At 65.5% G+C, this 230686-nt stretch carries 188 protein-coding genes, 4 tRNA genes and 4 pseudogenes (2 of these 196 only partly in view); 113 read left to right on the forward strand and 83 right to left on the reverse strand.

What is annotated here, in order from left to right; all coding sequences use genetic code 11:
* From ABIC65_RS00775 to ABIC65_RS00795, 5 genes are all read left to right on the forward strand, one after another.
* A protein-coding gene (locus ABIC65_RS00775; RefSeq protein ID WP_354306305.1) for a TonB-dependent receptor crosses the window boundary here: on the forward strand, nucleotides 1-1595 show its 3' portion. The gene continues 1393 nt to the left of window position 1, outside the view; 1595 of the gene's 2988 nt are visible here — the last part of the coding sequence; the start codon falls outside the window, past its left edge; the stop codon is at nucleotides 1593-1595.
* Nucleotides 1596-1704: 109 nt separating this feature from the next.
* Entirely contained in the window at nucleotides 1705-5139 is a 3435-nt protein-coding gene (locus ABIC65_RS00780) for a response regulator (protein WP_354306306.1), read from the forward strand.
* Nucleotides 5136-5975 (forward strand): CheR family methyltransferase, encoded by an 840-nt coding sequence (locus ABIC65_RS00785; protein WP_354306307.1) that lies wholly within the window; start codon nucleotides 5136-5138, stop codon nucleotides 5973-5975. The genes ABIC65_RS00780 and ABIC65_RS00785 overlap by 4 nt, the downstream gene beginning before the upstream one ends.
* Complete coding sequence (locus tag ABIC65_RS00790; RefSeq protein ID WP_354306308.1) at nucleotides 5972-6529, forward strand: chemotaxis protein CheB; 558 nt, start codon at nucleotides 5972-5974, stop codon at nucleotides 6527-6529. The genes ABIC65_RS00785 and ABIC65_RS00790 overlap by 4 nt, the downstream gene beginning before the upstream one ends.
* 5 nt (nucleotides 6530-6534) lie before the next feature.
* Nucleotides 6535-7668 (forward strand): hybrid sensor histidine kinase/response regulator, encoded by a 1134-nt coding sequence (locus tag ABIC65_RS00795; RefSeq protein WP_354306309.1) that lies wholly within the window; start codon nucleotides 6535-6537, stop codon nucleotides 7666-7668.
* Between the two features lie 28 nt (nucleotides 7669-7696).
* Here the strand turns inward: ABIC65_RS00795 and ABIC65_RS00800 are convergent, their stop codons facing one another.
* From ABIC65_RS00800 to ABIC65_RS00850, 11 genes are all read right to left on the reverse strand, one after another.
* Complete coding sequence (locus tag ABIC65_RS00800) at nucleotides 7697-8866, reverse strand: sensor histidine kinase (RefSeq protein WP_354306310.1); 1170 nt, start codon at nucleotides 8864-8866, stop codon at nucleotides 7697-7699.
* A gap of 7 nt (nucleotides 8867-8873) precedes the next feature.
* Nucleotides 8874-9689 carry an alpha/beta fold hydrolase gene (locus ABIC65_RS00805; RefSeq protein WP_354306311.1) on the reverse strand — a complete coding sequence of 272 codons (816 nt, stop codon included), beginning with the start codon at nucleotides 9687-9689 and terminating at the stop codon, nucleotides 8874-8876.
* A gap of 36 nt (nucleotides 9690-9725) precedes the next feature.
* Nucleotides 9726-10055 carry a hypothetical protein gene (locus ABIC65_RS00810; protein ID WP_354306312.1) on the reverse strand — a complete coding sequence of 110 codons (330 nt, stop codon included), beginning with the start codon at nucleotides 10053-10055 and terminating at the stop codon, nucleotides 9726-9728.
* Between the two features lie 184 nt (nucleotides 10056-10239).
* Nucleotides 10240-10704: a nuclear transport factor 2 family protein gene (locus ABIC65_RS00815; RefSeq protein WP_354306313.1), complete on the reverse strand. Its 465-nt coding sequence runs from the start codon at nucleotides 10702-10704 to the stop codon at nucleotides 10240-10242.
* 92 nt (nucleotides 10705-10796) lie between these two features.
* On the reverse strand, nucleotides 10797-11048 hold the full coding sequence (locus tag ABIC65_RS00820) for an SDR family oxidoreductase (protein WP_354307748.1): 252 nt from the start codon (nucleotides 11046-11048) through the stop codon (nucleotides 10797-10799).
* Nucleotides 10973-13747, reverse strand: coding sequence for a bifunctional diguanylate cyclase/phosphodiesterase (locus ABIC65_RS00825; RefSeq protein ID WP_354306314.1), 2775 nt, complete (start codon nucleotides 13745-13747; stop codon nucleotides 10973-10975). Before ABIC65_RS00825 ends, ABIC65_RS00820 begins: the two co-directional genes overlap by 76 nt.
* Nucleotides 13748-13916: 169 nt before the next feature.
* Entirely contained in the window at nucleotides 13917-14429 is a 513-nt protein-coding gene (locus ABIC65_RS00830; protein WP_354306315.1) for a DUF4402 domain-containing protein, read from the reverse strand.
* A 140-nt stretch (nucleotides 14430-14569) separates the two neighbouring features.
* Nucleotides 14570-15106, reverse strand: coding sequence for a hypothetical protein (locus ABIC65_RS00835; protein ID WP_354306316.1), 537 nt, complete (start codon nucleotides 15104-15106; stop codon nucleotides 14570-14572).
* Complete coding sequence (locus tag ABIC65_RS00840) at nucleotides 15103-17772, reverse strand: hypothetical protein (RefSeq protein ID WP_354306317.1); 2670 nt, start codon at nucleotides 17770-17772, stop codon at nucleotides 15103-15105. The genes ABIC65_RS00835 and ABIC65_RS00840 overlap by 4 nt, the downstream gene beginning before the upstream one ends.
* Complete coding sequence (locus ABIC65_RS00845) at nucleotides 17769-18611, reverse strand: hypothetical protein (RefSeq protein WP_354306318.1); 843 nt, start codon at nucleotides 18609-18611, stop codon at nucleotides 17769-17771. The genes ABIC65_RS00840 and ABIC65_RS00845 overlap by 4 nt, the downstream gene beginning before the upstream one ends.
* Nucleotide 18612: 1 nt before the next feature.
* Complete coding sequence (locus ABIC65_RS00850; protein WP_354306319.1) at nucleotides 18613-19095, reverse strand: DUF4402 domain-containing protein; 483 nt, start codon at nucleotides 19093-19095, stop codon at nucleotides 18613-18615.
* A gap of 246 nt (nucleotides 19096-19341) precedes the next feature.
* Here ABIC65_RS00850 and ABIC65_RS00855 point away from each other — a divergent pair, with 246 nt between their 5' ends.
* The 8 genes and pseudogenes from ABIC65_RS00855 (at nucleotide 19342) to ABIC65_RS00890 (ending at nucleotide 39998) form a co-directional block, all read left to right on the forward strand.
* Nucleotides 19342-19614 carry a hypothetical protein gene (locus ABIC65_RS00855; RefSeq protein ID WP_354306320.1) on the forward strand — a complete coding sequence of 91 codons (273 nt, stop codon included), beginning with the start codon at nucleotides 19342-19344 and terminating at the stop codon, nucleotides 19612-19614.
* A 426-nt stretch (nucleotides 19615-20040) separates the two neighbouring features.
* A pseudogene (locus ABIC65_RS00860) lies at nucleotides 20041-20269 on the forward strand (transposase); the annotation flags it as partial.
* A gap of 185 nt (nucleotides 20270-20454) precedes the next feature.
* The gene (locus tag ABIC65_RS00865) at nucleotides 20455-20922 is read left to right on the forward strand and encodes a hypothetical protein (RefSeq protein WP_354306321.1); all 468 of its coding nucleotides are present in this window, start codon (nucleotides 20455-20457) and stop codon (nucleotides 20920-20922) included.
* A 129-nt stretch (nucleotides 20923-21051) separates the two neighbouring features.
* Nucleotides 21052-21801 carry a hypothetical protein gene (locus tag ABIC65_RS00870; RefSeq protein ID WP_354306322.1) on the forward strand — a complete coding sequence of 250 codons (750 nt, stop codon included), beginning with the start codon at nucleotides 21052-21054 and terminating at the stop codon, nucleotides 21799-21801.
* A 6-nt stretch (nucleotides 21802-21807) separates the two neighbouring features.
* Nucleotides 21808-25488 carry a hypothetical protein gene (locus tag ABIC65_RS00875; RefSeq protein ID WP_354306323.1) on the forward strand — a complete coding sequence of 1227 codons (3681 nt, stop codon included), beginning with the start codon at nucleotides 21808-21810 and terminating at the stop codon, nucleotides 25486-25488.
* Nucleotides 25485-26906, forward strand: coding sequence for a hypothetical protein (locus ABIC65_RS00880; protein WP_354306324.1), 1422 nt, complete (start codon nucleotides 25485-25487; stop codon nucleotides 26904-26906). The genes ABIC65_RS00875 and ABIC65_RS00880 overlap by 4 nt, the downstream gene beginning before the upstream one ends.
* A 21-nt stretch (nucleotides 26907-26927) precedes the next feature.
* On the forward strand, nucleotides 26928-37463 hold the full coding sequence (locus ABIC65_RS00885) for a hypothetical protein (protein WP_354306325.1): 10536 nt from the start codon (nucleotides 26928-26930) through the stop codon (nucleotides 37461-37463).
* A gap of 618 nt (nucleotides 37464-38081) precedes the next feature.
* Nucleotides 38082-39998, forward strand: a complete 1917-nt coding sequence (locus ABIC65_RS00890; protein WP_354306326.1) for a M13 family metallopeptidase — start codon at nucleotides 38082-38084, stop codon at nucleotides 39996-39998.
* Between the two features lie 54 nt (nucleotides 39999-40052).
* Here ABIC65_RS00890 and ABIC65_RS00895 read toward each other — a convergent pair whose 3' ends face one another.
* Together ABIC65_RS00895 and ABIC65_RS00900 are read right to left on the reverse strand one after the other, a co-directional pair.
* Nucleotides 40053-41027, reverse strand: a complete 975-nt coding sequence (locus ABIC65_RS00895) for a proline iminopeptidase-family hydrolase (protein ID WP_354306327.1) — start codon at nucleotides 41025-41027, stop codon at nucleotides 40053-40055.
* 195 nt (nucleotides 41028-41222) lie between these two features.
* Complete coding sequence (locus ABIC65_RS00900) at nucleotides 41223-42197, reverse strand: alpha/beta fold hydrolase (RefSeq protein WP_354306328.1); 975 nt, start codon at nucleotides 42195-42197, stop codon at nucleotides 41223-41225.
* Between the two features lie 210 nt (nucleotides 42198-42407).
* On the opposite strand from ABIC65_RS00900, the gene ABIC65_RS00905 reads away from it, so the two are divergent.
* Nucleotides 42408-43283 (forward strand): alpha/beta fold hydrolase, encoded by an 876-nt coding sequence (locus ABIC65_RS00905; RefSeq protein WP_354306329.1) that lies wholly within the window; start codon nucleotides 42408-42410, stop codon nucleotides 43281-43283.
* Nucleotides 43284-43321: 38 nt separating this feature from the next.
* Entirely contained in the window at nucleotides 43322-43618 is a 297-nt protein-coding gene (locus ABIC65_RS00910; protein ID WP_354306330.1) for a GNAT family N-acetyltransferase, read from the forward strand.
* Here the strand turns inward: ABIC65_RS00910 and ABIC65_RS00915 are convergent.
* On the reverse strand, nucleotides 43615-46704 hold the full coding sequence (locus tag ABIC65_RS00915; protein WP_354306331.1) for a sensor histidine kinase: 3090 nt from the start codon (nucleotides 46702-46704) through the stop codon (nucleotides 43615-43617). The genes ABIC65_RS00910 and ABIC65_RS00915 overlap by 4 nt on opposite strands.
* Before the next feature lie 233 nt (nucleotides 46705-46937).
* On the opposite strand from ABIC65_RS00915, the gene ABIC65_RS00920 reads away from it, so the two are divergent.
* Entirely contained in the window at nucleotides 46938-47297 is a 360-nt protein-coding gene (locus ABIC65_RS00920) for a winged helix-turn-helix domain-containing protein (protein ID WP_354306332.1), read from the forward strand.
* Between the two features lie 15 nt (nucleotides 47298-47312).
* Here the strand turns inward: ABIC65_RS00920 and ABIC65_RS00925 are convergent, their stop codons facing one another.
* Nucleotides 47313-47930: a response regulator transcription factor gene (locus ABIC65_RS00925; protein ID WP_354306333.1), complete on the reverse strand. Its 618-nt coding sequence runs from the start codon at nucleotides 47928-47930 to the stop codon at nucleotides 47313-47315.
* A gap of 308 nt (nucleotides 47931-48238) precedes the next feature.
* Here ABIC65_RS00925 and ABIC65_RS00930 point away from each other — a divergent pair, with 308 nt between their 5' ends.
* The 4 genes from ABIC65_RS00930 (at nucleotide 48239) to ABIC65_RS00945 (ending at nucleotide 51936) form a co-directional block, all read left to right on the forward strand.
* Entirely contained in the window at nucleotides 48239-48922 is a 684-nt protein-coding gene (locus ABIC65_RS00930) for an isochorismatase family protein (protein WP_354306334.1), read from the forward strand.
* Between the two features lie 38 nt (nucleotides 48923-48960).
* Complete coding sequence (locus tag ABIC65_RS00935; RefSeq protein ID WP_354306335.1) at nucleotides 48961-49584, forward strand: pyridoxamine 5'-phosphate oxidase family protein; 624 nt, start codon at nucleotides 48961-48963, stop codon at nucleotides 49582-49584.
* 67 nt (nucleotides 49585-49651) lie between these two features.
* Nucleotides 49652-50518 (forward strand): alpha/beta hydrolase, encoded by an 867-nt coding sequence (locus tag ABIC65_RS00940; RefSeq protein WP_354306336.1) that lies wholly within the window; start codon nucleotides 49652-49654, stop codon nucleotides 50516-50518.
* Nucleotides 50519-51165: 647 nt separating this feature from the next.
* Entirely contained in the window at nucleotides 51166-51936 is a 771-nt protein-coding gene (locus ABIC65_RS00945) for a TMEM175 family protein (RefSeq protein ID WP_354306337.1), read from the forward strand.
* Nucleotides 51937-51992: 56 nt separating this feature from the next.
* Here ABIC65_RS00945 and ABIC65_RS00950 read toward each other — a convergent pair whose 3' ends face one another.
* Entirely contained in the window at nucleotides 51993-52904 is a 912-nt protein-coding gene (locus ABIC65_RS00950) for a YfdX family protein (protein WP_354306338.1), read from the reverse strand.
* A 229-nt stretch (nucleotides 52905-53133) separates the two neighbouring features.
* Here ABIC65_RS00950 and dnaK point away from each other — a divergent pair, with 229 nt between their 5' ends.
* The 3 genes from dnaK (at nucleotide 53134) to ABIC65_RS00965 (ending at nucleotide 56465) form a co-directional block, all read left to right on the forward strand.
* A complete protein-coding gene (gene dnaK / locus ABIC65_RS00955) occupies nucleotides 53134-54996 on the forward strand; it encodes a molecular chaperone DnaK (protein WP_354306339.1) in 1863 nt (620 codons plus the stop codon).
* A gap of 158 nt (nucleotides 54997-55154) precedes the next feature.
* The gene (locus ABIC65_RS00960) at nucleotides 55155-55808 is read left to right on the forward strand and encodes a BON domain-containing protein (protein WP_354306340.1); all 654 of its coding nucleotides are present in this window, start codon (nucleotides 55155-55157) and stop codon (nucleotides 55806-55808) included.
* 45 nt (nucleotides 55809-55853) lie between these two features.
* A complete protein-coding gene (locus ABIC65_RS00965) occupies nucleotides 55854-56465 on the forward strand; it encodes an HdeD family acid-resistance protein (protein WP_354306341.1) in 612 nt (203 codons plus the stop codon).
* Nucleotides 56466-56478: 13 nt separating this feature from the next.
* Here the strand turns inward: ABIC65_RS00965 and ABIC65_RS00970 are convergent, their stop codons facing one another.
* Entirely contained in the window at nucleotides 56479-56934 is a 456-nt protein-coding gene (locus ABIC65_RS00970; RefSeq protein WP_354306342.1) for a hypothetical protein, read from the reverse strand.
* Nucleotides 56935-57168: 234 nt separating this feature from the next.
* Here ABIC65_RS00970 and ABIC65_RS00975 point away from each other — a divergent pair, with 234 nt between their 5' ends.
* From ABIC65_RS00975 to ABIC65_RS01010, 8 genes are all read left to right on the forward strand, one after another.
* Nucleotides 57169-57534: a DUF5335 domain-containing protein gene (locus ABIC65_RS00975; RefSeq protein ID WP_354306343.1), complete on the forward strand. Its 366-nt coding sequence runs from the start codon at nucleotides 57169-57171 to the stop codon at nucleotides 57532-57534.
* Nucleotides 57535-57875: 341 nt separating this feature from the next.
* A complete protein-coding gene (locus ABIC65_RS00980; protein ID WP_354306344.1) occupies nucleotides 57876-58475 on the forward strand; it encodes a hypothetical protein in 600 nt (199 codons plus the stop codon).
* A 161-nt stretch (nucleotides 58476-58636) separates the two neighbouring features.
* Nucleotides 58637-59491, forward strand: a complete 855-nt coding sequence (locus ABIC65_RS00985; RefSeq protein WP_354306345.1) for an MEDS domain-containing protein — start codon at nucleotides 58637-58639, stop codon at nucleotides 59489-59491.
* 205 nt (nucleotides 59492-59696) lie between these two features.
* On the forward strand, nucleotides 59697-60404 hold the full coding sequence (locus ABIC65_RS00990; protein ID WP_354306346.1) for a hypothetical protein: 708 nt from the start codon (nucleotides 59697-59699) through the stop codon (nucleotides 60402-60404).
* A gap of 3 nt (nucleotides 60405-60407) precedes the next feature.
* Nucleotides 60408-60752, forward strand: coding sequence for an antibiotic biosynthesis monooxygenase (locus ABIC65_RS00995; RefSeq protein ID WP_354306347.1), 345 nt, complete (start codon nucleotides 60408-60410; stop codon nucleotides 60750-60752).
* Complete coding sequence (locus ABIC65_RS01000; RefSeq protein ID WP_354306348.1) at nucleotides 60749-61612, forward strand: aldo/keto reductase; 864 nt, start codon at nucleotides 60749-60751, stop codon at nucleotides 61610-61612. The genes ABIC65_RS00995 and ABIC65_RS01000 overlap by 4 nt, the downstream gene beginning before the upstream one ends.
* An 80-nt stretch (nucleotides 61613-61692) precedes the next feature.
* Nucleotides 61693-64257, forward strand: coding sequence for an excinuclease ABC subunit UvrA (locus ABIC65_RS01005; RefSeq protein ID WP_354306349.1), 2565 nt, complete (start codon nucleotides 61693-61695; stop codon nucleotides 64255-64257).
* Between the two features lie 75 nt (nucleotides 64258-64332).
* Nucleotides 64333-65214 carry a hypothetical protein gene (locus ABIC65_RS01010; protein ID WP_354306350.1) on the forward strand — a complete coding sequence of 294 codons (882 nt, stop codon included), beginning with the start codon at nucleotides 64333-64335 and terminating at the stop codon, nucleotides 65212-65214.
* Between the two features lie 388 nt (nucleotides 65215-65602).
* Here the strand turns inward: ABIC65_RS01010 and ABIC65_RS01015 are convergent, their stop codons facing one another.
* Nucleotides 65603-68629 carry a PAS domain-containing protein gene (locus tag ABIC65_RS01015; protein WP_354306351.1) on the reverse strand — a complete coding sequence of 1009 codons (3027 nt, stop codon included), beginning with the start codon at nucleotides 68627-68629 and terminating at the stop codon, nucleotides 65603-65605.
* A gap of 361 nt (nucleotides 68630-68990) precedes the next feature.
* A protein-coding gene (locus tag ABIC65_RS01020; protein WP_354306352.1) for an IS5 family transposase occupies nucleotides 68991-69772 on the reverse strand; the annotation gives its coding sequence in 2 pieces (ribosomal slippage) (nucleotides 68991-69448 and nucleotides 69448-69772; 783 coding nt in all).
* A gap of 99 nt (nucleotides 69773-69871) precedes the next feature.
* On the opposite strand from ABIC65_RS01020, the gene ABIC65_RS01025 reads away from it, so the two are divergent.
* Nucleotides 69872-70168, forward strand: a complete 297-nt coding sequence (locus ABIC65_RS01025; protein ID WP_354306353.1) for a hypothetical protein — start codon at nucleotides 69872-69874, stop codon at nucleotides 70166-70168.
* A gap of 106 nt (nucleotides 70169-70274) precedes the next feature.
* On the opposite strand, the gene ABIC65_RS01030 is transcribed toward ABIC65_RS01025, so the two are convergent.
* A complete protein-coding gene (locus ABIC65_RS01030; RefSeq protein WP_354306354.1) occupies nucleotides 70275-71048 on the reverse strand; it encodes an alpha/beta fold hydrolase in 774 nt (257 codons plus the stop codon).
* Between the two features lie 351 nt (nucleotides 71049-71399).
* On the opposite strand from ABIC65_RS01030, the gene ABIC65_RS01035 reads away from it, so the two are divergent.
* Nucleotides 71400-71837 carry an acetyltransferase gene (locus ABIC65_RS01035; protein WP_354306355.1) on the forward strand — a complete coding sequence of 146 codons (438 nt, stop codon included), beginning with the start codon at nucleotides 71400-71402 and terminating at the stop codon, nucleotides 71835-71837.
* A gap of 201 nt (nucleotides 71838-72038) precedes the next feature.
* Here the strand turns inward: ABIC65_RS01035 and ABIC65_RS01040 are convergent, their stop codons facing one another.
* Nucleotides 72039-72842 carry an AraC family transcriptional regulator gene (locus ABIC65_RS01040; protein ID WP_354306356.1) on the reverse strand — a complete coding sequence of 268 codons (804 nt, stop codon included), beginning with the start codon at nucleotides 72840-72842 and terminating at the stop codon, nucleotides 72039-72041.
* Nucleotides 72843-72987: 145 nt separating this feature from the next.
* On the opposite strand from ABIC65_RS01040, the gene ABIC65_RS01045 reads away from it, so the two are divergent.
* From ABIC65_RS01045 to ABIC65_RS01060, 4 genes are all read left to right on the forward strand, one after another.
* Nucleotides 72988-73680, forward strand: a complete 693-nt coding sequence (locus tag ABIC65_RS01045; protein WP_354306357.1) for an O-methyltransferase — start codon at nucleotides 72988-72990, stop codon at nucleotides 73678-73680.
* A complete protein-coding gene (locus ABIC65_RS01050) occupies nucleotides 73680-74423 on the forward strand; it encodes a siderophore-interacting protein (RefSeq protein ID WP_354307749.1) in 744 nt (247 codons plus the stop codon). Before ABIC65_RS01045 ends, ABIC65_RS01050 begins: the two co-directional genes overlap by 1 nt.
* A 461-nt stretch (nucleotides 74424-74884) precedes the next feature.
* On the forward strand, nucleotides 74885-77023 hold the full coding sequence (locus ABIC65_RS01055; RefSeq protein ID WP_354306358.1) for a TonB-dependent hemoglobin/transferrin/lactoferrin family receptor: 2139 nt from the start codon (nucleotides 74885-74887) through the stop codon (nucleotides 77021-77023).
* A gap of 17 nt (nucleotides 77024-77040) precedes the next feature.
* Nucleotides 77041-78024, forward strand: a complete 984-nt coding sequence (locus ABIC65_RS01060) for a DUF6607 family protein (RefSeq protein WP_354306359.1) — start codon at nucleotides 77041-77043, stop codon at nucleotides 78022-78024.
* 447 nt (nucleotides 78025-78471) lie between these two features.
* Here the strand turns inward: ABIC65_RS01060 and ABIC65_RS01065 are convergent, their stop codons facing one another.
* On the reverse strand, nucleotides 78472-78621 hold the full coding sequence (locus ABIC65_RS01065; protein ID WP_354307750.1) for a helix-turn-helix transcriptional regulator: 150 nt from the start codon (nucleotides 78619-78621) through the stop codon (nucleotides 78472-78474).
* 99 nt (nucleotides 78622-78720) lie between these two features.
* Between ABIC65_RS01065 and ABIC65_RS01070 the strand changes: the two genes are divergently transcribed.
* Entirely contained in the window at nucleotides 78721-78993 is a 273-nt protein-coding gene (locus ABIC65_RS01070) for an integrase arm-type DNA-binding domain-containing protein (RefSeq protein ID WP_354307751.1), read from the forward strand.
* Nucleotides 78994-79133: 140 nt separating this feature from the next.
* Here ABIC65_RS01070 and ABIC65_RS01075 read toward each other — a convergent pair whose 3' ends face one another.
* From ABIC65_RS01075 to ABIC65_RS01085, 3 genes are all read right to left on the reverse strand, one after another.
* Nucleotides 79134-80312, reverse strand: a complete 1179-nt coding sequence (locus ABIC65_RS01075) for a serine hydrolase domain-containing protein (protein ID WP_354306360.1) — start codon at nucleotides 80310-80312, stop codon at nucleotides 79134-79136.
* Nucleotides 80309-82555, reverse strand: coding sequence for a penicillin acylase family protein (locus ABIC65_RS01080; RefSeq protein WP_436286687.1), 2247 nt, complete (start codon nucleotides 82553-82555; stop codon nucleotides 80309-80311). The genes ABIC65_RS01075 and ABIC65_RS01080 overlap by 4 nt, the downstream gene beginning before the upstream one ends.
* Nucleotides 82556-82728: 173 nt before the next feature.
* Complete coding sequence (locus tag ABIC65_RS01085; protein WP_354306362.1) at nucleotides 82729-85680, reverse strand: TonB-dependent receptor plug domain-containing protein; 2952 nt, start codon at nucleotides 85678-85680, stop codon at nucleotides 82729-82731.
* Between the two features lie 262 nt (nucleotides 85681-85942).
* On the opposite strand from ABIC65_RS01085, the gene ABIC65_RS01090 reads away from it, so the two are divergent.
* The 8 genes from ABIC65_RS01090 to ABIC65_RS01125 all read left to right on the forward strand — a co-directional run bounded on the left by ABIC65_RS01090 (nucleotide 85943) and on the right by ABIC65_RS01125 (nucleotide 97681).
* Nucleotides 85943-88276 carry a penicillin acylase family protein gene (locus ABIC65_RS01090; RefSeq protein WP_354306363.1) on the forward strand — a complete coding sequence of 778 codons (2334 nt, stop codon included), beginning with the start codon at nucleotides 85943-85945 and terminating at the stop codon, nucleotides 88274-88276.
* Nucleotides 88273-89859: an N-acyl-D-amino-acid deacylase family protein gene (locus ABIC65_RS01095; RefSeq protein WP_354306364.1), complete on the forward strand. Its 1587-nt coding sequence runs from the start codon at nucleotides 88273-88275 to the stop codon at nucleotides 89857-89859. Before ABIC65_RS01090 ends, ABIC65_RS01095 begins: the two co-directional genes overlap by 4 nt.
* A gap of 70 nt (nucleotides 89860-89929) precedes the next feature.
* Nucleotides 89930-90976: an N-acetyltransferase DgcN gene (gene dgcN / locus ABIC65_RS01100; protein ID WP_354306365.1), complete on the forward strand. Its 1047-nt coding sequence runs from the start codon at nucleotides 89930-89932 to the stop codon at nucleotides 90974-90976.
* Nucleotides 90934-91932 (forward strand): N-acetyl-D-Glu racemase DgcA, encoded by a 999-nt coding sequence (gene dgcA, locus ABIC65_RS01105; RefSeq protein ID WP_125977878.1) that lies wholly within the window; start codon nucleotides 90934-90936, stop codon nucleotides 91930-91932. Before dgcN ends, dgcA begins: the two co-directional genes overlap by 43 nt.
* On the forward strand, nucleotides 91923-93173 hold the full coding sequence (locus tag ABIC65_RS01110; RefSeq protein WP_354306366.1) for a dicarboxylate/amino acid:cation symporter: 1251 nt from the start codon (nucleotides 91923-91925) through the stop codon (nucleotides 93171-93173). Before dgcA ends, ABIC65_RS01110 begins: the two co-directional genes overlap by 10 nt.
* 24 nt (nucleotides 93174-93197) lie before the next feature.
* Nucleotides 93198-94082, forward strand: coding sequence for a LysR family transcriptional regulator (locus tag ABIC65_RS01115; protein ID WP_354306367.1), 885 nt, complete (start codon nucleotides 93198-93200; stop codon nucleotides 94080-94082).
* Nucleotides 94079-95500 (forward strand): D-alanyl-D-alanine carboxypeptidase/D-alanyl-D-alanine endopeptidase, encoded by a 1422-nt coding sequence (gene dacB / locus ABIC65_RS01120; protein ID WP_354306368.1) that lies wholly within the window; start codon nucleotides 94079-94081, stop codon nucleotides 95498-95500. Before ABIC65_RS01115 ends, dacB begins: the two co-directional genes overlap by 4 nt.
* Before the next feature lie 84 nt (nucleotides 95501-95584).
* On the forward strand, nucleotides 95585-97681 hold the full coding sequence (locus ABIC65_RS01125; protein WP_354306369.1) for an alpha/beta fold hydrolase: 2097 nt from the start codon (nucleotides 95585-95587) through the stop codon (nucleotides 97679-97681).
* Here ABIC65_RS01125 and ABIC65_RS01130 read toward each other — a convergent pair.
* The 4 genes from ABIC65_RS01130 to ABIC65_RS01145 are packed head-to-tail and all read right to left on the reverse strand — an operon-like array spanning nucleotide 97670 to nucleotide 101114.
* On the reverse strand, nucleotides 97670-97813 hold the full coding sequence (locus ABIC65_RS01130; protein WP_354306370.1) for a hypothetical protein: 144 nt from the start codon (nucleotides 97811-97813) through the stop codon (nucleotides 97670-97672). The genes ABIC65_RS01125 and ABIC65_RS01130 overlap by 12 nt on opposite strands.
* Complete coding sequence (locus ABIC65_RS01135; protein ID WP_125977888.1) at nucleotides 97810-98694, reverse strand: BadF/BadG/BcrA/BcrD ATPase family protein; 885 nt, start codon at nucleotides 98692-98694, stop codon at nucleotides 97810-97812. Before ABIC65_RS01135 ends, ABIC65_RS01130 begins: the two co-directional genes overlap by 4 nt.
* A gap of 12 nt (nucleotides 98695-98706) precedes the next feature.
* Nucleotides 98707-99771, reverse strand: a complete 1065-nt coding sequence (locus ABIC65_RS01140) for a beta-N-acetylglucosaminidase domain-containing protein (RefSeq protein WP_354306371.1) — start codon at nucleotides 99769-99771, stop codon at nucleotides 98707-98709.
* A complete protein-coding gene (locus ABIC65_RS01145; protein ID WP_354306372.1) occupies nucleotides 99762-101114 on the reverse strand; it encodes a serine hydrolase domain-containing protein in 1353 nt (450 codons plus the stop codon). The genes ABIC65_RS01140 and ABIC65_RS01145 overlap by 10 nt, the downstream gene beginning before the upstream one ends.
* 171 nt (nucleotides 101115-101285) lie before the next feature.
* Here ABIC65_RS01145 and ABIC65_RS01150 point away from each other — a divergent pair, with 171 nt between their 5' ends.
* Nucleotides 101286-102839: a sodium:solute symporter gene (locus ABIC65_RS01150; RefSeq protein WP_354306373.1), complete on the forward strand. Its 1554-nt coding sequence runs from the start codon at nucleotides 101286-101288 to the stop codon at nucleotides 102837-102839.
* A gap of 13 nt (nucleotides 102840-102852) precedes the next feature.
* A complete protein-coding gene (locus ABIC65_RS01155) occupies nucleotides 102853-103737 on the forward strand; it encodes an N-acetylmuramic acid 6-phosphate etherase (protein WP_354306374.1) in 885 nt (294 codons plus the stop codon).
* 1249 nt (nucleotides 103738-104986) lie between these two features.
* Here the strand turns inward: ABIC65_RS01155 and ABIC65_RS01160 are convergent.
* From ABIC65_RS01160 to ABIC65_RS01170, 3 genes are all read right to left on the reverse strand, one after another.
* Nucleotides 104987-105829, reverse strand: coding sequence for an AraC family transcriptional regulator (locus tag ABIC65_RS01160; protein WP_354306375.1), 843 nt, complete (start codon nucleotides 105827-105829; stop codon nucleotides 104987-104989).
* Nucleotides 105830-105942: 113 nt separating this feature from the next.
* Nucleotides 105943-106728, reverse strand: coding sequence for an alpha/beta fold hydrolase (locus ABIC65_RS01165; RefSeq protein ID WP_354306376.1), 786 nt, complete (start codon nucleotides 106726-106728; stop codon nucleotides 105943-105945).
* A 351-nt stretch (nucleotides 106729-107079) separates the two neighbouring features.
* A complete protein-coding gene (locus ABIC65_RS01170) occupies nucleotides 107080-107826 on the reverse strand; it encodes an SDR family oxidoreductase (protein ID WP_354306377.1) in 747 nt (248 codons plus the stop codon).
* An 87-nt stretch (nucleotides 107827-107913) separates the two neighbouring features.
* Here ABIC65_RS01170 and ABIC65_RS01175 point away from each other — a divergent pair, with 87 nt between their 5' ends.
* The 4 genes from ABIC65_RS01175 to ABIC65_RS01190 all read left to right on the forward strand — a co-directional run bounded on the left by ABIC65_RS01175 (nucleotide 107914) and on the right by ABIC65_RS01190 (nucleotide 110830).
* Nucleotides 107914-108834: an AraC family transcriptional regulator gene (locus ABIC65_RS01175; RefSeq protein WP_354306378.1), complete on the forward strand. Its 921-nt coding sequence runs from the start codon at nucleotides 107914-107916 to the stop codon at nucleotides 108832-108834.
* A 32-nt stretch (nucleotides 108835-108866) separates the two neighbouring features.
* Complete coding sequence (locus tag ABIC65_RS01180) at nucleotides 108867-109646, forward strand: class I SAM-dependent methyltransferase (RefSeq protein WP_354306379.1); 780 nt, start codon at nucleotides 108867-108869, stop codon at nucleotides 109644-109646.
* A 57-nt stretch (nucleotides 109647-109703) separates the two neighbouring features.
* Nucleotides 109704-110396: an HAD-IA family hydrolase gene (locus ABIC65_RS01185; RefSeq protein WP_354306380.1), complete on the forward strand. Its 693-nt coding sequence runs from the start codon at nucleotides 109704-109706 to the stop codon at nucleotides 110394-110396.
* Between the two features lie 218 nt (nucleotides 110397-110614).
* Nucleotides 110615-110830 carry a ribose-5-phosphate isomerase A gene (locus ABIC65_RS01190; RefSeq protein WP_354306381.1) on the forward strand — a complete coding sequence of 72 codons (216 nt, stop codon included), beginning with the start codon at nucleotides 110615-110617 and terminating at the stop codon, nucleotides 110828-110830.
* A gap of 193 nt (nucleotides 110831-111023) precedes the next feature.
* Here ABIC65_RS01190 and ABIC65_RS01195 read toward each other — a convergent pair whose 3' ends face one another.
* Complete coding sequence (locus ABIC65_RS01195) at nucleotides 111024-113996, reverse strand: KAP family P-loop NTPase fold protein (RefSeq protein WP_354306382.1); 2973 nt, start codon at nucleotides 113994-113996, stop codon at nucleotides 111024-111026.
* Nucleotides 113997-114058: 62 nt separating this feature from the next.
* Between ABIC65_RS01195 and ABIC65_RS01200 the strand changes: the two genes are divergently transcribed.
* The 3 genes from ABIC65_RS01200 to ABIC65_RS01210 are packed head-to-tail and all read left to right on the forward strand — an operon-like array spanning nucleotide 114059 to nucleotide 116454.
* Nucleotides 114059-114202, forward strand: coding sequence for a hypothetical protein (locus ABIC65_RS01200; RefSeq protein ID WP_354306383.1), 144 nt, complete (start codon nucleotides 114059-114061; stop codon nucleotides 114200-114202).
* Between the two features lie 60 nt (nucleotides 114203-114262).
* Complete coding sequence (locus ABIC65_RS01205; RefSeq protein ID WP_354306384.1) at nucleotides 114263-115135, forward strand: hypothetical protein; 873 nt, start codon at nucleotides 114263-114265, stop codon at nucleotides 115133-115135.
* Complete coding sequence (locus ABIC65_RS01210; RefSeq protein WP_354306385.1) at nucleotides 115132-116454, forward strand: hypothetical protein; 1323 nt, start codon at nucleotides 115132-115134, stop codon at nucleotides 116452-116454. Before ABIC65_RS01205 ends, ABIC65_RS01210 begins: the two co-directional genes overlap by 4 nt.
* Here ABIC65_RS01210 and ABIC65_RS01215 read toward each other — a convergent pair.
* A complete protein-coding gene (locus ABIC65_RS01215) occupies nucleotides 116407-116622 on the reverse strand; it encodes a hypothetical protein (protein WP_354306386.1) in 216 nt (71 codons plus the stop codon). The genes ABIC65_RS01210 and ABIC65_RS01215 overlap by 48 nt on opposite strands.
* A gap of 516 nt (nucleotides 116623-117138) precedes the next feature.
* Here ABIC65_RS01215 and ABIC65_RS01220 point away from each other — a divergent pair.
* Both ABIC65_RS01220 and ABIC65_RS01225 read left to right on the forward strand, forming a co-directional pair.
* Nucleotides 117139-118896, forward strand: coding sequence for a ParB/RepB/Spo0J family partition protein (locus ABIC65_RS01220; RefSeq protein ID WP_354306387.1), 1758 nt, complete (start codon nucleotides 117139-117141; stop codon nucleotides 118894-118896).
* A 60-nt stretch (nucleotides 118897-118956) separates the two neighbouring features.
* Nucleotides 118957-119181, forward strand: a complete 225-nt coding sequence (locus ABIC65_RS01225) for an RNA polymerase sigma factor (RefSeq protein ID WP_354306388.1) — start codon at nucleotides 118957-118959, stop codon at nucleotides 119179-119181.
* Nucleotides 119182-119250: 69 nt separating this feature from the next.
* On the opposite strand, the pseudogene ABIC65_RS01230 reads toward ABIC65_RS01225, so the two are convergent.
* Nucleotides 119251-119364, reverse strand: a pseudogene (locus ABIC65_RS01230) (nucleotidyltransferase); the annotation flags it as partial.
* On the opposite strand from ABIC65_RS01230, the gene ABIC65_RS01235 reads away from it, so the two are divergent.
* The 4 genes from ABIC65_RS01235 (at nucleotide 119339) to ABIC65_RS01250 (ending at nucleotide 123126) form a co-directional block, all read left to right on the forward strand.
* Nucleotides 119339-119734 carry a CopG family transcriptional regulator gene (locus ABIC65_RS01235; RefSeq protein ID WP_354306389.1) on the forward strand — a complete coding sequence of 132 codons (396 nt, stop codon included), beginning with the start codon at nucleotides 119339-119341 and terminating at the stop codon, nucleotides 119732-119734. The pseudogene ABIC65_RS01230 and the gene ABIC65_RS01235 sit on opposite strands and share 26 nt — an antisense overlap.
* Entirely contained in the window at nucleotides 119731-120165 is a 435-nt protein-coding gene (locus ABIC65_RS01240; RefSeq protein WP_354306390.1) for a helix-turn-helix domain-containing protein, read from the forward strand. Before ABIC65_RS01235 ends, ABIC65_RS01240 begins: the two co-directional genes overlap by 4 nt.
* Before the next feature lie 255 nt (nucleotides 120166-120420).
* Nucleotides 120421-122076: a hypothetical protein gene (locus ABIC65_RS01245; protein ID WP_354306391.1), complete on the forward strand. Its 1656-nt coding sequence runs from the start codon at nucleotides 120421-120423 to the stop codon at nucleotides 122074-122076.
* A gap of 453 nt (nucleotides 122077-122529) precedes the next feature.
* Nucleotides 122530-123126: a hypothetical protein gene (locus ABIC65_RS01250; protein ID WP_354306392.1), complete on the forward strand. Its 597-nt coding sequence runs from the start codon at nucleotides 122530-122532 to the stop codon at nucleotides 123124-123126.
* Nucleotides 123127-124313: 1187 nt separating this feature from the next.
* On the opposite strand, the gene ABIC65_RS01255 is transcribed toward ABIC65_RS01250, so the two are convergent.
* On the reverse strand, nucleotides 124314-125687 hold the full coding sequence (locus tag ABIC65_RS01255) for a methyl-accepting chemotaxis protein (protein WP_354306393.1): 1374 nt from the start codon (nucleotides 125685-125687) through the stop codon (nucleotides 124314-124316).
* Between the two features lie 598 nt (nucleotides 125688-126285).
* Here ABIC65_RS01255 and ABIC65_RS01260 point away from each other — a divergent pair.
* A complete protein-coding gene (locus ABIC65_RS01260) occupies nucleotides 126286-126918 on the forward strand; it encodes a tyrosine-type recombinase/integrase (RefSeq protein WP_354306394.1) in 633 nt (210 codons plus the stop codon).
* A 164-nt stretch (nucleotides 126919-127082) separates the two neighbouring features.
* On the opposite strand, the gene ABIC65_RS01265 is transcribed toward ABIC65_RS01260, so the two are convergent.
* Complete coding sequence (locus tag ABIC65_RS01265; RefSeq protein ID WP_354306395.1) at nucleotides 127083-127937, reverse strand: Crp/Fnr family transcriptional regulator; 855 nt, start codon at nucleotides 127935-127937, stop codon at nucleotides 127083-127085.
* Between the two features lie 123 nt (nucleotides 127938-128060).
* Here ABIC65_RS01265 and ABIC65_RS01270 point away from each other — a divergent pair, with 123 nt between their 5' ends.
* Genes ABIC65_RS01270 through ABIC65_RS01280 form a run of 3 tightly spaced genes read left to right on the forward strand, consistent with a single transcriptional unit; the run spans nucleotide 128061 to nucleotide 131374 of the window.
* Nucleotides 128061-129011 (forward strand): ferritin-like domain-containing protein, encoded by a 951-nt coding sequence (locus tag ABIC65_RS01270; protein ID WP_354306396.1) that lies wholly within the window; start codon nucleotides 128061-128063, stop codon nucleotides 129009-129011.
* A 27-nt stretch (nucleotides 129012-129038) separates the two neighbouring features.
* Nucleotides 129039-130031: a ferritin-like domain-containing protein gene (locus ABIC65_RS01275; protein WP_064309776.1), complete on the forward strand. Its 993-nt coding sequence runs from the start codon at nucleotides 129039-129041 to the stop codon at nucleotides 130029-130031.
* Nucleotides 130031-131374, forward strand: a complete 1344-nt coding sequence (locus ABIC65_RS01280) for an Nramp family divalent metal transporter (RefSeq protein WP_354306397.1) — start codon at nucleotides 130031-130033, stop codon at nucleotides 131372-131374. The genes ABIC65_RS01275 and ABIC65_RS01280 overlap by 1 nt, the downstream gene beginning before the upstream one ends.
* Nucleotides 131375-131573: 199 nt before the next feature.
* On the opposite strand, the gene ABIC65_RS01285 is transcribed toward ABIC65_RS01280, so the two are convergent.
* The gene (locus ABIC65_RS01285) at nucleotides 131574-132398 is read right to left on the reverse strand and encodes a helix-turn-helix transcriptional regulator (protein ID WP_354306398.1); all 825 of its coding nucleotides are present in this window, start codon (nucleotides 132396-132398) and stop codon (nucleotides 131574-131576) included.
* A 100-nt stretch (nucleotides 132399-132498) separates the two neighbouring features.
* On the opposite strand from ABIC65_RS01285, the gene ABIC65_RS01290 reads away from it, so the two are divergent.
* A protein-coding gene (locus tag ABIC65_RS01290; RefSeq protein ID WP_354307752.1) for an IS5 family transposase occupies nucleotides 132499-133235 on the forward strand; the annotation gives its coding sequence in 2 pieces (ribosomal slippage) (nucleotides 132499-132796 and nucleotides 132796-133235; 738 coding nt in all).
* A gap of 79 nt (nucleotides 133236-133314) precedes the next feature.
* Here the strand turns inward: ABIC65_RS01290 and ABIC65_RS01295 are convergent.
* On the reverse strand, nucleotides 133315-135630 hold the full coding sequence (locus tag ABIC65_RS01295) for a TonB-dependent receptor (protein WP_354306399.1): 2316 nt from the start codon (nucleotides 135628-135630) through the stop codon (nucleotides 133315-133317).
* Nucleotides 135627-137174: an ATP-binding protein gene (locus ABIC65_RS01300; protein WP_354306400.1), complete on the reverse strand. Its 1548-nt coding sequence runs from the start codon at nucleotides 137172-137174 to the stop codon at nucleotides 135627-135629. The genes ABIC65_RS01295 and ABIC65_RS01300 overlap by 4 nt, the downstream gene beginning before the upstream one ends.
* 438 nt (nucleotides 137175-137612) lie before the next feature.
* On the opposite strand from ABIC65_RS01300, the gene ABIC65_RS01305 reads away from it, so the two are divergent.
* Together ABIC65_RS01305 and ABIC65_RS01310 are read left to right on the forward strand one after the other, a co-directional pair.
* Nucleotides 137613-138503: an alpha/beta fold hydrolase gene (locus ABIC65_RS01305; protein WP_354306401.1), complete on the forward strand. Its 891-nt coding sequence runs from the start codon at nucleotides 137613-137615 to the stop codon at nucleotides 138501-138503.
* A 472-nt stretch (nucleotides 138504-138975) separates the two neighbouring features.
* A pseudogene (locus ABIC65_RS01310) lies at nucleotides 138976-139158 on the forward strand (hypothetical protein); the annotation flags it as partial.
* 43 nt (nucleotides 139159-139201) lie between these two features.
* On the opposite strand, the gene ABIC65_RS01315 reads toward ABIC65_RS01310, so the two are convergent.
* The 5 genes from ABIC65_RS01315 to ABIC65_RS01335 form a co-directional block, all read right to left on the reverse strand.
* On the reverse strand, nucleotides 139202-140137 hold the full coding sequence (locus ABIC65_RS01315) for a 3-keto-disaccharide hydrolase (RefSeq protein ID WP_354306402.1): 936 nt from the start codon (nucleotides 140135-140137) through the stop codon (nucleotides 139202-139204).
* 114 nt (nucleotides 140138-140251) lie between these two features.
* Entirely contained in the window at nucleotides 140252-141823 is a 1572-nt protein-coding gene (locus tag ABIC65_RS01320; RefSeq protein WP_354306403.1) for a GH39 family glycosyl hydrolase, read from the reverse strand.
* A gap of 43 nt (nucleotides 141824-141866) precedes the next feature.
* On the reverse strand, nucleotides 141867-143366 hold the full coding sequence (locus ABIC65_RS01325) for a tryptophan halogenase family protein (RefSeq protein WP_354306404.1): 1500 nt from the start codon (nucleotides 143364-143366) through the stop codon (nucleotides 141867-141869).
* A 110-nt stretch (nucleotides 143367-143476) separates the two neighbouring features.
* The gene (locus ABIC65_RS01330) at nucleotides 143477-146524 is read right to left on the reverse strand and encodes a TonB-dependent receptor (RefSeq protein ID WP_354306405.1); all 3048 of its coding nucleotides are present in this window, start codon (nucleotides 146522-146524) and stop codon (nucleotides 143477-143479) included.
* A gap of 204 nt (nucleotides 146525-146728) precedes the next feature.
* The gene (locus tag ABIC65_RS01335; RefSeq protein ID WP_354306406.1) at nucleotides 146729-147685 is read right to left on the reverse strand and encodes a GDSL-type esterase/lipase family protein; all 957 of its coding nucleotides are present in this window, start codon (nucleotides 147683-147685) and stop codon (nucleotides 146729-146731) included.
* An 81-nt stretch (nucleotides 147686-147766) separates the two neighbouring features.
* Between ABIC65_RS01335 and ABIC65_RS01340 the strand changes: the two genes are divergently transcribed.
* From ABIC65_RS01340 to ABIC65_RS01350, 3 genes are all read left to right on the forward strand, one after another.
* On the forward strand, nucleotides 147767-149962 hold the full coding sequence (locus ABIC65_RS01340) for a WD40/YVTN/BNR-like repeat-containing protein (RefSeq protein WP_354306407.1): 2196 nt from the start codon (nucleotides 147767-147769) through the stop codon (nucleotides 149960-149962).
* Complete coding sequence (locus ABIC65_RS01345) at nucleotides 149959-151581, forward strand: DUF5597 domain-containing protein (protein WP_354306408.1); 1623 nt, start codon at nucleotides 149959-149961, stop codon at nucleotides 151579-151581. The genes ABIC65_RS01340 and ABIC65_RS01345 overlap by 4 nt, the downstream gene beginning before the upstream one ends.
* Nucleotides 151582-151732: 151 nt before the next feature.
* Nucleotides 151733-154084: a TIM-barrel domain-containing protein gene (locus ABIC65_RS01350; RefSeq protein WP_436286688.1), complete on the forward strand. Its 2352-nt coding sequence runs from the start codon at nucleotides 151733-151735 to the stop codon at nucleotides 154082-154084.
* 660 nt (nucleotides 154085-154744) lie between these two features.
* Here ABIC65_RS01350 and ABIC65_RS01355 read toward each other — a convergent pair.
* Genes ABIC65_RS01355 through ABIC65_RS01365 form a run of 3 tightly spaced genes read right to left on the reverse strand, consistent with a single transcriptional unit; the run spans nucleotide 154745 to nucleotide 157099 of the window.
* Nucleotides 154745-155860 (reverse strand): acyltransferase family protein, encoded by a 1116-nt coding sequence (locus tag ABIC65_RS01355; RefSeq protein ID WP_354306410.1) that lies wholly within the window; start codon nucleotides 155858-155860, stop codon nucleotides 154745-154747.
* The gene (locus ABIC65_RS01360; protein WP_354306411.1) at nucleotides 155857-156405 is read right to left on the reverse strand and encodes a sugar O-acetyltransferase; all 549 of its coding nucleotides are present in this window, start codon (nucleotides 156403-156405) and stop codon (nucleotides 155857-155859) included. The genes ABIC65_RS01355 and ABIC65_RS01360 overlap by 4 nt, the downstream gene beginning before the upstream one ends.
* A 4-nt stretch (nucleotides 156406-156409) precedes the next feature.
* Entirely contained in the window at nucleotides 156410-157099 is a 690-nt protein-coding gene (locus ABIC65_RS01365; protein WP_354306412.1) for a DUF1349 domain-containing protein, read from the reverse strand.
* A 44-nt stretch (nucleotides 157100-157143) separates the two neighbouring features.
* On the opposite strand from ABIC65_RS01365, the gene ABIC65_RS01370 reads away from it, so the two are divergent.
* Nucleotides 157144-157791 carry a TetR/AcrR family transcriptional regulator gene (locus ABIC65_RS01370; protein WP_354306413.1) on the forward strand — a complete coding sequence of 216 codons (648 nt, stop codon included), beginning with the start codon at nucleotides 157144-157146 and terminating at the stop codon, nucleotides 157789-157791.
* A gap of 367 nt (nucleotides 157792-158158) precedes the next feature.
* Nucleotides 158159-158923 (forward strand): SDR family NAD(P)-dependent oxidoreductase, encoded by a 765-nt coding sequence (locus ABIC65_RS01375; RefSeq protein WP_354306414.1) that lies wholly within the window; start codon nucleotides 158159-158161, stop codon nucleotides 158921-158923.
* Nucleotides 158924-159028: 105 nt separating this feature from the next.
* Here ABIC65_RS01375 and ABIC65_RS22310 read toward each other — a convergent pair whose 3' ends face one another.
* Nucleotides 159029-159193: a hypothetical protein gene (locus tag ABIC65_RS22310; protein ID WP_436286718.1), complete on the reverse strand. Its 165-nt coding sequence runs from the start codon at nucleotides 159191-159193 to the stop codon at nucleotides 159029-159031.
* Between ABIC65_RS22310 and ABIC65_RS01385 the strand changes: the two are divergent.
* Nucleotides 159172-159414, forward strand: a pseudogene (locus tag ABIC65_RS01385) (transposase); the annotation flags it as partial. The gene ABIC65_RS22310 and the pseudogene ABIC65_RS01385 overlap by 22 nt on opposite strands.
* 42 nt (nucleotides 159415-159456) lie before the next feature.
* Here the strand turns inward: ABIC65_RS01385 and ABIC65_RS01390 are convergent.
* From ABIC65_RS01390 to ABIC65_RS01400, 3 genes are all read right to left on the reverse strand, one after another.
* Nucleotides 159457-160431, reverse strand: a complete 975-nt coding sequence (locus ABIC65_RS01390; RefSeq protein ID WP_354306415.1) for a quinone oxidoreductase family protein — start codon at nucleotides 160429-160431, stop codon at nucleotides 159457-159459.
* Between the two features lie 99 nt (nucleotides 160432-160530).
* Nucleotides 160531-161442 (reverse strand): pirin family protein, encoded by a 912-nt coding sequence (locus ABIC65_RS01395; protein ID WP_354306416.1) that lies wholly within the window; start codon nucleotides 161440-161442, stop codon nucleotides 160531-160533.
* Between the two features lie 18 nt (nucleotides 161443-161460).
* Entirely contained in the window at nucleotides 161461-162087 is a 627-nt protein-coding gene (locus ABIC65_RS01400; protein ID WP_354306417.1) for an FMN-dependent NADH-azoreductase, read from the reverse strand.
* 153 nt (nucleotides 162088-162240) lie between these two features.
* On the opposite strand from ABIC65_RS01400, the gene ABIC65_RS01405 reads away from it, so the two are divergent.
* The 4 genes from ABIC65_RS01405 to ABIC65_RS01420 all read left to right on the forward strand — a co-directional run bounded on the left by ABIC65_RS01405 (nucleotide 162241) and on the right by ABIC65_RS01420 (nucleotide 166333).
* Nucleotides 162241-163119, forward strand: coding sequence for a LysR family transcriptional regulator (locus ABIC65_RS01405; RefSeq protein WP_354306418.1), 879 nt, complete (start codon nucleotides 162241-162243; stop codon nucleotides 163117-163119).
* 334 nt (nucleotides 163120-163453) lie between these two features.
* Nucleotides 163454-164683, forward strand: coding sequence for a Gfo/Idh/MocA family protein (locus ABIC65_RS01410; protein ID WP_354306419.1), 1230 nt, complete (start codon nucleotides 163454-163456; stop codon nucleotides 164681-164683).
* A 588-nt stretch (nucleotides 164684-165271) separates the two neighbouring features.
* Nucleotides 165272-165748 (forward strand): hypothetical protein, encoded by a 477-nt coding sequence (locus ABIC65_RS01415; RefSeq protein WP_354306420.1) that lies wholly within the window; start codon nucleotides 165272-165274, stop codon nucleotides 165746-165748.
* Between the two features lie 171 nt (nucleotides 165749-165919).
* On the forward strand, nucleotides 165920-166333 hold the full coding sequence (locus tag ABIC65_RS01420) for a cupin domain-containing protein (RefSeq protein ID WP_354306421.1): 414 nt from the start codon (nucleotides 165920-165922) through the stop codon (nucleotides 166331-166333).
* A 535-nt stretch (nucleotides 166334-166868) separates the two neighbouring features.
* On the opposite strand, the gene ABIC65_RS01425 is transcribed toward ABIC65_RS01420, so the two are convergent.
* The 3 genes from ABIC65_RS01425 to gyrA all read right to left on the reverse strand — a co-directional run bounded on the left by ABIC65_RS01425 (nucleotide 166869) and on the right by gyrA (nucleotide 170114).
* Nucleotides 166869-166944 (reverse strand) — tRNA-Glu (locus ABIC65_RS01425).
* Between the two features lie 68 nt (nucleotides 166945-167012).
* On the reverse strand, nucleotides 167013-167366 hold the full coding sequence (locus tag ABIC65_RS01430; RefSeq protein ID WP_354306422.1) for a DUF952 domain-containing protein: 354 nt from the start codon (nucleotides 167364-167366) through the stop codon (nucleotides 167013-167015).
* 3 nt (nucleotides 167367-167369) lie between these two features.
* Nucleotides 167370-170114 (reverse strand): DNA gyrase subunit A, encoded by a 2745-nt coding sequence (gene gyrA / locus ABIC65_RS01435; RefSeq protein WP_064311440.1) that lies wholly within the window; start codon nucleotides 170112-170114, stop codon nucleotides 167370-167372.
* A 258-nt stretch (nucleotides 170115-170372) separates the two neighbouring features.
* Between gyrA and ABIC65_RS01440 the strand changes: the two genes are divergently transcribed.
* Nucleotides 170373-171659 carry a tetratricopeptide repeat protein gene (locus ABIC65_RS01440; RefSeq protein WP_354306423.1) on the forward strand — a complete coding sequence of 429 codons (1287 nt, stop codon included), beginning with the start codon at nucleotides 170373-170375 and terminating at the stop codon, nucleotides 171657-171659.
* 86 nt (nucleotides 171660-171745) lie between these two features.
* Here ABIC65_RS01440 and ABIC65_RS01445 read toward each other — a convergent pair whose 3' ends face one another.
* Nucleotides 171746-172219: an Lrp/AsnC family transcriptional regulator gene (locus ABIC65_RS01445; protein WP_093295502.1), complete on the reverse strand. Its 474-nt coding sequence runs from the start codon at nucleotides 172217-172219 to the stop codon at nucleotides 171746-171748.
* Between the two features lie 175 nt (nucleotides 172220-172394).
* On the opposite strand from ABIC65_RS01445, the gene ABIC65_RS01450 reads away from it, so the two are divergent.
* The 7 genes from ABIC65_RS01450 to ABIC65_RS01480 all read left to right on the forward strand — a co-directional run bounded on the left by ABIC65_RS01450 (nucleotide 172395) and on the right by ABIC65_RS01480 (nucleotide 180048).
* Nucleotides 172395-173978: an ATP-binding protein gene (locus ABIC65_RS01450; RefSeq protein ID WP_354306424.1), complete on the forward strand. Its 1584-nt coding sequence runs from the start codon at nucleotides 172395-172397 to the stop codon at nucleotides 173976-173978.
* A 65-nt stretch (nucleotides 173979-174043) separates the two neighbouring features.
* Nucleotides 174044-174119: transfer RNA gene (locus ABIC65_RS01455), tRNA-Ile, on the forward strand.
* A 75-nt stretch (nucleotides 174120-174194) separates the two neighbouring features.
* Nucleotides 174195-174271, forward strand: a tRNA-Pro gene (locus tag ABIC65_RS01460).
* A 981-nt stretch (nucleotides 174272-175252) separates the two neighbouring features.
* The gene (locus tag ABIC65_RS01465; RefSeq protein ID WP_354306425.1) at nucleotides 175253-175831 is read left to right on the forward strand and encodes a PEPxxWA-CTERM sorting domain-containing protein; all 579 of its coding nucleotides are present in this window, start codon (nucleotides 175253-175255) and stop codon (nucleotides 175829-175831) included.
* Between the two features lie 410 nt (nucleotides 175832-176241).
* Entirely contained in the window at nucleotides 176242-177819 is a 1578-nt protein-coding gene (locus tag ABIC65_RS01470; protein ID WP_354306426.1) for a B12-binding domain-containing radical SAM protein, read from the forward strand.
* Entirely contained in the window at nucleotides 177819-179087 is a 1269-nt protein-coding gene (locus ABIC65_RS01475; protein WP_354306427.1) for a nitric oxide synthase oxygenase, read from the forward strand. The genes ABIC65_RS01470 and ABIC65_RS01475 overlap by 1 nt, the downstream gene beginning before the upstream one ends.
* A gap of 4 nt (nucleotides 179088-179091) precedes the next feature.
* Nucleotides 179092-180048 (forward strand): glycosyltransferase family 2 protein, encoded by a 957-nt coding sequence (locus ABIC65_RS01480; protein ID WP_354306428.1) that lies wholly within the window; start codon nucleotides 179092-179094, stop codon nucleotides 180046-180048.
* Here the strand turns inward: ABIC65_RS01480 and ABIC65_RS01485 are convergent.
* The 3 genes from ABIC65_RS01485 to ABIC65_RS01495 form a co-directional block, all read right to left on the reverse strand.
* Complete coding sequence (locus tag ABIC65_RS01485) at nucleotides 180013-181146, reverse strand: glycosyltransferase (protein WP_354306429.1); 1134 nt, start codon at nucleotides 181144-181146, stop codon at nucleotides 180013-180015. The two genes, ABIC65_RS01480 and ABIC65_RS01485, sit on opposite strands and share 36 nt — an antisense overlap.
* 165 nt (nucleotides 181147-181311) lie before the next feature.
* A complete protein-coding gene (locus ABIC65_RS01490; RefSeq protein WP_354306430.1) occupies nucleotides 181312-182586 on the reverse strand; it encodes a sensor histidine kinase in 1275 nt (424 codons plus the stop codon).
* Nucleotides 182522-183055 carry a DNA-binding response regulator gene (locus ABIC65_RS01495; RefSeq protein WP_354306431.1) on the reverse strand — a complete coding sequence of 178 codons (534 nt, stop codon included), beginning with the start codon at nucleotides 183053-183055 and terminating at the stop codon, nucleotides 182522-182524. Before ABIC65_RS01495 ends, ABIC65_RS01490 begins: the two co-directional genes overlap by 65 nt.
* Nucleotides 183056-183207: 152 nt before the next feature.
* Here ABIC65_RS01495 and ABIC65_RS01500 point away from each other — a divergent pair, with 152 nt between their 5' ends.
* The 3 genes from ABIC65_RS01500 to ABIC65_RS01510 are packed head-to-tail and all read left to right on the forward strand — an operon-like array spanning nucleotide 183208 to nucleotide 187538.
* Nucleotides 183208-184461, forward strand: a complete 1254-nt coding sequence (locus ABIC65_RS01500) for an efflux RND transporter periplasmic adaptor subunit (protein ID WP_354306432.1) — start codon at nucleotides 183208-183210, stop codon at nucleotides 184459-184461.
* Nucleotides 184462-184470: 9 nt separating this feature from the next.
* The gene (locus tag ABIC65_RS01505) at nucleotides 184471-185142 is read left to right on the forward strand and encodes an ABC transporter ATP-binding protein (protein WP_354306433.1); all 672 of its coding nucleotides are present in this window, start codon (nucleotides 184471-184473) and stop codon (nucleotides 185140-185142) included.
* Nucleotides 185139-187538 (forward strand): ABC transporter permease, encoded by a 2400-nt coding sequence (locus ABIC65_RS01510; protein WP_354306434.1) that lies wholly within the window; start codon nucleotides 185139-185141, stop codon nucleotides 187536-187538. The genes ABIC65_RS01505 and ABIC65_RS01510 overlap by 4 nt, the downstream gene beginning before the upstream one ends.
* Nucleotides 187539-187617: 79 nt before the next feature.
* Here the strand turns inward: ABIC65_RS01510 and ABIC65_RS01515 are convergent, their stop codons facing one another.
* From ABIC65_RS01515 to ABIC65_RS01530, 4 genes are all read right to left on the reverse strand, one after another.
* Entirely contained in the window at nucleotides 187618-187845 is a 228-nt protein-coding gene (locus ABIC65_RS01515) for a hypothetical protein (protein WP_354306435.1), read from the reverse strand.
* 91 nt (nucleotides 187846-187936) lie between these two features.
* A complete protein-coding gene (locus tag ABIC65_RS01520; protein ID WP_354306436.1) occupies nucleotides 187937-189568 on the reverse strand; it encodes an amidohydrolase in 1632 nt (543 codons plus the stop codon).
* A 68-nt stretch (nucleotides 189569-189636) separates the two neighbouring features.
* Nucleotides 189637-192753: a TonB-dependent receptor plug domain-containing protein gene (locus tag ABIC65_RS01525; protein ID WP_354306437.1), complete on the reverse strand. Its 3117-nt coding sequence runs from the start codon at nucleotides 192751-192753 to the stop codon at nucleotides 189637-189639.
* Between the two features lie 231 nt (nucleotides 192754-192984).
* The gene (locus ABIC65_RS01530; RefSeq protein ID WP_354306438.1) at nucleotides 192985-193485 is read right to left on the reverse strand and encodes an Lrp/AsnC family transcriptional regulator; all 501 of its coding nucleotides are present in this window, start codon (nucleotides 193483-193485) and stop codon (nucleotides 192985-192987) included.
* A gap of 146 nt (nucleotides 193486-193631) precedes the next feature.
* Between ABIC65_RS01530 and ABIC65_RS01535 the strand changes: the two genes are divergently transcribed.
* Nucleotides 193632-196031, forward strand: coding sequence for a zinc-dependent metalloprotease (locus tag ABIC65_RS01535; protein WP_354306439.1), 2400 nt, complete (start codon nucleotides 193632-193634; stop codon nucleotides 196029-196031).
* An 11-nt stretch (nucleotides 196032-196042) separates the two neighbouring features.
* Here the strand turns inward: ABIC65_RS01535 and ABIC65_RS01540 are convergent.
* Nucleotides 196043-196119 (reverse strand) — tRNA-Arg (locus ABIC65_RS01540).
* Between the two features lie 63 nt (nucleotides 196120-196182).
* Here ABIC65_RS01540 and ABIC65_RS01545 point away from each other — a divergent pair.
* Together ABIC65_RS01545 and ABIC65_RS01550 are read left to right on the forward strand one after the other, a co-directional pair.
* Nucleotides 196183-196926 (forward strand): queuosine precursor transporter, encoded by a 744-nt coding sequence (locus ABIC65_RS01545; protein WP_354306440.1) that lies wholly within the window; start codon nucleotides 196183-196185, stop codon nucleotides 196924-196926.
* A gap of 64 nt (nucleotides 196927-196990) precedes the next feature.
* A complete protein-coding gene (locus tag ABIC65_RS01550) occupies nucleotides 196991-197803 on the forward strand; it encodes a sulfite exporter TauE/SafE family protein (protein WP_436286689.1) in 813 nt (270 codons plus the stop codon).
* Between the two features lie 59 nt (nucleotides 197804-197862).
* On the opposite strand, the gene purQ is transcribed toward ABIC65_RS01550, so the two are convergent.
* From purQ to ABIC65_RS01570, 4 genes are all read right to left on the reverse strand, one after another.
* Nucleotides 197863-198528, reverse strand: coding sequence for a phosphoribosylformylglycinamidine synthase subunit PurQ (purQ, locus tag ABIC65_RS01555; RefSeq protein ID WP_354306442.1), 666 nt, complete (start codon nucleotides 198526-198528; stop codon nucleotides 197863-197865).
* Entirely contained in the window at nucleotides 198525-198755 is a 231-nt protein-coding gene (gene purS, locus ABIC65_RS01560; RefSeq protein ID WP_084582723.1) for a phosphoribosylformylglycinamidine synthase subunit PurS, read from the reverse strand. Before purS ends, purQ begins: the two co-directional genes overlap by 4 nt.
* Before the next feature lie 208 nt (nucleotides 198756-198963).
* A complete protein-coding gene (gene purC / locus ABIC65_RS01565) occupies nucleotides 198964-199743 on the reverse strand; it encodes a phosphoribosylaminoimidazolesuccinocarboxamide synthase (RefSeq protein ID WP_093295430.1) in 780 nt (259 codons plus the stop codon).
* A gap of 141 nt (nucleotides 199744-199884) precedes the next feature.
* The gene (locus ABIC65_RS01570) at nucleotides 199885-200715 is read right to left on the reverse strand and encodes a DUF4349 domain-containing protein (RefSeq protein ID WP_354306443.1); all 831 of its coding nucleotides are present in this window, start codon (nucleotides 200713-200715) and stop codon (nucleotides 199885-199887) included.
* Nucleotides 200716-200915: 200 nt separating this feature from the next.
* On the opposite strand from ABIC65_RS01570, the gene ABIC65_RS01575 reads away from it, so the two are divergent.
* The 3 genes from ABIC65_RS01575 (at nucleotide 200916) to ABIC65_RS01585 (ending at nucleotide 206025) form a co-directional block, all read left to right on the forward strand.
* A complete protein-coding gene (locus ABIC65_RS01575; protein WP_354306444.1) occupies nucleotides 200916-201920 on the forward strand; it encodes a hypothetical protein in 1005 nt (334 codons plus the stop codon).
* An 84-nt stretch (nucleotides 201921-202004) separates the two neighbouring features.
* Complete coding sequence (parC, locus tag ABIC65_RS01580; RefSeq protein WP_354306445.1) at nucleotides 202005-204245, forward strand: DNA topoisomerase IV subunit A; 2241 nt, start codon at nucleotides 202005-202007, stop codon at nucleotides 204243-204245.
* Nucleotides 204246-204345: 100 nt separating this feature from the next.
* Complete coding sequence (locus ABIC65_RS01585; protein ID WP_354306446.1) at nucleotides 204346-206025, forward strand: putative bifunctional diguanylate cyclase/phosphodiesterase; 1680 nt, start codon at nucleotides 204346-204348, stop codon at nucleotides 206023-206025.
* Here ABIC65_RS01585 and ABIC65_RS01590 read toward each other — a convergent pair.
* From ABIC65_RS01590 to ABIC65_RS01605, 4 genes are read right to left on the reverse strand one after another with little or no spacing between them, the layout of a single operon-like run.
* The gene (locus ABIC65_RS01590; RefSeq protein ID WP_354306447.1) at nucleotides 205965-207212 is read right to left on the reverse strand and encodes a CCA tRNA nucleotidyltransferase; all 1248 of its coding nucleotides are present in this window, start codon (nucleotides 207210-207212) and stop codon (nucleotides 205965-205967) included. The two genes, ABIC65_RS01585 and ABIC65_RS01590, sit on opposite strands and share 61 nt — an antisense overlap.
* The gene (locus tag ABIC65_RS01595; protein WP_354306448.1) at nucleotides 207200-207796 is read right to left on the reverse strand and encodes a CoA pyrophosphatase; all 597 of its coding nucleotides are present in this window, start codon (nucleotides 207794-207796) and stop codon (nucleotides 207200-207202) included. Before ABIC65_RS01595 ends, ABIC65_RS01590 begins: the two co-directional genes overlap by 13 nt.
* Nucleotides 207793-208359 (reverse strand): DUF1285 domain-containing protein, encoded by a 567-nt coding sequence (locus ABIC65_RS01600; protein ID WP_354306449.1) that lies wholly within the window; start codon nucleotides 208357-208359, stop codon nucleotides 207793-207795. Before ABIC65_RS01600 ends, ABIC65_RS01595 begins: the two co-directional genes overlap by 4 nt.
* A gap of 45 nt (nucleotides 208360-208404) precedes the next feature.
* Nucleotides 208405-208926 carry a GNAT family N-acetyltransferase gene (locus ABIC65_RS01605; protein ID WP_354306450.1) on the reverse strand — a complete coding sequence of 174 codons (522 nt, stop codon included), beginning with the start codon at nucleotides 208924-208926 and terminating at the stop codon, nucleotides 208405-208407.
* Nucleotides 208927-209111: 185 nt separating this feature from the next.
* Between ABIC65_RS01605 and ABIC65_RS01610 the strand changes: the two genes are divergently transcribed.
* Nucleotides 209112-209483, forward strand: a complete 372-nt coding sequence (locus ABIC65_RS01610) for a dihydroneopterin aldolase (protein WP_354306451.1) — start codon at nucleotides 209112-209114, stop codon at nucleotides 209481-209483.
* Between the two features lie 22 nt (nucleotides 209484-209505).
* Here ABIC65_RS01610 and ABIC65_RS01615 read toward each other — a convergent pair whose 3' ends face one another.
* Nucleotides 209506-210204 carry a hypothetical protein gene (locus ABIC65_RS01615; RefSeq protein ID WP_354306452.1) on the reverse strand — a complete coding sequence of 233 codons (699 nt, stop codon included), beginning with the start codon at nucleotides 210202-210204 and terminating at the stop codon, nucleotides 209506-209508.
* A 365-nt stretch (nucleotides 210205-210569) separates the two neighbouring features.
* Between ABIC65_RS01615 and ABIC65_RS01620 the strand changes: the two genes are divergently transcribed.
* The 5 genes from ABIC65_RS01620 (at nucleotide 210570) to ABIC65_RS01640 (ending at nucleotide 213771) form a co-directional block, all read left to right on the forward strand.
* Nucleotides 210570-211244 carry an energy transducer TonB gene (locus ABIC65_RS01620; protein ID WP_121077555.1) on the forward strand — a complete coding sequence of 225 codons (675 nt, stop codon included), beginning with the start codon at nucleotides 210570-210572 and terminating at the stop codon, nucleotides 211242-211244.
* Nucleotides 211245-211319: 75 nt separating this feature from the next.
* A complete protein-coding gene (locus tag ABIC65_RS01625) occupies nucleotides 211320-212123 on the forward strand; it encodes a MotA/TolQ/ExbB proton channel family protein (RefSeq protein WP_354306453.1) in 804 nt (267 codons plus the stop codon).
* 83 nt (nucleotides 212124-212206) lie between these two features.
* Entirely contained in the window at nucleotides 212207-212686 is a 480-nt protein-coding gene (locus ABIC65_RS01630) for an ExbD/TolR family protein (RefSeq protein ID WP_354306454.1), read from the forward strand.
* 26 nt (nucleotides 212687-212712) lie between these two features.
* Entirely contained in the window at nucleotides 212713-213138 is a 426-nt protein-coding gene (locus ABIC65_RS01635) for an ExbD/TolR family protein (RefSeq protein WP_093295411.1), read from the forward strand.
* A 276-nt stretch (nucleotides 213139-213414) separates the two neighbouring features.
* The gene (locus ABIC65_RS01640) at nucleotides 213415-213771 is read left to right on the forward strand and encodes a tetratricopeptide repeat protein (protein WP_354306455.1); all 357 of its coding nucleotides are present in this window, start codon (nucleotides 213415-213417) and stop codon (nucleotides 213769-213771) included.
* Nucleotides 213772-213880: 109 nt separating this feature from the next.
* On the opposite strand, the gene ABIC65_RS01645 is transcribed toward ABIC65_RS01640, so the two are convergent.
* A complete protein-coding gene (locus ABIC65_RS01645) occupies nucleotides 213881-215731 on the reverse strand; it encodes a methyl-accepting chemotaxis protein (RefSeq protein ID WP_354306456.1) in 1851 nt (616 codons plus the stop codon).
* A gap of 163 nt (nucleotides 215732-215894) precedes the next feature.
* On the opposite strand from ABIC65_RS01645, the gene ABIC65_RS01650 reads away from it, so the two are divergent.
* From ABIC65_RS01650 to ABIC65_RS01665, 4 genes are all read left to right on the forward strand, one after another.
* Entirely contained in the window at nucleotides 215895-216338 is a 444-nt protein-coding gene (locus ABIC65_RS01650) for a GFA family protein (protein WP_354306457.1), read from the forward strand.
* The gene (locus ABIC65_RS01655) at nucleotides 216319-217080 is read left to right on the forward strand and encodes an alpha/beta fold hydrolase (RefSeq protein WP_354306458.1); all 762 of its coding nucleotides are present in this window, start codon (nucleotides 216319-216321) and stop codon (nucleotides 217078-217080) included. Before ABIC65_RS01650 ends, ABIC65_RS01655 begins: the two co-directional genes overlap by 20 nt.
* Before the next feature lie 59 nt (nucleotides 217081-217139).
* Nucleotides 217140-218960 carry a M2 family metallopeptidase gene (locus ABIC65_RS01660; RefSeq protein ID WP_354306459.1) on the forward strand — a complete coding sequence of 607 codons (1821 nt, stop codon included), beginning with the start codon at nucleotides 217140-217142 and terminating at the stop codon, nucleotides 218958-218960.
* A 61-nt stretch (nucleotides 218961-219021) separates the two neighbouring features.
* On the forward strand, nucleotides 219022-219756 hold the full coding sequence (locus tag ABIC65_RS01665; RefSeq protein ID WP_354306460.1) for an SIMPL domain-containing protein: 735 nt from the start codon (nucleotides 219022-219024) through the stop codon (nucleotides 219754-219756).
* 45 nt (nucleotides 219757-219801) lie between these two features.
* On the opposite strand, the gene ABIC65_RS01670 is transcribed toward ABIC65_RS01665, so the two are convergent.
* Genes ABIC65_RS01670 through serS form a run of 4 tightly spaced genes read right to left on the reverse strand, consistent with a single transcriptional unit; the run spans nucleotide 219802 to nucleotide 222391 of the window.
* A complete protein-coding gene (locus tag ABIC65_RS01670; RefSeq protein WP_354306461.1) occupies nucleotides 219802-219942 on the reverse strand; it encodes a hypothetical protein in 141 nt (46 codons plus the stop codon).
* Nucleotides 219943-219986: 44 nt separating this feature from the next.
* Nucleotides 219987-220337, reverse strand: a complete 351-nt coding sequence (locus tag ABIC65_RS01675; RefSeq protein WP_436286690.1) for a DMT family protein — start codon at nucleotides 220335-220337, stop codon at nucleotides 219987-219989.
* Nucleotides 220338-220343: 6 nt separating this feature from the next.
* The gene (surE, locus tag ABIC65_RS01680; protein ID WP_354306462.1) at nucleotides 220344-221111 is read right to left on the reverse strand and encodes a 5'/3'-nucleotidase SurE; all 768 of its coding nucleotides are present in this window, start codon (nucleotides 221109-221111) and stop codon (nucleotides 220344-220346) included.
* Nucleotides 221111-222391 carry a serine--tRNA ligase gene (serS, locus tag ABIC65_RS01685; RefSeq protein ID WP_354306463.1) on the reverse strand — a complete coding sequence of 427 codons (1281 nt, stop codon included), beginning with the start codon at nucleotides 222389-222391 and terminating at the stop codon, nucleotides 221111-221113. The genes surE and serS overlap by 1 nt, the downstream gene beginning before the upstream one ends.
* 92 nt (nucleotides 222392-222483) lie before the next feature.
* On the opposite strand from serS, the gene ABIC65_RS01690 reads away from it, so the two are divergent.
* The 3 genes from ABIC65_RS01690 to ABIC65_RS01700 all read left to right on the forward strand — a co-directional run bounded on the left by ABIC65_RS01690 (nucleotide 222484) and on the right by ABIC65_RS01700 (nucleotide 224208).
* Complete coding sequence (locus tag ABIC65_RS01690; RefSeq protein WP_354306464.1) at nucleotides 222484-222939, forward strand: host attachment family protein; 456 nt, start codon at nucleotides 222484-222486, stop codon at nucleotides 222937-222939.
* 312 nt (nucleotides 222940-223251) lie between these two features.
* Nucleotides 223252-223719, forward strand: a complete 468-nt coding sequence (gene dksA, locus ABIC65_RS01695; RefSeq protein ID WP_121077530.1) for an RNA polymerase-binding protein DksA — start codon at nucleotides 223252-223254, stop codon at nucleotides 223717-223719.
* A gap of 114 nt (nucleotides 223720-223833) precedes the next feature.
* Nucleotides 223834-224208: a PilZ domain-containing protein gene (locus tag ABIC65_RS01700; protein ID WP_354306465.1), complete on the forward strand. Its 375-nt coding sequence runs from the start codon at nucleotides 223834-223836 to the stop codon at nucleotides 224206-224208.
* Nucleotides 224209-224350: 142 nt separating this feature from the next.
* Here the strand turns inward: ABIC65_RS01700 and ABIC65_RS01705 are convergent, their stop codons facing one another.
* Complete coding sequence (locus ABIC65_RS01705; RefSeq protein ID WP_121079439.1) at nucleotides 224351-224503, reverse strand: YdcH family protein; 153 nt, start codon at nucleotides 224501-224503, stop codon at nucleotides 224351-224353.
* A 161-nt stretch (nucleotides 224504-224664) separates the two neighbouring features.
* Between ABIC65_RS01705 and ABIC65_RS01710 the strand changes: the two genes are divergently transcribed.
* The gene (locus tag ABIC65_RS01710) at nucleotides 224665-224862 is read left to right on the forward strand and encodes a YdcH family protein (RefSeq protein WP_354306466.1); all 198 of its coding nucleotides are present in this window, start codon (nucleotides 224665-224667) and stop codon (nucleotides 224860-224862) included.
* A gap of 73 nt (nucleotides 224863-224935) precedes the next feature.
* On the forward strand, nucleotides 224936-225397 hold the full coding sequence (locus ABIC65_RS01715) for a DUF1465 family protein (protein ID WP_354306467.1): 462 nt from the start codon (nucleotides 224936-224938) through the stop codon (nucleotides 225395-225397).
* A 4-nt stretch (nucleotides 225398-225401) separates the two neighbouring features.
* On the opposite strand, the gene ABIC65_RS01720 is transcribed toward ABIC65_RS01715, so the two are convergent.
* From ABIC65_RS01720 to ABIC65_RS01735, 4 genes are all read right to left on the reverse strand, one after another.
* The gene (locus ABIC65_RS01720; protein WP_354306468.1) at nucleotides 225402-226346 is read right to left on the reverse strand and encodes an NAD(P)H-dependent flavin oxidoreductase; all 945 of its coding nucleotides are present in this window, start codon (nucleotides 226344-226346) and stop codon (nucleotides 225402-225404) included.
* A gap of 112 nt (nucleotides 226347-226458) precedes the next feature.
* A complete protein-coding gene (locus ABIC65_RS01725) occupies nucleotides 226459-226983 on the reverse strand; it encodes a gamma carbonic anhydrase family protein (RefSeq protein ID WP_354306469.1) in 525 nt (174 codons plus the stop codon).
* A gap of 5 nt (nucleotides 226984-226988) precedes the next feature.
* The gene (locus tag ABIC65_RS01730) at nucleotides 226989-227219 is read right to left on the reverse strand and encodes a hypothetical protein (RefSeq protein ID WP_354306470.1); all 231 of its coding nucleotides are present in this window, start codon (nucleotides 227217-227219) and stop codon (nucleotides 226989-226991) included.
* Nucleotides 227220-227346: 127 nt separating this feature from the next.
* Nucleotides 227347-228807, reverse strand: coding sequence for a UxaA family hydrolase (locus ABIC65_RS01735; RefSeq protein ID WP_354306471.1), 1461 nt, complete (start codon nucleotides 228805-228807; stop codon nucleotides 227347-227349).
* Nucleotides 228808-229042: 235 nt separating this feature from the next.
* Between ABIC65_RS01735 and ABIC65_RS01740 the strand changes: the two genes are divergently transcribed.
* The 3 genes from ABIC65_RS01740 to ABIC65_RS01750 all read left to right on the forward strand — a co-directional run.
* Complete coding sequence (locus tag ABIC65_RS01740) at nucleotides 229043-229930, forward strand: GGDEF domain-containing protein (protein WP_354306472.1); 888 nt, start codon at nucleotides 229043-229045, stop codon at nucleotides 229928-229930.
* Complete coding sequence (locus tag ABIC65_RS01745; RefSeq protein ID WP_354306473.1) at nucleotides 229927-230439, forward strand: GAF domain-containing protein; 513 nt, start codon at nucleotides 229927-229929, stop codon at nucleotides 230437-230439. Before ABIC65_RS01740 ends, ABIC65_RS01745 begins: the two co-directional genes overlap by 4 nt.
* A 92-nt stretch (nucleotides 230440-230531) precedes the next feature.
* A protein-coding gene (locus ABIC65_RS01750) for an oxidoreductase (RefSeq protein ID WP_354306474.1) crosses the window boundary here: on the forward strand, nucleotides 230532-230686 show its beginning. The gene runs 865 nt beyond the window's last position; the window shows 155 of its 1020 coding nt (coding positions 1-155); the start codon lies at nucleotides 230532-230534; its stop codon lies off the right edge, out of view.

The raw sequence follows: 230686 nt of genomic DNA on the forward strand, positions 1-230686 counted from the left end.
GGATCAACCAGTCGCAGCTCGACGTGAACCGCCTGCAGGTGGCGATCGACTCCAACGATACGCGCAACTGGTCGATCGATTTCCGCGACAATCCGAACATCCCGAAGATCGGCTACGGCATCGACACGACCAACCCCGCGCTGTTCCAGTACGGCCCGCCGCTCGCCAATGGCGACCAGCGTGGCCAGCTCTCCAACTTCATCCGCCGCAACACGATCACCAGCAAGACCTTCGAGCTCAACGCCGACTGGATGGTGACGCCCGGCTTCACGATCCAGGCGGGCGGCCAGTACCGCACCAACAAATACACCGCGCGCGAACGCCAGCTTGCCACCAACACCCCGCTGGCGCTGCCGGCGGGTGCGGCGATCGCCAATTTCAGCTTCGTCACCACCGGCATCGGCAAGAATCTCGGCGGCAACCTGCAGGACTTCGTCTCGATCGATCCGGACAAGTTCCGCCAGGTCACCGGGCTCGACAACTATGTCTATTGCAGCGTCGAATGCGCCAAGGGCACCTATGGCGGCGTCGACGAGAAATACGCCTCGGGCTATCTGATGGCCAAGTTCGACACGTCGAACGTGCTGCCCTTCGCGCTGCGCGGTGATGCCGGCGTGCGCTACGTCCGGACCAGCCTCGACACCTATGGCCCGATCACCACCGCGTCGCCGGCGGGATCGCTCTACCCGTCGCGCTTCGTCATCTCCAACGTCAGCCGCTCCTACGAGGACTGGCTGCCGTCGATGAACCTTGCGCTCGACATCACCCCCAGCCTGATCGCGCGCGCTTCGGCGGCGCGGGTGATGTCGCGGCCTGCCTATGGCCAGCTGATCCCGGCGGGTTCGGCGAACCTGGTGATCCAGACCGCGTCGTTCAGCAACCCGTTCCTCGATCCGATCCGCGCCAACACCTTCGACGCCGCGCTCGAATGGTATTTCCGCCCTGGATCGCTGCTGTCGGTCGCCTATTTCCACAAGAACATCGAGACCTATATCCAGACGACCAGCCAGAGCTTGGCCTTCCAGGATATCGGCCTGCCGCTGTCGCTGCTCAACGGCACCCAGCTGCGTCCGAGCGACCAGTTCACCGTCCAGCGCAGCAACAACACGCCCGGCGGTCCGCTGCGCGGCTTCGAAGTGAACGTGCAGCTGCCCTTCACCTTCCTGCCGGGCGTGCTCAAGAATTTCGGCGCGCTGGGCAATTTCACCCGCGTGCGCTCGAACATCAACTACATCATCTCGCCGACGCTCTCACGCACCGCGCCGCTGGTCGGCCTGTCGCCGGAGACGGCGAGCGGCACGCTTTACTATGAAGACAGCAAGTTCAGCATCCGCTCGACGGTCAACTACCGCTCGTCGTTCCTGACGGCGGTGCCGAGCGGATCGGTCGACGCGGACTCGACCGCCAATGCCCGCTCGATCTTCGTCGATGCCTCGGCCTCGTACAATCTCAGCGAGCATATCAAGCTGATCGCCGAGGTGCAGAACATCACCAACGAAACCAACCGGCTGACGGTGGACACGGTTCGCAAGGACCCGCTCTACACCGCCTATTTCGGCCGGACCTACGCACTCGCGGTGAACTTCGTGTTCTAAGCTGCTGATGGGGCAGGCGCCTCGCCTGTCCCATCCTGTCCGTCAGGACTATTGCTCTCCTATCGCAGCGCGGTATGCGGATCCCGGGGCCTTTTCTGGGATCGAGTGCATGAAGCGTCGGAATTTGTTGCGCGACTCCGGCGGCCGTTCCGTCTGGACGACCGTCGGGCTGGTCCTAGGCCTGGCCTTCTTCCTGATCAGCGGCGCGGTCGCCTATCGCAATGTGATCGCCCTCGGCGAAAGCGATGCGGCGATCCGGCACAGCCACACGGTGCTGATCGCGCTCGACGAGCTGCTGTCCACCGTCCAGGATGCCGAGACCGGCCAGCGCGGTTTCCTGCTGACGGGCGGCCAAGGTTATCTCGAGCCTTACACCAAGGCGACCGAGACGCTCGATGGCCGCCTGGACCATCTCCAGAACCTGGTCAGCGACAATGACGTGCAGCAGAGCAACATCGTGCAGCTGCGGCGCCAGGTCGGCGCCAAGCTCGCCGAACTGCGCGAGACGATCGACGTCCGCCGCAAGCAGGGCCTCGCGGAGGCACTCGCCATCGTCGAGACCGATCGCGGCAAGAACAACATGGATGCGATCCGTGCGCAGCTGGCGGCCATGGCACGGGAGGAAGGGCGCCTCCGTCAGGAGCGGCTCGACGACATGGCGGCCGCCTCGCAGGCGGCGATCGCCAGCGGGCTCGTCTCCAGCCTGATCGGCGCGGCGTTGACGCTGCTGATCTTCGTGCTGGTCCGCCGCAACCTGCAGGCGCGCGCCAAGGAGGAATGGCTGCAGAACGGGCTGCTCGGCATTTCGGCGGCGGTGCGCGGCGACCGATCGGTGGAAGAGATCGCCGAGGCGGTGCTCGGCTATCTGGCGGACAAGCTCGACTTCCAGGCGGGCGCGCTGTTCAAGGGCGAGGCCGGGGTATTCCGCCGCGTCGCCACGCTGGGCGTGCCCGGCGATGCCGATGTGCCCGAGGCATTCGGCCTGCGCGAGGGGCTGCTCGGTCGCGTCGCCGCCGAGGGCAAGCCGATCCTGCTCGACGACGTGCCCGATCATTATCTGGAGATCGGCTCGGCCTTCGGCAGCGACAAGCCGCGCCACCTGATGATCGTCCCCGCCAAGGCCGACGAGATCGTCAATGCGGTGCTGGAGCTCGGCTTCTTCTACCCGACCGACCCAATGATGGTGGAGCTGCTCGAACGGGCGTCGCCGGTGATCGGCGTGGCGCTCCGCTCCGCCCGCTTCCGCGCACAGCTGCAGGACGCACTGGAGGAAACCCAGCGCCAGGCCGCCGAGCTCCAGACCCAGAGCGAAGAGCTCCAGGTCAACAACGAGGAGCTGGAGGAACAGGGCCGGGCGCTGCGCGAATCGCAGGCGATGCTGGAGCAGCAGCAGGTCGAGCTGGAGCAGACCAACAGCCAGCTCGAGGAACAGGCCCAGGCGCTGGAGAACCAGCGCGACGAGCTCGAACGCGGCAGCGCCGCGCTGCTCGTCAAGACGCGCGAGCTGGAGCAGGCGAGCCAGTACAAGAGCGATTTCCTCGCGAACATGAGCCACGAGCTGCGCACCCCGCTCAATTCGCTGCTGATCCTCGCCAAGCTGCTCGGCGACAACGGCCCCGCCACGCTCACCGCCGAGCAGGTGAAGTTCGCGCGCACGATCGAATCCTCGGGCAACGATCTGCTCACGCTGATCAACGACATTCTCGACCTGTCGAAGATCGAGGCCGGCCATGTCGATATCCGCCCCGAGCCGGTGAGCCTGGCGCGGCTCGGCACCGATCTCCGCCAAGTGTTCCAGCCGGTAGCGGAGCAGCGCGGGCTCGCGCTGGAGATCCTGTTCGACGAGAGTGCGCCCAAGGGCATCGAGACCGACCGGATGCGCCTGGAGCAGGTGCTCAAGAACCTGCTGTCGAACGCGCTCAAGTTCACCGAGAAGGGTTCGGTGCAGCTGCAGGTGCACGCTGTGGGCGACCGGATCGCCTTCGCGGTGCGCGATACCGGCATCGGCATTTCGCCCGAGCAGCAGAAGATGATCTTCGAGGCCTTCCACCAGGCCGACGGCACGATCAACCGCCGCTATGGCGGCACCGGGCTCGGCCTGTCGATCTCGCGCGAGCTGGCGCGGCTGCTCGGCGGCGGCATCACGCTGGAGAGCCGGGCAGGCGAGGGCAGCACCTTCACGCTGACGCTGCCGCTCAGCTACGACGCCGAGGCGGTTGCCCCGCGCGCGCTCCCCGCGGCGCCGGCCGCTCCGGCCAAATCGGTGGCCGAGCCTTTGCCGGCTCCGCCGCGCCGCGCCGCCGCCGCGGCCGATTGGGTGCTGGAGGACGACCGTGATCGCCTGATGCCCGGCGGGCGCCACCTGCTGGTGATCGAGGACGATCCCGTCTTCGCCTCGATCGTCTGCGATCTGTCGCGCGAGCTCGGCTTCCAGTGCCTGGTCGCCAGCACCGCCGACGAGGCGCTGCAGCTCGCCCGCACCTATCGGCCGAGCGCGGTGGTGCTCGATCTCGGGCTGCCCGACCAGTCCGGGCTGATCGTGCTCGACCAGCTCAAGCAGGAAGACAGCACCCGCCACATCCCTATCCACGTGATCTCGGCCGCGGACCAGAGCCAGACGGCGCTGTCGCTCGGCGCGGTCGGCTATCACATCAAGCCGATCAAGCGCGAGCTGCTGGCCGAGGTGCTGCAGAACCTGCAGGCGCGCACGGCCAGCCACGTCCGTCGCGTGCTGATCGTCGAGGACGACGACGTCCAGCGCGACGCGGTGGCCCAGCTGCTGCAGAAGGACGATGTCGAGACGGTCGGCGTCCGCACCGCTGCCGAGTGCCTGCAAATGCTGCGCAGCCAGACCTTCGACTGCATGGTGCTCGATCTGTCGCTCCCCGACGCCTCGGGCTATTCGCTGCTCGAGACGTTGAGCCAGGAGGACGGATCGCACAGCTTCCCGCCGGTGATCGTCTATACCGGCCACGACCTGAGCGCGGACGACGAGCAGAAGCTGCGGCGTTATTCGAGCTCGATCATCATCAAGGGGGCCAAGTCGCCCGAGCGGCTGCTCGACGAGGTCTCGCTGTTCCTCCACCAAGTCGTGTCCGAACTGCCCAGCGAGCAGCAGGAGATGATCCAGGCCGCCCGCCGCCGCGATGCGGTGCTGGAAGGGCGGCGCGTGCTGATCGTCGAGGACGATGTGCGCAACGTCTATTCGCTGACCAGCGTGCTGGAGCCGCGCGGCGTGCTCGTCCGCATCGCCCGCAACGGGCAGGAAGCGCTCGACGCACTCGCCGAGGCAGCGACCGATCCCCATCAGGGGATCGATCTCGCGCTGATGGACGTGATGATGCCTGTGATGGACGGCCTCACCGCCACCCGCGCGATCCGTCAGGACCCGCGCTGGGCCAGGCTGCCGATCATCATGCTCACCGCCAAGGCGATGCCCGACGATCAGGAGCGCTGCATCGAGGCGGGCGCCAGCGACTATATGGCGAAGCCGATCGACGTGGATAAACTCTTGTCGCTCGTCCGCGTTTGGATGCCGCGATGAACGACGAAACTTCGGAACTCGATATCGACGATATCGAGATCGAGCTGCTGCTCGAGGCGCTGTACCGCCGCTACCATTACGACTTCCGGCACTATGCCCGCGCCTCGATCAAGCGGCGGCTGATTCAGGCGCGCGGGCGGCTGGGGATGAACAGCTTCTCGGCGTTGCAGGACCGGCTGCTGCACGATCCGGACATGCTGGCCAAGCTGCTCAACTATCTCACCGTCCAGGTGAGCGAGATGTTCCGCGACCCCAGCTATTTCCGGGCGTTGCGCGAGAAGGTGATCCCGCACCTGCGCACCTATCCCTCGCTCAAGGTGTGGATCGCGGGGTGCAGCAACGGCGAGGAAGTCTATTCGCTCGCCATGCTGTTCCGCGAGGAAGGGCTGGAGCAGCGCACGATCTTCTACGCCACCGACATCAACCCCAAGGCGCTCAAGGCAGCGGAGGCGGGGGTCTATCCGCTCGACCAGATCCGCAAGTTCACCGAGAACCATCAGAAATCGGGCGCACGCACCTCGCTCTCCGACTATTATGTCGCCGATTACGACCGCGCGATCTTCGACAGCAGCCTGCGCGCCAATGTCGTCTTCTCCGACCACAGCCTGGCTACTGACTCCGTGTTCGCCGAGATGCACCTGATCTCGTGCCGCAACGTGCTGATCTATTTCGATCGCGCGCTGCAGGAACGCGCGGTCGGGCTGTTCGAGGAGTCGCTGGTGCGCCGCGGTTTCCTCGGCCTCGGCCGCAAGGAGAGCCTGCGCTTTTCCGACCACGCCACCGGTTTCGCTGACTTCGTCCGCGAGGAGAAGATCTACCAGCGGCGCGAGCGATGAGCGGCATGGTCGTGATCGGCGCCTCGGCGGGGGGCGTCCAGGCGCTGCTCACCCTGCTGCCGGCGCTGCCCGCGGACTTCCCGCGGCCGGTGCTGATCGTCGTCCATGTGCCCCCCGATCACGACCACGGCCTGGCGGCGCTGTTTGAATCGCGCTGCGCGATGCAGGTGTGCGAGGCCGAGGACAAGCAGGTCCCCGAGCCCGGCACCATCTATTTCGCCCCGGCCAATTACCATCTGCTCGTCGAGCCCGACGGCAGCATGGCGCTTTCCGCCGACGATCCGGTCAACCACAGCCGTCCCTCGATCGACCTGCTGGTCGAAAGCGCCGCCGATGCGCTGCGCAGCCGGCTGATTGCGGTGCTGCTCACCGGCGCCAACCAGGACGGCGCCGATGGCCTGCGCGCCGTCGCCCGCACCGGCGGTACCGCGATCGTCGAGGATCCGGCGACCGCGCGCGTACCGACCATGCCTGCCGCGGGCCTCGCCGCGAACCCCGCCGCAACCCGTCTCGCGATCGATGCGATCGCGCCCCACCTCTTGCGATTGGCCTGAGCCACATGTCCGCCCCCCAACCGGTGAAGTTCCTGCTCGTCGACGATCTCGACGAGAACCTGCTGGCGCTGGAAGCGCTTCTGCGGCGCGACGGCCTGGAATGCCTCAAGGCGCGCTCGGGCGACGAGGCGCTCGAGCTGCTGCTCGTCCACGACGTCGCGCTGGCGCTGCTCGACGTGCAGATGCCGGGCATGGACGGCTTCGAGCTCGCCGAATTCCTGCGCGGCAACGAGCGCACCCGCCACGTGCCGATCATCTTCCTGACGGCGGGCAGCGCCGACGCGCAGCGCCGCTTTCGCGGCTATGAGGCGGGCGCGGTCGACTTTCTCCAGAAGCCGATCGACGCGGGCATCCTGCGCTCGAAGAGCAACGTCTTCTTTGATCTCTACGAGCAGCGCCGCCAGATCATCGCCCAGCGCGACGAACTCGCGCGGCTCACCCAGAGCCTGCAGCTCGCCGACCGGCGCAAGAACGCGTTTCTCGGGATGGTGGGTCATGAGCTGCGGAACCCGATCATGGCGTTTGGCGCCGGGCTGCACCTGCTCAAGCGCCGGCCCGACGGAGAAGCGGGCGAACAGGTGCGCGAACGGATGGAGCGGCAGGTCGGTCACATGACCCGGCTGATCGAAGATCTGCTCGACGTCGCCCGGATCGATCAGGGCAAGATCGTGCTGCGCATCGAGCGCATCGACCTCACGGAGGCGGTGGATTTGGCGGTGGAACTGAGTCGTCCGCAGATCGACGCGCGGGGCCATCGCCTGACGTTCGACCTTCCCCAGGCGCCGCTATGGCTGCAAGCCGACCAGGCCCGCATCGCGCAGGTCGTGAGCAACCTGCTCTCCAACGCGGCGAAATATACGCCAGAGGGCGGCGCGATTGATCTGCGTGTGTGGGAGGAAGCGGATCGGGTAGCCATCGAGATCGCCGATACCGGGCTCGGCATCTCGCCGGAAATGCAGGGGCAGGTGTTCGATTTGTTCGCACAGGTGGACCGAAACGGTGAGCAAGCGGACGGGCTGGGCATCGGGCTGGCGCTTGTTCGGCAACTGGTGACGCTGCACGGCGGAACGATCGTGCTGAAGGAAAGCGTGGTGGGGCAGGGCTCCACCTTCCGCGTGGAGCTGCCGCGCATCATCTGACGGATCGCAGTGCCGGGGGCGCTAGCCGTCATTCCTCTGCTGGCAGGCGGATCCGAAAGATCGAACCCCCGCTTGGGCGGGGGAGGTGGTCGATCGTGCCGCCATGATCCTCGACGATCTGGCGGCAGATCTTGAGACCCAGGCCCAGCCCGCTCGCCTTGGTCGTGTAAAAGCCCTCGAACAGCCTGTCGCGGTCGGCCTCGGCGATGCCCGGCCCGCTGTCCTCCACGTCGATCTGGACGTGGGCGCCAACCGCCCGCGCCCGCACCTTCAGCGCCCGGTTCCAGCATTGCGCGTCTGCCATCGCTTGCGCCGCGTTGAGCAGCAGGTTCATCAGCACCTGCCGCAATTGCACGCCATCGGCGCGGACCGGCGGCAGCCTGCTTTCGATATCGAGCGTGATCGTCGCCTGGCGGGCGGCGAGTTCCGGCCGGAGGAAGTCGACGGTTTCCTCGACCACCGATCCCAGGGTACAGCGACCGCGCGTTTCGGAGCGGCTGGCGGCCAGCTGGCGCAGCCGCGCGACCGTCTCCTCGGCTTTGGCGCCGCCGAGCACGATCATATCGAGACATTGCTCGATCTGCGGCAGGTCCGGTTCGGGCCTGCGCAGCCAGCGGAGCGCTGCCTGGGCGGAGGCAAGGATGACGCTGAGCGGCTGGCGAACCTCATGAGCGATCGTGGCGGTCATCACGCCCAGCGTCGACAGGCGGTCGGCATGTGCCATCTGTGCGCGCTGCTCTTGCAACGCCTGCTCCGCGGCAACGCGGTCGCTCACGTCGAGCAGTCCGAAGGTGATATGATCTGCGCCGTCCGCGGGCTCACGCCAGCTGGTGTAAAGAACATGGATGGCGCCGCCAGGGGTCTTGAGCGCGAGCTGGGTGCGGAAGCATGCCTCGGGACTGCGGAGCGCATCCAGCGACTCCGCCAGCTGGCTCGCCTCGGGAAAGGGCCAAAGTTCTCGAGCGGCGATCGGCAGGGCGCCTTCCTCGACGCCGAGCAGCTTGCCCGCGCGGCAATTGACCGCGACGAGCCGTATCTGGGTAAGTAGCCGCCGGAGCAGATCGTCGCGACGGACCCCGGCAAGCCCATCCTCCCGCAGCGCATCCAGCAGCGTCGTAGCGGCGCTGACGTCGAACTTGCCCAGCGCCAGCCCCATCGCGTCCACTGCGCGCTGCGTTTTCTCCAAACCACCTGCCATCGATCGTTCAGTGCGCGATGAACTGCAGCAGATCCTGGTTCAGCTGATCCTTGTGCGTGAACAGGATGCCGTGCGGTGCGTCGGCGTAGACCTTGAGCGTGGCGTTGGGGAACAGCTCTGCTGCCTGGCGCGCCGTTGCGTCGAAGGGGACAAACGCATCGCGCTCGCCGTGGATCACCAGCACCGGCACGTCGAAACGACCGATGTCGTCGCGATAATCGGTCTCCGCGCAGGCGGTGACCGCATCATGGGCTGCCTTCAAGGAGCCCTGCAGCGCCATCTGATGGACATGCGCCAGCCGGCCTTCGGAAACCTCGTCCCCGTCCGCTCCGGTCGAGAAGAACAGGCGCGCGAAGCCGCGCAGGAATTCCGCGCGATCTTCCATCAGACCGCCGCGAACATTGTCGAACACTACCTGCGGCACGCCGTGCGGGTAATCCTCGCTCTGACCGAGCTTGGGTGTCGTCGAGCCGATCAGTACGACGCGCGCCACGCGGGTGGAGCCGTGGCGACCGACATAGCGCGTCACCTCGCCGCCACCCATCGCATAGCCGACGAGCGTGACATTGCGCAGATCGAGATGGTCGAGCAACTCCGCCAGATCGTCGGCGAAGCTGTTGTGGTTGTAGCCCTCCCACGGCTGATCCGATCGACCGAAGCCGCGACGGTCATGCGCGATAACGCGATAGCCATGCGTGGCCAGGAACATCATCTGGTTTTCCCACATGTCGCTGTTGAGCGGCCAGCCATGCGCAAACACCACCGGTTCGCCCCGGCCCCAATCCTTGTAATAGAGGCGCGTCCCATCACGCAGATTCAGCATTGGCATTATGGCTAACTCCCGGCCCGCCCCTGCAGGCTAGCCTCGATTGTCGAGAAGCACCCGCCCCGATCGGGGGGCGGCGGCTAGCACGATAGGGTGGGTCGGCATCACAATCGCGCCTTGGCGGCAGCGGTCGCCGGTGCAGGCGACGACCTGATGACGGGCATCGCGTTGCAGGCGCCACCCGGCTGCCTTGGCGATGGCGCGTGTCGCCCTTGCCGGCCGACTTTTGGTTTCGCCGTACACGCACCGGTCGGCCGCGTTGCTGCGGAACGGTTCGCCCATCGCCAGGATCTGCTGGCGCCAGGCGGGGTTCGTGTGGCGGATGCCGACCGCGCGAAACAAGTGGCTGGCCGAGGTGACCATGGGGTGGAGATTCTTGGCGATGCCATGCCGCGCTCTAGCAGACGCACATGCCAGGGAATTGGCGCTAAACGCCGTCTTTTGTCAGTTTCAGACATGACCGGCTTTCGGTGCCGCCCGGCGCGCCCCCGAACAGTTCGCGCAATCCTGAAGCGGCGATCGACCCCAGAATGACCTCGGCCGCAGATCACGGCGCGGTGGATTGTTCTCCACCTCCCGGCGCATCGACGACGATGTCGAGCCCGGCAATGCGCCACCGGTCGCCGTCCTTTCGGAAGGAGAAACGATAGATCCCGGTTCCGGCGACGCTGACGACTGAACTGGCGGAACCAGCCGCGTCGGTGTGCAGGAGGAGAAATTGCGCATGCAGCGTGGCTGACCGGTCGGTGATCTCGATCAGGTGATCGACAGTGCAATGACGGGTGGTTCGCGAGGCGGGTATCGGGCGGCGCAACGCTGCGGAGGCTTCAGCGAAGGCCTTGCCGCCGATGACGGGCCCGTGACGGAGCACTTCATCTTCGCCCGACCGTGCCAGTACGCGCACTGGCGCATCCTCGGTAAACAAGGCGATTTGCGCCTGATGGTTTCGAGCATCGACATTGCGAACATATGTCGAAACGAGATTTCTGATGTGGTCGGAGGTGCTTAGCATGGAATGAGCTCGCTCTTGGCTTATGATAATCCCGGCGCCTGTCACTGCGATCGGAGGCGCTCGCTGCTCTACGAGATAACCCGCGGGCGCAGTTACACGGAGGTACCGCCGTGCACACGCAAGTTTGCCCCGGTGATATAGCCTGCATGCGGACGTGCCAGATAGGCGACTAGGTCAGCGACTTCACCGGGCTCGCCCAACCTGCCGATGGCGGTAGCTGCGGCGAGATCGTTCAATTGGTTGTCGCTTGCTTCTTCGAGAAGCTTGGTCAGCACGCGCCCCGGCTCGCTTCCAACTCGACAGCCGCTGGACGCCCGAACAGATAGCCCTGCGCCTCGGCACAGCCCTCGCGTAGCAGCAGATCGCGCTGGGCATCGGTCTCAAGACCCTCTGCCAGCACCGGTATGGACAGGCTGCGGCCCAGCGCCAGAATGGCGCGGATAATCGCGCGTGCCTGTTCGCTGCGTTCGGAATCGGCAAGGAACGACTTGTCGATCTTGATCTTGTCGAACGGGAAGGCGTGGAGCGTGTCGAGCGACGAATAGCCCGTGCCGAAATCGTCCATTGCCACTCGCACGCCCAGCGCCTTTATCCGGCGTAGGCTGTGGAGCGCGCGGGCCTTGTCCGCGATCAGCGCGGTTTCGGTGATCTCCAGTTCGAGCCGTGTCGGTGCAAGGCCGGTCTCGACCAGAATTGCCGTCACCATCTCAGGCAGATCGGGCTTTAGCAGCTGGACCGGCGACAGGTTGACGGCCACCTTGTGCGGGTCTGGCCATGCCGCAGCTTCGCTGCAGGCCGTGCGCAGAACCCATTCGCCGAGACGGATGATTTCCCCGGTTTCTTCGGCAATCGGGATGAATTCCATTGGCGGGATTCCGCCAAGCTTCGGGTGTGCCCAGCGGAGCAGCGCTTCAAAGCCGACCAGCGCGTTCGACTGGAGCGACCGCTGCGGCTGATACAACAGCCGCAGTTCGCCGCGGGCGGCTGCAAAGCGGAGATCATTGGCGATCACCCGGCGGTGCCGGGCCTGCTCATCCATACCGGGCTCGTAATAGCAGATCCGCTCGGCGAAATCGCCTTTGGCGCGGTACATGGCGAGATCGGCATTGTTCAGCAGCGTCTCGCGATCCCCGGCGTCGCTCGGGAACACTGCAACGCCCAGGCTCGCGCCGACCGCCATCGAGCCGTGCGCGGCGAACCCGCTGAACAGGCAGCCCTCCAGCCGAGCCACGAAGCCCTCTAACTCTGCCGGGTTGTCATAGCGTTTGGCCACCACGAACTCGTCGCCTCCCACCCGCGCGGCGATTTCCTGGCCCTGCAGGGCGGCCTGAAGCGCCCTGCCGATCTCCACAAGGACCCGGTCGCCTTCGGCGTGGCCCAGCGAGTCGTTGATTTCCTTGAACCTGTCCAGATCGATTGCGGCGACCGCCAGCCGCACGCTGCCCTCGGCAGCTCGGGCAATCTCCACATCGAGCCAGCTGTAGAGCTGAACGCGGTTGGGCAGCCCGGTCAGCGCGTCGTGAAGCGCCATGTGCGCGATCCGCGCCTCCGACTGCCGCCGGGCGCTGATATCCTCGAAGGTGGTGACCCAGCCGCCGTCCGGCAGCCTGCGGCTGTCGATCGAAAGCACGAAATCGGCGTCATATTCGGCGACAATCCGCGGATCGCCGCCGTCCTCCAGCGCAGCGAGAATGCGGCTCCGCCCTTCCGCCACGCGTGCCGCCGTGACAGGTCCTCCCACCCGCGCCTCCAGGGCTTGGCGCGTGACCTCGGTGAGGCTGGACCCCGGCGGACATGCATCGGGGCCGAGATGCCACAGCTTCAGGAAGCGATCGTTGCGGAGAATCAGGCGTTCCTCTGCATCGAACAGGCAAAGGCCCTGATGCATATGCTCCAGCGCGGCATCGCGGTGGCGCTGTGCCTCGGCGACGCTGTCGCGGTCGAGTTTTGCCTGCGTCATGTCCCGGGTGATCTTCGCGAACCCCAGTAGCCGACCGTCTTCGTCCAGCATGCGCTCGATCGTGACATGCGCCCAGAAGCGCGATCCGTCCTTGCGCAGCCGCCAGCCCTCGCCGGAGATCTTGCCCTCGGCGGCGGCCGTCGCGAGCGCCGCATCTGCCGCGCCCCTCGCTCGATCTTCCGGGGTGTAGAAACGCGACAGGTGGCTGCCGATGACCTCCGCCTCGGCATAGCCCTTGAGACGGGCCGCGCCGGTATTCCAATTGGCGACCCGTCCCTGCGCATCGAGCATGTACAGCGCGCAATCGGAAATGCCCTTGGCGAGGATGCTGAACTGGCGCTCGCTGGCCGCGATCGCCGCGCGGGTGCGGCGGGCGATCAGCGCGCTGCACAGGCACACCGCCAGCAGCAGCACGGTGATTACCGAGAGCAGGATCGACATCGATCGCGGCGAGAGATTCGCGCCCGTTCCCTCGCGTGCCCAGGGGATCAGCTGGATCGCGGTCATGCCGGTGAAATGCAGGCTGACCACCGCCAGCGTCATCAGCAGCGCGGCTGTCGCGCCGGCCCAGGCGGTGGTGCGCCGCACGGCGAGGATCAGCCCGGGCACGAACAGCACCGCACCGCAAAGGATCGACAGCGCGACATAGCCAGGATGCCATCTTATGCGTGCGGGCATGTCGATAGCTGCCATGCCGACATAGTGCATCAGGCCGATGCCCAGGATCGCCACCAGACCAGCGGCGACGAGGGTTACATTCGTGCTCCGGCGCGTCGCCAGTTGAAACGCGGTCAGGATCGCGCCGGCGACCAGCAATAGCGATACCGCGGACAGCCCAACGTCGAAGCCAAACAGAAAGCCCGGATCATAGCCGAGCATCGCTATGAAATGCGTGGCCCAGATGCCGAAGGCTGTCGCCAGCGCGCCCGCAACCTTCCAGATCGCCCCGTGGCGCGGCGCGTTGGCGCATTGGCGCAGCATCAGCACTGCCGTGACCGCCGTCAGCAGGCACATTGCTCCCGCCAGCCCGACGAGCCGCAGATCATGTTTCTCGGAAATACAATAGGCTATCGCGAACATCATAACCTCTTCGGTCGTCGCTTAGCCCTATCGTCAAGCCCTTAACATTTGTGTGTGTAAGGTTTCAGAGCGGCAGCGCGCCAGCATTTGCGCCAAGTGGTTCGGCATCCGATCGGACGAATCGTCGTCGCTCTCCAGGATCACCCGCCGCGGCAGATCGCGCGAACCGCCATCAGTTATACGCGGCCGACACCGTCAGCACGCCCGTGTAGGTGCCGGGCTCGGTGGTGCTGGCGAGCGCAACGCTGCCTCCCACACGGACTTCCAGCGTCCCGGAGGTGTCGGGCGTGCCGCTGAGCATCTGTGCGGCCAGTGGACCGGCGAGATTGCTCGTCGTGGTGACGAGCAAAGCATGCGGGCCGCTGCTGAGGGTGATCGAGGGCGGTATCTGGATCGACAGGGCACGCCCGCCCGCACCCGAGACGGTAAAGCGCGCCGCTTGCGGTGTGTCGCCCGCACTCAATGCCTGGACGCCGTCGGTGACGCTCCGCGCGCCGGCCGTGGAGATCGCAACCGATCCGCTGCTCGATGGCTTCACGATGCTGCCGAATCGAAGGTCTGCATCCTTGGTGATGGTGAGCGGCTGCACGATCGTCAGGGATCCCGTCGCCGTTTCGGCGACCTGCGCCATCGCGACGTGCGGCAATAGAAGCGCGAACGCCGGGCATATCGTACGGAAAAGCATCTATCATTCTCGTTTTGACGGCAGCCGATTTTCGGTCTGCCTGCGACCACGAGAAACGCGATAGGCGCGCGTCGGTTACCAATGCCTGCTTGAAAATGGTTTATCCGGTGCATCTGTCCGAAGGGGCAACCTCCGCCGCCTCAGACGAAATCGGCGTTCACGGTGTAGCGGGTCACCGTCGCGCCCCGCTGCCCCGCCGCTACGGTGATATCCATCCCGAACTGGATGGTGACGACATTGCCGAGACCCATCGGGTTGAGCTGGAAGTTCATCGTGCTCGCATCCGCCGGCGCCCCGCCGTTGAAGGTGGTGCCGGCAACCGCGCCGATGTGGAACAGGGTCAGCGACGCGATCGTACCGCTTGCCTGGGGCGCCATGGTGATGCGGATGTTGCGAACGAGGCAAAGGCTGGCGAGGTTGAGCAGCCCGCAAGTCAGCCGCATTGTCGGCGGCGTTACCGGTGCATTGCTGAGGCGGACCGCGTTGCCGGAGATCCGCGTCACCGAACCGTCCACGCCGATGCGAAACACCGTCGGCATCGTCCCCGCCACGATCTCGCCAAGCGCAGGCGTGGTCGCGACCGGCAGGGTCACGGTCACCTCCGCAGCGGCAGGCGTTGCCGCCAGGCCGAGCAGCGATGCGGCTAGCCCGCACGACATCCTAGAACGTCGCATCATTCGTCTTCAACTCTCTGGGCCAGAAGGGGTTTCATGCGCAGGAAGCCGCCCTGTGCGGGCACGTCCACGCAATCCGGCGCCTGCAGCGCCAGACGCAGTTGCGCGGCCTGGGCGGGGAGGATCCGGACCTGGTAGCGTCCGGGCGGAATGCCCGCGAACATCGCCGTCCCCAGATTGTCGGTCCGTGCCGGGAAGGATGCGCCGCCGCGCTCGGCGACAAGCTCAAGCGTCACCGCGGTGAGCGGCTGGGCGCCGTCCGCCGTGGCCATCTCCAGCTTCACTTCCACTTCGCCGGCCGCGCGCAGCGGGATCTCCAGCGGCGTGGTGCGACCGCGGCGCGGCACCAGCCGGATCGCGCCCGGCAGCTCGGCAAGGTACAGCTCGCTGCTCTGCGATGCGTCGATCCGCAGCTGGGCGGGCAGCGTATCGCCCAAATCCTCCGCCAGCACCTGCCCCTGCGCGTCGGTGGTCACGGTACCGGCGGGCGTAAAGACCTGCACGCCGCCCACCGGTTTCTCACCCGGCTGCCAACGGCCATCCCCATTGGCGTCGAGGAACGTGCGGATCGCCGCGCGACCGCTGATCGCCACGCTCGACGGGGCCAGCCCATAGCCTCGCCGCGCGGTCGGCGCGAAGGCGAAGGTGACTTGCAGCGCTGCGCGCCAGCTGCGCGTCCGAACGTCGTAGCCGCCTGCCGTCGTCAGATCGAAGTGCCGGAAGCGATGGCGGTACGAGGCGTCCAGCCGAAACCGGGACGGCGCGCCGCCTTGGCGTGACAAGATGACCTGCATGTCGCCCTGCGCCATTGCGACCTGCGTCGACACATAGGCGCTCTCGATGCCGGGGCGTCCGGTCACCCGATAGGCAAGGCCCGTGCGCAGCTGGAGCGCCGGGGCAAGCGGTGTCGATGTTTCGATCGAGGCGAGCTGCCGGGCGCCCGCGACGCCCCCGCTCCAGCCCTGCCGGCTGACCATCACGTTGATATAGGTAGCGCCGACCATGCCGGCGGCGCGCACATTGGCTTCGATACGGCGGGTTCCGTCCTGCTGCTCGATCCGTCGGATGTCGAACGCGATCGGCATGCGTCGGCCGCCCGGCAGGGGTGCCGCCAGATCGACTTGTGCGTCGGTAGCGCGGCGCAAGGGCGCGCCGCTCGACATGGGATCGCGCGTCTCGTCGACGAAGCCGCCGGCATATTCGGCGTGCAGCATCCGGAGGCTGACACCGCGGACACGTGAACCAAAGAGCAGGCTGGCGGCCCGCCCGCCACGGCTATCCAAGCCGACGACCCCGTCCAGCGCCGCGCCCGCCAGCATCGCCTTGATCCCGGCGGTGCCGGCAAGGCGTTCCTGTCCATACCAGGGGCGAAACCGCGTCAGCCCCGCATGCGCCGTGATCCTGCGGCTCAGCCCGCGATCGACCAGCGCGACGACGCGCAGGGCGTCCCCGGTGCGGGACCAGGGCCCGTCCTCCATCCGCAGCAGCGGCCGCTCGGGCTGGACGACGCTGAAGCGCACCGCGGTCTGACCCGGCTGCAGCAGGCCGGAGCCCAGCTGGAACGACCGGACATCCTCGCGTACCTGCCCCTGCGGGCCGTAGAACAGGATGCGGACCTGATGATCGCCGATCCCGAGCGATAGATTGTCGAAGCGGTAGCGGCCACCGCTCGCCGCAGCGCGGGCGGCGCGGAGCGTGCCGTCGACATAGACTTCGATCTGCTCGCCATCGGCCACATCGCCTTCGAGGACGAGCGGGTGCGAGAAGTCGAAGGGCTGCAGCGGCGCCGAGGAATAGAAGATGCCGCGCCCCGCCACGCTGCGCGCGCCGAGCAGTGCCTCTGGCGTCGCCACGTCGCCGACCGCGACCCGGCTGCCGCCGAGAATGCCGAGGGCGCGGTTGTCCGCGCTGGTACGCTCCAGGGTGAGCTGGACGTTGGCCGGCCCGGCGGAGTCCAGCCCGACAAAGCCCCGGAAACCGGCAAAGGCGAGATCGCCGGCCGCACGCACGCCCAGCCACCGCGATTGCAGCACGTCGCCGCTGCCCAGGCGCTGTCCGACATTCACCTCCACCGCGGGCACGCTGAACGCCCGATAGGGATCATTCGCGAGTATTGCCGCTTCGGCAGACGCCAGCTGCGAGAGCGCTGCGCGCCGTTCCGCGACCTCCCGATTGCGGACGCGCGGTAGGGTGCCCGTCGGCGTGACCTGCAACAGCTGTGCGTCGGCTGCCACACGCAGGCGCACCGGCAGCAGCTTCTCCATCGTTTCCGCGGCGAGATAGATATCGCCCTTGCGCACGCACGCACCGGGGCCGAGCGCGACCTTGGTCGTGCCCAGCTGTGCAGTGCCTGCATCGAGATCGACGGCAAGGCGCGTTCGCGGGTCGATCGCGCCGCTCGCATGCCGTCCATCGGCAGCGACGACGATCCCCAGATCGAGAATGCGCGCGAACTGGCCGAGCGGCAGCAGCGTGCCGCTCGTGCCGGCATAGGCATCCATCGTCTCGGCGAGGAGATCGGTTTCGGTGCGGACCTCGAGCCAGAGGAGCATGTCCTCCGAGGGGCAGGCGCGCACGCCGGCCGGGCCACTCGCCTGCGCGCTGGCCAAAGCCGGCGCGCTGATCGTGGCGAGGAGCAGCCCGCATCCGGCCGCTCGGACGGGTTTCACGGGATGATGAGGTTCGCCGAAGCGACCTCGACCGAAGCGGGCGCTTCGCGGTTGCTGAAAACCAGCCGTGCGGTCTGGCCGGGTGCCACTGCAGGCGCGGCCAACTGCACCGTGCGATGGTCGGTCTCGGGATAGAGCGCGATGCCGCGGATGCTGCCGAGCACCCGCTGATCCCGGCCGCGACCGGAAACCAGCTCGACATCGCCATATACCGAGCCCGGACCATCGCGGACGAGGTCGAAGCGCAGCGTCGCGCCAGCGGCGGTACCGCCGCGCGTCACCTGGAGCTTGTCGATATGCGCGGAGGCAGCCTTGGCGTTGGTCCGTACCACGATCGGGATGCTGACGCTGAACAGCGTCGAAATCTGCACCGCCACGCCGTTCGCCACGCCATTGTCGAGACGTTCGACCGTCGGCGGGGCGTCGCTTGCGGGCAACGCCGTAATCGCCAGATGGCTGCGGAGCTCGCCCGACGCTTCGGGGGGGCGCACCCGGATCCGCACCGCCTGGCTCTGCTGCGGTCCGAGCAGGACCCGGCGCGGGGTGAATTCCAGCACGTCGCGCGCCGAATGCTCGGGCACGAGCGCGTCGGCAGCCACCGGCCGGATGATGCCGTCGCTGGACATGGTCATGTCGATCAGGTCGATCCGGAACGCGGCGGGCACGCTGCCGCGATTGAACAGGTAGATCGTGGCGGTCCGCGACGTGCCGTCGAACACCACGCGGTGGTGCGACAGGCCCAGGTTGCCCGCCTGGGCCGCCGCCGGCGCGGCTGCGACCAGCATCGACGCGCCGACCGCGAAGCCGGTCCGCCGGAGCGCCCCGGGGATGCCGAACATCTTAGTTGTACGCCGTCGATACGGTGAAGGCGCCGGTGTAGAGGCCGGCGGGCGTGGTCGTCGCCAGCGCCACCGTGCCGCCGACGCGCACGTCCAGCGTGCCCGCGCCGCCCGCGGTTCCGCTGAGCGTCTGCGCGCTGAGGGCACCGGTGAGGTTGTTGCTGGTCGTCACGACCAGCGATTGCGATCCGTTCGCCAAGGTGAACGATGCCGGGATCGTCACCGACAGGGCATGGCCACCCTCACCCGAGATCGTGAAGCGCGCGGCCTGCGGGGTGTCGCCCGACGCCAGCGCCTGAATATCGCCGGTCACCGTCCGCGCGCCCGTCACTGCGACTGCGACTGCGCCGGCGGCCGACACCGGTCGAACGACGCTGCCGAACTGCAAGTCTGCATTCTTGGTAATGGTCAGCGGCTGAATGACGGTCAGCGAGCCGGTGCCCGAAGCAGAGGTCTGCGCCATTACTGCGTTCGGCAGCAACATGGCGGACACAATAAACGACACACGCACAAACATTCCGATTACCCCCACCTGAAGTTCGATGCGAAGGCAACAACCGCCTTCACCCACAAAGACTTATAGCTGGCAATTGGTAAATCTACTGCGCTAGGTGTTTCTACGTGTCATCGTTACGTATCAGTATCGGATTGCGGGAAGGGCTGATCTGATCATTTGCGCAATTATGCCTCCGTTCGATCTGTGAATGCCGCGGCGTACTACCAAATCGAGATGCTTTTTTTGATCGGTCATCTTTACTACGCACGCTCGGCGCCCTCCGGCATTCCTTGCTTCCGCATCCGCGCCTCCACCATTTTTCATCCTGCAAGCGCGGCGTCGACCGACAGCAGCCACCACGGCAAGAAGGGCGTGCACCACCATGCCACGACCTTCCAATCCCACGCCCGTCGCGCTGCAATGGCCTTCGTTGCGACGCACATCGCTGATCGTCAGCGAGACCGCCGAGGCCTAGGAGTAGAAGGCGCCGAACGCCTAACGGGTTGATCGCCGACCGTTCAGGCGGCGGTCGGCGTGTTTGGGCGCGATCAGCGCGCTGCGAAGGTCGTTGGCGACGTCACGCTCGGCACGGGCGGTCGCGATCCCGTGGCGAAATATCTGAGAACAGGGCTGCGGAGCCGCTTTGCCGTCTTGTACCGAGCGTTGCCTCCCATCTGCCGCAGCATCGAAAGCGGTTCCTGCGCGGAGAAGCACAGGAGATGCGCGCGCAAAGAATTGCAGCAGCGTCTCCCGGTGGAAGGTTGCCTTCTGGATCGGCGCGCCAGCCGCGTCGAGGCCGACAACGTGAAAGACCGTTTCGCCAATATGATGCCGAACACGGCTGCGTCTCTGGGCTTGTCTCGTATCGCCATTCCTTTCTCCCCCTTCACTGCGATTTTGCTTCGGAAGACAGGGCGGGTCATCCCGTTAAGTAAAGCGCCTGGTCGGCTTCGGGAGATCGTCTACCGGGTTCAGGGCCGGTTCCGGGTGACCCCTAGCACGGCCGACATCTCGGACAGTGCTGGCGCCGAGGCCATTCTGGATGCCATCCGCAAGCGCTGGGCGTGGGTGAAAACACATCTTCGCCGATGGCGCCTACGATCGCCTCAAGCTTACGGACAAGGCCAATTACATGGACTTCGTTATCGAGGTCATCCCCCGCAGTGCGGCCTAGCTACCAGAATTCACGACGGATCGCCCCACTACCCGACAGCGCAAAGAAATTCTAAGGTGATCGTCCGCGCAGTAGATTAGCCACGATAGGCGGGGCCAGTGTTCGGCCAGCCTGCGGAATGCCCTTCGGCAAATCGGGTTTAAGGCGGGGACAGCATTGTGCCAAGTTGGAGGATGGAAGAGCTAGCTTCGGCGCCATTGCCCTATATGACCGGTCAATCCGTCAACAAGCAGCTCACCACAAACTGCAACGCCCTTACTGAAGCAACATTCGATATCAACGACTCGACCTGGGTGACTTTCTACTTTGAGAACAGCGTTCCGTTATGGCTGGTTTTACTGTCGATCGCGACCCAGCAAGTTACGCTGGGCCAATCGATCACGGCGTGCGGGATCATCCTCACGAAGGGACTGCAAGTGACGCTCAACCCGATGGGCGGCACCTATACCGTGCTGCTGTCTGGCGAGATTATCGACAACGGGACAACATACCAGTGCAGCGGCACGCTACTCGGCAGCTTTTCCCGCGGTGCCGCCATGAAGCAAGCGGTCAAATCCATTCGAGAAGGGAGAATCCAATATGGGCCATGTTACGCTTCGAAGAACGTAAAGCGATCGGGATTAATCCAATTTGATACATGATTTTGGACTCACCGTCATCTGTTGACTCTCACAGAATCAAACTGATATCGTTCTCCCATCATCAAGAGTCGGGCTATGTAAAATGACATCTTGAGGCTTTATTTTGTTTCAGCAAGGGGGGGGTATTTTATGTCAGAGGCAATTACCATTTTTGCTGCTCCGGCGAAAACAACGACGCCGACCAGTCCCAATACTGACGTGGTTGCTACCCCGTCTGGTGACACAAATAATACGACCCAGCTGACATTCGAATATCAGGGGCGCATCCCGGTCTGGACTCCCGCGGTTTCGCAGGCGCAGCAGCAGGTCGTTCTTGGTGCCGACATCACGATCGGCTCGACGACGTGGAAGGCTGGTATCACGGTCCAATATGCCGCGCTGGGGGCAACCCAGTATACGGTGACGATCACCTCTGGTCAGATCGTGGACGATCGCGGGGTTTATTCGCTGGCGGGCCTTACGTTAGGGATCTTCCCGATCGCGAAGCCCTCCGCCGCGGGCAGCGAGCCGCCTGCCGAAATTTCTGGCGGCGACGTTCAGACGTTCCAGGCGCTGTCGACCATTAACACCCCGACCAGCCCTAACAGCAATGTTGTCACGACGCCAAGCGGCGACATGAACAATACCACGTATGTGTCTTTTCAATATCAGGGGCGCATCCCGGTGTGGAACCCGGTGGTGTCTCAGGCCCAAAATATTGCCGTGCTGGCTGCCGATATCACGATCGGCTCGACGACGTGGAAAGCGGGCATCACGGTTCAATATGCCGCGCTGGGTGCCACGCAATATACGGTCACCATCATCGTCGGACAGATTATCGACGATCGAGGATTGTATAATTTGAACGGGACGTTGCTCGGCATCTTCCCAATCGGGTGAGCGGACATGAACGCGCCCGCACCAGAATTCGAGCAAGTCGGGAAGAGTTCGGTTTATGAAACCAGGGTAGCCGGTTCGGTCGGTTGGGCCGGCTACCTCCTGGCAAGTGGAACCTTACCTGCAAGTATCCCCTTTCAGAGCTCGCTTACGACCTATAACGGGCATTATCTTTTCTGCGCGGCACGGCCAGCAGGCCTCGATGCCGATCCGGCGGGGTTCGCAGAGAAGGCTTTGCGCTACATCTCCGGGGCCACGCGCAATCGCGCGGTCGTGTGGCTGGCCTCGCCCAGTGATCCTGGGATGTTTGGCGATTTCAAGCAATACGGCCTGCCGTTCCTGTTCATCGCCAACGTCTATCAGGCGACGGACGATCTGAACCTGTGGTTCGGCACCAATGCCAGCTTCTACATCCTGGCGCAGACGCGCCTGATGATCAGCAATGGGGCGCTGCAAGTGTACGCTTCCGCGTCCGCCGTGCCGCCGTTTATCGGTTTCCGGGACAAGGGTTTCAAGACGCTCGGCATTCAGCTTAGCGCCGGCGCCGACAATCGGATCAGCGCTTTCGTTCCGTTTACGGGGGCCAATACGGGGTGTGCTACCTTTAGCGGCGTATTGGATACGAATTTGGCGTTCGTTGCACAGGGGCTGGGGCAGGGTTTTCGCTACGTCGTCAACAACCAGACGAGCAGCAGCGTCGAGACCATCGATTACCAGGCGTTCGCGGTGTCGCAACTGCCGCCCAGCCTGCCGGTGGCCGGCAGCTTCGACCCGTCCGACCCGGCGAACCGCGTGATCACGGCGGCCTCGCTGGAGCAGGGGTATCTGCGGTCTGGAATGGCGCTGAAGGGCGCGCCGGGGCTGGTCAGCCAGTATCGCACAACCGGTGGACTGCCGGTGGTGCTGACGCCGCTCGGCTCGGACGACGCCGATATTGCCCCGGCGCTGGGCGCAGGTGGCTTTGCCTGGGCGACGGGTGCCATGCGGACGGCCCTGACCGGTACCGCTGCTGTCTATCTCGGTTTGACCGGTAAGTACGGGCTGGGCGTCGACAAGATTGTCGCGGGCACGCCGCAGCGCCTGATGGGTGGCGTGTTCGGATCGGAATCGCTGAGCTTCATCACCTATGACCATGCGCTACCGTCCGCACGGAATGATCTGCTGCATACGATCCCAGCGCGCCCGGGCTATGCACCGGTTTTTCCGTTCGAAACGGCGGATTTGAACATGCCGGACAGCGGTGCCGTGTCACCGCGGCTGACGCATGATTACCAGACGGGCTGGTCGACACTGGTCGCGGGGGCGGGGAGCATCGCGTATTCCGCCGAACCCGAAGGTAGCGCGCTGTACGCGGCGCTGCCAAGCGATCCCGCGCCCAATGCCGACGATGTTGCGGTGCTCGGATCGGCGCCGCCCGCCATGCCGCTGGCGCAAGGAGCGGACAGAACCTTTCCGCTTGTGCCATATGGCGGGGCGGCGGGCGTGGATGGCAGGACGCTGGTGCAGTTCGAGAGTCAGATCATCGCTGCCACGCGCAAGACGCTGATCTCTAGCTATGGTGCCGATACCTGGGCGGCACGCGCGCAGGCGACGCGCACTTTTGCCAGCGCGGGGCCCAGGGCGATGGAGACGCCCCCGATCGATGGGACGACGCCGCAAGGTTTCATCGTCCAGCGCGACCCGGCGACCGGCGCCTATCTGAAGGTGACGATGGCGCAGTCATTGATCCCGCCGCTCCCGCCCTCGCCACCGCCACCGTCACCGCAGACGGGCGAGGCGAGCGTGCTGCCGTTCGAGCTGGTTCATCCGACCGTGGCGATGCAGGACGCGCTCCAGACCAACCAATTGTTCATGGTGGCGGTCAACCCCGAACCTTTAACCGACCCTGCGGTGAGCGCGACCTTCAGCAACACCGTCAGGATGGCGGACTGGACGATGACCGCGAACGTCGGCGCGGGCGCGTCCGCTACGGCGTATAAGAACGTCCTCATCATGAAATTCTGCTCCGGGTCGCTGCTGGAGCGCGTGACCAATCCCAACCGCTGGACGGCCGCGGAGACGTTCTCGATCCTGCCCGGAACCCCGCCTGAAACCCGTGCGCTGTCTTATACCGGCCTGTCGCAATGGCTGCAGGACTATATCGCCGCCGCAATTGCCAAGTCGACCGGCCCGTCGGGCGCATTTTACCAGAACTTTGCGCAGATCGCGGCCGATCCTGATTGGACCGGCGTCATCGTGCTCGCCGCCGACCTCAGCGCGCAGGATTTGCCGAAGGAGATTGCCGGGCTGGCTGCGGGGATCGATTTCACGCGGTTCGCGGCGCATCATTTCGGCTTCACCGTCAGCCGCGTCGAGGTCGATAAGGCCAGTTCGCAAATCTCCATGGCGAAAGGCAATTCCAGCCTGTTCGGCCTGATCGATTATGAGGACCCGCTCTACGCGGCGAACATCGCGGCGGGTGTGGGGCCAAGTGTGCCCGTGCCGGTGTCGATGCAGGGCGATTTCGATTTCACCGTGCTGCAGCTCCAATCGCTGTTCGAGCATGCCAAGCTGGTCCGGTTCCAGAGCCATATACAGCTTTCGATCAAGGCGCTGTTCGCAGCGCCGGTCACCAAGCTCTTCAATGCCGGTCAGGGACAGCCCTTCCCTGGAATCGTGCTGGGCGGCAGCTATGTCGAACAGAATGGCCGAGCGTCCTATGTGTTCGAGCAGAACGATCCCAACGTCCTGATCAGCCCGTCGAACGTGCTGCCAGCCGTTGCCTTCAACCGGGTGCAGTTCAACACGCTGGGCACGCGCGACAATGGCGCGACTGTGGCCAGCAGCTTCCTGGTGTGGGGCGCATTCGATTTCACGGCGCTTACCAATACCATGGGCGATACGCTGGATCTGCTGTCGTTTGGAAGCCCTGCCGGGACGCCCCCGTCGGCGCTGGGCAAGGGACTGGCTTTCTCCGGTCTGATGATCGGCATGAGTTATCCGGCAACGACGCCGAGTGCCAAGCGCTTCGCGGTCGATACCGGCAATTTGGCCTGGGACCTCAACGCGTCGGCACCCCGCGATGAAAGCCTGTTCCGCGGCTTTGCGCTACAACTCAAGAGCTTCGTCAACGCGACGGGCGACCAGAAGCCCGGCGATTTCGGCTTCCTGCCGGTGACCTCGCAACTGAACCTTGCCGAGCTGGGCGGCCCGTGGTTCGGCGCGGTGTATGATATCACGCTCGGCGGGCCGGGCGCGCTGGCGTCGGGCATGGGCTTCCAGTCGCAATTGCTGGCGGCGTGGTCGCCGGCCACCACGGGCACCGACAGCGAACGTTCGCTGTTCATCGGGATGAGCCTACCCGGTGCGGCCCCGGGGGCGAGCATGTTCAGCCTTCAGGGCGTGCTCAAGGTGGCGGTTGGGTCGGTCTCGATCCTTCGCCAGCCGGTCGCGAAGGCCCCGGGTCGAACACTGATCGCGGGCGAGCAGGATTTCTTCTATTGCTTGCGGATCGACGATATCGGGATCAAGATCTTCGGCATCGTCAAGCTGCCGCCGTCGGCCAATATCCAGTTCTTCCTGTTCGGCGACCCCAATAGCAGCGGCAGCCTGGGCTGGTATGCCGCGTATGTCGCCGACGACAATCCCGGCTGCAGCCAATCGCTGGCATTCGCCCCGGTCGCCGAGACGCACGCGGAGGAGCCGGCATGACCAGGGTCCTTATCTGGAACATCCAGCAATTCTCGGTGAACAAGATTTTCTCGGCCTCGACCGCGGTAAGCCCCGGGCATGGCGGATTGCAGGATCAGGTGGCCGCGCAACAACGCAGGAGCGTGATCAATTATGTGTTGAACGCGACCCAGCCCGACATCATTGTGATCGTCGAGGTAAGTTCCGGCGAGAACATCGCGGGCGATCTGGCGACGCCGACGGGTGGGCTTGAGGCGATCGCGCACCTCCAATACCGCTTCAATCAGTTTGCCGGCACTCCCGGCGGGTGGAACGCCGTTCCTCCGCTGTATATCGGCACCGGGGGCAGGGCGGAGACGATCGGAATCCTGTATCGCCGCACGAACGATGCCGGCACGATCTCTCGCTATTTTACGGGTCCCAATATCTGGACCGGTGGTACTGCTGGTGCTTCGGTGCGGCCGGGCATGGGGGCACCGCTGGCGGCACCCTATACCGGAATACCGCTGCCGATCGGCACCGTGAATATCAACGGCATGCTTGTCCCGCACGGCTTCGGCGGCGCGCGCCAGATTCCGGCGGCGGCGCTGCACAATGCCGGGGTTGCCGAAAACCTGGTTGCCGCGCGGGTCAACTTCGATGACGGGACAGGCAACGGCACCGACGTCGATTTCGCGGGGTTACGCCAGCCATATATGGCGACCTTTACCGAGGCAAATACCGTGGGCGGCGCAATCCAGCGCGACCTGACGCTGTTTGCCATTCACTCCCCGCCGAACAACAACACCGCAGCAGTCTATATCAACGTGTTGGCGGCGCTGCCTGACGTCGTCGGCCCGCTCGGGGCAAACGAGACCCGGATCATCGGTGGCGATTTCAACATCAATTTGCTGGCGGGGGACGGATCGCCGTCGGGTGCGTACAATCCGCTGACCAATGCGCCCAATGCTTACAGCGTGCTGCTCAATCCCACCGCCGCGGGGGCACCCGCCAATCTAGACCAATATCGCGGCTATTTCTCCACCCATATTCGCGGGAAGCACAATGATGCTGCATCGCTTTTCCTATGGTCGGATGGAATCTTCAATCCCAGCTACTACCCAGGTTACGGGTATGTTGGATCGGATTTTACAGCGACGCCGGTCTATTCGATCGACAATGTTCTGGTCTGGCCGTTGGGTGGTCACAATTACGAGACGACGGTAATGAACCTGGTTACCGGCACCCCGCTCAATGCGGTTGGTGTGGTTGCCGACAACCCGCCGCAGGGCACGATCGTGATGCCACCGATCCTTGGCAATCCGCCGATCGGCTGGCCCTTCGCCCCGGTCTCGGCAAATTATCCCGGCATCGCCATGGCGCGCATGATGACCGGCTGGAACAATTACGGACGGCTACGCAACACCAGCGATCACTTCGGAATCTACGTGACCGTTTAGGCGCAGGGAGAGAGGCATCACATGAGCGCCATCGACAATCTGCGCGCCGCGGTTTTGGCTGCCGCTGGGGACAAGGCGTTCGCGCTTGATGCAGCATTCCTGACGGCCGGCCTAGCCGATCCAGCGGTGCGCGTTCCAGCCGAATACGATAGCTGGGTTAGCGCGGCATTCTTCCTGACGGAAGCGGCGGATTTCACCGTCACGGTCGCCAAGAGCGATGTCGGTGCGGTGTCCGGCGCGGCGTTCACGGTGACGAACGCGACCATTCCGTTCGTTGGCGTCACGGTGCCGCTGGCCGCGCAGGCAACCCTGGTCTTTACCGTGGATGGCGACGCGCTGGTAGTGCAGGTGGAAACTACCCCGGCCGGGTGGAAATGGACCGACTCCTTTCAATTCATGAACGGTTTTCCGTTCAACCAGTTTCCGACGCTGAAGGGCGTCACCTTCGTATTCTCGACCAAGAGCGGCACCTATCCCATTGGCGACACCAGGGGCCGCGCCGTCGTTGGCGGGGCGGTGCAGAATTTCGACGCGACGGTGCCGCTTCCCGCAATCGTCGCGCCGTTCCTGCCGCTGTTCGACGGGCTCCACGCGCCGGCCGGGGACTTGCTGCTCAGCGGGCCGCTCAACATGGCGGCGTTCAATGGCGAGAGCGTGCTGTTCCCGCCCGGTCGCTTGTCGGCGGCGATCCAGAACGGCAGCTTCAATCTCACCTATCTCACGGTCGAGGACCCAAGCGTCACGATCACGATCCCCGCGCCGGACAAATCGGTGGTGGTGGATGGCGCGCTGATCCTCGCTGATCCCCTGGCCGATCCCGACGCGGGTGACCAAGCCCCGACGCTGGCGATTTCGTCGCGCTTCGACGTTGGCAATGCCGGGCGCTACACGCTCGATGTGGCGGTCACGCCGGGTGCCACGACGAGCTACACAATCGGACTGTCGGTCGCGGAAGACGGCACGCCGATCACGCCGGCAGCCATTATCAATCTGATGGGCGGCAACGGCGGTTACCTTGCCGCCACGCCCGATACGGTGCAGCAATTCCTTACCTTTGTCGGGCTCAATGGTTTTTCGATCTCCGGCGAAATGGGCGCATCGTACAAGGTTACCTCGCTTTCGGTCGACATCGGCAGCTCGAAGAACACGCGCTGGACGATTCTGCCCGATCCGACCGGAGCGCTTGATTTCACGATCAACAGCTTTTCGCTCAACTGGGCGATGGCCTATCCGTTCGATCCGCCCGCGCGACAGCAATTATATGATTTCTCGACGACGTTCACGCTGGCCACCAGCGTGTTCAAGGGGCCGGGCGGGGTGGGGGACGGCCTCTTCCAGGTCAAGTTCAACTCGCAGCGGCAATTCTACGCGAACTTCACGGGGACCGCGAAACTCAGCGACTTCCTGGCGACCCTGTCGGGCGGGGCGGTGGTGCTCGATCAGGCAAGCATCGGGGATTTCGAGCTTGGCGATATCGCGCTGGCAATCGACTATGGCGCGCAGAGCTTCAGTTTCAGTTCGGGTTTCAGCCTCGATCTCAATCTGTTGCAGGTAAATGGCGAACCGATCCTGGCCGTTCGCGACGGCACCGTCCGCGTGGCCGCGAAGGCGCCGACCCAGACCAAGAGCGGTGCTAACGCGACCACCTTCCTGCAATCCGCCGGGCCACAGGCGATCGCACTCGCCGCGCAGGCCGGGTCCGGAACGCAGTGGCAGGCCGGGATCGGCGGGTTCCTTAAGGTCGGGCCGTTAGAGGCCGCCGTCAGCGTCGCGTATGACGGGTTCGTCACGCCCAAGCGCTGGCAGCTCGGCGCATCGCTGTCCCGCCCGCTGCCGCTGTCGGATCTGATCAACCAATATTTCAGCCCCGGTTCCAGCTACGGCTTCCCGTCCTTCATCCCGGGCAATCTTGTCATCACCGCTTTCTCGATCGACGCGGTGATCCCGGCGGAGACGGGGGCGCTGAAGACCAGCTACGATATCGCCACAGCCTTCAGCTGGACCTTTGCCTTCGGCGATCAGACGGTCGGGATCGACCCTGCGAAACTGGGGCTGAGCTATGACGGCAACAAGCCGGTCAATCAGCAGTTTTCAGGGTATGCGCAGGGCACGTGGATCTATTCAGCTATCAATCTCCGGCTGACCATGGGCTATCAGTTCATGCCCACCGCATTGGGCACGAACAATATTCTGTTCGTTGAATGGCAAGGCTTCCGGGCGGAGTGGCAAAGCGGCAAGGAACTGGTGACGTTCAGCCTGAAGGGTTGGAGCATCGGCACGCTGATCCAAGCATTGGTCCGCACGCTCGGCAATCCGTATTTCACGCTCGATTCACCGTGGACCCTGCTCAACCAGATTTCGCTCGATGCGCTGCGCGTCAATGTCTCGCTCAAGGAGGGCGAAAGCTTCAGCCAGCGGCTTTCGGCAAGCTATCAATTGTCGAGTCCGATCAATCTGGGGTTCATCAGCATCACCGCATTGACGTTCCGTCGTGACACCGACGGCAAGGTCACGCTGGCGATTGAAGGGGCGAGCCCGCTCGCCGCGACCGACCCGGCGTTCAAGAATCTCCTGGATCCTGCCAAGGGCCAGGACGTCCAGAACTTGCCGACCGTCCCCGGCCGGGGCGAGCAATGGTTCAAGCTGTTCCTGCTGGTGCTGGGTCAGCGGATTGGAATCACCGGTTACGACAGTTTCAAAAACACCAAGGAAGTGATCTGCGCGCTCCAGAACGTACCCAGCACAACCGGCAAGACCAACCCGGTCGATCCCAATGCGAATAAGGGCGGCGCAAAGGGGCAGCCATATTACAACCAGTCGAACAATTGGATCATCGCGGGCCATATGGGCCTGATGAAAGTCGGCAATACCTGGTCGATCGATGCGATGCTCGTATTCAACGATCCCAATCTCTACGGGCTGCGGCTCGCCCTCGCAGGCGAGAAGATGGGCGGGCTGGCCAACCTCGTTATCGATATTCTCTACAAGAAGATCACGGACGACATCGGCGTCTATCAGATCGAATTCACATTCCCCGATATCATCCGGAACCTCAATTTCGGTGCAGTATCGATCACGCTGCCGCAATTGGGCGTCAAGGTCTACACTAATGGCGACTTCTTCATCGACATCGGTTTTCCCTATAATCTCGATTTCCGGCGTTCTTTCTCGATTTCGGTGATCGTTTATGGCGTGCCGGTGCTGGGATCGGGAGGGGTCTATTTCGGCAAGCTGTCCAATGCGACATCTACGAAAATTCCGAAAACCAATCTCGGCACCTTCGACCCGGTGATCGAGTTCGGCCTCGGGCTGCAACTCGGCCTCGGCTATAATTTTGAGAAAGGCCCGCTCAAGGCCGGTTTTGCGCTGACGGTGTTCGGCATCATCGAGGGGGTGATCGCGCCATGGCACCCGTACGATTCCTCGGGCACCGATCTGGTGCGCGCGTCGAGCGGCGGCGCGCTGCAGAGCGACTATTATTTCAAGGTTTCGGGCACGGTCGGCATCATCGGGTTGCTCTATGGCAGCGTCGATTTCGCGATCATTTCCGCGTCGATCAACGTGCGGATCGTCCTGTCCCTGCAGATCACCTACGAATGCTATCGTGAGATTCCGGTGATTGCGTCGGCCAGCGTAACCGTGAGTCTGAAGGTCAAGATCGACCTGGGCCTGTTTTCGATCTCGATCAGCCTGTCCTTCTCGACGAGCGTGTCGGCGACCTTCATCCTCGGCTCGTACCAGACCGCGCCATGGGAAGTGGGCAGCGACGGGATGCGCGAGGCGCTGGCCGCGCCGCAACCCTTCCTGCGCGGTCCCGATGCTGCCGCCCGGCTCGCCCGCACCCTGCGGCCCAAGCCCAAGCGGCTTGCCCCCGCCTCGATGCAGCGGGGGGCGTTCGCGACCGACGCCAGCACCGCCCCCATGCTCAACCTGCTGGCCGGCGCGCAATATACCGTGCTGGCACCCGAGGGCGCGACCGACCCGGCGCAGAATGAAGGTGCGTTCGTCTTCTTGCTGGCGATGGATGCGCCCGATCCCGCGGCGGGCGCGGGGGCGGGGAACACGTCGTTCGACACGCTTTGCCGCCTCTATTTCCCGTGGATCATCGATGCGCTCGGTAACCCCCATATCGACACTGTCGATCTGGCTGAGACGCTTGCGACATCGGTCACGCTTGCGGAACTCGAAGCCTATATCACCCGGCTCGCTGATACCGCCAATCCGGTGCTGACGATCGGCGCTCTGCTGCGTTTCCTCCATGACGGCTTCACGCTCAACATTCAGGATCCCGCTTTCGCCGATGCGAGCGGCCTGAAGGCGGCTTTGGAAAAGGGTTCGGTCCTGTTTCCAGTGTTCGACGGACTGTCGCTCACCCCCCCCGATGCCCAGCCCGTCCAGAATTCGTTGCCGATCGACTTCCAGACCTACGCAACGGCGACGCCGGGCTATGCGGCCGCGATCAGCGCGCTCTTCGCGCAGGTGGCCGCGCAGATCGATGCGCAGAACCGCCAGCAACCGGTGGCGGCGACGCTCGACGCACAGGCGGAATCGATGGCCGCGCTGGTGTTCGTCGACAGCTTCACGCTGATCGCGCGGCAATTGCTCCAGGCGGGCGCCGACGCGCTCAAGAGCTATGCCTATCCGCTGACCAGCAGCAGTTCGATCGAGACGATCCTGACCGAACTCAACGGTGTGGCCGGCAACGCGCTGACGATCGCGGACGTCGCATTGCCCAACGTCAATCATCCGCTTGGTGCGAAGGTGTCGCTCAGCATCGACGGCCTGTCGTTCGTCACGCAGACCGGCGACACGCTGCAGAGCGTCGCCACGCGTTACTCGGACACGGCAACGCCAGCACGCTGGACAACCACTCCGGGCCAGATAATCGTCGCCAACCGCACCCGGCACATGCTGCAGGGCGGCGTCCGGCTGACGCTGACCAATGCCGCTGGGCAGCCGCAGAATGTCGTCACGCGCCAAGGCGACAGTTTCGACGACATCGCGCTGCAATTGGGGCCGATCACGATCGAGGCGCTGGCAGGGCAGAACGTGCTCTACGCCACGCCCGGACTGCTGACGCCGACCCTGCCGCTGACGATCCCGCCGATCGCCTATACCACCAGCACGGGCGACAATGGCGCATCGACCGACACGCTCGCCAGCGTGGCCCAGCTTTTCCAGACGACCACCGCTGCGATCGCCGACGCCAATGCCGGGGTTGCCGGCCTGTTCGCACCCGATGCCGAGGGCGGACTGTTGACCGTGGCCAATCTTCAGGCGCTGTCGGTCGGCGCGCTATGGAATGCGATCGCGGCGACGGGGCAAGTCGGCCAGACCGCCGGGATGGTCTCGCGCTTCCTCGTCTACGGTCTGCGGCTGCCATCCGGCAATGGGCTGAGTCTGTCGAACGCCTTCCGTTATCCCGGCGGTCAGTCAGCCTATGGCGTCTATCAACTAACCGGGCAGCAATTCCCGGTGCCCGCCTCGGCGACTGACTATGACCTCACCGTGGTGCGCGCGGCGATGAGCCACGACGTGTCTCTCGACTTCATCCAGTTCAACGGCAAGTCTTCGGACAAAACAGAACTCACGATGGAGGTGAAGTTGACGGCGGCCTATGCGGCCCTGAAAGTCTTGACCGACTGGGCAAAAATACCCGGCAACTTCGTGCCGAGCCCAGGCTTCACGGCGCTGCCGCTCGCCGAGCGACAGGCCAAGGCATTCACCGCTGCCGGCTTCGCGCGCTGGTCGAGCGGTTCGGTGCCGCATCTGACGCTGCTCACCGATCGCTCGGGCGTGTCCACGCTCGCGGATGGTGCTGTCGCCGCACAAATCCAACCGACGCTATGGGCGCTGCCGCCCGCACAGATGAATCTGGTGGCAGCGCGCGAGCAATCGATCCAGGCCGTGCTCCCCAACACGCGGGACACCTACAAAGTGTTGCCGCGGTTCCAGCCGCAAGTCGGCACCACAAACCCGGCAACGGGGCAGACCAGCTTCGCTTCGCTCGCGAATTGGGCGTGGTGCACGCGCATCGACATCGAGATCAAACGGCTGCCCGATGCGCAATTGCTCGCCCAGCAAACCGGCGCGGGTGAATTGCCGAGCGGTGCGGCCTCGGCCCCCTCCTTGCCGTTCATTTACGAACTGGTCGGCCCCAATTCGGCCGATGGCGTCCGGCTCGAGCGGATCCTCACCGCGATGAACGATCTTGGCGAAGACATGGCCTCAGGCGTGTTCCTGCTCTATAATCAGGCGGGGCCGGGCGAGCCGATGCTGGTGACGCCGGCGGACGACGCCTTCCTCGCTTTCATCACCCAGACCAACCTTTCGACAGAGACCAACCCGCCCATGCGCAGCGCGCGGGGGCTGTCGGCCGAAGGCGCGCCACCCCGCGGCATAGCCAACACGCCAAGCGAGTTCATCCGCTTGCTGTGGGAATTGAGCACGGTCCGCAGCGGGGGCTATTACCTGTATTATGAGGACATCGCGGCGGGCGCCGGGCTGCCCGCAGCGGTGTTCGATTCCTCGGGCTCGGGAACGATCACGGTGGTGGTGACCTTTGCTGCCGCGGGCGCTGCGTCGTTCGGCGAGACGTTGCCCAATTTCGTCACGTCGTTCGTTACCACCGATGCGATCGACCCGCAGAGTGACGCGCTCCAGACGCTGTCGCTGGCATCGGTCGGCCTGACCGCCCCGGTTGCAGCAGCGGATTCGCTCGCGAGCTTGTCGGCGATCTATGGGCCGGGACCAGGGCAGATCGCGGAGGCCAATGGCGACACCGCCCTCGCGACCGGCGCGCTGATCCCGATCACCGGCGCGGTGCGGCAACTGACCAACACCGATCTGGTGCGGAATGGCGGCGTGGTCGATGCGGCGGCGACGCTCGACAAGCTGGCGGCTCTGTTCGCGGCAGGGGCGGTGTCGGTGGGAGGCAATCCCCCGATCACCGGGCAGGCCATCGCGGCTCACAATCCCGGCGTCACGGTGGCGCTTGGAGCGGTGTTCTATATCCCCCCGGTCACCTACAAAGTCGCGCCAGCCGCCGCACCGGGCGCAAGCTTCAACAGTATGGCAGCCTATTATGGCTTGAGCATCGACCTGCTGGCACGCAGCGCGACCGATGCGCCGGGCATCTTTCCGGCGGCGCCGATCAACATCGACCCGCAACTGTTCGACCTGCGCGATCTCTTGCCGCCACAGAACCTCGGCGTGGCCCTGGACCGGGTCAATTACGGCGTGCCGCCCGACAAGCCGACCGATCCCGATTTTGCGCGCGATACGATGTACCAGCTTTACACGTCGCTGGCGGCGGGGTTGGCCCAGAACGTCTTCTACAAGCCAAGCCCGCTTGGACTGCCCTTTGGTCCGCAGGATCATGGCGACGATGCGGGCGAGGCGTTCCACAGCCATGTCCGCGCGGCAAATGCGCGCGGCGACCGGCTCAATGCGACGGCCGAGGCCGAGCTGGAGTATCGCCAGTCGCTGGGCGTCAGCAACGCGTTCGCGCAGGTCAATGCCGCGCCAGTTCCAAGCGACCCCAAGCTGCCGAGCAAGGATGCCAATCCCTATCTCGGCGTGGGCACCACCGCACAGGTTGCGCTGCAATGGCGGGACATTTTCGGCAACACGATCGTCACGCCGTTCGAAGCGCCGTCGCCGACCTATGCTGGCGCGCTCAACGGCTCGGCGGTCCCGACGCTGTATCGCGATCAGCTCATTGGGCTGGGCGGCTGGATCAATACCAACGCCAGCTATACCTACGACGCGGCCAATAGCGCGCTTGCGTTGCGGTTCGCGCTCAACGCCCTAGCGTATCAGGGGCCCACCGGCCAGGCGCAAGCCGAGCGGGATCTCCAGCTTTACACCCGCATCTATTACCAGCTGCATCAGGATTATTCGCAGGTCGCGGTGCCGGTGCCCGGCGTCAGCGGAAACGCGGTGACGATGTATGTCAGCAATTCGCTGATGGCGACGGCTGAGACGAAGCTCGACGCGGAAGCAGAAACAATCCGCGGCTATGTGCGCGCGTGCGTGCTCTATCTGGGCGCGATTGCCGCCGGCCAGCCGGGAACTGTTCCGGCGGCGACCGTGTCCATTCCGGTCGACGTGACCAGGATCGCAGCGGGTAATATCATCGAGATGGACGTCGCGTTGCGGCTGTCGCGCAATCCGTTGCTGGTCGAGCCATCGGTCGCCGCGCTGCGCGACGGACTCAGCGTGTCGGGTGCGATTCTGCCGCACGCCGATAGCGACGCCAATGTCGCCTACACCGCGTTCAGCGTGCAGCTGGAGAAGATGTTCCAGACCGCGGACTGGTACCTCAAGGTCGGCGAGGGTCTCTCGCGCCAGGGCGAGGATGCAGCGGGCGGGACGCAGCAACTTTGGGCGGTGCGTTTCGGCAAGACAGCGGGCAAGGGTATCTATTTCGAACTCGGCACCCAGCCGAGCTATTATGCGCCCAAGCCAGTCGCCAAGGCGCTGCAAAGCGGCGCGGTGACGATCACCGGCTACGATACCGGGGATAGCCAGAACCTCAATCTGGACGGCGTCGATCTGAACCAGTGGTTCCAGGCGACGCTGGACTCAATCGACAAGTTCTTGTCCGCGACCTACGCGCCGCACGCGTTCATTCTCGACAAGCTCGACACCGTCGCCGATCCGCTCAAGGACGGGTTGCTGGGGGAGGTGCTCGCCACCAAGGAGACGCTGGCGAACGCGATCAGCGGCACCGCGCTGCCGATCCTGTCGACCAGCGCAGCCGACGATTCGACGCAGGCTGCGGCGGCGGAAAAGCTGCGCCAGCAATTGCTCAATCAGCTCGGGGCCGCCTATCGCGGTGGTGCCGCCGTCGTTTTCGGCCTAACCAATGTCAGCGGGGCTTCCGGGGCCGACCCCGCCGGCCCGCCCAACCTCTATGGCCAGCCGATGGGGGCGGTCGAAGGGCAACCCAACAACCAAAACTTCACGCTGACCCCGACGCGTATTCCGCTTGGGCCGGTGAAGCTGGAGAACGAGATTCTCGATCCGCGATTGGCGTTCGTGTTCATCTCGAAGAACGTCGATGACCAGGCCTTTGTCCCGCTGACGCTCGACGTGCAGATCAGTCACCTCGAATTCGATCGCGCCAGCGTGCCCGGGATCGAAGGCTATGTGGAATCGCGCTGGCTAGCCTTCGTCAACGGGCCGTTCCCATATACTTTGGGCAATGGCGTTTCTACCATTCCGGTGGTCAACCGCAATTTGCCGACTCCGCCCACGGTAGCGAGCCAGACCGCACGGCAAGTGACCGGCACTGTGCCCCCGCCCGATGCGGCGACGCTCAACAAATGGGGCTATGCGTTCCAATATCTGTACCAGCAGGCCGCGTCCGACGCGGTGTCCTACACGATCGAATATAGTGGTTCGGGCGATGCGGTCGCGAACGGTACAGACGATGCGGTGAGCCTCGATCTGTTCGCGGCGCTCGCCCAATTCACGCTCAATTACGACGCGATCTTACGCGACATGAACCTGTTCCTCGTCAAGATCGACGGGGAAGAGCCCGATCCCCTTACCTATTACGGCGCAAAGAAGGCGGTCACCGCCTTTGCGACCCAGACCAAGGCCATCGCCACCGCCTATGCCGCCAGCCTGAAGGTCAAAGCGGCAGCGGTGACCGCTGACCCGGCGCGCGTGATCGTCAAGTTCCTGTCGACGCTCGACGCGGATGCGGACGGCCGTGCCCGCACCAATATCGTCAATGTCACGATCAACGGCATGGACGCGACCTGGGATGCGGGCGGCGGCACGATCTCGGGCGGCGGAATCACGCTGCCGGCGCCGGTGATCGAGATCGAGCCGGACACTTATACCGCGCAGCCCGTTCCGCCGCTTGAGCTGCCGCCGGGCGTGACGCTCGCGTATCTGTATTCACATGAGGTCGAAGGCGCGATCGTCTATCTTCCCGACGAGGAAGCGCTGGGCATTGCCGGTCGAACGGTTTCCATGGCGCCGCTCGACGTGCTGGCGTTGCAAAGCGGCTGGGCGTCGGTGTTCGTCAGACGCAACCTCGCGCTGTTCCCGATCGGCGACTTCGGCACGGTGCGCACCAACGAAGCCTTCCTGTTCCAGACCCCCGAAGTGCGTTTCGCCAATCCGATCGTGCCGCGGCTGATTTATGAGAGCTTTGCGCTCGACGCGATGGCGGGGGCACCGGCTGACCTGGAGGCGCAATTGTCCCTGTTCTTTAGGCAACTCTACAGCGGCGATGCCAAGACTGCCGCCGATGTCTCGATGCAAGGGCTCTACAGTTACGCGCTGGTCGCGGATCATCCAGGGATCCCGCGCGTCCGCTTGCCGATCAATCTGCTCACGCCATCGCCCTCGGTTGTGGATCCGACAGTGCAACCGCCTTTCGTCGCGCCGTTTGCGAAGGTGATTGCCGATTGGCGCGCGACCAACCAGCCAACCACCGACGGCGCGGCGCGAGTGGAGATCGAGCTGAAGGTGTTTGGCGCGATCGGCGAGGCCAAGCAGCCGCTGATCCAGATCGGCCAGGTTACGTCCCGGGTGTAGCGGGTGCGCCTCCGTCGACCGGCACGCGCAGGCTGGCCGCCTCACGCCCCCGGCAGATCAGGACCATCAAGTTTCGGTTAGATGCGTTTCGCCGCGGCGCTGGCGGACTATGGCGATCGCGTCCCACTACGTGGTGGCGCTTCTTCGCCGCGGGCATGAGGATCTTCCTGCTTTGGGCGGATTGACCATGCAGCCATTGCTGGCAGCGCGACGATTGGATCATCGCTCAACTGCGCAACCTTTCCAGTGTGATGTAGCGGGCGCGCTGGACCGACGCGTGTGGATAATTATTGGTCAAGCGGATCGAAGTCCGGTTTTGATTTTCTTCTTGTCGTTAGAGTTCAGCGAATGATCTTCGATTGTGTTATTAAACAATGATATACGATGGTCAATTATCAAATATCTAATTGAATGTGTCATGCATTCAATCGATGCATAACTTCATTCCGTATTACCACGTTTAACCAGACGGTCGGGCAATACATGGTCTAATGCCACATATATAAACGGGAGTTAAACCGAATGTGGCGTGCGCGTGCGGGGCTAGTGGTGACCTTGGGAGCAATTGTGGTCGCTGCAGAATCGCCGCAACGGGCCAGCTTGATCGCTGGATTGGACTTGGAAGCGCTGGACCTGGCGACATCACCCGGCGACGATTTCTGGAGCTATGCTAACGGCGGCTGGTCGCAGCGCACGCCGGTGCCGCCGGGGAGCGATGCGGTCGGCGTCTCGGTCGATGCCCGCCGCAATGTCGACGCACAGGTCCGCAAGATGCTCGATGCGCTGGCGGCGCATCCCGGGCACGAGGGGAGGGTTGGCCGCGTCGTGGGCGCATTTCACGCCAGCTGGCTTGCCGAGCAGCAGGTGGAGGCCCGTGGGCTCGCCCCGGCGCAACCGATGCTGCGGCGGATCGCCCGGCTAACCTCGATCGACGGGGTGGAAGCAACGATGGTGCTGCCGGGACTTTCCGGCCCCGTCGCGATCGGCGTTTCCCCCGATCCGTCGCGGCCTGCCCGGGAGCTGCTCTCGATCGAGCAAGGCGCGCTGGGCCTCCCCCGCGATTTCTATCTCCGTCGAGAGCCTGTCTATGCCGGCTATCGCCAGGCTTATCTGGCCTATCTCCGGCAGTTGCTGCGGTCGTCCGGTGGGCGGGCGGCGGATGCGCCCAAGATCCTCGCGCTGGAGACTCGCATCGCCGAACATCAGTTGGACGGGGCGGCAAGACGCACCGCGCCGGTGCTGCGGCTGTCGCCTGCGCAGCTTCGCCGCACGGTGCACGGCTGGCCCTGGGATATGATGCTGCGCGCTTCGGGCTATCCGGGCCATGGACCGATCCTGGTGCAGGGCGGCGAGGCCCTGGCATCGCTCGGGCGGGTGCTGCACGCGACGCCGCTGCCGGTCGCCAAGGCCTATCTCGCGCTGCGCTATCTCGACGGGCATGTCCGCTACCTGCCGCATCGTTTCGTCGCGGCGCGGGACCGGCTCGATATCGCGCTGGGCGTGATGCAGCCGCCGGCCGCGCGCGATGCGCAGGGGGTCGCGATCGTAAACGATTTGCTCGGCGAGGCGGTCGGCTATCTCTATGTCCGCCGCACCCTTTCGCCCGCGACGGCGCGCCAGGTCCGGATGATCTTCGAGGACGTGCAGGCCGGGCTGCAGGAGCGGATATTGCACGCCGCCTGGATGGACGATGTCACGCGCGAGGGTGCGCTCGACAAGGTCGACAGCCTTCGCCTGCGGCTCGAAGAAGCGGGCGCGGCGCCGCCCGACCTGACCGGTTTGCGCCTCGACCCACGCGACCTGTTCGGCAATGTCGAGCGGATCCAGGCCTATCGTGCGATGCTGGACCGCCGCCGGCTGGCGGCGCCCGAACGGTCCGGCGCGCGGGAATGGCCGATGTCGCCGCAGATCCTCAACGGCTATTATTATGCGCCGACCAACAGTCTGATCCTCAACGTCGCGCTGCTCCAGCCACCCTTCTTCGATGCCGCGGCCGATCCGGCGGTCAACTATGGCGCGATCGGCGCTTTCATCGGCCATGAGCTGGGCCATGCTTTCGACGACCAGGGCAGCCGGATCGACGCCGAAGGCCGCGAACGGGACTGGTGGAGTGTGGCCGCACGCCGCGCCTATGCGGAACGGACCGCGGCGCTGTCGGCGCAGATCGCCACATTCGAGGCGCTGCCAGGGCTCAAGGTTGATCCAGGGCTCACCCTGGGCGAGAATATCGCAGACCTGATCGGCGCACAGGCCGCTCTCGATGCCTATGCGCGCTATCAGACGCGGACCGGGCCCGCAGCTAGGATCGCTGGCTATAGCGGAGAGCAGCGACTGTTGCTCAGCCTTGCGCAAATGCGTCGATCCAAGCTGGCCCCCGACGCCGCCCGCCAGCTCGCGGCGATCGACAGCCATGCCCCGGTGCAGGTCCGCGTTAACGCCGTCGTCTGCAATGTCGACGCCTGGTACGCGGCCTTCGGTGTGCAGCCAGGGGCCAAGCTCTACCTGCCGCCCGCCCAGCGCGTGCGGTTCTGGTGAAGACGACGCGGAACAGCATAGCGGCCTGTAGCAGGCCGCTACGCTGTCTCCCGATCAGGATTCGGCCAGGAAGCTGCGGAGCAGGGCATTATACTGCTCCGGCTTCTCGACCATGGTCATGTGCGAGCACCCGCTCAGCACCGCGAGCCGCGCCTTGCCGCCCAGGCCATCGCGCAGCGTGGTGTGGCAGTCCAGCGTCACTTCGTCGAACTCGCCGGTGGTCAGCAGCGTCTTCTGGGTGATCCGCTTCAGGTCCTTGCGTCGGTCCCAGTCCTTGATCTTGCCGACGATGGTGAACTCGTTCGGGCCGTTGAGCACCCGATAGGCGATCGACTTGCCGAGCGCCTCGAAGCTTGCCGCGGCGTCCGGCGTGGGCGGGACGCGCAGCAGGAAGCGATCGTAGAATTGCTGGACGAGTGCGGCATATTCGGGCGTGCCGGTCTTGCCCGCTGCCTCCAGCGCGTGGAGCTGCGCGGCGAAGCCGTTCGGCATGCCGGCGATCAGCCGCTGCATGCCGGCCACCGCCTGGGGAATGCTCGCAAAGGCGCCGCCCAGGATCAGCCGCTCGACGCCGACGCCGCGGCCCTGACACAGATATTCGGTCGCCAGCAGCGTGCCCCAGCTATGGCCGTACAGCACCACCTGCCGGAGCCCCAGTGCCTCGCGCACCGCGTCGACTTCGTCGACCGCGCGCTGGATGGTGTAGACGCCCTTGTCCGCGGGGGCGTCCGCCTTGCCGCAGCCCAACTGGTCGAAGAAGATCACCGGGCGCTCATCGGCCAGCGCCTGCATCGACAGCAGGTAGTTGTGCGCGGCGCCCGGGCCGCCGTGCAGCGTGAGCAGCGGGGTCTTGCCGCCGGAGCCGAACTTCCGCCAGTAGATCTTGCCGCCGGGGACGGACGCATAGCCGTCGCTGCTGGGAATATCGGCGCGACGCGCCCATGCGTTCGCGTCGAACAGGCTTGATCCCGCCATGGTGCCGATGGTCTTCAGCGTCGATCGTCTCGTCCAACCCGTCGGCTTCGACATCCATCACTCCCTCTTCACAGCGCCGCCGGGACAGTTTCCGAGCGGCTGCGGTGCTATATCGCCGGGCCATCGTTTTGCGACCGACGCGATGCTGCGTTTACCAGAATTGACCAAGTCCAGATCGGCAGGCGTCGGGACTGCCACCACGATGTGCCGCCCGCGACGCACTGGGTGTCGCGGGCTGGGCACCGCCGGTCACTTCGTGAGATTGCGATCGAGAAAGTCCCGGATCAGCGGGGCCATCACGTCGAGCCTGTCTTCCAGCGCGAAGTGCCCGGAATCCAGGATATGGATCTCGGCCTTGGGCAGATCGCGCAGATACGGGTGTGCGCCTTCCTCGGGAAAGATCTTGTCGTTCTTGCCCCAGACGATCAGCGTCGGCGGCCGGCGGGTGCGGAAGAATTCCTGGAATTGCGGGTAGAGCGGCACGTTCGAGCCGTAATCGCCGAGCATGTCGAGCTGGACGTCGCGGTTGCCGGGCCGGTCGAGCAGCGCCTGGTCGTGGACCCAGTTGTCGGGGCTGATCCGGGCGACGTCGCCCATCCCGTCGGTATACTGGAACCTGGTGATGTCGAGCGTGACCAGATTGTTCAACGCGTCGCGGTTCTTCTGCGAACGGTCGCGCCAATAGACCTTGATCGGATCCCAGAAGGGCGATTGCAGCCCCTCGTCATAGGCGTTGCCGTTCTGGACGATCAGGCCGCTAACCCGCTCCGGATGCTTGAGTGCGAGCCGGTAGCCGATCGGCGCGCCATAATCCATGACGTACAGGGCGTAGCGCTTCGCGCCGATCTGCGTGACCAGCTTGTCCATGACCTCGGCCTGGTTGGCGAAGGTGTAGGCGAACTGCTTGTGGTCGGGCGCGTCGCTCTGGCCGTAGCCGGGATAATCGGGTGCGATGACACGATATTTGTCGGCGAGCAGGGGGATCAGGTTGCGGAACATGTGCGAGGAGGTGGGGAAGCCGTGGAGCAGCAGGACCACCGGGCCATTCGCGGGGCCCGCCTCGCGATAGAAGACCTTCACCCCGTCGACGGTGGCGGTGCGATAGTGGATCACCGGCACGCTGATGGGTGCAGGCGGCGGCGCACCTTCGGGAGAAGCGAGCGCCGCTGGCGCGGCGGTGATCGTCACGGCGGCGAGCGCCGCGACCGTAAGCAGGCGTTTCATACATGATCTCCTTGCAGGTTGGACGTGTGTGTCGATTCCGGCAAAAAGTAGCCAAGTAATGCGGCAGAGGGTGTCGCTTGTGGTAAAATCCCGTGAAGCGGGGTGATGTTCATAGACCACGATATACATGGATTTACTTGCGCGAGGCCTGTCGTCTGCGGAAATGGGAGCGCGTCCGGCGTCGCGTCGGCGTTTCATTATGAGGTACCCATGCAGCGCCCCACCGAGCCGCTCGAGACGTCGGTCCACCGGATCGAGGCGGCTGGCGTCTCGTTCTTCTACCGCGCGGCGGGCGATCCGGGGCTGCCGGTGATCCTGCTGCTGCACGGCTTCCCGAGCTCGTCGCACCAGTTTCGCGCGTTGATGCCGCGCCTCGCGGACCGCTATCGTGTGATCGCGCCCGACCTGCCGGGCTTCGGCTTCACCGAGGTCCCCGATGGCTTCGTGTACAGCTTCGATCGCCTCGCCGAGACCCTCGGCGCCTATTGCGATGCGCTGGGGCTGGCCCGATATGCGCTCTACCTGTTCGATTACGGCGCGCCGGTGGGCTTCCGCCTTGCCCTGGCGCGGCCGGACGCGATCCGCGCGATCGTGTCGCAGAACGGCAACGCGTATGAAGCGGGCATGAGCGACGGCTGGGCGCCGACCCGCGCCTATTGGGCGGACCCGTCGCCCGCCAATCGCGACGCGATGCGCAGCATGCTCACGCTCGAGACTACTCGCTGGCAATATACCCACGGCGCGCCGGACCCGGACCGGATCGCCCCCGAAGGCTATTGGCTGGATGCCGCGCTGCTCGCGCGGGCCGGGCAGGACGCGATCCAGCTCGATCTGATCGCCGACTATGCCCGCAACGTCGCGCTCTACCCCGGCATCCATGCCTATCTGCGCGAGCGGCAACCCGCGCTGCTGGCGATATGGGGCGCGAACGACCCGTTCTTCCTGCCAGCGGGCGCCGAGGCATTCCGGCGAGACCTGCCCGACGCCGAGGTGCACTTGCTCGACGCAGGCCATTTCGCGCTGGAGACGCACGCGCGGGAGATCGCCGATCGGATGCTCGATTTTCTCGAGCGCCATTTGGGCTAGACAGGATCGTGCCGCGTTCGATGGCGAAAGGAGTGACCATGCAAGGCGATACCGACGTACGGAACAACCCGGCGGAAAGCCGCTACGAACTGGCGACCGAGAAGGGCATCGCCTTTTCGGCCTATCAGCGCCGCGACGACATTCTGGTCTTCACCCACACTGTGGTTCCCAAGGCGCTCGAAGGGCAAGGAATCGGCACCCGGCTGGTTGCCGGGGCGCTGGCGGATGTGCGCGCACAAGGGTTGCGGATCGTCTCGCGCTGTCCCTTCGTCAGCGCCTATCTCCAGCGCCATCCCGAAGACCGCGATCTCGTGACGGAATCCTCGCCCGCCTAGTCGATAGTGATGGGGCGGGACGCGGCGAGCCGCCGCCACAGGCGGGGGTTGAGCAGCCGCGGCACCCGGTCCCGCCACGCCGACCAGCGCGAGCCGCCGCGACGGGCATAGGCAATATGCGCGGGGATCGTGAGCAGCAGCTCGGTGCCGCCGCCCGCGCGCGGGCGGATGGAAAGCGCGCCGCGGAGCTTCCTCGCCCGTTCCCGCATCCCCTGCAGCCCGTAATGGTCGGCCTTGCGTCCGCATTCGAGGACCTGCGCCGGGATCCCCGCCCCGTCATCCGAAAACCGGATCGTGAAGGGACGGGTGAAGCGAATGTCGATGCGCACTTGGGTGGCGTGCGCATGCTGGCGGACATTGGCGATCGCCTCGCCGGCGACGCGGACGATCTCGTCCAGCGCGATTGCCGCGAGCGGGCGCGGATCCCCGATCGCCTGGATGCGGACGCTCGTCGCAGGACCGAAGCCCTGCTCGGCGACGATGGCGGCGAGGATCTCGACGATGCCATCGGGATCCAGCCGGGTGCGCAGGTCGCGCACGCGGTCGCGCCCCTCCGCGATCGCGCGATCGGCGCGGATCAGGGCGCTTTCGAGCTTGGCGCGTTCGGGCGTACCGCGCGGCAGGTCCTCCACGGCCACCTGGACGTACAGGGTAAGCGTCTGGACCGATTGCAGCAGCGTGTCGTGCAGCTCGCGGGCGATCCGCTCGCGCTCGCCCATCCGCTCCGCCATGCGCGCGCGGATGCGGTGGGCGAGCGCGCGGAGCCGGAGCTTGTAGAGCAGCCAGAGCAGCACCAGCACACCTACGCCCCAGAGCAGGCGAAAGGGCCAGCTCTGGACGAAGGTGGGCGGGATCTCGAACGCGAGGGTCGCGCCCTGCCGGTTCCACACGCCATCCTCGTTCGCCGCCGTCAGCCGGAAGCGGTAGCTGCCCGGCGCGAGTCCGGTGTAGAAGGCCTCGCGGCGGGTCCCCGCATCTACCCAGCCTTCGTCGACGCCCTCCAGCTGGTAGCGGAACTGGACGCGCGAGGGCACGGACAGGCTGGTCGCGGTATAGGCGATCTGGAGGTTGGAGGTTCCCTTGGGCAGCCGGATGGCCGCCCCACCCGCATAGCTACGGCCGCCGGAGCTTAGCGACTGGATGATCACCGGCGGCGGCAGCCGGTTGTAGAAGAGCTGGTTCGGATCGATCCAGGCGACGCCGACGCGGGTGAGGAACCAGAGGCGCCCATCGGCGGCCTCCATCGCGGTCTGCGACCAGGAATCCTGCTGTGCCACGCCGGGCATGCCGTCGTCGCGATCGAACACGCGCGCCTGCATCGGCCGGGCGGGGTGCGCGAAGGCTTCCTCGAGGTCGGGCCGTGCGATCCGGACTACCCCGCCGGCGGTGTTCAGCCAGAGGTCGCCCTTGGCGGTTTCGACGATCCCGGCGGTCCGGCTCAGAAAGGGGTGCACAGCGGAGCGCAGCGTGACGAAGCGCCGGCCGTCGAACCGCGCCAGGCCGAAGTCGCCGCCAGCATAGACATGGCGCCCCCGCACCGCGATGACCACGACCGTGCCCAGCGCCAGATCCTCGCGGGCGGAGAATATGCGTCGCGCGGACCCATCGATCAGTGCGATACGATCCCCTTCGGCGATCCAGACGCGCCCGGCGTCGTCGCGCAGCATCTGCGTCGGCGGATTGCCCGTCGTCGCGAGCCGCGGATCGGGCGTCCACCGGTCGCCCTTCCTGCAAAAGGCATCTTTGGCCGACGCGATGCAGATCCGTCCGGGCGATGCTTCGAACAGCGCAAAGGGCGTGGGTTGCGGCCAGGGCAGGGGCACGTTGCGCAGGCCGCCGCCGGACCAGAACCCCAGCGTACGATCCGTGCCGATCCACACGTGGCCTTGCGCATCCCTGTGCAGGATCAGCGGGCGCCGCGGGAGTCGGGCCAGCTTTCGGGCCACATGGCCGGGGTCTGCGAGGAAAAGGGCGTCATTGGTCGTCACATACATCGCGCCCGCGGGACCCGGCGCGATCCGGAAGCCGTTGCGCGAATCCGTCGGCAGCCCGGTGGCGACCACGGCGCTGGTCTCGCGAAACTGGTCGAGGCCCAGATTGGTCCCCACCCAGATATTGCCCTCGCGATCTTCCAGCAGGGGGTTGGCGAGGTTGGAGGTCAGCCCGCGCTCGACGCCGAAGCGCTCGCGCACGCCGTTGGGAAGCAGCGTGCCGCCCGACCAGCCAAGGCCGATGCGGAAGACGCCGCCGCTGCCATAGCTGCCCCACAGCCCGCCGCGCCGGTCGAACAACATGCTTTCGGCGCGCGGATTGGCCGCAGGGGGGGGCTGCACCCAGGTCTGGGGGGCACCGGCGGCAGATCCCGCGATGCGCTGGAGACCCGGGCGGGCGCCGGTGCTCAGCCAGATCGCGCCGTCCGGGGCCAGCTTCAACTGCGGTCGTTCCGAGGCCGAGGCGGGAACGGGGACAAAGCGGGCGGCACCCGGACGCAGCACCGCCAGTTCGCCGCCCACTGCGACCCATACCGATCCGTCGACGCCTGCGACGACGCTGGTCGCAGCGCCTGCGGCCACGCCGTGGCGGGCACCGAGCATCTCCCAGCGTCCTTGGCGAAAGCGGGCGACCCCGCCACGATTGTCCTCGCCCAGCACCGCCCAGATCGTCCCCGAACGATCCTCGGCCAGTGCCAGCACGGGAACCGAGCGGAAGCCGAGGTCGAACGTGGCCAGGCGCCCCCCGCGCAGTCGGGCAACGGCCCCGGATGCGAAGCCGATCCACAGGTCGCCGCTGCGGGTAGCGAGCAGCGAATTGACGTTGAGCGACGGCAGGTGTTCGCCCTGGAAGGGACGGAATTTCTCGAAGCGCGCGCCGTCGAAGCGGTACAGCCCGCTCCCCGTGCCCAGCCAGAGATAGCCGTCGCGCGACTGGGCGAGCGCCCAGATCTCCGGCGGGGCGCCCTCGCGGACGGTCCAGGCGGTATGCCGCAATTGCTGCAGGCTGCGCGGGGCGCCCCCTGCGCAGGCGTCGCCGGTGCTCCACAGCGGGGCCAGCATGGCCAGGACCCAATATTTCGCGGCGCGCGACATGCGCTGTATCTCGTCCAAAGCGGAGCGGGTGTCACGCGGGGCGATGGCACCACGTGCTGTCGATCCCCCAAATGGGTGAAGCCGGCGAACCCGGGGGTAGGGTGCCCCCGGCGCGCCGTCGGCATAGTCTTCGCGCCACAACATCATCGTTCTGCCCCCGGGCATCGCGCCGCCCGGGGCGGCGAGAGCGATGCAACCGGGAGGTCGTCCCCATGCCATCTACTGCCCTATCCATGCCCACACCGATACCCGCCTATCCGGCGCCGCTGGTGCGAGCGATCGAGCGGTGCTTCCGCTTCGGTCCGTTCGTGCTCAAGCCCGGCCGACAGCTGCTGCTCAAGCATGGCGAGCCGGTGAAGATCGGTGCCCGCGCGCTCGATATCCTCACCGTTCTGGCCGAGCGTCCGGGGGAGGTCGTCAGCAAGCGCGAACTGCGCGCCCGCACCTGGCCCGACACCTTCGTCGGCGACGGCAACCTCAAGGTGCATGTCGCCAGCCTGCGCAAGGTGCTGGGCGAGGTGGTGGAGACTCCGCGCTACATCGCCACCGTCACCGGGCGCGGCTATCGCTTCATCGCCGACGTGCAGGACTGAGCGCCGCGCCCGGCGTCAGTGGTGGAAGAAGCCGCGCCGGATCGCGACGGTGACGGCATGGGTGCGATCGTCCACTCCCAGTTTCGCGAAGATGTTCTTGAGGTGCGACTTGATCGTGTCCGGCGAGACATCGAGGTTGCGGGCGATCTGCTTGTTGGGATGCCCCTCGGCGACCATGCCCAGGATCGCCATCTCGCGGTCAGTCAGCGGATCGTCGAGCGCATGTTCGGCCACGGCGTGGCTGATTTCCGGGCTCATCGCGCGGCGACCGGCATGGACGGTGCGGATCGCGTCCAGCAATTCGGTGCGCAGGCAGCTCTTCAGCAGATAGCCCGCCGCGCCGGCCCGGATCGCACGGATCGCCTGCGCGTCCCCCGAATAGGTGGTGAGCACCAGGATCCGGGCCTTGGGACACAGGTCGAGGATCGCGGCGATGGCGTCGATCCCGCCCATGTCGGGCATCTGCAGGTCCATCAGGGTCACGTCGGGCCCGAGCGCGCGGAACATCGCGACCCCCTCGGTGCCGTTCGCCGCTTCGCCTGCAATCTCCATGTCGGGCTGCCGCGCGATCAGCGCGGCCACGCCGTCGCGGACCGTTGCGTGATCGTCTACCGTCAGCACCCGTATCGTCACGCTTCCCCGATCCCCTGGCGGCGTCCCTCCCATTCCCCGGAAGTCGCCGCCGTCCCTGAAGTCCATCATGGACCATCCTAGCGATCGCGCGGGAAATTTCCACGGGCTGCCGCAGCCTTGTTCCCCGGAACGGTGCGGGGCGCTCGGCCCCGTCCACCGTATCCGCCGGGCGATGCCTGCGCTTAACCGCAGCTTACCACAGCTGACCGAGGCGCCGCGCCGATGTCGCGTACAAGGTCCGTGCACGTCGATCACAAGCGTCCCATGCCGCTGCCGGCGCGCAGGGACGAACCCACAGGATAGTCATCATGCCTTCTTCGCCTGCCCCCAAGACCAGCATCCTTGCCAGCGGCGGCGGCGCGATGCTGATGGATCCGGCCGATACGGTGATCCTGCTGCTCGATCACCAGTCGGGCCTGTTCCAGACGGTGAAGGACATCCCCGTCGCCGATCTGCGCCGCAATGTCGAGATGATCGCCCGGCTCGCCTCGCTGCTGCAGATCCCGGTCATCACCACCGCGTCCGAGCCTGCTGGCTCCAACGGCCCGCTGATGCCGGAGATCGCGATCCACGCCCCGCACGCCGTCTATGTGCCGCGAAAGGGCGAGGTGAATGCCTGGGACAATGACGACTTCGTCGCGACGGTCCGCGCCACCGGGCGCAAGACGCTGGTGATGGCCGGGGTGTGGACCAGCGTGTGCGTGATGTTCCCGGCGCTCGATGCCCGCGCGGCGGGCTTCGAGGTCTATGCGGTGCTCGATGCGTCGGGCGATCCGAGCGAGATGGTCTCGCGCATCTCGCTCGCGCGTTTCGTCCAGGGCGGCGTGAAGCCGACCTCGACCAACGCGCTGCTCTCCGAGCTCCATCGTACCTGGGCGCGCCCCGAAGCCGCCGAGCTGGCCAAGCTCTACGGTCTGGCCGCGCCGAATTATGCGGCGGTGATCGAGAGCTATGTCCGCGCCCAGCAGGCGGCGCGCGAGGCAATCGCCTAGGCAAGGCTGCAGGCTGAACCGGAGGAGGGAGGGGCGCCATGCCCTATGGCTTCATGGACGTGGCCCGCACGCCGGGCGTGGCAGCCGCGCAGGCCGAGATGGGCGTGGGCGACCTCTGGACCCGGTTCAAGGGGCACCGCGCGTTCGATCGCTTCACCGCGGACGAAGTCGCCTTCCTTGCGCAGCGCGACAGCTTCTACATCGCGTCGGTATCGGAAACCGGCTGGCCCTATGTGCAGCATCGCGGTGGCCCGCCCGGCTTCCTCAAAATGCTCGATCCGCAGACGCTCGCCTTCGCCGATTACCGGGGGAACCGGCAATATATCAGCACCGGCAATTTCCGGACGAACGACCGGGCGTGCCTGATCCTGATGGACTATGTCCGCCGCGCCAGGCTGAAGATGTACGTGCATGTCGAGACCGTGGCGCCCGGGGCCGATCAGGCGCTCGCTGAGTGCGTCACGGACCCCGACTATGGCGCGGCGATCGAACGGATGTTCCGGCTGCGGCTGGTCGCCTTCGACTGGAACTGCCCGCAGCATATCGTGCTGCGATTCAACGAGCACGAGATCGCGACGGCTGTTCAGCCACTGCACGACCGGCTGGCAGCGCTGGAGCGGGAAAATGCCGAGCTGCGCCGCCAACTGGCCGGGGGGGATTGATCCCGCGTCAAATCGTGCTTCGGGAAGGCATCCTTCCTCGGACGAGCTGCGCCTGAAGGAGTTGACCATGACCGCGAACGCTTTCCCCACAGTTCCTGAAGAGATTACCCTTTCGGTCGGCCAGGTGTCGATTTTCGTCCGCAGCTGGCGTCCTGCTTCGTCTCCGCGCGCAATCGTTACGATTTGCCACGGGTTCAATGCGCATGGTGGCCACTATCAGTGGGTCGCAGAGCAACTCGTGGCTGCGGGCTTCGTCGTCTATGCGCTGGACCTTCGCGGACGCGGCCGATCGAGCGGGCCGCGCTTCCTCGTTGAGCGTTTCGACGACTATGTTGCGGATATCGCCGCGATGGTCGCGTTTGCCCGACGACGCGAGCAGGATTTGCCGTTGTACCTGCTAGGGCACAGCGCAGGCGGCGTGGCGGCCTGCCTCTACGCGATCGAGCACCCGTTCGGTCTGCAGGGGTTGATTTGCGAAAGCTTCGCCTTCCACCTGCCTGCGCCCGGCATCGCGCTTGCCTTTCTCAAGCTATTCAGCCGCTTCGCACCCCGAGCGCGCGTGCTCAGGCTCAAGAACGAAGACTTTTCGCGCGATCCCGTTCGAGTCGGCTTCCTGAATACCGATCCTTTGACCGCCAAGGAAACGCAGCCCGCCATCACGGTGGCGGCACTGATTCGCGCGGGCGCGCGGCTCAACCGCGAATTTTCGCAACTCACTGCGCCGGTTCTGATCCTCCATGGAACCGCTGACAGGGCAACGCGACCTGATGGTAGCCAGCTGTTCTATGAGGCCGCAGCATCAAAGGATAAAAGGCTGGGCTTTTACGAAGGCGCATTTCACGATCCCCTGGCAGATTTCGGGAAAGAGGTGGTCCTCGGAGATATAACGTCCTGGATCGAGGAGCGCCTGCCAACTGCCTCCGTCAAGACGTGAGCAAGGAATGCGCAGATCCGACGAAAGCCTTGGTCCGCCTTGACGGCACTTGGAAACCCGAGGAAGGGCTACCGGCACGCTGCGTGTTATGGGACGATCCGAGAAAGTCCGCCAGTTTCCAGCTACGGTTTGCAGTAAGTTGCGCATCCGCGCAGCAACTCAGCAGCTAAGCGATTGATATCGCTGGTGACCCCTACGGTTGCTCTTGAATGACCTCAAGGTACTGGTAATAAATGACAAGTTTTCTGTGATGCTTGCCTGGTACCATCAGAAGTACCATCAGTTCTCGGCCCCATTTTGTCTCGATTAGTGGGGAAGGGGCCAAGGTTTCAGACAGGAACCAAGAGGCAAGCTCAAGAATCATCGCGAGCGGGGCTTTTAGGCATCTCCGTCGTACTTACTATGCCGCGCTGAACTTCGGTTCGCGGCTGCTCCCGAGCAACGTGCGCCGTTCGCTGATCGGTCATCGCACGGCAGACCCCGCCAGAGCCAGCCATTCGCTCAGCTGAAGGGTCCGACAGCAGTGTGCTCATCAATGTGGTCATTGGTCAGGGTTGCCCGTCCCCGAACGCAAATGTTAGATGTAACGGGGGTCCCCTCCAGCAAGTTGCGTCTGAAAGATTGGCGATCACAGACAACGCAGCCGGGTGACTGCTCAGGCGACCGACAGCATTCTCGTAATTCGCACCAAGGCCCTCAATCGCGGCACTTCATCGCTGTGGCGGGAAGCGAGCGAGGCCGTTGACGGACGTCAATGCGCATTCACGCGCTCGCGGCCAGAAGTGCAACTTCACGTCATCGAGGAACTGGCCATGAAGACCGACCGGCTGATGGCCGTTACCGACGGCGTGCTGGCGATCGCCATCACCATCATGGTCCTCGATCTGCGCGTCCCCGTCACCGACGCCTGGATCGCGATCCGGCCCGTTATCCCGCTGCTCGCCGCTTATGCACTGGCCTATATCAACATCGGCATCTTCTGGACCAACCACCACCACATGCTTGCCACCGCCAGCCGCGTGAACGGGCGGGCGCTCTGGGCCAATCTGTTCCTGCTGTTCTGGCTGACCCTGATGCCGTTCGTGATCCGCTGGATCGGCCTTGCCGGGGTAACGCCGCAACCGGTCGCCGCCTATGGGGCAGTGACGGTAATGGCGGCGTTCGGATACATCTGGCTCGAACGCGAGCTGATCCTTGCGGAGGGCACCGAATCGCGCATTCGCGCTGTGGTCGGTTCGCGCGAGAAGGAATGGATCACGTTCGTCCTCTATGGCCTCGGCATCCCCGCGGCCTTCGTCTCGCCCTGGATCGCCATCGGGCTGTACATCGCGGTTTCGCTTGCGTGGCTGGTCCCCGACCGCCGCTTCGAGCGTTGGCATAACCTGCAGTACGCGGACGCGCATCGCCCTCCGCAATAGCGGCCGGCAGCAGGATGCCGCGCGCGTCGGGCGAAATCGCGCACGGCATCCTGCGGTCAGGGCCGGGGAGGCGTGTTTGCCTGGCGGTTCGCTTGGACGAACAACGCCTTGATCCGGTCGAACAGGCGCATGCCGCTGCCTTCGCCCCGAGTCTTGTCATCAATGGTTTCGAGTTCGTCCGACAGCGCGTCGAGATCCTGCTTCGTCGCATAGCCGAGCGCCTTGGCCAGATCGATCTGCAACCGCGCATCGGCGAGCAGCCGTTCGAGCTGCTTGTTCTCGTCGGCGCTGCGCTGCGCCTTTTCGGCGAGCGGCTGCGCCAGATCGAGCAACGCCTCGGCCCTGGCAAGCGGCAGCGGGATGATCAGGTCCTCGACGACCAATGTCGCCAGCGCGGTTTCGAGCATCGCCTTGGCTTCGGCTGGGTGGCCCGCAAGGATGCGCGCCGCTGCCTGTTTGATTGCCCCCGGATAGCTCGCCAGCGGAATGTTGACGGTGGTGACGACGCTCTCGCTGGCCAGCCCGGCGATCAGTCGCCGCGCGTCCTGTATGCGTCCATCGTCGAGCGCCGCCTCGGCCAAGTCGCGCAGCGCCTTCACATCGGCCGGCGTGGCGATGAGGTCGCGGGTCGTCACGCGGACGTCGACCGGGGCGAGGGCGAGCTTGGGTTCGGCGGCGAGGACAACGTCGAGCTTGCCGCTGGCCCGCGCAAGTGTCTGGACGGCGTCATCGGCCTTGCCGGCGCTCAGCAGGTCGAGCGCAGCATAGCTTTCCTGCAGCGCCGAGACGGCGCCGGTGATCAGCGTGCGCCGCCTTTCAGCGATTCGGCCGCCGACACCGGTGGCGACCGGCATCGCGGCGGGTGTCGCGCCGACAGCGGCGGGTGCCGCCGCGGTCTCGTTCTGGGCGTTGCCGGGGGGATTGCCCCCCTGCGAGCAGCCCGGCGCCAGCAGGCTGAGGCCGATCACGGCGGCTCCCATGCCGAGGCGGGTCGCGTACCGGGCCTGGAAAGATGGTGTGGTCGGATGGTGAAGGGCTGACATGCGACGCGCTTCCTCAGGTTGGGGGGGACGAGGTTTGATCCCTTGGCGGTCTAGGAAGCCGGCCCAGACGCTGCCTTGACGATCGTCAGGGCGCGGCCGCCCGCTTTGCCGGAGCTTGGGTGCAGGATTCTGTGACAGGCGCGAGGAGGCGAACATGGCAGGCAAGGTGATCGGCATCGACCTCGGCACCACCAACAGCTGCGTGGCGGTGATCGATGGCGGCAAGGCGGCGGTGATCGAGAATGCCGAAGGCGGCCGCACGACGCCGTCGGTGGTCGCGTTCGGCAAGAGTGGCGAGATTCTGATCGGCCAGCCGGCCAAGCGCCAGGCGGTGACGAACCCGGAGAACACGATCTACGCGATCAAACGACTGATCGGCCGTCGCTATGACGACCCGGTCGTGGCCAAGGAGAAGGCGCTGGTCCCCTACGAGATCGTCAAGGGCCCCAACGGCGATGCCTGGGTGGAGGCCCAGGGCAAGCAATACTCGCCCGCCCAGATATCGGCATTCATCCTCACCAAGATGAAGGAGACGGCCGAAGCCTATCTCGGCGAGACGGTCACCCAGGCGGTGATCACCGTACCTGCCTATTTCAACGACGGCCAGCGCCAGGCGACCAAGGATGCCGGCAAGATCGCCGGGCTCGAGGTGCTGCGCATCATCAACGAGCCGACCGCCGCGGCGCTGGCTTATGGCTTGGAGAAGAAGGGAGAGGGAAAGATCGGCGTGTTCGATCTGGGCGGCGGGACCTTCGACGTCTCGATCCTCGAGATCGGCGACGGGGTGTTTGAAGTAAAGGCGACCAATGGCGACACGTTCCTGGGCGGCGAGGATTTCGACAAGCGCATCGTCGATTGGCTCGCCGATACTTTCAAGAACTCCGATGGCATCGACCTGCGGCAAGACCGGATGGCGCTTCAGCGGCTGCGCGAAGCGGCGGAGAAGGCGAAAGTCGAGCTGTCGTCGACACTGGAAACCAGCGTCAACCTGCCCTTTATCACCGCCGACGCGACCGGGCCGCGTCATCTCAACACCCCGCTCAGCCGGGCCAAGCTGGAGGAACTGGTCGACGACCTCGTCCGGCGCACTGAACCGCCCAGCAAGGCCGCGCTCGACGATGCCAAGCTCAAGCCCGCCGACATCGAGGAAGTGGTGCTGGTGGGCGGCATGACCCGCATGCCCAGGGTCCAGAAAAGCGTCCGCGAAACCTTCGGTCGCGAGCCGAACAAGGGCGCCAATCCCGATGAAGTCGTGGCGATCGGCGCGGCGATCCAGGCCGGCGTGCTGCAGGGCGATGTCGAGGACGTGCTGTTGCTCGACGTGACTCCGCTGTCGCTCGGCATCGAGACGCTGGGCGGCGTGTTCACCCGCATGATCGACCGCAATGCCACGATCCCCACCAAGAAGTCGCAAACCTACTCCACCGCTGACGACAATCAGCAGGCGGTGACGATCCGCGTCTTCCAGGGCGAGCGCGAGATGGCGGCCGACAATAAAATGCTAGGCCAGTTCGACCTGGTCGGCATCCCGCCGGCGCCGCGCGGCGTGCCGCAGATCGAAGTCACGTTCGACATTGACGCCAACGGCATCGTCAACGTGTCCGCCAAGGACCAGGGCACCGGCAAGGAGCAGCAGATCCGCATCCAAGCCTCGGGCGGCCTCAGCCAGGCCGATATCGAGCGCATGGTCAAGGAAGCGCAGCAGCACGCCGAGGAGGATCGCAAGCGGCGGGTGCTGGTCGAAGCGCGCAACCATGCCGAGAGCGCGATCGCAAGCGTCGAGCGCCTGCTCGCCACGGGCAAAGGCGACCCGGCAGCACGCGCTGCGGCCGAGAAAGTGGTGGGGGAGGTCCGCGCCGCCCTCGCCGGGGATTCGGTATCGGAGCTTGAGGCGAAGACCGCCACGCTGATGCAGCTCGCAATGACGCTGGAGCAGCCTGCCGGCGAAGCGCGCTCCGCACCCGCCCCCGAGGACGGCGTGGTCGATGCCGAGTTCGAAGACGTGCCGGGCAGTTAGTGCATGGCCAGCGTGGACCCTGGCTCTCTTTGGGGCTCTCCGGTGCAGACTGGGAGAGCCCTTTCTTTTCGGCCGGCGCGCACCGGCCTGACGACCGTCAAGGCGGCGCCCACGGGCGGACGGTATCTCGGGCGCTACATACCTGGAGGAAAATGACCATGGCTACCGACAGTGACATCAAGCGCGACGTGGAGGCCGCGCTGCGCTGGGATCCCGATATTGACGCGACCGACATCGCGGTTACGGTCAAGGAGGGCGTCGTCACGCTCGCCGGCTTCGTTCGCAGCTACAGCCAGAAATATGAAGCCGAAGGCGAAGCCAAGAAGGTCAAGGGCGTCCGCGGGGTCGCCAACGATATCGAAGTCAAGCTTCCGGCCCTAAACGAGCGTTCCGATCCCGACATCGCCCGCGACGCGGTCGAGGCGATCACGCGCGAGCTTCCATATTCGTCGCAGCACATCAAAGTCACCGCCCGCAATGGCTGGGTCACGCTCGAAGGCGATGTCGAGTGGAAGTTTCAGAGCCAGCGCGCCGAGGACGCCGTGCGTCGGGTCAAGGGTCTCAAGGGCGTGACCAACATGATCACGATCAAGCCGCTGACATCGCCGGCCGAGATCAAGGCAAAGATCGAAGAAGCGCTGAAGCGCTCCGCCGAACTCGACGCGCATCGGATCACGGTCGAATCCAGCGGCGGCGACGTGGTCCTGCGCGGGACCGTGCGCTCCTGGGCAGAACGGCAGGAAGCCGAACGCGCAGCCTGGCGCGCGCCGGGCGTATCCCATGTCGACAACCGCATCACGATCATGCCGTGACCGGCTGACGTGTGCGCATCGCCCATCGGAAGAAGGAGAATGCACATGGCGACGCCCTACGACCGGCTATATGCCCCGGACCGGCGCAACGCTCGCATTGCCGACCTTTGGTGGGCGATGGCGTTGCGCGGTGTCGGCGCAATCGTGCTCGGCACGCTGGCGGTGCTCTGGCCGGGTATCACGCTGCTGGTGCTCGCCGGAGTCTTCGCGGCCTATTGCCTCGTCGACGCGGCCTTTTCGATTATTCTGGCAGTACGCGGGGCGAGGCGCCAAGAACGCTGGGGATGGCCGGTGCTCCACAGTCTGGTCGCCATCGCAGCCGCTGTGCTGACGATCTTCTACCCGGACCTCACCGTCTTTGCCTTCGTCGCGCTACTCACGGTCTGGGCGCTGGCGACCGGAACCATCGCGATCGTCGGCGCCTTCCGGCTGCACCCCGATCACGGCCGTGTCTGGATGATCCTCGCGGGTATCGTTTCGCTGGCGCTGGGGGTGCTGCTGCTGCTGTTCCCGCAAGTTGGGATGTTCACCCTTACCTGGATGATCGCGTTCCAGGCCTGGCTCGCCGGATCGATGCTGCTTTCACTCGCGTTCAGGTTGCGCATGCGGCAGGCCGAGCGGCGCACGCATGGCCGGCGTGTTCCCGCCTCGGAGTGACAAGGAAGCTGGGCTAGCCGGCACGGCGTCTTGTCGCGCCGGCTAGCCCGTCAATCATGGCCTGCGCCGACAGGCTCTTATAAAGCAGCCCGAAGGCCTGCATGATCCCGAGATAATCGTCGTGCCGCGAGGCGAAGCTGTCCGCCATCTGCATGAGGCAGGGATTCTCCTCGCGCAGCGTCGCGGTGGCGAGCGTCACGAATTGCGCGTCCCCGTATTCGCCTGCCAGCGCCGTCATCGCGTCGCGCGTATCAGGCGTGATGCGCGGTAGCGGACGACCTCGCTCGCGCGCGTCGAGCGAGAGGATCCCATAGAACATAGCAAACCCCGCGAGCATGCGCTTGGGATCGCCCACGTCGCGCGCGCTGCGCAGCGCCATTTCGAGATAGTGCGGGTTGTGCGCGAGCAACTCGTCGACGATTTCCGCGATACAGGCATCCGGGCCAACATCGTCGAAATCGCGCGCCACGCGCTCCCACAGGCGCTCGTCGATATACGGCAGGGCGCCGGATTCTCCGCCTAGTTCAGTGCTTTTCATTTATCGAAGCTAGGGATCGTCGAGCGTATCGACAACCGTATTGGTGCCGTGGCCATCATGGCGCACACCTGCCAGATATTGCTATAAGAGAGGAGCGTTGACGCTCGTCAAGGCGTACCCGGCGCCGGCACTCCAAAAGGATCATCCCTATCAGAGGAGGTCGTTATGGCGTTCAGCCGGCTTGATCGAAGCGCTTGGCAGGCCTTTTTCGATACATTCACCCGTGCGCTGATCGGCAAGCGCGCCGAGATCGAGGTGGCGTCGCTCGACCTGGGCGACCAGATCCTCGCCGAATGGCTGCCCCTGCTGGGGATGAGCTACGATCGGAAGGACGATCTGGTGGAGATCAAGCTGGACGGCGTCGATCACCTGATCCGGTCTCCTCGCGAGATCCATGCCGACCATGTCGCCGGCACGCTGCTTGCCCTAGAGATCATCGACGGCGACGATCGGCACCAGATCGTGCGCTTCGCAAATCCAGTGGCGCTTCCGCCGCCGGTCGATAGCCCACAGCCAACCCAAGCATCATGACAATGATTGGCCGGGGCAATGGCGGGTCGCTTGCGTGGTGGAGCCCGACCAAATGGGGCCGACCGCGAAGGGGCGGTCGCGGGTAGCTTCGAACGGCTGGCGGCCGGGACGGGCCTCTTACCCGGTGCACCGATCCCCTGCGCGCTCATCATCCCGGCAGAAATGGTTCAGCCAACCCGCTTTGGGGGCCGCGCTGATAGTGCGGCGAGGGGGCTTGGCGACATGAAGACGGCCGAGCCGGGCATGCACAGCGATATGCGGTTTCCCCTATAGCCGAACCCACGAATGTCCCGCCCGCGTCTCAGGGCATACCCCTGCGGAATACGCCAGGAGGGAATGTCATGGGAAATGATGAAACGGTGCTGCGGATCTTTCATGCGCTACTGCCGGAGACGAACGCGAAGGATCGGGACGCCGCCGTCGACGCCCTTCACGGCGCGGCCAAGATCACCGTCTGGCAACGGGATCAACCCTGCGAGTCGGCGTTTGCGGGGGGGCGCATCGGCTGCCTGCTGACAGGAGTGGTACGGCGATATTGCGTCCGCGCGGATGGCCATCGCCAGATCCTCGACCTCCCGGTCGCCGGCGACTTTCTCGGTCTGGTGCCGTCGAGCGCTTCCTTGTTGACCGAGGCAGTATCGAGCGACACCCAGATCGCCTCCTTCCGGCCGGAACAGATCGCTACGCTCGTCGAACGCTATCCGGCCATCGCCGCGATGCTTCGGGACCGGCTGACGGCCGCGGTCCGGCGTCTCGAGGATCACCTGTTGGTACAGGGCCGCACCACCGCGCTCGACAAGGTCGGCGGATATCTGATGCTGCTGCGCGAGCGCACGCCGCAAAGCAGCAGCAACGGACTGTTCCTGCCGATCTCGCGATACGATATCGCCGATCATCTCGGCCTGGCGGTCGAGACGGTGAGATGCTGTGGCAAACGGTGACCGTATGGCGTCAGTCACACGCTCTTCCTGGTAGCGCTGTATCGGGCATGCGCTAACTGCTTCGGCATGCTGGCGAAACTGTAGGCACCCCAACGTCAAACTGTGGTAGGGTCCGCCCGCGTGGCCCCACAGCTGCGAGTCTCCGGGGAGGCCACGAGCCGATGGCGCAGCGCACCGAGCCACAGTCCACATCCGACCAGCCGCCCTATGACGCGGTCCTAGCGGCGATCTGCCATGGCACGCACGTTTGCGCCTTCTATGAAACCGAAGAGGACCTTCTCGAGCTTGTCGGCCAATTTTTTGCGGCCGGCGCGCGGCGCGGGGACCGTTGCATGTGGGTGATGCCGGAGGGCATGAGTGCCGATCCGCTCGGCCGCGGCGAGGTCGAACTCCATTCGGCGGCCGACATTTATCAGAAGGGTGGATCGTTCGAGGCCGGCCCAATGGTGGATATCTGGTACGAGAAACTCGCCGCCGCGCTCACGCAGAACTACGCTGGCCTTTCTGCCAGTGGCCACACCTGTTGGCTGCAGCAGAGAGATTGGCAAGCCTTCATGGAGTATGAGAATTACTTGAATAAAGTTATTGTCGATAGGCCGATTTCTTTGCTTTGCACCTATCCGCTCTCGTCTTGCAAGGCAGGGGATGTCCTCGACGTCGTTCGCGCCCACGAGGTTGTTCTTGCCAAACAACAAAAGCGTTGGACGGTGATCGAGAGTCATCTGATGGATGATCGCCTCGACGCTTTGGAATGCGCCAGCCGGGTGGCATCCTTGTCCCGGCGGGAGCGGCAGGTTCTGTTGCTTGTCGCGGAGGGCGACACCACCAAAGGCATCGCGTTCGATCTTGGTCTCAGCGTTCGGACGGTCGAGCTCCATCGCGAGCGCGCTGTCCGGCGCCTCGGCGTGCGGACCATGGTCGAGGCGATACGGCTGTTGACGCTTGCTTCGCCGGCGGTGCCGTTAATGGACGTGCGACGTCACGAAGCCGGCAATCATCGGTGCTTTCCCACCTAACCCGCGCTTGCGTAGCCGTTGCCGCCATGCGCAGCCGGCTGTGCTCTGCCCCGCGGTAGCGACAGCCATTTTTTTCGGGAGTCAAAGCCGACCTGACGATCGTCAAGGCGGGCCGGCCTGTCGCCGCTAGTCTGAACTCTCGACGGCGCCGTCAAGAACGGCGTTGGGCGCTTGCCGATATTGGTCGCAGCTGAGGACTAGGACGATGATGGTCTCGGCGGAATGGGTGACCGCGGCGGGAACGGCGATGGCTGGCTTCGCGGCGCTGATCGCCGGATGGGCGGCCATTCGCGGCGTAGATGCCTGGCGCTCGGAGCTTGTGGGGCGGCGCAAGGCGGAACTAGCGGAGGACGTGCTCGCCCAATTTTATCGCGCTCGTGACGTGCTTATCTGGGCACGGCTTCCGTACCGGCCGCTCGATCTGGCGCCGGAGGTGGACGACCCGGACCAGCGCCATCGATCGCATGCCTCGCCTATCGAACGCCTGACCCAGGAGAGCACGCTTTTCTCCGAGCTCCAGGCGAGCCGCTATCGCTTCATGGCCTATTTCGGAGAGGAATCTGCCCGTCCATTCGAGGAAATGCGTGCGATCCACGGCGAGATCATATCGTCCGCCGAGTCGCTCATCCGCGACCCGAACGAACGTGCCGACGACACCGAGCGCGATCGTTGGGAAAACGCGATCGGCTGGGTCGATGATGGGGAGGACATCCTGGCGCTGCGCCTTGCCGCAACCATTGCCGCGGTCGATCATGTTTGCCGTCCGCTGATCGCCGATCAGCATCCTCCACGGCCTGCCGTTCGGGCGGCCAGCCTCGCTCCGGTGCGCGCCCAACCCGTTCAAGGCTCCGCCAAACCTTCCGATGGAGGGAACATGCTGCCCCATTCCCCCATTACCGTTTCAAGGAGATGATCCGTGACCGACCAACAAGAAGCACCGGTGAAGAAGGCGCTGTTCGTCCGGCTCGTCGCCCAATCCGGGAAGGGCGGGGCGCTCGAGACGTTCCTGCGCGATGGTCTCGCAGCCGTGTTGGAGGAGCCCGACACGACGAGCTGGTACGCGGTCCGCTTCGGCGACCACGACTTCGCGATCTTCGACACCTTCCCGAGCGATGCGGGGCGGCTCGCCCATCTCGCCGGCAAGGTCGGACGCGCGCTGGTCGCGCGCACCCCCGAGCTGCTGGAGGGCACGCCCAGGATCGAGCATGCCGAGGTGCTGGCCTTCAAGTTGCCCGATAGCAGCGGCCAGGTGCGCGGATGACGTCGCCCGGCTCCCCGGGCATGGAGCGGCGTCCGTTCGGCCCCGTGCCGCGCGAGGTATCCGTGATCGGGCAGGGAAGCTGGTACATCGACGAAGCGCACCGGCCGACCGCGGTGGCAGCGCTGCGCCGCGGCCTTGATCTTGGCATCACCCATATCGACACCGCCGAGATGTATGGCGACGCCGAGATCGTGGTCGGCGAGGCGATAAAGGGGCGGCGCGACGAGGTTTTTGTCGTCTCCAAGGTGCTCCCCGGCAACGCGTCGCACAGCGGTACCGTGGCCGCCTGCGAGCGCTCGCTCGGTCGGCTTGGGACCGACCAGCTGGACTGCTACCTCCTGCACTGGCCCGGTTCGCATCCGCTCGAGGAGACCTTTGCCGCCTTCGAGCGGCTCCGCGAACAGGGCAAGATCCTGTCCTGGGGCGTCAGCAACTTCGACGTGCCCGATATGGAGGCCGCCTGGAACGCCGGCGGCAAGGGCCTGATCGCCTGCAACCAGCTACTCTACAACCTCGGCGAACGTGCGATCGAGCACGCCGTGCTGCCATGGTGCGAGGCGCACGACGTCGCGGTGGTTGCCTATAGCCCGTTCGGCCATGGCGACTTCCCTGGGCCGGGCACGCCGGGCGGCGCGGTGCTGGAGGAGATCGCCGCAGCCCATGGCGCGACCGCGCGCCAGGTGGCGTTGCGCTTCCTCGTTCGGCGACCATCGGTACTGGCAATCCCCAAGGCGTCCAGCGCCGAGCACGCAGAGGACAATGCCGGTGCCGGCGCGTTGCGGCTGCGTGCGGACGAGATCGCGCGGATCGATCGCGCATTCCCGCTCGGGCCGCGCCCGCGCCGCCTACCCATGCTGTAGTCTCTGGAGGTTCAGACGCTGCCGCGCGGCATCTGCAATCGAACACGGCGCCCCGGCGTCTCAACGGTCAGGAGGTTCGCATGCGAGACACCAAGGCCTCCGGCGTCGTCCGCGTCCGTGGCGCGCGCGAGCACAATCTCAAGAACGTCGATGTCGACGTCCCGCGCGACGCACTGGTCGTGTTCACCGGCGTGTCGGGGTCGGGCAAGTCGTCGCTCGCCTTCTCCACCCTCTATGCCGAGGCCCAGCGCCGCTATCTCGAATCGGTCTCGCCCTATGCGCGCCGCCTGTTCCACCAGACGGAGGTGCCCGAGGTCGACGAGATAGAGGGCCTGCCGCCGGCAGTGGCGCTGCAACAGCAGCGCGGATCGCCGACCACGCGCTCGTCGGTCGGCAGCGTCACGACCCTCTCCAACCTGCTGCGCATGCTCTATTCGCGCGCCGGCGACTATCCGCCGGGCCAGGCCCATCTCGATGCCGAAAGCTTCTCGCCCAACACGCCCGAGGGTGCCTGTCCGCGCTGCCACGGCCTCGGCAGGATTCACGAGGTCACCGAGGCCTCGATGGTCCCCGATCCCTCGAAGACCATCCGCGAGCGCGCGGTTGCCGCCTGGCCGACGGCCTGGGGCGGCCAGAACCTGCGCGACATCCTAATCAGTCGCGGCATCGACGTCGACACGCCGTGGCGCGAGCTTCCGAAGAGGGTGCGCGACTGGATCCTGTTCACCGAGGAGCAGCCCCAGGTGCCGGTCTATCCCGGCTGGAGCCATGACGAGATCCAGCATGCGATCCGCCGCAAGATCGAACCGGCCTATATGGGAACCTTCTCGAGCGCGAAGCGCCATGTCACCCACAGCTACGCCACCACCCAGAGCGCGATGATGAAGAAGCGCGCTGCGCGCTTCATGATCGCCCAGCTCTGCCCGGTCTGCGACGGCAAGAGGCTGCGCCGAGAATCGCTGTCCGTTCGCTTCGAGGGGCTGGACTTCGCCGAAATGAGCCGGCTGCCCATGGCAAGTTTCTCGAAGATCTTCGCGCCCTATGCCGAGGCGAAAGCGGCCAGGCTCAAGGCGCTGCGCAAGGCTCATCCGGAAAAGGCGCTGGTCGTCGCGCACAACGCCGGCGACCTGTGCCGCCGGCTATCGGTGCTGCTGGACCTCGGCCTCGGCTATCTGACGCTGGAACGCAGCACCCCGACCTTGTCGCCCGGGGAATCGCAGCGGCTGCGGCTCGCCACCCAGGTCGTCTCCAACCTGTTCGGCGTCGTCTATGTGATGGACGAGCCCTCCGCCGGTCTGCATCCTGCCGATACCGAAGCACTGCTTCGCGCGCTCGACGGGCTCAAGGCGGTCGGTAATTCGCTGTTCGTGGTCGAGCACGAGATGGACGTCGTCCGCCGCGCCGACTGGATCGTCGATGTCGGCCCTGCGGCGGGCGAGCAGGGCGGCGAGATCCTCTACAGCGGCCCGATCGAGGGCCTGCGCGGGGTTGCGAGGTCGGAGACGCGGCGCCACCTGTTCGACGAAGGCGGCGGGCTGCCGAGCCGACAGCGCGAGCCCACGGGCTGGCTGAAGCTGGAGGGCGTCACGCGCAACAATCTGAAGCAGGTCGATTGCGCGATCCCGCTCGGCGTAATGACCACCGTCACCGGTATCTCCGGCTCGGGAAAATCGAGCCTGGTAAGCCAGGCGCTGGTCGAATTGGTCGCCGCCGCGCTAGGCGCCCCGGTTGCACCCGAAGCGGTGAGCGATGCCGAAGCAGCGCTCGACGAGCGTCCCGCTGACGTGACCGAAGGCCGCATCATCGGCGGGCTGGAGGGGGTCAGGCGGCTGATTGAAGTCGACCAGAAGCCGATCGGCCGCACGCCGCGCTCCAACCTAGCCACCTATACCGGTCTGTTCGACCATGTCCGCGCGCTGTTCGCAGCGACCCCCGAGGCCAGGAAGCGCCACTACGATGCCGGCCGCTTCTCGTTCAACGTCACCAAGGGCCGCTGCCCCCGCTGCGAGGGGGAGGGGTTCGTCATGGTCGAACTTCTCTTCCTGCCAAGCGTCTATGCCCCGTGCCCAACCTGTCAGGGTACCCGCTACAATCCCAAGACGCTCGAGATCCGCTACCGCGGTAAGACCATTGCCGAGGTACTGGCGCTCACCGTCGAGGGCGCCTGGGAATTCTTCGATGATGCGCCGAATGTCTGCCGGTCGCTGAAGGTGCTTCGTGAGGTTGGGCTGAACTATCTCCGCCTGGGGCAGCCCGCGACCGAGTTTTCGGGCGGGGAGGCCCAGCGGGTGAAACTCGCCACCGAGTTGCAACGCGCCCAGCGCGGCGGGGCGCTCTATGTACTCGACGAGCCTACCACCGGGCTTCACCCAACCGACGTCGAGCGACTGCTCGGCCAGCTCCATGCGCTGGTCGATGCCGGCAACAGTATCGTCCTGGTCGACCACGACATGAAGCTGGCCGCGGCGAGCGACTGGGTGATCGACGTCGGCCCGGGCGCCGGCGATGGGGGCGGGCGGATCGTCGCGAGCGGGCAGCCGGCGCAGGTCGCCGCCTGCCGGGAAAGTCGCACCGCGCCCTATCTTAAGCGTGCGCTCCACGAGGCAGGCGGACGGGCGGTCCCGACCGCGGGCCGTATGCCATGACCGATCTCCTTTTTTAGTGCGTGCGGAGGGCGTAGACCCTTGGGACGACTCGATCTGCAAAGGATAGGTATTGTGATGCCCGAACCGATCCGCATTCTGCTGCAGACCACCATTCCGACGATCGCCGACGACTGGCATATCGGGCGCTTCTCGATGCTGCGCGACCTGCTCGCCGGGCTCAAGGATGGCGACGGGGCGCCGCTGACCCGGGTCACCGCCCGCGACCGGGACAGCGCGACCGGGCCCGACGCGGTACTTTCGACCCTCGACGCCTCGGGTTATGACCAGCTGTGGCTGTTCGCGGTCGATACCGGAGACGGCCTCGACGCCGAGGACTGCGCCGCCATCTCGCGCTTCCGCAAGAAGGGCGGCGGGCTGATGGTGACTCGCGACCATATGGATCTCGGCGCGTCTATCTGCGCGCTCGGCGGGGTCGGCGCCGCGCATTATTTCCACTCGAAGAATCCGGAACCCGATCCCGATCGTCACTGCATCGACGACGACGGGACGCCGACGATTTTGTGGCCCAACTATCATTCAGGCGCGAACGGCGATTACCAGAGCATCGAGGTCGTCGGCGAACGCCATCCCGTGCTGGCGGACCCCGAAGCGGAGCACGGCGTGCTGCGCTATCTGCCCGCCCATCCCCACGAAGGCGCGGTCGGCGCCCCACCCGAAGATCCGAGCGCGCGGGTGATCGCTACCGGCAAGAGTGCCCTTACCGGTCGGCGGTTCAACATCGCCGTGGCGTTCGAGCCGTCCCAGGCGGGCGGGCCGGCCATCGCCCAGTCGACCTTCCACCATTTCGCCGATTACAATTGGGATCCGGCCGCGGGCGCGCCGAGCTTTGTCAGCGAACCGCCGGGCAATACGCTTCCCCGTACTCCCGAGGCGGCCCGATCGGCCCGCCTCTATGCGCACAACCTAGCGCTATGGCTTGCCGGGCGGAGCTCCTGACGGCGTATCCTGAGCACATCCCCGTCTTCGCCGCGGTCTCCGGCTGCCAACGATGCTGGCAAACCGATTTAGGTCGCTGAAATCACGGAAAACGCATCGGCGTTTCTTGTCTAGGTCCGTGAAAAGCGGCCCCAATTCTTCGGCCCATCGTCTCGATGAGCGGGAAAGGGGCCAACGTCAGAAGGAGCTAAAGGCAAGCTCACCAATCCTCAGGGGGCTCTTAGGCATCTCCTTCGAAGTGCCTATGCCGCGCTGAGCTTCGGTTTGCGGCTGCTCCCGACCAACTTGCGTCGTTCGCCCCTTGTGTTTTCCTGCGGCAGCTTCCGCCGGAACCTGCCGCTCACGAGGCCAAGCCGCTTGCCGGGCCTGTCCCGTGAACCGCATGCGGTTAGTGCGATTTCGCGTGCGGAAGGAGCGTCGCGAGGCTTGCCGCGAGTTCTGCGTTGCGGAATGGCTTCGTCAGTCGGGCAAGGTCGGGATCGACGCCATCGACTTCCGCATAGCCCGACACGATGAGGACCGGCAGCTCCGGTCGGCTGGTCCGCAACTGGCGGGCGAACGCTGCACCGCTCATGGCCGGCATCAGGTGATCGGTCACGACCACGTCCGGCTTCAGTCCGCTATCGAGGAGCGACAGCGCCTCCTCCGCCGAACGCGCCTCCCTAACGTCGTATCCGAGGTCCATGAGCATGTCCGCGGTACTCATGCGGACGAGTTCTTCGTCGTCGACCAGGAGGGCCACGCCGCGGCCAGTCTCCACCGGGCAGGTCTCGTAGCCGCGTCGTTCCTCTTCTTCCGCGACGGCGCTGAGCGGCAGCCATAGCGCGACTGTTGTCCCTGTCCCGACCGCGCTTTCGATGGTGAGGCCTCCACCGAGTTGGGCAGCGAGGCCATGTACCATCGACAAGCCAAGTCCCGTTCCCTTGCCGACGCCCTTTGTCGAGAAGAACGGCTCGGTCGCGCGAGAAACCGTCTCCGCATCCATGCCAATTCCGGAATCGCGGACGGCAAGACGCACATATGGCCCCTGCGTGAGGCCCGACGAATGATCGGCTTGTAGCGTTTCCCGACTCGCCTCGATCGTCAGCGCACCGCCCTCCGGCATCGCATCGCGTGCGTTCACGGCGAGGTTGAGCAGCGCCATCTCGAGCTGGTTCGGATCCGCCTTGGCCGGTGGAAGATCAAGGGCGAGGTCCAAGCGCAGGTCTACCGTCGGGCCCAGCGTCGATCCCAGCAACTCGACCAATCCGTTTACCAGACGCGCTACGTCGACCGAGGTCGGCTGCAGCGGCTGGCGTCGCGCAAATGCGAGCAGGCGCTGCACGAGTGTCTTGGCCCTCTCCGCGGATTGCAGTGCGCCGTCAATCAGCCGCCGCTCGCGCTCGCTGCCGACGTTCTTCCGGACCAGCATGTCGAGCGAGCCAATGATGGGCGTCAGCAAATTGTTGAAGTCGTGCGCGACGCCGCCGGTAAGGCTCCCCATGGCCTCCATCTTCTGGCTCTGGCGCAACGCCTCCTGGGCATTGGCAAGGTCTGCCTCCCGCGTCTTGGCATGGGTCAGGTCTCGGCCCACAGCGATGAAGTTCAGACCGTCGGGTTCGGGCGCAACCGTCCATTCGATGGACTTCCACTCCCCGTCCCGGGTGCTGATCCGGTTCTCGAAGCGCGTCGGCAACCCGGTGCTCGACATGCGCCCGATCGCCTCGAGCGTCGGCGGCGCGTCGTCCGGGTGCATGAACGTCGCATAATCACGGGAAAGCAGTTCGTCTTCGCTCCAGCCGAGAACCAGGCTCCATGCGGGGCTTACAGCGGACATCCGGCCACGGTAGTCGGCGCGCGCGAGCATGTCCTGAGACAGGTTCCAAAGCCGGTCGCGCTCAGCGGAACGCGCTTCGACCTGCGCCTCCAGCGTCTCGTTGAGCGCACGCAAACGGCGCTCGCTTTCCCGCAGCGCGTACTCGCCGCGTGCCCGCTCCACGGCATTCCGGGTACGGTCGGCGAAATCGTTGATCAGGGCGAGATCGCCGTCGCTCCAATTGCGCGGAGCATCATGATTGACGAAGAACACGGTGACCAGCCGGCCATGTTCCAGGACGGGCGCGTTGACGAAGGCTCGACTGCGCTTGCCTTCCAGCGCGTCGGCGGCGCCTGCGGTGCGTTCGTCCAGGCGAACGTCGTCGATGACGGTGAACTCGCCGCGCTTGAGGCTGTCAATGAACGAGCCATAATCCCGCAGCGCGAGGACCCCTGCTAGGGAGTCGACCCCGGGTGCGGTCCAGTCACGGTCGACGTGCAGCGTTTCGGCGTCATGATCGATGGCCGCATACCCCACCCGGGAGCTGCCAAGCGTTCGCCCCAGTACCTCCGATGCGGCAGCGGCGATATCCGCCGGGGATTTCAGGTCCTTGATGGCTTGGGTGAGATCGGCCAGCGCACTCCGCCGAACATCCGTCACCTTGCGTGCGGTGATGTCCAGCACGGTTCCCGCAATGCGAATGCATCGGCCCGACGCATCGAACACGCCGCGGCCCTTCGCGGCGACCCAGCGTTCAACGCCGTCCTCCTTACCGACCGTCCGGTATTCCACGTCGTACAAGGCACGGCGTTCGGGATCGGCAGCGGCGAAATAGGCATTCAGGGTCGCCTCCCGGTCACCGGGGTGCACGCCCTCGTAAAAGTCCGCGATCGTAACCGGCACATCTGGTGAAATGCCGAACATCGCCTTCGTGCGCGGGGGCCAGATCAGCTGGTCATGGAGGACGTCGACATCCCAGAAACCGACATCGGCGTTTTCGACGGCGAGACGCAGTCGCTCCTCGCTATCCCGCAAGTCCCCCTCAGCGCGTTCTCGTTCCTGCGCCAGGCGCGCATTCTCGATCGCAATCGTCGCCAGCCGGGCAAGGCCTTCGAGGCGGGCGACCGTTTCTGCGGAGTGATCCTGTGGCACCGACCAGTAGGCGCCGAGTGCCGCAACCGGCTCCGGCCTGCCGATCGGAACCATGATGAGGCTTCGTACGAAGGTCTGGGCGTACGCGTTTTGCGGAACCCGGTCATCCAGCCGGACGTCGCGTATCGCGACGGTCTGACGTTCCCGGATCGCCCAGCCGGAGACGCATTCTTCGATCGGGAAGCTCTGCCCCTGCCAAAGCGGCGCAACGGCGTCCTCGCTGATGTAGCAGCACCGACCCCCGACCTTGACCGCCACGGCGATGCCTTCGGCTCCGACGGCAGCGCGGGCGGTATCTCGCAGGACATCGATCACTGCCTCGAGCGAGTGCGCGGCTACCAGCCGCTCGCTCGCGTCGAGAATTTTGGAGATCATTTCGGTATCAGCGTCATGCCGGGCGGCCTTGTCATAGGTCGTCGCGCTAATCGACGCGGACGCTTCCTCAAGGCTATGGGAGGTTGACCTCATTCTGCGAGTATACAGCGCCGGGCCTATAACGCCATGTAATCTTCAAGTTTTTCCGAGGGTTTAAAGGGTATCGTGACCAAATTTTTTTCGCACGGCGACGTCATCTGGAATTTCACCGTTGCCCGCCCAGGGGCATTGGCAACGGCCAGAGATCGCCAGTTCGCAGCTGTGTCGTTTCGTACTTCGTCCATGGTGACTGACCCGAATGTCTGGTTAATCCATTAGCGGCCAATGGCGGATAGCCGCGCCAACGGCCGCTTCGTCCCACTGCTCGCCGTTCAGTGGGGCAGTCCGCGCTCCCGTAGAGCGCGATTCATGAACATGAAAAGATTTCCACGTCCAGGAGCCACCAATTGGGCCGCTAGGCGGCGTGGACAAATTTGAGCCAGTATCTCGCGGTGGCGAGATGGACCATGCCGAGGAAGCTGTTGGCCAGTTGATCGTAGCGGGTGGCGATGGCGCGGTTGATTTTGAGCTGCCCGAACATGCGCTCGATGCGGTTGCGCTGCTTGTAGAGCGCCCGATCATGTTCGATTTTCACGCGGCGGTTTGAGCGGCCCGGAATGACGGCCTCGATTTTCCGTGTGGCAAGGTCGGCACGGATTGCGTCGGCGTCGTAGGCCTTGTCGGCGAGCAAAGCGTCAGGTGCGCGCTCGGGCAGGCCGATCAGGGCGTCATAGGCTTTGCAATCTGCCGCTTCGCCGACCGTCAGATGGAAAGCGAGAGGCCGTCCGAGGGCATCAGCCAGGCAGTGAAGCTTACTGGTGAACCCGCCCCGCGAGCGGCCAAGAGCGCGTCGATGAGTCCCCCTTTTCCGCCCGCTGCCGAAACGTGGGCGCGGACTGTGGTGCTGTCGATGCTGTAGTGGCCGCTGTCTGCCATGATCTCGGCCAGCGTGACCGCTACAGCCTCCCAGACCCCGGCTTCACTCCATCGCCGGAACAGCCGATAGACGGTGTTCCAGCTGCCATATTTGGGCGGCACGTCGCGCCACGGTGCACCGCACCGAAGTCGCCAGAGTATACCGTTGATGATCGAGCGGTTCTGTTCGGGAGGCCTGCCTCGGCCCCGGTTCGCGGGCTCGATGGGCAACAAACCTTTCAGAACGCGCCATTCCGCCTCGGTGAGATCGCCCCTGCTCAAGCCTAACTCCAAAAAGCAGCCTTGAATCAAGCAGGACGCCCGGCGTCAATCGTGAACACGATGCGTTGCGAACGACGCATTGTAGGATAAGCTCGGAGCATGACGGAAGCTTATGAATGGGATGGCGACTGGTCGGCAATCGACAGCATGAGCGAGCGCGAAAGCTTGGAAGACGAGCTACGGCGTGAACTATGCTCGTCCCATATAATATACGGCATCGAAGCTGCTGCTATCGGCCGAAGATGGCGGCGCGACGACGTGCTATTCTTGCTGCGCGACGGACGGTTTGCCCAAGTGCACCTTACTCGGCGCGCAGAAGCAAATCCCCGTTGGCCGGACACCCAAATCTACGCAAGCTTCGAGGAATGGAAGTCCGTCCCTGTGGAGGATCGCTGAGAGCGCGAATTTAGCTGTCAGATTTGTCCACGCCGTCTAGTGACTGGGGATTGGGTCTTGATATGACGTTGAACCTTTCTCGTGGAATGCAACACAGCCGACATTGTCACCTAGTGGCCTGCAGAATTACCGCGGTGGCTTCGCGCGGCATGTCCCACATCGGAAAATGACCGCTATGCTCGAACCAGTGCAGCGTCGCGGAGGGGAATGCCGCTATCGCGCGGCCGGCCTGACGGGCCAAGCACAACCGGTCATGCTTGCCCCAGCCGATGATGAGGCGTTGCGTCGGATCGGCCGCTGGGCCTTGCTGCTCGGCGCCATGGGCAAGGTCACGGACAAGGGCATCGAATGTCGGCGTGTCCGTTATGCCCGTCAGTTCAGTACACACAAATTCGGGCGACAGGGCGGAGGGTTTCGCGGACAGCTGGGCCAACAGCGCCGTGCGCGCCACGGCGCTGCGGCTGATTGCTGGCAGGCGCGATCGCAGGACGCGCAGCAACTGTGCGGAGAGGCTGATCGTGGTGCGGAAGAAAGAACGCTCCCAACCGCGCCAGAAACCACCCGGATCGAGTGCAACGACATTGCCGACCTTGCCCCTTCGCGCGAGTTCCAGGACGATTCTGGCACCCATTGAGCTGCCCACGACATCGATACCAACAAGGTCTTTCGTCACGAGGTAGCGCTCGACGCTGCCGACCAGACCCTCGAACGAAACGCTGTCCTGTTCGGCCGGCGTCGCACCGTGCCCCGGCAGATCGATGGCGATAACCGTTCGTTCTACTGCCAGGCCATCCAGGATCGGCTGCCAGCTATGCCAACTACTGCCTAAGCCGTGGATGAGCAGCAGCGGCTTGCCACTGCCACGGGTGATCTGGTGCATATGAAACTCCGTCCTGTTCGCGCCACTCAACGATCGAGCGAGGGGAACGGCGCCGGATATCGGCGAACGAATGCCGGTTCTGGAGAAGCGGTCAACCCGGCTGGATGACCGCTTGTGGGTCATCTCATTCGGCGGCTTTCGACGAAACCTGCCGTTAGGCCAGCAGCCTAGGAGTGACAGCAATGTCCCAGAACACGTCGATCGCGCTTGCGGCAGCAGTCGACCAGGTGTCGCCGTTCATCCGTGATGGTGCGAAGGTCCGGATCTGACAGGTGCCGCCGGTCGCGCTGCGGGGAGATCCCAGCTCATGTCCTGTAGCGGACCTTAGCACTTAGTGCCAAAAGCAGCCTTATGGTAGTGATCCGACATTCCAGCCCAGATGATGGCGAGCGCGTTATCGAAATATGGCGCGACGCGGTCGATGCGACGCATGACTTCCTTTCACCGAAGGATCGAAGTGCGATCGACGAGATGGTATGCGGGTTTTTGCCGGCCGCTCCGTTGTGGCTAGCTGTTGATTTCAACGACCGGCCTATTGCTTTCATGTTGATAGACGGCGGGCATATGGAAGCCCTTTTCGTTGATCCCGAGGTCCGAGGACAAGGCGTTGGCGCAGCCCTAGTGCGGCATGGATTGTCGCTTCAACCCACGATGACGACCGACGTCAACGAACAAAACGATCAGGCTGTCGGCTTTTACGAGCGGTTGGGTTTCACGAGAACCGGACGCTCACCGCTCGATGGGCAAGGTCGGCCTTACCCGCTGATCCATTTGCGTTATCAAGGCTAACTCAGTCTTCGCTTTCGACCAAAATTCGCCGTTCCCCAGCCTGGGTGGGCTGGGTGGGAATGACAGCTCCTACTGAAAGCTGCCATTTCCATTCGATCCAGTAGTCCTGCAGCATTGCTGTCTGGCTATCATGCCTTCGAAGAAAGGTCGCCATTTCCTGAAAACCGGATATAGCGCTCACCTCATCCGATCCCGGAATCGTCAGCCCGAGTATCGCTCCGCCATGTACCGTCTCGGCGAGGTGCCCAGCGCCTTGCGGAACATCGTCACAAAGCTGGGAACGCTTTCATAGCCGAGGTCCCCAGCCACTTGCTGGATCGAGGCGCCCGCGGCGAGCCACTTGACTGCCAGCACAACGCCGAGCTGCTGGCGCCAGCGGCCAAAGCTCATCCCGGTCTCTCGATGGATCAGCCGCTCCAGCGATCGTTCGCTCATGGCGGCGCGCTGCGCCCAGACCTTCAGGCTGCCCCGATCCGCGGGCGACGCCATCATCTCGTCGACGACCTTGCGCAGGCGCGGATCGCTGGGCATCGGGAGATGCAGATTCTCGACTTGGGCCGCCGCAAGCTCGTCGAGCAGCACCGCCACCAGCCGCGCGTTGGCGCCATCCTCTTCATAGAAATACGGCAGATGCGCAGCGCGGGCCAGAAGCTCGCGCAGCAGCGGCGTCACCGAAACCGCGCAGCAGACCTTCGGCAACTTTCCGGCCATGGCGGCACCGACGAACGCATTATAGCCTTCGAGCGCGCCACTTGCCCTGATTGCGTGCAACGCGCCACCGGGGATCCAGATCGCGCTGCGCGGCGGCACGATCCACAGCCCGCCTTCGACCTCACAGCTGAGCGCGCCGCGCTGGACGAGCAGCATCTGCCCTTTCTTGTGGCAATGGGGTTCAAGCTCGAAGCCGTCCGCGTCGGACATCTGTGCACCGAAGGCCACGATCGGACGCGGAACGTCGTCCGGTTCGATCCATTCGAAGTCCTGCAAGTCGCTGAGGATCGGCATCCTTACGCCCTACGCAAAATAAGTTCGGCTGGCGAGATCGGATAACATCTTGTCTGTCCTTCGTAATGACGCCAGTACGGCGCGCGTCTATCCGGGTTGCCATTCCGCCGAGCCGATCCGGCTCGCGGCATCGCGAGGACCCATCATGAATACCCTGACCAGCCCCCGCGTCTCGGACCTTCTGACGGCGCTGCACCGCGAAGCTGAGACGAGCGATCGAGCACATGTTGCGGAGATGCAGGCCAAAATTGTGGCGCCGGGCGCATCGATCGAGGGCCTGGTTGCGGATTTGCTCGCGGATGAGCGCGCCGACTATCGCGCAGCTTATCGCGACCGCGCTGACAATTTCCTCGCGGTCTCGCCGTATTATGGGCGTTTCCTCTATGCGATCGCACGCGCCCGCGGGGCGACCAGGGTCGTCGAGTTCGGTACGTCGATGGGAATTTCGACGATCTATCTCGCCGCCGCGCTGCGCGACAATGGCGGCGGGCAGCTCATCGGCAGCGAGATGGAGCCGGCCAAGGTGACGCGGGCGCGGGCCAATCTCGACGCGGCGGGGCTGGCAGATCTCGTTGAAATCCGTGCCGGCGATGCGCTCGAGACGTTGAAGGACCTCGGCGGCGTGATCGACCTTTTGCTGGTCGACGGGGCCTTCTCGCTTTACCTGCAGGTGCTCAAGCTGGTCGAGCCATGGCTTAAGCCCGGCGCTGTGATCCTCGGCGAGAACGCCTTCGAGCCTGGCTATCAGTCTTATGTAAGCGATCCTGCTAACGGGTATGTTTCTTTCGCCCTGCCGGATGCAGGCCGCGGCAATGCATTCACCGTGAAGGTTTCGTGATGCTCGCCGCTGGATCAACGGAGCGCCCCATCAAGGGGCCGGGACGGCTGAGCAAGGCGTTGATGCGGCTGTGGATGAAGCCCGCAACTATCGTGGCCAACGATCAATTGGCCGATCGATTCCATCTTATCACACTGGAGGGGCCCGCGCTCGCTGATGTCGCGTGGATCCCAGGACGGAAAGTGCAAGTCGCAATGGGTTCAGCCTTCGCGACGCGAACCTACACGCCGATCGAATGGAACGCGTCGGCCGGGCGAACATGCATATTGGGCTATGCGCATGGCGACGGGCCGGGAAGTACCTGGGTCCGCAGCGTTGCGCCGGGTGATCAATGCGACATTTTTGGTCCGCGCCCATCGTTGGACCTGTCTCGCCTCCAGTATCCGCTTTTCATCACGGGCGACGAGACCTCGATGGGCCTTGTTTATGCGGCAAGCCATCAAGACCCAGCACGCCGCGTATCGGCCTGTCTCGAAGTCTCAGATCTAGAGGCCGCCCGGCGCGCCGCGGGACACCTTGGCCTGCAGGATATCGCGTTTTTCGCGAAGGGAGCCGACGATGCTCATATTACGGCGATGCAAGCGGCGGTATCCGAAGCAGCCGCCACTGGCGCGTCTTCCGTGCTGACCGGAAACGCTGGGACGATTCAAGCGCTTCGCCAAAACCTGCGGCTGCAATCCAAATCCGCCGCACGCGTCGTCACCAAAGCCTATTGGGCGCCGGGCAAGACTGGCTTGGACTAACCTGGCACGGTACAATGCCGCTTGCCTCGCCTGAACCTGCCCGACCGCTCCCGGCCCGATTTCGATCCTCTCGATCGCGGGTCGGGCAATCGCCGGCATCTCGACTCGGAACGGCAAGGCCCCACTTCTCCCCATGCAGACAACCGGCGACAGTCGGCCAACTCAGGCCGTTCACGGGTAGTGCTGCGAACGCCAGCTTTGCCAAACTGGTTGTTAGCACGAACTCCGGCGAAGCTCGTGGAGCCAGCTGCCAGCAAGCCTTCCCGACACGGGCTGCTTGGTGACTTTGGGCGCCTACTTCGCCCGACTCTCTAATCGTTACGGCGTCGTTTGACACCCTTCAATTTACGGCTATAGCAAGTGCGACTCAGTCGCAGTAGCAAGCAAGGGGAGCCTTCGTGATCCATCCAATCGCCCGCCTGACCGGGGCGGCGAGCCTATTCGCCTACCTATCTTCCGCAATGGCGTTCGCGCAGGCGCAGCAGACCGCCGTCGCCGCAGGGCAGGACGGCAAGCCTGATCTTGCCACCATCACCGTCACCGCGACGCGCCTCGCCACCGACACGCAAAAGGTGCCCGCGACCGTCACCGTCGTTACCGACGAGAAGATGGCCGACCAGCTGGTCAACGACGTCAAGGATCTGGTGCGGTTCGAACCCGGCGTGAGCGTGCCGCGCCAGCCCGCCCGCTTCGGCGCGGCATCGGGCACCACCGGCCGTGCGGGCAATGAGGGCTTTGTCGTGCGCGGCATCGGCGGTAACCGCGTGCTGATCCAGGTGGACGGCGTGCGCGTGCCCGACGGCTTCACCTTCGGTGCGCAGAGCGTGGGGCGCGGCGACTATGTCGATCTTGGGCTGGTCAAATCGGTGGAGATCCTGCGCGGCCCGGCCTCGGCGCTCTATGGCAGCGACGGCCTGGCGGGCGCGATCAGCTTCACCACCGCAGACCCCAGCGATTTCCTGGCCGGCGGCAAGTCGGTGGGCGGGCTGGTGCGGGCCGGCTACCAGTCGTCCGACCAGGAATGGAGCGAGACCGGCATCCTTGCCGGGCGCAGCGGCGCCTGGTCAGCAATGGTCGCCTATACCCGCCGCGACTTTTCCGAACTGGAGAACCAGGGCAGCGTCGGCGGCAGCGGGGCGGCACGCACCAAGGCCAACCCGCAGGACGGTGAGTCGAACGCGGTGCTCGGCCGGATCGTCTACGAACCCGGCACCGGCCACAAGCTGCGGCTGACCGGCGAATATCTCGACAACCGGATGGACAGCAACGTGCTGACCAGCGTCAGCGCCAGCGTCGCCGGGACCATCGCCAACGACAGCACCAAGCGCAAGCGCGCGGCGTTCGACTGGACCTGGGCCGGGCAGGGCGCGATCCAGCGCACGCGACTCAGCCTTTACTGGCAGCAGGCCGAGGACCGCCAGTTCTCCGCCGAGGACCGTGTCACGCTCGCCGACCGCACCCGGCTGAACACCTTCGACAATCGCGTGTTCGGCGGGTCTGGCGAGATCGTGTTCGGCTATGAGACGGGTGCGCTGCGCCACCGCCTGATCGTCGGCGCCGACGCCAGCCGTACCCGCCAGGAGGGCATCCGCGACGGCACCGTGCCGCCGGCGGGCGAGACCTATCCCACCCGCGCCTTCCCGATCACCGATTTCACGCTGGCCGGCCTGTTCGTCTCGGACGAGATCAGCCTCGGCCCGGTCACCTTGTTCCCGGCGCTGCGCTTCGACCATTATGCGCTCGATCCGAAGAAGGATGCGGCGCTGCCGGCGTTCAACTCGGCGAGCCAGAGCGGCTCGCGCGTCTCGCCCAAGATCGGCGCGACGCTGGCGCTGAGCCCGGACGTGAGCCTGTTCGCCAATTATGCGCAGGGCTTCAAGGCGCCCGAGCCGAGCCAGGTCAACCAGTTCTTCCAGAACCTCGCCTTCGGCTATCGTTCGGAACCCAACCCCAATCTGAAGCCCGAGACGAGCCGCAGCGTCGAAGGCGGCATCCGCTTCGGCGGCGGCGGCGTGCGCGTGCAGCTGACCGGCTTCCATGCGGACTACGACAACTTCATCTCGCAGGAAGTGGTGGGCGGCGCCTTCACGCCCGCCAACCCGGCGGTCTATCAGTTCATCAACCTCGACGAGGCGCGGGTGAACGGCATCGAGGGCCGGGTGGATGCGCAGCTCGGCCGCGGCTTCACTGCGAACCTCGCCTTCGCCTATGCCGATGGCGACGTGATCCGGAATGGCGCCAAGGCGTCGCTCTCGACGGTGGATCCCGCGAAAATCGTCGGCGGGTTGGGCTATCGCGCGCCGGACGGAGCGTTCGGCGGTCAGCTGATCGTGACGCACAGCACCCGCAAGGAAGCGAGCGCAACCACCGGCGTGTGCACCGCCGCCTGCTACCGGCCGGATGCCTTCACCATCGTCGACGCGACCGCCTTTGTGCGGCTGACCCCGGGGCTCACGTTGCGTGCCGGCATCTTCAACCTGCTCGACAAGAAATATGCCTGGTGGAACGACGTGCGCGGCCTCGCCGCCAGCTCGACGACCACCGACGCCTATACCCAGCCGAGGCGCAACGGCAGCGTCTCGATCAGCTACCGCTTCTGACCATCGGAGGGCACATCATGAAGTTTCGACGTTTCGGCCTGCTGGCCCTGAGCCTTGCCGCCATGGTTCCGGCGCTGCCTGCCCAGGCGGACGGTCCGGTCAAGCCCCGCACCGCCGCCGAGGAACAGGCGTCGTTTGAAGCCGACCGGCGCGACATCCTCACCATGGCGGGCACCTTCAAGGTCCGCTTCGATATGCAGGAATCGACCGCCTGGCGCGCCGACTACACCCCGATCGACCGGTCGATCTCCGGCGGCAACGAAGTGGTGCGGGTGATCGAGGACACCGGCCGCCATATCGTACTCCAGCATCTGCTGGTGGTCGAGCAGGGCGGCAAGACCATGGTGATCAAGCACTGGCGGCAGGACTGGGACTATGAACCCGCCCGTGTGCTTGTGTACGCCGGCCCGAACGAATGGAAATGGGAAGCGGTGCCCGAGGCGATGCGGCGCGGCCGCTGGTCGCAGACCGTGTACCAAGTCGACGACAGCCCGCGCTATGGTAGCTGGGGCCAATGGACCACCGAAGCCGGGGTACGGCGTTGGCATTCCGGCTGGACCTGGCGTCCGCTCGCCCGGCGCGATGCGGTGCGCGGGCCGGTCTATGACCGCTATCTCGGCATCAACCGCCACCAACCGACGCCGACCGGGTGGATCCACTGGCAGGACAACACCAAGATGGGCGTGATCGACGGCAAGCTGCAGCCGGTCGTCCAGGAATATGTGCTGAACAGCTACACCCGCTTTGACAGCTATGACGTCAAGGCGGCGGACGCCTATTGGGCGGCGACCAAAGGCTATTGGGCCGCGATCCGCGCGGAATGGGAACGCATCGCCAACGCAAAGGGCGGCATCCGCATCACCGAGGCGGTGCAGGCGGGGACGGTGATCGCCAGCCGGCTGCTCGAGATCGCCGAAGAGGTGCTGGCCGGCAAGAGGAAGGAAGCCGACGCGATCGCCCTGGCGAAGACGCTTATGGATCAGGCGACCAGGGCCGCCTGATCCTGCGCGCGGGCCGGGGAGTTCGAAGGCCACCGGCCCGCGCGCGAACTGCATGGCTATGTGCCGCACCTTGCGGCGCAGCGGAAAATCGAGGCGCGCCATACCGCGTGCTCGTGCGTGCGAAGGGACAGGGTGAGTTCAGTTTGCCTCGACGCCTATCAATGTGGAAAGTGGTAAAATGAGCCAGGTGCACCTGCTGTCATCTGCTACGCGATCACGTAGCCGCTGAACGTCGGCTTCTCAGAGCAGCTGCCGTTCAACATGCCGTTTGGTCACGGCCGTAATGTCCCAAGCTTAGGCATTCAGCGCTTTCAATCGGTCGAGCTGGCTATGGCGGCTTCGTCCCACACTCAGCCCTGGCGCAGACCGGCGCGCTACATCAATGAAGTCGGTTTCCGGAACTGCTGGGCCGAGCGCAAGCCCAAGAACGGAGGAAAGCCATTATCCTCATCTAGGGTAGGCGGTCTCATATGTCGCAGGACTATCAAGCCAATCGGTTAATGCGGATTCCCGCCAGCCCATGCAGCGGGTGCTGATCCGGATGTTCTGGGGGAAGGTGCCGGCTTCCATCCTCCGATAGAGGGTGGAGCGGGTCAGGCCGGTGCGTTCGAAGCACTTATGACCGGTCGCTTACCGGACCCGCAAACAGCGGGTCTGTTTGTCGGGATTCACACTACGTGAGGTTAGCCGGGCAGGATCTGGAAATATCGTTGCCTTGTGTCGGGTGGCGCCTCACGGGAGGCTCGCAAAGCCACGTTGGGACCTTTTCCGACGTATAGCATTGCGGATGCGCGAGCGTGGGCAGCGGCGCTGAATGAATGCACCGAACGCGGCATCGATCCTGCACAGAAGCTACGGGAACGCCGAGCCGCGGGGATGACAGTGGCTGAGGCGCATAGGATAGAAGGTGCGCGTGTTGGGTTGCGTCCGATAATCGGGATCGCGCTTGCCCCGGTTTACCATTGTTGAAGCGTGCGAGTTGCGACTCCATCGGCGGCGATCTCCAATTGGAGCGCACCCGATGGTTACAGCATTTGTCTGATTGTCGGAACCGATCTCCAAGGTGCGATCGCCCGCAGTCACGTACGAGGCGGCGAGGCGACGCCACCCTAGGATTTTGCCTCGTTGAAGGCACCATCAATCGCCGACAGCACCGCCGTGTGGATGGCTATTCGAGCGTCTGCGATGCGCTTGTTGTCCCGGCTGGGGTTCACCCGGTTGCTCAGCAGGATGATGAAGGCGCCGCGTCGCCGGTCGATATATATGGAGGTTCCGGTGAAGCCGGTATGGATCAGCGCGTCGGGGGAGGCCCGGGGCCCGGCGAAGCTGCCGGCGGCATCGGGCATGTCCCAACCCAGCGCGCGCGAGGTACCCGGTGGATCGGCCTGACGCGTGGTGAAGGCGGCAACGCTCGCCGGCTTCAACAGAGGTTTCCCGCCCCGCAGATAGAGCGCGGCGAGCTTCGAGAGATCCTGTGCGGTCGAGAACAGCCCGGCATGTCCGGCGACGCCGCCCAGCACATAGGCATTCTCGTCATGCACCACGCCGCGTACCAGCCGGTGTCGAAACACATCGTCCTGTTCGGTCGGCGGAATCCGCGCCAGTTGGCGTGCCGAGGGATTGAAGGCGGTATCCCGCATCTTCAGCGGGAGGAACGCATGGTCGTGCACGAAGCGGTCGAGCGGCTTCCCCGACACGTGCTCGACGATTTGGCCCATGAGGATCATGTTCTCGTCGCGATATTGATAGCGCGAACCTGGTTCCCACACGACCGGCATGCGATCGATCAGAGCAAGAAGCTCCTGCCGGTTGCGGCTGTGCTGCCAGAGCAGATCGGTGGTGAACAGACCGGAGCTGTGGCTGAGCAGGTGTCGCACCGTGATCCGCTCGTGTCCGGGCGTGCCGGCAAAGGCCGGAAGATACGCGGCCACCGGACGGTCGAGGTCCAGCAGCCCGCGGTCGTAAAGAAGCTCGGCGGCGGTGGTCGTGCCGACCACCTTGGTGAGCGAAGCGAGATCGAAGATCGCATCCCTGGGCATCGGCGGCGCATCGGGCGCGGAAGAGATCTTTCCGAAGCTTTGCAATGCCACGAGGCGGCCGCGCATGCCGATCGCGACGACGGCACCGGGAAAGGCCCTGCCGACCCAGGACTGGATCTCGCTGAAGGCTGCAGAGAATCGCTCGGTCGACACGGTGGCGGCCGCGGCGCTTCCGGGTCGCTGGCACAGGTACGCGAGCATCGGCGCAAGGGTGATCGACTGCACGAAGCGGCGCCGTCCGATCGTCATGGGCGCAGTTCCGTCACCTGGCGGACATGCGCGTCGACGGCCCGCCGGCTGAACGGAAACGGCCGCGCTTGGCCGGCCAACCAGGCCGCGTAGCCGTCCCGATAATGCGGGGAGCGGGGATCGATCGACTGGCCCGGCAGCGACAGAACCTGGCTCGCGTCCCAATTGCCGACGTCGCAGACGATCAGGAAGCTCGCGCCGTGGCTGACGGTGCAGTTGCGGGCGGCGACATAGCCGCGCGCCATCACGGTGTAGCCGTCGCCGCCCGATCTGCCGCCCTCGATTGCCGGAACGGCAGCGGCGATCGCAGGCCGGCTCGACAGCGGATGGCGCAGGGCGACACGGTGGGCGTCGCCCCAGCGCCAAGCCGCTGGGTCGGCTCCGAATCGGCGCTCCGCTGCGTCCCAGGCCCGGCCGAGCGCCGCGGCAAGGAGCGCGTCGCGTGCCGCTTCCGGCTCGGACCCGAGCCGCGCATCGGGGTGCGTGAGCAGCGCGAGCATCGGGCGCGGGTCGATCGACGTGACGAGGTCGCGGGCGGCAGCGGGCACGATCGCGGCCAGGAACGCTGCGCCTAGCTCGATCCAAAGCATCTCGAAAAGGGCCGCGGGGCCGCTGTCGGCGCCCAGACGCGCATCCCAGCCGCGCAGCATCGCCGCCGCCTGCGCCGCCTTGCCCTCGAGATCCCGCGGCAGCAGCGGCAGCAATGTCTGCGCCGGCAGCGACAGATCGTCGTGCTGCAAGGCCACGCTCTCGTTCACCCCATGCTTCCCAGACTCGCCGAGGACCTGCGCAATCCGATCATAGCGATAGGGTGCGTTCCAGGTGAAGCTCGTCACGCGCTTGCCCGGCGACCAGTCCGGCGGAAGGTTGAACTGGTTGGCCGAGGCGAACCAGCCGCTTTCGGGGTTGCGCAGCGTCGGCATCGCTCCGGTCGGGTGGATACCCTGCCAGTCATAGCGTCCGTCGCCGGGTACGGGCAACAGGCCGTCGTGCCGGGTGCGGATCGGCACATGGCCGAGCAGCCGCCAGCCGATATTGCCGTCGATATCGGCATAATGGAGGTTGGTCGGTGCCACGTGCAGCCGGGCGGCCTGCGCAAGCTCCTCCCAGTTCCTGGCGAGGTTGAGTGCGATGATCGCAAAGGTCATGTTCGCGCCGGGACGCAGCGAGACCGACGCCATCGCCGTGGCGCGGCGCCGGGCAGGGTCGTGCAGCAGCACCGGGCCGTGCTGGGCGGTGCGGAGCGTCACCACCACGTCGGGGGCATCTTTCACGCGGATCGTCTCGGTCGTGGTCGCGAACCGCTTCCATTGGTCCTGGTGGCGATAGCATTCCGGGTCGTCGGGCTTGAGTTCCAGGATGTAGAGGTCTTCCTGGTCGATGTGCGAATTGGTCCGCCCGAAGGCGTAATAGTCGGTATGGCCCTGCATGATCCCGGGCATGCCGGGGCTGCCGGCGCCGATCACGTCGAAGCCAGGCGCGGTCAGGTGGGCGAGGTGGCGCGGCGAGAAGCCGCCGATTCCGAGATGCGGATCATTGGCGAGGATCGGGCGGCCGGTGGCGGAGCGCGCCGCGGAGATCGTCCATGCGTTGCTGCCATGCGCTTCGCGATCGAGCCGGTCATAGACCGGGTCGTAGGACGCGAGCACCGCGTTCCAGGGCAGGGGACCTTCGGTCTCGCCGAGGATGCCCAGATCGGCCTTCGAGACGGCCGCGACATCGAGTCCCTCGGGCAGCCGGGGCTTCCAGTCCCAAGCCAGCGGCGCGGTCAGCGCATCGAGATCCAGCAGCCCGCGCGCCGCCAGCTGCGCTCGGCGGACTTCGTCGGAGCTGCTGCCCATGTCGCCGCTGCGAATGCGGACCAGATCGGCGATGTCCCAGCGCAGCGGCCGCAGCTTCAGCACGCCATATTCGGGTGGCAGCAGCGACGGGTCTGCCTCCAGCTCGGCGACGCGGGCATTGATCCCGTCGACATAGCCACGGGCACAGGCCACCACTTCGGCCGGGAGAGCTGCCAGTTCCGCCTCGACGTCGCCGCGATAGAGCAGCAGGCGGGCGGCGTGGTCATGGGGGACGAACCGCGCGCCGAACGACTCCGCCAGCCTGCCGAGATCGCGGCGCAGCTGCAGATCGATCTGGAACAGCCGGTCGCGGGCGACGACATAACCCTGCCCGAAATAGGCATCCGGAATGGAGGAGGCGCGGATATGCGGCACGCCCCACGCGTCATCGGCAATGGTCACGATGTCCCCTATGCCCATGGCGTTCACCCTTCCCGTGGGTTTGGTGCGCCCGTTGAGCGCCATCGCCGTGCTGCCCCACCCGGCAAGGGCGATGGCAGCGCAGGACTGGAGGAGCGCGCGGCGGGGATGGATCGCGTGCAGTCCGGGAGGAGCGCCATCCCCGCGACGCGCGGTCACCGCAGCTCGAACCGGACCCCGACCCGGAATGCCCGGCCCAGCAGGTCGGAATAGGTGCTGTTTGCCGCCAGTCCGGTTTCGGGAAGCAGGATCGGATCGCGATCGAGGAGGTTCGTGACGTTCAGGAACACTTCCCCGCGGGTCCGCTCGCCCTGCGAGATCTTGGCGGTGAGGTTCAGATCGACATAGGCCGCACCCGAGATGTGGTTGTTGTTGATCGTCGGGAATTGCGACACCACGGCCGACGCGCGCCCGACCGGGCAGTCGCCGTTGCACACGATGTAATTGTTGCCATAGGTGCCGCTGCTCACGCCCCGAACGGTGCCGGTGACCGAGAAGCGCTCGGTTTCATAGCTGGCATTGAAGCGATAGATCCATTCGGGCGGGCTGGTGCCGCTCAGCTGCCCGACCGCGTCGATCGGCACGACGTTGGGCACGCCGCTGTCGGTGATGTTGTGGATGTAGCGGGTCGCCAACCCGTGCAGGGTGATCGCGCCGGGCGCCCCGCCGAAGATCCGGTCGAGTTCCACGCGGTAGCTCGCGTCGACGTCGATCCCGCGGACCCATTGCCGGGCGAAGTTGAACGGGCTCGCCCTGAAGAACAATTCGCGGTCGCCGGTCGGGTCCGGCCCATAGGCGGCGCAGAACTCGGTACGGCCCTCGTAGCAGCGATTGATGATGTCCTGCGCGAAGAACTGGCCGATGGCGTCCTTCAGCTTGATGTCGAAGCCGTCCACCGATGCCGAGAAACCGCGGAGGAAGCGGGGCTGGAGCACCACGCCGATATTGACCGAGTCCGCCTTTTCCGGGCGCAGATTGGGGTTGCCCGTGGTGATCTCGCGGAAGGTGACGGTGGTACGGCCGGTCGCCGGGTCGGTCAGCGTGTTGGTACGCGACGTGCCCGATTGGAAAAGCTCGCTCAGATTGGGTGCGCGGATGTCGCGCGAACGGGTCGCGCGGAAGCGGATGTCCGGGATCGGCTGCCAGCTGGCACCGACCTTCCACGTCGTGACATAGCCCGAGGTCGAATAGTCGGTGGCGCGCACCGCGCCGTTGAACTCGATTCCCAGGCCGAGCGGGACGACGGTCTCGAGATAGGCTTCCTTGACGTTGTAGCTGCCGAAGGTCGGCAGGAAATTGCCGACGGACCAGCCGGTCTGATAGTCGGTCGGCACATAGCCGGAGACCGACTCCCGGCGATACTCACCGCCCACCGCGATGCTGACGTCGCCTGCCCAGGTAGCGAACGGCGTCAGCGAGAGGTTGGCGCCGGCCACGGTCTGCTTCAGCGTCTGGTCGCGATAGGGGTCGCCCAGCACATAATCGATCGCCGCCTGGCTCGTGACGCCGATGCCCAGCCGATTGAGCGGGACGCAGCCATTGGTCGGCGCGGTGAGCGATGACCGGCACACCACCGTTCCCGCCGCAACGCCGAGGGCATTGCCCGCCGGCGCGGACACGGCATCGGTCGCATTGGCCATGCGCGTGGTGTTCATGATGTCGCGCAGCTGCTCGTGCGCGTTGGTCTCGCCATATTGGCCGTAGACGTTCCAGATCGCCTTCTTGCCGAACGCCTGGAACTCCCCCTCCGCGCCGATCGCGTACCGCTGCACGTCTCGGGTGCTGTTGTTCTTGCGATAGGGCAGGTCGACGGCGGTGGTGCCGATCGTCACCGAGGTGACGGCAGCCCGCTGCCCCGGGGTGATGAGCCCGGCCGAAACGGCGTTGGCCAGCGCGGTCTGCAGATAGGGATTGGCGGCGCTGAGCGTGGTGCTGGTGGTCAATTGCGGACCGGCGTTGAACAGCGTCTTCTGCCAGTTGTACGATGCTTCCGCGAACAGCGAGATGCCGCTGCCGACGTCGTAGCTCACGCGACCGAACACGCCTCGCCGATCGTCATCCGCATCGAGACCGATGTTGCGACCCTGGTCGTTGAGCTGCCAGTCGCCGCCCTGGGTGAGCGAGGGGGCAGTGGCGCCGCCGACTGCGGGGAAGGTGAGCGCGCCGTACTGAAACTGGCTGGCCGCGCCGCCATTGCCGAAATAGATGCCGCGCAACCTGTTCGCGACACCGCCGCTCGAGTTGAGGATGATGCCACCCGGGGTCGCGTTGGCGACGCCGACCGGCTGGCGGATGAGATATTGCGGCTGGCCGTTGGTGTTGGTGTAGTTGGGATTGGTTATCCGAACGACGCCGCGCGCATTCCAGTCGCGGTCGACTTGGAAGATGCCGTCGCGATGCGCCCATTCGCCGCTGAGCAGGACATGGCCGCGTCCATCGCTGCCAAATGCGGTGCCGCCCGCGAGGCTGAACGAATAGTTGGCGCCGTCGCCATGGCCGGTGATGCCGCTGTCCGCCGACGCCTTGATTCCCTGAAACTTCTTGTCGAGGACGAAGTTGACGACGCCCGCCACGGCATCCGAGCCATAGGCGGCGGAAGCGCCCCCGGTCACGATCTCGACGCTCTTCACCAGTGCCTGGGGGAAAGTGTTGACGTCGACCAGCCCGGTGACACTCGATGCTACGGTCCGGCGCCCGTCGAGCAGCACCAGCGTCCGGATCTCGCCCAGGCCGCGCAGGTTGAGCGCATTGATGCCGGCAAGGCCGGAACTGATCGCCAGTCGCGAGTTGGAGGGCCGCGTGGAACCGGCCAGCGCCGGCAGCTGGTTGACGAAGTCCGCGATGTTGTTGGTCGGCGAGGTATTGCGGATATCTTCCTGGGTCGCGACCGTCAGCGGCGTTGGCGATTGGAAGCCGTTGCGCAGGATGCGCGAACCGGTCACGATCAGTTCGTCGGACGAGATATTCTGCGCCTCGCCCTGCGTCTGGGGGGTGCCACTACCGCTCGGGCCATCGGTTTGCGCGAATGCGGGATTTGCCAACGTGATCGACAATGCGGTCAACCCCGTTCCGGTCGAAAATAGCCGGCGCCATGATCCGTCGGTCATATGCAATCCCCCTGTATCTGATGTTTCTGGAGCGTGCTTTCCTGCGGACGGTCATGTTCTTGTCGCTGATCCGTGCTCTAGGCGATGGTGCAGGGCGAAGGCGAAGCAGGTCAAGGCTCCCGCGACAATCGTTCGTTGGGTGTGCCATAGCCTTGGATTATGGTGCGATTGCACCCGCGCCCGGTCGCCTTATGCTCCCTGAACGCGCCACGCCTGCCCATTCGAGGAGCGTGTCGCCGCGTGGCTTGCTCGAGGGGACATCATGGTCGATCGCCGCAGCTTCCTGTTCGGCGCCACCGCTTTCGGTGCAACGCTGCCGGTGCGTGCGATCGCGTGGCCGGGCGATACCTCCTCCTCGACGGTTGCCGGGCTATCGCGAGCGATTGAGATTGTCGACGATCGCTGGGGGGTGCCGCACATCCGCGCAGCGACCAAGGTGGATGCGTTTTTCGGTCAGGGCTATGTCGTCGCGCGCGATCGGCTGTTTCAGATCGATTTCGGGCATCGCCGCGCCATGGGGCGGATGGCGGAAGTGTTCGGTGCCGATTTCGCCGAACATGATGCGGCCGCGCGCCTCTTCCATTATCGCGGTGATCTCGATGCGGAGCTGGCGCATGTCCCCCCATCGGTACTGGCGTGCGTGCGGGGCTATGTCGCCGGGATCAACGCGCGCATCGCGGAGGTGGAGCGGGATCCGACATTGTTGCCGCTGGAATATCGCATCCTGGGCGTGATGCCGCTGCGCTGGGACCTGCGCGACCTGGTGCTGGCAAGGGGCGGTTCGGTCGGCAATGTCGACGACGAGATCCGCCGTGCGCGGCTCGCGGCGTTGGGGTTGCTCGACCTTGACCGTCTGGTCGCACCGCTGCGCCCCGAAATCCCGATGACGGTGCCCGAGGGGCTGGACAGCTCCCAGGTGAGCGAGGCCGACATGGGCGTGCTTCGGCTGGGGGCGTTGCCGTTCGGGCGGGAGACCCCGACCCAGGACCCGGACGAGCTGCTGAGCGCCGCCAATGCCGGATCGAATGCCTGGACGGTGGCGGGCAGCCGCACCGCCACTGGCCGTCCGATCCTGGCCAATGACCCGCATCTCGGCATCGGTGGGTTCGGGCCACGTCATGTCGCGCACCTCAGCGCCCCAGGCCTCGACGTGATCGGCGGCGGCGCGCCGGGGCTGGCGGGGATCATGCAGGGGCATACCGATCGCTTCGCCTTCGGCCGCACCAATTTCCACATCGACCAGGAAGACCTGTTCGTGCTGGAGCTCCACCCGGAGGACCCCGAGCGCTACCGCCATGACGGCGGCTGGAAACGCTTCACGCGCGTGGAGGTCGATATCGAGGTGAAGGGCGCCGCCCCGCACCGGGCGATATTGCGCTACGCTGCGCAGGGTCCTGTGATCGCGCATGATTTCGGTCGAAGGCGCGCCACGTCGCTGGCGTCGGTGGGGATGCAGCCGGGCGGGTCGGGCGCCTTCTCCATGGTTGCGATCAACCTCGCGCGCGATTGGGCCGGGCTGCGCGAGGCGTTCAAGCTGCACCCGTCGCCGACCAACTTCCATTATGCCGATGTTCGCGGCCATCACGGCCGGCAGGTGATCGGCTTCTGGCCGCAGCGCAATCGCGGCAACGGGCTGCTGCCGGTGCCGGGCGACGGCCGCTACGACTGGACAGGGATGCGCGACTTCCGCGCCCTGCCAAGCGATTATGACCCTCCCGCAGGCTGGTTCGCCTCCGCCAATCAGAACAACCTGCCACGCAGCTGGCCGGTCGAGCGGAGCCCGGCCTTCTCGTTCCGCGACCCTGCGCGCTACGATCGCATCGCGCAGGTGCTGTCGACGCAGACGCGGCACAGCATCGCCGACAGCGTGGCGCTGCAGCACGACACGCTGTCGCTGCTCGCCCGGCGCTTCCAGGCGATGCTGCCCGTCCGGCCCTCGGCCGAGGCCGCTGCCGCCACCGCGATGCTGGCGCGCTGGGACGCGAGGATCGAAGGCGCGAGCAGCGCCGCGGCGTTGTACGAAATCGTGCTCCGCGCGCTGAACGCGCGGATGCTTGCCGCGCTGGTACCGGAGCGCGCCCGCGACCTGATCCCGGCGATAGAGCCGCCCGAATTGCTGCGTGTCGCGGCGAGCCGCCCGGACCTGGTCGACGCCGCACTCGCCGCTGGCTGGGCAGACGCCGTGAAGTTGCTCGGCAGCGACCCAGCGACGTGGCGGTGGGACGCGCTGCACCGCGTGCGCATCACCCATCCGCTGGCGCGCATACCGGCGGTCGCGGCGGCCTTCCCGCCGATCGAGGCCGGCGGATCGGGCGGGGACAGCTTCACGGTGATGGCGCGTTGGCTGGGAAACGGACCGGACTGGCGGGTCGGCGGTGGGGCCAGTTATCTGGAAGTCATCGACGTCGGCGACTGGGACCGTTCGGTCCTGCTCAACCTGCCGGGCCAGTCGAACGATCCGCACTCACCCCATCGGCAGGACCAGGTTGCCCCCTGGGCCACCGGCACGATGCAGCCCATGCCGTTCAGCCGTGCCGCGGTCGACGCGGTGGCGGTAACTGTTACCCGTCTCCAACCCGATAGGAGCCCGCGATGAAGCGTCTTGTCCTGACCGCCCTTGTCTGGTGCGTCGCCACCGCGTCGAGCGTACCGCGCGTCGATGTCGTGATCCGGGGCGGCACCATCTATACGGGCGCGGAGGCGCCGCCCTTCGTCGGCGATGTCGAGCTCGAAGGCGATCGGATCGTCTATGTCGGACGCGCGCGCGGCACGGCCGCGGCCAAGGTAATCGATGCGCGCGGGATGATCGTCGCACCCGGCCTGATCGACGCCCATACCCATCCGGATAGCTATATCCGCTCATCGGATCCGAAGGCCCGGCTCAATCTGCCGTGGCTGGCACAAGGCGTTTCGACGGTGGTCATCGGCGTCGACGGCTACGGGACGTTCGAGGTGTCCAAGGATTCACACGCGCTGGAGGCGAGCGGCATCGGCACCAACATCGTGCCGTTCGTCGGCTTCGGGTCGATCCGTCAACACGTGCTCGGCCAGGATGCCCGCGCGCCGACATCGGCGGAGCTGTCAGAGGAGAAGCGCCTTGCGGCAGGCGCGATGTGCGAAGGGGCCTATGGCCTTTCGACCGGATTGTTCTACCCGCCGCAGAGCTTCGCCAAGACCGAGGAAGTGGCCGCGGTCGCCAGCGAGGCGGGCAAGCGCGGTGGCATGTACGACACCCACCAGCGCGACGAATCCAACTATGCCATCGGGCTGCTCGCCTCGACCCGCGAAGCGATCGAGATCGGCCGCATTGCCGGCACCCCAGTCCATTTCGCGCATCTGAAGGCGTTGGGGGTTCCCGTGCAGGGGCAGGCGCCGGCGCTGATCGCCACGATCGAGGCGGCGCGCCGCGCCGGCCAGATCGTGACTGCCGACCAATATCCCTGGCTCGCCTCGGGCTCGAGCGTCGATGCCGCGCTGGTGCCGAGCTGGGCGATGGACGGCGGGTACGCCAAGCTGCTCGCGCGGTTCGACGATCCGCCAACGCTGGTGCGGCTGAAGACCGAGATGGCCGAAAATCTGCGTCGCCGCGGCGGCGCGGAGTCGCTGCTGCTGACCGCGCAGGGGCAGCCCTGGAGCGGCAAGACGCTGGCGCAGATCGCCACCCAGTGGCAGCTTTCGCCGATCGATGCGGCGATCCGGATCCTGCGCACGTCCGATGCGGCGGGCACCGGCCCGGCGGGCACCGACGTCGCCAGCTTCAACATGATCGACCGCGATGTCGACCTGATCATGCAGCAGCCCTGGGTGGTGACCTCGTCGGACGGATCGAACGGCCATCCGCGCCAATATGCGACCTTCCCGCGGCTCTATCGCACCTATGTCCGCGAGCGGAAGGTGATCGGCCTCGGTCAGTTCATCCGCCGCTCGACGGGCGCGACGGCCGACATGTACCAGATCCCGCGACGCGGCTATCTGCGGCGGGGCTATTATGCCGATGTCGTGGTGCTGGATCCCAAACGCTACGCACCGCGTGCCGATTACCTGCATCCGCGCGTCACCAGCGTGGGCGTGGCGGCGCTCTTCGTCAACGGGCGGCTGGCGCTGTCTGACGGCGCGGCGACCGGGATCGCCGCAGGGCGGGCGCTGCTGCGGCCCCGTCCCGCGGGCTGCGGCCAATAGCCGCGCGTTATAGGCGGTGGTGCGAGCGCGATTGGCGGCGTGCGCACCGCCGCTCCATCATGTCCGCATCATGACCATTCCCGCTCCCTACCTGCTCTATCTCGGCCATTCCGATGACGAGATCGGCCTCAAGACCTCACGCGGCCTGGCCGCTTTCCGCCGGCACGACTGCGTGGGCGAGTGGCGGCATGACGATTGCCCCTTCACCCTCGGTCTGCCGCGGATGGACGCTGCGGCCGGTTATGCCGCCGGTGCACGGACGCTGGTGCTGGGCATCGCCAACCCCGGGGGACGCTTCCCCGACTGGCTGATCGGCGATGCGCTGACCGCCATCCGTGCCGGCCTGAACCTCGCCTGCGGCCTGCACCAGCGGCTGCGCGACGTGCCCGAACTGGTCGCGGCGGCAGCGGCGGCGGGCGTTTCCCTGTTCGACGTGCGCGACGCGCCCGAGACCCTGCCGGTCGGGAATGGACGCCGGCGTCCCGGCAACCGCCTGCTGACCGTCGGCACCGATTGCTCGGTCGGCAAGATGTACGCGACCTTGTGCCTGCGAGACGCGCTGCGCGCGCGGGGCATCGCCGCGGATTTCCGGGCAACCGGCCAGACCGGCATCCTGATCGCCGGCGACGGCGTGCCGCTCGACGCGGTGATCGCGGACTTCATCGCCGGCGCGATCGAGACGCTGGCGCCGGCGCGCGACGATGATGGCTGGGACCTCATCGAAGGCCAGGGTTCGTTGTTCCATCCGGCATTTGCGGGGGTCTCGACGGGACTGCTCCACGGGGCGCAGCCAACCGCGCTCGTGCTCTGCCACGATCCGCTGCGGCCGCACATGCGGGGCTTGCCGCATTATCCGATGCCGGGTCTGGCCGAGTGCCTGGAGGCCAATCTCCGTGTTGCCAGGCTGACCAGCCCGGACGTGCGCGCCGTGGGCATCGCGCTCAACACCGCCAAGCTGGACGAGGCGTCCGCGCGACGTCTCTGCGCCGAGACCGCGGACGCGCTGGGCTTGCCCTGCACCGACCCCTATCGCTTCGGCGCCGAGCCGATCATCGACCTGTTGCTGGAGCCTGCATGCGCCGCATCCTCGCCGTTCGCCACGACCGCTTCCCGCTGAGGACCCCGTTTCGCATCGCGCGGGGGGTGAAGACCGCCGCCGATGTGGTGACGGTGACAATCGAGGAAAGTGGCGTGCAAGGCTGGGGCGAGGGCGTGCCCTATCCGCGCTATGGCGAGACGATCGAGGGCGCGATCGCCGAGATCGAAGGGGTGCGAGGGCTCATCGAGGGCGGCGGGACGCGCGCGGACCTCGCTGCGGCGATGCGGGCGGGCGCCGCGCGCAACGCGGTCGATTGCGCGCTCTGGGACCTGGAGGCCAGGCTGGCGAAGACAAGCGTTGCCGCGCTTGCCGGTGTCGCGCCGGTCGGGGCGCTTGCATCGGCGATCACCATCGGCATCGACACGCCTGCGGCGATGGTCGCCGCTGCGCGCGCCGCCGCGACGGTGCCACTGCTCAAGATCAAGGTGGATCGCGCCGGGGCGGCTGAGCAGATCGCCGCCGTCCGCGCCGTCGCGCCCGCGCCGCGGCTGATCGTCGATCCCAATGAAAGCTGGCGGGTGGAGGATCTTGCCGATCGCCTGGCGATGCTGCGCGCGCACCGCGTCGACCTGCTCGAACAGCCGGTGCCGGCAGGCGAAGACCCCGGGCTGGGTGCCCTGGCCGGTGCGATCCCGATCTGCGCAGACGAGGCGCTGCATACCCGCGCCGATCTGGACCGGCTTGCCGGGCGGTACAGCCATGTCAACGTCAAGCTCGACAAGACCGGCGGCTTGACCGAAGCTCTCGCACTGGCGGCAGAGGCGAAGGCACGAGGGTTCGGCGTGATGGTGGGGTGCATGGTGTGTTCGTCGCTGGGAATTGCGCCGGCGATGTTGGTGGCGGGAGACGCGGCGTTCGTTGACCTCGATGGTCCGCTCTGGCTCGCGCAGGACCGGCCCCGCGGCGCGCGCGACGACGGCGGCATCCTGAAAGCGCCCGAGCCCGGCTTCTGGGGAACGCCCGCTTGCGCCTGATCCGTCGATGGTTCGCGATACCCTTGTGGCAGCGGGTGGTCGGCGGGTTGCTGCTGGGCCTGGCGCTGGGACTGTTGTGGCCCGAGGCCGCCGGCGCGATCCGGCTGGTCGGCGAACTGTTCGTCCGGCTGATCAAGATGCTGGTGGTCCCCGTGGTGCTGATCACCATCGCGGCAGGGATCGCCACGCTGGGCGATCCACGCCGTCTGGGGTCGATCGGCTTGCGGACGGTAGGCCTGTTCGCGGCCACCACCCTCGTCGCCGTCTCGATCGGCATGGCCATCGGGTTGGCGCTGCGACCTGGCGCAGGCATGTCGCTGGGCGGGGTGGTGCCGCATCCGTTGGGGCCGCCGGTCACGCCGGCGGACCAGCTGCTGTCGATCGTGCCGCTCAACATCGTCGAGGCACTGGCGAAGGGCGACATGCTCGCGATCATCTTCGTGGCGGTGCTGCTCGGCACCGGCAGCGTGATGGCCGGCGAGGCCGGGAAACCGGTCGTCGCGCTGCTGCAGGGCCTGTCGACGGTATTGCTGCATATCGTTCGCGCGGTGATGGAACTGACGCCCTTCGGCGTGCTGGCGCTGATCGCCCAGGCGGTGGCGATGAACGGAGCGGCGGTCTTCGTCCATGTCGGCTGGCTGGCGCTGGCGGTGGTGCTCGCCTCGCTGGTCCAGATGCTGGTCGTTCATGCCGCGTTGATCGGGCTGGTCGCGCGGCTGCCGGTGATCCGATTCTTCCGTGGCATCGCAGACGCGCTGATCGTCGCCTTCTCCACCGCCTCCTCCTCGGCGACGCTGCCGGTCGCGCTGCGGGTTGCGCAGGATAATCTGGGGATATCGCGCGGTGTCGCCTCCACGGTGCTGCCGCTCGGCGCGTCGATCGGCAAGGACGGCACGGCGATGTATGTCGGGCTGCTCGGCCAGTTCGCGTTGCAGGCACTGGGCATCGTGTCGGACACGACGATGCTGGTGACCATGCTGCTGACCGGCGCGCTGGCGGCGTTCGGCACCGCACCGGTGCCTTCCGCTTCGCTGTTCATGCTGGCGGCGATGCTCTCGGCCATCGGCGTGGGGGCGGAGCAGACCGCGCTGGTGGTGGGGCTGGTATTGCCGTTCGATCGTCTGCTCGACATGACCCGGACCGTGCCGTCCGCCTCCGCCAACCTGGCAGTGGCGACGCTGGTCGCCCGGGGTGAAGGAGAACTGGACGCCGCGCGCTTTCGCGGGCCGGTGGTCGAATAGAGGCGGGGGCGCTAGGCTGCATCCATGAACCTGCGCCACATCGAGATTTTCCACGCCGTTTATGTGAACGGGTCGGTTTCCGCGGCCGCCCGCGCGCTCAACGTCTCGCAGCCTTCGGTGTCCAAGACGCTCCGCCATGCCGAGAGCCTGCTCGGCTTCGAATTGTTCCAGCGCTCCAACGGCCGGTTGCTGCCGACCGAGGACGCGCATGCGCTATTCGCCGATGTGGCCGATATTCAGGACCGGGTCCGTGCGCTGCGCGAGGCGGGGCGGAACCTGCGGATCGGGGCGGGGACGACGCTGCGCATCTCGGCGCTGCCCAGCCTCGGCCTCGGCGTGCTGCCGGACGCGGTATCGCGCTTCCTGGCGCGACGGCCCAATGTCCGCTTCGATCTCCAGACGGTGCATCACGACGATCTGCTCCGCAAACTCTATGAGCGGGAAAGCGATATCGCCATCGCCAGCGAGCCGCCGCGCGGGGTGGCGCTCACCCATAGCTGGCTGGGCGAGGGCGAGTTGGTGGTGCTGTACCGCGAGCGCGACATGCCGGGCGCACCGCCACGACTGGAATTGTCGCAGCTCGTCGGGCGGCCGCTGATCTCGCTCAAAGGCAGCGGGCCGATCGGCAAGCTGCTGTCCGAGGAGATCGACCGCCTCGGGCTTGTGCTCGACGAAGTGGTGGTGGCGCGAACCTTCTACATCGCGGCGGCACTGGTGCGCGCGGGGGTGGGGCTGGCGATCGTCGACAATTTCACGGCGGCGGCGTCGATGGCGCCGGGCCTGGCCATGCGACCGCTGCGCCCGTCCGTCACGTTCGACGTCCATGCCATCCATCTGCTCGATCGGCCGCCCTCGGTGCTCGCCGCCGAGTTCCTGACCCTGCTGAGCGAGGAGATCGAGCGGCGATGATGTGGAGCCTGATGCTGCCCCTGTTGCTGGCCGGTGCTCCGGCCGATGCGCCGCTGCCGCCGGCCGTCGCGGAAGCGCTGGCAAAGGCGCCGTCGGGCACGCGGATCGGGCTCGTCGTGGTGGATGCCGCCGGCCGCGAGATCGTCGCGCTGCGGCCGGACGAGCGCTTCGTTCCCGCCTCGAACACCAAGCTGTTCACCACCGCCGCCGCCTTCGCGACGCTGGACGTGGCGGCGCCGGACGGTGCGGGGGGCGCGACGGTACGTCTAGAGGGACGCGGTACGCCGACCGTCGTCCTGGCGGGTCACGGCGATGCCCGCCTCTCTTCGGCGCCCGATTGTCGCGTCGACTGCCTGGCCGATCTGGCTGCGGCGGTCGCCCGGCGGACGCGGGCGGTGCGCGACGTGGTCGGCGACGACAGCGCCTTTCCGGACGAGCGCTGGCCGCTGGGGATGAGCTGGAACAACATGGAAGGCGTCTATGGCGCCGGCATTTCGGCGCTGACGCTGGACGACAATGTCGTGACGCTGACGGTCCGCCCGGCCGCGGAGGGAACGGCGCCGGGGATAATCAGCGACGGCTATTACCGGATCGAGAATGTCGCGACGACCGGTGCGGGCGGCAGCCCGAAAACGCTTACGGTGGAGCGCATGCCCGGCAGCGACCTGCTGCGGCTGACCGGCAGCATCGCAGCCGGAACTTCGCCGGTGGTGCTGGCCATGGGCGTGGAAGATCCGGCACGCCGCGCGGCGTGGCGCTTCGCGCAGCTGTTGCGGGCAGCGGGCGTACGGGTGACGGGGCACGTCACCGTGCGTCACCGACCCTTGGCGCCCGCGGACGATGCTGCACTAAGCGGAACGATGCCCGCCGCAGCGGTGTCCGCGCCCGCGCTGGAACGCCTGACGCCGCCGCCGCTCGCCGAAGATCTGCGGCAGACCAACAAGACGAGCCAGAACCTGCATGCCGAGCTGCTGCTGCGCCGGCTCGGGTCGAGCGGCTCGGTTGCGGATGGCCGTGCCGTGGTGGATGCGCTGCTGGCGCGTGCCGGCATCGCCCGTACCAGCTATGATTTCGCCGATGGCGCCGGCATGTCGAGCTACAACCGAGTGACCCCGCGCGCGACGGTGACGTTGCTGCGCTGGGCGGAGACGCAGCCCTGGGGGGCGGCGTGGCGCGCCACCTTTCCCGTAGCTGCGACCGACGGGACGCTTGCCCGGCGCTTCGTCGGTACGCCGCTGGCCGGACGCCTCTGGGCGAAGACCGGCACGCTCAACGCCGCCAACGCGCTGGCAGGACAGATGACGACGGCAAGCGGGCGGACGCTGACCTTTGCGGCCTATGCCAACGACATGCCCGGCGGAGCGAGCGCGACGGCGGTGATCGACGCGGCGCTTGTCGCGATCGCGGCGGCCTATTGAGCGGTGCCCGCATAACCCGGCGGTAGGCGAGCCATAGCCTCCAGGCATCTGGCCGCTGCGGCATCCTCCGCGCATAGTTCGGGCATGTCGAGATGCCATGGTCCCGTTCGCCGCTTCCTCCGATCCGCGCTGCTGATCGGGCCAGCGCTGCTCGCCATGGGGGCGGCGGCCCCGTCGCGGCCCGATCATCGCCTGGCGATCGCGCGATTGCTGGCGCTGCCGATGGCGGTGGGACTGACCGGGGCACGCGATCGGCCGGTGTTCGCCTGGGTCGAGCTCCGCGCCGGTGTCCGCAACATCTGGCTTTTGCCTGCCCCTGGACAGTCGCCGCGTCGCCTGACCGACCGCACCGTCGATGACGGCGTGGATCTGCACAGCCTGGCGCTCGACCGTGACGGCACGCGGATCGCCTGGACCCAGGGGGGCGATGCCGAGTTCCCCGATCTGCCGCCGCCGAACAGCGGCCATGCAGCGAGGGGCGGCAGCCAGAGCGTCTGGGTGCGCGCCATCGCCACCGGCGGGGCAGCGCGCTCGCTGGGGGAGGGCCATGCGCCGGTGTTTTCGCCCGATGGCGAGCGCGTGGCCTTTGTTGCAGGCGGCACGCTGCTGCTGGCATCGGCGGCGGACGGGCCCGCGGCGAAGCTCGCGCAATTGCCCGGCACGATCGAGGATCTGTCCTGGTCGCCGGACGGCAAGCGCCTGCTCTTCGTCAGCCGACGCGGCGATCACGGATTGATCGCCCTGTTCGACCTCGCCGACGGCACGCTCAGCTATCCCGATCCGGGGATGACACAGGATGTCTCGCCGATCTTCTCGCCGGACGGCGCTTCGATCGCCTTCATCCGCACCGTCACGCCGCCCTTCGGCGCCACCGGCACCGAAGCATCCTATTGGAGCATACGGACTGTCGATCTCGCGACGGGCCTGGCGCGGACCGCCTGGCGCGCGCGGGCAGGGGCAGGTGGCGACTATTACGGCACCCGTACCGCCAATCTGTTCTGGAGCGCGGACGATCGGCTTCTCTTCCCCTCCGAAGCGAGCGGCTGGGTGCATGTGCTGGCGGTCCCGGCGCGGGGCGGCACGGCCATCGACCTTACGCCGGGCGAGGCCGAGGTCGAGAATTTCACGCTGTCCGTCGACCGCCGCACGCTGATCTATGCCGGCAACCAGGGCGATCTGGAACGACGGCATGTCTGGCAGCAGCCGCTCGCCGGGGGACGCGCGCGGCAATGGACGCCAGGCGACGGGATCGAGGGGTTCCCGACCGTTGCCGGCAACGCCCTGGCGGTGGTGGCGAGCGACGTGCGCCGCCCGCCGCATGTCGCGCTGGTGGCGGGGGCGGGCGTGCTGACGCCGTTGGGAGCGTACAGCGATCCCGCCGAGACCCGCGATTTCGTCGTGCCCCAGCCGGTGCGTTTCACGGCCGAGGACGGCGTGACCGTCCACGCCACCCTGTTCCGCGCGCGGCGTGGCGGCAATGGGCCGCATCCGGCGCTGATCTTCCTCCACGGCGGCCCGCGGCGCCAGATGCTGCCGGCATTCCACCTCATGCCCTATTACGCCAGTGCCTATCTGCTCAACCAGCACCTCGCCATGGATGGCTTCGACGTGCTGGCGATCAACTATCGCAGCGGCACGGGCTATGGCTGCGCCTTCCGCGAGGCTGCGGAAACCGGGCGGGAAGGCGCCAGCGAGTATCGCGACGTGCTGGCTGCCGCGCGCTGGCTGGCCGCGCGGAAGGATATCGACCCGCATCGGATCGGGCTGTGGGGCGGCAGCTGGGGCGGGTATCTGACCGCGCTGGGGCTGGCGCGTGACAGCGCGATGTTTGCCGCCGGAGTCGATCTGCACGGCGTCCACGATCTGGTCCGCGCGCCGCCGCCGATGCTGCCGCCCGCCGAGCAGGACCGCTGGCGCGCGATGGCCTGGCAATCCTCGCCGGCAGCAGCGATCGATCGCTGGCGATCGCCGGTGCTGCTCGTCCATGGCGATGATGATCGCAACGTCGATTTCGCCCAATCGGTGCGGCTGGCGGCGGCGCTGACTGCCCGGGGCGTGCCGCTGGAGACGCTGATGCTGCCCGACGAGCGGCACGAATTCTTCCGCTATCAAAGCTGGGTGCAGGCCTATGCCGCGACCGACGGCTTCCTCGACCGCACGCTTGGCGGCTCAGCCCCGTAACAGCGCAAGGGCGTTGGAGGCGAGCAGGGGCGGCGAAGGCGGCGACGGCTGCAGCGCTTTCGCGCCGGCCTTGGCTTGGGGGGACAAGGCGGCGATGCCGGCGCCGACCAGGAACTGGCGACGTTCGATCATGGCTGGTTCTCCGCTGGCCGGGCGGGCAGGCCCGCGAGATAGAGTGCGCCGCTCAGCGCGTCGCCCAGGGGTTCGCTGAGCCGCGCCACGGTGCGGGCACGCAGCCATGGCCGCATCTTGGCCGAGAGGCCGCCGAGCAGCGCGCAGCGTGCGGCGCCGCGTTCGAAGATCGTCTCGATGAAGCGCTCGATATGGCCGACTGCGTCCTCGACGATCGATCGGGCGATGGCGTCGTCGGCTTCGGCATGGTCCATCACCAGCGGCGCGAAGCTGCCATAGTCGCGCGGGGTGGCCTGATCCATCCACGCGACGGCGCGCGCGGTATCGTGGCCGAAGCGCTCGGTAACGGCGGTGCTGAGCGGCGTCGCGCGGCTCCGGCCGTCAAGGGCACGCAGCGCGTGGCGCATCGCGCTCAGCCCCAGTGCGGCACCGCTGCCTTCGTCCGAAATCGGGAAGCCATAGCCGCCGATCCGGAAATTCTGCCCGCGCACCCGCACCTGCGCAACGCTGCCGGTGCCGATGATCAGGACCGCGCCGTCCCCGCCGCCATGCGCGCCCAGATTGGCAATGGCGGCATCGGTATCGAACACCGTCGACGCGAAGGGGAAGGCGAGGTCGTCCAGCGCGGCGCGGACACCCGGCCGCGAGATGCCGGCGATGCCCATCGCGGCGCGGATGCCGGCGACCTGCGCCGCATCGAGCCCCGCCGTGCCGATTGCCCGCTCGGTCACCTCCCGCAGCGTGGCATAGAGTGCGGCCAGTCCCAGCCCGGCATTGGCGGGACCGGCCTGGGCGGTAGCAAGCACCCGGCCGGTGGCATCTACCAGGCGGCAGCGGCAGTTGCTGCCGCCCGCGTCCACGCCGAGGAAGAATTGCGTCATCCCGATCCTCCGCTACTGCGTCTGCACTTCTTCCAGCGTCGTCCGGAAGCGGCCGTCCAGCCAGGCAGTGATCTCGCGTGCCGCCGGATGGTCGATCGCCCCGTAGCGCTCGCGCAACTCGGCGAAGCGCGGGCCGAGACTGTCGAGGCCGGTGTCCTGCAGGGGCAGGATGTCGCGCCGGAGCACCGTCGCCAATTCGCTGCCGAGCACGGTGGTGGCAGCTTCGAGGAACGCCGCGCCATAGGCATAGCGGCTGCCCTCGCGGTAGCTGGCTGCGAGCGTCAGCGCCGGAATACAGGACAGGATCGGCTGCGAGGCGGGGTTGATCGCGTGACCGCTGAGGTGACGGCGGATCGCGGCGGGCCGGCCGGTAAAGGCGCGAAGGTGCAGGAATTGCGACATGCGCACGCCGTCATTGACCGGATAATTGTCCCACAGGCACACCTTGCGGCCGAGTTCCTCCTGCACGCGCCTGAGGTGGGCGACGCCGATTTCGCGCGACACGACTTCCTCGCCCGTCCAGTAGACGCGCACCTGGCGATCCAGATAGCGCCCAAGGTCCGGCAGATATGCCGGTGGCCGCTTGCCCCAGGCGCGCTCGAGAATGGGGTCGTCCGAATAGAAGCTGGGACAGAAGAACACCTGGCCGGCGCGGCTGTTATTCGCGCAGAAATCGACCAGTTCGGCCTGCCCGCGGGCCAGATCGGGCAACTCGGCGGGGAGGTCGTCGAACAGGATGGCGAGGTCGTCGATCCCCAGCGCATCGAGCTGCCGGAGCTTCTGCTTCAGCGCGGCACGCGATTCGTCGCCGAACGGGTGGGTGCTTCCCACCGGGGTGAGCGCCACGCCGAAGCGGACGTTGCGCGCCCTGCATTCGGCGGCGAAGGCAGCCAGTGCGGCGAAGTGCTCGGGCGGGTGCGGCTCGCGCCAGCGGCGGCGCAGGAACGGGTCCGCCTTGGGGCCATAATGGTAGAAGCGATAGCCGGCGCCCGCCAAGGTGCGCAGGACGGTGGTACGGTCCGGCCAGCTCCAGGGCTTGCCGAAAAAGCCCTCGATAACGCCCAGATTTACCGCCATGCCTGCCCCTTCCCGTGCTCGACGCCTTCCCGCGTCACCGCCTCCACGGCCCCCCGCAACACTACCTCCCGCAGCGCATCCAGCGCGGGATAGGCTTCGCGGTCCGGCCGGTGCAGCCGATTGGTGAGCAAGACCACCGTCAGGCCCAGGTCCGGGGAGAAGGCGAACCAGGTGCCGGTGAAGCCCGAATGGCCGTAAAAGGGCGCGGCGATCCCGCTGAGCCGCGTCTTGTGGAAGCCCAGGGCCTGGTCGGGATCAAAGGGGGCCTGCTCGAAGGCGGCGATCGTCTCGGCAGGCGCGAGCCGCCAGCGCCCGTAGCAGCCACCGTTCAGCAAGGCCTGCGCATAGCGGGCGAGGTCGGTCGCGGTCGAGAACAGCCCGGCATGGCCCGCTACGCCGCCCCAGCCAAGCCAGGCGTTCGCGTCGTTCGCCTCGCCGACCAGCATGGTGCTGCGATATTCGGAAAAGGGCTGGGCGGCGGGGAAGGGCGCGGCCGGGTAGGGCTTGCCGGTCTCCGCCATGCGCCGCTGATACCCATCCCCCTGCGACGTCGCCGCGGCGCGCCGACGCAGCGCCGGTGCGGGCAGGAAGCCGGTGTCGACCATGCCGAGCGGGCGGAAGATCTGCTCGCGGACATAGCGGTCCAAGGGCATCCCGGCGACCTTGCCGACGATCGCGCCGAGCAGCATGAAGCCGAGATCGGAATAGGCAAAGCGCGCTTCCACCGGATAGCGCCGCGGCAGCGCCGCCAGATAGGGCAGCACCCGGCCCGATGCGTCGCGGTGCAGCCAGGTCGGCTGCCATTCCCAGAGGCCGGCCCGGTGCGTGAGCAACTGGCGCACCGTGACGTCTGCTTTGTCGGTGGTCCGGAACTCTGGCAACAGCGCGCCGAGGCGATCGTCGAGCGACAGCCTGCCGATGCCGACGAGGTGCAGGACCGCGGCCGTGGTCGCCTCGATCTTGGTGATCGACGCCATGTCGAAGAGCGTGTCGACGGTCATCGCCCGCGGCGCCGCCAGCGTCCGCAACCCGCCGTCGGGCGTCGATGCCAGCGTCTGGGCGGCGCCGAATGCCGCGCGATGCAAGATCCGCCCCCGGGCCGCGACCAGGAGCACGGCGCCAGGATAGAGCGCGCTGACGCCGTTCTGCACCGCCTTGTCCAGATGCACGAAGCGGATGTCTTGAGGCCCGGAGGAGGGCTCTTGCAGCGTGGGGCAGGCGGGCGCCGCGCGTGCCGGTGCCGGGATCGGCGCAAGCGTGGCCGCGCATGCGACCAGCCACGCCGTCGCGAGACGCGCGGGGAAATGGTCCTTGCACCGCCTGCGGATCTTCAAGCCCTCCATCTTCCCAGCCATAGCATGGAGCCGGGTGGCTACCCATTCCACCATGGCGGGCTGCCATAACGGTCGGCCATGGGCCACGCTTTACAGGGCTCGGATGGATGTGCGACCCGTCGTGGCATGCGGAGGCCGCTGGGCCGGCGGATACACCCTTCAGCATGGGTTGCGACGACGATGGCTCTCTCCTTCACTCTGGCGGACTGGATCGTGATCGCGGCCTATTTCGCGGTGCTGCTGATCGGCGGCTGGGTGTTCATGCCGCGCCGGACCGAAAATGCGCGCGAGTATTTCCTCGCCGGCGGCACCGTTCCCGCCTGGCTTGCCGCGGTGTCGGTCCTGTCCGCGACCCAGTCCGCGGCGACCTTTCTCGGTGCGCCCGATTACGGCTACAGGGGGGATTACAGCTATCTCGGCTCCAATCTGGGCGTGTTGCTCGGGGCGACCTTCGTCGCGCACGTGCTGATCCCGCGCTTCTATGCCGCGCGGGTGACGACCGCCTATGAACTGCTCACCCGGCGCTTCAGCATGCGTGCGACCCGCTGGGCCGGCGGCATGTTCCTGGTCGGGCGCATCTTCGCGGGTGGCGCGCGCATCTATCTCGCCGCGATCGCCATCGCGATGGTCGCGACGATGACGGTGAGCGCGACGAGCATCCTGTGCGCGGCCGCCGCACTGGTCGCCGCCAGCTTCCTGTTCACCTTCGTCGGAGGGCTCCGCTCGGTCCTGTGGAACGACCTCGTGCAGTTCGTCATCTATCTGGGGTCGGCGATCGCCGTGCTGGTGTTCCTGCGGCTGTCCATCCCGGCCTCCAATGCCGAGATCCTGCAGGGGCTGGCGCATACGCCGGAGGGGATCAACAAGCTGCGGCTGTTCGACCTCTCGACAAGCCTGGACAGGCCCTTCTCGCTGCTCGCCATCGTCACCGGGGTGACGCTGCTGCACACCGCCTCGGCGGGGATGGACCAGGACATGACGCAGCGGCTGCTCGCCTGCCGCGATGCCCGCACCGGCGCGCGCGGCCTGTATTTGTCCGTGCTGGCGACCGTCCCGGTGGTGGCGCTGTTCGTCACCATCGGCCTGCTGCTCTATGTGTTCTATGATCGGCCCGATCTGATGCGCGGCGCTACGGCGCAGGCCGGCCAGCAGTTCGGCGGCGAAAAGATCAGCATCTTCATGCACTACATCCTCACCGAAGTACCGCCCGGGCTGCGCGGGCTGGTCACGGTGGGCATCACTGCGGCAGCGGTGGCGACGACCAATTCGGCGCTGAACGCCATGTCCTCGGTGCTGATCCAGGACTTTTATCGCCCCTGGCGCGAGGCGCGCAGCGGCGCCCAGGATCGGCATTACGTCCTGGCGGGAAGGGTGGGCATGGGGCTGATCGGACTGGCGATGCTCGCGATGGCCGTGGCATCCTATTTCTGGCAGCACCGTTCGAACATGGGGCTGCTGGAATTTGCGCTGCAGGTGATGGTGTTCGCCTATGCCGGGCTGCTCGGGGTCTATTTCGCCGCCGTGTTCACCGCGCGCGGCACGACGGGCTCGGTGATTGCCGCATTGCTTGCCGGCTTCGTCGTGGTCTCGCTGCTCCAGCCGGCGATCGCCCACGCGGCCGGGCTCCCGGCGGCGCTGACGGGGCTCGCGTTCCCCTTCCAGCTCTGCATCGGCACGCTTGTCGCGTTCCTGGTGTGCATCGCACCCCCTTCTCCCACCGCCGTCGCCCCCTGAAGGACGCAGCGCCATGGCAACCGAAGCGATCGATCCCCGCTATCAAGACCTCGATCAATGGCCGACCGCGATCGCGGTGGAGGCGATGGTCGAAGGCCAACTGGCGGCAATTGCCAGCCTGCGGAGCCTGGCCACCCCCATCGCCGAGGCGGCGGAGGCGGCGGCACGGCGGCTCGGGGAGACGGGGCGTCTGGTCTATGTCGGCGCCGGCACCTCCGGGCGGATCGCGGTGCAGGACGGCGTCGAGCTGTATCCGACCTTCAACTGGCCGCGGGCGCGGGTGGCATTCCTCATGGCCGGGGGCATGCGCGCGCTCACCGAAGCGGCCGAGGGTGCCGAGGACGATGCCGAGGCCGGCGCACGGGCGATCGACGATACCCGGCTGCAGGCAGCGGACGTGGTGTTCGGCCTGGCGGCGAGCGGCCGCACGCCCTTCACCGTCGCGGCCATGCGCGCGGCGCGGGCCGCGGGCGCGCTGACCATCGGCATCACCAACAATCCGGCGACGCCCCTGCTGGAGGCGGCAGAGCATCCTATCGCCGCGGATACGGGATCGGAGATCGTCGCGGGTTCCACTAGGATGAAGGCGGGCACCGCGCAAAAGGCCATACTGAACCTTTTGTCGACCGCGATCATGCTGCGGAAGGGGTTGGTCTATCGCGGGCGGATGGTGAACATGCGTGTCTCGAATGCCAAGTTGCTGGTGCGCGGTCAGCGCATGGTAGCGGACTTAGCCGAGACCGACATGGATACTGCTGACGCGGCGCTTGCCCGCGCCGACAGCGATATCAAACTCGGTGTTCTCGTTGCCTTGGGCTTGAGTCTGGCCCAGGCGAGAGCGCTCTTGACGGCAAATGACATGAGCCTTCGCGCGGCACTCCAAGCAGTTCATAAATAAAGACGACAGGATGGTCGTTCAAGACGAAGTCAAAATTCCTCGCGTTGAATATTGCCACTCTCGAAGCGTTGATCGCGCAACGCAGAACGCGAGCTCGACGGTTCAGCCGGAGCGGTAAGATGCGCAAGGATCCGAAGGCGACTTCATTCGCGCTCGTGCGCACCGAGCGCAACCCACCAAAACGTCGATCTGGTTCCGATGGATGGTGTTATACGCCGCAGGGGCGTCGGAACGGTCGATGATGGCGGGTTCCTGCAAGCCCATGCGGCGGTGCCGACCCGCGTCTTAGAGGAAAGGTGCCGGCTTTCCCGCCTAATAGGTAATGCAGTAAGATGATGGCGTTTAGGTCGGCCCGAAAATGCCGCGCGCTGCAGTTTGGCGATGTCTAAAGGAGCCGCCTCATTCTCTGCAGTGACGTCAGCGGAACCAGTCCGAAGTAGCGGCTGTCGAAGCCACGTGCATGCCTGGACCCGACATATACCTCGCCCGGTGGGATGATTCTCCCCTGTCTGAGGTGATCTAGTCGCTTCCCGTCCGTCGCCACGGGCAAGCTCGTGCCAAGCGCAGCGCCGTTAGAGAAATATTGGCCGTATGTCTGCGAAGACACCGATGCGGACGGCGTCTCCACCACGGTGCGGCGATCTCGGGGCATGCGAAGCGCATACTTCGTGACGCTGACTGCCGTCGGCCCGGCGACAGGATGGTTCAGCATCAACTGAACATAGTCCCCCTGGCAATCGACCCGGGCGCGCGGACGACGATTTAGGCGTCGATCGAAGGTGACCTCACGATAATGAGGCTCGGCATCACCCAACAGGCGAACAGCGCCGCCGGGATCGCGACCGCAAGCGCTTTCCAGAGACGTGCTGGATCGGGGCGCTGCCCCGGTCCAGCGGTGCCGATGCCGATCGCGGCACGGCGCGGAAGTCCGCGAAGCGCGTGCCAGGCGGCGGCCAAATAAAACGCTCGCCCAGCAGAGCCTGAGCAAACCGGCATGAATGCCCGAAGACCGGGCGGCAACATTCGACCAACTCAAGCCGTTCCTATCAGGGGCGGGGAACGACCGTTTGGGTCGAAAGCGGCCATAGGCAGGCCTAATCGCTCCGTCGGCGGCAGCGCCCAGAGATCGTGATCCCCCTCTGGCGGCTCCGACCCAATTTGCCTTTGGGGATTAATTGGCGATCTTTCCGAGGTTCGGAGATAGACTTGGCGCTTGATTACACTTCGCAATAAGCCTTCCCTTAGTTTCTTAGTTGTCGGCACGCCAAGCTGCTGGCGGTGCACCCACGCGCTTGTTAAAGACCCTTGTGAAGTGGGCCTGATCCGCAAAGCCGCAATGGTTAGCGACTTCCGCGAGGCTCATGCGCCGCCCCCGCAGCAGATCCTTCGCCCGCTCTACTCGCCGATGAACGAACCACTGGTATGGCGGCACACCGACAGATCGCTTGAAGGCGTGAGAAAACTGGCTGACACGCAGATCGCAACAATGAGCGAGATCCTCAAGCCTAAGCCCATCGCCAAGGTGCGCCTCAATGAGCTCTTTTGATAGGCGCTCCTGCCAGGTGGTGAGACCTCCTAAGATGGGGCGGTGGTCCTTCAGGTCGCCATATCGCTTCATCATGTAGATACCGAACGCCCACATGAAGCTATCAGCGTAAATAGTGTCCAGCATCTCCGGATCGTCGAAGAAGGGTCGTATACGCTTGGCCAAGAATAGCAGCGTTGGATCGTATGTGACGACGCACGCATCGTTGCCGAGATGAGTGACAGGCGGCACTTCAAGATCGTTAGAAATTTCACGCATAAATGCCCTTGGCAGGACCATCTCTATCGAATGTCGGTCAGAGCTGAAGTCAACGTAATCAACCGCTGAAAGATATAGAATATGGGTATGGCCAGCCCTTGCGCGAAAGTCGAACTTCTTTCCGAAAACCGACGTTTCGCTAATTTCGGGTCGGAGCCTAACACCGATTGAGAATGCGTCTTCCCATCGAGGAAATTGTGCATTGAGTTCAAGTCCATGTTCGCCGTAGTCAACCTCAGCCATCAGCAGGCGTGACTTAAAAAGCGCTCTCGCGCGGAGTGTCAGCACCTTCCCCGATGATAGTCCAAGGGGTACCGTCGCTACTTGAACAAGGCGGCCTGAGGCTTGCATCTCACCCTCCGGAAAGTAACCCGTCTGCTATAGACAGACGGGTTGCCACGTTATTTTTTAGCCAGCGTTGCAGTTGCTGCGCGTTCGATCAAAGCAGCTACCGCCTTGGGATTGGAAACATAGACGGCGTGGCTGCCAGGCGTTTCCGTGATGGTTGCACCGGCACGGCTCGCCATCGCACGCTGAGCGGCGGGCGGGATCATCTTGTCCTCGGATGCGATCAAATACCAGCTGGGCTTCGCCCTCCAGGCCGGCGTGGTGACCTTTCCTTCCAACGCGGCAACAGCCCACGGGACCTGAGAGTCGGCCATGAACTGTGCTTCGTGGAGCTCGACGTCAGCAGCAAACGAGCTGGCGAACTTGGTCGTGTCGAGATGAAGAAAACCATCAACGGGAGGCAGGATCGGCGGCACCGGTGCTCCGGGTGCCGGGTTGGCGATGAGCGTTGCGACAGACTCACCGGTGTCAGGGGCAAACGCGGTGATGTAGACGAGGCGCGTCACCTTGGGATCGTTGCCAGCTTCAGAAACAACCGCACCGCCATAGGAGTGCCCGACTAGGATGACTTCGCCCTCCGCAGCGGCGATGGCGCGACGCGTGACGGCTACATCGTCCGCCAAGGAAATCGTCGGATTCTGAACAACGATTACCGGATATCCATCCGCCCGCAATTGGCGATAGACACCCAGCCAACCAGACCCGTCGACGAAGCCGCCGTGAACAAGAACGACGGTGGGACGGGTAGATGAGGCACCTTTCGATGGGCCCGTCACGGTGCCGGTCCCAGGTGTAGCGGCTGCGAGCGCGATCGTAGCCAATATGGCGGTCATGGACATGATGTTTCCCTTTCGACGGGTGCGGTGCTTGCAACCCGAGGGATCGCTAACCTCTCACGGGACCCGGGCTCTTGAACAATTCTGCAGCGCTGACCCGACGCTTGTTCCACCAGTCGCGCGATCTTGGGGGGTTGAGTCGACCCATGCCAGCAATTGGCGAATTGCTGGCGGCGTTCCCGTCGCTTCTCAAGCAAATTACCGTTCGATGCCGTGGGAGGTCAGCACAAAGCCCGCTCCGCATCACAGTGCGCATTTCGGCACCGGCGGCTTCCGACCAAAACCCGGCTCGCCAAGCCTGGCTGTCTGCCAAGGCGATTACGCCTTGGCGGTGCAGGCTGACAGGAAGGACCGTCAGCGCGCCTCGGCAAGCGCGATGGCGTCCGGACCCGCCGGAAAGCGGAGTCGGTCGGCGGTGTCGTGGACGGCTGACCAGACCGCTTCGGCGACATCACTCTCCGTTGTGGTCAGTACGGGTCTGGCGAAGCCCTCCAGGATCGGCCGCGCGAAATCGGCATATTCGCCCGGCAGAAGCTGATCGACCGGCATGATCGCGTTCGCGCCGAAACGCGTGGTTGGCGCATAGCCAGGCTCGACGAGCTTCATCCGCACGCCGACATAGGCGAGCTCATGGGCGAGCGACGCCGAAAAACCCTCCACCGCCTGCTTGGTGCCGGTATAGACCGAAGCAAGCGGGAAATCGCCCAGCGTGACGCTGGACGTCACATTGACGATCGTGCCCGAGCGACGCGCGCGCATCTGCGGAATGACGGCCTTGGTCATCGCGATCACGCCAAAGGTGTTGGTCTCGAAGAGCTCGCGCACGAACGACATCGACATCGGCTCGAACGCGCCGACAGCGCCAATGCCGGCATTGTTCACCAGCACGTCGATCGGCCCTGCGGCCTCGATCGTCGCGGCGATGCTGTTCTCGCTCGTCACATCGAGCGGCAGCACGCGGAGCCGGTCCGATGCTTCGAACGGCGACGCTTCCGGGCGGCGCATGGTCGCGATCACATTCCAGCCCTGGGCAAGGAAAAGCTCGGCCGTCGCCTCGCCATAACCCGAAGAGGTGCCGGTAATCAGGATCGTCTTCGTCATCGTCTGTCTCCTCATTGAAGTTAGGATAGACATCCGTGGCGGGACGTTCGATAATCAAAGCGCCGAAATAATTTACGGATCGTCCAAATGGACCCCTTAAGCGATGCTATCGCCCTGCTCCGCCCCAGTGCCGCCGTCGCAAAGCCGATCAGCGGCCGAGGGCGCTGGGGCGTTCGTTATGCGGCCCATGATGCGCCAGGCTTCACGATCGTTATCGCAGGGCAGGCATGGCTTGCGCTCGACGGCGCGGAGCCCATTCGCCTTGCCCAAGGCGATTTCTTCCTGCTGCCGACGACGCCAAGCTTCTCGCTATCCAGCGAGCCGGGCATTGCCTGCACGTCGATCGAACCACGAGACGAGGCGGTCAGACATGGCGAGCCGGATGGCGAGGCCGATTTCCTCGCGATCGGCGGGAGCTTCGCATTCGAGAGGGTCAATGCGCCGCTCCTCCTCTCGCTGCTGCCGAACTTCATCCTCATTACAGCGTCCGAGGGACGGGCAACGCGCTTTGGGCGACTGATCGAATTGTTGTCGGAGGAGTGCGCTTCCGACCACCCGGGTAAGGAACTGATCGTCCAACGGCTTTTGGAGGTTCTGCTGGTCGAGGCGCTTCGTTGGCGCAGCCTCGGCACCGGGAACGTTCCCGCTGGCTTGCTGCGTGGGATGCGAGATCTGGGGCTCGCCCGCGCGTTGCGCGCGATCCATGCCGATGTTCGCGAGAGCTGGACGGTCGCCGGTCTGGCGCGGCACGCAGGCATGTCGCGATCGGCGTTCGCTGCCAGGTTCGTCGAAGCGCTGGGCTGTGCGCCATTCGAATATCTCGCCCGCTGGCGGATGGCGCTCGCAAAGGACGCGCTCACGAGGGGAGCGAAGTCATTGGACCGTATCGCGGTCGAGATCGGCTATGAATCGGCCAGCGCGTTCAGCACCGCATTCCGCAAGCGTCTCGGCTGTTCGCCGCGCAGATTTGCCAGCTTCCAGCTTGCGGCGGCATCTGCCCCAATGTGAGCCTTGGCCTGTGCGATGTGGGAGAATGTGCAATGCAGCTACATGAGAAATCGCAAGGGTATCGCGAGGGCGCCAAGGACTATGTGAAAGGACGGCCGGGCTATCCACCGGAAACCGAAGCCTGGCTTCGCGACACCCTGGGCATAAACCAGAATAGCAAGGTCCTGGATGTTGGTGCCGGCACCGGAAAGTTCATCCCGACCCTTCGCAAAACCGGCGCGCAGATCACCGCGGTCGAACCGATCGCCGAAATGCGGGACGAACTGCAGCGGGCTTATCCGGACGTACTCGCCCTCGATGGCGCCGCCGATGGGATCCCGCTTCCAGATGCGAGCGTCGATGCAGTCATCTGCGCTCAGGCTTTCCACTGGTTCGCGACTTCGGCGGCTCTTGCGGATATGGCGCGTGTGATGGTTCGGGGCGGCATGCTCGGCCTGATCTGGAATGGCCGGGATGAGACGATTCCGTGGGTGGCGGAGCTTTCAGAAATCACGAATCGGTACGAGGGCAATACGCCACGATATCGCACGGGAGCCTGGCGCAAGGCATTTCCCGCGCCCGATTTCGAACCCGTGAGCGAGAAGCAGGTCCGCAACGCGCATATTGGAAGCGCGGAGGAAGTCGTGCTGAAGCGGACCATGTCGGTCAGCTTCATAGCCGGCCTGCCGTCGGATGAACGTGCGGCGCTGGAGCGGGACATCCGCGCCCTGATCGACCGCACACCTGTGCTGAGGGAGGAAAAGGTCTCTTTTCCCTACGAGACCAGCATGTTTGCCTATCGCAAGAAGCAAGGTTGCCTAGCGGCGCCATGACTGACAGATGCGCCCCGGCGTGCGCATCGCCCGATTATCGGACAAGGGTTGATATCAGTGACTGACACTCAACTTGCCCAACAGATTGATGCCATTCTGCTCGACATGGATGGCACCATCCTCAATTCGATTAAGGCGGCGGAACAGGTGTGGGGCGCCTGGGCCGCCCGCCATGGGATCGACGTCGCCAGCTTTCTCCCGACGATTCACGGCGTTCAAACTGTCGAGACGATCCGTCGCGCCGCGATCCCCGGTTTGGACCCGGAGCAGGAGGCGGCAGCGATTACCCAGGCGGAAATCAATGCCGTCGACGGCATCGAGGAGATCGCCGGCGCCGCCGCTTTCCTCGCCGCGCTACCGCGGTCGCGATGGGCCATCGTCACCTCTGCGCCACGAGCCCTTGCCTTGCGACGGATCGAGGCAGCGGGCCTACCAGAACCGGCACTGCTCATCTCTGCGGAGGATGTCGCGCGCGGGAAGCCCGAACCGGATTGCTTCCTCCTCGCCGCGGAGCAGCTTGGGACCACCGCTGACCGATGCCTCGTGCTCGAGGATTCTCCGGCAGGCATCGCCGCCGCCTGCAAGGCGGGCGCCCATGTTCTCGTGGTCACGGCGACCCACCATTCCCCCATGGATTGCAATCATCCTTCCATTCTCGACTATAACGACCTGAAGCTCGCCCCACTCCCGGAAGGTGCCGTGACCTTCAGCTGCATCGGGAAGACCGGTTCGGCCTGGGCGCTCGGTTGAGAAGAAGGCATCCGGGCAAATGGGCAAACGGACGGCCTTTCTTAACCAAGACGGTTTTCGACCAGTTCAAGACATTCGGCGTGGTTGATGTGGGTGTCGGCTTTTGATGAAAAACGCCGTTCGGTTCGCCCAAACCAGCCAGTCGGCTTTGCGCCCTCAATTCGTTCGTTCGAGCGGCCCAAAGCTACTCGCGAAAGCCGCTGTTCGTTGATCCGGCGATGTTCGACGGGGCTGCGGCGAGCCGAAGGATGATCGCGGTCGTCGATTCCTCGAAACCCGCGCAGTATCTCGACCGGGCCAAGGTCCCTGTCGAGGTGTTACCTTTTGCACGGTGCGCGGTTGAGCACCGGCTCAGGGAGTTGGACGCTCCCGTCGCAGCGCGACGCATGCTGAACGGTGATCTCTTCGTAACTGACCAGAAAGCGATGGTCTAAGACTTGGGCTTTGGCCGGATCGACGCCCCGGCCGAATTGTCGCGTTGGCTAGACTCAATACCGGTCGTGATCAGGCATGGTCTGTTTCTCGATCAGATATCAGTGTCGTGCCTGCCGACGACTAGACGACAAGCTACGCGAGCCGGATCGGTGCGTCCCATGATGTCATCCGTTTGCGTGCGACGCGCCTCTACTACCAGAATCCCCGTGCGGCGGCGGCGGCGATCGTGTCGGTCCGACGCTCACTCTCGCGGGCGAAGAACTCCATAAGTTTCGAGTCCGCCGCCCAGTCGATCTTCTCGACGTCGCTAAATTCCAGACGCTCTTTTAGCGCATCACACCAGGCCTTGCCCGAAGTCATGCCGATAGCGGCCTTCTGCAGGGCCAAGAGGCGGCGCTCGATGAGCTGCTGGGTCATGTCGGTCGGCGCCCAGGCCGCTTCATCGACGCCCCATTGCAGCCAACGCATCATGTCGGGCCACCGCAAGGTCAACGCGATCCAGCGCGCATATTGATCGAGCGAGGGCGAGATCCAGCCCGCTTCGGCCTCGCGGCGTGCATTGCGCAGGTGGAGGTAGAGCCGCGCGAGGTTAACCATGCGCTTCACCTCGCGTGGGTTGCCGCCGGTGTAGTCCGCAACGAGGCGGATGATCTTGCCTACGTCGCGGGCCTCATTCCGCTCGGCGGGCGTATCGACTGAGTCTGCAGCCGAAGGAGCGGGCGGCGCGTCGGGCGCGACGGGCGGCGCTGTCGGTGGGGCATCCGCTGCCGACCCGCCTTCCGGTGATGCCGAGATGAGCGCGACAAAGTCGGGTGGCAACGAGGTGGTCGGCGCCACAAGTTCCTCTTCACGTCGGGCGCTTCCCATCGACATCAGCAAATCGTCGAGACGGTCCTGCCGGCTTGGCGGAATCGTGAAGGGCAGTTGCACGAACTTGTCCATGAAGCGCCAGCCAAGCGGAACTGAGCGCTCGTAGCTGGGCAGCTGATCGCGCACGTCCTCATGGGCCTTCTCGAGCGCCGCAGCGACCATCTGCGGGTCCATGCCGATTACGAACATGCAACGGTATGTGTCGTCTGCAAGCAGGAGGCTGACGCCCTCGACCACGGCGGCGATCTTACCTGGGGTGCATCGGTCGAGGTCGTCGATGAAGATAACGATCGGTTCCTGGACCGTCGTGCCGTCGGCGAGGGTCGCCTTCGGCGTGACGCTCAACACCCGGCGCAGGTCACTATGAATATGATGGATCTGGCCGATCGTGGCATCATAATCGGGCACGCGGATATAGTTTGCGAGACTGAAAGTCGCCGGCTCTTCCTTGGTTTCCTTGGATGCCATGAAGAACTGCCGGGCCAACACAGCGACAACTACAAGTCCGCCTATCAGAGCACCTGGATAGCCGATCGCCTTCAGCACCCCAAGCGCGGCCTTCATGCCGGGATCGGAGACGTCGAGCACGTGCGGTGCGGCGATGAGGCCGAACATCGTTCCGAGCCATGCGACGCCGCCGCCGACCCATGCGCGCACCCGACCCCACCAGAGCGTTGCGATGCGGTCGTAGATCTTGCGGCGGATTATGCTGTCATCGATGCGTGCGAGTTGTAACCGCAACAGGAATTTCTCGCGCTCGACCGGAGGCAGACGTTCGGAAATCTGCGAGACGATTGCGTCGACTAGACCCGCCCAGACCTGTTCCGAGGTCTCGTATTTCCAGGCGTTGAACCAGATGGTAAGCCGCGTCTGAGTGGTGCCCCACGGCACAGAGGGAAGCGCACTTTCGACATGGGCGCGCTGCGTCCCCCATCCGAAGAAGGCCTTGATCGGTTGCGGCGTTGAGGTGTCGATGAACCGGAGGACGTCGCCAAGCGAGAGCCGTGGGATACTCCGGTCGCCGGGCTTGGGGCGAAACTCCTCCCGCTTCGCTCGGGGATCGAGCTTTTCGCGGATCATGTGCATCAGCGAGGATTTCCCCGCGCCCCAGGGTGCCTGGATACTGATGCTGATCGGCGGTGGCGTACGAGTGTCGGTCAGGAACAGTGCAATGGCGTCGGCATAAGTTTGGTAACCCAGCTTATCGACCTCCGACGCCACGTCGTTGTGGAGCGACATCAGCACCTGGCCGCGGGCCATGTCTCTATACTCTTCGAGCAATGCTTCGCGCGTCACGCGCATCGGTTCGATGTTGGTGTTGAACCGTCCTTCGGGAAGAGCGAACATCGCCTCGATGAGGTCATCGATCTCAATCTCCGCGCGACCCGCGCTCGCGGCTGTGCTCAGCGCAGTTGCGAGGATGCCTTCGAGGTTTGGTGTGCGGGTTGAGATTTTCACCGGTTGCGGAAGCGTAACCGCCTCTCGCGAATCGCGGAAATAGGCGGCCCAGGCGGTCGCATAGCGATTGCCAGCGCGATCCTTGATCGCGTGGCTCATTAGTACCGCGGCACGATCCTCCTTCAGCGCCTGAGGTGCGCCCTCCGAATTCACTTCTGCGAGCGCGTAGAACAGCAATGTCGTCGACAGCTCGCCGCCCCGCTGTTTGCGAAGTCGTTTCAAGCCGGCCGCGAAGGCAAGCAGCATCCCGGCCGCCTCGCTCATCGCGGGTCCCCCCGGGATTTCGTGCGGCGGCGGGGGCGGGGACTTGGCAGTCCCCGCCATAGTCTCAATTGTGGAAATCAGCTTGCTACGCGCCGCGGCTGTGATGTCGGTCGGCAGCGAGATTACAATTTCTCGGGTCGCCGCGCGTAGCCAATCCGACGTGCGCAAGACATCAAGCGTCATTCGAAAACTGCGCTCCGGCGGTACCTTGCCAGCGCCGGTGCCCATGAGTGGAAGCCAGATCTCGCGCGCTTCTGCAAGCCTGTGATCTCGAAGGGCCGCGGCGAGATTCTGGCGAAGCGCTTCGATGACCGAGAGTCGCTCGCCGACCGTGACGATGAAGCAGAGCAGTCCATTTCCGGTTTCGCGTAGCGCGTATCCGCCAACCAGTTCGCTTTCGGTTGGCAAGGCGTCAGGGTCGAGTCCAAGCCTCTCCAACACTTCGCCATTGAGCTTGCCACGGCTGCCGGTCGAACTGATCGATAGAAAGACGAGATCGCCGCCGGGCGTTACATTCTCACGCACGGCGATTGTTTCGTCGATCTGCACCGCAAATGGTTGAGAACTCGCCATGCTATCCCCGTCCCCCTAACGCGTACAAACCTATCAATTAACGAGGCTGCTTGCGAGTGCACATGAGCATCGTCGCGCCTGAAATGTTTGAAGTCGTCTCGCTGTCGATGTGGCGTATTGCTGATGCAGCCGTTAGACTGCCTTTGGCGGATTTCCGGACAGGTAGTCCGGTGCGTACTGCCCGAACGCAGATGCTTTTCACCTGACGGGATCGAAATGATGACGACCACGCCAAAACTTGGTTGGATCGCGCGGACGAGCTCGTGATGGGGTTCAAGACGTCCATGGCCAGCTCGGCGCCTTGGCGCGACGCTGATGTCGAGACGATCCGCTGGGTCGTCAAAGGGACGAGCCCGATTACCGGCGTGACGCGGCAGGAAAGCGCGGCGAAGGTCGTCTTTAACATCCCTTCTGCCCACGTTCCGTCTTTTATCTCCAGCGGCTATCTGAATCGATATGATCGCAACCCGCGGATCGGTGTTACGGCAGCCGGCGGGCCCGATGCACGAGCCCACATCGACCGCTTGCTGATCAACTATATCGGCAATCCCGTGAAAGCTTGGAACAAGCTCTATTACGGGGCGGTCGAGCTCAATGGGTCCGGAGTGCGCTATTACGGCGATGTTTGCCTCGTCCTGAAGGAGGAGCCTGTAGATGCAGACACCATCGTCTTGGATCGCAATTCCTTCGACCTAGTCTGCCGGCCGCTACGCGCTGATTCCCACGATCCCGTTTCGGATACATGGGATCCGACCAGGGCCACGACTGCCGCGAAGCCTCTTCTCGGCGGCTGGAGCACCGACCTAGGGAACATGGTCGTATGCAAGGTCCTAGGCGAGACCCGCCGCGAAGCGCGGCGGATCACCATTGGTGCGATCTCACAAGCCGTTCTGGCGGACGAAGACTATATCGAGGTAATTCGCAGCGGTTCGTTCGACGTGACCGCGCTTCGCGAGGCGCGGGTCGCGGGACCGGACGCGGCGCACGATGCTTTGGTCGCGGACCGGCTGATGCGGGGTCCGACGCCGGACTGGACCGCGCTCCTCTATCGACATCGTCGCCGGCAGGCCGATGCCGCCTTACGCGCCAACGGCGTCAAGACCAACGTGGTCATTAGCAGCGGCCGGGTGCGCGCATGACCGCCTGGCGCATTGACAGTCTGGATGCCCGCGCGGGTCTGGCCTTTGCGAGCTGGCGAGACGCGGATCTTGACGCACCGGACGGCCACGACGGCGTCGATCTCGATTATCCGGCGATCTTCCTCTCGGCGCCGGAATTCGAACCCGAGCCGCTGGCGTCGCGGGCATTGGGGTTCAGCGCAGCAAGGGGCTTGGCACAGCTCGGCGTCTTTGTTCGCGCAGGCCCGGACTTGCCGGCTGCCGAACTCGCCTTCGCGGACGTAGCGGCACTACGAGAGTTCGTGCGGCGGGTCTATGTGGCGAGCGGCGGCGGGGACGCCGGCGGCGGTGCGACCGGCGGCGATGGCGGCCCGCCGCCACCACCGGACGGAGAGGGGCCGGGCGGCATTCCGGAACCCGCGCGATTCTCGGTCGAGCGCGGCGGCACTTTCGAACAGTTCGCCTCGGACGCCGAGGCGATCGTGCAGGAATTGCAGCTCCACGCGGGCGAGCCAGTCGAGACGGCGGACCTCACAAAGCTAATGGTGCGCTCCTCCGCGTGGCTCGCACTTAAAATCGACGCTGATCGGCTCGTTGCCGGCGCACGCGAAATCTTCATCGAGATGTTGCGCCGGTTCCCTCTTCACGGCAACGAGGCTGACAAGGGTCGCTGGGCGCGGGCCGCGCGGCGACTTGGGCATGCGATCTCAAGAATGGGCCTGTGGCTCGACATCATCGACGGCCCGGACGCAATCGCCCTTGACCAGGTTGCGCAGCAGATGTCTCCGGACTCGCATCCGCCGGTTGCGCGTTGGGTGCTGCCCTTCTTCTTCGGCAGCGGCTTCAAAGCGATGCGATTGCCGCGTTGGCTGCTCCGAGATCTCCTGTGGTGGTACGCCCATGTTGATGAGCACGAGGTCTATGCGTGGGGCGTGTTCCTCAGCGTCAGGGGTGTCGCAACCGGCAGCGACCCGATTGATGATCTCTGCGCGTGGCCAATCGGGAAGGATTTGGCGGCGTTGATCGGTCCACCGCCCGACGCTCCGAGCGTCTTCCAACTGCTGAGCGCGATGATCGCTGATCCGGCGCGCTTGGCGACGAAGAACGGGGCAGGGGCTGGTGGCAATGCGATAGCCGTCATGCTGTTTGCCGCAGCTCACCTTCAGGTGCCCGAGCATTTGCCAGGGCCATGGGGCGATTCCTTTCCGCTGTCGCACGATGAGGGTCGCGCGCATCTCGCTGGGGTAGCGAGCATGTGGCTCCTTCGCCAGTTGCCGACGTTGGTATTCCCGTCAGCTGTCGAAGCGGTCATTGGCGATGCAGCCAGCCTCAGGGTCTGATACGCGGAGCAATTCCAGCGCATCCGATGCTGCGACCGAGCGAACGACCAGCTTGGGATTGCTGAACGCATCGGCGAGGGTTTTGGGGGTCGAATAGATAGGTACGTTTACGCCGGCGATCGTATGATGCTCGACGCCCTGGCGAAGATAGGGGTCGGTGAAGCGCACGATCCGCAGTGGCGGATCACCGCGGAGTGTCGGTTCCTGGCAAGAGCTGCCGTTCGGCCTATAGTTGTGGGACGGCAGAGTTGTCCCAACTGTTGCCGCTCCGAAATTAGGCTGGCGGCCTTGTCGCATTTTCAGCCATCGAGCCTAAGTGATAGTAGTCTGGGACGTTTCGTGCCTCTGGCACGACCGCGGTCTATTCCGCTTTGCTCCACCGAGCCCCTGGCGGGTCTCGGCCGCTGGCGCGGTGACGATCGCTAACGCAGGCGCCGGCGGTTCGCCGGCAAGCGGACAGCGCTGCGCGCTGGCGTAGCCTGCCGGCCGCGGCCAAGGGGGGTGGGCGTCGCTCCCTCTAGTCCCGCCGCGGCAGGCGGCAACCTGGGCTTCGCCCAGGTCCTCCACATTCGTTCCGGCCCTGCGGGTGCAGCCCGCCGCTCCAGCGGGACTGCCGGTCCGCTCCTTGCCGCCCACCCCCCTTTTCCGGGGCCGGTGCGGTGGTTCGAGAAAGGAGCAAGGATCATGGAACTCAAGCATATCGACATCGCCCAGCTGAGCATCTCGCCCTCCAACATGCGCGGTGGCAGGAAGCAGCCGGACCTCACCAATATCCTGCCGTCCGTGCGGGCACGCGGCGTGCTGGTGCCGCTCATCGTGCGCGCGAACGGTTCGCCCGACAGCTATGAAATCGTGGCGGGGCGGCGGCGCTATCATGCCGCACTGGCGGTTGCCGAGGAAGGCGGCGACATCGACGCGCTGCCCTGTGCTGTCATGGATGCAGGCGATGACGCGGCGGCGCTCGAAGCCTCGCTCATCGAGAACATTGCCCGGCTCGACCCCGACGAGGTCACCCGCTGGGAAACCTTCACCCGGCTGGTGCGTGAGGGACGCAGGCCCGAACATATCGCCCTCGTCTTCGGGCTGACCGAGGTGCAGGTGAAGCGCACGCTGGCGCTCGGCAATCTGCTGCCCCGTATCCGTACGCTCTACCGCGACGAGAAGATCGACGCCGTCACCGTGCGGCACCTGACCCTCGCGTCGAAGGCGCAGCAGCGCGAATGGCTGGCACTGCTCGACGATCCCGAGGCGCGGGCGCCGGTCGGGCAGGCGCTCAAGGCATGGCTGTTCGGCGGCGCGTCGATTTCGACCAAGGTCGCGCTGTTCGATCTGGCCGGGTTCGAGGGCGAGATTGTCGCCGATCTGTTCGGCGAGGACCGCTATTTCGCCAGCGCGGAGCAGTTCTGGAACGCGCAGAATGCCGCTGCCGCCGAACGCGTCGAAGCATACCGGGAAGCAGGCTGGACCGATGTCGTCACGCTCGCGCCGGGCCAATTCTTCCACAGCTGGGAATATGAGAAACGGGCCAAGCGGAAGGCCGGCAAGGTCTATATCGCCATCGGGTATCACGGCGATGTCGTCTTCCACGAAGGCTATATCGGCATCGAGGAAGCTCGGGCGCTGGCGAGAGCCGAGGCGGGCGACGTGACGGAGAAGCCAGGCCGTCCCGAAATTACCGCTGCGGGCAACGACTATGTCGACCTGCATCGCCATGCGGCGGTTCGGGCAAAGCTGGCCGACGCGCCCGACGTGGCGCTGCGGGTGGCTGTGGCGCACCTGATCGTCGGTTCGCGCCTATGGTTGGTGAAGGTCGAGCAGCAGCGTGCGTGCAGCGAGGCCGTGACCGAAAGCGTCGAATTGTCGCGAGCCGAAGCGGCCTTCGACGCCAAGCGGCGCGATATGCTGGCACTGCTCGATTTCGACGATGACACACCGACCGTCACCGGCGGCGCGAGCGAAGGGCTGGCCAGCCTGTTCGTCCGGTTGCTGTCGCTCACCGATACGCAGGTGACGGCGATCCTCGCCGTTATCATGGGCGAAACCCTATGGGCGCGCAGCGAACTGGGGGACCTGCTCGGGCAGCATCTGGCGGTGGACATGAGCACCGTCTGGCAGCCGGATGAAGCGCTGTTCGACCTCATTCGCGACCGCGAAGTGTTGCTTGCCATGGTCGGCGAAGTGGCCGGCCAGCAGGTTGCCGAGGCCAACGGCAGGGAAACCGGCAAGGTGCTCAAGAGCATCCTTGACGACTGCCTGCGCGGTGAGAACGGCAGGCCCCGCGTCGAGGGCTGGGTACCGCGCTGGCTGCGCTTTCCGGCGTCCAGCTACACGCCGCGTGGCGGCGTCGGGGCTGCCAGCCGTTCAGCGGCAATCGCGTCGCTGATCGTCCCGGAAACGGAGGCGGCCCGCCCGGAAGTCGAGCCGGTCCGCAAGGCCGCGTGATCAGCCTGCCCCTGCCAGCGGCGCCCGGCGGTGCCGCTGGCCTCTGTCAGGAGCTGTGCAATGACACAGGAACGCCCGCTCGCGGAACAGCTTCGCCGCCTCCGCGACGCGCTCGACACGATGGATCCGCTGCCCCGCGCGGTGTTCGATCTGCACCGCTATCGCGATCTCGATTTCCTCCAGATCGCGGACGAACTGGGCATCAGCGTTACCGAAGTGGAGCGCCAGTTCGCAGCGGCGATGTTCCATCTCCTCCGATCCACGCACGAGAACGGCGGGCATTGAGCCCGCCGCTTTTCCTTCTGCACTTGGCATTCTAAGCCATTGGCATGAGACTAGCGCGATGAAGACCGGCTGCTTCTTCCAGTCCGAGGTCGCAACGGCAGTCGCGTCGCCGAATTCCTGAAACAGGATCTGGACGACACGCTCGAGCTCGCGCTGCTTGGCAGGCGGCAGATGGTCGGCCAAGCTCGACGCGATGGCCGCGCAGCCGGGATCGTCGAAGACCGCAATCCTGACCGACGCGCTGATCGCCTGGTTCGATCGCCGTGCCGGTCACGAACTCGACCAGCGCTTCGGCGCGCGGCTCGACCGCCAGAACCGCGTCGCCGACCGGATGGAGCAGAAGCTCGACTATCTGACCGAAGCCCTTGGACTGTTCGTCCGCCACCAGCTCACCCTTACGGCGCATCAGCCGGCCTTTGATACCGAGACGCAGCGCCTAGGGCGGCTTCGCTACGACGCCTTCGTCGAGCTTGTCGGCCGTGCAATCGCCCGAGGGGACACGAACAACCGCATCGCCAACCGTCCACCCCCAGAAATGGGGAGCGACAAATGAAGGAGCACGCCATGCGTCCTGCGCTGAGCAAGCCGAACACCGACCTGTCGCCCATCACGCTGCGGATTGCTGATGCCTGCCGCATCACCGGCATCGGCCGGTCGAAGTTCTACGAGTTGATCAAGGCCGGCGAGATCGGGGTGATCAAGGTAGGCGCGATCACGCTCGTGCCGATGACCAGCATCGACGCGTTGCTTCAGCGTGGCGCCCCCACCGCGGGCGACGGCGCCCGGCACCCCTTAGCCGAGGTGATGCACCCGTTTCTGGCCAATGCCATTTTGACGGCGAGCCTTGCCTCGACCCCCGAGGCGGTTCGATGCGATCTGTCATCGGCGGACGAGGGGAGGCGGGGAAAAGCTGAAGACCTTGTTGTTGAGCGTATGATTTCGGCCCTCTATGATCGAGACGACCAGCTCGACGTGGTTCGTTGATCCCATCTTATGTCGTTCTGCTGTCCTAGCTTTGGCTAGGGTCTGAGCTTCGGGGCCTTGCTAAAAGTTGTCTGCGTGACAGTCTGAATTTGGGACTTTGCGGCCATTCCAGACGATCCGTACGAAGGTGGCTTCCCGGAGGATCAGCCATTGTGACCTCATTGGAGATTCGAACGAGTGGCAATATCTTGACCTCCATCAGCTCCTGACGGACATCGGACCAACCATTTTTAAGCTAAGGTCGGTATAGCCTGCATGAATGCCCCAGCGAATTTCGCCGCCATTCCCGTCATCTACAAGATCCTGGGTATGAGCAGTGACGATCAATTAGCGCCTTTGGTCGACACGCTCACGCAGACGCCTCTCAGCATACTCAAGATTTGCCGGGCCTATGAACGACATGCCCCGGATCACAGTCGGTATACCGATCAGATCGGCGATGAGATTTACCGCCTTGGCCAGAAGGCACTGAATATCACGGATGGAAGCCGTCCTTCGTATCAACGAATGATCGATGCGTTGTGCAAACAGCTGGGTCTGCCTGCCCAAGAGGACGATCTGGCCGACAAAGAAACAGCTCTGCTCAACCTCTTTACGTCGAAACGGCTCTCGTCGATACCAACGGACATGCAGCAAGCGGCCGTGAACGATGCTCGTCGAGCAGCTGCCGAGGGTGCCAGGAGTTTTTTCGGCGCCGCAGAATGGCCTCCTCTGGCCGCCTGCCTTTTTCAAATCGCGTTCCTACGGGGGACGCATAATGAAGTTGCGCGCGCGAATAAGGGAACCCAGGAGGCAGGCTCGACATCAGCGCCTGGCAGTCACTCTGATGCTTTGGTCATCAGCAACGATAGTGGAACCCCTATCCTAACGCTTGCCCAGATTAGCCCATTGGATTCGGACGCTGGATGGCGCAAGGTCAGCAAGGATGACACCGGTATTAGCCGGTTAAATCCCTTTTTGCAGGCTGTCCCCGGCATGGCGACGGCCGTCGAGGTTGGGACCAGCAATTACATGAATGTGATTGTCCCGGCTGGAACCGAATTAGTGGAGAGCGTCAAGCACGGTGGCCTTATCGGCACGCTCCGCAAAATCGGCACGAACGAACTCGCCGGAGCCGCCAAACTTGATGTCGGGAAGCTTTCGGCCCTAGCCACTTCCGGCGCGGCTCTCAATATTGCATCAGCTCTGCTTGCGCAAAAGCATCTCGCTGACATCAGCGAGAAGCTCTCGGACATCAAGGAAGCCATTGAGGATGTTGCTGCGTTTCAAAAGAACGAGCGTCGATCGGTCTTGACAGGATCGATCCGCTATTTCGAGCAAATTGCCGGCTCAGTTATGTCCGGAGAGCTCTCGGATGAGGTGGTTCACGTCATCGAAATGCACGAGACCAAGCTGTTGGAAGTGCAAGACCATATTGCCACTGACATCGGCAGCCAAACCGAAGCGCTGAAGATCCTGAAAAATGAAGAGTGGGTCGGACAAGGTAAGTATATCAAGGCGCTGGACGAGCAGCATGCAGCGCTCGACAAGCTATATCGTGAAATGCTGTTGTGCCTGCGGGCGCGCGCATGTGGCTGGCAGCTCCTCTCTGCCTTCCCTGGCCGAGAGCAGCGTAAAGAAGATCGCCTTCAGGATATCAGAGCCTCCTTATTAGCCTTGCTGCCGCAGGGCGAGGCAGCCGTGGGGCTGGATCAGCTCCTCCGCGAGAAAATCAAAGCCGTCACCAGCGCGGCTGAGCGCTCCAAAATTTTGCGGAACGAAAACGCTCTGTTGAACCGCATCTCGGCTCAAAGCGCGATTGTGTTCGATAGCCTCCAAACAATCGGCACGGATATCTCCACTCACGACGCCCCCCTCTCGATGGATTTGAAAATTGAAGATGGGCTTATCGTCGCAACGCGTGTGCGTTGAGTTGCAAGAAACTCCGCGCATTTGCTGGAACCGAAAGAGGCATTGTGAGGAAACCGGCTGCCAGTTCTCAGAAGGTAGAACGGTAGGTGTCTGCAAGAGCGGACACTCCCAGCACTGCAACGGAACGGCCCATGCTGGTCGACTGCTGCCGGAAAAATCGATCGGCGCTATTTGGGACGAACCCGTCGTTGAAGTCCGGTGTCGGGAATGTCGGCTTTGATCAAGACCTGCCATCCGTGCGGATCGGATCCCTAATGTTGGCCCGCTTTCTTGATCGGGGCACAGCGATCGAGATGGGCGGCACTGTCTCTATGGGATGAATTCAGCGCACCTCCGCGTACCTCGCATCTCCCATCGTTCATACGCACATCTCAGCGCGACCCCGTACCTCTAGGCCTTGACACGAACGACTACGTTTGTAATCGACGGGGCTGGCAAGTGCAGGGAGGATACGTGAAGAACTGTCGCACGACGCTCACAACGACGCTGCTAGGCATCGGTCTTGCGCTGTCCGCACCTGCTGTCGCGCAGAATATTGCGCAGGACGACAATGCCGACATGCAGATGCTCTTCAAAGCCGACCAAGCTGTTCGCAGTGGCATCAGACCAGAGCAATTTACCGATCGCGCGTTCGTCACGAAGATGATTGCCGAAGATCAGGAGCGCCGCCTTAAGGTTCGAAAACTGCTGGATTCTGGTGCGCTTCGTTCCGGCGACGACTATTATGCGGCGGCTTATGTCTTCCAGCACGGCAGCACAGCGGACGACTATCTCTTGGCTCACAGCCTTGCTCTAGCCGCAGTTGCCAATGGCAAAAAGGATGCAACGTGGATCGCAGCCGCAACGCTCGACCGCTATCTCCAAAAAATCGGGCAGAAGCAAATTTACGGCACGCAGTTCATCAGTGTTAAGGCGACCGGGCCGACGATGGAACCTTATGACCGGACTCTCGTCCCGGACGGGCTGCGAAAAGTACTTGGTGTTCCCGAGCGCAAGCTGCAGGATGAACGCTTGGAGAAAATGAAAATTACTGCCCCGGCAACGAGATAAGGGCTGTTCAGAGTGGCATTTTAGACAGGTGTCGGGACTATGCCTTGCGAAGCTTATCGGAGGGCAGATCTCTCGACTTCGGCAGGCCGTCGCCGCAACGTAGCACGCCGAATGTGAGGAAAATGTGACGCCGCCCTGAACCTGCGCGACGATTGTTATGGACGGGGGTCGTCAGTGCTAAACCACTATTTCAGGGCGCTGTCTTCTCTGGAGCGATAGTGCTGCCTATGACCGTTTTCGCCTCGAGCGGTCGTTCCCACCGCCGATGGGATCGGCTTAAGTTGGTCGGATGCCGTCACAGCCACTGTTCCGCAGGGGGACGCCAGATCGGTAAGCGATGGACAAATGGCTTGCGGCAGCTGCCTCCGATAATGACAATGGGGTCTAGTGGGAGGAAAGATTGATGTTGGGCGGGGGTGATGCTCTATATGGATCAGTCGATTTTGATCATGGGCTTACGTGCAAGCCATCCGCGATTGGCGAAGCATCCCCGCCACCCGCGCGGGTAAGACTCATGGAGGAGGAGTTCATTGGTACGCCAAAGCTGCTTCTCCGGCTCGCCTCTAGGGCGGCAGCGACGCTTCATTACAAAATCGACGGACTAGACGAATCTTCCTGCTTCATAAGCTTTGCAACGGGATCGGGGCTGCGGAGGTTCATTGCTGCGCCAGGTGCGCTTCAGTTCGATGAGGTCGGCGCCTATCGGTTCCGAGTGGCACAGCCAACCGATGCGCCCGGCACTAGGCGCAGCTTTCGTGCTACCCGGAAAATTCTAAGACAGATGCGACGCCTCGCCCGATAGACGAGCAGTGTTACCGGGGAAGTTGGCCAAACGGTAGTTACTGGGTCGCGCCTCCGAGTTCATGAAGGCGAGAGCTGGCGCGCAGTCGCCAGGCTACCGTATGATTCCCCCCATTGGGCGCTCACCACTTCCAGCTGCAGGCGGCACCAATCGGGCGCGTTCCTGCCAAGCGGTCGCGCGCTGAGCCATCGGCAGGTTTTGGCAGGCGTGGCCGTTCGACGCGGGGTCGGCGAACGGCGTGAGTTGGTCGGGAGCCGTCGGCGCCGGATATAGCATTCTGGTGGTTTCCCGCCTGTCCGATTTCCGACAAACATAGTGCATATTCGACCGCTTACCTCCGGTAAAACCCGGCACGTGACCGGCATCACGTGTCCGGGTGCAGCACTTAGAAAGAAGACCATTCTTCCGAGTTGCGAGGGGTTGCCAGCAACCGGGCTGAAGCGGGCGCGGTGTAAGCTTCGGGCTTGTTCCACCCTGATCGGCTTGCACCGCCCTTATGCTGCTGGCCAATATTAAATTGCGATGCCGCTTGGGTGAGTTGACTGACTTCACTGGCAAGGTTCCGTGCGGCAGCTGAGGTCTGTTCAACCATGGCAGCGTTCTGTTGCGTCGTGTGATCCATTGCGTTGACAGTGTCACTGATCTCGCTGACGGCACCAGCCTGCGCGCTATTGTCCTTCGCAATATTGCCGAGAAGGTCGTGAACCTCAGCAACGTCGTCCGAAATCCCTACGAACGCCCCGTCTACCTTTCGCACCATTTCGACCGCAGAAAGGATTTCCGACTGCGTGGTGGTAAGCTGATCACGTGCGCGCCCAGCTTCCTCTTCAGCGCGCATCGCAAGAGCGGAAACAAGATCCGCAACGACGGCAAATCCACGGCCCGCTTCGCCGGCGCGTCCTGCTTCCACGGCAGCGTTCATAGCAAGAACGCGCGTCTGGAAAGCGATCTTGTCCAGCCCCTCAATGACGCTATCGATGCCCTTGGCGCTGTCCGAGACCCTGCCCATGGCCGAAACCGCATCATCGGCTATGACGCGCCCGCTCGCTACGGTCGCGATCGCGGCGTCTGCACGAGACACAGTCTTCGCTGCTGCTGCGGCGGTCTGCTTGAGGCGGCCGTCCATCTGCGTGATCGCTGCGGTTGTCTCCTCCAGATTTGCAGCGTTCGCTTCCGTCCGCCTGGCGAGATCCTCCGATGCCGTTGCGATCTCGTTGGCGCCGCTTTCGATGGTCGTCGCGCTAAGCGATACCGCCCCGATTAGTTCGCGCAGCCCACCCAATGTGAGGTTGTAGTCTTCGCGCAAAGACGCGTAATCTGCCGGGAAGTCGCAGTCGATTGTAGCAGTCAAATCCCCTGCGCGGAGGCGGCGGAGGTGTTCGCTCAGCTTTTTTACCACATCGGCTTGTTCAGCTGCCTGCCGTTGCTGTTCCACGGCCGCGTCGCGGAACGTGAGCATTGCCTTCGTCATTCGGCCAACGCAGTCTCTGTAGTGGGTGAATGCAATTGGGCTCTTGAGGTCACCGTCAGCCAGCCCTTCCATGCGCACGACCGTTGTAACATAGGGGTCGGCAATAGCTGCGCGGAACTTTGTGGCTGCAAAGGCTGCGATACCTATTGCTGCCAGATCAACGGCCACACTTACCCATCCGGCGTCGAAGAACGACAGCAGCTCCAGCACCAACATGACGCCGATCATTGCCGCGAAGGCAACCTGAAGTTTCTTCCTGATCGGCGCCTCCGCCTTGAACCATTCCATCCAAACCTCCTAATCGATCCACTATGGGGACGTTTGCACTAGATATAGAAGGTTGGTTGACGGTCCTTCCCCTAAGACCATCAGTATCTTCCGAAAAATGCTACTCTTTTTGGGAGTGGGTTAATTCCGTGTGTTTTTTGAGTTCCGAGCATTTTGAGATGTTCGGATCATAACGAATTGCCCAATAACGAATTTGCCTTCTAGAGTGTCCGAGGTCGTGCTTGGCTCGGCCCCGCGGGGGTAACCAATTGTCTCAATCGAGCGTCCGACTCTTGTTTGCGCTAACAGCTGCAGAAATAGATTCGCGCTCCCAATCTGAAAAGCGAGCCATCGCAACGGAATGGCAGTTCTCAGGCGGGGGCACAGCCGATCTAAACGGCGACAAATTGAGGCGGGAGCCGCCAGTACGGATCACGATCTCAGGGCGCCGCCGTCGCCGGAGCGATTAGGGCTGCCTATGGCGGCTTTCGGCCCGAGCGGTCGTTCCCACCCGTCGATGGGAACGGCTTAAGTTGGTCGGTAGGTGCCTCGGGGCATTCCCGCTTCTGAGGCTCGAAAGCGTTATTCGGACGGCCACTCTGGCCATCGGAGAATGATCATGGAGATGCCTGAAACCGAACTCAACGCGACAAAGCGCCCAGTCTGGAATGCCGGACGGACCGTCGGCGCGAAGCGCGCGCTGAAACCGAAACAGATATGGGAGATCCGATTTTACCTCAATCAGCGCCGCCGCTTGCGAGATCGGGCGCTGTTCGACCTGGCGATCGACAGCAAACTACTGGGCTGCGACCTGGTACAGATGAAGATCCGCGACTTGGTCAGCGGCGGGCAGATCCGAACGCGTGCGATCGTGATGCAACAGAAAACCGGTCGGCCGGTTCAGTTTGAATTGCTTCCAGACGCTCGGACTAGCCTGCTGACGTGGCTTGAACGGCGGGGCGGCGCAGTGGACGATTATGTCTTTCCGAGCAGGATTGATCATAATTGGCATCTCAGCACCCGCCAGTATGCACGGCTTGTCGATGAATGGGTGACCGGCGTCGGTCTGATGCGAAGCGAGTATGGCACGCACTCGCTTCGCCGAACGAAGGCTTCGATCATATACAGGGCGACCGGTAACCTTCGTGCAGTCCAAATCCTTCTCGGTCATAGCAAGATCGAGAACACGGTGCGCTATCTCGGCATCGACGTGGACAACGCGCTTGCCCTTGCCGAAAACACCGAAATCTGACCCGATGGCTCCTCGCCTCCGGCGAGGGGCCTCTTCACCGTGCTGTGGGACAATCGTGCCATGGCCAGTTTGCCTGCCGAGTAGCCGCTCTTGGGTGAAAATCGGTCGATGCCAACGTCTTCGCGCTGAGGAAGTTTAGAACGGAATCCGATGCATCGGTACAATCAAGGCAGCCAGGCGGGCGGCGAGAAGCGGACTTGACCCTGCGAGAGAGGAGGAGGCTGCAGTTCCCGCGGCCAAGGCGCAATTTCCGCAGCATACCGCGCCTCGGCAGCGCCATAGGAAAATCCTGCCAGCACCATTAGGCGCTCGCGATCACAAATAGTGACGCGCGCTCGCTCGCAGCGGAGTATCTTCTCGCCCTCAAGCACATGGAAGCATTCGGTCACGCTCGCCCGCCGTGTGTGAAGCGCGCGTGCGACCTCGTCATGCGTCAACAACAGCGTGTCACCTTGACTGCGGTCGTGCAGCATCAATATCCATCGGGCAACGCGGCGTTCCAAGGCATCGATCGTGTTCGAACCGAGCATCGAGGCCATCTGCTCAAGAAAATTGTCCGCGTACCGCAGCAGATTGGCGCGGAGTGTCGCACTTTTTGCGCAAGCCTCCAGCAGGGGCCCAGCCGCAATGGATAAAGCCGTACCGCCCTGCATCTCCACGGTTGCGAGCGTGAAGCTTTCTTCCACCCCCATCAGCAGCGACCAACCCAACACGCCTTCATGGCCGACCAAGCCCAGGGCCGGCTGGCGATCGCCGAGAAGCGTCTGACGAACACAGAAGACCGCCGTCTCGGGGAAGATCATTTGCACCGACCCGCAGGACGTGCGGCCCACGCTTTCCCGTGGGCCGAAGGGAAGGCGGGAGAGGTGCGGGATCAGCAACCACGCGTCGCTTTGCGCGAGGGATCGCAGCAGCAGATTGCCGCGGATGTCTGGCGCATAGTGGGCGTTCGGTTTCGACATCGGCGCGACCCGCTCCCTCTCCTCGTTGCGTATAAGCTTCGGAACGTGCGGCGCCACGGATGCATGAAAACGCGTGGCAGGGGACATTTTGTACGACACCGTACCCAGCCCGTGCCGAACCGGAACTGCTTGAAAACGCCCCGGGTTCGAACCCTCGCTACCATCAGGGAGGCATGCGCCGTGAACCAGGAAGTCGAGCTTATCGAAGCTTTCGAGCAACAAGCCCAACGCCGAAAAGATCGCCGCGAATTCTTCAAGGCGTTCGCGCTCACCGCTGTGGCCGGTGGCGGGCTGGCCATGGCAACAAGCGTGCAGCGGGCTGCCGCACAGGCAACGCTCACGGACGGCGACGTCCTCAATTTTGCACTGAACCTCGAATATCTCGAGGCGCAATTCTATGCCTATGCGGCGAACGGCGTTGGCCTCTCCGCCGACCTGTTGACCGGGTCCGGCAAGATCGGTGCCGCCGTGGGCGCACGCCAGGCGACTTTCAAGGATCCGGCGGTCGCCGCATATGCCCAGGAAATCGCAGCGGACGAACGCGCCCATGTCGCGTTTCTGCGCAGTGCCATCGGCGCCACCGCTGTGGGGCAACCCCAAATCGACATCGGGGTTTCACCCACCAGCGCCTTTTCCAACGCGGCCCGTGCTGCGGGACTGATCGGCGCGGGTGAATCTTTCGATCCATATGCGAGCGACGAGAACTTCCTCCTCGGCGCGTTCATCTTCGAGGATGTCGGGGTCACTGCCTATAAGGGCGCTTCGCCGCTCATCACCAACAAGGTGTTCCTCGAGGCCGCGGCAGGCATTCTTGCCGTCGAGGCCTATCATGCCGCGCTCGTCCGCACGACGCTCGACGCCAAGGGAATCGCGGCCCCGAGCCTGGTGGACGCGACCGAGGCGATCTCGAACGCGCGCGACAGTCTCGACGGGGCGAGCGACGATGATCAGGGCATCCGTGCGATCGGCACCTCCAGCAACATCGCGCCGCTCGACGCCAACGGCCTCGCCTATAGCCGTTCGACGGGCCAGGTCCTCAACATCGTCTACCTGAACAAGGCGGCCGTCACTGCCGGCGGATTCTTCCCCAACGGCGTCAACGGCACCATCGTCACCAGCGCAGCGAACTGATCGCTCGGTCCTAGGGAGGCTTCAGCCATGAACCATGATATCGTTCTCCAGGTCCTGGATGCATGCGACGCTCGCCGTGCCGAGCGCCGGGCTTTCATGAAAAATGCCGGCTTTGCGGTCGCGGGCGCTACCATGCTCGCTGCGTGCAGCAGCAATGACGATGGGCCGGGATCCATGATCACGCCTACGCCTACGCCGACCCCAACCCCCAGTCCGTCCGGCGCGCTCTCCGATCAGGACGTGCTGAACTTCGCGCTGAATCTCGAATATCTGGAAGCGCAGTTCTATTCTTTCGCCGCCAATGGCGTTTCGCTGCCGGCCAGCCTGCTGTCGGGTACAGGTCAAGCCGGCGCACCGAACGGCGCGCGGCAGGTCACCTTCAAGGACGACGCCGTGGCCCGCTACGCCAGGGAGATAGCCGGCGACGAACAGGCGCACGTCGCCTTTCTGCGCAGCGCCCTTGGTAGCGTCGCGGTCGCTCAGCCCAATCTCGACTTGTCCGCCGACGTAAACGGCGCATTTTCGACCGCGGCACGCGCCGCCGGACTGGTCGGTGCCAATCAGGCATTCGATCCCTATGCGAGCGACGAGAATTTCCTGCTCGCGGCCTTTATCTTCGAAGATGTTGGGGTCAGCGCCTACAAGGGCGCCTCGCCGCTGATCACCAACAAGACCTATCTCGAGGCCGCAGCCGGCATCCTTGCCGCAGAGGCCTACCACGCCGGGCTGATCCGCACGACGCTGTATCGCAAGGGGCTGACGACGCCGTCGCTCATCGATGCCACCGAAGCCATTTCCAATGCGCGCGACAGCCTGGATGGATCGAGCGACCTGGACCAGGGTATTCGTCCGATCGGCACTGCCACCAACATCGTGCCGACCGACTCCAACGGCGTGGCGTTCAGCCGCTCCGCCGGCCAGGTGCTCAACATCGCGTATCTCAACAAGGCGTCGGTCGATCGTGGCGGCTTCTTCCCCACCGGCGTCAACGGCACGATCAAGCTCAGCGCCGCCAGCTGATGCCGCCGTTCGAGGGGGACATGGGCGCGTCCGGGGGCTCGACCGCGATCCGCGCGGCGAGCCTGCCCGGCGCGTTCCGGAGCGTCGCCGTGCCTGCGGCAGCAGGGTTCTGGCGCAAGCTGGCTGCCTTTGCCGGGCCCGGCTACCTCGTAGCGGTCGGCTATATGGACCCGGGCAACTGGGCGACCGGCCTCGCGGGAGGGTCTGCATTCGGCTATTCGCTGCTGTCGGTCATCTTGCTTTCGAACCTTATGGCGATGCTGCTCCAGAGCCTTTCGGCGAAACTGGGCATCGTCACCGGAATGGACCTCGCCCAGGCATGTCGCGCGCGCTATTCGTTGGCTCCCCGGATCGGCCTCTGGCTGCTCTGCGAACTGGCCATCATCGCCTGCGATCTGGCGGAAGTGATCGGTACGGCGGTGGCGCTCAAGCTGCTGTTCGGACTTCCGCTCGTGGGCGGGATCGTCGTCACCTCGCTCGATGTGTTTCTGATCCTCATGCTGCAGCGCCACGGCTTTCGACAGCTGGAAGCTTTCATCGTCGCGCTGCTGATCGTCATCGCCCTCTGCTTTGCCGTGGAGCTCGTCTGGGCGCAGCCAAGCATCGGGGCAATCGGCGCCGGGCTGCTGCCATCGCCGCAGATCATCACCAACCCCACGATGCTGTACGTCGCGATCGGCATCCTCGGCGCGACTGTGATGCCGCACAATCTCTACCTCCATTCCTCGATCGTACAGACCCGCGCCTTCGACCGCAGCGACCGCGGCAAGCGCGAAGCCATTCGGCTTGCCACGATCGACAGCACGGTGGCACTCAGCCTTGCACTTTTCGTCAATGCAGCGATCCTGATCCTCGCCGCGGCCGCGTTCCACGGATCAGGCCAGACCAAGGTAGCGGAAATCAGTGACGCCTATGCCTTGCTGGCGCCGGCGCTCGGCGTGGGCTTGGCGAGTACGCTCTTTGCGGTCGCGCTGCTCGCGTCCGGTCAGAATGCCACAATTACCGGGACCCTGGCCGGGCAGATCGTGATGGAGGGCTTTCTCGACCTGCGACTGCCGCAATGGCTGCGGCGCATGATCACGCGCGGGCTCGCCATCTTGCCTGCCGCTGCCGTCGCAGGCGTGTACGGAGACGGCGGCGTGGCGAAGCTTCTGGTGCTGAGCCAGGTGGTGCTAAGCCTGCAACTTCCTTTCGCCGTCGTCCCACTAGTGCGCTTCACCGGCGACCGGGCACTAATGGGGCGCTTCGCCAACGGCCGATTGATCCGAACCGGTGCGCTCCTTGTCACGACCATCGTGATCACGTTGAACGGCGTTCTGATAAGCCAGATGATGGTTGGTTGATGCCATGCGTTCGACTGACTGAGAGAAGGCTGAGCGAGCGAAGAGGCCAGCACGCTCCCATCCTGCCGTGTCTGAGCGGGTTTGACCTGAGGCGCCTTCAGAACTGTAGGTCTTGAAGTGGCCAGACGATCAGATGCATTAAATCAACGACGCATTCTGTTGATTACTGCGCTCAATGCGGGTGGCTTCAGTCCCACCGTTAGTGCAGCAGCCCGCGTAGCCGCTCCGCATCCTCCGCTGAAGCGGGATTGTAGATGATCATGCCAAGTTCTGGCCTGCCTTCAACGGCAAACGATGAGTATTCCATCGCCAGCAGACCGGCGTCTGGATGATAGATGCGCTTAACCCCCTCACCGTGCGACACCACCTCGTTGTCCTGCCACAACGCCTCGAAGTCGGGGCTGAGGCGGAACAACTCTGCGACCAGCTTCGTGACTTCGGCGCTCATGCTGGCACCGGCGCGCGCCACATCGGCGCGGAAGGCGCCCACCACGAAACGCGCGATGCTGTCGGAATCGGCATTCCGGGCACGGATGCGATCGCTGCCGAACATCAGCCGCAGGATATTCCGTCCCTCACGCGGAAGCTTGGCATAGTCGGTGAGCAGTACCGCAGCCGCCCGGTTCCAGCCGACGACGTCCCACATCGCGGTCTTCACGATTGCCGGGCTCAGCGCCATTCCGTCGAGCACCCGTTGCAAGCGAGGGGTGATGCCGTCGACCGGCTGGTATCGTGCCTCGGGCGGGCGGCCGAGGCCGAGCATGTAGATGTGCTCACGCTTAGGCTCGGTAAGCATCAGGCCTCTGGCAATGCGGTCCAGCACATCCGGTGACGGCGCGCCGCCACGGCCCTGCTCAAGCCACGTATACCATGTCGGGCTGATGTTGGCGCGGCTCGCCACCTCCTCCCGGCGAAGACCCGGCGTGCGGCGCCGCCCGACAGCGAAGCCGAACGCCGCAGGGTCGAGGCGCGTACGGCGGTCCCGCAGATAGGTACCCAGCGGATTGGGTGCATCATCGACCATGGCAGATCCTGTTGCAGCTTATACTAGGGCTGGAACCCATAAATGGGAGTCCTTGGGCGCGAGAGATGTGATTCACGCTGCACGTTGAAGTGGAGGCTGGCTGAACGACGAGCAGTGGGATCGACTGCGACCGCTGCTGCCAAACAAGCCGCGAGGTGTGCCGCGGGTGGACGACCGTCGGGTGATCAGCGGCATCGTCCATGTGCTGCAGGCAGGCTGCCGTTGGAAGGACGCGTCGAGCTCCTATGGTCCGTACAAGACGCCGTACAATCGGCATAAGCGTTGGTCGGAAAAGGGCGTCTGGCAGGCGGTATTCGAAGCGTTGGCCGCTGCCGGCGGGCCACCGGCTGAGGTTCTGATCGACAGCACGCATGTGAAGGCCCACCGTTCGGCTGCCGGCGGAAAAGGGGGGCGTACGTCCAGGCAATCGGCATCAGCCGAGGCGGGCGCAACACGAAGATCCATGCCATCGCCGACGCCCAAGGCAAGCCGCTCGCCTTCCTCCTGACGCCTGGCCAGGCAGCAGACTGTCGGGCAGCAGAGGCATTGCTCGACGGCCTGCCGGCCCGCTGCATTGTCCATGCCGACCGCGCCTATGACACCAACCGCATCCGCGACCTCATCGAGCGGCAGGGTGCTGTTCCCAACATCCCGCCCAAGGCCAACCGACGCTGGAAAAGCTGCTTCAGCCGCAGCCTCTACAAGGGCCGCAACGCCATCGAACGCATGTTCTGCCGCCTAAAGGACTGCCGACGCCTCGCCACGCGCTATGACCGCACCGCCGCCGTCTTCCTCGGCAGCATACACCTCGCTGCCACCGTCATGTGGTTTTTGTGAGTCCGGGCCCTAGCCTTTAGACGATCCACTTTATCTGCATCGCATGCCGGAAGATGCCTGTTCGCCGAACGAGCGCATCTCAGAATTGCTTTGCAATCTTTGCTCGCACATTGCGGGGCGCACCCAAGAAGCCACTTACCGATCCCGACTGGAGCGGCGTCGCCAGCGCCTGTTCGGCATAGGTGACGTCGAACAGGTTGCTCACCAGCAGGTCGAGCCGCAGCGCCGACGCGGGCAGGCGCACGCCCAGGCTGGCATCGACCAGATGGACCGGCGCCTGCCGGCTGATGCCGGCGGTGTCGATGAACTGCCCGCCGCGATAGCGATATTGCGCCCGCGCGGTGAGGTTCCAGCGGGGCGTGACGGGCTGGTCGAGCACCGCCGCCAGGTTCGTGCTGAGCTTGGGGGTGAAGCGGACGCGCGCGCCCGCCAGCACCGGATCGATGCCGCCGCCGCGGCCATAGCGGGCGTGCGGGATCCAGCTCGCATCGGCTTCGATCGTCAGCGCCGGGGCGATCTGGAAGCGGTTCTCGATCTCCGCGCCGTAATCGGTCGCCCCCTGGGCGTTGATCACGGTCGTCCGCAGCCCGACGAACTGCGCGATCTGCAGGCTGGCGATGTCGTAGTAGAAGAGCGCCACATTGGTCCGCGCGCGGCCGCCCAGATAGCGCAGCTTCGCACCCAGCTCGAACGCGTCGATCGTCTCGGGCCGGTATTCGGGGCTCAGCGGTACGCCGCCCGGCATCTCGGCGGGGTTGTTCGCGCGTGTGCCCGCGCCATTCGCATCGATGTTGACGCCGCCCGCCTTGAAGCCGCGATTATAGGTCAGATAGACCATCGCTCGGTCCGACGGCCGGTATTCCAGCCCCAGCGTGCCGCTGACGGCATCGTCGCGGCGCCCGTCGTCATAGGCGGGGCCAGGCTGGACGCCGAGCAGCCGGAAGGGCTCGGCGGCGGCGGGGCGATAATAGCGATAGGCGAAGCGGCCGGTGCGCTTCTCGATGGCGTAGCGCACCCCCGCGACGAGCGAGAGGCGATCGGCCAGCCGAACGTCGCCATGCGCGAAGAGCGAGGTGGAGCGCGCGCTGCCCCCCATCGCCTCGTCGCCGATCAAGCCCGGGGCGGCATCGGCCGTGCCGGGCGGCAGCCCCAGCCCGGCAAAGACCACGTCCCACACCTGCTGCGCCTGCGCCGCCCAGGGAAGCTTGCGATCCATCGCCAGCCGCTCGTCGGAGAAATAGCCGCCGAGGACGATCTTGGCGCCGAGCGGCGCGATGTTCGCCGCATAGGCCAGTTCCTGCGAGAAGAAATTGCTGCGGAAGCCCTCGTCATAACGGAAGATGTCGGCGCCGGAGAAATCCGGGTCCATGTCGGTCTGCTTGACCCGGTAGTAGCGATAGCCGGTGGTCGAGGTGAGGGTACCGCCCGCCGCGGCCCATTCCACGATCATCGCCGCGCCCGCATCCTTGATCGTCTGGCGCCCGTTGCCGTTCAGGCTCTGCTCGCGATCGGCAGGTCGCGGCGAGGGCACCTTGCCCCCACCGGCCAGGATCAGCCCGTCGATCAGCGGCTGCAGGGGGCCCGTGGCGAGTTGCGCGGTGGCGTAGCAGCAATTGCCCTGCCCCTCGGCATAGTCGCCGATCAGCCGGATGGACAGCGACGGCGCGGGCGCAAGCAACGCCTGCACCTTGATCGCCTGCGACGAACTGCCGTTGAGCGGTCGATTCCGCGTGACATCGGTGTAATAGCCGTCGCTGTGCGACACCGTGCCGGCGATCCGCACGGCGGCATGATCGGACAGCGGGATATTCTCCGCCGCGCGCAGGATCAGCGTGTCGTACGACCCATAGCTCGCCTCGGCCGAGCCGCTCCACCCGTCGAACGACGGCCTGGCGGAGGACAGCAGCACCGCGCCGCCGGTGGTATTCTTGCCGAACAACGTGCCCTGCGGCCCGCGCAGCAGCTGGCCCGAGCCGATGTCGACAAAGTCCTGGAGCGCCGCGGCCGCCCGGCTTCGATAGACGCCGTCGATGAACACCCCCACCGACCCTTCGAAGCTGCGATTGGTGCCGGTGGTGCCCAGCCCGCGCACGATCAGATTGGCGGTCGAGCTGGCGATGTTGGCGGATCGGAAGGTGACCGAGGGATCGATCGCGTCGAGCTGGGCGATGTTCTGCACGTCGGCGCGTGCCAATCCCTGCGCGTCGACGACGGTAATCGCGATCGGCACCGTGTCCACCGCTTCGGCGCGGCCCCGGGCGGTGACCAGGATCTCCGCCGGCGTGGCGTCGGTGACAGGAGCGTTGGCCGCAGTCTGGGCGCGCGCGGCACCGGCCGAGAGTGCCGCGGCGGTCGCTGCCGCCAGCACCGGCACGATCGCGGAAGACCGCATCATTCCGCCGCCACCGCCGGCAGCAGGAAGCGGAAGACGGCCCCGCCCCCCGGCTGGTTCGCCGCAGCCATCTTTCCCCCAAGTCGCTGGATCGTCGAGCTGCAGATCTGCAGTCCCAGCCCGATGCCGCCCTGCTTGGTGGTGAAGAAGGGCTGGAACAGCCGGTCGAGATCGGCCTCCTTGATCCCCATGCCGACGTCCGCCACCCAAACCTCGACCTGATCCTCGACCGGCCGGACGCCGACCGTCACAACTTTGGCGATTCCCTGCATTCCCGCCATCGCATCGCGCGCATTGTTGATCAGGTTGATCAGCACCTGCTGCAGATCGATGAAGTCGCCCATCACCGCGGGCAGCACGGCCGCGGCCTCCATGCGCAGCTCCACGCCCCCGTCGCGCAGGTCGCGCGCGAGCAGCTCGCAGGTCCTGCGCGCAAGCTCGCCGAGATCGAGCGCACGCAGATCCTCCCGGCCGCTGGTGATCTGGTCATGGGTGTGCCGCACGATCGTGGCGATGCGCTGGGTCGTCTCGACCACCCGGTCGAGGATGCGGATCGCCTTCTCCACATCGGGCACCTCGCGCTGCAGCAGCCGCAGCCCGGTAGTCGCGTCCATGCTGACCGCCGCGATCGGCTGGTTCAGCTCGTGCGCGATCGAGGCGGAAAAGGCGCCGACCGTCGCGACGCGATTGGCGCGGGCGAGTTCGGCCTGCGCCGCGCGACGCATCTCCTCGACACGCTCCTGGCTGCTGACGTCGACCAGGCTGGAGAGCTGGCGCTCGTCGCCGAGCCGCGTGACCGAATAGAAGACGGGCACGCGCCGCCCCTTGCTCCCGATCAGGACGACCCGCCCCTCCACATTCTCGCGATCGTAGAAGATCATCTCGAACTGGCGGAGCAGCACCGTCTCGATGTCCTCGGCGGTCTTGTCCACCGGACGGTCGACAGCACCTTCGACATCGTCGAAGCCCAGCATCCGCATGCAGGCTTCGTTGACCGAAACCGTCTGCACCGCCGCGACGCATTGGGCGAGCATTTCAGGATGTGTCGCCATATGGGCGGCCAGGTCCTGCACCCCCTCCGCTTTCAGCCGGTGGAGGATGGCGGCTGCGGCGGCCATGTCCTGTTCGGCGAAGGCGATCTTGCTAACCGCGAACAGGCTCGAATAGCGCGCCTCGGTGCGCGCGAGTTCGGCGGCCTGCCGGTTGACTCGGCTTTCGAGTCCATCGGTGATCGCCTGCAACTCGAGCCGGGCGCTGCGCTCCGCATCGATGTCGGCTGCGACGGCATACCAGAGGTCATCAGCGGACGATTTGGCGACGACTCGCATCCAGCGATACACCCCTGCGGCATGGAGCAGGCGAAAGTCGGCCTGCACCTCCGGCTCCACGCACGCCAGCGCGTCCAGTAGCGTCGGAAGGTCGTCAGGGTGGATGCGATGGCGCCAGCGCTGCTCGGCAACCGCTTGGTCGCGATCTTCGCCAGTGAGCTCAATGTATCGGCTGTTTATGAAGCGGATCTTGCCGCTGCGATCGGCCTCGAAGATCAATTGTGGTAGTAGGTCTGCGTAGGCCTCGCCAGGGAAGACGGCCGTCGGTACTGTACTCACCTGCCGCTGCCGCCGCTTGTGTGGCTATGGTGGCCCGGAAGACGTGCCCCCTGCTCCATTTTCCTCACGCCGCACTACCTTTTCTGCCGATCCCAAGTGCTCCCTCTACGCGGATTGAGGGGAGCGGCAAAGAGTTGAAAATCACTGATGCCAGCTCGATCAGATGCGAGCAGCCGTAGATCTCTAGGCTCCTTCTGCTTCCAAAATCTGTCGCCGTTCGAACGCCATGACGGCTTCAATGGTCGGGGGCCGTCGGTGCTGAATTTCGCGTTCCGGGTGGGAAGCGGCTGGCGGCTTTGAATGGGTTTAGCCTTGAAGCAGGCGTTGTGTTTCGTTCGCTAGCCAGCTTACATCGCCGTTCATGATCTGGAGCTTCAGATGCGTGCCATATCCGTCGCAGTACTGCTGTCCTGCATTTCCATCAGCTTGTCCGGCGTGATGGCCGAGCCCCAGCGAGGGCCGATCGACGGGCGCTTCGATGTTGGGGAACGCTTCATCCGACTTTCCTGCAAAGGTGCAGGAAGGCCAACGGTAGTGATCGACGCGGGAATGGGAACAGCACCTGTTGAGGATGCGGGATGGCGGGCCATTGCGGCGCAAGTAGAACCGGTCACCCGCGTCTGCCTGTATGATCGGGCTGGCCTCGGGCAGAGCGATCCGGCGCCGCCCGGGCCGCGCTCCAGCTTAGATGCCGCCCACGACCTACATGCCGCATTGTCAGCTGCAGGGGTGAAGGGACCTTACCTTCTTGTCGGTCACTCAGTGGGCGGGTTGCATGCTCAGGTGTTCGCGGCGCAGTACCCAGCTGACACGGCCGGGTTAGTATTGGTGTCCACAACTCATCCCGACCAATTTTCTACTTGGCTGGCACTTCTGCCCGCCCCGAATCTGGATGAAGAGGCGGCCGTTACTGAAGCCCGATCGTTCCTCACCAGCATGCAAAGCGATCCGAGCAAGAACGAGGAGCGGTTGGACATGCATGTGAGCGGGGTGGAGGCGCACAAGCTCAGCTCGCTCGGCAAAAAGCCGGTGATTGTGTTGACGCACAGCCCGCGCTTCCGAATGGTCCCCGGGCTATCCGAACCGATCGCTGTTAGATTGGAAGACGCGACCCAGCGAATGCAGCGAGAGTTCCTGTCGCTATCAACGAACGCGCAACAGAATGTCGCGGGGCGGGCTGGGCACGGCCTGCCGCATGAAGCCCCGAAGTTCGTCGTTGATGGCATCCTGCAAGGCGTCGCTGCCGTTCGGGGACGTCCGCCCCGCTGATGACCCAAAGCGGTAGAAGCCCTGCCATGTTCATGCGGACGGGCGTCTTCGCCTTTTAGCCAAGTTCTGGCGCCGGTCGCTTTCAGCGACTGCTCGACCCCACGCAATTGGCTGAAAATGGGGCTGGAGCCGCCCGTGCGGAAACACGATTTCAGGGCGCTACCGTCGATGGAGCGGCGACAGTTGTCTATGGCCGCTTTCGGCCCGAGCGGTCGTTCCCAACCGCTGATAGGAACGGCTTAAGCTGGTCGGGAGTTGCCGGGAGCGAGATCGACGTGCTTTGGGACATTCCTGCCGTTCCTGCGTGAGGTGTCTAACGGCAGCTCTCGCCAAAACCTGCCTCTTAGTCGGCGTGAAACCGCTTGGCAGGACCGCGCCCACTTCCTGCCACTCGAAGGTTTCGTCGCGCTCCCTAAAAGCGGCCGGGGGTAGCCGCCGTCGGACGACGTGAAACCCCTATGCCATATCGCCGTTGAGCGGCGATGGCAGCTATTGGACACTTTCGAATACCCACTTTGGAGCCAACGACCCCAAGATTGTGGCCGCGACCGAGGCTTGGCTGCAGGTGCGCCAGCCTGATCTGGTGATCATAAGCGGAGACTTCACGCATCGCGCGCGCGTCAGCCAGTTTCGCCAAGCCGCCGCTTATGTGAACAGTCAACTATGTCGCTAGCCACAGAGGGCACGACCTCTTTTTCTCAACCCCGCGCTGCTACGATCCTCGGCAGGCTGCGGATTGGTTCCACAGTGATGTGTCGGAAGCAGGTCTCGGCACCTTCGGATTGCAGCTGGATCCGCCCATGGGTTAGCGCCATTCGCTTGCCGTTAGAGCCGATTGTAGCGAGGTCCTTTGCTTCGGCAACCGGCACCCCGTTGACAACATGTACCGCCCGATCGCCCAGCACGTAGAGATCCAACACGTTCCATTCGCCTCCGGACTTCTCGGCATCGACCGCGGCCTCGACATTCCAGGTCGCGGTCCCGTTGATCATGTCGACCACGCGTCCTTCGGTGCGGAACCGCAAGTGCGGGGCGACCAGCGAGTCATCGAAGGCGACATTGGTTCGCGCGCGGAGCGCCTTGCCCACCATCACCAGCATGCCGGTCGACCCCTGCATAATCTCGAACTCCACAGACGGCTGCCACGTGCCAAACACCTCACCCGGCCTGCCATGGGTGTGATAGAGCAGGCCGTTGTTCGGCGGCAGCGCCGCGCGCGGCGCCCAGCGTTTAGGCCCCCATTTGAACTCGAGCCGAAGGTGATAATCGCGCAGGTCGGCGCGGTGTACCAGGCTACCCCAGGTTTCGCCCTTCACCCAGATTGCCGGCTCACCATTGATGATGCGCACGGCGAAGTCACCGCTGGTGTCCCGTGACGTGCCGATCGGCGCCGCAACCGGATCGCCGCGATAGGTGATCGCGGGATCCGCATAGCCGAGCCAGGGCTGCCAGCCGTCCAGCGACTTGCCGTCGAACAGGGCGATCGATTCCCCGGTCGGCTTGGGCAGATCGACGAGCGTGAGATGCTCCGGTGCCGCGCGGGTCGGTCCGGCGAGCGCGCGGGCCAGTTCCTTGGAGTCCTGGTCACCGCCCGCCAATGGCAGCGAAAGCAGAAGGGCGAGCATACGGAGCATCTTGGGCATCCTTCGTGGGCGGGGTGAATCGATGGCGTGCCGAGCGTAGCGCGGCGCACGGCGCGGGCAAGGCGTCCCGCGCCCGCGCCTGCGCCGTGCGAAGCGCGGATGGTATCAGCGTGCCAGCGGCTCCAGGCGAAGCAACAGCACGTCATTGGTCTGCAGCGCGATCGGCACGCTCAGCGTGCCGGTGGCGGGTACGGTTACCGTCGCGTCGCGTTCGGGCAGGTCGCGGGTCAGGCGCTGAAGCGCGGCGACCTGCGTCTCGGTCAGTGCTTTCGGCCTGTCGAGGTCGATATAGGCCGAGAACGCGTCGTTGTGACGATAGCCGGTCCGGAACAAGCGCAGCCTGTACTTGCCGGGGCGCAGATGGGCCAGTTGCACCGACGCAGGCGGCGCCGGCTTGGCAGGCACGAGCTTGCCGTAGAAGGAGCGATTGCTCACCGGCTGCTCGGGCTGATGCCAGTCCCACAGCACCACCGCCAGCTTCGCGCCATCGACCGCGGCGATGCTATGCGGGTCGCCGGTCGGCACCTCACGCCCGTGCAGCGCGTTGAGATATTTGTAGGCGAACCAGGCGGGCTTGCGGATGCCCTGCGGGTTCATCAGCCCGAAGCCGCCCTCGAAGGGGGCGGTCGGCGGGCCTGGCTCCTCGAACAGGTCGCTGAAGGTCCAGTAGCTCATGCCTTGCGCGATACCCTGCACCGCCTTGAGCTTGGTGAGGATGTAGGCTGCGCTCACATAGGAATCATGGACCAGGTCGCGGGGCGTGTAGCTGGTGCTCCATTCGGTGAAGTAGAGCGGCAGATTTGGATAGGGCGAGGCAGCGATCTGCTGGCGGACGTTGCGCACATCGCCGATAATCGCGTCTGGTGACGAGGAAAGCTTGGTATCCTGCTTGCCCTGCTCGTCGAGGAAGCCGCCCTCCACGCCGTAGGTGTGGGTGGTCACGAAATCGACCGGCGTGCCGCGCTTGTGCATGTCCGCCAAGAATTCGGGCACCCAGGCTGCGCCGGCAGTGGAGGGGCCGCCTACGCGCAGCGCCGGATCGACGGCCTTGATGGCACGCGCGCTGGCGTCATAAAGGTCGAAATAGGCTGCCTTGTCGGCCTTTTCCCAGAAGCCGTCGAGATTGGGCTCGTTCCACACCTCGAAGAACCAGCTGCGCACCTCCTCCCGGCCATAGCGCTCCTGCGCGTGACGGACGAAGGCGGTGAGCAGGTCGCGCCACGCTCCCAGTTCCGGATGCGACGTATTGCCCTTCCAGTAGAAGATCGAATTGTCGGACGTCTTCAGTGCGTCGGGCGTGAAGCCGAGTTCGACGAAGGGCCTCAGTCCCCGCGCGCGCAGTTTGTCGTACAGCGCGTCGATGCCGCTCCAGTCATAGGTGATCTTGCCGTTCTCGCGCTTCACGGTGCCGAGCACGTCGTGGAAGATCGCGTGGAAGCGGATGTAGCGGAAGCCGAGCTCTTCATGCGCCGTCTTCAGCTGCGCCATGGAGTCGTCGCGGCGGAGCGTGCCGGGGTAATCGGAGCCGACCGACAAATCGAAGAACCGGTCGACCTGCGCCCGGGCGGTCGCGACATCCACGTGCACGGTGCGGGACGGCACCTGCGCCAGCAGAGGCGTCGGTGCTAGGCCGAGCAGCAGCCCGGCGGCAGCCGTCGTTACATGCGTACGCTTCAAGAAATCGTCTCCCCGTTCTGCTATCGACGTGCTGTCACTGGTCTCACGCCGCAACTGCACGGCAGGTTCGAGCGACGAAATGGTCGTGGGTGGGCAGCCGCGGCAGCGCTGCCGCCAACGCGCTGCGGCGCGCGTCAAATCCCTTTTGCAGGGTATCCAGCGGCGGGCGGTCGGCGGCGGGATCATGGCCGCGCGGCATGCGGCCTTGGCCCAGCAGCACCGCGGCCCAGCTGGCTTCGGCATGCGATTCAAGTTCGTAGAGTGGTATCCGCGCGCTCGCATCCCACAAGGCCAGTTTGTGCGCGAGCGTGTCCGGCAGCGCCATCGCCGCCATGTCGCGCCAGAAGGGTTCGGGCCTGCGGCTGATGCAATAATGGGCGATCAGGAAGTCTCGGATCCGCTCATATTCGCCGATCGTCTCGCGGTTGTATTCGGCGACGATAGCGGGATCGGCGGGCCCGGCGTTCGGCAGGAGTTCGGCGAGGCGGCCAAGGCCGGTCTGCACCAACTGAAGGCTGGTGGACTCGAGCGGCTCCATGAACCCTGCCGCCAGCCCGATCGCGACGACATTGTGCACCCAGAACCGTTCGCGGCGTCCGGTGGTGAAGCGCAGGGGGCGGGGGTCGCCAATCGCTTCGCCGTCCAGTTGACCGGCGAGCCGCGCGGCTGCTTCGTCGTCCGATAGATAGGCGCTGCTGTAGACGAGGCCGTTGCCGGTCCGGTGCTGGAGCGGGATCCGCCATTGCCAGCCCACGGCCTGCGCTGTGGAGCGCGTGAAGGGCGTGAACCGGCCAGCGCGCGTGCAACCTTGGGCGAGCGCGCGGTCTGCAGGTAACCAGTGCGACCAGTCGACGAACTTCGTGTCCAGTGCTCCGCACATCAAATGGCTGGCAAAGCCAGTGCAATCGATGAACAGGTCGGCCTCGATGCGCCGATCGCCGTCGAGCTGAAGGGCCGTCAGGTCCCCCGTCTGCGGATTGCGGTCGGCCTGAAGAATGCGACCTTCGACCCGGGTTACGCCACGACCCTCGGCATAGCTGCGCAGCAGCTGGGCATAGAGGCCGGCGTCGAAATGATAGGCATAGCGATATTGGGCCGCTTCGCCGCGCAGCGCTTCGGGTGGCGCGAACCGGTCTTGGGCGGCGGCGCACGCGGGCATCGACCAGGCGTCTATTGGGTCGCTGATGCGTCCAGCGGCCCGCAGGCGATGCCAATGATGGTGCGGTGCGACGCCCTCGATCGGGGCCCCGAAATCACCGAAGCCGTGGAAGTGGCGGTTGCCGGCTTCGCCCCAACCGACGAATTCAATGCCGAGCTTGAAGCTGCCCTGGGTGGCCGAAACGAAATCTGGCTCGTGCAGGCCCAGCAACCGGTTGAAATCATGCAGGATCGGCACGGTGGCTTCGCCGACGCCGATCGTGCCGATCGCATCGGATTCGACCAATGTGATGCGCGTGTCGGGCGCCGGCCGCAGCCGCGCGAACAAGGCCGCTGCCATCCAGCCGGCACTGCCGCCGCCAGCGATCAGGATATGCTGGGCCACCGCGCCACCCTCTCGTTTCCAACGTTCTTGCGGCCGAGCCTAAGCGCGATCCGCCTTCGATAAAATACGCCCCCGGATACCATCTGGCACCGGGGGCAGGAGGAGGAACCTTAGAAGACCGAGCGGAACAGGAAGGCGAAGCGCCGGTCGGTGTCGGTCCAGCTGTAGCGCGGCTTCAGGTTGGGATCGCCCACGTCGAGGAAGGTCCGCGAATTGAGCAGGTTGTAGCCCTGCACGCCGATCTTGATGTGCTTGTTGAGCGAGTAGAGGATCGACGCGTCGAGCTGGCCATAGCTCTCCGACCAAACCGGATAGTTCAGGTTCGCGGCGGACGTGGTCAGCAGGTAGTGCGAACGCCAGTTATAGGCCGCGCGGGCCGAGACGCCGTACTTCTCATAGACCAAGGCCGCGTTGTACGAGGTTTTCGACAGGCCTTCCAGCGGCAGGCTGAGCCCGGCATTGGTCGTCTGGTTGGAGTCGAACACATTGACCGCGGTGTTCTTGCCGCCCGACGAATCGACGAAGGTGAAGTTGCCGCTGAAGCCCAGACCGCCGAGCGCACCCGGCAGCATATCGAAGAACTGGGTGTAACCGAGCTCGAAGCCCTTGATCTTGCCCTTCGAACCGTTGGTCTGCTGGGTCACGTCGAAGGTCAGCGTCTGGCCGTTTGAGGTGAAGGTCTGCTGCGTCGCACCGGCGAAAATGTAGTTCGAGATGTCCTTGTAGAAGCCCGCCAGCGTGATGCTGTTCGAGCGGCCGAAATAATATTCGAGGCTGAGGTCGAACTGGTTCGAGCGGGTGGGCTTCAGGTTCGGATTACCGGCGCTGCCGGTGAAGCCGGTCAGCCGGCCGTTGCTGCCGACGCCGGTGGCGATGCCCGTCACCGAGTCGAAATTGAAGCCCAGCTGCACATAGGGATTGAGCTGCATGAAGGTGGGCCGGACGATCGCCTTGGCCGCCGCGAAGCGCAGCTGCAGATTGTCCTTCAGGAAGAAGCGCAGGTTCAGGCTGGGCAGCACATCGGTATAGGATCCGCTACCGGCGGTCGCCTGAGTGATCGTGCCGCCAGCGAACTTGAACGCTGCTGCGTAATTGGCGCAGTCGGTGGCGTTGACGGTCTGGCCCGCGCGTGGACCGGTGGCGATCGGCGTACCGACGACGCACAGGGTGGGCGAAGAGGTCGGGGCCGCGATCGAGATCGGCGTACCCGTCGCCTCGTTCTCCGTGCGGATCACGCGGACGCCGATATTGCCGTCGAACTTGCCGATCGGGCTCTGGTCCATGCCGAAGCGCAGCAGCGCATAGCCGGCATAGGTCCGCTCGATCTGGTTGTTGATGCCGCCTGGCGTGGTGCTGTAGTCGTCGCTCAGCGGCTTCCAGCCGCTGGGCTGGCCGTTCGCGTCGAGCATCTCGGTGTTCTTGAGATAGTTGTACGCGCTGGCGGTGCCGCTCTGGACGAGGCTGGCCGCGGGGAACCAGAAGCCGGCGCCCGGCTGGGGCACCTTGCCGCGGAAGAAGTTGTTGTAGTTGATCAGCGAGGTCTGACCCGGCAGGCCGGCACTCTGCGGTCCGCCGGCCCGGCCGGTCTGATTGAGGAAGACGGGGCTTCCCAGCGACCAATACTGCGCCGACAGCATTGCCCAGTTATAGGTGCTCTGGCGGGTGGTGGCGTTGCGATCGGTGAAGCGGCCGCCGACGCGGAACGACTTCAGGAACTCGCTGTCGGTGAAGGTGTACTCCACGTCCGCGCGCGTCGCCCATTCATGCGCTTCGTTGTTCTCGATGTGGTCCATCGCCGCGGCCCACCAATAGTCGTTCTTGTTGGTGAGCGACTGGGCGCTGTTGGTCGGCGTGAAGGTCATCTTCGGATCGTCGCCGCTGAAGTCGAAAGCGATCGTCGTCGGGATGCTGGCGCCGGTAAACGCCGTCATGCTGTACACCTTGGCGGTCGACTTAATGTACTGCAGGTCCGCACTGACCGCCCAGTTCTCGTTCGGCGTCCAGCGCAGATTGCCCGAGAAGTCCTGGGTCTTCTTGTCCTGGCTGCCGGCGCGAGTGTCGAGGTTCAGGTTGCGGTTGGTGATGGTGCCCGACTGCAGCTCGTTGTTCGGGCCGAACTTGTAGCTGCTGTTGTCCGACGATGGCGTGTCATAGTCGCCGACCGCATATTCGATGTCGTGCGGCGTCGCCTTGGAGATCACCGCTTCGAATGTCAGCTGCAGCGTGTCGCTCGGCTTCCATTGGAACGAGCCGTCGAACGCGGTGCGCTTCTGCTGCCAGTCGATACGGCGGAAGCCCATGCCGGCGGGAATGTACACATTGGTGCCGGCGGCGAGGCCGTCCTGCGGCGCGGTCAGCGTGCCGCGGTCATAGCGGCCGGCAGTGATGCTGTCGGTGCGGTTGCCGATATTGTTGATCGAATAGCTGAGCAGCAGGCCCATCTCGCCGAGCGGCGTCTGCCAGCGTCCGCTGGCCAGCGCGTTGCCCGACCAGAAAGTCTTCTTGCGCAAGTCGGCATAGTTGGCGTCGCCAGAGAGGGCGAAAACATAGCCCGGCGCGTCGAAGGGCTTGCGCGTGCGGAGATTGACGATGCCGCCGATACCGCCTTCAATCAGCTCCGCCGACGGATTCTTGTACACGTCGACGCCGACCAGCAGGTCCGACGAGACGTCTTCGAACGACAGGCCGCGGCCGTTGTTGGCCGAGAACACGTCGCGGCCGTTCAGCTCCGAACGCACCCAAGACAGACCGCGGATGAAGACGCCGCCGCCTTCGGAAGACAGGCGCGCCGGGTCGCGATTCTCGTTGGTGCGCTGAAGCGTGACGCCGGGGACGCGCTGGAGCGCCTCGGAAACCGAGCGGTCGGGCAGGGCGCCGATGTCCTGCGCGGTAATCGAGTCGACCACCTGTTCGGCGTCGCGCTTGCGGTTGCGCGCGCTCTGCAGCGAAGCGCGGATACCGGTGACGACGATTTCCTGGGCTCCGTCGGCAGCGGTGGTGTCCTGGGTCGCGGCTTCGCTGCCCTGTGGCGCGGCGGCGGCGGTCTGGGCAAGCGCGGTGCTCGACAAACCCAGTAGTGACAGCGTTGCCAATGATGCGCCAGCGCGGAGCGCAGCGGTCAACGACGAAGCGTGGATGGACGAAAAGCGGCTGATCATGAGTCCCCTCCCTGAGCGCCTGTTGGCGCCGATCGCAGATGATTTGGCGGCGCATGACGGCGCATGCCCGCGCGACGGTGCCGGTGTTGTCCCGGCATCCCGATGTTCGCGCTACCATCAGCTCTGATTTATCGCAACAATAAACTGAAACAGGGGTTTACTGGTGAAAGCTGTTCACGTTAACAACGTGGATATCCTGCCATATCAAGGCATTGCGCGTGAGCGGCTGAGCGCAAGGCGGATAGCGCGATTGGCCACAGGCGCCATGCGCGCATAGCCTTCCGGCAGGGGGTGAATGCCGTCGCGCGTATAGTCCGCGCGCATCATGCCCGTGCTGTCCGTGAGCTCGGCGGCATAGTCGGCAAATGCGAAATGCCGTTCGGCAGCCAAGGTGCGGAGGGCCGCGTTGATCTGACGGAGCTCGGCAGGCTTGCGCTCCTTCACGACGGCGCGCGCGGCATCGCCATAGTTGTTTACCGGCAGGACCGAGCAGAGGACCACGGCGACACCGTGCGCCGATGCAATATCGGCCATCGCTTCAATATTGGCGACGATCGATTCGACGCTCTCGATCTGGAGAAAACCAGTGACATCGTTGACGCCGCCGAGGATCACCACCGCACGCGGATGCAGCGCGATAACGTCCTGCTCAAACCGTACCAACATCTGTGCCGTCACTTGGCTACCGATGCCGCGGTTGACATAGGGCTTGCCTGGGAAGCTGCGAGCCAAATTCCATCCATCGGTGATCGAATCCCCGATGAACACGACGCGTTCCTCGCCCCACTTGGGTGGTGGCAGCGCGGCATTGGCGGCAGCGTAGAGATAGCGTTCTCCGAAATCCTGCAGCATGCTCGGCGCAAGTTTTGCACGGAACGGGCCGAGCCACGGACCCCATTCGCGACGATCGTCGACAATGCGTCTTTCAGGACTTGAGCGATAGGGATGCTGTGGATCGGCAGCGCCGGCCAGCAGCAGCGTTACCAATGCTGCAGCAACGCGGATCATGCGAAAGGCGACCCCGGCAACGCAGCAGGGCGAGCAAGTATCTGCACCATGATGATATTGCTCCTGATGCGCGTGAAGCTTACGCCGCGCAGAATAGCGCCGAAACGATTTATCTGTAAAAGTAAATTTCAGCTGGGAGGTTCCCTTCTGCAACTGGTAGCGCTAACCTGCGGCGGGCGATCGTGAAAACAGTCTGTTGGTTCGCTGCGGGAGGGGAGAGGAATGGGGCATTCCATGTCGTTCGGCATGTTCGCAGCGCTCGCCGTTCTGGCGGCCCCACTGCCTGCGGTGGCGCAGCCGCAGATGCCTTATGGCTGGACCAACGTGACCGTCGGTAGCGGCGGCTATGCACCAGGAATCGTGTTCAGCCCGGCCGAGCGCGGCCTCGCCTATTTGCGTACCGACATGGGGGGCGCATACCGCTGGGATGCAGCCGCGTCGCGTTGGATGCCGCTGCAGGATGGCAACGTTGTCTCAAGCTATATGGGCGTCGAGAGCATCGCCCCTGATCCGCACAATCCGGCGGGGGTATATATGGCCGCAGGCATGGCAGCGAACACCCCCGCCGCAATCCTGCGATCGGCGGATCGTGGCGCAACGTGGTCGATAACGCCCGTGCCATTCTCGATGGGCGGCAACGAGGCCGGGCGGGGCCTCGGCGAGCGGCTGGCGGTGGATCCCAACCGCACGGCCACGCTGTTCTTCGGTTCGCGCCATGACGGCCTTTGGCGCAGCGACGATGCCGGTGCGCGTTGGACGAAGCTCATCGCGTTCCCGAGGGCCGGACTGGGCAAGCCCGCGCCGCGCCAGACCCATGGCGGCGTTGCGTTCGTGCTGTTCGATTCGAGCAGCGGCGCCGCCGGCGCCGGCTCGCGGCGGATCTGGGCGGGTATCGCCGATCCGGGTGCCGTGCATCTCTATCGTTCCGAGGATGGTGGTGCGAGCTGGCTGCCGGTTGCCGGCCCGGGTGCGGATATGCTGGCGGTCAAAGCGGCAATCGCAGCGGACGGCACGCTGTATGTCGGCTATGCTACCGGCATCGGCCAGAGCGACGCGCTGGACGGTGCGGTGTGGCGCTTCACGCCCGATGGCAAAGGCCAGGATATCACGCCGCCAGATCACCGCGAGGGCGGCATTCTGGGGGTGGCGGTCGCCGCCTCGGCGCCGGGCACCGTCGCAATCAGTACGCTGGATCGCTACAAGCTCGGCGACACGCTGTGGTTGTCGCGGGACGGCGGGGAACATTGGGACGATCTCGGCCCGCGCAGCCGGCGCGACATCACCGCCACGCCCTTCCTGCTGCACGAGGGCAAGGGAGCGGATTTCGGGCACTGGATTACCGGCCTTGCGATCGATCCGTTTGAGGCGGGGCACATTGCCTACACGACCGGGGCAACGGTCTATGCGACCGGCACGGCGGGGCAGGCGCTGGTGGACTGGGCGCCCTGGGTGCGCGGCATCGAGCAGACCGCGATCATCACGCTGATCTCCCCGACTAGCGGCGCGCATCTCGTTTCCGGCTTCGGCGATCTGGCGGGCTTCGTGCACGACGATTTCGGCGTCTCGCCCCAGCCAAGCTTCACCAACCCGTATCTTTCGAACACCAACACGCTCGATTATGCGGGGCGCAAGCCGAGCGTGATCGTGCGTAGCGGCAGCCTCTACGCCAATCGCCCGCGCGAGGCGTCGCTCGGAAGGTCCGAGGATGGCGGGCGCAGCTGGGTGCCAGTGAAGCTGCCGGCGATGGGCCATCCGCCCGTACGTGCCGACCTTAACGGCGAGGCGGCGATGAGCGTCTCCGCAGATGGGGCCACGATGCTCGTGGCAACCCCCGAGCCGCTGCGTTCCCGTGACGGCGGCAAGACCTGGCTGCGCGTGGACGGGCTGCCGGGCAGCACCCGCGCGACGGCGGACAAGGTCGATCCCGCCCGCTTCTACGCGGTGGACGATACCCGTGTGCTGGGCTCGCGCGACGGTGGGGCGCATTTCGCCCCGCTCGCGGGCCGGGGGCTGCCCGGGGATCTTTCGGCGGCGCGCATCCGCAACCGCGAGCAGCAATCGACCTTGATCGCCTCGCCTTTCGCGGCGGGCGAGCTGTGGTTGAAGCTGGGCGGGCAGCTGTGGCGCAGCACCGACGGCGGCGCATCGTTCCAGCCAGTGAGCGGTGCGCTGCAGGTGGAGCTGTTCGGGCTGGGCAAGGGGCGGGGGCAGACACCCGACCTCTACGCCGTGGGTACGCTCGCGGGTTTGCGCGCCGTCTGGCGCTCGGACGATCTGGGGAAACATTGGCAGCGGATCAACGATGAAGGCCACCAATGGGGCCTGCGTTTCCGCGTGATTTCGGGCGACCCGCGCGTCGTCGGGCGAGTATATCTCGGCACCGACGGGCGCGGGTTGTTCTACGGTGATCCGGCAGGGGAGGGGAAATGAAACTGCTTTGGCTAGGAGGCGTCGCGGTCGCGGCGCTGCTCCCAAACACCGCGCCTGCGCAGACGGCGACGCCGGTGCCGCATGTCGAGAGCAAGACTGGCCGCCATGCGTTGATCGTTGACGGCGCGCCGTTCCTGATGCTGGGCGCACAGGTCAACAATTCGAGCAATTATGCCGAGCCGCTCGCCACGGCCTGGCCGGTGCTCGATCGTATCCACGCCAACACGGTGGAAGTGCCGATCGCCTGGCAGCAGGTCGAGCCGCGCGAGGGCCAGTTCGACCTGAGCTTCCTCCAGACGCTGCTTGATCAGGCCAGGGCGCACGACAAGCGGGTGGTGCTGCTGTGGTTCGGCACCTGGAAGAACACGAGCTACAGCTACACGCCCGACTGGGTGAAGCTGGATTCGAAGCGCTTTCCGCGAATGAAGACGCGCGACGGCAAGGATCACGGCGTGCTAAGCGCGCATGGCGTCGAGACACTGAAGGCGGATATGCGCGCCTTTGTGAAGGTGATGGAATATCTGCGCGACCATGATCCGCAAAACACGGTGATCTTGGTCCAGCCCGAAAACGAAACGGGCAGCTACCGCAACCCGCGCGACTATTCGGCCGAAGGCAACCGATTGTTCGCGCAGGCCATTCCAGTCGAACTCGCGAAAAAGACCGGCAAGCACGGCACCTGGGCGCAGGCGTTCGGCGCACAGGCAGATCGCGCGTTCAACAGCTGGTATGTGGCCCGCTACGTCGACGCGATCGCCGCGGCGGGCAAGGCGGTGAAGCCGTTGCCGATGTACGTCAACGCAGCCCTTGCCGGTGCCTCCAATGTCCCCGATCCTAACGGGGTGGCAAGCGGCGGCCCGCAGCAGGACGTGCTCGACATTTGGAAGGCGGCGGCGCCCACGCTCGATTTCGCGGCGCCCGACCTGTATGACCGCAGCAGCGAGAACGTCTCCCTCTATCTGCAGAAATACGCCCGGCCCGACAATGCGTTGATGGTGCCGGAGATTGGCAATGCGCGCGATTTCGCCCGCTTCTTCTATGAAGCGCTGGGCCGCGGCGCGATCGGCTTCGCGCCGTTCGGGATGGACGGCACCGGCTATTTCAACTTCCCGCTGGGCGCCCGCGATCTCGATCCCGCGACGCTGGACGCTTTTGCGCTGCCCTACCGCGCGCTGAGCGGCATCGCGCGCGACTGGGCGCGCATCGCCTATACCCGCCCGACCTGGGGCGTCGCCAAGCCGGACGACAACAAGCCGCGCAGCACCACGCTGGGCGGCTGGCAGATCACCGCCAGCTGGGGCGAATGGCAGTTCGGCATGAAGGAATGGACCTTCCTCAAGTCCGATCCAGCGCCTTGGGGCGCGGAGAAGGTTGGCGGCGCTGCGGTCGCGCAGCTTTCGGACAACGAGTTCCTCGTGGTGGGCGACCATGTCCGCCTTACCTTCGCGCCGCCGGAGGGCAGCCCGCCGAATGGGATTCTGCTCCGCGCCGAGGAAGGCAGTTTCGTCAACGGCAAATGGAGCACGACGCGCGTGTGGAACGGTGACCAGACGGATTACGGACTCAACCTGATCGATCGCCCGCAGATCCTCAAGATTACGATGGGCCGCTATCGCTGAAAGGAGGCCGCGGAGTAGCTGCGCGCCATCCGATGTCCGCGAAAGACGCGTACGAGCTGCCATCCGGGCTCGCCATGCAGTTGGACTGCCTTGCGTGGCTGGGCGACATCACTGGTACTTGATTAGACTGAGTTGGGGTGAGAAAATGACGATGATGCTGCAAACCCGCGGGACGATCCGCGCCGCCTTTGCTGCCGGAGCCTCGCTGTTCGCGCTTGTCGCCGCGCCAGCGCTCGCAGCACCGCTGGCCTCGCTAGACCGCCACGGAGCGCGCGTGTCGATCGAGCCTTATGCGCCCAATATCGTTCGGGTGACCATTGCAATGGATCCGGCCCTCGCCGATGCCCCACCGGGTGAGGGTCCAAACGCAAAGCCCGATCTGACCGGCTGGAGCCACGTTGTCAGCGCCGCCGGGGATATCTTCACGTCCTCCCTAGTCTCGCTCACGGTCAATGCCGAACCATGGCCAAATGCCCCGACGCAGATGCAGCGCTATTTCGCGCCGTCGCTGCCGCATGTCGGCCTCACCGTGCGCGGGCGCGACGGCCGCGTCATTACCGAGATGACCGGGTGGGAAATGGCGCCGGTGCAGGTCAACGGCGAACGGACTTTCCGCGTCGGCGCGAGCTTCGCCGTGCAGCCGAACGAGCATTATTATGGGCTGGGCCAGAACCAGGAGGGCGTGCTCGACCTCAAGGGCCGCACCATCGACTGCCGACACAATTATGACGCGCCCGCGGGCGAAAGTGTGTGCGTGCCCTTCATGGTGACGAACAAGGGCTATGGCATCGTGTGGGACAATCCCTCCGCCACGACCGTGTCGCCGGGCCTCAACAACAGCACGCACTGGCAGTCCAGCGTGGGCGAGCGGGTATCGTTCTTCATCATCACCGGCGACACCACCGACCAGCTCTATGCGGGATATGCCAAGCTGACCGGTGCCACGCCCCTCCCGCCCAAGGCGGCGTTCGGACTGATCCAGTCCAAGGCCCGCTACGAAAGCCAGGCCGAGCTGCTCGGCATCGCGGACGGATATCGCAAGCGCAATCTGCCGCTGGATGTGATGGTGCTCGACTGGTTCTACTGGACGCGGATGGGGCAGCTCGACATCGATCGCACCTTCTTCCCCGATCCCAAGGCCATGAACGACGCGCTGCGCACCATGGGCATGCGCTCCATCATCAGCGTGTGGCCGCGCTTCGAGCGGGAGTCGCGCTATTACGACTTCCTCTCGGCGAAGGGCTGGCTGCTGCACGACAAGGACGGCAGCGTGACCGACGGCCTTCCCGTCCGCGCCGACCGTGCTGGCGCGCTGCTAGATTCGACCAACCCGGAGGCGCGCGCCTGGTTCTGGGGCAAGATCCGCGACAATATCGCGTCGCAAGGGTTTGACTGGTTCTGGCTCGACGAAACCGAACCCGATCTGGTGCCGGACGGCCATTTCTATTCGATTGGTTCGGGTGACCGCTATCACAACCTGTTCCCGCTGGTACACACCAACGGCGTGGCGGAAGGATCGGCGCGCGATCGGCCCAACCTGCGCAACCTGATCCTGGCGCGCGCCGCCTATCTGGGCACGCAGCGCAACGGTGCGCTGTTCTGGTCGTCCGACGTGCAATCGACCTGGGAAGCGCTCCGCCGCCAGGTGCCCGCAGGCCTCGGCTTCACCGCGACCGGCCTTGCTTACTGGAGCAGCGACACCGGTGGCTGGCAGTATCCGTCCGGCCCCAAGGCCGAGCGGCCGCCGCTGCTCGATCCGGCAGGCGCGACGGCGATGCCGCCAAGCTATGCCGATTATCCGGAACTGTTCACGCGCTGGTTTGCCTATAACAGCTTCACCCCGACGCTTCGAATCCACGGCCAGCGCCCCGACACCGCCCTTTGGGACTATGGTACGGCCGCCGAGCCGGTGCTCGCGAACTTCCTGCGGCTGCGCTACGCGATGGTGCCCTATCTCTATTCACTGGGGTACCAGACCTACAAGACCGGTGCGCCGTTCATGCGCGCGCTCTTCATGGACTTCCCGAACGATCCGGCGGTGTCGACGATCGGCGACGAATATATGTTCGGCCCAGCCTTCCTTGTCGCGCCCGTCACCACCCAGGGCGTGACCAGCCGCGAAGTGTATCTGCCCGCGGGCGCGGACTGGTATGATTATTGGACCAACCACCGCTACACGGGTGGGCAGACGGTGAAGGTCGCCGCGCCGATCGACAAGATCCCGCTGTTCGTTCGTGCAGGCTCGATCGTGCCGATGGGTGTGCAAGTACCGAGTACCGCAACGAAGCAGGCGCTCGACAGCATCCGCATATATCCGGGCCGCGACGCCAGCTTCACGCTGTATGACGATGACGGCGTCACCAACAGCTATCGCAATGGCGGCGGCAATGCGGCGACGCTGCGCTGGGACGATGCGGCGAAACGGCTGACCGCATCGGGGCGACTACCCTCTGGCCAGGACGCAGTGAAACTGGCGCGTGTCGTGGAGCCGGACAAGCTCTAGGGGCTGGGTGAATGAGCAGCTGACCGCCCAATCGGAGGCACTCCGATAACGGTTAGGAAGTGCTGGCCGTCGGCTTTTGAGAGAAGCTGGTCTCGGACGCGCATCTGACGAACGTCGCATTCTGCCCAAGATCGGTCAAAGAGGCAGGATTGAGGAGCTCGGCACTTCGGCGCTGATAGTCGCTCCAAGTAAGGCAGATCCACGATACCTGATAGCGCGACCGGTGGCCGAGCTTATGTCCGCTTTCGCGTTCGTACCCAAAGGCCGCGTGGCAGGTTACCGCTCATATCTGGGGCACTCCGATGATCGAGCGAGGAAGTGCTGGCCGTCGGCTTTTGGGAGAAGCTGCCTTTCGGAGCGGAGTCGGCGAACGACTGAACCTGGTCGGATGCAGCCACGCATCCTTATTGCTCAGATGGCTTTGAGCACGCATCAGCAAGCATTGGCCGGACATAGCTGATCACGCTCTGGCAATCGTGAGGCTGGGCAACATGCGAGGCTTTCTCGCAGGGCTCGACCGCCTTTGGGCAGCCGCATTAGTGTTGCCCGCCAATCAATTGAGTTTCGAGCCTATGCTCTCGGAGACGGAGCGAAGATCGAAGGCGCTCTCCCTCTCGGGAGTGGCAGAATCGCCGAGGATGGCGGCGATCGGAAGGGCAGTTATCTTGACCAACTTCGATGGAGCACGGCTTGCAGTCTCTGCCGAATGGGCCTGTCCCATAGCTGCAGGGCAGCGATGGCGACCAGGAGCGTGAGCAGATACAGCAGGATCGCGACAGCGGCGGTTATTCCTGAGGATGCTGGCGCCGTCGCCACCCAGTTCATGTAAACGTACACGAACGGATAATGGGTGATGTAGAGCGGGTAGGAAATCCGCCCCGCAGCCTTGCACAGCCGCAAGGTCAGCGGACTGCCCGACGAATGCCGACCTGCAACTAGGATTGCGGGGAACAGCAGCAGCACGCAGGCAGCCTGGTAAAGCCCATTCAGCTTCACGCCCCAGAACTGGGGCAGCACCGGCGCGCCGAACACCAGCAGCAGCAGCAGGCTGAGCGGCAGGAAGCCCAGCCGTATCCGCGGCAGCCGATCACGAACTCGGAACAGCAACAGACCGGCAAGGAAGGGATAGGCCAGCCGCACCAGCCCGCCCCAGAAATTGTAGAGCGCCCATCCGGTGTCGTAGGAGCCGAGCGTCAGCGCCATCGCAGCCGAGGCGATAGCCGCCATAATCGTGAGCGCAAACAGCGGTCGCACGCCGAGCCGGCGCAGCACGAGCGCATAGGTGAGGTTGGCGATATATTCCTGGAGCAGCGTCCACGCCGGTGCATTGATAGGATGACTGTCGCCCAGCCGATTGGGCAGCGGCGCCGAGGGCAGCGCCAGTAGTGCCGCGCCGAACGCCAGAGCAACGAGCGGCCAGGGGGCATGCTGCCGATCCCCGGCAAAGGGGTCCACGCAGTAGCTCACCAGCCCCAGCAATGCTCCCAGCACCACCAGCGGGTGCAATCGCACAAGCCGGCGGGCAAGAAACTCCCGCACCGTCATCCGCCCCCAGCGATCGTCATAGGCGTAGCCAACGACGAAACCGGACAAAGCGAAAAAGAAGTCTACCGCCAGATAGGCGTGCGGGAGCAGCAACCGGTTGGCCTCGAACAGCACGGTAATGCCCTGGATGTGGAATGCCACCACCAGCAGCGCCGCGGTGCCCCGCAGCCCGTCTAGCACTTCGAAGTGCATCTTGCCGTCCGTCGTCGTATCCCGTGCCGGCTTCGTCATCGCGCGATCGGCCGCGCGGGGTTGCCTGCTACCGTGGCACCGGCTGCTACGTTGCGCGTCACCACGCTGCCGGCGCCGATGATCGCGTCGTCGCCGATCGTCACCCCCGGCAGGATCAGCGCGCCGCCGCCAATCCAGACATTGGCGCCGATGCGGATCGGCCGTCCGAATTCCAGCCCCTGCGCCCGCAACTCCGGATCGCGCGGGTGATCGGGGGTGAGTATCTGCACCCCCGGCCCGATCTGCGTGCCCGCGCCGATCTCGACGCGCACCACGTCCAGGATCACACAGCCGAAATTGAGAAAAACGCGTGGGGCCAGATGGATGTTGGTGCCGTAATCGCAGTGGAAGGGCGGACGGACGACCGTTCCTTCCCCGACTTGCCCCAGCCCCTCCACCAGCAGCGCATGCCGATCGGCCGAGTCGTCGGCGAGCGACGCATTGTATCGCACCAGCCAGGCCGCCGCGCGGGTGGCGTCGGCGGCGATCTCGGGATCGTCGGCAGTGTAGAGTTCGCCGGCCAGCATGCGCTGCTTCTGGTTCATGGGCTCAGCTCAGGTCGTGCAGGTCTTTGCCGAGCGGCGCGGTGATGCGGAAATCGGAGAAGCGCACCTCCAGCCCCTCGCGCTCCGGCGTACACGCCATTGGGCCGACCTGATACGACGATGCCACCGGGAACGACGCCAGCCTCACCAGCGGCCAGGTCTTGCCATCTGCCGAGACCTGCAGGCGCAGCACGCCCTTGTCGACTGTCGCGCGCATCCAGAAATCGGCAGCGTTGCCGGCATAAGGACCGGTGGACCAGTCCGATCGGCCGTCGGTCAGCACGCTACTCAGCATGGCGCGGCCGTCGGAGAGCTCGATCCCTGCCTTCACCCAGCGGCGCTCATCGACACGCACCATGATGCCCGCCTGGTCGTACAGCTTCTCGTAGCGGCCGCGGATGCGCAGTTGCGCGGTGAATGCGTCGCCGGTCGGGAAGCCGAGGAAGTGCCCGCTGTCACGGGTGAAGCCGTAATGCGTCTCTCGCCAGAAATCGGTGCCGCGATCGGTCACCAGCGTCAGGTCCTCGCCGGCGTCCGCGTGCCACCGCTTCGGTGCGTTGAGCCAGCGGCCGTCCTTCCGTCCCAACACGGCTTCGTCGGCAGCGGGAGTTAGGGCCGCGCCCGCGACACCCGGCACACTCAGCGCGACCGCGCTACCCAGGATCGTCCGGCGCGACAGCTGTGGTTTCTGCATCGTCCTTCCCCTCGCAACATGTTTGCGGCAGGAACCCTCCTGCCGTGTATCGGCAGCATGTGTACATTTGTACATATCGAATGCAATGGCGTTTGGGGAACGTTGGTATGGCCGAGGGAGCAGCGAGGCGAAACGATCCTGAAAGGCGGCAGCGCATCGTCGCGGCCGCGCTCGACGTGATCGCCGATCGCGGCGTCTCGAACACCACACATCGCCGCATTGCCGCGGCAGCGGGCGTGCCGCTGGGATCGGTCACCTATTATTTCGAGACGCTCGAGGCGTTACTCACCGAGGCGTTCGTGCAATTGGCGGAAGAAGCCTCGGACGCCTTCCGTGCCAAGCTGGCGGCGGCGACCGACCGCGACAGCGCGCGCGAGGCGGTCATCGACATCATCAGCGGGTCGGTCTGGGCGGAACCGCGAACGCTGCTACTCAGCTACGAACTCTATGCCTTTGCAGCGCGCCATCCCCCGGTGGCAGCAATCATGCGGCGCTGGATGAACAACAGCCGCGCTGCTCTGGAGCGGTTCTTCGATCCATTGACTGCGCGCGGCCTTGACGCCTTCGTTGAAGGAATCGGCATCCACAACTCGATCGATCTCCGTCCGCTCGATCGCGCCGCGATAAGCGACCTCGTGGCTCGTGTGACCAATCGGCAGCTTCTGTCAGAAGCGGACGTTCACGACGGCTGATGCGAACGGCGGAAGCTGGTCGACAGGTGCCGCGCTGAGCCTCCTGACGAATAACCGTTACTGAGACGGCCGGGACGTTCTCGTCTAATCATAGTGCTGCAAAGATGAGGCACCACACGTCGAATAGCTGCATGCCTCCACGGCCGGCAAACTCTACGAGTGTAACGGAACCCAGCAAAAACGACATCGGTGCGTAATATGCGGGATCGATAGCGCGTTGTAACTGCAGTGGAGCTTCCTGCGTCGAGTAAGTAACTTAGCAGAGATCCTATGCGGCGCCGAAATGGGCCAGCGATGACAGCCGAACAACCCTTCCCAACATTTGTCACTATCCGGTTATTTGGTGCAGAATCGAGGATAAATAAACGTGAAGCCAATTATCGACAGTTTTTGCACTGATTTGTTTGTAGGCAAGACGATCCTTGTGTCGGGCGGTTCGAGCGGAATAGGGCTTGCGCTTGCGCGTGGGTTCGCGGCGCTTGGCGGGCACGTCGTGGCGACCGGCACATCGGAAGTGAAGCTAAAGGCCAACCGCGAGGATCGTACCAATCAAGGGATTGAGTTTATCCGCCTCGACGTGCGCGACGGGGTGGCGATCGCTGAACAGGTATCAAAACTCGAACGCCTCGACGTCCTCATAAACGCAGCAGGCATTCTCTCAGTCGATGCTCCATTCGATGAATCCGCCTATCTCGACGTGGTAGACGTAAACCTCCATGGCGCGCTTCGCTTGGCCATCGCAGGACATCCGCTGCTTAGACAGTCGGGTGGATCGATCCTCAATATCGTGTCGATGGCATGTTTTACCGGCGGTCCGGTCATGCTGGCATATACCGCGAGTAAGTCAGCGCTAAAGGGCTTGACGCACACATTGGCGCACCGTTTTGGGCGTGAAGGCGTCCGAGTCAATGCGATCGTTCCGGGATTTCACAAGACCGACATGTCCGCCCCCGTATGGAGCGATCCAGTAACTTCGGAGCGCGTGATCCGGCGTACTGCTGTTGGGCGTTGGGGCGAAGTGGACGATCTTGTCGGACCGGCCTTGTTCCTTTCTTCGCCGGCAGCGGCTTATGTCACGGGCGAGACGGTGATCGTCGATGGTGGCTGGCTCAGTGGTTCTGGCCTCGGCTAGAGCGGCTTTCCCACGAACTGGCTCGTCGGGGATTCCAATCTTCGGCGCGATGTGATTCACGCTTCCTGCTGATGGCAGGGGCCGGCATGGATGGCACGCACGCGTTCACCGGATCTTCGGGACAGGGTTGTGGCCGCGATTGACGGCGGCCTGAGTTGCCATGCCGCGGCGGCGCGCTTTGGTGTCGGCGTGTCGAGTGCGATCCGCTGGCGTCGTCTTGCGTTGGAACATGGCCGTGCCGTGGCCAAGCGACGCGGCGGCGACCGGCATTGAGGCAAGATCGAAGCGGCCGAAGCAACCCTGCACTTCCTCCCGCCCTACAGCCCTGACGGCAATCCCATTGAAAGGGCCTTCCCCCGCCTCAAGGCCATGCTGCGCAAGGCGAACGAACCGTCAGCGGGCTGTAGGGTTTGATCGGCAAGCTCGTCGACATCTTCCAGCCCGCCGAATGCGCCAACTACTTCAGCTCGTGCGGCTATGAACCGGAATGAGTGGAGACCGCTTTAAACGTCCGTTTCTGCCAGATCGGGGATTCACAATCCCGGAACAAGAAGCAACTTCCCGGTCGTCGAGCGGTTCTCCATGGCCGCATGTGCAGCCGCGGCATCCGCCATAGGATAGCAGCCGCCGATATCGACCTTGATGTCCCCATTCTTCAGCCAATCGAACAATTGTGCAGCGTGGCTCCGCAATAATGCCGGCGTATGGATATGGTCGAAGAACGCCGCGAAGCCGATCTTGATGCTCTTCGGTAGACTCATCAGATCGATTGGCTCGGCACCGCCCAGCACCGGCCCATACCAACAAAAGGTCCCCGAGCGGCGGAGCGCCGCAACCGAGCCCGCAAAGGTCGTCGGACCCGAGCCGTCGAAAACGACATGAACGCCCTCACCGCCCGAAAGGCGGATGGCTTCGTCGGCGAAGTTGCTTCCGGCATCGACGATGACGTGGTCGGCGCCGGCCAAACGCGCGGCATCGGCCTTGGCCGCGCTTGAGACACGTCCGATCACCTTGCCACCACGCAGCTTGATGATCTGGGTAAGCAATTGGCCAACGCCGCCGGCCGCGGCGTGAACCAACGCGATCTCGCCCGGCTGGGCAGGATAGAAGTCGGTGGCAAAGTGGCTGGCCGTCAGCCCCTGCATCATCAGCGCCGCAGCTTGGTGATCGGTGACCTGTTCAGGCACTGCCACAAGCGCATCCGCCGCGATGGCAACGCGCTCGGCATAACTACCGGGTGCGTACGTCCAGGCGACGCGTTGACCGGGTACGAAATCTTCCACGCCGGGGCCGATCTGCGCAACGCGGCCAGCGCCTTCCACACCGAATATCTGCGGATATTCAGTATTGCGTCCGAGGGTTCCCCGGCGAACGCCGATGTCCATGAAATTGACGCCAGCCGCCGCTACCTCAATCAGAACCTGACCGGGTCCTGCCACCGGCTCGGGCAGGTCGATCATCTCCATCACTTCGACGCCACCGGGGCGGTTCGCGACGATTGCTTTCATTACGATAACTCCTTGAACGATCGCTCGGATCAAGCTCAAAAGTGCGGACTCCGACATGTCCCATGCGGACCCTCCCCGGCTTGCGGCTCGTGCCCAGGGTCAGGCAGCGGAGGCGGGGGCGGCGCCTTGTGCAGGCACGACCTCGCTCATCCGCTTGAAGAGACCCATGCGATACGCGCGATAGAATGCGGCGATCTCATCCGCCGATCCCGCCACGAACGGGCCGCGTTGTACGATGGGCTCCCGCAGCGGCTGACCGGCATAGAGCATGACGCGGGCAGCTTGATCGCCGGCTTTCAGCGTAAGTTCGGTCTCGTTTGCATCGGTGCTGTCGATCCAGCCGATCTCTCCCGCCTCCAACGGCATGCCGCCGGCGCTGAGTGCGCCCGAAATTACGTAGAGCAGGCCCCGATAGCCACCCGGCAGCGTCTGTCCGAATTGCGCGCCGGGTTGCAAGTGAGTGTCGGCAATGGTGGTTGGGACGCGGTTTCGGGTCGGGGACGTCAGGCCGGCCGATCGCCCGCTGTAAAGACGAACTTCGGCACCCGCTTCGCAAGCGATCGGCAACGACCGGCGCGGCACAAGCTCGACAGCTGGCTCGATCTGACGCAGCGCCCGCGGCAAGGCGATCCAGAGCTGCAGAATGCGGGCGCGCCCGGTCGCGCGAACATTTTCATTGTGGATGACACCTTTGCCGGCCGTCATCCACGCGAGATCACCTTCTTCCAGCGAACCCTCGGCTGGGTCCTCGAGTGAACCTTCCAGCACGAGCGTCACTGTCTCCAAGCCGCCATGCGGATGCTCGTCCCCAACCGGCTGCCCCGGCTTGAAATCGAGCCGGTCGTCCATCAGCAACACGAACGGGTCCGTCTCCTCCGGCCGCTGTGACGTTACGATCTCGACGACGGTGTGCCCTGGCCCCGCGAAGCCGGGGACTGGCGCTGGTGCCCGGGATTTGCGGAGGATTTGACGTTGCGTGCTGCCAGGCGCCGTTGCGGTGTTCGGGATCATCCGTTTTCTCCTGCGGAGTCAGTACACGGGCCCGTGCAGTCGCTCGACGGTCCGCGCGATCTGTTCGCGCGCGTCTGCGATGGCTTCATCGCGGGCCCCAGGCCCGAAGCCGATCTTCTCGGCCCTGATGAAGGTGACGTCGGTGATGCCCATGAAGCCGAGCAGATGCCGGAGATAGGGCTCCTGGAAGTCGACAGCCTGGCCGGGGCCTTCCGAATAGAGGCCGCCCCGGCTCTCGATCACGATCGCCCGCCGGCCTGTCAGCAGGCCTTGCGGGCCCGTTTCGGAATAGGAGAATGTCTCGCCCGCCCGGAGCACATGGTCGAACCAGGCACACAGGGCTGTTGGCGGCCCGAAATTATACATCGGCGCGCCGATAAGGACGGTATCGGCCGCGCGCAGTTCGGCGAGCAAACGATCCGACAGCCTTCTGCTCTCCTGTTCCGCATGCGTGGCGGGCATTGCACGGACGCCTGCGACAGTATCTGTGGTAAGGTGTGGGATGGGCTCGGCGCCCAGGTCGCGTTCCGTCACGCGGATGTCCGGGTTCAGCCGCGTCAGCGCGATGAGCAGATCGGCGACAAGCAGGCGAGAAACACTGTCCTCCCCTGAAACGCTGGTGTTGATGACGAGAATATCACGCATTGAGAGCCTCCTGTGTCGCGCCAGACGTAAGGAGCTCGGCCCGGCCAGGTTAGCCCGGGAATGCCGGTTTCAGTGTTGCACGATCGGCAACGCTGGAGCACAGGCAGGCATCACGGGGGGCCTGATCCGGCAACCTGCACCGAGTGATCTTGCATGTTTGATTTCGAAGAATTGAGGAGCTTCGTCGCCGTAGCGGATTATGGCGGCATAACACCGGGTGCGCGCCATCTCGGGATCTCGAAATCCTTGGTGAGCCGACGCCTTACGCGCCTCGAGCAAGAGCTGGGGGCGCAGTTGTTGCGACGGACGACGCGGGGCGCGACGCTGACAGAGGCCGGTGTGACGTTTCGCGACCATTCTGTGCGCGTCATCGCCGAGCTTGAAGCGGCGCGGGAAGCGGTGTCCGCCGATGGCGAGCTTCGCGGCCTTCTGCGGATCGCCGCGCCGCTCTCGTTCGGCCCGATCCTCGCGCCCATCATGGCCGAGATGGCACGGGCGCACCACAAGCTCCGGTTTCAAATGTCGTTCAGCGACGCGCTCGTCGATCTGGTGGGGGAGGGGTATGATGCGGCGGTGCGCATCAGCGTGATGCCGAGTTCTACCCTGGTCGCCCGACGCATTGGCCAGGTCGAAGCCCGGATCGTCGCCAGCCCGGACTATCTGGCTCGGCACGGCCCCCTCCTGTCGCTCGATGACTTGCAGCATCACGATGCATTGCTGCTCGGGGCAACCACATGGCCCGTTTCGGTCCGGGGAAAGGTCCGGAACCTCCGCCCTCGGGGCAGATTTCAGGCAGACAGCGGGCTGGCCCTGTTGTCTGCGGCGCTAGCCGGGGTCGGCATTGCCATGCTTCCCGATTTCCTTGCGGATGATCCCATCGGCAGGGGCGAACTAGTCAGACTGCTTCCCGCAAACGAACCTCCGCCGACCCCTCTCCAGATCGTGCGGGCACCGGGCGGCCGCACACCACGAAAGCTGGAAGTGCTGACGGATTTCCTCATACGCCATTTTGCCGCACGATCGGCGATGTAACGGTTGCGAAGTGGTGGAAGGCACGTCGCGTACGGTTATGCTTCCAGCCACGCCCCAAGGCTTATCCTGCGGACACCCTGCCGAAACTACCAAAGACCACGGTCTCACCGAAATCTCTCGACCGATAGAAGACCCGATTATAGCGTGGGCATATCTCATATTGGCTGGCGTCTTCGGAATTGGACGGCCGGCGCGGTTGAAACTGCCAAGCTCCGGCACTCTGCTAGCGTAGACCTCTCTTCTCGCTGTTCGTTCCAAATAGCCGGGCTGCTGGGTTGGATCGAACAGCGCATGAAATCGCTTAAGAAACTCGTGCTCGAACAGGAGATCGGTAATGATCGATTGTGTGTTTACGCGAAGAGAATTCGTGGCTGGCAGCAGCGTGGCCGCCGCGTCGCTAGTCGGGGCCGCCGACTCTCTGGGCGCGCGCGCGCAAGCGGGCGCCAGCGCGCGTCTGAAGGGCCAGCCGATGCCGGAAGGCGTGCGGCTTCCTTCCGCCGCCGAACGGAAGATACGCCCGGATAGCGTCGGCTTCGCGATTGTGGGCCTTGGCGGTTATGCCCTCAACCAGATGATGCCCCGGTTCGCGCAAGCGGAGCGCGCACATATCGCTGCGATCGTATCGGGAAATCCTGACAAGCTGCGTCGTGTGGGCGAGGCCTATGGCATTCCAACCGACGCACGCTACGCCTACGATGCATTCGAGAAGATCGCCTACGACAAGCGCATCGACGCGGTGTACATCGTCCTGCCGACGGGCCTGCATGCCGAGTGGGCGATCCGCGGCTTTGCGGCCGGTAAACACGTATTGTGCGAAAAGCCAATGGCTCTTTCGAGTGCGGATTGCCAGCGGATGATCGCCGCCGGCCGCAAGGCCAAGCGCAAGCTGATGATCGCCTACCGATCCCATTTCGAGCCGTACAACCTCGAAGCCATGCGGCTGATGAGGCAGAAGGCGATCGGCACTATAAGGCTGGTACGCACCGAGCAATCATACCGCATGGGGCCGACGAGTCCGGGCGAAAACTGGCGAACCAGTCGCGTGCTGGCAGGCGGCGGTCCGCTCGAGGACTATGGGATCTACGGGCTTCAAGCCGCATTGTATCTCACCGGCGAAATGCCGGAGCGGATCAGCGCCACCGCGTTCCGACCCACCGGAGACCCCCGCTTCACGGAGATCTTCGCCCATGTTTCCTCGCAGCTGTCGTTCCCGTCCGGTGCGGTGGCGCAGCTAGCGACATCCTATGACTCTGCAGGCACGAACTTCGCGCAGGTGCGCGGGTCAGGCGGAGCACTGATCATGGACCCGGCGACCAGCTATGCGGGGCAGAAGATGCGCATTGAAGGTCGCGACGGCCGAGAGCTGACACCGGGGGATCCCGACGTCCAGTTCTCGCGCCAGCTCGATCATTTCGCGGAGGCCGTTCGGGACGATATCGCGGTCAGGACGCCGGGCGAAATGGGCTTGCGCGACCTGCGACTGATCGAAGCGATCTATGCTTCTGCTGGATCCGGGCAAACCGTGAATTTGGCACCGGATGGAAGCATGGTGCGCAGACCGTAAGGCCGGGATCGTAGAAACCTGGCCTCTGCGTGAGGTTCACGCTGCCAGCCCCTGTGCGACCTGCATCAAACATCCGCGGGGTTCAAGCGCTTCACGCAGTCAGAAATTGGTTAAGGTGCTGCCTGGGCTGGACCGATAGCCCTGCCGTTCCAACTCGGCCGGTCGAATGGCAAATTCTTCCACAAGCCGACATCCAACGCCCCTAAGCGAGCATCGCTTAACGACCGAGTCTCGGCCGATTGCTGTTGATGGGATATCGGAATTGGGCCTGCGGTAGCTGTCATTCCACCAGCTTCATCCGACGGGAAAGTCGACCCAGCCGACAACCCGGTGGTTCGACAGCGGCCTGCGCCGAATCGCGGGTTGTGAATCGACGCCGTCCGTGCCAGCTTGCCGAGGTCGAAAATGGTGGACCGGATTTTGGTGAGCCCCGGTCAGCTTCCGCTACTGCGGAATGCCTCAATCCAGCCCTCGGGCCGCGGACCACGACGGAAGGTGGAGTTGTGTCCTCTCTCCGTCGGCCAATTGGGTCGGCTGATGTAGCACCTCTCCCTCCCGTCGGACTTCACGGTGGAGAGAGCTCTTTCGATGAATATACAAGATACTTATACCGGCTTTGCTTTCTTGTCCTGCGCAGGATGGATCGCGATGTTTGCCGCAAAAAAATCGGGTTATCTCTGGCTCGGCAATTGTCTTGGACTCGTTTATCACATCGCGCTTGCGCCGGTTGTGCAAGCCTTGCCAGCACCAGAATTTGTGCGAATTGCTGGATACGTCTGGATATTCTGCGACGCTTTGATCGATGTGGCGTCCATCAATGAGATGGGAGACCGCCAGGTTTGGGCACTTCGCATGGGCGTTCATATTCCCGCTTCCATCTGGATCATCGGCACTTCGCTGCAAATGCCGGCATTCCGGCTTGCCGTCGGCGTCGTTCTGGGCGGCTTGCTGGCGCTGCATGCGGTTGCCGGTCCCGCGCTTCCTGGCGCTAAAACCAAACTGTTCATCTTCGTCTTACCGGCCATGACGACATGGCTGTGTCTCATCGGGTTACGCGTTCGGTGACGTCGCTGGCGGCGAGGTGCTGGCAACCCCGACAGCCGACCTTCCAGATCACCTCGGTTCCGGCCCGTGTCTCAGTGCCCGCAGGAAGCGCCGTCATTCGTCGCGCGCGACCCACCTTCGCGGCACAAAGCCACCGTGCCACGAACAATCCATCACAAAAAGGGAACTACCATGTACATTAAGTCTGGAGCCGCGCTCGCAGCGGCGCTCATCGCATCAGCTACTGTCGCTGCAACCATACAGGGGCAGCTGGGTGTCAGACGAACCGATCTTCAACGCCACGATTTGTCGATCGCGAACCGTGAAACTGTCCAGGCCCGCATCGACATTGCGCCGGGTGCCACCGCGCCTTGGCATCGCCATCCTGGTGAAGAGATCATCTACGTGATCGAAGGCGCTCTTGAATACCAACTTGAGGGCAAGAGCCCTGCCACGTTCAGGGCGGGTGAGGTTCTCTTTGTCCCCGCAGGGGTGGCGCACAAGGCGCATAACCCTGGCACCACCAACGGCGCGGAACTCGCAACCTACGTCGTGGAAAAGGGCAAGCCGCTTGTGGTGCCTGCGCCCGAGGTTGAACGGCGCTGACGATAACACGGTTCGACGTCCGCTTCCTCGACGTTGGCGGTGGGAGCGGACGGAGCACCAAGCCGCAACCTGCTGTCGATCGCCGAGTCATACAGCGCCCGATTTCAAGAAGGCGGCTCCGATCGCGGCAACGTCAAGTGTCAGCCTAATGAACGGCTGCCGTTTGGGCATTCACGGCGTGCGGCAAATGGCAGAAGCTGGTGTGCGCAACTGCCGGGTTGCGCGTAGTCGGAACCGCGGGTTGTGCCAGAAGCAGCCGCTCTGGCGCGGGTCAGGGAACGACGCAAGTTGGTCGCCAGCTGCCGGGAACGATGCGGCGAATGATGATGCCGGTAAGTGCGCCGAAGGAAGGTGGAAGATTGAGTTTTGGGTGCGTATCAGGCATTCGCCAGCGTTTGAGCAGCTACGGATGTGAACGCCACGGACGCTAGAACAATCCCCGAAAGTCCGCCGATTTCCAGCTACGGTTTTGCAGTAAATTTGCAGTAAATTGCACGTTCGTGCAGCCATTCAGCAGCTAAGCCTTTGAAAAGGCTGGTGACCCCTACGGGACTCGAACCCGTGTTTTCGCCGTGAGAGGGCGACGTCCTAGACCGCTAGACGAAGGGGCCATTGCTTGGCGGAGGCGGCCAATTACGTTCCGGGGCCGGCGCCGTCAAGCGATGTTTTTACACTTTTTTCAGCCGGCCACCGGCAGGCGCAGGCTGCCGTCCGGCTCGTACGCGACTTCGCTGTACGCCGTCACCGCGTCGAGCGGCAGCGGGCCGTAGATGTGCGGGAAGAGCTGGCCGCCGCGCGAGGGTTCCCAGCGCACCGTCTCGCCCAGCGCGGCGAGATCCACCGCAGCCAGCCACAGACCCGTCTGGCCGGCGAAGTGCTTCTCCAGCGTCTCCTGCGCCTGTTCGGCGGTGGAGAGATGGACATAGCCGTCCGTCAGGTCGATTGGGGCGCCGAGGAAGACACGCTCGCGCTCGAGCGTGTCCATCTGGTCCCGGGTCAGGATCTTGTAGGCGGTGAGGGGCATGTCGGCCATGGCTCAGCCCTCGCCGCCGTCGGCGAGGTCTTCGCCCGGTACCGCGTCCGGGGTCGCTTCGCCTGCCACCGCGCCGTCGCCCAGGTTCATCTCGGCCTCGTCCTCGCTCTCTTCGATGCGTGCCGCCGAGACGACATGCTCGTTCTGCGCGACGTTGAACAGCCGCACGCCCGCCGAGTTGCGGCCGATGACGCGCAGGTCGCCCAACGACATGCGGATCATCTTGGCCTGATCGGTGACGAGCATCAGCTGATGCCCCTTGGTTGCCGGGAAGCTCGCCACCACCGGCCCGTTGCGCCCGATATTGTCGATGTTGGTGATGCCCTGGCCGCCGCGACCCGTGCGGCGATACTCATAGGCCGAGCTGAGCTTGCCGTATCCATTGGCGCAGACGGTGAGGATGAATTGCTCGCGGTCCTTCATCTCCTCGTACTTTTCAGGCGCAAGCTCGCACTCGCCCTCGCGCTCGCCCTTCCAGGGGGCGAAGCGGAGATAGGTGTCGCGCTCTTCCTGGCTGGCGCCGGAGCGGTGGAGGATCGACAGCGACATCACCTGGTCGCCATCGGCCAGCCGCATGCCGCGCACGCCGGTGGAGGCGCGGCTCTGGAAGGCGCGGACATCCTCGCCCGGAAAGCGGATCGCCTTGCCGGCGCGGGTTGCCAGCAGCACGTCGTCGCCCTCATTGAGCAGCGCGACGCCGATCAGGCGATCGTCCTCATCCTCGCCTTCGAACTTCATCGCGATCTTGCCGTTCGAGGGCACGTTGGTGAACAGGTCCATGCTGTTACGGCGGACATTGCCCTTGGCGGTGGCAAACATCACGTGGAGGTTCGCCCACTCGTCCTCGTCCTCCGGCAGCGGCAGCACGGTGGAGATGGTCTCGCCATTGGCGAGCGGCAGCAGGTTGATCATCGGCCGGCCGCGGGTGGCGGGGCCGCCCTCGGGCAGGCGCCATACCTTCATGCGATAGACGCGGCCAAGCGTGGAGAAGAACAGCACCGGGGTGTGCGTCGAGGTGACGAACAGCTCGGTGATCGCATCCTCGTCCTTGGTCGCCATACCGGCGCGGCCCTTGCCGCCGCGCGCCTGGGCGCGGAAGGCGTCGAGCGGGGTGCGCTTGATATAGCCCTGGACCGTGACGGTCACGACCATGTCCTCGCGCTCGATCAGGTCCTCGTCATCGATGCCGTCGGCGGCAGCGGCGATCTCGGTCTTGCGCGGGGTGGCATAGGTATCGCGGATCAGCACCAGCTCGCCGCGCAGCACTTCGTAGAGCTTGGCGCGGTTGCCGAGGATCTCGAGCAGCTCGGCGATCGAATCGGCGAGTTCCTTGAGCTCGTCGCCAATCTCGTCCCGGCCGAGCGCGGTGAGGCGGTGCAGGCGCAGGTCTAGGATCGCGCGGACCTGGGTGTCGGACAGGCGATAGCTGTCGCCGGTCACCTCGGTATCCACGGCCTCGACCAGGCGGATGTACGGCGCGATCTCGGCGATCGGCCATTCGCGGGCGAGCAGGGCTTCGCGCGCGGCGGCCGGGCTCGACGAGCCGCGGATGATCTTCACCATCTCGTCGAGATTGGTGACCGCGATCACCAGACCGAGCAAGATGTGCGCGCGGTCGCGCGCCTTGGCCAGCTCGAATTTCGAGCGGCGGGTGATGACCTCCTCGCGGAACTTGACGAAGGCCTCGATGATGTCGCGCAGGTTGAGCAGTTCCGGGCGGCCGCCGCGGATCGCGAGCATGTTGGCCGGGAAGCTCGATTGTGCCGGCGTGTTCCGCCAGATCTGGTTGAGCACCACTTCGGGCGTCGCGTCGCGGCGCAGGTCGATGACGATGCGCACGCCCTCGCGCGAGCTTTCGTCGCGGATGTCGGAGACGCCCTCGATCCGCTTTTCCTTGGCGGCCTCGGCGATCTTCTCGACCAGCGCGTTCTTGCCCTGCTGGTAGGGGATCTCGGTGAGCACGATCGAGCGGCGTTCGCCGCGCTGCTCGAACTCGTGGCGCGAGCGGACCAGGATCGAGCCGCGGCCGGTCTGATAGGCCGAGCGGCAGCCCGAGCGGCCGAGGATCACCGCGCCGGTCGGGAAGTCCGGACCCGGCACCAGCTCCATCAGCTCCTCGAGCGTGACCGCGCCGTTATCGATGTACGCGAGGCAGGCGTTGATCACTTCGCCGAGATTGTGCGGCGGAATGTTGGTCGCCATGCCGACCGCGATGCCGCCCGCGCCGTTGACCAGCAGGTTGGGGAAGCGGGCAGGGAGGACCGACGGCTCGCTTTCCGAACCGTCATAGTTCGGCACGAAGTCGACCGTGTCCTTCTCGATATCGTCAAGCAGCGCCGTCGCCACACGGGCAAGACGCGCTTCGGTATAGCGCATCGCGGCGGGCGGATCGGGGTCCATCGAGCCGAAATTGCCCTGGCCATCGATCAGGGGGACGCGCATCGCCCAGTCCTGCGCCATGCGGGCCATCGCGTCGTAGATCGAGCTGTCGCCGTGCGGATGGTATTTACCCATCACGTCACCGACCAGTCGGGCGGACTTGCGGTACGGCCGTCCGGCGACATAGCCGCCTTCCTGCGCTGCATAGAGGATGCGGCGGTGGACGGGCTTCAGGCCGTCACGAACGTCGGGCAGGGCGCGCGCCACGATCACGCTCATCGCGTAATCGAGGTACGAGGTCTTCATCTCGTCGACGATCGAGATCGGGGTAATGTCAGAAGGGTCGGCGAGCAGGGTCTCGTCGGTCAATGCAACAGACTTTCGGGTTTTTGTTACGCTGTGATGGCTCTAGCCGTCCGCATGCCTCCTGCCAACCCCGCGCCCGCGCGTACGCGTGCGCGTGGGGAGCATTGGGAGCCAAGTCGGGGGCTAAACGTTTCCGCACCGCAATGGCGCTTATTCAAACGTGGTTCAGCGTGCTTCTAGCACGGCAAGTGCGCTTGAATGGTGTACAGGGCGCCTTTAGAGGATGACGTGACGCCGCCTGGCCGACGAGGAGAGTTTCACATGAAGTTTGTTTCGAAGCTTGCGCTGACTGCCATGCTTGCGCTGGGTTCCACCGCGCTGGTGTCGACGCCGGCGCTGGCTCAGAAGGACAAGAAGGGCGCCGCCGCGAAGGAAGATCCCAACGCGCTGAAGGTGGGCGATGCCTTCCGCAAGGCCGCGCAGCCGGCGATGGATGCCGTCCAGGCCAAGAACTGGGCTGCCGCCGCCCCCGCGCTCGACGCGCTGGACCAGGCCGCCCAGAACGACGACGAGAAATATTACGCCGCCTATCTGCGCACCCGCGTGCAGATCGGCCAGAACGACCTGGCCGGCCTCAGCAAGACGCTGCCGATCCTGATCGCCAGCCCGCGCACCCCGCCGAACGAACTGCCGATCTACAAGCGCCAGTACTACACGATCATCGGCAACCAGGCGCTCAACGAGAAGAAGTATCCGGAAGCCATCGACGGACTCACCAAGGCGCGTGAGGCCGGCAACAACGATTTCGACATCTCGATCGCGCTGGCCAACGCCTATGCGGCGACCGGCAAGCCGAACGAGTCCGTCGCCGAAGTCGATCGCGCGATCCAGTCGGTGAAGGCCACCGGCCAGAAGCCGCCGGTCGCCTGGTACCAGTTCGCTATTCCGCGCGTCTACGCCACCGGCAACCGCGCCGCGACGGCGGAGTGGATGAAGAAGATGATCGCCGACTATCCGACCAAGCAGAACTGGCGCTGGGGCGTGCTGGTGATGCGCGGCAGCGCGGACCAGGCAGGCGGTCGTCTTACCGCGGCGCAGCGCATCGATCTCTATCGCCTGCTGCGCACCACCAAGGTGCTGGCCGACCAGAACGACTATCTCGACTATGCCGAATCGGTGAACGCTGCCGGTCTTCCCTGGGAAGCCGTGAAGGTGATCGACGAAGGCCGTGCGGACGGCAAGCTGCCGGCAGGCAATGCTGACATCGCGCGCGTCTACACCTCGGCGCAGACCAAGTCGAAGTCGGAAGGCTCGCTCACCCCGCTGATCAAGCAGTCGCAGGCGGCTGCCAACGGCAAGATGGCGGCGCAGACCGGCGACGCGTTCCTCGCCTCGGGCGACTATGCCAAGGCAGTGGAGCTGTACGACCTCGCGCTGCAGAAGGGCGGCGTCGCCACCGACGACGTCAACCTGCACCGCGGCATCGCGCTGTACAATCTCGGCCGCAAGGACGAGGCACGCACCGGCTTCGGCCAGGTCAAGGCCGCCCCGGCGGTCGACCTCGCTGCGCTGTGGGTGGTGGCGCTGGACCTGCCGGCGCTTTCCTGATCGCGCCGGCATCTGCCAAAAGAAAAGGGGCGGTCCCGCGGGACCGCCCCTTTTTTGTGCCCGCCGGGCAGCGGTGGATCGGGAAGTCAGCCCTTGAACTCCGGCACCGGCACGCCGGGCAGCGCCTTGGCGGTGCGGATGGTCAGCGAGGTCTTGACGTGCTCGACATTGGGCGCGGTGGTCAGCCGCGTCGTAAGAATGGTCTGGAAGCTCTGCAGGTCGGGCGCGACGATCTTCAGGATGAAGTCGATCTCGCCGTTGAGCATATGGCATTCGCGCACTTCGGGGATTTCGGCGACCAGCTGCTCGAAGGCACGGAGATCGCTTTCGGCTTGACTTTTCAGGCTCACCATCGCGAAGACGGTGAGGTTATAGCCAAGCGCGCTCGGATCGAGCGCGGCATGGTATCCCTTGATCGCACCTTCCTGTTCCAGTGCGCGGACGCGGCGCAGGCAGGGCGGGGCGGTGAGCCCGACCCTTTCGGCAAGCTCGACATTGGTCATGCGGCCATTTTCCTGGAGTAATCCGAGGATACGGACGTCGATCTCGTCGAATCGCATTTTTTTCTGGGGCTCCTGCGTGGGTTCGTTTCTTATCGCTGCTTCCTAGCATAATAAAATTACGCTTCAACGCAATTGTCCCACATTGCGACGTGCCGAAATGGACTGTTTCCACCATGGCTTGCATGGCGGTATGAACACATTGTGAGTGATAGGACCTTGGGGGACGACGGCGTTGCCGCTGCGCTTTGACGATACGCTGGAGACGGTGCTGGCCGGTGACCTGCGCTCGGCCACCGGCGCGCCGCTTGCCTGGCGCCAGCTGGTCGATCTGCTGGGCCGCGGGCGCGTGCCTTTGGAGCCGCGTGCGCTGGAGGCGCTCGATTCGATCCGCGACACCGTGCCGCTGACCGTCCGTGCCGCAAGCGCCCGCGCGCTGGAAGGTGTGCAGCCGCCTGCCGAACTGGTGCGGCTGCTCGCCACCGACGAACTCAGCGTCGCGGTGCCGGTGCTGCGCGATGCGCACCTGTCCGAGCAGGAATGGATCGCGCTGCTCCCGGCGCTGGCACCTGGCGCGCGGCATGTCTTGCGCAACCGCCGCGACCTGCCGCCGGCCGTGACGCGCGCACTCGAAAGCTTCGGCGCGGCGGATTTCGTGCTGGCGGACCAGAGTGCGGAGGCCCGGCCCGCGCCGGATGAAGCCGAACCCGCGGGCCTGTTCGCGGTTGCCGATCTCGTCGCCAGGATCGAGGCCTATCACCGTGATCGCGATGCCGCCAAGGCGGCGGTCTCGGGCACCGAGCGCGCGCGCAATTTCCGCTTCGAGACCGATGCCGCGGGCGTGGTGCGCTGGGTGGAAGGCGTCAGCCGGCCCCCGGTGATCGGCCTCTCGCTCGACCTGCAGGGCCTGGCCCGCGGCAGCCGGCTCGACGGTGTCGCGGCGGGGGCGTTCCGGCGGCGGGCCGGCTTCACCAATGCCCGGCTGACGATCGAGGGCGACTCGGATGCGGCGGGCGACTGGCTGTTGTCGGCGCTGCCGGCGTTCGAGCCGATCACCGGCCGCTTCACCGGCTATCGCGGTAGCGCCCGGCGTCCGCGTGCGGACGAGCGTGCGGAGCCGGTGCGCGCGCCGCTCGAGGCCGATGCGCTCCGCCAGATCGTCCACGAACTGCGCACGCCGACCAATGCGATCGCGGGCTTCGCCGAGATGATCGAGACGCAGATGCTGGGACCGGTCGCGGAGCCCTATCGCGACCGGGCGGCGATGATCCGTGCGCAGGCGCGCGAGTTGCTCGGTGCGATCGACGATCTCGATCTCGCGGCGCGGATCGAAAGCGCGGCGTTGTCGCTGGGCGAGGGGCGCGTGGCGCTGCGCCCGCTGCTGTCGGCGATCGTCGCCGATCTGGGCGAATTGCTGACGCTGCGCGGATCGGCGATCCTGCTGCCGCAAGAGGACATGACCGTCTCCGGCGACCGCCGCGCGATCGAACGGCTGCTCGCCCGGCTTATGGCGACACTGGTCTCCGCCACTGCGCCGGGCGAGCGGCTGCAGCTGCGTTTCGCGCAGGATGGCGAGCAGCATGTCGCGATCATCATCGCGCGGCCGCGCGCGCTCGGCCATTATCCGGGCGAGGCGGTGCTCGGCATCGACGACGAGCAGAACGAGGACGGCACGCTGCTCGGCACGGGCTTCGCGCTGCGGCTGGCACGGAACCTGGCACGGGAGCTGGGGGGCGGCCTGGTCATCGCGCCCGACCTGCTCACCCTGCGCCTCCCCGCAGCACTCCCCGGAGCGCGCGAGCAGGCGCACCAGAACTAGCCGAGGCCCGCGCAGCTTGGACTTGCAGCCCGGGTGGGCGCTCCGCTAGGGCAGGCAGGCGCTGGGGGCCTGTAGCTCAATGGTTAGAGCTGGCCGCTCATAACGGCTAGGTTGCGGGTTCGAGTCCTGCCGGGCCCACCAGCGTGCATGTCGCTTGGCCTTGCGCTTGCTGGGCCTTGTGTCCGCCATGCGGACGCTCTAAGCGCAGCGGTTCGTCGGGGAGTAGCGCAGTCTGGTAGCGCATCTGGTTTGGGACCAGAGGGTCGCAGGTTCGAATCCTGTCTCCCCGACCACCGGCGGCTCGGGTCGCCATTCGGCCGAAGGCCGCGGGGACCCGCCGAGCGGGTTGCTGCCGACAGTGCGCTCGAAGATTCTTCCACGATTAACGACGCGGTAGATTGCCTGCGGATATTGTGCGCCTTTCCGTAACGTGCTCGGCAGGTCGAGCACTGACGGTGCGATTTGTTGCATGCCTGCAATTTCGTTCTGATCGATAGACGGTCTGAGCCCGCTCTTCGTCCTACTGCAGTTTGCGCGTCTCTAAGATCATCAAGCGGAGGCAGATCGTGTCGCCGCCAAGGTGGTTCGTGCGCAATTCCACAAAAGGTGGACGAGCATGAACCTATCATGACGTAACAATAGACATATGTAGTCGCAGAAGCTGCTTCGTAAATAACTGTTTTTTATCACTGGTCGGCACAAGAAAAATGTAGGTCCGCAATCCTGTACGGAGCGTCATATTCCCCAGAGCTATTACCGCACTGGGATAGGAGCTCAGAATATCCGAGGTTAGGAATGTACCCGTAACGAATATATACTTCGTGTATCCTCAGCGGCCAATCCCTCCGTGGTGGTCTCCATGCGGCTTGCGCATCGTTTTCACGGGAACCAAATGGTTAAGAAGTGGTTAAGCCACACGGTTGCATAGCCGACATCCGAGAGGCGCTCGTTTTTCGCAGTTCAACTTTGTTGTTGCGATGTATAGCGAGGATTTCTGGCTTAGAAACGAGCCAGAATGCAAAGCACATTTGAGTATAAAAAACCTTCACGAAACTGAAGGTTTAGTATGTGTGCTCGTTGGAGCGCCAAAACCTGCTGTAATTGCAATGTGAAGCGGGTTTTTTGCCGAGTGTCCGCTATCGGCATTGTGATTTTGCCGCATTTTATCTTCATCGCATTGTGCTGCACTGCACATTATCATTGACGCAGCGCACTTTTCCGTGGAGTAGGTCGCTGCCGGCAATCCGTCGGCGTGTTAACCATTAGGGGGTTTTATGCGCACTCGTGTTCTCACCCTGCTGGCTGCTGCGACCGTCGCGGTTGCAGCCCCGGCCACCGCTTCGGCGGCGACCATCATCGGCGGTTTCTCGGCTGGTCTGGTCAATGTTAAGAGCGGCACCGCGGCGATCGGTGCTGGCTCCACGTTCAGCAACGGCGGCAGCGCCGTGCTGGGTTCGAGCGGCGACCTGTCGTCGGTCGGCCTGTTCACGTCGTTCCTCACCTCGTCGGTCACCGCGACTTCGGGTGCGGCGGTCACGTTCAACGCCGTGTTCGGTTCGTTCGCGGGCACGGTGGCGAAGGTCACCACCGGCACGAACTTCGTGACGATCTACACGCTTGGTGACTTCACCCCGAGCGCCGCCTCGGGCTACGACAAGGGCAAGGCCTCGGTGGCCTTCACCTTCAACCAGGCCGGTGGCGCTGGTTCGGACATCTCGGGCAGCTTCAGCTTCGCTTCGCCGCCGAGCCCGATCCCCGAGCCTGCTACCTGGGGCATGATGATCGCGGGCGCCGGCATGGCCGGTGCTGCAGTGCGTCGTCGTCGCGCCAGCGCGAAGGTTGCCGCCGCCTAATCGGCGTCGAACCTAGCTACGGAAAGGGCGGTGCCGGCAGCGGCGCCGCCCTTTTTCTATGGCTGCGGGGGCGTGCACACGACTCCGCGAGAAGGCTGGGGGGCGATAGTGCGGACGCGAGTGTCGGACGGCCCTGCGGGCGCCACAGAAAGATATCTTGCCTCGCCGACGGCAGCCAGAAGACCGCAGCCGGCAATGCTTCCGATTGCGGCACATCGCCGGCGAACGCTTGCCGACAAGCTTCTTTGCTGCCGAACCCGGCAAGAACCGGGATCCATGCACACTCCACTCGGCGTGGCTGTCAACGTGAGACAATTTGCAGCTGAAATGGTGCGTTTGTGGAACGATTTGAGACAGCTGCATCGTTGCGTTGAAGAGCTTGCCCCGATATTTCTCCCCCGGGGGGAATCATGCATTCATTGGGCAAGATCGATCGCGCGCGCTATCGCAGCGTCGGCAATGACTCGAGAAGCCGCGCAGCGATCGTGCCGTCGTCTGCCGCGACCGTCGAAGCGGCGTCGGCAACACGCTATTCCGCGCTGCTCGTCGACCTCAACAACTTCGCGACTTTCCCGACGCTCGCCGTCGGCATCTTGACGGCGTCGCTGCGCAACGCTGGCCATGACGCACGCTTGCTGGTGCCGCTGGCGCACGACGTGCCCGCGGCGGAGCGCGAGCACGTGGAATGGCGCTTCGACCATTGGATGCGGCGCCTGCACCTCTCGACCTCGCCGATGGTGCGCGGCGTCCGCGGGGCGGCGCGGGGCGTGCGCTACTGGTGGCGGCAGCGCCCCCATCCCAGGGTATTGCGCGAGATTTCGAAGGCACTTGCGGACAAGCCCGACATCCTGCTGCTCTCCGCCTATCTCCAGCACCATTCGACCGTCATCGAGATCGGCAAGCGCGCCCAGGCGGCGGGCGTGCCGGTGCTGCTGGGCGGCCCTGCCTTCAACATGAAGGGCGTGGCGGACAGCTGGCGCACCGTACCGGGCCTGGCCGCGATCTTCGGCGGCGAGGCGGACGTGGTGCTGCCGGACCTCATCGACGCGGTCATCCGCGGCAACGACTTGCTCGCGTTCGACGGCGTTACGTTGCCGGACGGCCGCCGCAGCCGACCTGCGCCCCCATTCCGCCCGCTCGACAGCTCACCGGTACCCGATTTCGCCGACTTTCCCTGGGACCGCTACCGTGTCCGAATCGTGCCGATCATGACGGGGCGCGGCTGCCAATGGGCGCGCTGCAGCTTCTGCAGCGACGTGGTCTCGGTCAACGGCCGCACCTTCCGCACGCGCAGCCTGGAGTCGGTACTCCACGAGATGCGCGAGCAGTCGCGCCGCTATGCGACCAACAATTTCCTGTTCCTCGACTTGAAGCTGAACAGCAATCCGGCGCTGTTCCGCGGTATTGCCGAACATGCCCAGGACGTTGTGCCCGGCGCGCAGTGGATCGGCACGGTCCATGTCGATACCCGTGCCGATAACGGCCTGTCGCGCAGCGACCTTCGCGCCGCGGCAGCGGGAGGAATGCGCCGCGTCAGCTTCGGGCTGGAAAGCGGCAGCCAGCGCATGCTGGATCTGATGCAGAAGGGGTCGACCGTGGAAGGCAATGCAGCCTTCATCCGCCACGCCTTCGAGGCAGGCATCTCGGTGCGCTGCACCATGTTCAAGGGCTATCCCGGCGAGACGTTCGAGGATCTGTTGGAAACGGCGGCCTTCCTGGAGGCGCACGCGCACTATATCGACCGCGTCCGCTTCAACGATTTCTCGATTCTGGAAGACACGCCGGTGTGGCAGCAGGTCCAGGACGGTATGGTGCCCGAGCTGCTGGTTCGTGGACACAAGCCGGTGCTCGGCCGCGCCTTTGCCGATCAGCGCGCCACCCAGACCGCCAAGTATCGCCGCGCCAAGGCGCGCGTGCTGGAAGCAGTGTACGCGATCAATCGCCGCACGCTGCGCCCCGGTGCGCGGATGTTCGACGGGATGATGTGATGGTCGACCGTTTCGTCGCCGCCGACCCGGTACGTCGGCGGATGCGGCGCCTTTCCCCCGGCGAACGCCGCGAGGAAGCGCTGGTCTTTCTGGATGATTTCGCGCGGGAGACAGGGCAGCCTGCCGACGCTGCTGCGGCGCGGCGCGGCGAGGTAGCGCGGGCGCTGCGTCGTACCGGCACCTATGCGCACACGCCCGAGGAACTGGCGTTCGGGGCGCGGGTGGCATGGCGAAACCATGCGCGGTGCATCGGACGGCTGTGGTGGAAGTCGCTGGAAGTGCGCGACTGCCGGGCGATGGAAACGCCCGAGCAGGTCGCCGCGCAGATTTTCGCGCATATGGAAGCGGTGTTCGCTGGCGGTCGTATCCGCTCCTGCATCAGCATCTTTTCCCCGGCCCAAGGGGATCAGCTGCCGGTCACGGTCGAAAGCGCGCAGGTGCTGCAATATGCAGGCTATCTGCAGCCGGACGGGTCTATCCTCGGCGATCGCCAGAACGTTGAATTCACCCGCACCGCGATCGGCCTGGGCTGGAAGCCGCCCGAGCAGCCCGGCGCCTTCGATCTGCTGCCGCTGATCCTGCGCGACCCGAGCGGCTTCCGGCATTTCTTTTCGATCCCGGACACGCTGCGGCGCGAGGTGGCGATTCGTCACCCCGATTATCCCGAGCTCGCAGGGCTGGGTCTGCGCTGGTACTCCGTGCCGTGCGTGTCCAACATGCACCTTACGATCGGCGGGATTGAATATCCCTGTGCGCCGTTCAACGGGCACTATATGGGCACCGAGATCGCCTCGCGCGACTTCGCCGATCGCAAGCGCTACGACCTGCTGCCCCGGATTGCCGAGGCGATGGGGTTCGCAGCGTCGGAAAGCGCGGACCCGCTATGGCGCGATCGCACCCTCACCGAGCTCAACGCGGCGGTGCTGCACAGCTATCGCGCCGCCGGGGTGGAGATTGTCGACCACCACACCGCCAGCGAACAGTTCATGGAGTTCGTCAAGCGCGAGCAGCGCGAAGGGCGCACCGTCTCGGCGGACTGGGCGTGGATCGTGCCGCCCCAGGCCAGCGCGGCCTGTCCGGTCTTCCACCTCGGCATGGAGGATCTTCATGCCGTTCCCAACTTCTTCGTCAGTCGTGCGGTGGACGGCAACCAGTTGCGGGTCAATCGGCGGGATCGGCGGCGGAACAAGTGGCTGCAGCGCTATGATCGCCTGAAGCGGCGATGGTGGAACTGGCAGCGCCAGCGCGACCTGCTGCTGCGGCGCTGAGCCGATGCTCTCGATCCTGCTGGTCTGCTGGAACCAGAGCGCCGCCACGCGGAACTGCCTGGCCCGGCTGGTCGCGGCCGCGCCGGAGGTGCAGCACGAGATCGTCGTCGTCGACAACGGCTCCACCGACGATACCGCGGCCATGATCCGGCGTGAGTTTCCCCAGGTCAGGCTGGTCGGGGCAGGGGCCAATCTCGGCTTCGCGGGCGGCGCCAATCTTGCCGCGGGCCACGCGCGAGGCGATACGCTGCTGTTCCTCAACAACGACACCCTGCCCCTGGAGGGCGCGATCGACGCGCTGCACGCCTTCGCGGGCACGCGGCTCGAAGCCATGCTATGGGGCGGCCGGACGGTGCGCGAGGACGGCCGTGTCAACCCGACCGAGAGCCTTGCTACGCCCAGTCTCTGGGGTAGCCTTTGCGTCGGGCTGGGGCTGTCGGGCAGCTTTCCGCATAGTCGGTTGCTGAATCCGGAAGGCTATGGCGGGTGGGCCCGCGATACCGTGCGCGAGGTGGGCGCGCTTTCGGGATGCTTCCTGATGATCCGCGCATCGTTCTTTGCGGCGCTCGGCGGCTTCGATACGCGCTACTTCCTCTACGGCGAAGACGTCGACCTGAACCTGCGCGCGCGCGCGCTGGGCGCGCGGCCCAGCTTCACCCCTATCGCGACGATCCAGCACGATGGAGGCGCGAGCAGCCATCCGGAAGACATGTGGACCTATCTGCTCAGCGCGAAGATCGAGCTGGTGCGGCGGCATCTGGGACCGGTCCGCGGTGGCCTTGCCGCGCGTGCCTTTCTGACTGGCGCCTGGCTGCGCGCGCGCGCCTTCGCGCTGCTCAGCCGCGTCCATCCGCGCTTCGCCGACCGGCGCAGGACTTGGGAGATCGTCTGGCAGCGGCGATGCCTCTGGTGGGGCGGCGTCCTTTCAAGCCCGCTGGCGGAGCTGCTCCCGCACCGCTGAGAGCCCATCTGCCACCGCCGCATCCAGCTGTGCCACCCGAGCTGCCAGCCACTTGGCTCGCGCCTCCATCGGCGGGGCTGGCGCGTCGATCAGGGCTCGGGCGAATGTCTCCGCATCCGGCGCCAGGATCACGTCCGGGGGCAGGGTGCCGACCAGCGCCCCGGCCTCGCGCGTGGCGACGACGGTCCGCGCCGATGCAATGGCATCGAGCAGCTTGAGATTGGCGCCGGTACGGGCAAGGGACGGCACGGCGATACGCCGGGCGCCGCGGAGGAAGCGCTCTGCATCGGGCACCGGCCCCAGAATGTCGACGCCGCCGGTATCCGGCAGCCTGCGCCGGTCAACCGCCCCGCCGACCGCCACCCGCCATGTGCGCGGCAGTCTGGGCCGGACCTCGGACAGGAACCAGGAGAGGGCGCGGTGGTTCGGCTGCCAGCGCCAATTGCCGAGAAGCGCGACATCGGCAACCCCCTCCGGCACCGCACTATCCTGCAGCGCCATCGCGGGCAGCGACGGCAGCGCCTGCACCCGCTCGCCGGCATGGGGCGCAAGCAGGGCCGCATCGGCATCGCTGATACACCAGCTGCGCACCGCCGCACCGGCCAGCGCCTGTTCCATGGCGCCGATATGCCGCGCTTCCCGCCCGTAGATGCTGCCCCCCAGGGCGCCGGTTTGCTCGGCAAGTCCCATATAAAGCTGCGCTTCGGCATGGTGCGCGAGGTACAGGAGGGGAAGGCCGCCGAGCAACGGCTGGATCCAGCCCATCTGGGCGTGGTCGATCAGCACGGCGTCCCAAGGTTGGCGGGCCAGTTGCCCGGCCAGCGCGCGGCGATAGGCAGGGCCGATCCACTTCTGCACCGAAAAGGCGTTGCGACCGATGGCCTGGACCGCCCAGCCAAGGGCCCGCAGCGGCGCGGCGCGGGTCTCGACCGCGCGCGGCCCTGCGCTCACCTCGCCTGCAGCATAGGGCGCGCCATAGCCGAGCACCGTCACGTCTGCGCCGTTGCGGCGCAGGCTGTCGACCAGCGTCTGCGACCAGAGCTCGCCGCCATTGCGGCGGCGGCCGGGCAGCACCGGCGTTGCGAACAAGATGCGCATAGTCCCCCCTTGCTGCGCGTCTCCCGGCTTCTCGCAGGTCAGGCGCACCAAAGGAAGGCTGTCGTGCAAGGGTGCGATAAGGGCATGCCGATCATTGGAAAATGCTGATCGAAAGCGGCGATCGCCCCGGCAACATTGCCAGCGCGGCAACTGCGCGGGGCCCTTTCAATGCGCCGACGGCTCGCTGTCGCCGGCAGGAATGCGAAGTTCGAAGCAAGCCCCTTCGTCCGCTGGCACGGCCATCAGCGTCGCGTGATGCGCGGCAGCGATCTGGCGGGACAGCGACAGGCCGATCCCGGAGCCGCGCTCCTTGGTCGTGAAGAAGGGCACGAAGATCTCGTCGATCCGGTCCGGCGGGATGCCGGGACCGTTGTCGCGTATGCGGACGACCGTTTCCGCTGCTTCCGTCGTCAGCTCGATGGTGATCCGAGGCGATTGTTGGCCGCGCGCGGCATCCGCTGCGTTCTGGAGGAGGTTGGCGAGCGCCCGCTCCAGCAACTCCGGGTCCGCTGTGATACGCACGGGTTCGGGTGGAACGTAGAGCGACAGGCAGATGCCGGTGTCCTCCAGCAAGGACGCTGTCGATTGCGCGACGTCCGTCACCAGCGCCGAAAGGTCGAACGCCACCGGCACCGGCTGCGGCAGGTCGCCGAGCAGACGATAGCGTTCGACGAAGCCAAGCAGATGCGTGGCGCGGCGTTCGATCGTGGTGAGCGCACGGGCGGTTTCGGGATGGTGATTGGGGAGGGCGGCGAGACTTTCGGTAAGCGAGACGATGGGCGCGAGCGCGTTCATCATCTCGTGCGTCAGCACGCGCGTCATTGCGTGCCACGCCTCGATCTCCACCGCGTCCAGCTCGCCGGCCACCCATTGCAGCGACAGGAGCCGCTGCGGCGCTGCGCCCGGCACGGCGAAGCTGCCGCACCAGACGAGCAGGTTGCGGCCGTCCTTCGCGCGCACCAGGCGTCGTGCACCGGCGGGCAGCGCCTGGAGGACCGAGACCGTCGCCGGATCCAGCGCGTCGACATCGGCCAGCCGCGACACCATGGCGCCTGCCATCCGGCGTGCCGCCCGGTTGCACCGGACGATCCGGCCGCGCGCGTCGAGCACGAAGAGCGCGGTCGCCACGGCGTCGAGCAGCGCGCGCAACTGGTCCGCCTCGTGTGCGTCATATGCGGTCGCGGGATGTGGCTGGATGGCAGTCCGACGCGTCATCCCGATGCACAGATCGGCGAGGGCGAGCAGCGCGATGATCAACAGCAGGGTGAGCGTGGCGATGTGGTGCGAGGGCCGCAATTGGATCGCACCCCACACCGCAGCGCCCGCGACAACCAGGCGCCAGCCGATGGCGGAGATGCGCGGATAGGCGACCAGGCTATCCATCCCGGGCGAGCCGCCGGTACAGCGCCTGCCGGGTAAGCCCCAGCGTTGCGGCCGCACGGCTGATATTGCCGCCATGGCGCTGGAGCGCCGCGGTGATCGTGGATTGCTCCACGTCGGCGAGGGTCGGCGCGTGACGCCGCTTGCCGGTACGGGCGATCGCCTCCTGTATCGCCGCGATCAGCTGGGCGTTGTGCCAGGGCTTGAGCAGGAAATCATCGCCGCCCTGTTTCATTGCCTGCACCGCCAGGCTCACGCCGCCATAGGCGGTGAGCAACACCACGCCGAGGGTGGGATCGGCTGCCCGCAGATCGGCAAGGGCTGCAAGGCCAGCTTCGCCGTCCCGCGCGCCCGCGAGAAAGTTCATGTCGAGCAGCGCCGCATCATAGCGGCGTTCCCGCACCAGCCGTGCGGCTTCGAGCGGCGAGGCGGCTTCGTCACAGCTCTCCACATGCGGCGCGAGCGCCAGCGCCGCCGCTTGGCGGACGTCGGGATCGTCATCGATGATGAGGATGCGGGCGTCGTTCATCGGTGCCGATGGTAGGTGCAGCGGATGGCCGGGCGCAACTGTACGAATCCGGACGCCGTTCGCCCGCCGATCGCCAGTATTCCGCCCTAAGCTGCTGACAGCGCTGATTTTTTCTTAAGTGCTCCAGCGGGTATGATGGGGAGGTGCAGCCCATGGACCATCCGATCGCCACGCCCTGGTGGCAACGCCCGCGCCGAAGCAGCTGGATCGCGTTGCTGGCGGTGCTGGCCGTCCTGCTCGCCATGGTCGCATTCGTACATGGTGCGGGCGAGCGGACCCTCACCGTCGCGGCAGGCACGGTGACGCTCGCCACCGCCCGCGTCGAGTTGTTCCGCGACGTGGTGGCGGTGCACGGCACGCTGCAGCCGCGCGAGATCCTCTATCTGGACGCGGTGTCCGGCGGACAGGTCGCCCGCATCTTCGCGCAGCCCGGTGACCGTGTGACGGCGGGGCAGCCGCTTGTCGCGTTCCGCAACGCGCAGCTGGTCCGCGACGTGCTCGACAATGCGGGGCGCCTGGTCGAATCGATCACCCAGGTGCAAAGCTTCGAAACCCAGCTCGAGACCAACCGCGCGACCAACGACAAGACGCTGACCGAACTCGCAGCCAGCGTCGCGACGCTCGAGGCGAAGGCCGCGCGGGTCGACGCGCTTGCCGCCCGCGGCTTCTATCCAAGGGGCGACGCCGAGGCGCTGCACATCGATCTCGCCCGCTATCGTCGCCTCCTGGCGGTGCAGCAGGCGACCAACCAGCGCCAGGAACGCCTTCGGGCCGCACAGCTCCCCCGCCTGCGCAGCGAGCAGGAAAGCCTGAGCCGCAGCCTCGATGCGACCCACGCCCAGCTCGACGATCTGATCGTGCGGGCGCCGGTGACCGGTACGCTGACCCAGATCGACCTGAAGCCGGGGCAGAACCGCAATCGCGGGGATCGGCTGGCAGAAATCACCAGCGACGCCGGCTTCCGCGTCGTTGCGCTGATCGACGAATATTATCTGCCGCGGGTGCGTGCAGGGCTGGACGCCTCGCTGTCCTTCGGCGGGCGCAGCCTCGCCGGACGCGTCAGTCGCGTGCGTCCGGAGGTGAAGAATGGCGCGTTCACCGTGGAGATCGACTTCCTCGGCACACAGCCGAGCGGCGCCACCCCGGGCGCGGCGATCGACGGCGAGATGGCGCTTGGCCTGGATCGTCGAGCGCTGGTGCTGCCAGCGGCGGCGGCTGCGCAGGGAAGTAGTGATCTGTTCGTGCTCGCTCCGAATGGGGGCAGCGCGCGGCGGACGCCGGTACGCTTCGGGCGCCGCAGTCCCCGTCAGGTCGAGATTCTCGCGGGCATCCAGGCGGGGCAGCGTGCCATCGTTTCCGATACTTCCAGCTGGTCGCGGATCGACAGCGTCCTCCTTACCGACTGAGGCAGACCCATGCTGACGCTTACCGATTTGCGCAAAAGCTTCCGCACCACCGAAGTGGAGACGCGCGCGCTCGACGCCGTCTCGATGGAGGTGGGGGCGGGCGAGTTCGTCGCGATCATGGGGCCCTCCGGGTGCGGCAAGTCGACGCTGCTCAACATCCTCGGCTTCCTGGATGCACCGAGCGGCGGTTCCTACCGGCTGCTCGGCGAGGAAGTGGCGGGGTTTTCCGAGCGCGAGCGGACGCGGTTGCGCCACGCGCATATCGGCTTCGTTTTCCAGAGCTTCAATCTGGTCGACGAACTGACCGTGGAGGAGAATGTCGCGATCGGCCTGCTCTATCGCAGCGGGCAAGGGGCGGCGAAGCGACGAATCGGCGAGGCGCTGGAGCAGGTGGGGATCGCGCACCGTGCCCGGCATCGGCCACAGCAATTGTCCGGCGGGCAGCAGCAGCGCGTGGCGATCGCGCGCGCGCTGGTGGCCGAGCCCAAGCTGATCCTGGCGGACGAGCCGACCGGCAATCTCGACAGTGCCAATGGCGAACAAGTGATGGGCCTGCTCAAGGATGCGGTGGCGGCGGCCACCACCGTGGTGATGGTCACGCACTCGCCGCTCCATGCCGCCGAGGCGCAGCGGACGATCCGGATGCTCGACGGCCGCGTGGTCAGCGAGACGCTGCTGTGAAGCTTCGGCACTTCCTGATCGCCGGATGGCGGGCGGCGCTGGGCGCGCGGACGCTGTCGCTGATCGCGCTGCTCGGGCTCGTTGTGGGTCTAACTGCGGCGATCCTGATGCTGATCGTGGTGCGCGGCGCTCTGCAGCAGAACGGCTTCGTTCCCGAGCGCGGGCGGACCTATCTGGCCACCTCCACCTTCCTGATGCCCGGCGGCGCGCCAGACACGCGTGACCTGAGCAGCGGGCTGGTGGCGCCGCTCGTTGCCGGTCGGCTGGCGTCGATCGAAGCATGGGCACGGCTTGCCGAGGCCGATGTCGCGATCCGGCGCGGTGCGGTCGAGCGCAAGGAGATGATCTACTGGGCCGATCCTGCCATCGCCGAGGTGATGCCGCGCCCGGTGTTGCGTGGGAATCTCGCGGCCACGCTCGCGCGACCGGACGGTGTGGCGTTGACCGCCGCGGCGGCACGGCGATGGTTCGGGCGCGAGGACGTGCTGGGCGCGCCGCTCACCATCGCCGGGCGCGCGATGACCGTGGGCGCCATCGTTGCCGATCTGCCGCCCGGCGCGACCGACTGGACCCATGACATCCTGGCCTCGTCGCGCAGTGCTGCTTCGATCCTGCACGGTCTCGCCCGCCCGGCCGACGGCGGCTTCAGGATCGAGTCCAGGACCTATTTCCGCCTCCGCCCCGGCACGTCCGCTGCCGAGGCGGCGCGCCAGATGCGCCCGCTGGTCGCGACGCTGATGCCGCCGGAAATCCAGGCGATGTATCGCATGGGGCTGGTGCGGATCGATCGGCTGGCGCTCGATGCCGATCTGCATCCCGGCGCGCGCGACCGGCTCATCACCGGCTCCCTGATCGCAGCGCTGGTGCTGTTCGTGGCGGTGGCCAATACCGTCAATCTTGCGCTGGCGGGGGCGGGGCGGCGGCGCGAGATCGGTGTCCGCAAGGCGGCCGGTGCGGGCCGTTGGGATATCGCGCTGCAGTTTCTCGGCGAGGCGGTGGCGGCCACGCTGGTCGCGGCGCTGCTGGCGATGGTCGCCAGCGAATGGCTGCTGCCGCCGCTCAACGCCTTCCTCGATACCAACGCCACCATCGATTATGCGCAGACGCCGTTGCTGACGCTGGGCATCATCGCCGGCGCGGTCGTGATCGGCCTGCTTGCCGGTGTTTACCCGGCGCTGGTCGTCTCGCGACTGTCGCCCGCGACGATCTTGCGGCCGGACGGCCGAACCGGGGATGGCGGCACCAGGGTGCGCGCGGTGCTGGTGACGCTGCAGTTCGCGGTACTGATCGGCCTGCTGATCGCCACCGGCATCGTGTACCAGCAGCGCCGCTTCGCGATGGCGCAGGCCACGGGGGCGGACGTCGCGCAGATGCTCACGGTAGATGCGGAGTGCCCGGCAGGCTTCGTTGCGGAGGTCGCGCGCCTTCCCGGCGTGAAGGGCGTCGCGTGCCACGGATCGGAGTTCGTGACGGGCGAGGGCGGGTCCTTCATCGAGCTGCGCGGCCGACCGGTCCAGATCCTTGTCGCGGCGGCACTTCCGGCCACCTATGCGCTCTATGGGGTTCCGCCGATCGCCGGCTCGCTCGCAGGACTGCCGCCGCAGGGCGAACCCGACATACATCGAATCGTCCTCAACGCGGCGGCGGTGAAGGCGCTGGAACTGGGGTCGCCGCGCGAGGCAGTCGGCAAGCGCGTGCCGGTGACCAACTTCTCGCCGGTGACCAGCACCTCTCCCTATACCGAGGGCGAAATTCTGGGCGTGGTTGCCGCGGTCGTGCCGAACTTCCAGTTCACCTCGGCCGAACTGGCAGCGAAGCCCACCGTGTATATCGACGCCCCGCGGCGGGTGGGGCCCGACGCCGGCATGGTGTCGATCCGCCTTTCCGGCCGGCAGGTGCCGGAGACGCTCGCTGCGATCGATCGCGTGTGGCGAGAGACGGGCGGCGAGGGGCCGATCCGCCGCCGCTTCCTGTCCGATCGGATGGAGGAACTCTATCGGGATCTCGAACGCGGCATGCAGCTGTTCGCGATCTTTGCCGCGCTGGCGGTGCTGCTGGCGGCGGCGGGGATGGTCGGCATCGCCATCGCCACCACCGATCGCCGCACCAAGGAGATCGGTATCCGCAAGGCGATGGGGGCGAGCACCGGGCAGGTGCTATGGCTGCTGCTTCGCCAGCTTACCCGCCCCGCGCTGCTGGCCAGCTTCATCGCCTGGCCGGTGACCTGGTGGGCGATGCAGCGCTGGCTGAACGGCTATGCCTATCGGATCGACATGCCGCTATGGCTGTATCCTGCGGCGGGCGGGGCGGCGTTCGTCATCGCCGTCGCGAGCATCGGCGTGCTGGCGGGGGCGGCCGCGCGTCGAGCGCCTATCGTCGCGCTCCGGTATGAATAGGACGACGCACCGACTCGCGTCGCGATGTGCAATTCGGGCCACACGGTTCCTGCCCCATCGTCGCAATCCGACGCAGATTTCAGCGTTCGGTAAGGGCTGACCAGTCCAGTGCGAATCGCGCGAGATATTTCCGTAGCCGATCGGCATCGTTGGCGGAGGTCCTGCGCGTGCGCGATGCGGCGAACAACGTTCGCCCCGCCTCGGAGAGCGAGCGGCTCCGGCGGCAGGTTTCCACCACTGCGGCGAGTTGCACCCGGTCGAAGGGATCCATCTCTGCCAGAGCCTCAGCCGTCAGCAGGTCTGCCAAGAGGTCGCTTTCCTGCGGGCGTTGCCGACATGCTTGTATTGCGGGCGATCGCGTGCCGACACTGCTTGTCGGCACGCGGAACCGGCAACGCTTATTTGGCCTGCGTGTTCGGATATTTGATGCCGAGCTGGTCGAGATAGGTCGGGTATTTCCTGGGATCATAGTAGAACGGCTTCATCTTCGGCCGCAGGCGCTCCATCAGCTCCTGGTTGAGGTGGATCGCCGGCTGATCGGTGGGCGCGACCACCGGATCATATTTCTGATCCTTCAGCTGCACGTCGCGGAAATAGGCCTTGGCGTCGGCGAGCAGCTTGGGATCGGTCATCAGGTCGAGCACGGTCAGCGACACCGCCTTGGCGCCGGCCACCGCGCCCTTGTGCGCGATCGGCGTCGCCATCGCGATCGCGGACAGGACATTGTGGCCGATCATGCTGGGAATGTTCGACGGAAAGCGGATGGTGATCGTCGGCACCGTCCACATGATGTCGCCGATATCGTCCGAACCGCCGCCCAGCGAGCGCTCGCGGGTTTCCGGCGTCGAGAGCGGGCCGATCTCGGTCGGCAGCGGCTTTACCGTGCGGCCATTGGCCTGCTGCACCGCCTTGGCGAAGGCCTGGTCGTCGGCGGTCCAGGCCGGCATGCCGATCGCCTTGATATTGGCATAGGCCGCCTCGGCCATCGGCTTGTTGGCGAAATTGGGCGCGGCATAGCCGAGCAGATGATGCTCGACCGTCGTGCCCGTCGCCTTCGCCGCGGCCTCGGATATCTCGGTGCCGATATTGTACAGGTTGCGGACGCTGTCGAAATTCTGCTCGCGGAAATAATACCAGACCGAGGCGAGGTCCGGCACGATGTTGGGCTGGCCGCCGCCATTGGTGATCACATAATGCGAGCGCTGGGTGACCGGCAGATGCTCGCGGCGGAAGTTCCAGGCGGTGTCCATGATCTCGACGCCGTCGAGCGCGCTGCGGCCTTCCCAGGGCATGCCGGCGGCGTGCGCGGTCTTGCCGTGGAAGGTGTATTCGACCGAGACCAGCGCGTTGTTGCCGAGGTTGCCGTACGCCGTGCCGAAATCGCTGCTGACATGGGTGAAGATCGTCGCGTCGACATCCTTGAACAGCCCCGCCTTTACGTAGAAGGCCTTGGCGCCGAGCAGTTCCTCGGCCACGCCGGGCCACAGCATCAGCCGGCCGGGAATGTGGTTCTTCTCCATCACCGCCTTGGTGGCGATCGCCGCGGCGATGATCAGCGGCATGCCGGCATTATGCCCCTCGCCATGCCCCGGCGCGCCCGGCACCAGCGGCTTGAGCGTCGGCGAGCCGGGCACCTGCGACAGGCCGAGCAGGCAGTCGACGTCGCTGCCCAGCGCGATCAGCGGCCCGCCGCTGCCCCAGGTCGCGGTCCAGGCGGTGGGCATGCCCGCCACGCCCTTGGTGATCGTGAAGCCGTTCTTGGCCAGGATGCCGGTCAGATACTCCATCGTCTGATATTCCTGGAAACCCGGCTCGGCGAAGCTGAACACCGAATCCACCATTTCCTGCACCAGCTTGGCATGGCCATCGATGTTGGTGACGGCATCGGCCTTCATCTGGACGAGCTTGGGATCGGCGGCGGCTGCCTGGGGCGCCGGCGGACCGGCGGGGCGGGGCGCGGCAACCGCGATCTGGGTGAGCGTGGTGCTCGCGATGAGCGCGGTCGCGAGGGTGCGGGACAACAGGGTCATGGCCAGTCTCTCCTGAAGGGGAAGGAAGCGGGGAGCCGGGCGCGCGCGATCGGCGCGGCCCGGCTGCGTCAGAAGTGGAAGCGCACGCCCAGCCGGTAGACCCGGCCGAGCACGTCGTAGAGGCTGCGGTTGGTCTGCGGGTAGGCGGGGGTGTTGTTGCCGGTGGGGCCGTTGCCGACGAGTACCGGATCGGCATCGAACAGGTTGCGGATCGACAGGAAGCCTTGGAAGTTCACCCGCCCGACCGCGAATTCGCGATTGGCCTGGAGGTCGAAATAGATCGCGCCGGCGATATGGTTGGTGTTCACGGTGCGGTTGGCGACGGTCGAGACCGGGCAGTCGGTGGAGCAAACGACATAGCTGTTGTCGTACACCCCGCTGCTCACGCCGCGGCCGACCAGCTGGAAGGTCCAGCGGTCCACGTCGTACCCGGCTGAGAAGCGATAGCTCCAGTCGGGCAGGCTGCCCGAATTCTGGCCGGCCGCCTCGGTCGGCACGTCGATGCCGTTGTTGGTGTAGAGGCTGAGGTTGCGCGTCACCAGCGCGCGCAGGGTTAGTTTGCCGGCGCCGACCGGGCGGCGATAGCTCAGCTCAAAGTCGATGCCCTTGGAGAGGATCGAGACGAAGTTGGTCGGCTTCAGCTCGATATTGGTGATCGCGAGCCCCGCGCCGGTCGCGCCGCGGCCGCCGGTGGTGGTGATCGCCGCGCAGGCGGCGGCATTGGCCTGCTCGTAGCATTGGGTGACCAGGGTCTGCGCGGTGATCGTGTTGATCGCGCCGCCCAGCTTGATCCGGTAGAAATCGACCGAGGCGGCCAGTCCCGGCACGAAGCTGGGGGTGAACACCGCGCCCACGCCCAGCGTCTTGGCGATCTCGGGCTTGAGCGCGGGATTGCCGATCGTCGCCTCGAGGAACTGGTCGGTTCGCTGGGCGCCATTGGCCAGCGGCACGTTCACGGTATTCGTCCGGCCGGTCGCGGCAGCGAACAGCTCGCCCAGATTGGGTGCGCGGATGTCGCGCGAATAGGTCGCGCGCAGCTTGATGTCCGGGATCGGCTGCCAGGTGGCACCCGCCTTCCAGGTGGTGACGCTGCCCGAGGTGGAATAGTCGGTCACCCGCAGCGCGCCGTTGAAGTCGGCGCCCTTGAACAGCGGTACCAGCGTCTCGGCATAGGCTTCCTTCACCGTATAGTGGCCGAAGCTGGGCAGATAGTTGCCGTAGATCCAGGTCGGCGTGGAGACGCCGTTGACCAGGCTCGGCTGGAACAGCGGGTCGACATAGCCCGACACCGCCTCGCGCCGCCATTCGCCGCCGAATGCCAGCGAGATCGGCCCCGCCCACAGATCGACGAGATTGTTGGTCGAGAAATTGAGCGCCGCCACGTCCTGCTTGAGCGTCTGGTAGCGCAGCGGCTGCTGGCCGTCGTAGAAGATATAGTCGAGCGCGGCCTGGGTGACCCCGCCGACGCCGATGCGGTTGATCGGCACGCAGCCATTGCTGGGCGCGGTGAGCGTCGAGCGGCAGACGATCGTGCCCGCGGCGATCCCGGCGCTGTTGCCGGCGGGCGCGGCTACCGCGTCGGTCGCCAGGGCGAGGCGGGTGACGTTCCAGGCGTTGGTGAGCAGTTCCTGGGTCTTGGTGACGCCCTTCTGGTAATAGCCGCTCCACGCCCAGTCGATCGGCCCGACGACGAACTTGCCGCTGCCGCCGAGCACATAGCGATAGACTTCGCGGGTATTGTCGCTGCCCTGCGGCGGGATGCCGGCATTGCTGGTGCCGATCGCGATGGTGGAGATGCGGCTCGCCGCCGCGACCGAGGCGTTGTAGGCGCTCACCTGGTTGAGGAAGGATTGCGGCAGATAGGCGTTGACCAGCCCGCCATTGGCAGTGCTCGGCGCCACCTGGATGGTCACGCCGGTCGAGGGCGTCTGCTGGTAATAGCTCTGGCCCTGATAGCGGCTGTACGCCACCTGGGCGTAGAGCTCGATCGCGTCGGAAAAGGCATAGCTCGCCCGCCCGAAGCCGCTGCCGCGCGTCTCGGCGGGCAGCAGCGTGGCGCTGCTGAGATGGCCTTCTCGGGTCAGCTTGTAATCGCCGCCCACCATCCACTGGCCGTTGACCTGGCCGAAGGCGAGCGTGCCGGTGGTCGCCTTGCCGGTCGCCGGATCGATCGTGCCGAAATAGGTGCCGCGGAACGGGCCGGTGCTGATCAGGCCGCCGGGGGTGAACTGGCTGGTGCCGATGCCGCCCTGGATCAGCCGCGCCGGGTAGCAGATCGTCGCGGCGTTGTTGTCGCTGCAGGCCGCGGCCGAATAGGCCGGGTTGTCGATCTGGAAGAAGCCGGCATCGTTCCAGTCGCGGTCGATCGACTGGATGCCATATTGCTTGAAATACTCGCCGCTGGCGAGAAGGTGGCCCTTGCCCCCGGCGAACGGCGTGCCGGCGGTGAGCGACACCTTGTGGTTCGGGCCGTCACCATAGGTGGTGATGCCGTACTCATAGTCGCCGGAGACGCCCTTGAATTCCTTGTCGAGGATGAAGTTGACCACGCCCGAGACCGCGTCCGAGCCATAGGCCGAGGAGGCGCCGCCGGTGACGACCTCGACGCGCTTGATCAGCGCCTGGGGGAAGGTGTTGACGTCGACCACGCCGTTGGTTGCCGAGGCGACCGAGCGCTGCCCGTCGAACAGCACCAGCGTGCGGTTGGCGCCGAGCGCGCGCAGGTTGACCGAGGCGATGCCCGCCAGCCCGTTGCTCAGCGAGCCGTTGGAATTGCCGGCGGTCGAGCTGCCGCGCACCGCCGGCAGCGTGTTGACGAGGTCGGCGATGTTGGCCGGCGCCTCGGTCTGGATTTCCTTGCTGCTGATCACGCTGACCGGGGTCGGCGCGCTATAGCCGTCGCGTTCGATTCGTGAGCCGGTGACGACGATCTCGCCGCCCGGTTCGGCCATCGGCTCGCCGGTCAGCGGATCGACCGGGATCTCCGGCTTGCCGCCCGGCGTGTTGGTGGTCTGCCCTTCGGCCGGCGCCGACTTGTCGGGTCCCCGCGCCTCCGCCTGCGCAAGGGCCGACCCCGACCAGGCGAGGCAAAGGATCAGCGCGCCGGGCGCGACCGCGGCGAAGCGGGCGCGGCGCTGGATGCTGGACGGACGCGCGGATGCGCGGCCGGTGCGACTCTTATGCATGTTGTGAACCCCCGTGGTGACGTGCCGTCTCTCCCGCGTGGTTGGTTCGTCCTGCCTCGGGTGCGTTCCGTCGTTGCGTCGCCCCTGTTGTCCGCTGGAGTGTAGCGAAAAGGCGGCGGCGCTTCTCGGCAAAGAACAGTCGGCCGCAAAGCCCTAATGACGGAATCGAACGCAATCGCCACGCTCTGCGCCGGATTCATGCGCAGCAATGCTTCGTATTGATGTTTAGTATCAGACGCGACGGTCAGATTCGAGCACCACCGGCGCGACGATCCGGCGTTCGACCGAGCGCATCAGGAAGCTGCTGCGGATCTTCGCCACATGCGGAAGGGTCGACAATTCCCGCCGATAGACCCGGTCGTAATCCTCGAACGAGCGGACATGGATCATCATGATGAAGTCCGTCTCGCCCGAGACGAAGCTGCAGAACGACATCGAGGGGCAGCGCACCACCGCCAGTTCGAACTCGTTGAGCGCCTGCTCGGCCTGCGAGCTGAGCTCGATCGAGACCAGCACGTCGATGCCGTAACCCAGCGCGGCCATGTTGAGTTCGGCGGTATAGCCCCGGATGACGCCGCGATCCTCGAGTATCTTGCGCCGCCGCGCCGTCGCCGTGCTCGACAGATGGACGCGTTCGCCCAGCGCGACATCCGAGCTGCGGCCGTCGCAGACCAAGTGGTTGAGGATGCGAAGATCGGTCCCGTCGAGATCGTCCGTAGCGGAATTGTTCATTTGGCACCCCTTCCGTTGAACAAATCGATCGTTTCCACCCGGAAAATTGTAGAAATTTGCCGAGATGCACAATCGTTTTTCCGATTAAGATGGCGCAGTGCAGCACTGCAATGGGGAGATCGGGCATGCGGGATAGGGTGAGCAGAATGGCGATGGCGATCATCTTGGCTGCGGCGGCGGCATCGGCGGCCGCAGCGTTGCCAGCGCGCGCGCAGGAGGCGCCGCTGCTGCCGGTGAAGGCCGTGCCGGCCGAGGGCCGCATCCTGTTCACGCTGCCCCGCCCCGATGCCGACGGCGTGGCCGGTCGCTTCCTCTATGCGACGACGATGCGCAGCGGGCTGGGTTCGGCCAATCTGCGCATTGATCGCGGCATGGTCGGCCCCGAACAGATCCTCGCCTTTCGCCGCATCGGCAAGAAGGTGGCGGTGACCTTCGAGAACTGGCGCTTCCGCGCAACGGGCGATGCCGCGGTGGCCGAGGGCGGCCGCTCCAGCTTTCCGTTCAGCGTGGTGGCGATGCTCGACGTGGTGGCGACCGCGCCCGACGGCACGCTGACGGTCGACATCGCGCCGTTCCTCACCCGCGACACGGTGGGCCTGGCCGACGCGCTGAACGAAGGCGGCAAGGGCTTCCGCCTGGCGGAATCGCTCAGCGCCGCCGATCCGGGCTCGGTCAAGGCATTCCCCGACAATATCGAGATCGACGCGCTCCAGACCTATCAGAGCGACACGCCCGGCCGCGAAGTCTCTGCCATCGCCGCCGAGCCGCGTCAGATCGGCTTCGTCGTCCATCACAGCTTCGTGCGCCTGCCGGCCCCCGGCTTCCAGGTGCGGCGCTTCGATCCCCGGTCGGGGACGAGCGGGGAGCGCTATTACGACTATGGCACGCCGCTCGGCCAGGACGTCGTGCAGCAGCTCGCCAACCATTTCCGCCTCGAGAAGGTCGATCCCGCCGCGCCGCGCTCGCGGGTGAAGAAGCCGATCGTCTTCTATGTCGATCGCGCCGCGCCCGAGCCGATCCGCACCGCGCTGGTGGAAGGCGTGAACTATTGGCGCACGGCGTTCGACAAGGCCGGGCTGATCGATGCCTTCCGCGCCGAGGTGCTGCCCGAAGGCGCCGATCCGATGGACGTGCGCTACAACATGGTCAACTGGAGCAACCGGCTGACGCGCGGCTGGTCCTATGGCGGCGGCATCGTCGATCCGCGCACGGGCGAGATCATCAAGGGCAATGTCGTGATCGGCGCGCTGCGCGTGCGGCAGGACATGACGATCTTCGAGGGGCTGGTCGGCACCGCCCAGAATGGCAGCGGCGGCCCCAACGATCCGGTGCGCGTCTCGCTAGACCGCATCCGCCAGCTCGGCGCGCATGAAGTGGGCCATGCGCTGGGCTTTATGCACAATTTCGCCGGCAGCACCCAGGATCGCACCACGGTGATGGATTATCCGCCGCCGCGCATCAAACTGGTCGGCGGCGCGATCGACCTGTCCGACGCCTATGCCAAGGGCGGCGGCGCTTGGGACGACTTCACCGTCGACTGGCTCTATGGCCAGCCCGCCCCGGGCATCGATCCGGATGCGGCGGCACGGCAGAAGGCGCTGGCCGTGCAGGCGCGCGGGCTGCGCTACGTCACCGACGTCGATGGCCGCGCCCCCGATACGCCGAGCCCCTGGGGCAGCATGTGGGACGACGGACCCGACCCGGTGGCGTCCTTGCGCCACATGCTGGCGGTGCGGCGGGTGGCGCTCGCCAATTTCGGCCCGGGCGTCCTGCGCAAGGACGAGCCGCTCGCCGATCTGCGGCGCAAGTTCGTGCCCGTCTGGTTGCTCCACCGCTACGACATCGACGCCGTCGGCAAGCTCGTCGGGGGCATCGATTCCGACTATGCGGTGGCGGGCGACAACCACCCGGCGGCAAAGCCGGTGCCCGCCGCCACGCAAGCGTCCGCGCTCGATGCGCTGATCGAAACGCTGTCGCCGGCGACGCTCACCGTGCCCGATCGACTGGTGATGCCGCTTTCCGCGGCGATCAACGGCCGCGACGATCCGCAGTTCGACCAGGAGGTGTTCCGCAATGCCGGGTCCTTCGCCTTCGATCCGCTGGTCGCCGCCGATGTCGCCGCGCAGCTGACGCTCGATACGCTGCTCGCCCCGGCACGGCTCCGCCGGCTGTTCGAGCAGCACCGGCGCGACGCTGCCCTGCCGGGGGTCGAGACGCTGCTCGATCGACTCCAGGCGACGCTCCCTACGGCGCGGCGCGATGCGGTGGGGCGTCGCATCGCCTATCGCATGCTGCTGTCGATCGCCGGCGCCGCCCGCGACCCAGCGACCAGCCCGGACGTGGCCGCGCTCCTCGAGGATCGGCTGTCGACGATCGCCGCCGCGCTGGCCGCGGGCGGGACGGGGCAGGACGGCGCCTGGGCCCGGCACACCGCCGCTTTGCTGCGCGACAAGGAGGCGTTGCAACGCGCGTTGGAGAGTCGCGGCACAGCGCCCGCCATCCCGCCGGGCATGCCGATAGGCGACACGGGCTGGTTTGACGATTGACCGATTAGCAGTGGCGCGCCCGGCTGGATTCGAACCAGCGGCCCCAAGCTTAGAAGGCTCGTGCTCTATCCAACTGAGCTACGGGCGCGCGTTACGGTTGCCTTTAAGCGCAGATTGCGCGGGGGGCAAACGCCTCGCATACTGCAGTGCGATGAACATGCCGTCCCGCCCCAGCCACGTCGCCGCCCGTAGCCTCGCCGGCGGGCATTTCCGCTATTTCGACTTCGTGATGGCCGCGTTCGTGGCGATCATCCTGCTGTCGAACGTGATCGGCGCGGGGAAGGTGGCGCAGATCTGGCTGCCGGGCGTGGGCTATTGGCCGTTCGGGGCGGGCATCCTGTTCTTCCCGATCTCCTACATCATCGGCGACGTGCTGACCGAGGTCTATGGCTATGCCCGCGCGCGCCGCGTGATCTGGGCGGGGACGGCGGCGGTGCTGTTCATGGCCTTCATGTCCTGGGTGGTCGTGGCACTGCCGCCGGCGCCGGACTGGAAGAACCAGGCGGCGTACGACGTCATCTTCGGCCAGGTGCCGCGGATCGTGCTCGCCTCGGTCTGCGCCTTCTGGGCGGGCGAGTTCGTCAATTCCTACGTGCTGGCGCGGATGAAGCTGTGGACCGGCGGGCGGATGCTGTGGACCCGCACGGTGGGTTCTACGGTGACAGGGCAGGCGGTCGACAGCCTGATTTTCTACCCGCTCGCCTTCTGGGGTGCGGAGGGGTGGACCAACGCGCTGGTGGTGAAGGTGCTGTTCACCCAGTGGGTGCTCAAGGTCGGCTGGGAAGTGCTGCTGACGCCGCTCACCTATCTGGTCGTCGGGTTCCTCAAGCGGGCCGAGGGGGTCGACGTGTTCGACGAGGGGACCGACTTCACGCCCTTCGCGACGCGCGTCTGAGTCGGGGCGCGCGCGGACACCGGCCTGAAACCAATTCTTTCTGGCGTTCGGGCAAAATCCCCGCATGCTGGTGGGAAATCGGTTGCCAAGGATTCCCGTGCTCGCGTTCAATCCGCTTTATTCCATCGCCGGGGTGCTCGTCGGGCTGCTGGTCGGCATGACCGGGGTCGGCGGCGGCTCGTTGATGACGCCGCTGCTCGTCCTCGCCTTCGGCTTCCACCCGGCCACCGCCGTGGGCACCGACCTGCTCTATGCCTCCGCCACCAAGACGGTGGGGGCGGGGGTGCACGGCCTGCATGGCACGATCGACTGGAAGGTGGTGCGCAGGCTGGCCTATGGCAGCGTGCCCGCGACGATCCTGACGCTGCTGCTGCTGTCGAGCGCGCAGGAGCACGCCAAGAACAGCGGCGGGGTGATCACGGTGACGCTCGGCATCGCGCTGGTGGTGACGGCGATCGCTACCTTCTTCCGCAGCCGGCTGGTGCTGTTCATGGCGCCGCGGTTCGAGCGGCTGGGCGAGGCGCGGATCGGCATTGTCACCATCGCGCTCGGCGCGGTGCTGGGCCTGCTGGTGTCGCTGACCTCGGTGGGAGCGGGCGCGCTGGGGATGACCGCGCTGCTGATGCTCTATCCGCACCAGGCGGTGAACAAGCTGGTCGGCTCCGACATCGCCCATGCCGTGCCGCTGACCCTGCTCGCGGGCCTCGGCCACTGGATGCTGGGATCGGTGAACGGTTCGCTGCTGGTGTCGCTGCTCGCCGGATCGATCCCCGGCATCATCCTCGGCAGCCTGCTGGCGACGCGGACCTCGGACAAGGTGCTGGTGCCGATCCTCGCCGCGACGCTCGCGGTGGTCGGGCTGAAGATGCTCTTCTGACAACAAAAAGGGCCGCGGTCCGAGGACCGCGACCCTGTCGTCTGCGGATCCCGTGGCGGTCAGGCGACCGCGGCGAGCAGCCCTTCGAACAGCCGGCGGCCGTCGTCGCCGCCATGCGCGGCTTCGATCTTGCGCTCCGGGTGCGGCATCATGCCGAGCACGTTGCCCGCGGCGTTCATCACGCCGGCGATGTTCCGCGCCGAGCCGTTGATGTTCTCGCCGTAGCGGAAGGCGACACGGCCTTCGCCTTCGACGCGATCCAGCGTCTCGGCATCGGCGAAATAATTGCCGTCATGATGCGCGACGGGGATCGAGAGGTGCTCGCCCGCCCGGTACGCGCTGGTGAAGATCGACTGGCTGTTGTCCACCACCAGCGGCACGTCGCGGCACACGAAGTCGAGCCCGGCATTGCGCATCAGCGCGCCCGGCAGAAGCCCGGTTTCGGTAAGGATCTGGAAGCCGTTGCAGATGCCGATCACCGGCGTGCCGCGATTCGCCGCCTCGATCACCGCCTGCACCACCGGCGAGCGCGCCGCGATGGCGCCGCAGCGGAGATAGTCGCCATAGGAGAAGCCGCCGGGCAGGGCGATCAGGCCCAGGCCCTCGGGCAGTTCGCTGTCGCCGTGCCACACCATGTGCGGCTTGGTGCCGGTCACGCTCTCCAGCGCGACCGCGATGTCGCGATCGCAGTTGGAGCCGGGGAAGACGATGACCGCGGTCTTCACAGCTTCTCGACCCGGTAGTTCTCGATCACCGTGTTGGCGAGCAGCTTGCGGCACATCTCGTCGATCGCGGCGTCGCTCGTCGAATCGGCGACCTCCAGTTCGAAGATCTTGCCGGCGCGGACATCCTCGACGCCCTCGAAACCGAGGCCGCCAAGCGCGTTCTGAATGGCCTTGCCCTGCGGATCGAGCACGCCGTTCTTCAAGGTGACGATGATGCGGAGTTTCATGGGCGGCGCTATGGCGCGAGAGGGCCGAAGTCGCAATCGGAAATCGTCTCGAAGCATCTCCTCCACCGCGAAGCGGGGGAGGGGGACCGCCGCCGCAGACGGTGGTGGAGGGGGAAACGACAAAGGGCCCCGCGCGCGGCGAGGCCCCCTCCACCATTCGCGATGCGAATGGTCCCCCTCCCCGGCACGCCGGGGGAGGAGACTATGCTTACTTCCCCCGCTTCTTGCGGTGCGTCTCGAGGTCGAGCACGTCAGAGCCGTCGCCTTCCGGGAACAGGCCCAGGCGGCGGGCGACTTCCTGATAGGCCTCGACTTCGCCGCCCAGGTCGCGACGGAAGCGATCCTTGTCGAGCTTCTCGCCCGAGGCGATATCCCACAGGCGGCAGCCATCGGGGCTGATCTCGTCCGCCAGGATGATCCGGGGATAGTCGTTTTCCCAGATCCGGCCGAACTCCAGCTTGAAGTCGACCAGGCGGATGCCGATGCCGGCGAACAGCCCGGAGAGGAAGTCGTTCACGCGGATGGCCATGTCGGCCATGTCGTGCAGTTCTTCCTGCGCGGCCCAGCCGAACGCCAGGATGTGCTCGTCGGTGACCATCGGGTCGCCGAGCGCATCGTCCTTGTAGTAATATTCGACGATCGTGCGGGGCAGCGGGGTGCCTTCCTCGATGCCGAGCTTCTTCGCCAGCGAGCCGGCGACGACGTTGCGCACCACCACTTCGATCGGCACGATCTCGACCTGGCGGATCAGCTGCTCGCGCATGTTGAGGCGGCGGATGAAGTGGGTCGGGATGCCGATGCCGCCGAGCAGGGTGAAGACATGCTCGCTGATGCGGTTGTTGAGCACGCCCTTGCCGTTGATCGTGCCCTTTTTCTGGGCATTGAAGGCCGTTGCGTCGTCCTTGAAATACTGGATCAGCGTGCCCGGCTCCGGACCCTCGTAGAGAATCTTAGCCTTGCCTTCGTAGATTTGCCGGCGGCGTGCCATGTCGGCCTAGTCCCTTGGAAATGCGTTGCCCCGGCTCCACGGGATTTCTCCGCGTGACCGCCGGGGCTCTGGAAGGCCTCGCGCTATACCGCAAGGGGGGCGGGGGTGCAATGCGCCGCCGCTCGCCTCGCGGTACACCGGTCAGGCGGCGGGTTTCGAGCGGGGGAGCAGCGTCGCCACGCCCACGCCGGCGCCGAACACCGCGGCCCAGGGCAGGAGGTAGATCGCCAGCGACAGCAACAGCTGCATGCCCCATACGAAGGCCGAGGCCGAGCCTTGCGCCGCCTCGCCGAGCGCGGCGCCGACGCTGGCACCCGAGGCGGGGGCGGCGAGCGCCTGGTAGCGGATCTCGACATCCGCCATCGCCACGCGGCCCTGGAGTTCGCGCTGCCAGCCGCGTGCCTTGTCCAGCTCTTCCTGCGCGGCCGCGATCTGGTGCTCGGCAGCGACGAGATCGGCGACCGAGCCCTTGCGCGTGCGCAGCGTCTCGGTCAGCCGGGCGACGAGTAGTTCGCGCTGGCGGATGCGCGCGGCGGTATCGGTCAGGTCCTTCGACACGTCCTCGCCGGCGACGTCGGTGTTCGCGGCGCGGCCGCCCGCCGCCGACACCTGGCGCGCCGCTTCGCCGGTGAAATAGCCCGCATCGGCGGCCGCGACACGGAGCTTGAGAAGCGCGCCGCCGCTGCGGCCCTCGGAATCGTTGCGGGTCAGCGTGACCAGCTGGCAGCGGGCCGGTCCCAGCCGCTCGCAGAGGGCGCGATGCCCTTCCTGGGTCTCGGCCAGCCGTGCCTCGGGGAGCAGGAAGCTTAGTGTGTAGTGATAGCTGAGCTGGGGCAGGGCGACCTTGAGCGGGTCGGCCCCCGGCGCTGCCGGCGCCTCCGCTTCGGTTACCGTCTCCCCGGCGCTGCCCTCCTGGTTGGAGGAACAGGCGGCGAGCAGCGCCACACAACCCAGCACGAGAAATTTGCGCATCGACATCCCCTTTGATGGTGACGCGCAAATCCCATCATCCGGCTAGGACAAAGTCAAGCCACATTTCTGCCGTAATTGCGGCAAAAGTGCGGCAATGGCGCATCCGCGCGATCACCCGTCAATTTTGCCGCGCGTCGCTCTGTCGTCGATGTGGCCGCGTCCTAAAATGGGAGGGAACAAGGGCAGGACGGAAGGTCACGATGACGCGCTTCGGCAAGGCAATGCTGGTGGGGCTGGATCACACCCCCGAAGCGGGCATCAAGCCGTACACGGTGCAGGTCATCGAGGGCTTAAGGCGCGATACGCGGCTGGGGCGGCTGCGCCACATGGCCTTCTACAACTATGCCTATAACTACATCTTCTGGCTGCGCACCAAGTCCAACGACCCCGCACGCCTGCGCAAGCTGGGCCGTATCGAGCGGACGCTGCGCGCGCCATTGGCGCGCATCGGCCGCACGCCCCGCGCCGCCGAGTTCCACGAGATCGACTTCCACTTCGCCGAGAAGATGCTCGAGCCCGCGCTGGTCGACCGCATGGCGGCATCGATGTTCGCGCCGCAGACCTTCACCGATCCCTATCTGCCCGGCTTCGAGCATCGCGGCGCGCCCGAGGCGACCGACCATCCCTTCCTCTACATGGACGCGCAGCGGCTGTTTGAGGATCCGGCCTTCCTGGAAATCTGCAGTAACCCCGAACTGATCGCCTTCTGCCGTGAAACGCTGGGGCCGCGCGCCGCGCTCAGCTGGGCCTGGGCGTGGATCTCGCAGCCGACCGGCTTCGCCTATCAGAACCAGAACTGGCATCGCGACTGCGCCGAGCCGCTCAACTTCATCCGAGTGTTCGTGCCGCTCTCGCCGATCGAGACGCGCGAGGACGGGCCGCTGGAGATGATCCCCAAGACCTCGGGCCTGCGCGAATTCTACGATGTGCGCCGGTTCCGCGACGAGGATCTGGAGCCCCTCAAGCAGGCGATGGGGGCCGGCGTGGTGCTGGCGGAGAAGGGCGACGTGTATTTCGTCAACACCTTCGCGCTCCATCGCGGCACCCCTCCGGCGCATCGCCGCGGCATGCTCTCGCTGCTCGTCTCGATCGGGCCGTCGCACCGCACCCCCTCGATCCGCAAGCTCAAGCTGCGCGAGGTGCCCGAGCATCTGCGGCCGCTGATCCGGAAGAACCGCAGCTTCTTCCGCCATCTGGTCGGCTGATACCGAAACAATTCGCGGCATCGGGCGGATCATAAGGGGAACGCCCTTGGCGTTTGCCCTTCGTGCCTGCTATCCGGGATGGCGATGAGCCTCGACACCGACGTTTCCGAACCTTCCGGCGCCTCCGATGTGCCGTTCGACAGCGCGCTTTCCGAGCGTTACCTCGTTTATGCGCTGTCGACGATCACCGCGCGTTCGCTGCCCGATGTCCGCGATGGGCTGAAGCCGGTGCATCGCCGGCTGCTCTGGGCGATGCGGCTGCTCAAGCTCGATCCGGCGAGCGGGTACAAGAAGTGCGCGCGCGTCGTCGGCGACGTGATCGGTAAATACCATCCGCATGGCGACGCCTCGGTCTATGACGCGATGGTGCGCCTCGCGCAGACCTTCGCGCTGCGCTATCCGCTGGTCGACGGGCAGGGCAATTTCGGCAATATCGATGGCGATAACGCCGCCGCCTACCGCTACACCGAGGCGCGGCTGACCCAGGTCGCGATCGACCTGATGGACGGGCTCGACGAGAACGCCGTCGATTTCCGCCCTACGTATAATGGCGAGGACGAGGAGCCGGAACTGTTCCCGGGCCTGTTCCCGAACCTGCTCGCCAATGGCGCGGCGGGCATCGCGGTGGGCATGGCGACCAGCATCCCGCCGCACAATGCAGCCGAATTGATGCAGGCCGCCGTCGCGCTGATCGACAATCCGCAGGCCAACGTGCTCGATTTCGTGAAGGGCCCGGACTTCCCGACCGGCGGCATCGCCGTCGACAGCCCCGCCGCGATCGCCGAGGCCTATGCCACCGGCCGCGGCAGCTTCCGCGTGCGCGCCAAGATGGAGAAGGTGACCGAGAAGGGCGGCGGCTGGCACCTGATCGTCAGCGAGATCCCCTATGGCGTGCAGAAGGGCAAGCTGATCGAGGGCATCGCCGCGCTGGTCAACGACAAGAAGCTGCCGATCCTCGGCGACGTGCGCGACGAATCGGCCGAGGACATCCGCATCGTCCTCGAACCGCGCAGCCGCACGGTCGATGCCGACACGCTGATGGACAGCCTCTACCGCCTGTCCGACCTCGAAGTGCGCGTTCCGCTCAACCTCAACGTGCTCGACAAGAACCGCACGCCGCGGGTGATGAGCCTCGCCGAGGCGCTCGCCGGCTGGCTGGAGCACCAGTTCGTGGTGCTGCAGCGCAAGTCGCAGCACCGGCTGGAGAAGATCGCCGACCGGCTGGAGCTGCTGCGCGGCTATATCACCGCCTATCTCAACCTCGACCGGGTGATCGAGATCATCCGTACCGAGGACGAGCCGAAGCCGATCATGATGGCCGAGTTCGCGCTGACCGACCGCCAGGCCGAGGCGATCCTCAACATGCGCCTGCGCTCCCTGCGCAAGCTGGAGGAAATGGAACTCCGCCGCGAGCAGGACAAGCTGGAGAAGGAACAGGCCGAGCTGGAGACGCTGCTCGGCTCGGAAGCCCGGCAGCGCACCTGGATGAAGCGCGCGCTCGGCAAGATGATCACGCGCTATGGCCTCGATACCCCGCTCGGCGCCCGCCGCACCGCGATCGTCGAGATGGCGCCCGCCCGCGAGATCCCGCTGGAAGCGATGATCGAGCGCGAGCCGATCACCGTCATCCTTTCGCAGCGCGGCTGGATCCGCGCGATGAAGGGGCATGTCGAGGATCTCGGCGGCGAGGCGCTGAAGTTCAAGGAAGGCGACGGACCCTTCCTCGCCTTCCACGCCCAGACCACCGACAAGCTGCTGCTCGCCGCCGACAATGGCCGCTTCTACACGCTGGGGGCGGACAAGCTGCCCGGCGGCCGCGGCTTCGGCGAGCCGGTGCGGCTGCTGATCGACCTGGAGGCGGAGCGGCACATCGTCACGCTGCTCCCCGCCAGCGCCGCACCCAAGCTGCTGGTCGCGGCGAGCGATGGACGCGGCTTCATCGTGAGCAGCCAGGAAGTGATCGCCGAGACCCGCAAGGGCAAGCAGGTGGTCACGCCGCGCCCCGGCGCGCACCTCAAGCTGGTGCGCCCGATCGGTGCCGAGGACGATTTCGTCGCGGCGATCGGCGACAACCGCAAGATGCTGGTCTTCCCGCTCTCCGAAGTGGCGGAGATGACGCGCGGGCAGGGGGTCCAGCTCCAGCGCTACCGCGACGGCGGCCTTTCTGACGTGATCACCTTCAAGTTCGCCGACGGGCTGCGCTGGCGGATGGGCGGCGAGCAGGAGCGCTATCGCTCCGAGCCGGACGTGATGCCGTGGCGTGCCGCACGCGGCGCAGCGGGGCGGATGCCGCCCACCGGCTTCCCGCGTGATAACAAATTTTGATTGATAAAACCTGCGGATGCGCCGGCGTCCTTCAGGCCGCTTTAACTACTTCGCGGCTATGCCGGAGGGGATGGCGTTTCGAAGGGTCCGGGCTCTGAGTATGCGTACCGCGGAGCCTGCTCCGCGGGTCGAGGACCCGTCTTCGGCGCTGCCGCCGGGGACCGACGGGCTGCTCGAGCTGATGCCGATCCCGGCCGCGGTGCTGGAGATCCAGAACGGGCGCTATGTGTTCGCAGCCGTCAACGGTCCGTTCCGCGTCGCAGGCCTGGGTTGCACGGCGCAGGACTCGCCGGTGGTCCAGCTGCTCGGCGCGCGGATCGGCCAGTTTCTCGCGTCCGACCTGCAGCAGGAGGACATCGCCTGGCGCTTCGGCGGCGAGGTCGACAGCCGCCATTTCCGCGTGGTGCTCGCGCGCCGCGACTCGGCCGAGCCGCGCTGCCTGATCACGCTCATCGACCAGACCTCCGAACTCCGCACCGAGCAGAGCCTGCGTCGCGAAATGGCGACCGACAGCCTCACCGGCCTGCCCAATCGCGCCGGCTTCTCGGACGAGCTCGAAACCCGCACCGGCGAGGGCGAGGCGGCGGCGCATGCCGTGCTGGTGATCAATCTCGATCGCTTCAGCCGCGTCAACGCGTGCATGGGCGCGCTGGCCGGCGACGAGCTGCTGATCTCGGTCGCGCGCCGGATCAAGGGCGCGCTGCGCGGGCGCGACGTGCTGGCGCGGATCGGCGGCGACGAATTCGGCGTGCTGATGACGCTCGACGACGGCGCGGACGACGCCGTGCAGGTCGCCAAGCGCGTCCATGCCGCCTTCACCAACCCGTTCCGCCTTTCCAATTTCGAGATCCGCATCGACTGCTCGATCGGCATTGCGCTGGGCGCCGATATCGACGGCGATCCGGAGGACCTGGTACGCAACGCGCAACTGGCCGTCCGCCGCGCCAAGAAGAGCGGCCGTACCGAGTTCTACCATACCCGCGCCTTCGATCTGGCGCGCGAGCAGTTCGCGATCGAGACCGAGCTGCGCCGCGCCATCGAGAATGGCTGCATGACGCTCAACTTCCAGCCGATCTGCGATCTGGGTACCGGCCGGATCACCTCGTTCGAGGCGCTCGCCCGCTGGACCAATGACGACGGCGTGCTGATCTCGCCCAACGCCTTCATTCCCGTGGCGGAGGAATCGGGGCTGATCGTGCCGCTCGGCCGCTGGGCGATGGAAGAGGCTGCGCGGACGCTCGCCGAATGGGACGTGCGGGCGGGCGGCGATTGCGGCGTGAAGCTCGCCGTCAATCTTTCCGCGATCCAGCTGCAGCGCGACCAGATCGGCGCGATGGTGAAAACCGCGCTCGATCGCCACAACATGCCCGGCTCGCGCTTCACGCTGGAGCTGACCGAGAGCGCGATCGTCAGCGATCCCGATCGTATCGCCCAGACCATGTCGGCGCTGAAGGACCTCGGCACCACGCTGGCGATGGACGATTTCGGCACCGGCTATTCGAACCTCGCCTATCTGCAGAAGCTGCCGATCGACGTGCTCAAGATCGATCGCAGCTTCGTCACCGGCATGCTCGCCGATCGCGACAAGGTGGCGATCATCCGCGCGATCCTCAGCCTCGCCTATGCGCTGGGCATGCAGACGACCGCCGAGGGCATCGAGACGCCCGAGCTCGCCCAGACCCTAGGCGCGCTGGGCTGCACCTACGGCCAGGGCTATCACTATTCCCGGCCGGTCCCCGGCGACGCCGCCTTCGCGCTGATCGAGGCGTTCAAGGCCTGAGCCACCACGGCGTCGGCGATCGCGTCGACGTGGGAAGTCTCAGGAAAGCCCTCCGCAATCCACTGGTCCTCGATCGCACGCAGGGCGCGGGCAACGTCCGGACCCTTGGCGAGCCCGCGCGCGACCAGCGCGCCGCCGGTGATCGGCAGGCGCGGGATTTCCCACCCGGCGAGTGCTGCCCAGCCATTTGCGGCCTCCGCATCGTCGGTCGCGGCGAGCAGCAGGCGATCCTCGGCAGCGTCGCGGCCGATCCGATAGGCGAGGGCGCGGGCGTCGTCGGTCCCGCCGTCGGTCAGCGCGAGCACCAGCCGCTTGCGCTGCGCATTGGAGAGCTTCAGCCGCGCGCCGATCAGATCGCCCGCGGCCGGATCGCGCGGCAGCAGCGCGGCGAGGCGGCGGATGGGGTCGGGCGCGGCGCCGAGCCGGGCTTCGCGATCGGCAAGCGCCGCCAACGTTGCTGCCGTGGTGATCTCCGGCACGACCGGTTCGAGGATGCCGCGCGCCAGCATCAGCGCGGTCACGCCCACCGCGTCGCGCGCGACCAGCAGCTTGAGCAGCTCGTCGCGGATGCGCTCGCGGCTGAGCGCCATCAGGTCGCGGGCGCGGGCGGTGCAGGCGTCGAGACCTTCGGGGTCGGGCGTGTCGCCGAAGCGGGCGAGGAAGCGGAAGAAGCGGAGGATGCGCAGATGATCCTCGGCGATGCGCCGCAGCGGGTCGCCGATGAAGCGCACGCGCCGCGCCGCCAGGTCTTCCAGCCCGCCGAAATAGTCGAACAGCGCGCCCGTGTTCGGGTCGGCATAGAGCGCGTTGATCGTGAAGTCGCGGCGCGCGGCGTCCTCCCGCCAGTCGTCGGTGAAGGCGACGGTGGCGTGGCGGCCGTCGGTGGAAACGTCGCGGCGGAGCGTGGTGACCTCCACCGGCCCGCTGTCGAGCACCGCGGTGATCGTGCCATGATCGAGCCCCGTCGGTACCGCGCGGATGCCGGCGGCGCGGAGCCGCGCCAGTACCTCGTCGGGGGACAGCGCGGTGGCGAGATCGAGGTCGGCGACCGGTATGCCCAGCAGCGCATCACGCACCGCCCCGCCGACGAACCGGGTGCACCCTTCGTCCGCACCCAGCACCTTGGTCAGCGCGTCGAGGCCGGGGCGGCTGCGCCAGTCGGTCTCCGGCAGCGTCAGCGCGGCCATGCCATCCGCCGCGACAGGTTGACCAGCATCGCCGCCGTGGCGCCCCAGATTCGATAGTCGTTCCACATGATCTCGTAATAATGGCGCTCATGCCCCTGGTAGAGCGCGCTTTTCTTCTGATGGTTGGCGTCGTCGAGGAGGAAGGCCAGCGGCACTTCGAACACCTCGGCGACCTCGGCCTCGGACGGCACCAGGGTTAGGTCCGGCGGCACGACCCCGATGACGGGCGTCACCTGGTAGCCGGTAACGGTGCGGTACTGCTCGACCGTGCCGACCACCTCGACCAGCCGCCGGGGCAGGGCGATCTCCTCCTCGGCCTCGCGCAGCGCGGCGTCGACGGGATCCTTGTCCTCGGGATCGATGCGGCCGCCGGGAAAGGCGATCTGCCCGGCATGGCGGCGCAGATTGGCGTTGCGGCGGGTGAGCAGCACGCCGGGCGCGTCGCGATCGGTCACTGCAAGCAGCACGGCGGCGGCGCTCGTCACCTGGGCGGGATCGAAGAAGGCATGGTCGCCGGGGAGCAGGGTGGTCGCCTGGGCCGGCCGGCCGTCCAGCGCGCGCCGGAGCTGGTCGGCAAGCCTCATGCTTCGGGCTCGAGCGGGAAGAACACGCCCTGGCTCCACACGCCGGGCGCGGTGCCGTCCTGCGCCAGCGCGAGCTGGGCGAGTTCGTAATAGACGCTGCGGGCGACCAGTGCGTCGAGGCCTCCGCGCACTGTCAGATAAGGGTGGGGGCCGTCTTCGCGCGCTTCGATCCGCAGCGGATGCTCGGGGCCGGCAACGACGACGTCACCGGTGTTCAGCCGGAAGGCGAGCCGCATGGCCTCGCTCTGGCCCTCCACCTTCAGCTCGACGGCCACGAACGGCGCATCCTCCACCAGGATGTCGAGCTTCTCGACCGGGGTGACGAGGACGAAGCCGCCCGTCGATTCCCGCCGCAGGATCGTGGAGAAGAGCCGAACCATCGCCGGTCGGCCGATCGGGCTGCCCTGGTGGTACCAGGTGCCGTCGCGGGCGATGCGCATCTCGCTGTCGCCGCAATGCGCCGGGTTCCAGCTTTCGACGGGCGGCAGGCGATGCTCTTCCGCCAGGCGGGCGATCTCGGCGAGCGACAGGCTGGCGAAATCGGGGGGCGGCGTGTTGGGCATGGGCCTCCCTTAGCGCGCCGCGCGGCTTTGTCGAACCCTTGGCGGTCAGGCGACCTTGCGCAGGCGCGGCACGAGCATGCCCGAGCAGGTCGGCACCGCCGCGCCGCGCGCCAGCAGCCGGCGCGGCTCGAACGGTCCGGGCAGCCGCCAGCGCTCCGTGCGGCTCGCATCGAATCCGAAGAAGCGGCCATAATATTCGGGATCGCCGATCAGCATCAGCGCTTCGGCGCCGGGCAGGGCGCTGACGTCCGCCGCGTCGAGCATCTCCTGCATCAGCCGGCGGCCGATGCCGCCCTGCTGCAGATCAGGCTCGACCGCGACCGGCCCCACCATCACCAGCGGCACCATCGGGCCCGAATCGCTCGCCAGCGCCACGGGCCAGCTCTGGATCGTGCCGGCGAGCTTGCCATCTTCGCTTAATGCGGCAAAACTGAACGGGCAAATCGGCAGAGTGCCCTGCCGCACGCGATAGGCGGTACGCAGATGCCGATCGGGCCCGAAGGCACGGTCGAGCAGCGCCTCGACGGCGTGCGGGTCGACCGCATCGAGCGCAACTATCTGAACCACCGCGAATCCTTCCCCGCTTTCGGACCCCATGCCGAAAGGCGCGCGCCTTAGCGGCATCATGGCACAGCGCAAGCGCGGATTTTACCGATGGACATGCAGAATCTGCACGGGAGGTCCGCGGGCTTTCGGATGCGCCGCGATCTGCTATGGCGCGCGCCTGTTTCGCCCCAGGAAAGGCTGTTCGATTGCCCGATTCATTGCAGCTTCAGGTCATGGACCTCGAGGTGGAGGTGCTCACCGGAGTCTATTCGGAGGAGACGCATCTGCCGCAGCCGCTGCGCATCTCCGTCATCGCCGATCTCGACCTGCCTGAGCGCTTTCTGCCGGATACGCCGCTCACCGCGTCGAAAAGCTATATCGACCTCAAGCATGCCGCGACCGACGCGCTGCCCAAGGACGTGCACTTCACGCTGATCGAGGCCGTGGCCGACCATATCTGCGAGACGCTGTTCGTCTCCGATTCGCGCGTTCGCCGGGTGGAAGTGCGGATCGTGAAGCTGGCGATCGCCGAGGCCGACGAATCGATCGGCATCACGCTGGTCCGCCACCGGCGCTGAGCACCGGCGGCGGGGCCCCAGTTCAGGCGCAGGGTCCGAGGTCGCGCAGCACGACCTGATAGTCCTCGCGCGCGGCCTGTGCATTGTCGGGCGTGTCGGCGGTAATCGCGCTGTCGGGCAGCGTCTTGGGCAGCCCGCAGGCGAGCCGGTACCAGGCTAGCGTTTCCGGCTTCGGCGCGCCGGCATTAGGATCGACGATGTCGCCCAGCGACACGCCCCAATGCGGCTTCTCACCCGGGCGGCGCAGGATCTGCAGCGAGATCGGCGCGCCGTTGGCGGTCTTCACGAACACCTGGGTCTCGCCTTCGCCGGGCAGCGCGCCGGGCACATGGAAGGCGTTGCCGATGCCGGTCACCGCGGGCGTGGCGTCGCTTGCCAATACTTCGCGCGTGATGCCGCGGGTGCGCGCGTCAAGCTCGGGACTCCACAGATATTGACTGTCGACTCCGGTCAGCTGAACCTCGCCGGGCTTGTTGCCGACGGGGCGGGCGAACAAGAGGACTCGCTGCTTCTTCAATTTGGGTAGCTTGCCGCGAGAATCGAGCGGCACGTCCGCCAGGTACGAAATCTGGGTGGGAAGGGCGCTGCTACCGCGAATCAGGGCCAGCACATCGGCCGTGACGTAAAGGCGGGCCCGTCCCGATGCGAGACCGGGCGCTGCATTTTCCTTGATCCGGATCATGTCGCTGATCCGCGCGTCGATCACCAGCGGCGCGTTCACGACGGCGGTCGCGACGGTGGCGTAACTGGGTAAGCCACTTTGCGCTTCTTGGCGGATTTGCGCGGTTTGCGGGGCGGGTTGCGCACACGCAGTAAATGCCGCAGCGCAACAAAATAGTAGGGTAAGGGCGGTTCTCATGCCGCTGCCGGTACCGGATTGTGCCGATCTTATACAGAAATAATTCTGCCATGGGCGCGTTGTACGACCAATTCGTCCGACAAAGAGTTTGCGTCGTCGGAAGGCCCACGATACAGACTCGGTGCTCTCGCCATCAGGGGCGCAGTGTGACCCGAGGCGAGCGGACTTGTGCGCGGCTGCCAGCCGGCCAGGGTCGCAAGCAGGATTAGAGGGAGTGACGTTGCCGAATGGCTTACGCTGACCGGAATGTAAGTGGCAGTCGTGTGGTAGCGATCGTAATCGTCGCTATCATCGTGGCTGGCATGGGTTATGCCTTCGTCACAGGTCTGGCATACCAATATATCAAGAAGAAGGCGGAAGAGCTGAAGACCTTCGAGGTCGAAGAGCCGCCGCCCCCGCCGGAGGAGATTCCGCCGCCGCCGCCGCCGCCGGACACGCCGGTGCCGCCGCCCCCGACCCAGGTCGTGGTGCCGCCGGCCATCGTGCAGTCGGTGTCGCCTGCGCCGCCGGTCGCCACCACCAACATCATCCCGCCCCCGCCGCCGATCACGCCGCCTGCGCCTCCCGCGCCGGCTGCTCCCCCGGCACCGCCGGCCCCGCCGCGGGTCGCGAAGGCACTGAAGCCGCGCAGCTCGCCGGGTTCTTGGGTGACGAACGACGACTATCCGTCGGAGTCGCAGCGTGCGGGTGAAGAAGGTGTCACGGGCTTCCGCCTCGACGTCGACGCGACGGGCAGGGTGGTGTCGTGCACGATCACGTCGTCGAGCGGCTCGAGCCGTCTGGATACCCAGGCGTGCAACCTGCTCAAGCGCCGTGCTCGCTTCGATCCTGCAGAGGATGCGAGCGGCAACAAGATTCCGGCTCCGTACGTGAACCGGTTCAGGTGGCAGATCCAGAAGTAACTCTCCGGTTTCCGGTCCGCCGGGCAAGGCGGACCGGCTTGCGCAAGAAGCTATCTTTTAGAGGAAAGACCCAAAATGCTCACGACCATTCTCGCTGCCGGTGCCGCCGCAGCTAAGGGCGGCGAAAGCCCCTACGGCCTCCAGCAGGCGCTGAAGGAAGGCGGCCTGATCTCGCAGTCGGTGTTCACCATTCTGGTGCTCATGCTCTTCGTGTCGCTCTACATCCTGTTCACCAAGGTGTTCGAGCAGCAGAAGATCATCAACCAGTCGAAGCGCGTCCGCCAGACCTTCTGGAGCTCGTCGAGCCTCCGCGAGGGCGCTGCCAAGCTCGAGAAGAACTCGGCCTATCGCCAGATCGTCGACGACGGCCTGGAAGCCCAGGAGCAGTACAAGCTGCTGACCGATCCGGTCGAAGCGCATGACTGGCTGCACGGCTCGCTGGCCCGTTCGGAAGCTTCGATCAATTCGGCGCTGGGCGGCGGTCTCGCCTTCCTCGCGACCGTCGGTGCGACCTCGCCGTTCATCGGTCTGTTCGGTACCGTTATCGGCATCTACCGCGCGCTCATCAAGATCGGCTCGGCCGGTCAGGCTTCGATCGACGCCGTCGCCGGCCCGGTCGGTGAAGCGCTCATCATGACCGCACTCGGCCTCGTCGTCGCCGTGCCGGCCGTGCTCGCCTTCAACTTCCTGCAGCGCCGCAACAAGTCGATCGCCGAGAACCTCAATGCGTTCTCGAACGACGTCCTCGGCTACCTGGCCTCGGACGGCCGCGTGAAGCCGGCGACCAACGCTGCCGCGAAGAAGCCGGCCGTTGCCGCTGCTGCGAAGCCGGCGACCACGACCGCTGGCCAGACCGGCGGCGCCCCGACCCGCCCGTAAGACCAAGGTCGCAGGGCTGCGCAGGTCGCGTGGCCCTGCCGCCGGATCTCGATCCGGCGCACAAGAGGATAGGATAGCGCCCAATGGCGATTAGCACAGGCAGCGGCGGCGACGACGCACCGATGTCGGACATCAACACCACGCCCCTCGTGGACGTGATGCTGGTTCTTCTGATCATCTTCCTCATCGCCGTTCCCGTTGTGGTCCAGACGATCGACCTCGCGTTGCCGAAGGTGCAGTTCGAACCGACGACCACGAAGCCGGAAAATGTGTCGCTCTCGGTCAAGGGCGGCCCGGAGGGTTGTGAGATCTTCTGGGGTCTGACCCGGGTCAATCACACCGAGCTGCTCGACAAGGCGGTTGCCAAGCTGAAGGCCGAAATCGACCGTCAGGGTGGCCCGAACGCCGCAGGTCTGGAACTTCCCGAAGTTCACATCCGCGGTGACATCAACACGCCCTATCGCTGCATCGGCGGCACCATCTACACGATGCAGATGGCGGGTTTCGTGAAGGTCGGCTTCATCTCGGAACCGGAGCCCGGTTCGAATACCGCCCGGCTCTGAACGGCCTCGCTTAAGGAGTTACGACAATGGCAATGAGCGCAGGCCGTGATGACGGCGAGCCGATGATGGACATGAACACGACGCCGTTGATCGACGTCATGCTCGTGCTCCTCATCATGTTCATCATCACCATTCCGGTGCAGACGCATGCGGTGAAGGTCGACCTGCCGCAGCCGAGCGCCAACAACGCGCCCCCGGTCGAGCCGGACAAGAACAAGGTCTATATCGACGCGCAGGGCCAGGTGTTCTGGAACAGCATGCCGATCAACGACGTGATGCTGCGCCAGTATCTGGACGCATCGCTGCAGCGCTCGCCGGAGCCCGAGCTGCATTTCCAGCCGGACCCGGCAGCACGCTACGAAGTGGTCGATCGCGTTCTGGCGATCATCAAGCGGGCGAACGTCACGAAGCTGGGCTTCGTCGGCAACGAGCAGTACCGCAACGATTTCTGATCCGCGGCGCGGTCAGAGTATTTTGGGAAGGCGGCCCTTCGGGGCCGCCTTTTTTTGTGCCTTGCGCAGGCCGCGGGGCAGGGGCGGGCGGGGCCATTCTTCGTGCATTCGAGAACGTGATTTGCCCCCGCTTGTCCGACCGCCATTCCGGCAAACGATACCTCCCCGATCCTAGGCGCAAATGCGGGGTTGCGGGGCTGTCGCGAACGTGTCACCTATCAGTCATCCAAGTGTCACAAAAGTGCAACCTTGGTGTAACGACTGAAGGAGAGCGTTATGTCGATCAAACTTGTCGCAGCGGCCGCGGTGTCCCTCCTGACCCTGGCCTCGCCGGCACTTGCCCAGGATAGCAACCTCGCGGCCCGCGAAATCATGACCGGCTCCTATGCCACGGCAGAGCAGAAGCTCCTCAACCAGATGCGCTTCGATCAGCGCCCCGAGCTGCAGCTGAACCTCGCCGCCATCTATTACGCCACCGGCCGGGTCGACGAAGCGCGTGCGCTGTATCTCAACGTGCTGCAGAAAGACGACGTGCTGATGACGGTGACCACGGATCGGGTCGCGGGCTCGCACGCCATTGCAGAGACCGGTCTGCGCTATCTTGGCCAGCGCCAGCACCTCGCGTCGCGTTGATTGGGTGAGCGAGCGGGTCGCAGGTTCGATCCGCTCTCGTCTATGGGTTAAAAGGTGAAAGCGCGCCAGGCTCTGCCGGCGCGCTTTTCCTTTGGGGCGGGAAGGGCGCTTAGAAGCTGGCCCAGTCGTCACCGTCTGCCATGGCCTGGACCGGAACGGCGCGGGTGGCACCCGAGACCTTCGCACCAGCCGACTGCGACGGCAGCACGGGTCGACGGAGCGGGGCCTGCTGCCCTCCGGTCTGGAAGGTGGCGGCATGGGCATCGAGCCGCGCGACCTGCTCGGTAAGCTGGCGCGCCGCGGCCGAGGTTTCCTCAACCATCGCCGCATTCTGCTGGGTGGCGCGGTCCATGTCGCCGATCGCGCTGCTGATCTCGCGGATCGCGCTCGACTGGGCGCGGTTGTCCGCCGCGATGCCGCCGAGCAGCTGGTGGACCTCGCCCACCGTGTCGACGATGGCCGCAAGAGCATTGTCGACCCGCTCGACCGCGCCGCGGGCGACCACGACTTCCGACTGGGTGACGGTGAGCTGGTCGCGGGCGCGCTTGGCTTCTTCCTCGGCGCGCATTGCCAGTGCCGAGACGAGGTCGGCGACGACCGCGAAGCCGCGGCCCGCTTCACCCGCGCGCCCGGCCTCGACCGCGGCGTTCATGGCAAGCACGCGGGTCTGGAAGGCGATCTTGTCGAGACCCTCGATCACGCTGTCGATGCCCTTGGCGCTATCCGACACGCGGGTCATCGCCTGCACCGCCTCATCGGCGGTGGCGCGGCCCGATCCGACCACGCCGATTGCCTGATCGGCGCGCTCGACCGTCACGCCGGCAGCGGCGGCGGTCGCGTCGATCCGCTGGTTCATCTGGGTGATCGCGGCGGCGGTCTGCTCGAGGCTCGCGGCATTGCCCTCGGTGCGGCGCGCAAGATCCTCGGACGCGCTGGCGATTTCGTTCGAGCCGGTGCGGATCGAGGACGTGCCTTCGAGCACGGTGCCGATCAGTTCGCGCAGGCTGCCGATCGCCGAGCGGAAATGGTCGGCGAGCTTGGCATAGTCCGCCGGGAAGTCATGCCCGATATCGGCGGTCAGATCACCGCCCGCGACCTTGGCGAGCGCTTGACCGAGCACGTCCATCGCATGCTCGCGTGCGGCCTCTGCCTCGCGGTCGCGAGTCTCGGCCTGCTGGCGGGCGATCTCGGAGGTGCGGAAGTGCTGGAGCGCTTCGGCCATCGCGCCGATTTCGTCTGCCGCGGCATGGGAGGGGATGGCGATGTCGACCTTGCCGGCGGCGAGCGCGCGCATCGCATCGGTCATCTGCACCAGCGGCGAGAACATGCGCCGGCCGGCATACCAGGCGGCGCCTGCCACCAGCAGCGAGATCAGCGCGGCCGCGAGCGCCAGCGTCCAGCGTGCGCCGCCGATCGCGCCCATCACGTCGCTCTCGGGAATGCCGACGAACAGGATGCCGATCGTCTTGCCCGACGCGTCCTTGATCGGATCATAGGCGGTGAAGAAGGGCTTGCCGAGGATATCGGCGGTGCCGCGATAGGGCTGCCCCTTGTCCAGGACCGTCTCATAGGCGGCATTGCGGGCGAGCGGGGTGCCGACGGCGCGACTGCCGTCTTCCTTCATGACGTTGGTCGACACGCGCATGTCGCCGCGGAAGATCGTGGCGGTGCCGCCGACAAGGCGCTTTACCTCGTCGACGGGCGCATCCCAGTTATTCAGCTTGTGATCGCCGACATAGAGGTCGTCGCCCTCGACACGGAAGTCCGCGCCATAGCCCTTCAGTACGCTCCAGGCGACGCGCATGTTCACTTCCTGGCGCTCGGCCGCGGTCTGTGCGGCCTGCTGCATCAGCGCCCGATCGGCCACGAAGAAGGTCGCGACGGCGAGCAGGATCATGCCGCCGACGGCAAGCACCGTCGTCTTTGAGGCGAGCGAAAGGTTGTGAAAGCGCTTGAGCATGTCGATCCCGTCAAAATGGCCCGCGGCGCGTGATCGGCGCGCAATGCGGTAATCTTCGTATTCATTATAGTGCAAGGAATTGGCGGGCGGTTTGGAGAAGACCTAAGGGCATCTACGGAGACTTGTGCGTTGTGCATCCGGATCTTGCAGGAGGAGAGCGAAGATGGACGAGGAAGTCACCGGCGGGTGTCAGTGTGGCCGGATCCGCTACCGGGTTCGGATCGACAATGACGACGCCTATCTCTGCCATTGCCGGATGTGCCAGCGGGCGACCGGCGGCGTCTCGATCGCGTTCAAGGGGGTGGCCAAGGCGGACGTCAGCTGGGAGCGGGAGCCGGATCGCTACCGCTCCTCGCCGATCGCGGAGCGGGGCTTCTGCCGCGAATGCGGGACGCCGCTGACCTTCGAGTTTCTCGACGGCGACAATATGGACCTGACGATCGGAAGCTTCGATGCGCCGGGCCGCTTCCAGCCCCGCCACAACTACGCGATGGAGAGCATGCACGAACAGTGGCTCGACACGACCGCGCTGCCCCGATACCGGACCGAGGACAACCCGAACGTCGTCAAACGATGGATGGACGCAATTGGCCGACTACCCGACTGAAACGCACCGCTTCGCCAGCTTCGATGGGCAGGAAATCGCCTGGACCGAGATGGGGGAGGGGCGCCCCGTGGTGCTGATCCACGGCTATTTCTCCACCGCCGAGGTCAACTGGATCAAGTACGGCCATGCCGCCAAGCTCGCCGCGCGTGGGCGGCGGGTGATCATGCCCGATCTGCGCGCGCACGGGCACAGCGCCAAGCCGCACGATCCCACCGCCTATCCGCCAGACGTGCTGATGCGCGACAATTTCGCGCTGATCGCGCATCTGGGTCTCACCGACTATGACCTGGGCGGCTATTCGCTCGGCGCGCGCACGGTGGTGCGGATGCTCGCCAACGGCGCCGCGCCGGACAAGGTGGTGCTCTCGGGCATGGGTCTGGACGGGCTGGTCGCGACCAAGGGGCGGGGCGCCTATTTCCACCGCGTGCTCACCAATCTCGGCAGCTTCCAGCGCGGCAGCTCCGAATGGCTGACCGAGGCGTTCCTCAAGACTACCAAGGGCGATCCGGTCGCGCTGCTCCGCATCCTCGACACCTTCGTCGACACGCCCCGCGACGAGATCGCGGCGATCGCGCAGCCGACCGCAGTGATCTCGGGTGCCGAGGATTACGACAATGGCTCGGCCAAGGAGGTGGCGGACCTGCTGCCCTACGGCCTGTTCGTCGAAATTCCGGGCAATCACATGAGCGCGGTCACCCGGCCCGAACTCGGTGATGCGCTGGTCGAGTTCCTCGCTGGTTGACGCGGGTGGGCAAGGCGCGGCAGGGTCGCGCCTTTCTTGTTTCCCGGGGACTTAGCATCATGATCCGTACCGGCCTTTCGCTCGCGGCGCTCGCCGCGATGCTCGCCGCGCCCGCCCAGTCGCAGACCACGACGCAGGCGGCACCCACCGCCGCCGAAGCCGCGGCGTTCCTGACCCGCGCGCAGCAGGAAATGGCGGCGTTCACGCTCACCTCGTCGCGGGTCGCCTGGGTCAACGCCACCTACATCACCGACGATACCGATGCGCTCGCCGCCGATTACGGCGCCAAGGGCACCGAGATGGCGGTCCGCTTCGCGCTCGACGCGGCGCGTCTCCAGAAGGCGCCGGGGCTCACGCCGGAGCAGCAGCGCCAGCTGACCATGCTCCGCGCCGCTTTGGTGCTGCCGGCACCGACCACGCCAGGCGCCGCCCAGCAGCTCAGCGACATCTCGACCAAGCTCGGCTCCTTCTACGCCAAGGGCAAGGGCACGCGCGGCGGCAAGCCGATCAACGGCAGCGACATCGAGGCCGCGATGGGCAAGAGCCGCGATCCGGGCGAGCTCAAGGAGATGTGGGTCAGCTGGAACGACGCGGTCGGCGCGCCGATGCGTCCTGATTATACCAAGCTGGTCGGCATCGCGAACCAGGGCTCGAAGGAGCTGGGCTTCGCCGACACCGGCGCGCTGTGGCGCTCGGGCTATGACATGCCGCCCGCCGAGTTCGCGGCGATGACCGACAAGCTTTGGAACGAGGTGAAGCCGCTCTACGTCGCGCTCCACACCTATGTCCGCCGCAAGCTCAACGAGAAGTATGGCGATGCGGTGCAGGCCAAGACCGGCCCGATCCGCGCCGACCTGCTCGGCAACATGTGGGCGCAGGAGTGGGGCAACATCTACGACGTGGTCGCGCCCAAGGGGGCCGGCGACCTCGGCTATGACGTGGGCGACCTGCTCAAGGCGAAGCAGTACGACTGGAAGAAGATGGTCCAGACCGGCGAGGGCTTCTACTCCTCGCTCGGCTTCGCGGCGCTGCCGGGCACCTTCTGGGAGCGCTCGCTGTTCCTGAAGCCGGCGGACCGCGAAGTGCTGTGCCACGCCTCGGCCTGGGACATCGACGAGAAGAACGACGTCCGCATCAAGATGTGCATCAAGGTGAATTCGGACGATTTCGTCACGATCCACCACGAGCTCGGCCACAATTATTATCAGCGCGCCTACCAGGCGCAGCCGGCGCTCTATCGCAACGGCGCGAACGACGGCTTCCACGAGGCGATCGGCGATTTCGTAGCACTTTCGATCACGCCCGAATATCTGGTGCAGATCGGCCTGCTCGATCGCGCCCAGGTGCCGAGCGCCGACAAGGATATCGGGCTGCTGCTCCGCCAGGCGATGGACAAGGTGGCGTTCCTGCCGTTCGGCCTGCTCGTCGACAAGTATCGCTGGCAGATCTTCGACGGCACGATTCCCGCGAACCAGTATGAGGCGGGCTGGAACAAGCTGCGCCTCCAGTACCAGGGCATCGTGCCGCCGGTGGCGCGCGACGAGACCAAGTTCGACGCCGGCGCCAAATACCATGTGGCGGGCAGCGTGCCCTACACGCGCTACTTCCTCGCGCGCCTGCTCCAGTTCCAGTTCTACAAGGCGGCGTGCGATCAGTCTGGCTGGAAGGGCCCGCTGCATCGCTGCAGCTTCTACGGCAACAAGGAAGTCGGCGCGCGGCTGAACAAGATGCTGGAGATGGGCGCCTCTAAGCCCTGGCCGGATGCGCTGCAGACCTTCACCGGCAGCCGGGAGATTTCCGGCAAGGCGATGATGGAATATTTTGCCCCGCTCAAGAAGTGGCTGGACGAACAGAACAAGGGCCAGCCGCAGGGCTGGTAACTTCTGCGAGACTTTCTCCTCCGATTTGTGCAGGTACGCCCGCAAATTGGAGGAGAAGTTGATGCGTACCAAGCGCCTCGTTCTGGCACTGGCCCTGATCGCCCCCGGCGTCGCGAGCGCGCAGGGGCGCCAGCCGGTCACCCTGGAAATCGTCGGCAATGGCTGGACCGACGTGAAGCCGGGCAAGGTGACCCTCGAGGTCGGCTATATCGGCAAGGGCAAGACCGAGGCCGAGGCCAAGCGCGACAGCGCCGCGTTGCTCGCCAAGATCGAGGAGACGCTGAAGGCGCAGGGGCTTTCGGCAGCGGCGATCGGCGACGCGCCGATCGATAGCCTTGCCAAGGCGCAGGCCGAGCAGATGCAGAGCGAGGACGCGGACAGCGCCAGCGATGCCGCGCCGATCGTCACCGATCCCCAGGCGCGGCTGCTGACCTTCCGCACGACGGCGCAGGCGGATGCCGTGCGGGACCAGTTGCTCGTCAACGACTACAAGATCGGCACGCAGCGGGCCGAGCCTGATATCGCCGAGGTCAACGCCGCCGACAAGCAGGTCAAGGCGATGGCGCTGCGTAACGCCCGCGCCGATGCCGAGATCTACGCCAAGGAAATGGGCCTGCGCGTCGCCCGGGTGGTGCGCATCAGCGAAACCGGCAACGGTCCGCTCACCCCCGCCGTCCAGAACAAGATCGAGCTGGCGATGAGCCAGGGGCCGCAGGCGGTGTTCCGCAGTTTCAAGCGGGCGGACGGCGCCACGCATGTCGAGAAGGCGCTGGTCGTCACCTTCGAGCTGCAGTGAGGCTAGCGTCGATCCTCCCCCTGGCGGGGGAGGATCGAGAAGGGCTCAGTCCTCGGGATCCTGGTCGGGGATCATGTTCTCGTCGGCGATCCCGGCATTCCACTCCGCAGAGCTGTCGGTGCCGTCGGGCTGGTGCGCGGTGCCGGGCTGGGTGTCGGGCGTCTCGCGGGTCGGTTCGGGGTTCATGGCGCTCTCCTTGTTTAAGGGAAACGCGCCTGCCGCCGCCTGGTTCAGCTCTGCGTGCGGAACAGGAAGAAGGCGCCCGCCGCGATCAGCGCGAAGCCGATCAGGTGGTTCAGCGTGATCTTCTGCCCCAGATACAGCACCGAGAAGGCCGCGAAGACGGTGAGGGTGATCACCTCCTGCATGCCCTTGAGCTGCGCGGCCGAATAGACCGCGCTGCCCAGCCGGTTGGCCGGCACCGCGAAGCAATATTCGATCAGCGCGATGCCCCAGCTGGTCAGGATGACCAGCAGCAGCGGCGCGCTCTTGAACTTGAGATGGCCGTACCAGGCGAAGGTCATGAAGACGTTGGAGACGAACAGCAGCCCGATCGGCAGCAGGCGATCAATCATCGGCATGGCTGCTCAGCCCGCATAGGCGCCGCGCAGCCGATCCATCGACTCGCGGTGGGTAAGGTCCAGCTGCAGCGGGGTCACCGTGACGAACCCGGCCTCGATCGCGTCGAGATCGGTATCGGGCACGGCCTGGTGCGGCATGCGCCCCATCGCCAGCCAGTAATAGGGGAAGCCGCGCGGATCGAGGCGCTTGTCCAACGCGACGCGGCCATAGTCGCGGAACCCCTGCGAGACGACCCTGATCCCCTGCACCGCATCGGCCGCGATCGGCGGGAAGTTGATGTTGACCAGCGTGCGCGGCTCCATCTCGACGTCGAGCAGCGGCCGCAGCACGCGTTCGCCCCAGGCCTCGGCGGTGTCGAACGGCACCGCGTCGCCCATGCCGCTGCGCGCATAGCGCTGGCTGAGCGCGATCGATCGGATCCCCGCCAGCGCGCCCTCCATCGCCGCCGAGACGGTGCCGGAGTAGCTGACGTCCTCGGCGAGGTTGCCGCCGCGATTGACGCCGGAGAGGATCAGGTCGGGCTTGGCGTCCGCCATCACCTCGGCGAGCGCGAACATCACGCAGTCGGTCGGCGTACCCTTCACCGCATAGCGACCCTCGCCGTGTCGGCGGACACGGAACGGCTCGGTGAGGGTCAGCGAACGGCCCTTGCCCGATTGCTCCTCGGCTGGCGCGACGACGGTGATGTCGTCCGAAATCGTCCGCGCGATCCGCTCCAGCACCGCGAGGCCGCGGGCGTGATAGCCGTCGTCGTTGGTGAGGAGGATCCGCATCAGCCGCGCGGTTCGAGCAGCGTCAGCCCGCCCAGATAGGGCTGGAGCACCGCCGGCACCGCCACCGCGCCATTCTCCTGCTGGTAGTTCTCCAGCACCGCGACGAGCGTACGGCCCACCGCCAGGCCCGAGCCGTTGAGGGTATGGACGAAGCGCGTGCCCTTCTCGCCCTCGGGCCGGTAGCGCGCGTTCATCCGGCGCGCCTGGAAGTCGGCGCAGGTCGAGCAGGACGAGATCTCGCGGTAACGGTCCTGGCCCGGCAGCCACACTTCGAGATCGTAGGTGCGCGCGGCGGTGAAGCCCATGTCGCCGCTGCACAGCTTCATCCGGCGGAAGGCGAGGCCCAGCTTGGTCAGTACGTCCTCGGCGGCGTCGGTCATCCGCTCATGCTCGGCTTCGGACTGGTCGGGGGTGGTGATCGACACCATCTCGACCTTCTCGAACTGGTGCTGGCGGATGAAGCCGCGCGTGTCGCGACCCGCCGCACCCGCCTCGGAACGGAAGCAGGCGGTGAGGGCGGTAAGGCGGAGCGGCAGTTCCTCCTCGCTCAGGATCTTCTCGCGCACCGCGTTGGTCAGGCTCACCTCGGCGGTGGGGATCAGCCAGCGGCCATCGGTGGTCTGGAACAGGTCCTCGGCGAACTTGGGCAATTGGCCGGTGCCGAACAGCGCTTCGTCGCGCACCAGCAGCGGCGGCACGCATTCCTCATAGCCATAGCTGCCGGTCAGCGTGTCGAGCATGAACTGGCCGAGCGCGCGGTGGAGCCGGGCGGCCGCGCCGCGCACGAAGGTGAAGCGCGCGCCGGACATGGCCGCGCCGGTCTCGAAGTCGAGGCCGAGCGCCGGGCCGATCGCGTCATGCTCCTTGGGCGCGAAGGCGAACGCGGGAACGGTACCGCGCTCGTGCACGAACACATTGTCGTTCTCGTCGGCGCCGAGCGCCACGTCGGGATAGGGCAGGTTGGGCAGGGCGGCGAGCCGGCTTTCCAGTTCCTCGCCGACGGCCTTTTCCTCGGCCTCCAGGGCGGGCATCCGCTCCTTAAGCGCTGCGACTTCCGCCATCAGCGCGGCGGCGGCTTCCTCGTCCTTCTTCGCCTTGGCGGCGCCGATGGCCTTCGAAGCCTCGTTACGGCGGGCTTGGCCGGCCTGCAGCTCGGTCACCAGCGCGCGGCGGCGCTCGTCGAGCGCCAGCAGCGCCTCCGACTGCGGCTCCAGGCCGCGCTTGGCCAGGCCCTGGTCGAAGGCTTCGGGATGTTCGCGGAGGAAGCGGATATCGTGCATGGCGCGAACCTATGGCCGGGGCCCGTTCCCCACGCAACCCCGCCGCCGTCCGCCCGTTGGTTGCTCCCGTGAACAGCGACAAGGAGAGTGCGATGCTGGTTCCCCATGATGCGATGGTGGTGGTCGCCGATGGCCGCAAGCTGCTGATGCTGCGCAACCAGGGTGATGCGGAGTATCTTAACCTCGAAGTGGTGCGGAAGCAGCTCCACCCCAACCCGAAGGACTCCGACCAGAAGACCGATTCGTCGGGTGCGTCGTCTTCCACGCGCGGCGGCGGGCAATTTGCGTCGTCCGGCGGGACGATGGGCGAAACCGATTTCCACCAATTGGAAGAAGATCGCTTCGCCGCCGAGGTGGCGGGCATGCTGAAGGAAGAGGCGCTGCGCAACAGCTTCGAGTCGCTGATCATCGTCGCGCCGCCCAAGACGCTGGGCGAACTCCGCAAGCATTACCATGTCAGCGTCAGCGATCGCCTCAAGGGCGAGCTGGCCAAGGACCTAACCGATCATCCGGTGCCGGACATCGAAAAGGCGCTGCAGGGGGCCTGAAGAGTGGTGGCGGATGCGACGCAAACCGTGTCCGCCGCTGCCCTGAAAACTATCGCGGACAAGACCCGCTGCTTGTTCAAATTCAGGACAGAGGCCGTTTCGGGACGGCTTCCCGATGGCGCCTGTCTCGACGCGAAACGAAAAAAAGTGCAAGTGGTTCAGGCGGCGCTAATTTCTACCGACTATAGGGAATTCCCGCCAAAAAGCTTTCGCGACATTGGCTTGTTAATGGCTGCTTGCGAAAGTATAGCGCCTGCGGGCAATGCAGTCTCTCGAGCGGCACGCCACCGGGGACTGGTGTGGAGAGTGGGAATGGCAACTGTTTTGGGCCGTTTTGACGAGCACGATAAAAGCGTTCCTCCGGCCGCGAACGACGGCGACGACGGGTATCGGCCGAGCGACGACGAACCGTTCATGAACCCGCGGCAGCAGGAATATTTCCGCAACAAGCTGAATGCCTGGAAGGACGCGATCTACCGCGAGGCGGCAGGTACTCTGAACCAGCTCCAGTCCGAGCCGCTGCGCGAGGCCGACCTTACCGACCGCGCCTCCAGCGAGACCGACTGGTCGATCGAACTGCGCACCCGCGATCGCCAGCGCAAGCTGATCGCCAAGATCGACGCGGCGCTCCGCCGCATCGAGGAAGGCGAATATGGCTATTGCGAAGTCACCGGCGAGCCGATCCCGCTGGGCCGCCTGGAAGCCCGTCCCACCGCGACGATGACGGTCGAGGCGCAGGAACGGCACGAGCGCAACGAGAAGATCAGCCGGGACGAGTGAAATCTACGTTGGAATCCGCTCCGGCAAAATACCGGGGCGGATTTCGGTTAATCCTTTCGTTAAGAGTTGTTGGTCTACTCCCTGCGGGTGCGAATCCGCCATTGAGAGCCAAGCATGGACCAGCAGTCTTACATCCCCGCCACCCCGCTTTCCGCCGACGACTTTGCGGGCAAGCGCAGCGGTGTCCGCGACAGCCTGTTGCTGACCGCGCAGTTCCGCGTCGACGGCGAGGATGTCGGCACGGTGCGCGTGCGCAATCTTTCGGCGGGTGGGCTGATGGCCGAATATACCGCCCCGGTGGCCTTGCGTACCCCGGTGGAGATCGAGGTCCGCGGTGTCGGCTGGGTGAAGGGCAAGATCGCCTGGGCGGCCGAGGGGCGCGTGGGCGTTGCTTTCGATACCGAGATTGATCCGAAGCTGGCGCGAAAGCCGGTGGGTGGGGGCACCCAGACTCCGGCCTATGTGAAGCCGATCTTCACCCGTCGCTGAGCGACGCCGAACGCTTATCCTCCAGCAATTTCGGTTCTTTCGACGCGCTGCCGCCGACGCTGGTGTGTATATCCTTGGCTCGCGCGGCAAGTTTCTGCCGCGCGACTCCAAGGTTTCGGTAAATAGTCCGTGAATGGGACGGCTATCGCTGCATCTCTTCCTTGACCCGCAGCTTCTCTTTCTTCAATTGCGCTAGGAGTAGGTGATCGGGGAGGGGGCGCTGCGTTTCGGTAGCGATTCGCTGATCAAGCTGCGAATGTTTGGCGTTAAGTGCCGAAAGATGCCCGGTGTGCATGAAGCAGTCCTCCTTCAATGACTCTGAGGGGAGCCAACTACATCATGTTTTGCGCCGCTTGTCGCGTGCAGAATCAACACTGATCGACAGACCGCCGAAAAGCCGCGATGGTTCGCGGGCCGGGCAACGATCCGGCGAGTCGGGCGCACTGGGGGCAAAGAATGGACGAAAGCGAGATCCGGCGGCGGTTGGAACCCCTGCGCGCCGAGCATCGCGATCTCGACGCCGCGATCGCCGCACTGGCGGATACGGGCACGGGGGACCAGCTGCAGATCGCAAGGCTCAAGAAGCGCAAGCTCAAGCTCCGCGACGAGATTTCGATGCTCGAGGACCAGTTGATCCCGGATATCATTGCGTGACTGTTTCGTTTTGCTGCGCTGCGGCAAAATTGGCGCTTTCCGCGGCGCGCGATCCTGTGGCAGCTAGAGGGGCATGAAGCGCCCGGACGCCCTTACCCTGCATCGCCGACTCGTCGACTCGCTCTATGTCGAGGCGATGGTGCTGGCGGACGAGGCGCGCGGCTATTTCGACCAGCTCGGCCGCGACGAGCGCGATGCGCTGGCGGCTCTGAGCCGCGTCGCCTTCTCGTGCGAATCGCTCAAGGTGACGACGCGGCTGATGCACGTCATCGCCTGGCTGCTCACCCAGCGTGCAGTGGATGCGGGCGAACTCCAGCTTGCCGATGCGCGCGCGCCGGGGCGGCGCCTCGGCCCGGCGCCGGAAACCGATTCCGCATTGCTCGAGGACATGCCGCTTCAGGCCGTGACGATCGTGCGCGCGAGCATGGACCTGTATCGCCGCGTCGCCCGGCTGGACTCCGCGTTCGATGTGTCGGTAGTCGCGGTGCCGAGCCCCGCACGGCGGATGCTCGACCGGCTCGCCGGGGCCTTTTGAGCGTCTAGAGCGCCAGCCGCGCCCGCGCGGCGGCATATTCCGCCTGCAGCCGCTCGATCCGCGCCGCCGCCGGCTCGATCGCATGCACCGCGCCGATGCCCTGGCCCGAGCCCCAGATGTCCTTCCACGCCTTGGCGCCGCCGAAGTTCATCGCGCTCGGATCGCTCTCCGGCAAATTTTCCGGATCGAGCCCGGCATTGACGATCGAGGTGCGCAGGTAATTGCCGTGCACCCCGGTGAACAGGTTCGAATAGACGATGTCCTCGGCGCGGCCGTCGACGATCGCCTGCTTGTAGGCCTGCGCCGCGTTGGCCTCTTCGGTGGCGATGAAGGGCGAGCCGATATAGGCGAGATCGGCGCCCATCGCCTGCGCCGCCAGCACCGCGCTGCCCGTGGCGATCGAGCCCGACAGGGCGACGGGCCCGTCGAACCACTCCCGTACTTCCTGGACCAGCGCGAACGGGCTCAGGCGCCCCGCATGGCCCCCGGCGCCGGCCGCGACCAGGATCAGCCCGTCGGCGCCTTTCTCGACGGCCTTGTGGGCGAAGCGATCGTCGATCACGTCGTGGAGCGTGATGCCGCCCCAGCCATGCACCGCCTCGTTGAGCTCGGGGCGGGCGCCGAGCGAGGTGATGACGATCGGCACCTTCCACTTAGCGCAGCTCGCGACATCCTCCTCCAGCCGCGGATTGGAGCGGTGGACGATCTGGTTGACCGCGAAGGGTGCGGCGGGGGTGTCCGGGTGGTCGCGGTCCCAGGCCGCGAGTTCCTCGGTGATCTGGTGCAGCCACTCGTCGAGCTGGCTCTGCGGCCGCGCATTGAGCGCGGGGAAGGAGCCGACGATCCCCGCCTTGCACTGGGCGATGACCAGTTCGGGGCAGGAGATAATGAACAGCGGCGAGCCGATGACGGGAAGCCGCAGACGATCGAAGAGAGCCGGTAGCGCCATGCCCGAGTGATACCGCAGCTACGAAGCCTGTCTAGGCAGGTGTCGGCGACGCTACGGCATGCACGGGCGCCTGCAGCGTCCGCGCGCGACCCGATCGCTGAAACTGCGCGAATCAGTCGATTCGGGTGAGGCCCGTGGCGTATTCGCGCTGCTTGGCGGCGTAGAGGGCGGCACTTGCGCGCAGCATTGCCCGCTGTGCCGCGTCCAGCGGCCGCACGGCACGGGCCGGGCTGCCCAGGATGAGGTGGCCGGCAGGAAATTCCTTGCCCTCGGTGACCAGTGCGCCGGCGCCGACCAGGCATTCGGCGCCGATCACCGCGCGATTGAGGATGGTCGCGCCCATGCCGATCAGCGTGCCGTCGCCGATGGTGCAGCCATGGAGCACGGCATGATGGCCCACCGTCACCTCGTCGCCGATGGTCAGCGGTGCGCCGGGGTCCGAATGGAGCAGCGCGCCTTCCTGGATGTTGCTGCGCGCGCCGATGATGATCGGCGTATTGTCGGCACGGACCACGGCGCCGAACCAGATGCTGGCGCCGCTGGCCACCAGCACGTCGGCGATCAGCTCCGCGCTCGGCGCGACCCACGCATCCGCCGCGACCTGCGGCGCCTTTCCCCCAAAGGCGTAGAGCGGCATGGGGTTTAGAGCGCGAAGCTCTCGAAACCGGCCGGCAGCGGCATGTGCATGCCGAGCGCGAGCGCCAGCGCGACGGCGCCGAGCAGCAGCGCGAGGGTCGAGGACAGCGAGAACAGGCCCCAGCCGACCAGCGTCACGATCGGCGCATCGGCACGCTGCTCGCGGCGGTTGCGCTGCATGGTCAGCAGCACGAAGCCGGCGGCCATTGCGTACAGGAACACGAAGAATTCAGCCATTGCTTCCACCCGATCTCTGCTCGCTTTCAGGGCTAACCCGTTCAGCTTTCAGCATCAATCCAGGGGAATTGCGGATCGCCGCGATGCAGCATGCGTTCGCCGCATTTTTTTGGGAACAAATCACCCTTCAGAGCGTAACGCCGCGCTTCCAGATCGCTATCTCGCGCTCGCCGTTGCGTTCCGCCGCCGTCGGACTGCCCGAGGCGATCGCCGCGATCCGGCCGAGCAACGTGTCGGCAGCGGCGTTCATGTCTTCGGCCAGGACCTGCCCGGCGTCGAAATCGATCCAGCCGGGCTTGCGCGCGGCGAGGTCGCTGTTCGAGGCGATCTTGATCGTCGGCACCGGGAAGCCGAGCGGCGTGCCCCGGCCGGTGGTGAACAGGATGACGGTTGCGCCGGCGGCCGCCAGCGCGGTGGACGAGACCGCGTCGTTGCCCGGCGCTTCGAGCAGCGCGAGCCCCGCTCGCTCCACGCGCTGGCCATAGCCGAGCACGTCGGTGACGGTCGCGTGCCCGGCCTTCTGCACCGCGCCGAGCGATTTTTCCTCCAGCGTGGTGATACCCCCGGCGAGATTGCCGGGCGACGGGTTTTCCGAAACCGGTTCGCCATGCCGGGTGAAATAGGCTTTGAAGCCGTTCACCAGATCGACGATCTTCCCGAACACCGGTTCGCTCTCCGCGCGTGCCATCAGCAGTTGCTCGGCGCCGAAGATCTCGGGGATTTCGGTGAGGATCGCGGTGCCGCCCGCTGCCGTTACCGCGTCGCTCATCCGGCCAACGAGTGGGTTGGCAGTCAATCCTGAGAATCCGTCCGAACCACCGCACTTCACGCCGAGGACGAGCGAGGCGAGCGGTTCCTCGGTCCGCACGGCCTGTTCGGCCTGTTCGATGAGCTGCTCGACCAGCGCGATGCCTTCCTCGACCTCGTCACCCGCCGCCTGCGCGCCGATCGTGCGGAGATTGGGCTGCGAAATGCCCTCCAGCATGCCGCGCATCTGATTGGATTCGCAGCCAAGTCCGACGAGGAGCACGCCGCCGGCATTGGGATGGTTGGCGAGCGCCGTCAGGATCGCGCGGGTGCCCTCCAGATCGTCGCCGAGCTGCGAGCAGCCAAAGGGATGCGCGAAGGCGTGGATGCCGTCGACTCGGCCCTCGAATCGCCTGGCGGCGCGCTCGGCGATCTTCTCGGCTGTGCGGCCGACACAGCCGACCGTGGGAAGGATCCAGATCTCGTTCCTGGTACCGACGCGCCCGTCGGCGCGACGATAGCCGAGGAAGGTCGGCCCCGCATGCATCGGCGCCGCCTCGAAGGCCGGCTGGTAGGCGTAGCTGCCGGTCGCCGCCAGCGCGGTCGCGACATTATGGGTGTGGACATGCTCGCCCGGCGCGATCGCGCGGGTGGCCCGGCCGATCGGGAAGCCGAACTTGTGGACCGGCGCCCCGGCCTTGATCGCCCGCAGCGCGACCTTGTGGCCTTGGGGGATGTCGGCGGCAAGGGTGACCCCCAGCGCCGTCTCGCCGGCCTGCAGCGGGCGGAGGGCGGTGGCGACGGGATCGCGCGGGTCGATCTGGAACAAGGCTAGCGTCATAAACTCCGAGTATAGGACGGCAAGGCCGAACCTCCTAGGGGTATCGCCCCGTGGTTGTGCCCCAATTGCGACGATATGCCCTGAAAAATCCGCACTCGTAGTATTCCGGAGCGGCGAGAACCGGCCGCCTGTGTTTCGGGGCCGTTAAGCCATTGGGCTGTAAAGGGGTATCCACGCCGTGGGGGAGTTGGATCGCGTGAAGGCACCACCGCCGCAGTCGGCCTTGATCAGGGCGATGATGCGCAGTTTCCGTTGGACGATGCGGCTGAGCCAGCCGCAAGCCTGGGCCATCGTCTGTACGGCGATGGTCGTGACCATTGCCGCCGACTGGGCGACCGGGCCGATGGTCTCGATGACGATCGGCTATCTGTTCGTCGACATTCTCGCGGCGTGGACGCTGCGCGAGCGCGCCGGCATCGTCGTCGTGCTGTTCTCGATCTCGCTCGGCTCCGCGTTGAACGGATTTGGCGCGATTCCCGCGGCCGACCTGCACGCGCTATCCGCCTCCGTGGTGGTCTGGAACACCGTGACCCGAGTCGCGGGCGCGGTCATGATCGTTCTGATGGTCGCGACGTTGCGGCACACCATCGACGGCGAGCTGTGGCGTTCCTCCACCGACTATCTCACCCGCTCGCTCAACGGCGGTGCGTTTCGCAGCCAGCTGGAGCGGGTGGCGCAGATCGGGCGCCGTCGAGGCTCCACCCTGCTGCTGCTCTACATGGATCTCGACGGCTTCAAGGCGGTCAACGACCGGCACGGGCACGCCGCGGGCGACATGGTGCTGCGTCGCTTTGCCGACGAGGCACGCGCGCGGATGCGGCCCGACGACCTGTTCGCCCGGCTGGGCGGCGACGAGTTCTGCGCCTTCCTGGCGATCGAGCGCGGCGTGCCGCCGGAGCAGGTTGCCGAAAGCCTGCATGCGCGGCTCAGCGAGGCGCTGCGCTCCACCGGCCATGCGGTCACCTGCAGCATGGGCGCGGTGGTGATCGACGCCCATGCGGCGGGGGATACCGAACGGATGATCGGATTGGCGGACGAGGCGATGCTGGAAGTGAAGCGCAACGGCAAGAATGCGATCCGCATCGCGTTCGACGAGCCCGGCAGCGTGCGGCGGGCGGCATGACGCTCCACTTCTTCTCCGCCGCTTTCCGGCCCGAGGACGAGTCGCGTCGCCAGGGCGCGGTCGACAGCCTGCGCCCGATCGCGCCGAGCGACCCGGTGCTGCAGGAACTGCTCGTCGAGGTCTGCAGGGTGCTGCGGACGCCGATCGCGATGGTGACGCTCACCGATGGCGATGTGCAGCGGATGATCAGCGCGGTCGGGATCGAGCCGGTCATTTTGCCGCGCTCGATCGCCTTCTGCTCGCACACCGTCGCCGCACCGGACGGGCTGCTGAGCGTCCCCGATCTCCATGCCGATCCCCGCTTCCGGGCCAACCCGCTGGTCGCGGGCGGACCCTGCGTGCGCTATTATACCGGCGCGGTGGTGCGCAGCGGGCCGTTCCCGATCGGCGCGGTATGCGGGCTCGACCGGCGGCCGCATGGGCCTGCCTCGTTCCGGCAGCGCGCCCAGCTGCGTCAACTCGCCGACGCGGTTGCCGAGCGGATCGGGGCTGCACCGCGAACCTGCTGAGCGAACGGGTTTTTCCGGGCAATGGCCGCCGCTTGCTTGGAATGGCGCGGCGTTGCGGCTAGGCCGCAGCCTCACGGCAACGGGAGAACGCCATGATCCGCACCGGCCTTATCGGCTTCGGCCTAGGCGGCACCGCCTTCCACGCACCGCTGATCGACGCGGTCGACGGGCTCGAACTGGCGGCCGTCGGTACCTCGCGGGCAGAGGCGGTCGCGAAGGCCTATCCGGGGGTGCCCGCCGTCAGCCC

Origin of the sequence: Sphingomonas trueperi, from assembly GCF_040545665.1 — a bacterium.
GTDB classification, from domain to species: Bacteria; Pseudomonadota; Alphaproteobacteria; order Sphingomonadales; family Sphingomonadaceae; genus Sphingomonas; species Sphingomonas trueperi_B.

Coding starts and splice junctions, on each gene's coding strand:
- ABIC65_RS01660 (WP_354306459.1), top strand. CDS start 217,140: ATGATCCGTACCGGCCTTTCGCTCGCGGCGCTCGCCGCGATGCTCGCC.
- ABIC65_RS01700 (WP_354306465.1), top strand. CDS start 223,834: ATGGACCAGCAGTCTTACATCCCCGCCACCCCGCTTTCCGCCGACGAC.
- ABIC65_RS01405 (WP_354306418.1), top strand. CDS start 162,241: ATGTTTGATTTCGAAGAATTGAGGAGCTTCGTCGCCGTAGCGGATTAT.
- ABIC65_RS01285 (WP_354306398.1), bottom strand. CDS start 132,398: ATGGTCGATGATGCACCCAATCCGCTGGGTACCTATCTGCGGGACCGC.
- ABIC65_RS01390 (WP_354306415.1), bottom strand. CDS start 160,431: ATGAAAGCAATCGTCGCGAACCGCCCCGGTGGCGTCGAAGTGATGGAG.
- ABIC65_RS00865 (WP_354306321.1), top strand. CDS start 20,455: ATGGAAGAGCTAGCTTCGGCGCCATTGCCCTATATGACCGGTCAATCC.
- ABIC65_RS00935 (WP_354306335.1), top strand. CDS start 48,961: ATGCCCTATGGCTTCATGGACGTGGCCCGCACGCCGGGCGTGGCAGCC.
- ABIC65_RS01045 (WP_354306357.1), top strand. CDS start 72,988: ATGAATACCCTGACCAGCCCCCGCGTCTCGGACCTTCTGACGGCGCTG.
- ABIC65_RS01205 (WP_354306384.1), top strand. CDS start 114,263: ATGGGGTTCAAGACGTCCATGGCCAGCTCGGCGCCTTGGCGCGACGCT.
- ABIC65_RS01170 (WP_354306377.1), bottom strand. CDS start 107,826: ATGACGAAGACGATCCTGATTACCGGCACCTCTTCGGGTTATGGCGAG.
- ABIC65_RS01135 (WP_125977888.1), bottom strand. CDS start 98,694: ATGACGCAATTCTTCCTCGGCGTGGACGCGGGCGGCAGCAACTGCCGC.
- ABIC65_RS01670 (WP_354306461.1), bottom strand. CDS start 219,942: ATGAACCCCGAACCGACCCGCGAGACGCCCGACACCCAGCCCGGCACC.
- ABIC65_RS01585 (WP_354306446.1), top strand. CDS start 204,346: ATGCGTACCGCGGAGCCTGCTCCGCGGGTCGAGGACCCGTCTTCGGCG.
- ABIC65_RS01060 (WP_354306359.1), top strand. CDS start 77,041: ATGAAGTTTCGACGTTTCGGCCTGCTGGCCCTGAGCCTTGCCGCCATG.
- ABIC65_RS01175 (WP_354306378.1), top strand. CDS start 107,914: ATGGACCCCTTAAGCGATGCTATCGCCCTGCTCCGCCCCAGTGCCGCC.
- ABIC65_RS01710 (WP_354306466.1), top strand. CDS start 224,665: ATGGACGAAAGCGAGATCCGGCGGCGGTTGGAACCCCTGCGCGCCGAG.
- dacB (WP_354306368.1), top strand. CDS start 94,079: ATGATGTGGAGCCTGATGCTGCCCCTGTTGCTGGCCGGTGCTCCGGCC.
- ABIC65_RS01520 (WP_354306436.1), bottom strand. CDS start 189,568: ATGACCCTGTTGTCCCGCACCCTCGCGACCGCGCTCATCGCGAGCACC.
- ABIC65_RS01690 (WP_354306464.1), top strand. CDS start 222,484: ATGCTGGTTCCCCATGATGCGATGGTGGTGGTCGCCGATGGCCGCAAG.
- ABIC65_RS01735 (WP_354306471.1), bottom strand. CDS start 228,807: ATGACGCTAGCCTTGTTCCAGATCGACCCGCGCGATCCCGTCGCCACC.
- ABIC65_RS00910 (WP_354306330.1), top strand. CDS start 43,322: ATGCAAGGCGATACCGACGTACGGAACAACCCGGCGGAAAGCCGCTAC.
- ABIC65_RS01740 (WP_354306472.1), top strand. CDS start 229,043: ATGATGCGCAGTTTCCGTTGGACGATGCGGCTGAGCCAGCCGCAAGCC.
- ABIC65_RS00880 (WP_354306324.1), top strand. CDS start 25,485: ATGACCAGGGTCCTTATCTGGAACATCCAGCAATTCTCGGTGAACAAG.
- ABIC65_RS00815 (WP_354306313.1), bottom strand. CDS start 10,704: ATGCTAAGCACCTCCGACCACATCAGAAATCTCGTTTCGACATATGTT.
- ABIC65_RS00780 (WP_354306306.1), top strand. CDS start 1,705: ATGAAGCGTCGGAATTTGTTGCGCGACTCCGGCGGCCGTTCCGTCTGG.
- ABIC65_RS01500 (WP_354306432.1), top strand. CDS start 183,208: ATGGACCATCCGATCGCCACGCCCTGGTGGCAACGCCCGCGCCGAAGC.
- ABIC65_RS01640 (WP_354306455.1), top strand. CDS start 213,415: ATGTCGATCAAACTTGTCGCAGCGGCCGCGGTGTCCCTCCTGACCCTG.
- ABIC65_RS00980 (WP_354306344.1), top strand. CDS start 57,876: ATGGGAAATGATGAAACGGTGCTGCGGATCTTTCATGCGCTACTGCCG.
- ABIC65_RS00810 (WP_354306312.1), bottom strand. CDS start 10,055: ATGGTCACCTCGGCCAGCCACTTGTTTCGCGCGGTCGGCATCCGCCAC.
- ABIC65_RS01130 (WP_354306370.1), bottom strand. CDS start 97,813: ATGATCGAACGTCGCCAGTTCCTGGTCGGCGCCGGCATCGCCGCCTTG.
- ABIC65_RS01535 (WP_354306439.1), top strand. CDS start 193,632: ATGGCGATGGCGATCATCTTGGCTGCGGCGGCGGCATCGGCGGCCGCA.
- ABIC65_RS22310 (WP_436286718.1), bottom strand. CDS start 159,193: ATGCCGGTCGCCGCCGCGTCGCTTGGCCACGGCACGGCCATGTTCCAA.
- ABIC65_RS01550 (WP_436286689.1), top strand. CDS start 196,991: ATGCTGGTGGGAAATCGGTTGCCAAGGATTCCCGTGCTCGCGTTCAAT.
- ABIC65_RS00845 (WP_354306318.1), bottom strand. CDS start 18,611: ATGTTCGGCATCCCCGGGGCGCTCCGGCGGACCGGCTTCGCGGTCGGC.
- ABIC65_RS01485 (WP_354306429.1), bottom strand. CDS start 181,146: ATGCGCATCTTGTTCGCAACGCCGGTGCTGCCCGGCCGCCGCCGCAAT.
- ABIC65_RS01010 (WP_354306350.1), top strand. CDS start 64,333: ATGCCCGAACCGATCCGCATTCTGCTGCAGACCACCATTCCGACGATC.
- ABIC65_RS00905 (WP_354306329.1), top strand. CDS start 42,408: ATGCAGCGCCCCACCGAGCCGCTCGAGACGTCGGTCCACCGGATCGAG.
- ABIC65_RS00855 (WP_354306320.1), top strand. CDS start 19,342: ATGCTTTTTTTGATCGGTCATCTTTACTACGCACGCTCGGCGCCCTCC.
- ABIC65_RS01595 (WP_354306448.1), bottom strand. CDS start 207,796: ATGAGGCTTGCCGACCAGCTCCGGCGCGCGCTGGACGGCCGGCCGGCC.
- ABIC65_RS01295 (WP_354306399.1), bottom strand. CDS start 135,630: ATGATGCGGTCTTCCGCGATCGTGCCGGTGCTGGCGGCAGCGACCGCC.
- ABIC65_RS00870 (WP_354306322.1), top strand. CDS start 21,052: ATGTCAGAGGCAATTACCATTTTTGCTGCTCCGGCGAAAACAACGACG.
- ABIC65_RS00875 (WP_354306323.1), top strand. CDS start 21,808: ATGAACGCGCCCGCACCAGAATTCGAGCAAGTCGGGAAGAGTTCGGTT.
- ABIC65_RS01645 (WP_354306456.1), bottom strand. CDS start 215,731: ATGCTCAAGCGCTTTCACAACCTTTCGCTCGCCTCAAAGACGACGGTG.
- serS (WP_354306463.1), bottom strand. CDS start 222,391: ATGCACGATATCCGCTTCCTCCGCGAACATCCCGAAGCCTTCGACCAG.
- ABIC65_RS01730 (WP_354306470.1), bottom strand. CDS start 227,219: ATGGCTGAATTCTTCGTGTTCCTGTACGCAATGGCCGCCGGCTTCGTG.
- ABIC65_RS01590 (WP_354306447.1), bottom strand. CDS start 207,212: ATGGCCGCGCTGACGCTGCCGGAGACCGACTGGCGCAGCCGCCCCGGC.
- purC (WP_093295430.1), bottom strand. CDS start 199,743: ATGGCACGCCGCCGGCAAATCTACGAAGGCAAGGCTAAGATTCTCTAC.
- dksA (WP_121077530.1), top strand. CDS start 223,252: ATGGCAACTGTTTTGGGCCGTTTTGACGAGCACGATAAAAGCGTTCCT.
- ABIC65_RS01275 (WP_064309776.1), top strand. CDS start 129,039: ATGAACCATGATATCGTTCTCCAGGTCCTGGATGCATGCGACGCTCGC.
- ABIC65_RS01545 (WP_354306440.1), top strand. CDS start 196,183: ATGAACATGCCGTCCCGCCCCAGCCACGTCGCCGCCCGTAGCCTCGCC.
- ABIC65_RS01075 (WP_354306360.1), bottom strand. CDS start 80,312: ATGACGATCGGACGGCGCCGCTTCGTGCAGTCGATCACCCTTGCGCCG.
- ABIC65_RS00985 (WP_354306345.1), top strand. CDS start 58,637: ATGGCGCAGCGCACCGAGCCACAGTCCACATCCGACCAGCCGCCCTAT.
- ABIC65_RS01400 (WP_354306417.1), bottom strand. CDS start 162,087: ATGCGTGATATTCTCGTCATCAACACCAGCGTTTCAGGGGAGGACAGT.
- ABIC65_RS01030 (WP_354306354.1), bottom strand. CDS start 71,048: ATGCACCAGATCACCCGTGGCAGTGGCAAGCCGCTGCTGCTCATCCAC.
- ABIC65_RS01420 (WP_354306421.1), top strand. CDS start 165,920: ATGTACATTAAGTCTGGAGCCGCGCTCGCAGCGGCGCTCATCGCATCA.
- ABIC65_RS01465 (WP_354306425.1), top strand. CDS start 175,253: ATGCGCACTCGTGTTCTCACCCTGCTGGCTGCTGCGACCGTCGCGGTT.
- ABIC65_RS01665 (WP_354306460.1), top strand. CDS start 219,022: ATGCGTACCAAGCGCCTCGTTCTGGCACTGGCCCTGATCGCCCCCGGC.
- ABIC65_RS00850 (WP_354306319.1), bottom strand. CDS start 19,095: ATGTTGCTGCCGAACGCAGTAATGGCGCAGACCTCTGCTTCGGGCACC.
- ABIC65_RS01220 (WP_354306387.1), top strand. CDS start 117,139: ATGGAACTCAAGCATATCGACATCGCCCAGCTGAGCATCTCGCCCTCC.
- ABIC65_RS00975 (WP_354306343.1), top strand. CDS start 57,169: ATGGCGTTCAGCCGGCTTGATCGAAGCGCTTGGCAGGCCTTTTTCGAT.
- ABIC65_RS00800 (WP_354306310.1), bottom strand. CDS start 8,866: ATGGCAGGTGGTTTGGAGAAAACGCAGCGCGCAGTGGACGCGATGGGG.
- ABIC65_RS01675 (WP_436286690.1), bottom strand. CDS start 220,337: ATGCCGATGATTGATCGCCTGCTGCCGATCGGGCTGCTGTTCGTCTCC.
- dgcA (WP_125977878.1), top strand. CDS start 90,934: ATGCGCCGCATCCTCGCCGTTCGCCACGACCGCTTCCCGCTGAGGACC.
- ABIC65_RS01720 (WP_354306468.1), bottom strand. CDS start 226,346: ATGGCGCTACCGGCTCTCTTCGATCGTCTGCGGCTTCCCGTCATCGGC.
- ABIC65_RS01570 (WP_354306443.1), bottom strand. CDS start 200,715: ATGCGCAAATTTCTCGTGCTGGGTTGTGTGGCGCTGCTCGCCGCCTGT.
- ABIC65_RS01480 (WP_354306428.1), top strand. CDS start 179,092: ATGCTCTCGATCCTGCTGGTCTGCTGGAACCAGAGCGCCGCCACGCGG.
- ABIC65_RS01255 (WP_354306393.1), bottom strand. CDS start 125,687: ATGGAATGGTTCAAGGCGGAGGCGCCGATCAGGAAGAAACTTCAGGTT.
- ABIC65_RS01095 (WP_354306364.1), top strand. CDS start 88,273: ATGAAGCGTCTTGTCCTGACCGCCCTTGTCTGGTGCGTCGCCACCGCG.
- ABIC65_RS01005 (WP_354306349.1), top strand. CDS start 61,693: ATGCGAGACACCAAGGCCTCCGGCGTCGTCCGCGTCCGTGGCGCGCGC.
- ABIC65_RS01530 (WP_354306438.1), bottom strand. CDS start 193,485: ATGAACAATTCCGCTACGGACGATCTCGACGGGACCGATCTTCGCATC.
- ABIC65_RS01650 (WP_354306457.1), top strand. CDS start 215,895: ATGGACGAGGAAGTCACCGGCGGGTGTCAGTGTGGCCGGATCCGCTAC.
- ABIC65_RS01430 (WP_354306422.1), bottom strand. CDS start 167,366: ATGGCCGACATGCCCCTCACCGCCTACAAGATCCTGACCCGGGACCAG.
- ABIC65_RS01440 (WP_354306423.1), top strand. CDS start 170,373: ATGAAGTTTGTTTCGAAGCTTGCGCTGACTGCCATGCTTGCGCTGGGT.
- ABIC65_RS01090 (WP_354306363.1), top strand. CDS start 85,943: ATGGTCGATCGCCGCAGCTTCCTGTTCGGCGCCACCGCTTTCGGTGCA.
- ABIC65_RS01360 (WP_354306411.1), bottom strand. CDS start 156,405: ATGAACCAGAAGCAGCGCATGCTGGCCGGCGAACTCTACACTGCCGAC.
- ABIC65_RS01705 (WP_121079439.1), bottom strand. CDS start 224,503: ATGCACACCGGGCATCTTTCGGCACTTAACGCCAAACATTCGCAGCTT.
- ABIC65_RS01015 (WP_354306351.1), bottom strand. CDS start 68,629: ATGAGGTCAACCTCCCATAGCCTTGAGGAAGCGTCCGCGTCGATTAGC.
- ABIC65_RS01245 (WP_354306391.1), top strand. CDS start 120,421: ATGAATGCCCCAGCGAATTTCGCCGCCATTCCCGTCATCTACAAGATC.
- ABIC65_RS01410 (WP_354306419.1), top strand. CDS start 163,454: ATGATCGATTGTGTGTTTACGCGAAGAGAATTCGTGGCTGGCAGCAGC.
- ABIC65_RS00920 (WP_354306332.1), top strand. CDS start 46,938: ATGCCCACACCGATACCCGCCTATCCGGCGCCGCTGGTGCGAGCGATC.
- ABIC65_RS01280 (WP_354306397.1), top strand. CDS start 130,031: ATGCCGCCGTTCGAGGGGGACATGGGCGCGTCCGGGGGCTCGACCGCG.
- ABIC65_RS00795 (WP_354306309.1), top strand. CDS start 6,535: ATGTCCGCCCCCCAACCGGTGAAGTTCCTGCTCGTCGACGATCTCGAC.
- ABIC65_RS01635 (WP_093295411.1), top strand. CDS start 212,713: ATGGCAATGAGCGCAGGCCGTGATGACGGCGAGCCGATGATGGACATG.
- ABIC65_RS01125 (WP_354306369.1), top strand. CDS start 95,585: ATGTCGAGATGCCATGGTCCCGTTCGCCGCTTCCTCCGATCCGCGCTG.
- ABIC65_RS00790 (WP_354306308.1), top strand. CDS start 5,972: ATGAGCGGCATGGTCGTGATCGGCGCCTCGGCGGGGGGCGTCCAGGCG.
- ABIC65_RS01040 (WP_354306356.1), bottom strand. CDS start 72,842: ATGCCGATCCTCAGCGACTTGCAGGACTTCGAATGGATCGAACCGGAC.
- ABIC65_RS00835 (WP_354306316.1), bottom strand. CDS start 15,106: ATGATGCGACGTTCTAGGATGTCGTGCGGGCTAGCCGCATCGCTGCTC.
- ABIC65_RS01575 (WP_354306444.1), top strand. CDS start 200,916: ATGACGCGCTTCGGCAAGGCAATGCTGGTGGGGCTGGATCACACCCCC.
- ABIC65_RS01600 (WP_354306449.1), bottom strand. CDS start 208,359: ATGCCCAACACGCCGCCCCCCGATTTCGCCAGCCTGTCGCTCGCCGAG.
- ABIC65_RS01145 (WP_354306372.1), bottom strand. CDS start 101,114: ATGGAGGGCTTGAAGATCCGCAGGCGGTGCAAGGACCATTTCCCCGCG.
- ABIC65_RS01140 (WP_354306371.1), bottom strand. CDS start 99,771: ATGGCGGTAAATCTGGGCGTTATCGAGGGCTTTTTCGGCAAGCCCTGG.
- ABIC65_RS01350 (WP_436286688.1), top strand. CDS start 151,733: ATGATGCTGCAAACCCGCGGGACGATCCGCGCCGCCTTTGCTGCCGGA.
- dnaK (WP_354306339.1), top strand. CDS start 53,134: ATGGCAGGCAAGGTGATCGGCATCGACCTCGGCACCACCAACAGCTGC.
- ABIC65_RS00990 (WP_354306346.1), top strand. CDS start 59,697: ATGATGGTCTCGGCGGAATGGGTGACCGCGGCGGGAACGGCGATGGCT.
- ABIC65_RS01055 (WP_354306358.1), top strand. CDS start 74,885: ATGGCGTTCGCGCAGGCGCAGCAGACCGCCGTCGCCGCAGGGCAGGAC.
- ABIC65_RS01330 (WP_354306405.1), bottom strand. CDS start 146,524: ATGATCAGCCGCTTTTCGTCCATCCACGCTTCGTCGTTGACCGCTGCG.
- ABIC65_RS00885 (WP_354306325.1), top strand. CDS start 26,928: ATGAGCGCCATCGACAATCTGCGCGCCGCGGTTTTGGCTGCCGCTGGG.
- ABIC65_RS01630 (WP_354306454.1), top strand. CDS start 212,207: ATGGCGATTAGCACAGGCAGCGGCGGCGACGACGCACCGATGTCGGAC.
- ABIC65_RS01155 (WP_354306374.1), top strand. CDS start 102,853: ATGGCAACCGAAGCGATCGATCCCCGCTATCAAGACCTCGATCAATGG.
- ABIC65_RS01195 (WP_354306382.1), bottom strand. CDS start 113,996: ATGGCGAGTTCTCAACCATTTGCGGTGCAGATCGACGAAACAATCGCC.
- ABIC65_RS00805 (WP_354306311.1), bottom strand. CDS start 9,689: ATGCTGAATCTGCGTGATGGGACGCGCCTCTATTACAAGGATTGGGGC.
- ABIC65_RS01305 (WP_354306401.1), top strand. CDS start 137,613: ATGCGTGCCATATCCGTCGCAGTACTGCTGTCCTGCATTTCCATCAGC.
- ABIC65_RS01470 (WP_354306426.1), top strand. CDS start 176,242: ATGCATTCATTGGGCAAGATCGATCGCGCGCGCTATCGCAGCGTCGGC.
- ABIC65_RS00785 (WP_354306307.1), top strand. CDS start 5,136: ATGAACGACGAAACTTCGGAACTCGATATCGACGATATCGAGATCGAG.
- purS (WP_084582723.1), bottom strand. CDS start 198,755: ATGAAACTCCGCATCATCGTCACCTTGAAGAACGGCGTGCTCGATCCG.
- ABIC65_RS01525 (WP_354306437.1), bottom strand. CDS start 192,753: ATGCATAAGAGTCGCACCGGCCGCGCATCCGCGCGTCCGTCCAGCATC.
- ABIC65_RS01725 (WP_354306469.1), bottom strand. CDS start 226,983: ATGCCGCTCTACGCCTTTGGGGGAAAGGCGCCGCAGGTCGCGGCGGAT.
- ABIC65_RS01365 (WP_354306412.1), bottom strand. CDS start 157,099: ATGCAGAAACCACAGCTGTCGCGCCGGACGATCCTGGGTAGCGCGGTC.
- ABIC65_RS01025 (WP_354306353.1), top strand. CDS start 69,872: ATGACGGAAGCTTATGAATGGGATGGCGACTGGTCGGCAATCGACAGC.
- ABIC65_RS01165 (WP_354306376.1), bottom strand. CDS start 106,728: ATGTCCATGACCGCCATATTGGCTACGATCGCGCTCGCAGCCGCTACA.
- ABIC65_RS01495 (WP_354306431.1), bottom strand. CDS start 183,055: ATGAACGACGCCCGCATCCTCATCATCGATGACGATCCCGACGTCCGC.
- ABIC65_RS01000 (WP_354306348.1), top strand. CDS start 60,749: ATGACGTCGCCCGGCTCCCCGGGCATGGAGCGGCGTCCGTTCGGCCCC.
- ABIC65_RS01745 (WP_354306473.1), top strand. CDS start 229,927: ATGACGCTCCACTTCTTCTCCGCCGCTTTCCGGCCCGAGGACGAGTCG.
- ABIC65_RS00895 (WP_354306327.1), bottom strand. CDS start 41,027: ATGTCGAAGCCGACGGGTTGGACGAGACGATCGACGCTGAAGACCATC.
- ABIC65_RS01505 (WP_354306433.1), top strand. CDS start 184,471: ATGCTGACGCTTACCGATTTGCGCAAAAGCTTCCGCACCACCGAAGTG.
- ABIC65_RS01150 (WP_354306373.1), top strand. CDS start 101,286: ATGGCTCTCTCCTTCACTCTGGCGGACTGGATCGTGATCGCGGCCTAT.
- ABIC65_RS01345 (WP_354306408.1), top strand. CDS start 149,959: ATGAAACTGCTTTGGCTAGGAGGCGTCGCGGTCGCGGCGCTGCTCCCA.
- ABIC65_RS00930 (WP_354306334.1), top strand. CDS start 48,239: ATGCCTTCTTCGCCTGCCCCCAAGACCAGCATCCTTGCCAGCGGCGGC.
- ABIC65_RS01190 (WP_354306381.1), top strand. CDS start 110,615: ATGTTCGACGGGGCTGCGGCGAGCCGAAGGATGATCGCGGTCGTCGAT.
- dgcN (WP_354306365.1), top strand. CDS start 89,930: ATGACCATTCCCGCTCCCTACCTGCTCTATCTCGGCCATTCCGATGAC.
- surE (WP_354306462.1), bottom strand. CDS start 221,111: ATGCGGATCCTCCTCACCAACGACGACGGCTATCACGCCCGCGGCCTC.
- ABIC65_RS00825 (WP_354306314.1), bottom strand. CDS start 13,747: ATGATGTTCGCGATAGCCTATTGTATTTCCGAGAAACATGATCTGCGG.
- parC (WP_354306445.1), top strand. CDS start 202,005: ATGAGCCTCGACACCGACGTTTCCGAACCTTCCGGCGCCTCCGATGTG.
- ABIC65_RS01050 (WP_354307749.1), top strand. CDS start 73,680: ATGCTCGCCGCTGGATCAACGGAGCGCCCCATCAAGGGGCCGGGACGG.
- ABIC65_RS01115 (WP_354306367.1), top strand. CDS start 93,198: ATGAACCTGCGCCACATCGAGATTTTCCACGCCGTTTATGTGAACGGG.
- ABIC65_RS01475 (WP_354306427.1), top strand. CDS start 177,819: ATGGTCGACCGTTTCGTCGCCGCCGACCCGGTACGTCGGCGGATGCGG.
- ABIC65_RS01415 (WP_354306420.1), top strand. CDS start 165,272: ATGAATATACAAGATACTTATACCGGCTTTGCTTTCTTGTCCTGCGCA.
- ABIC65_RS00960 (WP_354306340.1), top strand. CDS start 55,155: ATGGCTACCGACAGTGACATCAAGCGCGACGTGGAGGCCGCGCTGCGC.
- ABIC65_RS01200 (WP_354306383.1), top strand. CDS start 114,059: ATGAGCATCGTCGCGCCTGAAATGTTTGAAGTCGTCTCGCTGTCGATG.
- ABIC65_RS00915 (WP_354306331.1), bottom strand. CDS start 46,704: ATGTCGCGCGCCGCGAAATATTGGGTCCTGGCCATGCTGGCCCCGCTG.
- ABIC65_RS00965 (WP_354306341.1), top strand. CDS start 55,854: ATGGCGACGCCCTACGACCGGCTATATGCCCCGGACCGGCGCAACGCT.
- ABIC65_RS01180 (WP_354306379.1), top strand. CDS start 108,867: ATGCAGCTACATGAGAAATCGCAAGGGTATCGCGAGGGCGCCAAGGAC.
- ABIC65_RS00940 (WP_354306336.1), top strand. CDS start 49,652: ATGACCGCGAACGCTTTCCCCACAGTTCCTGAAGAGATTACCCTTTCG.
- ABIC65_RS01355 (WP_354306410.1), bottom strand. CDS start 155,860: ATGACGAAGCCGGCACGGGATACGACGACGGACGGCAAGATGCACTTC.
- ABIC65_RS01210 (WP_354306385.1), top strand. CDS start 115,132: ATGACCGCCTGGCGCATTGACAGTCTGGATGCCCGCGCGGGTCTGGCC.
- ABIC65_RS01340 (WP_354306407.1), top strand. CDS start 147,767: ATGTCGTTCGGCATGTTCGCAGCGCTCGCCGTTCTGGCGGCCCCACTG.
- ABIC65_RS01395 (WP_354306416.1), bottom strand. CDS start 161,442: ATGATCCCGAACACCGCAACGGCGCCTGGCAGCACGCAACGTCAAATC.
- ABIC65_RS00900 (WP_354306328.1), bottom strand. CDS start 42,197: ATGAAACGCCTGCTTACGGTCGCGGCGCTCGCCGCCGTGACGATCACC.
- ABIC65_RS01715 (WP_354306467.1), top strand. CDS start 224,936: ATGAAGCGCCCGGACGCCCTTACCCTGCATCGCCGACTCGTCGACTCG.
- ABIC65_RS01260 (WP_354306394.1), top strand. CDS start 126,286: ATGGAGATGCCTGAAACCGAACTCAACGCGACAAAGCGCCCAGTCTGG.
- ABIC65_RS01315 (WP_354306402.1), bottom strand. CDS start 140,137: ATGCTCCGTATGCTCGCCCTTCTGCTTTCGCTGCCATTGGCGGGCGGT.
- ABIC65_RS01445 (WP_093295502.1), bottom strand. CDS start 172,219: ATGCGATTCGACGAGATCGACGTCCGTATCCTCGGATTACTCCAGGAA.
- ABIC65_RS00830 (WP_354306315.1), bottom strand. CDS start 14,429: ATGCTTTTCCGTACGATATGCCCGGCGTTCGCGCTTCTATTGCCGCAC.
- ABIC65_RS01085 (WP_354306362.1), bottom strand. CDS start 85,680: ATGACCGACGGATCATGGCGCCGGCTATTTTCGACCGGAACGGGGTTG.
- ABIC65_RS01240 (WP_354306390.1), top strand. CDS start 119,731: ATGAAGGAGCACGCCATGCGTCCTGCGCTGAGCAAGCCGAACACCGAC.
- ABIC65_RS01620 (WP_121077555.1), top strand. CDS start 210,570: ATGGCTTACGCTGACCGGAATGTAAGTGGCAGTCGTGTGGTAGCGATC.
- ABIC65_RS01225 (WP_354306388.1), top strand. CDS start 118,957: ATGACACAGGAACGCCCGCTCGCGGAACAGCTTCGCCGCCTCCGCGAC.
- ABIC65_RS01625 (WP_354306453.1), top strand. CDS start 211,320: ATGCTCACGACCATTCTCGCTGCCGGTGCCGCCGCAGCTAAGGGCGGC.
- ABIC65_RS01035 (WP_354306355.1), top strand. CDS start 71,400: ATGGTAGTGATCCGACATTCCAGCCCAGATGATGGCGAGCGCGTTATC.